Here is a 230686-nt window from a genome sequence, read left to right on the forward strand (position 1 = left end):
CGCAGTCAGCTTGTACCAAGGCCGAGTGCAGATACTGTTTTTATCGGTATCATCATTGAGAGACAAATAAACAGCTTTTAATACTTGCTTACATCAAAGCCGATAGATCCATCTTAGCAAGAAATAACTCCGACAGCGTCTTCTTGTCCCTTTTATCAATTTGTGGAATGACTCCAAGCACAGGAACCTTGCAGAATTGCTCGATCAATTCAGGATTGGTATGTTCCGCAACTCCGGCCTTCTCGGAGTTAAAGCCATTTATGACCACGCCCAATACATTTAATCCGCATCTGCGGGCATAATCCACCGTTAAGAAAGTGTGGTTGACTGTACCGAGATTCGGACGTGCTACTACAAGCACAGGGAGGTTGATTTCCTTCATGATATCACTTACGAGAAAATCCTTCCCGTAAGGCACTGTAATGCCGCCTGCCCCTTCTACAATATTAAAGGAATGGCGATGTTTTATATGATTCCAGCTATTGATCACATCCGTCTTGTTTACGAAAATCCCTTGTCTTTTGGCGGCTAGATAAGGTGCCAATGGCTCCTCAAACTGAAAGGGGGTTATGTCTGATGGGGGGGACTTATCGCCGGACATAGATTTTAAAATCATTGTGTCACTTTCTGGATCTTCTCGATTGTCACCACTTAACATTGGCTTGAAAACACCAACATCAACATTTTTTTGTGATAATGCGGCAGCAATTCCTGCTGCAACAAATGTTTTTCCGATGCCTGTGTCCGTTCCCGTAACAAAAATGCCTTCTCCCAATTAAATCACCTCGAGTTTTTTTCCGACATTATAAAAGGTCTTGCAGATTTGCTGAATATCCTGTTCTGTATGTGCTGCCATGATCGTCATACGAATCCGGCTTTCCCCATTTGGCACACTTGGAGGTCGAATGGCAGGAGCAAATATCCCTTCTTTTTCCAAAGCCTTTGAAAAATACATCGACTTTTCGGATTCTCCAATAATTACAGGTAAAATAGGCGTATGCTCTCCTCTTATGTCAAAACCATAGTCGAGTAGCTCAGTTCGAATGAGGTGGATTAAGTGCTGCAAATGACTCTGAAGTTCTGGCGTGCTTTCGATAATATCAATGGCCTTGATTGTAGCTGCCATGATGCCAGGCGGGAGTGCTGTTTGAAAAATGAATGATCTTGCCCGATTTCTTAAATAGTCAATCAGCGGTCTTGATCCTGCGACAAAACCTCCTTCGGTACCGATGGCTTTACTAAATGTTCCCACTGTAACATCCACTGGCACATCGAAGTGATCAGCAGTACCTCTGCCGTTTTTGCCGATAACCCCTGTAGCATGGGCATCGTCTACAATGATATAGGCGTCATATTTCTCTGCCAGAACTTTAATCTCGCGTAACGGAGCAATGTTTCCGTCCATACTGAAGACACCATCCGTAACGATAAATCTTCGTCTGAAGTGTTGGTTATGGATTAACTTTACCTCTAAATCTTCCATATCCGTATGACGATAAACACTGGTTTTCGCTTTGCTGAGTCTGCATCCATCAATTATACTCGCGTGGTTGAACTGGTCGCTTAAAATGATATCCTCTGATCCTGCCAGGCTGGAAATTACTCCAATATTAGCAAGATATCCACTTGAGAAGACCAATGCTGCTTCTTCGTTTTTGAATTCAGCTATACGTTGCTCCAACTTTTCATGCCAGATTGTATTACCGGTCGTCAGCCTTGATCCGGTGCTTCCAACACCATATTCTTTCATAATCGTTACAGCTTCATCGGTCAGTCTCTTATCTCCCGCTAAACCTAAGTAATTGTTCGAGGAGGCCATAATGTTTTCTTTTCCATCAATATAAGACTTTTTTGACCGGGAAGAGGGGGAGATGGTCCTAAGTTGTCTGTATAACCCCTGGTTCTTAATCGCGTCAACTTCCTGTTCGAGCCACTTATGTGTGAGTCGCAGCAATCTGATGCGCCTCCTCCAATGTAACGATCTCAATAGCCTTCTTCATAATCTCAACCATTGCTTTTAAATCTTTTTCTGTACTGGCAAGAGGGGGCATAAAGACGACGACATCTCCCGTAGGTCTTGTCAAAAGTCCCAATTCCCGCATCTTTAAGGAAGCTTTATAGGCTGCCCTGCTTTCGAAAGGAAAAGGCTCTTTCCTTTCTTTGTCGTAAACGAGCTCAATCCCGCACATGAAGCCAAGCTGACGGATGTCTCCGATATGGGGGAGTTCTATTATCTCTTCAAACAATTCATGTAAATATTCGGATTTTCTGGCCACCTGCACAGTGATATTTTCTTTCTTAAATAATTGCAAGTTGGCTAATGCTGCTGCACAGCCAAGTTGATTACCGGTATAGGAATGACCATGAAAAAAGGTTTTCAGATTCGTGAAATCATCATAAAATGCTTCATAAATTTTCTCCGTTGTATATGTAATGGCAACAGGCAGATAACCCCCGGTAATTCCTTTCCCTGCTGCCATCAGGTCCGGTTCAACATCTTCGTGTTCACAGGCAAACATCTTGCCAGTCCGTCCGAATCCTGTAGCCACTTCATCGATAATCATGAGTACATTGTATTTGGTGCACAGCTCCCGAACGCCGGATAAGTAACCTTCGGGCATAACGATCATGCCGCCAGCACCTTGGACCATCGATTCGATGGTTAACCCAGCGATTTCTTCATGATGCTCCTTTAGTAACAATTCAAGTGTTTCGAGTGCTTCGTCACGGCATTTAGCCGGAGCATCTGCAGGGTAGCGATAGACATTCGGAACGGATGTTTTAAACCCTTCAAACATTAAAGGGCCGTAGACCTTATGAAAAATGTCAATCGCACCAACACTAACTGCCCCTATTGTATCCCCGTGATAACCATTCTGTACCGAAATAAACTTCTGTTTGTTTGGTTCGCCGATATTTTGCCAATATTGATAAGCCATTTTCACGGCAATTTCCATGGCTTCTGCACCGCTGTCAGAGTAAAAGACTCTGCTTAAGGAATCAGGAGCAATCTTAACTAATTCTTCCGCCAGTTCGGTAGCGGGTATATTCGTCATCCCAAGCAGGGTGGAATGTGCAATCTTATTCAGTTGATCGCGAACAGCATCATCCAACTCTTTTTTTCGATGTCCATGCACATTTAGCCAGACAGAAGAAAAAGCATCGTAATACTCTTTTCCATTAATGTCTTTAAGTTTAATGCCTTTTCCACTCTCAATAATTAATGGGTTTTCATCGTAATCTTTCATTTGTGTAAACGGCAGCCATAAATACTTTTTGCTTTTCTCAATCAAATTCATAATATCTCCTCCATCCTAGTTTAATGTTAACCATACAATAAATAAGTTTACATTAGTTAATTGATTTTTCAAGGAGGTTGATTTTCTTTATGAATTAAAAATTGGGTGGTGCTTTGGTATAAAAGAACGTGAAAGGATAACTGGAGGGAGCGGGAGTACCTTTAATAGTTTGCATAAATTTTCTATTCATGATAAATGTATCCTATAGTAACAATTACATATCATTCACCAAACACTAGGGGGGCTTCCGGGCTGAGAGGGACAATTGTTCCCGACCCTAACTACCTGATCTAGGTAATGCTAGCGAAGGGAAGTGGCGGGAGATTTGTATGGATTAATAGCTGATTCACTGCATCGTCTATTTTTTCCGTGTATATACGATCCAAAAGGCTGACCACTTTCTTATGAGAGTGGTTTTTTTATTGAAGAAAGAGGGGGGGAGATAGAGTGGAACATGCAATAGAAAAGGTCGCGGCTTTGGTGGACGAAAGGAAGGATGAGTTAATTGAGCTGCTAAGCACTTTGATCCAATTTGAAACACCCAGTCCTCCGGCGCGTAACACAAAAGGCGCTCAATCGTTCATGGCTGATTTTTTAGAAGGTAAAGGATTCACCGTTGACCAGTGGGAGGTGTATCCAAACGATCCGAACGTTGTTGGTACGTTACGAGGTGCGGAGTCGGACTGCTATAACAGTCTTATCATTAACGGCCATATTGATGTGGCTGAAATTGATGAACATGAAAATTGGGAGGCAGGGCCTTTCGTTCCGATCGTTACTGAAGAACATATAATGGGACGTGGTGCCGCTGATATGAAAGGTGGACTAGCTGGCGCATTATTTGCAATTCAATTGTTACGTGAAAGCGGTATCGAACTTCCGGGGGATGTAATTTTTCAATCAGTCATTGGAGAAGAAGTGGGGGAGGCAGGAACGTGGGAATGTTGCAAAAGAGGGTACGATGCTGACTTTGCCGTTGTCGTGGATACAAGTGACTTACATATTCAGGCACAAGGCGGTGTAATTACCGGATGGGTTACAATCAAGAGTCCAACCACTCACCATGATGCAACAAGAAGAAACATGATTCATGCAGGGGGAGATATGCGAGGAGCAAGTGCAATTGAGAAAATGATGAAGCTGGTGGAAGGGTTGCAGGAACTGGAACGCCACTGGGCCGTTACGAAGAGCTATCCTGGTTTTCCGCCAGGAGCCAATACGATTAACCCTGCTGTTATTAAGGGAGGACGGCATCCAGCTTTTGTTGCTGATGAATGCCGGTTATGGGTGACTGTTCATTTCTATCCAGATGAAACGCATGATCAAGTGGCCAGGGAGGTAGAGGAGCATTTATTAGAAGTTGCTAAAGGAGATCTTTGGCTGAGGGATCACCCTCCTGTGTTTGAGTGGGGAGGCACATCGATGATTGAGGATCGCGGCGAGATCTTTCCTTCTTTAGAAGTGGATCCTAATCATCCAGGAGTTCAAACATTGTCTCAATGTCATCAATCTCATTTCAACCGACAAACAGTTATGGACGTGTCTCCAACCGTAACAGATGGAGGATGGCTCGGCACTGCTAACATTCCGACAGCTATATACGGCCCGGGAAATTTAACGAATGCCCATGCGGTTAATGAGAAGCTGCCAATATCCCAGTTGATTGATTTCACAAAGGTGATGATCCAATTCATATATCAATGGTCTCATTCGAAAAAAGAAAACAAGGAGGACTTCCAATGAGTTTTAGTGATCGTTTATACAAAAAGGTACAGCCGATTTGGGAAAAGAATCATCAGCATCCGTTTGTGCAAGGGATTGGACACGGTACTCTTGAAAAAAGTAAGTTTCGTTTTTTTATGATTCAAGATTATTTGTACCTCGTGGATTTTGCAAAATTATTTGCCTTAGGGGCAGTAAAATCACATGATGTAGAAACGATGGGCAAGTTTGCAGAGCTGCTAGACTCTACGTTAAATGAAGAGATGGCTTTGCATCGACAATATGCTGAACAGTTTGGTATTACTACGGAAGAGTTGGAGACGGCAAAACCATCACCTGTCACACTGGCGTATTCTCATTATATGTTGCATGTTTCTGAAAATGGGAGGTTAGCTGAGTTAATTTGTGCTCTTCTTCCGTGTATGTGGAGTTATGCGGAGATCGGCAAAGAACTGAGTAAGATTCCTGGTGCGACGGAGCATGAATTCTATGGAGAATGGGTGAAGATGTATAGTTCGGATGATTTTGCTGCACTTTCTGAATGGCTGATTGCTTTGCTTAATGAAATTACGGAAGAAAAAAGCGATGAAGAACGATCCCGCCTCGAGGAAATCTTTTTAAATACGAGCCGGTTTGAGTACATGTTCTGGGACATGGCCTATTACGAAGCAATGTGGCCGACTGATAGCTAACCTTGTTCCGGAAGTCTTGTCTATATCTGCCTTACACATAAAAAGTTCCGCTCATCAGGATGTAGTTGAGCGGAACTATGATTACTTTAGACTCTCCTTAGCCGTATAGTGGTCATCAATATCATCGATCCGCAGTAGCACCTGATCGCGTCCATGATAAATATGCTCATGCATCGCTGCACGCGCCCGCTCCGTATCCTGTTCCTCGATCGCTTTCAAAATAACTTTATGTACATCAAGCGAGTGTCTTAACTGATATTCGTCAAACCAGTAGAAGGAACGGAATATTAATGGAACCACGACTACCTTTGATATGTGGGAATGAATATGCTGGTTTTGCGAAGCTTTTATAACGGCGTCATGGAATCCGTGGTTAATCTCTAAGATGTATTCAATGGTTGCTTCACCTGAGTCGAGGTAGCTATTGATCGCCTGTTCGTACCTCTCATTGGCTGTTCTCATTTCCTCTATGCCGTGTTCGGTTCGATGGATGGCCGCTTGAGCTGCAGCATAACCTTCTAATAATGTTCGTAAATCGTAAATTTGCTGAATATCTTGTTTGGTAAAGTGACGGACACGGACGCCCCTTTTCATCGACACCGTAAGTCCTTCTGATTCCAGTTGTTTAAGGGCCTCACGGATCGGCGTCCGGCTGATTTGCAATTTTTTTGCTAAAAATTCTTCAGTGAGTCGCATTTTCGGCGGGAATTCTCCATGAAGGATCGCTTTTTTAATAAATTCATATGCATTCATTGTCATAACACCTCATTTTTATTGTATACAAATGGAAAGAATGGTTCAATGTGAATTGCCATATTGTATACAAACACCCTCCTTTTAATAGAAAAATGTGCTATTTTCTTGCTTTTTAAGAATGTGGGTTGATTTACTGTATACAGAGTGCTACTATTAACGAAAGATTCAGAAATTTATGCATGCATAAACAAAGTGCTAAGGTCAATTAAATGTCCGCATTAGCACAAGGTGAGAGTAGAGAGCTTTTTTGCGTAATACAAGAAAGCGCTATCAAGATGGATTGGATTCATCCCCCAGATAAAGAAAATCCAGAATGATGGAAAAGCATTGATCTGCTTAACAAACTAGCACAAGAGGTGAGGTCGTATGGGTCAAAGCTTAGAAGGAGTTAAAGTTTTAGAGTTAGGCAGCTTAATTGCTGGTCCGTTTGCGGGAAGACTGATGGCTGAATTCGGGGCGGATGTTATCAAAGTAGAGCCGCCGAAGAAAGGTGATCCGCTCCGTGACTGGCGTCATATTTATGAAGGAACGTCACTCTGGTGGCGGCTTCAGTCTCGAAACAAAAAGTCGATTACCGTTGATTTAAAAAGTGAGGAAGGTCAGGAGATTATTAAATCACTGGTTCAAGAATGTGATATTCTCATCGAAAACTTCCGGCCGGGAACTTTAGAGAAATGGAACCTTGGTTATGAGGAATTATCCTCGATTAATCCGGGGCTTGTCATGGTAAGGGTGTCTGGCTACGGGCAAACCGGCCCTTACCGCGATAAGGCTGGATTTGGCAGCATCGGAGAATCGATGGGCGGGCTTCGTCATATCACAGGGAATCCCGAGCTCCCGCCAACGAGGGTCGGTGTCAGCCTTGGCGATTCGCTTGCGGCGATGTATTCGGTGATCGGGGCCATGATGGCGATCTATCATCGTGATGTAAAAGGTACTGGAAAAGGACAGGTTATTGATGTTGCCCTTTATGAAGCTGTCTTTAGTTTAATGGAAGGATCGCTTCCTGAATTTGATAAGCTTGGTGCCGTGCGTGAGCGGACAGGTTCTGCTCTTCCGGGGATCGCTCCTTCTAATACGTATCAATGCCGTGATGGGAAATACGTAGTCATTGGCGGAAATGGCGATGCGATTTTTAAACGATTAATGAATGCGATTGGGCATCCAGATTTGGCAGAGGACGAACGGTTCCAGACGAATAGCGGTCGTGCTAATCATGCAGATTATCTAGATGAAACGATTGAGGCTTGGACGAAAACGGTGGATTTTGAAACGGCTTTACAAACGCTTGATGAAGCGCGCGTTCCTGCTGGTCCGATTTACAGTATTGAAGACATCGTTAAAGATCCGCATTACTTGAGCAGGGAAATGATCCAGAATTTCAAACTCAACGAAGAAGAATCACTTAAAATCCCGGGAGTAGTGCCGAAGATGAGTGAAACGCCAGGGGAGACGAAGTGGCTTGGACCAGAACTCGGACAGCATACTGATGAAGTGATGCGAAGCTGGTTGACGTATGATGACGAGAAGATTCAGCAGTTGAAAGAGAAAGGAATCATCTAGCCAAAGGCTTGAGGAGGGAATAGTTGTGCAGCGAATTTATATTCAAGAAGTGGCGACGAGAGACGGGTTTCAAATTGAAGAACAGTTCGTTCCGACAGAGCAAAAGATTGAGTTAATTAATCAGCTGGGTGCAGCCGGAGTCGATAAAATTGAAGTGACGTCATTTGTGTCGCCAAAGGCGGTGCCTAACTTAAGGGATGCCGAGGAAGTTATGAACGGCATTGACCGCAAGCCAGGTGTCACCTATACAACCTTAATCCCCAATGCAAAAGGAGCTGAACGTGCAGTAGTCTGTGAGGCAGACGAAGTCAATTTGGTCGCATCTGTCAGTGATACCCACAACTTGAAGAATGTTCGTCGGACGGTGGATCAATCGTTTGCTGATTTTGACAACATCGCAAACGTGCTATCAGGAACGGGTATTCAGATAAACGGAACGCTGGCGACTACGTTTGGCTGTCCCTTTGAAGGAAGTATCGATGAAAACCGGGTGATGACCTTGATTGAACACTATCTTGAACTTGGAGCGAATGGAATCACACTTGCTGATACGACTGGCATGGCCACGCCGAAACAAGTCTATCAATTGTGTAAGCAGGTACTTGCCCGGTGGCCGGACTTGCCAGTGACCTTACATTTTCATAACACAAGAGGTATGGGACTCGCTAATGTGATGGAGGGGATCCGTGCAGGGGTCACGCGCTATGATGCCTCTTTAGGTGGGCTTGGCGGTTGTCCTTTTGCGCCGGGAGCAACCGGGAATATTTGTACTGAGGATCTCGTTCACATGCTGAGCTTTATGGATTATAAGATGAACGCTGATCTCGATCAGATCATCGCAGCCTCCAGGAATCTTGAGACGATTTTACAACGAGAAGTGCCAGGGCAAATTATCAAAGCAGGCAAAATCACCGATCTGCATGCCGTATCTTCTTTATAGAAAACGATGTTTACCTGGAGAAGCAATCGTGCCAGTTTTTTTATCATCTTTTGTCTGAATATTGGGAATTAAGGGAGGTTGGAAGTATGAGTAAACCGAAGAAAGAACCGATCAAGAATGGTAAGCTTTGGATCATTTTTGGAATTCTGTTTGCATTAATTAATCCATGGTATTTTCCGGAGGGTTCCTATCAGCCGCTGTTCTGGGGAATTCCATACTGGGCGCTGATCATCATTGCTGCCTCGCTCTTATTGTCGGCGTTTATCTCCTACGTGATCAAATACCAATGGCAGCTGGAAGAAGAGGAAGAAAAGAAGGAGGCGAAGTAATCCATGGAATTAGCATTTGCTGGCTGGTCTGGAATCTTAATTTTATTAATGTATGGTGCCATTATGCTCGGAGTCGGGGTCGCCACCTATTGGAAGAACAGAAATGTCCACGAAAGCCTTGATGAGTATTATCTTGGCGGCCGCGGACTCGGGGTTATGGTACTGTTCTTTACGTTCTTCGCTACCCAATATAGTGGAAACACAGTCATCGGGTACCCTCCGACGGCTTACCGGATGGGTTATGAGTATCTCGTATCTGTTCCTTATTTCATTTTGATTATTATGGTGTATTTATTGTTCGCACCAAGGATGTATTTGATGGGGAAAAAGTACAAACTGCTTACACCTGTCGATTGGATTGAGAAGCGATTTAAGTCGAAACCGGTATCGATACTGGCTGCCATTCTTATGCTGTATGCGTTAGGCAATTATTTATTAGAGCAGTTTGTAGCGATTGGACAAGGTGTGGCTGGTTTAACCGGCGGTACGATTCCTTATCAAGTCGGGGTTGTATTCTTCATTGTCATCATGTTGATTTACGGCTGGCTTGGCGGGATGCGCTCCGTTGCCTACACGGATACTATGCAGGGAATCGCATTATTGTTTGGTGTGTTCATGCTTCTCATAGGGTCGATCATCTACTTTGGCGGATTGCCGAATGCCGCTGATTATATGCAAGCTTACTCTCCTGAGAAATTAGGCGTGCCGGACGGGCCTGGTGCCGTCAACTGGTTCAGTTTATTAGTCCTTGTCGGAATTGGCGCCGCTGTTTATCCGCATGCGATTCAGAGAATATTCTCAGCTAAAAGTGAAAAAACGTTAAAGAAGTCTTTTACACAGATGGCTTGGATGCCTTTCCTTACAGCAGGGGTTGTCTTTATCGTCGGAATTATCGGGATCGCCGCGTTTCCGGATTTATCAACAGCTGAATCTGAAAAATTGGTTGGGATGTTAGCAAGTGCTATTGCTAATCAACACGTCATTTTCTACTGGGCGATGGTTCTGTTGTTTGGCGGAGTAATCGCAGCGATTGTTTCAACAGCTGATTCTGTATTGCTGACGTTCTCATCGATTGTTTCTAATGATCTATATGGGCGATACATTAACCCGAAAGCTTCAGAGAATAAGAAGATTCTAGTCGGTAAACTTGTTGGGGTAGCGGCTGTGGTGCTGCTGGTGATTATTGCCTGGTTCCCTCCAGCAACGTTGTATCAAATTTTCGTACTGAAATTCGAACTGTTAATTCAAGTGGCTCCGGCCATCATTTTAGGATTATACTGGAACCGTCTCCATCCGAAAGCAGTGTTTACAGGGATGCTGGTCGGTACGGTACTTGCTTCATTTATGACTTTTGCCAACATTACACCATTAGGCATATTTAGCGGTTTATGGGGACTGCTTGTCAACCTCTTGATTTGTGTGATTGGCAGTCTGTTTATGAGTGTATCTGTTGCAGAAAAGGAAGAAGCTGATCAAGTTGTAGGAATGTAAGGCTCAAATGAATCCATAGTAACCAGTCAATCCGTGGATTGGCTGGTTTGTCTATGAGTTGTGGTAACATTATGAAGTGAATTAGATAGTTTAGAAGTTGCTAGGAGAAAATAAAAGCGGATTACTTTTGCGTTATAGAATACTAGTTTAGAAAAGAGATGTCATAATATGAGAACAGTTGCAGTAAGTCCTGCACCGGCAAATATGACAAGTCCGTGGAAAATGCTGCTATGGCTGCTGATGGCTCAAATTATGGTTGCCTTTATTGGGCGCAGTCTTGGACCGCTTGGCGTGTTAATTGAAGAAGACTTATCGTTGTCGAAGGCCCAAGTTGGCCTGTTGCCATCAGCGCTTTTTCTAGGACAGGCACTGGCCTCTATTCCGGCTGGATTCGTTACGGATCGAGTTGGCTCAAGGCCGTTGTTGCTCGTGTTATCCTTATGCCTTGGCACAAGCTTCCTTGTTATGACGCTTCAGTCTGCCTTTTGGCTTGTGCTTCTCTTAGTGATGATTGGCGGGCTGGGGTATGGCGGCATGCACCCTACCACAAATCGAGGAATTATCTATTGGTTTTCACAAAAGCAGCGAGGAACCGCGATGGGGATTAAGCAAATGGGGATTACTTTTGGCTCAGCTCTCTCAGCTATTTTATTGTTGCCGCTCGCTGCTTCCTATGGCTGGAGACCTGTTGTGTTCATCGCCTGTTTAGGTTTAGTTGTAATAGGCTTGATAGCATTTTTGCTTTATCGTGATCCCTCTCAGCAAGCCGTGAAAAAAGAAAAGCCGACGTTTCGATCGGTTTATTCATCCATTCTAAGTATGGTTAAAAATAAAGCTTTATTACTCGTCAGCTTTAGTGCCATGGGGGTCAATGGATCACAGATGTGTTTAAATACTTATCTGGTTCTGTTCGCCTATGAACAGTTGGGCTTTAGCATCGTATTAGCAGGAATGCTGCTCGTTGTGTCGGAAGTTGGCGGATCTCTAGGCAGAGTAGGGTGGGGAGTGATCAGCGATCGTCTATTTGATGGAAAACGATTGATCATTCTTGTTTTCATTGCTTGCATCACCCTGGTTGCAAGTGTCGTCGTAGCCTTTATCCCGGCTGGTACACCCTTTTGGCTGCTGGTTCCCATTTTTCTCGTGTTTGGCTTCTCAGTTTCCGGGTTTAATGGCATCTGGATGAATCTGGCCTCAGAACTCGTCCCTAAGGAGCAGGCAGGATTATCAAGTGGGTTCAGTATTACCCTCGGTTCAATCGGAGTGATTCTCATCCCGCCCCTGTTCGGTGTTTTAGTTGACCAACATCAAAGCTACACACTTGGATGGCTGCTGATTTCGGGAATTATGGTAGTCGTGCTATTGATTTTAGCAAGTCTGTATTTTGTGAAAAAAGAAAATGCAACTTCTCATTAATATTGATTCATTTTTGCAAAAAGGAGATAGAAGATATGAGGTTTGACCCTTCAGAACATGAGACGAAAAATATCTATAAACTGTTATCAGGATCTGTCGTCCCCCGGCCGATTGCCTGGGTTTCCACGATATCTGACAGCGGGGTTCGCAACTTGGCGCCATTTAGTTTCTTCACCGTTGCATCAAGACAGCCGCCGATGCTCTGCATCTCAATTGGACCAGGGGTCGGGGCTAGAAAAGGAACCGTGAAAGACACCCTTGAAAATATACGTACAGGGAAAGAGTTTGTGATAAATATCTCATCCACCCCGCTAGGCAATGAGATGCAAAAAACCTCCGAGAACCTGGCGAGCGAGGTAGATGAGTTTGAGGAAGCGGGGCTTACCCCGATTTCAAGTGAAAAGATCAAACCGATGAGAGTTAAGGAAGCTCCGATTCAGATGGAATGTAAGCTGCACAAGATCGTTGAGCTCGGCAGTGACCATTTAATTATCGGTGAAATGGTGCTCTATCATATTCAGGAAGAGTATTATATGGAAGAATATAAGGTGGATTTTGAAAAGCTGCGGCCGTTAGGAAGGCTGGCAGCAAGCTTTAGTGAAAGTCGAGACTTTTTCTCGTTACCGAAGGACTATCTTAAATAATCATTGTTAGCATCCGCGCTGAAAAGCTTGTGAAAAAGCTAAAGCGCGGGTGCTTTTTTATGCGACTGCTTTCTAATGTATGCTAATTATCATTTTTAAAAATTAATTGACAGTTAATAATCATAATGTTATATTTCATGAAAGCGCTTTTCCATTTAGCTATTTGGAGTATGAACAGTAAGGAGATTCGTTATGAGCATTTTGGAACAACTCAACAGAAGATTAATCGTTTCCTGTCAGGCTTTAGAAGATGAACCGCTCCATAGTTCCTATATTATGAGCAAGATGGCCCTGGCAGCGAAACAGGGTGGAGCGTCTGGGATCAGGGCCAATACGGTAGTTGATATTCAGGCGATTAAGAAAGAAGTCAATCTTCCGATTATCGGAATTATCAAGAAAGATTTCCCGAACAGTAAGGTGTACATCACACCAACGATTTCTGAGGTGGAGGCTCTTTATCAGGAGGGGGTGGACATCATTGCATTTGATGCCACCAATCAGCAGCGTCCTGATGGAAAGAGTTTTCCGGAATTCTTTGCAGAAGTGAAAGCAAACTATCCGGATCAGTTTTTTATGGCGGATGTTTCGACACTTGAAGAAGGGGTGGAAGCAGAAAGGGCCGGAGTCGATATCGTTGCTCCAACTCTGGCCGGTTACACATCTTATTCTCAAGGAGCCGTACCGCTGGAGTTAGTCAGGCAGCTGATAGCGGGGCTTTCCGTCCCTGTCATTGCTGAAGGTAATTTTGACACACCGGAAAAAGCGAAACAGGCACTCGAGTTAGGAGCACATGCAGTAGTCGTTGGCAGTGCGATTACCCGTCCGCAATTGATAACAGAAAAATTCGCCGAAGCGGTAAAAGAAAAAACTTTTAAATAGAAAGGTGATTGAGATGAAAGGATTATATTCAGCTCTTATGTGTTCGTTTGACGAACAGGGGCAAGTGAACGAACAAGGATTGAGGGAGATTATCAGGCATAATATTGACGTTTCCAAGGTTGATGGGCTCTATGTTAACGGCAGCACAGGCGAGAACTTCCTCATTTCTACAGATCAGAAGAAGCAGATTTTTAACATTGTAAAAGATGAGGCAGGACACGATGTGAAGCTGATTGCTCAGATCGGGGCGTTGAATATTGATGAAGCAGTGGAGCTGGGTCAATTCGCCACAGAACTTGGGTATGATGCGATATCTGCTGTGACGCCATTCTATTACAAGTTTGATTTTGAAGAAGTGAAGGATTATTATACAACGATTTTAGAACATGTGGATAATGACTTCATTATCTATTCCATTCCTGCTCTAACAGGAGTGAATATGAATTTAGAACAATTCGGCGAGCTGTTCAATCATGAAAAAGTTATCGGAGTAAAGTTCACAGCACCGGATTTCTTCCTGCTGGAGAGAATCAGACATGCTTATCCTGACAAACTGATTTATTCAGGTTTCGATGAGATGCTGCTTTCTGCGAGCGTGTTGAATGTTGATGGGGCGATTGGAAGTACATTCAATGTTAATGGCCAGCGTGCCAAGCAGATCTTTCAGTTAGCTCAAAGCGGACAGATTGATGAGGCGCGCGAGGTGCAAAAAGTGACCAATGACTTAATTGGAGAAATTCTCGACAATGGACTTTATCAAACCATTAAAGAAATCTTGAAACATAAAGGCGTAGATGCTGGAACTTGCAGGAAACCAATGAAATCGCTTACGGATGATGGCGTCTTAAGGGCTAAGCAGATGGCCGAGAAGTATCTGTAATTAATCAATAGGGGGATTGGTTGATATGACGGGAACTTTTGCAGTAATTGATTATATTATTTTATTCGCGTACCTATTATTCATCCTGTATGTTGGGATAGCTGTAGGAAAGAAAGGAATGAAAGGAAAGGAATTCTTTAAAGGAGATGGAACGATCCCTTGGTGGGTGACATCGGTTAGTTTATTTGCCACATTGCTTAGTCCGATTTCTTTCTTGTCTTTGGCTGGAAATTCATACGCTGATTCCTGGCAGCTATGGGTAGCTCAATTAGGTCTTTTTATTGCAGTGCCTGTTGCTATTTTTATCTTCCTGCCAGTTTATCGGAATTTAAATCTAGATACAGCCTATGAGTACCTTGAGAGGAGATTTGATAAAAATCTCCGGATGCTGGGAAGTGTGCTGTTTATTGTGTATCAAGTCGGCAGAATGTCGATCATCATGTACCTGCCGTCCATCGCTTTATCTGCTGTAACCGGAATCAATGCAGTGGCTATTATTATTTTTATGGGAGTTATTGCCACTATCTATTCCTCATTCGGTGGTATCAAATCAGTACTTTGGACAGATTTTATTCAAGGTGTTGTCTTAATTGGCGGCGGTGTGTTTGCTCTAATTATGCTAATTATCTCTATTGATGGAGGGGTAGGAGAAATCTTCCAAACCGGGATTGAGGATAATAAATTCTTCAGTAATGAAGTGATTTTTGACCCGAACATTCTTAACGACAGCTTATTCATTATTATTTTAGGTGCTGGGTTATCAACCGCCTTTTCTTATATTTCCAGTCAAGACATGGTTCAGCGCTATTTGACAACGAATGATTTGAAGCAAATGAACAAAATGACGATTGGAAATGGAGTGCTCTCCATTGGAACAGCTACTCTGTTCTTCTTTATCGGTACAGCCATGTATGTGTTTTATATGCAAAATTCTGGAGATAGTATTCCAAGCGGAAACTCGGATTTGATTTTTGCTAACTTTATTGTCAGCGAGCTGCCGGCAGGAATTTCCGGGTTGTTAATCGCTGGTTTATTTGCAGCGGGTCAATCTACGCTTTCTACGGGATTGAACAGTGTTGCGACAAGTTGGACATTGGATATCCAAAAAGTGTTGAAGCCAGGTATGAGTGATGAGAAAAGTACGCGGATCGCAAGAAATGTATCGACGTTCGTTGGTATTCTGTCGATTGCCTTTGCCATTGCTCTCGTTTATTCAGACATAAGTTCAGCCTATGAATGGTTCAATGGATTGATGGGATTAGTGCTGGGTATTATTGGAGGAACCTTTACACTTGGTATCCTAACGAAGAAGGCGAATGCAAAAGGTGCCATGATTGGTTTTATTGCTACTTCGGCGGTTGCCATCTATGTGTCCTACTTCACAGACACTACCTTATGGGCCTACTCTCTTATCAATCTAGTGTGTTCCCTCGTATTCGGTTATCTATTTAGCTTAATGTTCAACGGAAAAAGCAAGGCTGAAGATTCCGATTTGGAACTTACCGTATATGATCAGAAGAAAGATCTGAACAACAAAAAAATCGTGTAATTCAGGTGGGTTGTGAACGTGAACATCAATAGAAAAATCACAACAGACGTTTTGGTTGTCGGCAGCGGTTTGTCGGGGATTAAAGTCAGCCAGGAACTTGCCGCTGCCAGCCATGACGTGCTAATGGTTACGAAAACGAAATTGGCTTCGGGCTCAAGTTTTTATCCGTTGAAAGCTTCCCTTGGGACACAGGTGACGAAAGATGAGGATGATAAGGGAGATTTTCTTAAAGATATAGAAGACCTGAGCCGCGGCATGCATAGACAGGATCTGGCTGAAGTGTACGTGAATGATATTCCTGAGCGAGTAAAGGAATACGAGGGGATGGGTATTCATGCTAAGAAGCTGGAAGGTGAAAGAAAAGCTTGCTTTGCGAATCATTCCAGGGACATTTACTTGCTAAGTGATTGGGATCAAATTCGGGAAAATGTCCGGGAGATTTTTAACACGTATGACAATCTGCAGCTGATGCAGAAGACAGTTGTCGTATCTCTTATGAAAAAAGACAACCAGATTGTTGGCGCTCTGCTTCTAGATGAGGACAATGCATTTGTTTTTGTCGAATGCAAAGCGGTCGTGTTAGCTACAGGTGGTTTTGGAAGCATCTTTAAACACAATCTTAACCCGGCAGATGTTGACGGATCTGGACACGTTTTGGCGCTTGAATCGGGGGCCAGCCTGGTTAATATGGAGTTTATTCAATTTATTCCCGGGATTACAACTCCTCGTTATAAAACATTGTTTGGAGAGCACACATTGATGTATTGCCGGGATATTGTGGATGATAACGGCGACAGCTTGCTGGATGCTCATTTGCCCGACGGTGTGTCCAAGAAGGAATGTTTGGAAATTCGCAGTACACACGGACCGTTCACCCATTCACTTGGGTCAAAATCCTTCGATATCGCGATGATGAAGAACATCATTACTTCTAAAGATGAACGTGGCTTTACGTTGTTATACGATGATGAACTTTACGAAAATAAAGAGGAATTCTATACGGTCTATTTGGAGTGGCTGAAGGGAAAAAACGTTCACCTTACTCAAGATGAAGTGAAAATTGCTCCGTTTGCACATGCCAGCAATGGTGGGGTGTTCATAGACACCTATGGCCGAACTGGTGTTGACGGGTTATATGCAATTGGCGAACTCTCTTCTAATATCGAGGGAGCCAACAGACTCGGCGGCAATTCAACAGGAGCTTGTCTTGTGTTCGGTAAACGGGCGGCAGAGGACTGTAACAAGTATGTGAGCGGCCTGACTCCTTGTGAAATCAGTGATCAGGAGGCTGATCAGTTTTTGCAAACATTGTTGGCGGATGCAGGAGCTGGTGAGAAAAAGGATGCCAATCAGATGATCAATCAAATTAAGGAGATCATGTGGTATAGTGGAAATGTCGTTCGTTCTGAACAGCAGTTACTGGGTGCATTAAATGAAATAAAGGAAATGGAAGCAGCGTTTTCTTTTGCTGCATTAATACAACATCAACATTCTCGGAAGCTGGCTGTCAAAGCCAAAAATTTTATTAAACTATCACAAATTCTGCTGCAGGCTATGCTTGTGAGAAAAGAAAGCCGCGGGGCACATTATCGTGAAGATTATCCGGCTGAAAATCCGAACTACAACGATCGGTTATTTGTTTCACAACGTAACGATCAATCGATAATCTTTGAATTTTATAATATGTAGTGTTGAGAGAAAAACCTTGAAGAGGGGTTTTTCTCTTTTTTAAGAGAAAGGAGTAGACGATGATGCTGATTGGTGCGATCGATATTGGGGGAACGTCAATTAAGTATGGTGTAGTTAATGAAAAAGGTGAACTGTCATTTCACGATGCTGTTCCCACGGACGCTCATTTAGGTGGAATTGAAGTAATAAGGAAGGTCAATCAACTGTGTGATGAACTGATGAATGCTTATCAAATTGACGGAATTTCCATTAGTTCTGCTGGTCAAATTGACAGCGGGAATGGCAAAGTCGTGTTTGCCACCGATAACATTCCTGATTTTACGGGAGTACAGATTGAAGATATGGTAAGGAATCACACAGGTATACCTGTTAAGGTGGAAAATGACGTGAACTGTACCGCACTCGGCGAATACTGGCAAGGAGCGGCTGTCGATGTAGATAACTTTCTATGTGTTACGATTGGTACAGGTATTGGTGGTGCTTTGTTTTTACATGGTAAACTATATACAGGCGCACGTTTTTCGGCAGGAGAGCTCGGGCATATTCATCTTTATCCAGGTGGAAAGCCGTGTACGTGCGGCAATCATGGATGTTTTGAAAAATATGCCTCAAGTTCAGCTCTAGAGGAGATGGTTACATCAGTGCTTGGTCACGAAGTTAACGTGAAGTCATTCTTCTCATTAGTAAAACGGGGAGACGCGGCAGCCTTAAAGATATATGACCGTTGGATCAGCGACCTGACCATAGGGCTGCGCTCTCTTGTTCATATTTTTAACCCAGAGCTTATTGTGATAGGCGGCGGGATTACGGCCCAGGGGGAGTTTTTGCGGAGTGCAGTTGAAGAATCCCTTTTACCACAAATCATGCCGAACCATCGTCGCTCATTACAAGTGAAACTTGCTGAGCATCATAACCAAGCGAATTTATTGGGAGCTGCCAAGCATTTCTTAATGACTCGATAAGGAGAAAGGGGCAAGTAGCTAAGGTGGAGAATACACAACGGAATGGGATTAAACCATCGATTATTATGGAACAAAATAAACAGACTTTCACGAAGTCCGAACATAAAATCTATGACTATATTCAATCCAACAAACAGCAGGTCATCTACCATTCATTAACGGAATTATCAGAAGCCAGCGGGGTAGCTGAAGCCACAGTTCTGCGTTTCTTCCGGAAACTTGGCTTCAAGGGCTTCCAAGATTTCAAATTCCTGTTTGCCCAGGAAGTATCATTGGAATCTGGTCCTAATCATGATGAAACGTTTATTGAAAAGATTAGAAATAATATTGTCGGAGCCGTCGAAGACTCTTATGACATTGTAGACACGCAGGAATTGAATGCGGTTATTGATGCCATTGATGCAGCAGATGATGTTGTTGTATTCGGAATCGGCTCTTCAGGAATCGCCGGACTGGATATGCAAAATCGGCTGATGAGAATTGGCAAACAAGTCAGCGTTGTAACCGATCCACACTTTCAGGTTATGCGTGCTTCCTCTATGGATGAAAACACAGTTGTGATAGCCATCAGTTTAATGGGAAGCACCAAGGACATTATCGACACCGTAAAAATTGCCAGAGAGAAAAAAGCTACAGTTATAGCATTAAGTAATTATACTAAATCACCATTAACCAAGTTTGCTGATCATGTGCTGCTTTCATCAGCTAAGGAAAGTCCACTTGATAGTGGTTCGCTGGTGTCTAAAATTACCCAGTTGTTTTTAATCGATTTGATTTGTACAGGTCTGACGATGAAGGATTATGATGGGGCTGAAAAGGTTAAAATGGAGATAACTGAAAACATAGCCACTAAGTTATATTAAGAAATAGGATTCTTCCAATTATTGTTCAGGTATGGAAGAGTCCTTTTTTGTATAGGAACTATGATGGTATATCGTTGAATTCGGTCGAATTTATGATTAAAGTTAAGGTGGATAAGTAAACTTTATCTGGAAACATCTCCTTATAGTTATCCTGGTAAGGGAAGAATTTTGATATTTTTGTGGAGGGTTATATTCATTGACGATTGCCATAGGTACACTTGTTATATTGATTCTTTTAAACGGTTTTTTCGCTGCATCTGAAATTGCCTTGATCTCACTGAATGACAAGAAAGTGAAGCGCATGGCTGACAGTGGTGATAAAAAAGCGAAGAAATTGTACAATCTTATATCTGAACCAAGCCGTTTTTTATCAACCATTCAAATCGGCATTACACTTGCTGGGTTTCTAGCGAGTGCATTCGCCGCTGATTTTTTTGCCGGACCGTTAGCGGAAGCGTTATATAATGCAGGGGTTCCCTTGTCTCAGGCCTTGCTTGAAACGGTTTCAGTGGTCTTGATAACGATTGTGTTATCTTACTTCACCCTGGTGTTTGGAGAGCTAGTACCTAAGCAACTCGCATTGCAAAAGTACGAGTTGATCTCGAACATTGCCGTTACACCTCTTTCTTGGTTGTTTAAAATCTGTTTACCAATTGTGAAGCTGCTTACCTTTTCCACCGATAATACGGTCCGTTTATTTGGAGTGGATCCGAATGCTGAGAATCAAGAGGCCACAGAGGAAGATATTCGAATGATGGTCGATGAAGGGGAAGAAAAAGGTACGATTGAAAAAGCTGAACGATTTATGATCAATAATATCTTTGAATTTAATGATAAATCGGTTTCTGATATTATGACACACCGCACAGACATGTCCGTTCTAGATGTGGAAAGTGGGTTGCATGAAACGGTGCAGTTAGTGAATGAAGAAAAGTACACACGATTCCCTGTATATGAAGAGGGAATCGATAATATTAGTGGTGTGCTGCACACAAAAGATTTGATTCAATTTGTAGAGCGAAAGGATAATGACGGTTTTAATTTAAAAGACATGATTCGCAAACCATACTTTGTGTTGGAAACTCAGCGTGTGGATGTAGTATTTCGTGATATGCAAAAGAACAATATGCATATTGCCATCGTTCTTGATGAATTTGGAGGAACAGAGGGCATGATCACGATTGAGGATGTGATTGAAGAAATCGTGGGAGAGATTTTCAGTGAAAATATAGGGCCTGAAATTAATGATGAAGAAATCACTATGATTGAGCCTGGTAAGTATTTTGTAGCTGGGATTGCTCGGTTGTATAAGCTTCAGGATGTGCTAAGCGTTGACTTCCCTGAAGAAGAGTTTGATACGTTAAATGGTTTTCTAATTGATCAAATTGGTTACGTACCTTCTGTGGGCGAAAAGCCTGTGATTCGATTTAAGCAGATCCTCTTTGAAGTGACCGAAGTAACGGAATACCGAATCGAAAAAGTTATCGTAACGATTGATGTGGGGGAGGCAACAAGTGAACAACCATCGCAGGAAAATAGTTAATTCTGCTGGTATTTTTGCCACAGAAGAAGAGGTTAGGTATAATTGGACCAGCCCCAAAGAGAGCAGAACAACTCAGGGGTGAACAAGGAGGAGATATACGTGTCAGCAGAAAAAGACTATGATAAGAAATTAGAGAACTTTGACTCTTCAGAAGCCATTAAAGGGAAAGAAAAGCATTTCTCTGAAAATAAATACTTAGCAAAATTGCTTAAGTATGCTAAGAAAATGGGAGTGAAAATTTCCTATTACAGCCTGTTGTTATTCTATACGTTCAAAAGCCCGGAAACTCCTAAGTCCGTTAAAGTAACGATTGCCGGTGCCTTAGGATATTTGATTCTTCCGCTGGATATTGTGCCTGACTTTATCCCGGTGCTGGGATTTGCTGATGACTTGATGGTCGTCCTATATGCTCTGAATAAAGTTAAAGGGCATATTACGGATTCGATCAAGGAGCAGGCCCATGAACGTATGAAGCGCATTTTTGGTGTGAATTATGACGGCAAGAACGAAATAGATGCTAATCTAAAACCTCAGCAAGAAGACTAATGCTTGCCTGCGAAATAAAATGAAGCCTGATTTCCCTATGTATTCAGCGGAAATCAGGCTTTTTTCTGTAGGATTGGAGTTTATTTAAGAATCAGAGCTATTGAAAAAGAAACGTACTTAGAGACTGATTCGTATGATAGATAGACTTAATGATCGTCTATGGCTTAGTTATTGCTTTGTAACTCTTCTCTTGGAACTTCACGCCAGTCGTTATCTTTAAGCTTCTTTACATAGGTTCCTATTTTAATTTCCTCGATTTCTATTGCTAGGGGTGCAAGTGAAACCCAGCATTCATCAGAAGCATAATTGATTGTCACTTTTACCACTTCATATCCGTTGTGGAAACTTGGATGAAACCCTGGGTCATCTATTATATCTCCTTGGACAGGACGAAAAGTGGATTCAAATGTTTTGATCAACGCTGCATGTTCGTTTGGGTCATTTGTAGAAGATATAAACAGCAATAAATTTATTTTCATCGGACTCTCCTTTTTATATATGAGTATAGCTCATAGGGGGAAATTCAATCAATTCATTACAAGCCATAAAGGAGGGATTAAGAATGAGGATCCATGCAAAAGAGTTTCAAAAGAGTAATTTATCGTACATTGTTAGACCGGCCATAACAAAGGATGCGGAAAACCTGTCCCAAGTTAGAGTGGAGATAGACGGCGAGACAGAAAATCTTGATCGAGAGAAGGGCGAGGCTTACATAGATGAGTCAGGTTTTAGAAGTATGATTAAAGATGATACAGACGGTAATCATAACCTGTTTTTAGTTGCTGAAGTTAAAGGGGAAATTGTAGGTTTCTCAAGATGTGAGGGAAGCAATTTGAAAAGGCTTTCTCATAAAGTAGAGTTTGGAGTTTGTGTGTTAAAAGAATATTGGGGATATGGAATAGGAAAAAATCTTTTGCAGGAATCGGTTTGTTGGGCAGATTCAAATGCCATAAAGAAAATAGCTTTGACTGTACTTGAAACCAATGGTAAAGCTATAGACCTTTATAAAAAATTCGGTTTTGAAGTAGAAGGTGTTTTAAAAAAGGACAAATTCCTTTCAGATGGGAATTATTATAATACAGTCTTGATGGCGCGGTTAAACCATTAGCGCCCAATGAGGATGTACATATTATAGAAACATTAAAGGTTAATTCTATACACGTATAGAAGGATTAGTTAGACGATTACAATAACAAGGGGGGGAAAAGATGAGTATTGAAAATGAAGTAGCGTCTCGAGTGTATCGAATGCGAGAATTGCATGAGGATTTCTCAAAAGGCAGATACGATGAAATGAATGAATATTATTCTAAGGAATTTCAAGGATATCTCTATATGCCTGATCAGGATCAAGTAGAACTTTTCAACTTCGAACAAATTAAAGAGGGAAATGAAAGTGCAGCAGCACATTATAAAGGAAAAGATATTAGATTTATCTATTCTGGCTTAACCATTCTCCCTCAGTCTGATACCCAGGCCGCTGTTTCTTATGAGATTACCCACAAATATAAAGAGAAGATGGTTCAAGCTTTATCGCTTGAAGTATGGCGGAAAGAGTCCGATGGAAAATGGAGAATGCTCAGGTGGTACGAAGAAAAGGGCTCAGTATCTTGATTTTGTGTTGATGCCGTGTCTGGAGAATAGGAAGATTGGAGGGTGAACTATTGGTCAAAACAGTGCTTCTATTTTTACTGTCTTTCATAATGATAAGCGGTTTGCTTCTGTTGATAGGTTACATGTTTGATCTCAGATTATTGATGTTTCATTTTTACAAAGAGACGTCAAACGGATTTGAGGCAAGTAGTTCAGTAATCCCCTTTATACTTGGGATATTCTGTAGTTATATTATCGGGAAGTACTATTATCATAAGAGAATAGTTATAGAGTAAAAGAAACGTATTTTCATAAAACAGTGAGTATATGTAGAAGGAAGGGGGAGACGACTGGGTGGTGCAAATTAGATTGTTAGGCAACAATTCGCGGTGATTACAGTATAATATGAAACAAATGGAAGGTGTAAATCGTATAGGTACTAATTCATTTTGTAAAGGAGCGATTTATGTATGTCAGGTCTATTGACCCTTCTGGGAATCATCGTGCTGTTGGCATCCCCAAGTTTAGTGGGAATATTTCGCAAACGTTCCTCACGCTCTAAGTCTAAGTATAACAATGATTTTGGAGACAGGTTAAGGGATGCGAAAACAGGATCTCGCGCCCAATCAGAAGCTAGAATTAAAATTAGTGCGGAAGCAAATAGGAATTCTGGCGGCCCCGGCTTCTAGAAGAAAGAAGAATGAATGAAACTTTCAGTTAATGGAAAGAGACGTGCTGAATTCTAAAGAATTCAAACACGTCTCTGCAAAGTAGAGTCTACTGTATGCTGTTAAAACTAGTAGACTCTCTCTATCAATGGAAAGGGTTTGTAGTCTAGAACCAATCCCATCCACGACGTCGATGATGTTTACAACAACATCTATGATTACGATCTTCTGCACCGCCAACCCTATCGTCTCGTAGACATCGGTTTACGGCACGACAGAAATCTTCGCCGTCAATATAAGATCTTACTGGAACTTTGAAATCTTGAGCACCAGCTACGTTGTTACCACAGTGCCTTCTATTAGAAGCACCGCCTACATTATTATTACCACAGCATCCCATAGTAATTTCATCTCCTTTCCTACTAAATTGTCTTACAAGATATCTTATGTAAGTTGAAGGCAGTTGTTCAGACAACCCCCCACCTAGTCAGTAAAATGTGTTATAGCTTACTAGATACGTTCACTAGGATTATGGAGTAGGTTTAATTGTTATAGCGAATTTAATCGTAGATTGTAGGTTTTAGCGACGTCGCTTGAATAGTTTTTACAAAAGAGTAAAGAGGGGGAAATTGTGTGGTTGTCATAAGAAGAGCATCATCCGAGCATGTTGAGGGAATTTCAAGAGTTTGTTCAGAAGGGTGTCTGGATACTTACAAAAGATTTTCTTCCTATTGCTTGGTAGTTGAAGACTCTTATAATAGAAAAGAGGCTCAGTTTACGAATCTGAGCCTCTTTTTCGTAAGGGGGCAATGACTGTATTAATAACGTTGTCTAAAGATAAAAATGAGTACAGAATGAAGGATCATAATCCCCGTAATTAAATACCACATAGCTGTTCGCCAGGCATCTCCATCTAACGGCATAACGACATCTTCAATCACCCTGATGATCACCCAGCCAATAATAAACATTCAGCCAATCTTTACACCGATCTTAGTGACATTAAATCCGGGTGATATGAACGGAAATCCGCTGTCGCATAAAGGGGAGGAGTTCTTGTATGTTGTAGAAGGTGAATTAACAGTATGGATGGAAGAGGAAGAATATGTTCTTATGCCGAAAGATTGTATTCACTTTGACTCAACTGTGCAACATTATTGGTTTAATCGTACAGATTCTGTGGTGAAGTTTTTATGTATATCAACGAATCCGAAACTGAGTTCATAAGTCATGGAACTTTTCATTTGGAAAGTCAATGGAGGGAGGAAATGAGATGAGACATCAAATTGAAAAATTAACAGAATTCATCAAAGCGGTTCCCGAGGAGTTTAAACAGCTTTCTGAACAGGAGTATTACGAACGCCCTGCTCCAAACAAATGGTCCAAAAAAGAAATCTTAGGACACTTATGTGATTCTGCTGTTGTCAATCAGAGACGATTTATCGCGGCACAAATTGCCTCACAACCTGCTCCTATGGGGGATTATAATCAAGATGAATGGGTTCGTCTGCAAGGTTATCAAGACACCCCGGTCGATGATATTATCGAATACTGGGTTAGTTTAAATAAGACGATCATCCGGACTATTTCAAACATTCCAAGTCAACATTACGAAAACCTGCTTAAAACAGAAGGTGGCAGTACAGTTACCTTGCAGTTTGCAGTGAGGGATTATGTAGAACATATGGAACACCATTTGGAACAGATTTTTCCGAGTCAATTCTAATTCAGAATAGGCCAGCTGGTATGCCCGGCTGGCCTACTACTGTGAGTCTTGAATATTCTTCGTTAATCCCTTCCAAAAGAAATCAACGATCTGTTTGGCAGCTTCATGTGCTGAAGGGAAAATCGTTTGATGATCGGCATTCTTATAGTTACCTGTATTTAACAAAGAAATATATCCGTGCACAGCAAAGGTGGGGTTGATGGGGGAGATGAGACCTTCATCGATCGCTTCTCTAAAGGATTCCTCCATCGACGTATACATCTCTTCTTCTGCTTGTTGAATCGATATCAATTGCTCCTTCGAAAGCATGTTCTTGGCACCATGAATAAAACGCTCTGTATCTAAATCAACCGATACAGATAAATAGGCCTCCGCTACATTCAGCAGTCTTGTTCGAAAAGGCTTGTCTTCACTCAGGAGTTGAAGCGTAAGGTTTCGAATACGGTGCATCAGCCTAATCATCGTCTCTGTATAAAGCTCGGATTTGGTTTTGTAATAATAGTACACCGATGCTTTCGTCACATTACAAGCCTTCGCTACATCATCCATCGATACATCTTGATAGCTATTCTCGAGGAAAAGCTGTGATGCCTTGGTTAGAATGAGTTCATTTGTTGGCTGTTTGTCTTTATGGTGGGGAGGACGTCCTGGGGAACGATTCGTTTGTTTCTCCATCTTTAATCTCCTTATATGGAAGGTCATGTTTAGTATAACACACGAGGTTTGTTGAAAAGAACTAGCAAACTTTTGATAATTAACTGTCTAGTATATATAATTTAGGGTACACATATATAAGTTATAAAATACATGTGGATATGGTAAAAAGAGAGGGAGATTCTTTTGAAAAAATCACTTATTACTCAGTGGGGTCAAATCGTGGCTGGTTCGAAAACGCGTTGGCTGACGATTATGATTTGGCTGTTGCTGGTTGTAGTTTTATCGTTTATTTGGCCGCAAGTTAATCAGGAAGAAACCAATTCAAGCCAATTGCTGCCTGATGATGCCATGTCGGTTGTGGCTTCTGACATTTCATCTGAGCAGTTTTCTAATAATTCAGGAGTACCCCTGTTAATGGTTTGGTATCGAGATGGGGGGCTTGAGAAAAAAGATTATGAAACGATTCAGGACATTTATATGACTCTGGAGGAGGATCCGGTAAGCGAACAGAAGCTGATTCCACCGTTTGCGAAGGCCCCTCCGCAAGCACTGATGGGAGCAAGTTCTGAAGATGGGGCAGCGCTGACAACTCCGGTCTTTTTTGAAAAAGGGACGTCAACGGAATCCTTACAGCATGCTTTGGATCAATTACAGGAGAGAATTATCGATCAGACAGGGGAGGCGACTTTTCAAGAGGACCTCTCAGAAGATGGGCTCCACGTACGTTTTACAGGACCAGTGGGCATTCAGACTGATGCTACAGAGTTATTTAGTAATGCCGATGTGACATTGTTAATTGCAACGGTCGGAATAGTTTTAGGGCTGTTGATTATTTTATATCGCTCTCCGATCCTTGCACTGGTTCCGCTTGTTGCTGTAGGAGTAGCTTACGGCTTAATCAGTCCATTACTCGGATTTATGGCCGATCAGGGATGGATTGTGGTCGATTCCCAGGCCATTTCGATCATGACTGTCTTATTATTTGGGGCGGGGACAGACTACTGCTTGTTTCTGATCTCCCGTTATCGAGATGAATTACGTTTTGAAGCAGATAAGAAAATCGCCTTGCAAAAAGCGGTTAGCGGGTCAGGGGGCGCAATTATGGTCAGTGCCTTAACAACGCTCACTGGACTGTTAACATTAGGATTAGCTTACTATGCTTCTTATGACCGCTTTGCCGTGCCGTTTAGCTTATCGATCCTCGTGATTGGTATTGCAGCCTTAACGTTGCTGCCAGCAATTTTAGCAATTTTAGGCAGGGTGGCCTTCGTTCCATTTATCCCTCGTACGGAAGAAATGATACAGAAGCGGGAACGTAAGAAAGGGAAGTCCTTGCGCCGCCCGCAATCAACTGGTCCTATTAACCGAGCAATTGGGCGTTGGGCTACAGATAAACCTTGGGTCATTATCATTTCGTGTACGATTTTGTTAGGAGGTCTGGCACTGTTTGTACCGAAAATCGATTATTCGTATGGCTTGCTGGATGCCTTCCCGGAGGATATGCCTTCACGTGAAGGATTCTCCATCATTGCCGATCATTATTCACCTGGGGAGGTGGCCCCTGCCGAAGTGATTGTGGAGACAGAAGGGGAAGGGGCGAATGTGAAAGAGACATTGAGCTCGCTTTCTGTTGTGGATTCGGTTAGTGACCCCGTGAAAGGATCTGAAAATTCATCACTTCTGAAATATGAAGTTACCTTATCCACTGACCCCTACTCGGAAACAGCTATTGAGTCTATTCCGGATATGAAGAGCGAGGTAGCAGCTGCTCTTGAGGAAGCAGGAATAGAGAATGCCGCCAATAACGTGTGGATAGGAGGGGAAACCGCTGGACTTTATGACACGAAACAAATAACGAAACGAGACCAGTCCGTGATCATCCCGGCTGTGTTGATCATCATAGCATTACTGCTGGTTGTTTATCTGCGCTCGATTGTAGCCATGATCTATTTACTAGCAACCGTAGTGTTATCATATCTTGGTGCTTTAGGATTAGGATGGCTGATTATCGATTACGTTTACGGAGCAGATGGGATGTCAGGATTAATCCCGCTTTATGCATTCGTATTTCTAGTTGCCCTGGGCGAAGACTATAACATTTTTATGGTCTCAAGCATTTGGAAAAAGCGTCATCACATGCCGCTTAAACAGGCTATACGTGAAGGGGTAAGTGAGACGAGCGGCGTTATAGGTTCAGCAGGACTCATTTTGGCAGGCACATTTTCGGTGCTTGCTGTACTGCCGCTTCAGGTATTGGTTCAATTTGGGACAGTGACGGCTATCGGCGTTCTCCTTGATACGTTTATTGTCCGACCATTACTGGTTCCTTCTCTCACCGCCGTATTAGGAAGGTTCTCATTCTGGCCGGGTAAACTGTGGAAGTTGAAGGATCATAAAGAAAACCTGGTTCAAAAAGAAGAGCAGACTAGTGAGTAACATGGTTGTTTAGAGAATAAGACATCAAGAAAGAGCACGCCTTAGAAAAAGGTGTGCTCTATTATTTTGCAGCAGCTATAAATGTCAAAAGTTGTCGTACAAACACGATAGTATTCAGAATTTTCTGCATTAATTGTAGTTAATTATAAAAACTTGTGATAAAATGTAGGAAGAAAATATTGATTAGGAAATACTGAAAGGCAGTTAAGCGACTTTTCCGAACCTCCATTTTATGAAGATGACTCAGCTTTTCTTATTTCAATAAGGGAGGGAACTTACAATGAGTTTTAAGGTAATCGCATGGTATAATGAAAGAACAGAAATAACCTTTCTGCAAAACTCTGGTGAGTATAGGAATGAAGTACATTTTGAAACTAAGGAAGATGCTGAAGCATTCATCCAGCTCATAAAAAACAATGGGTTTTCCCGTGAAAACTTCCGCTTTAAGATCAAACCCTATGAGCAGAACTTTTTTATAAAAGAAAGCGGGAAGTATCGGGAAAAATATAAGCCATTGCTGTAAAGTCTCGTAAGAAGAAAAATCCCAAAAGTTCACGTATGCAGGAGAAAATAAGTATCTTCCATGCCTTTAAATGTGTAGACAAGCTTACGATGATTAGGATGGTAATACACAATCATATAATCTCCAGAAGGGTCTGCTATCTTTTTACCTTTAGGTAAATGTGACAGTTCAGTGATTGCTACCTCATGAACGTTAATGAAATCTTTGAGGGCATGAGACATTTGTTGTGTTAAGTTCAAGATTATCACCTTTACTAAGAAGTTAATTATTCATTATGTTCCCGGAGTGTCGTCTTTTGCGAGGTGTTCCATCTTCTCCAAGTCTGTCCTATTAATAGGTAATATTGATGACCTCCTCTTTGCTCCGTTTTAGACCGCGATTTCAGCAGTAATGTAACGACAGCATGTTAGCTAGTTACTGTTCTGCTTATCTATTCCCGTTCCATTTTGTTGTAAACCCATTACAGGAGAGAGGTCATTAACATCTCTTTAACTTTCTATAGAGGCCAACGAAGCCGCAGGTCAATAACCTTACGTAATGATCAGGGAGGTGATATGTTGACATTTCGATCCGAAATAGATTCGATGTTTGCAGCGATCACAACGGTAGTCCTTCTTATCATTGGAATTGTCTTTTTGGTTCCATATGTCTTCGATGAATCCACGCATACCTTTACTTTTACCTTAGTATGGTTATCATTATTTTTTCTTACCATGGCGTTTATTTTATGGGTCTCTTTTTCTATAAAATATATATTTCATGATGATTATTTGCATGTGAAAGGCGGACCATTCTTTAGCAAAATTCCGTATGACGAGATTACCAGAGCAGCCCCTACGAAAGATATATACACAGGGTATCGAATACTGTCTTCCAGCAATGGGCTTGAAGTCCATTATAAATCTGGAGTCCTCGGGAGTGTGAAGATTTCTCCGAGAGATAGACATAGGTTTCTTTCTGAGCTTAGGAAGCATTGTCCCGAGGCTGATATTTATGATTAAGAAAAACGGAGTTGCAGTCAATGAGACTAATCAATTGTATTGGATATCCACCTTTGCTAAAATAAATGAATTCGAATGGAAAAGGTATTCATTTAGATAAAAGATCGTTAGGAAAGGTGTTTGAGGATTCATGCTGCATAATCCAACAGGCAAAGAACGCATAGGGTTGGCCTTGCTTCTCGGTATGCTTGGGATATTAGGTCCCCTTAATATTGATATGTATTTACCAAGCTTTCCAGCGATTGCTGAAGACTTCGGGGCTAGCGCTTCACTTGTTCAGCTCAGTTTAACTGCCTGTTTAATCGGGCTTGCGGTTGGTCAATTGGTCGTCGGTCCTATTAGTGATGCACAAGGCAGAAGGAAACCCCTCATGATTTTCATTTTCTTATTCGCGTTAGCATCCCTTTTCTGTGCGTTGGCACCGAATATTATAACGTTAGTGGCAGCTCGTTTCCTGCAAGGGTTCACGGCTTCAGCTGGAGTGGTTCTTTCTCGCGCTGTCGTTCGCGACGTGTTTACTGGAAGAGAGCTTACGAAGTTCTTTGCACTGTTAATGGTGATCAATGCAACGGCTCCAATGATTGCCCCCATGACTGGTGGAGCTATTTTGCTTTTACCATTCGCTACATGGAATACGATTTTCTACTTTTTATGTATTCTCGGACTGATCATTGTTTCAGTCATTGCTTTAAAATTACCCGAAACCTTGCCATCTGAGAAGCGAATTCCAAGCTCGATTGGTCATTCTTTCCATACCATTGGCAGTTTACTAAAAGATCGTTCGTTTATCGGTTACGCCTTGACGATTGGCTTTATTCACGGCGGCAGCTTTGCTTATGTATCAGGAACGCCTTTTGTCTACCAGGGAATATATGACGTATCGCCCCAAGTATTTAGTATTCTATTTGGTATTAATGGTCTGGCGATCATTAGCGGGAGTTTTATCATCGGACGCCTGGGTGGAATCATTCATGAGCGAAGTTTGCTCAGGACAGCTGTCATTATAGCTGTGGGTGCTACCTTCTTCCTGCTTATTATGACGATCATTGAAGGACCGTTAGCCATGCTTGTGATTCCGATTTTCATTTACATGACATCTATGGGAATGGTTCTAACAAGTACCTTTACGCTTGCCATGGAAAAACAAGGGCACCGGGCAGGAAGTGCAAGTGCTGTTTTAGGGATGCTTCCGTTACTATTTGGGTCAATGGTTTCTCCACTTGTCGGTATCGATGAAACAACAGCTGTACCGATGGGGGCCGCTTTATTTATTACCGCTTCCATAGGTTCTGTAGCCTTTTTTACAATGACCACAAAGAGTCAACAGGCAGAAGCATAAAGGTTTTAAAAGAGAGGGAGATCTTCCTGCTGGATGGTCCAGTTCCTTTAACAGAAAAGAGTGAGAACAGAACCGGGGCGGTTCAAGTGTTCTCACTCCCTTCTCCCCCTGACAATCAAGTTAGACGGTTTGATAATGATTATCTAAAATAGCTACACCAAGAGCAAGGTTATCCCACAGTATTTTCTCGACCAGTTCAGTTTTTTCTTCATGGCAATGAACGATGAGAATGAGCTCAGACGTTTTTCCCCTTAATTTCCTTTGTTCTTTACGTTTCTTTGTGTTGAACCATAAACTAATTAAAACCCCTATAACGAATCCAATTATTGCTGCAATAATCCCCCAGACAATCGGTCCCCAAGCCAAACGAAATCCTATACTGGCTCCAATCACTGAAAGACCAGTCCCGAGAGCAGCCCCAAGATCAAATAAACTAACCCCATCAGAATGGTGAATGGTGTCAAGCAGCTTTCTATTTTCTGTCCTATTATTCAGAGGAATAGCCAGGATACTTTCCTTTGGAATCTTTTCCATCTCGAGTGCCGAAAGCGCTAATTCCAAATAAGTCGAATGCTCAAAGGTAGACATCACATACATTTAATCACCTGTCTCTTTTATTAAGGGTAAGGGGTAAGTCAAAATTGGGTTTCTGGTAACGATGCATCAAGAAGTTTCTCTGCTCATTATCAAACAGCTTGTTATTTTCAACAGTGTTGACGTAGGAATCATACATGGCAAAGAAATAAACCGAAGGAATAAACAGCAGCCACTCCATGTTAAGGACTTCCTTTGCTTCATTAAGGTTTCCTAATACCAGAAAATGAACTGACTCAAGAAAATGGGATAAATAAACGATGGTCACGACCCAGATCATGAGAAAAAAAGCTGTCACGATTCTATGAATATAAAGCTGTCCTGCACCCGGCATAAAAAACGACCACATTACAGCAATCCAAGGTTTCCTTTTATCAAGGTAGTTAATTTCCAAAGCCGTAATTTGGAAATTAATAAAACGGGCGTTTTCCCGATCAGCCAAGATATACACTTTATTCATATCAACTGAAGTTCTGTAGCTGTCCCATATGCCATAAATATAGACAGGTATATAAAGCAGTACCCACCTTGGTTCAAGGATCATTGTAGCCTTATCAAATTCTCTGTTAAAAGAGTAGATCATGGCCAGGTTGACGTTGGCATTGATGTTTATAATGATCTCCCATAGAACGAGTACATAACCGCGAAGGTATTTAGATAAGAGTAGGTGCCCAAACCCAGGGAAGGCTGCTGACCACCAGGCGATGATCATTGGGTTTCTCAAATGAATTTGAGTGGTACCGAGTGTGCTGACATATGCCTTGTATCGTCGTGCTCGATTAGTGTTTTGGTAAGTTTGCAAAAAAATCTTCCCCTCGTCACTTACAGTTATTCCCTATTTTGCTCAGTTAGCTTCGTATTATTCCTTTTTATAAATAGGCGGTCCAAAATCCCGGAAAAAAGGCAATTAGTGCCAAAATAGGACAACAGAACATCCGATGACGATCAGCCATATTAGGGCAGAAGGCAGGCCAATTTTAAGTAAATCGCGATCCGTAAAATATCCGTAGGAGTAGCTGATTAAGTGTACGGGTGATTGAGTGACTAAGAAAAATCCAGGAATTCCAGTTAAAAACACAGACATCGCTACAACGAGTGGTGAGAATCCTGCCACGTTTTCACCGATTTGAATGGAAAGCGGAATCATGATTGTCAGGAAACCAAGAATGTTTACAAAGATAATCCGAATCAGGGCTGTACATAGAACGAGGGCCAACACAACAAGCATTGCTGATTGTGAGGTCATGGACTCAATTAGGGAGTCAGCAATCCATTTAATTGTCCCGGTTTTCACGAGCATCCCTGAGACCATGAGAGTACTGGCGAAAAACAGCATCATATCCCAATTGACGGAAGTTTTGGCTTGCTCCCATTTCCATACCCCTATACCGGGCAGAATAGTTAAGACAGCTCCTAACAACCCTATTAGAGGGATAGAAAAACCGTGTAAACTTTGCGTTGCCCATAACAAGAGCGTTAAACCCATAATTGCTATTATTTTTTTCTCAGGGATACTTAAACTCCCTAACTCTGCTAGACGGTTGTTCAGCAACTGTAGCAAGTGTTGTTTCTCAATGTTTTCGGGTGGAAAGTAATATAAAAATAGGCACCATAATAAGACGACATATACGAGAATGGGTGGAGCAAAATACAAAATCCATGTTATGTAATTCAGATCAGTGGAAAGTTCTGAAAAAAGTCCGAACGTGTAGATGGTAGAACTTGCACCTGTGGCAACAAAAGCCCCGGAGATGGCAGCTAAGTAGCTGATGCCAATAAATAAAGCTGCCCCTAAATTTTTCACCTCACTGAATTCTTTTAAATTTTTTAACAGGCGATCAAGTACTGAAGTGACAAGATTGGCTTTACCTACGTTGGAAGGAATTAGGATCGACAGTACAAGCATTAGAATAAAGGAGATCAGAACCAGTGCACGTCCGGAGCCGCGAGAAATTTTCAGCAATTGAAGAGAGACGCGACTTGCCAGGCCTGTTTCAATAAAAGCATGTGAAATAATGAAGGTTGCAAACAGCAGCCATACGATCTCCGAACTAAAGTAGGCAAGGGTTTCTGAATAGGTGAAAAAGTGAAATGAAAGCAGCAGAATAAGTAGGAGCGAGCTAAACGCCAATGGAAACACTCGGCCTATCCAGAGGATTTGAATCATCACTAGGGCAGCTGCAGCCTGAAGTTTGATGTCCATGTGGAATAACGGCAGAAAAAATAGTAAGTATAGCAAGATAGAAAGCGTTACTAACCATGAATTTTTATACATAAGTGATGCTCCTATAGAAGTGAAAAACCACCATGAATCCGGTGGTTTTTCAGCTGCTTATGAAGTGGTGTTCGTTGCTTTATTTTGTACATAATTCGCTGCGGAAGTACCGGCTGTTTTGCCAAAAACAGCTCCTGACATTAATCCGGATCCCCCTGGATAGTTCCCGTAGAAAATCCCGCCTACCATTTCCCCAGCAGCAAAGAGGCCGGAGATTGGTTCATTCTCCTTATTCAAGACTTCACCTTCTGTATTTACGTGGATGCCTCCGAATGAGAAGGTGATCCCGCAGGTAACAGGGAAGGCGTAGAAAGGTCCTTGCTCGATCGGCAGCGCCCAATTGGTCTTAGCTGGAGTGATGCCGGTTGTAGCTTTGCCATCTTTAACGGTGGGATTGTAGTAGCCATCTTCTACAGCGTTATTATAATCAGCAATGGTGGTTAGAAACTGCTCTTGATTCACATCTAGTTGCCCGACTAATTCTTCTAGCGTGTCAGCTTGATAATAGGTGGCTTCTTCTAGATTGTATTCTTTACGAAGCATTGGCCGAACTTGCTGATCATAGATTTGGTAGGCGATGTGATCTGGCTGTTTTAGAATTTCTCGGCCGTATTTTGCGTACGTATAGTTTCTGAAATCTGCTCCTTCATCGACAAATCGTTCGCCTGTTTTATTCAGCATGATACTTAATGGATAGGAGTGTTTTTTGAAAATATCACCAGGTTTCGTAAAATCGCCTGTCTTTGGAGCATTGTAGTCGGTGCCGATGGAGTGACAGCCTGACCATTCGCCGTATTTCTGCGCGCCCATAGCAAGCGCCATCGTCAACCCGTCACCTGTATTGTACTCCGTACCGCGCACAATCGCTGCTTCCCATTCTTCGCCAATATGCTCAGAACGCATACGTTTATTAGCCTCAAAGCTTCCACAGGCTAATACAACGCCGGATGTTTCTACGTTCGTTTTGTCACTATGTTGTTGAACTATCACCGAAGAGATTTGGCCATTTGTTGTCCGCAATTCAACGGCTCGGGAGTCGTACCAAATATTGATCCCAAGCTCTACAGCTCGGGCAAATAACGTGCTCATCAGGCCCATCCCGATATTTTTCGTTTTCACAGGAAGGCCGCCCCAGAAATGGTATCGACCTTCTTTTTCAAAAGATTGATTGCTGTAATTGAGTTCGAATTCAACGCCTTGCTCTCTCATCCAGGAAATGGTTTGATAGGACTGGTTAACGAGATGGCCGGCTAATTCGGGTGTGCTTTTTTTACTTGTAACACGCATGATGTCACCGTAGTAATCTTGCGTGCTATATTCAGGCATTACAATCTTATCAGCTTCTTCGTCGGTCAGGTCGGGAATCAGTTTTCTAATGTCACTTAATTCGTTGTAGGCAAATCGAATCGCTCCGTCGGTAAAATACGAGTTGCCGCCACGCTTATGTTCGGGGCCCCGTTCCAGGACGAGAACCTTGGCTCCTGCTTCACGTGCTGAAATGGCTGCACATAAGGCAGCGTTTCCAGCTCCTACTACAACTAAATCGTAATGGGTATCGTTGGCCATCATAATTCCTCCTTAGGATGATTTATAGACCTCATCATCTTGGGTCTTGTTGTTGTTTTTGTTCTTAACTAGTTTGAGAATCAATGGATAAAACAGGGATAGAATGGTCAGGACAAGTAAGGCAATACTCACGCCGGATGAGAAGAAGATTCCAAGACTTCCGTTTGAAGACAGCACGGCCATGCGGAAATTCTGTTCCATATCTGCTCCGACAATTAAGGCAAGAACGAGTGGCGCAATTGGGAAATCCATCACTTTCATCATTAACCCAAACAGCCCAAATACAAGCAGTAAGAAAAAGTCGACCGTTGAATAGCTCAGCGTGTATGTACCGATAAAGGCTAACATGACGATGAGCGGGTAGAGCACTTTAGCGGGAGTATCAAGAATTTTGACAAGCAAACCGACAAGCAGAATATTGATGATAATTAAAGCAATATTTCCAATAAACATGCTGTTCACAAGCGCCCATACCGTATCGGGCTGCTGTTCGAATAAAAGCGGTCCTGGTCTTAGCCCAAGCATAATAAGGGCACCGAGCATGACAGCTGTTGTCCCGGATCCTGGTATTCCCATGGTCAGCAGCGGAATCATGGCTCCCACTGAGGCAGCGTTGTTGGCTGATTCCGGGGCGGCTAATCCTTCGACGGCACCTTTTCCAAATTCATCTGGGTTCTTAGAAGTTTGCTTCGCTGTCGTGTACCCAATCATCGAGGCAATCGTTCCACCTGCTCCAGGGAGAACTCCGACGATGAAGCCGATCGGACCGCTGCGTAAAATCGGCATTCTTGAGCGTTTCCATTGTTCCTTGGAAAACCACACTTTCCCGACTTTTTTCTTTTCTTTCTTTTGCTGGTCAATATTTAAAAAGTTATAAAGAACTTCACCAATGGCGTACACCCCAATAATCACGATCAGAAAGTCAATCCCATCACTAAAGTGGGGGATGCCCATTGTAAATCGATAGACACCAGTTTGTGTATCAATCCCTACTGTACTTAACGCAAGACCGATCATCATAGCTAGAAACCCTTTGACCATTTTCCCAATTGAGAGGGCTATGATGGCGGAAAGGGTGAGAAGCATGAGAAGGAAATATTCAGCTGGGCCAAACTTCAAAGCGAAATCTGCCAGCGGTACAGCAAGGAAAATGAATCCGACTACAGCAATGATCCCTCCAATGAAGGAAGCGACTGCAGAGATCGCTAATGCGGGACCTGCCTGGCCGTTCTTTGCCATCGGGTAACCGTCAAATGTAGCCGCAATGGCTGACCCATCACCAGGGGTATTGAGAAGGATCGAGCTTCTGGATCCACCATACATAGCTCCGTAATAAATAGAAGCCATTAAGATAATTGCACTGATCGGGTTCATACTAAATGTAATCGGGATTAACACAGCCACTGCTGTAGCAGGACCCAGACCAGGGAGCATACCGACAACCGTTCCTAAAAATCCGCCAATAATAATCCACATAATATTCATAGGTTCGAGAGCAATCGAAAGGCCCTCCATAAAGCTGCTTACATCCATGTTGAATCACCTCCTAAGGTAAGCTGACTCCTAGTAATTCGCTGAAGGCATACCAGGATATAAATGAGAAGCTAATCGTAACGATGATATTAACTAACCATTTTTTGTAACCGTTTAAGTAAAAGAGCAGGGCACCTAAATAAATGATGGTCGAAATTAGATAGCCCAGAGGGTTGAAGATAAACGCATAAATCAATCCAAATAATAATGTGAATCCGATTAATTTCGGTGTTCTTCCAGACAGGATCTGTTTGATTTCCTCATTTTCAACGTGAAGGTTTTTAACCTCTTGTATGAAATAAATAACACTAAAAATGAGCATGATGATACTTATTCCTACAGGAAAATACATGGGGGCATCCGGGTTTCCCAGGTTCGCCTTTGGTAAGTTGAGGGATGCGATTAAAAAGATAATACTAAACAAGGTAAAAAAAGCAGGCACGCTTATTTTTATTAGTTTCATATCGTTCTCACCTCTTTTGCTAGAATTAATGCCCGCTGCCATACCCTCTGACAACAGGCACTATAGTTGGTTAATTAACGAGTCCAGAGTCCTCAACGAGTTGTTTGTATAGATCATGCTGTTCTTGCAAGAAGGCTTTGGTTTCTTCACTATTTTTATAGAAACCTTCCCAGTCGTTATTTTCGAGAATTTTCTTCCATTCATCTGTTTTAACCATTTTGCTTAATTTTTCATCCCAATAAGCAATTTCTTCCTCTGTCATGTCTGGAGGCCCCATGATGCCTCTCCAGTGAGGGAAGACCATGTCAACTCCTGCTTCCTTCCATGTTGGAACATCTTCAATTCCTTTTACAGGCTTTTCAGAGGAGACAGCTAAAATTTTCAGTTTACCGGCAAGGTGCTGGTCTTTAACTTCTGAAAGGGAAGTGGTAACAGCATCGACGTGTCCGCCAAGCAAGGCCGTTACTACATCTCCACCGCCTTCATACACCAGAAAATTTAACTGCGAAGGATTTATGCCAAACTCACTGGCTGCCTGGACGAGTGAAAGGTGGTCATCATTTCCGAGTCCGGGCCCTACACCAATTTTTATTGAGGCAGGATCAGCCTTGGTCGCTTCTAAGAATTCGGACGCAGTACTGAATTCAGAGTCTGCTGGGACGGCAAGTGCCTGCCATTCAGTTGCTAGTGTAGCGATAGGCGTGAAGTCTTTGTATGTTAGATCACTTTGACCTAGTAGATTGTTTGTCAAAACGAGGCTTGAATTGACGGCCAGAGAATGAGAATCCTGGGATTTTAAGTATTTCCAGCCAACTTCACCACCGCCGCCTGGTTTATTAACGACGTTGATGTTCTGTTTGACCAGCTCTTGTCCTGATAATACTTTTTCAAGAGAACGAGCAGTTAAATCCCATCCGCCGCCTGGTGAAGCAGGGGCGACGATTTCAATGTTTTGAGTCGGGTAGTCTCCATTTCCTGAAGCACTGCCTGAACAGGCTGTCATGAAGAGGAGAAGTAAGAGAATGGGGATCATAGCTAACTTTCGCAATACAAACACTCCTTTAATAGTTTAGTCCCTGTGTACCTGTGCTGCAGCAGAAAGGTGGTGAGAAGGACTGATTAACATCATCGTACCGTTACCGTTGATCTAGTGTAAACGTTTCCAAAATAATGTTTTTTTAAAATTTAAAAAACATTTTGTGCGTTTTGTTCACAAAATGTTCATACAACTCTAGTATGTTAACCCCGCCAATAATAACGCCGTTCAGGGCGGCCAACGATGCCGTATACCTGTTCTACCGATGCTTCGTGAATTCCAACCAAATACTCCAGGTACCTTCTTGCAGTTGTACGGGAAGCTCCAATGCGTTCTCCGGCTTCTTCTGATGTAATGCCTTCACTCTCTTGCTGAAGGATCTGCTTTATTTTATCGAGTGTCCTATAATCAATGCCAGTGGGGAGAGAGGGGCCTTTCTGCCTTCTTGGTCCCGGGTTTGAACCAAATACCTCTTGCAACATGGCTTTATTTACTTCATTCGTTGACTGAAGGATTTCTTTCTTTTTCTGATAGCGCGCCAGTGAGTCTTGAAATTGTTCGATGGTAACGGGTTTGATTAAGTAGTCCTGCACCCCATAATTGATCGCTTTTTCTAAAAAAGCTTTATCTGTTGCAGCTGTGATCATAATGATATCTACGTGAGGATGTTGTCCTCTAATTTTGTGAAGAAGTTCTGTACCAAGCTCATCTGGCATATACACATCCAGCAGAAGCAGGTCTACCGTATGGTCATCCAACAATTGCAGTGTTTCCGCAGCATTGCCAGCTTTCCCTATCAACTGCATATTTTCTTTTTTCGCCAAAAACTCTTCGTGAATTTGTGCTACCCGAAAGTCATCCTCAGCTATCACTACGCGAAACATGAAACATCCTCTCCTTTTTAGGTGTTTTTCTTTATATGCTTAGGAAGTATAATGGTAAAAATGGTTCCTTCCTGTGCCCGACTGCTAATTTCGATGGAGCCTTCCAACATGTCTACTTCCTCTTTTACATTGGCAAGTCCATATCCACGATCGTTCCCTTTTAGAGAAAACCCTTTCTCAAATATGCGTTCTCCGACACCGTCTTCTAATCCCTGACCACCATCTGCTATCTCAAAGATAATGTCGTTCCCAAGGTCTGTAACAAAGAACGAGACATCTTTAGCCGGTTGTGCAGCAACCGCTTCAAATGCATTATTGATTAAGTTTCCTAAAACCACAATCAGAGGTGAAAGTTGAATATGCGAAGGTAAAGGGTCCAGCGAACTTCCTTCCTCAATGGTGAAATTGATTTTCTTCTCAGAGGCTTTGGCAAATTTCCCAAGCAGGATCGCCTGAACTTTCTCATCGCGAATTTCCCTGAAGAACATAGATGTAACCTGCTCCTGAGTATGAGCTTCATCCTGAATTAATTGAATCGCTTGTTCGTATTTTCCGAGTTGGATCATTCCTAAAATCACATAAAGTTTACTGGTGAACTCATGAGCCTGAGCTCTGAGATCTTCGGAATACTGTCTGACTTCAGAAATCGCATCAATCATTTTTCGAATTTCAGTTTTATCTCTAAAACTGACAACCGTTCCCGTTCTTTGATATCCGGAAAAAATAGGGCTGCTATTGACGATGACCGTCTTATCTTTATATTGAAGTTCTTTATTGACGATCCCTTTTTCAGAATGAACCAAATCAAGCAATTGAGGTGACCTGATCACATCATGGATGTTGTGGTCCTCAATATGGTCCGGAAGGTCAAGGATCTCCCGTGCAGACAGGTTAATCATGGTAATGGTCCCATTATGGTCAAAAGCGATCATTCCTTCTTTGACGGACTGTAATACAGCATTTCTCTCTCGATAGAGGGCAGATATTTCAAAGGGTTCAAGCCCGAGGGTGTCTTTGCGAATACTTCGGGCCAGGAAAATGCTGCCGGCAATTCCGATAAGAAAAACGGTACCTGAGGCCATGATGATTTTTTTAATATCAGCGGCAATCTCTTTATGTATCGATTGCATTTGAAATGCCACTGCTACTGCGCCTTCTACTTTTTTATAATCGCCATAATCGATGATGATAGGAGCAATCCCTTTGAGCAATTGATCGTCGCCATCCTTTGTCTTCAGGACATAATTGCTTCCGTAAACTAATGCCCGGTAGTGATCTTGAATAGGGACGGCTTCCGTTTTCTTCGGCCCGGCGTACCCGTAGATGTCACCATCGCGGTTCACAATATTAATAGCTGAAGCTTCTACTTCATCCCTTATTTGATCAGCTAGGTGATCTATTTCATCTGTTGGTCTGTCAGACAGGAAAGATTGCTGGATAACCGGCATATAAGAGAGCGTTATTGCGGTTTGAACGGCCAGGTTCTCTGCATTCTCGACATCCTCATTTGATTCCATATAAGCCACCATAAAGGTAACAAGGCTAAGAACTAACAGCAGCAGAAAAATAACTAACCCTAATATCTTAACTTGAAGCGACACTCTTAGAAGCTTTTCCATAAGGACCTCCGTTTTGTAAGTCTGAAGTTGAGCTTTTCTAGTATTCTAGCATATTCAATGATTGATAGTGAGCCCTGAGGAGCGATAAGAAGCAGCTAAGTTTGAGCAATTGTAATTGGATACAGTCCACTACACTCGGAAGTCATAATCCCGCAAAGTAGGAGAAGGTGAAAATGGATTCATAAGAAATCAGGAGTGTCATATAGTTTAGATAGAGTACAAATAATTTAGAACCTTCAGAAATCCATTGACACCCATTTTACATCATTGATAATATGTTTTTAAGCGAATCATTAACTGTCAAATCTAACAGACTCTATTTATGAAGTAGAGCAATCCTTAGATTAGAGCCAGTTATATAGACGGGGAGTTCTATGTGCATTTCTCTGTCCATATAGCTGGCTCTTTATTTTCTATCCATAAGTTTTTAAAGTATGGGTGTTTTATCAATGTTTGAAAGCGGTTTCTAGACTAATCTAAACGAGGGAGAGATGAAAATGAAAGATTTATTCGAGTTGGACAAAAAACATTTTATTCACCCGACATCATCTATTAAGCAGCAGCAAGAGAAAGGTGCCAAATCTATTATGAAACAAGGAGATGGTGTCTATTTAACAGATACAGAAGGGAAAACGTATATCGATGCCATGTCATCGTTATGGAATGTCAATATTGGGCATGGGAGAAAAGAACTGGCTGAGGCGGCCAAGCAGCAAATGGAATCGCTGGCCTTTAGTTCGGCGTTTTCCACTTTCAGTAATGAACCAGCTATTCTGCTGGCGGAAAGAATCGCCCAACTCGCACCAGAGGGTTTAAATGCGGTGTTTTTCACTTCTGGCGGTTCGGAGTCCAATGATTCAGCCTTCAAATTAATTCGTCACTACTGGAAGATAAAAGGTGAACCTGAGCGTGACAAAATTATTGCTCTTAAAAAAGGATATCACGGGGTAGCCACTGCTTCTACGAGTGCGACAGGTATCCCTCAGTTTTGGGAAATGGCCGGTCTTACGGTTCCCGGTTTTATCCATGCAGAATCTCCTTATGAACGAGGTACGAAACCGTCGATCGATTCCATCCGTGAAGCCATTGAACGAGAAGGGCGGGAAAATATTGCTGCCTTTATTGCGGAACCGATTCAAGGTGCCGGCGGTGTTTTAGTTCCTCCTGAAGATTATTTTCAAGAAATCCGCCAGTTGTGTGACGATTATGGCATTTTGTTTGTGGCTGATGAGGTGATTACAGGATTTGGCCGGACCGGAAAGATGTTTGGACTCGAACATTCTGGGGTCATTCCAGACATGATGACGTTTGCTAAAGGGGTAACGAGCGGCTATATTCCACTCGGCGGTGTTGTAGTATCGGATGCGATTCATAATGTATTAAAGGAAAAATCACCAGGTACGCTTTTTCACGGGTTTACATACAGCGGTCATCCAACAGCGGCGGCGGTGGCATTGAAAAACATTGACATCATTGAACGAGAAGGTCTTGTGACTAACTCAAAAGTGATGGGGAACGAATTGCTAAAAGGGTTCAGGAAAATTAAGAACGAGTTAAACATCGTGGGTGATGTACGTATGGTCGGTTTGCTTGGGGCGGTGGAACTCGTGGAGGACCCTGCGACGAACAAACGCTTTTCGCCTAATTTGCAAGTCGCGCCTAAAGTGATTGAAGCCCTGCATGAACGTGGGATCATTTGTCGGGCAGTTACTTATGACAGCACGGATATCATTTGTTTTGCGCCGCCATTAATTTTGAACAAAGAACAAGTTCAAACAATCGTGGCAAAATTACATGATGCGGTATTATCCGTACAGAAGCAGCTTGGTGATCGAGTGTCGTCATAAGTCATTGCTAACTGCAAATTCCAAACTGGGAGGTCATCATCGTGCATGATCAAAAACTAGTAAAGGTGCTTGGGAATAAAGATGTTCTCGCTCTTGCTTTTGGGGCAATGATTGGATGGGGCTGGGTCGTGACTGCGGGGCTGTGGATTACCGAGGCAGGTTCGCTTGGAGCGATCCTTGCTTTCGCTTTAGGAGGGCTTCTCGTTACCTTTGTTGGCCTGACGTACGCCGAGCTAGCTTCAGCTCTCCCTCTGACTGGAGGGGAGCATGTGTACAGTTTTAAGGCGATGGGCAGGATAGCTTCGTTTGTTACCACGTGGTCGATTATCCTCGGCTATGTATCCGTCGTTGCTTTTGAGGCAGTGGCCCTGCCAACGGTTTTTGAGTACTTAATTCCAGGTTACAGCCAGGGGCATCTTTACACCATTGCTGGCTGGGACGTGACAGCGACGTGGGCGGGAGTCGGTATTTTGGGGTCGATTTTAATTACATGGATTAATTATCGTGGCATAAAATTGACGACTTCGATCACGTTCATTTTAACACTGTTAATTATCATCGCCGGAATCTTATTAATCACCGGCGGTACAGCGGCAGGTAACGTACAAAATATGCAGCCGCTGTTTAATAAAGGGATGGCTGGATTATTGACCGTCATTATTATGACGCCATTTATGTTTGTAGGGTTCGATGTGATTCCGCAAGCTGCTGAGGAGATCAATCTTCCGCGCAAGAAAATTGGCCAGCTATTAATCTTCTCTGTTCTGCTCGCTGTTACCTGGTATATTCTCGTTATTTTTGGGGTATCTCGGATCATGTCTCCATCAGCTATTCAGGAATCAGCATTGGTGACAGCCGATGCGATGGCAGCAGCATTTGGAGGCAGTACGCTTATGGGAAACATCCTCGTACTCGGCGGAATCGGCGGGATTCTAACAAGCTGGATCGGTTTCTATGTTGGAGGCAGCCGTGCTATTTACGCACTTGCGAAGGCGGGAATGCTGCCTAAATCACTGGGGGAACTTCATCCAAAGTACAACACACCATATAAAGCGATTCTAGCAATCGGCATACTTTCCACGATCGCGCCATTGTTCGGCCGGCCCGCTCTCGTATGGTTAGTTGATGCGGGCGGGTTAGGACTAGTCGTGGCCTGGTTGATGGTAGCGGTCTCCTTTATCATCCTTCGGAAAAAGAGCCCTGACATGCATCGCCCATTCCGTTTGCGGGGAGGAACTACAATCGGCTGGATAGCTGTACTCATGTCGCTTGGCGTATGTGTGCTCTACATGCCAGGTATGCCTTCAGCCCTCATTTGGCCTTATGAATGGATTATCGTTCTCTCCTGGATGGTGCTCGGAGCGGTTCTCTATAACATTTCAATCGCGAGATATGGAACAGAGAACTCTGATCACCATATGAATCAGGAGATAGATCGGGTCCTGAATGAGGACGATCCACACTCTGACATCTCTCACACAAGTTAACAAAAAGTAGTCTTCAATCGTAATTTTGGCACCATAACATGATCAGTTTTTTATAAGAAAAAATATTGAGTGCAGTGAAAATTGCACCTTCACATAGGAGTGTCTCGTAATGAAGCAACCATTGGAAGGAATCAAAGTTCTCGATTTGTCACGTGTATTGGCCGGCCCACTGGGATCCATGCAGCTGGCTGATCTCGGCGCTGAAGTGATCCGTGTCGAAGCCCCTGGAGGCAAAGATGATATTCGCCATTGGTGGCCTTTTGTTGAAGAAGAAAGCACGTACTATCTATCAGCCAATCGTAATAAAAAATCGATGACCATTAATCTGAAGCAAGAAGAAGGAAAAGCCCTCTTTAAAAAAATGGCAGCCCAGGCTGATGTGGTAATTGAAAATTTTAAAACAGGAACGTTGGATCGGCTTGGGTTAGGATATGACACACTGAAACAGCAGAAGGAAGATGTCATCCTTTGTTCGGTGACCGGTTACGGACAGACTGGTCCTTATAAGCATCTTCCTGGCTATGATCCTGTTATTCAAGCAGTTGGAGGGTTGATGGATATTACCGGGGCCCCCGAGGGTGAAGCTACACGGGTGGGGACACCTGTCGTCGATATTATGACCTCCCACTATGTGGCCATCAGTGTGCTGGCGGCTTTAAGGAAACGTGATCTGACAGGGGAGGGAGAGCATATTGATTTGTCACTTCTTGATATTCAGGTCGCTTCCCTTGGCAACATATCCAGCAGTTACTTGTTAAAAGGTCATGTTTCTGAGCGAATGGGCAATGCCCATGGCAACATCACCCCATACGAGACATTTCATTGCGCCGACAAGCCGATTATGGTCGCTGCTGGAAATGACCGGATGTTTTATCAGCTGGCAGAGGTAATGGGACACCCCGAATGGAAAGGGGACGGAAGGTTTAAGACAAATGCCAATCGAATTGAAAATAGGCAGGAATTAAGAGATCTGTTGGAGAAGGAGTTTTTGAAAAGAGGTGCTGATGAATGGGAACAGCAGTTATCCTCTCGTAATATTCCGTGCGGACCTGTGAACAATGTGCAGCAAGTGTTTGACCATCCGCAAGTCAAAGCGAGAGATATGGTAGAAGTCAATGACCATCCTAAGCTCGGGAAGGTACGCACCGTACGTAATCCCATCAAATTTAAGCATACGAACATTGAAGCGAAGTCCCACCCTCCTATGTTAGGGGAGCATACGGCTGATTTATTGAAGGAATTTGGCTTATCAGAAAAGGAGGTTGCTGAACTTAAAAAAAAGGGGTCTATATAAATGTTTGTTCATGGTCTTTATTTCATCCGTTGAGGTGCCGAAATTCTGGCATTAAAGTGACGAAAATTGAGCGCATTTTTTAAGGGAACGGGGGTATGGTGATGGCGAATGCGAAAGAAATGCTCCAGGCGATCTTAAGTACCATTGATGAAGGTATTCATGCAGTAGATGCAAGTGGAGTGACGATCTTCTATAACCATATCGCTTCAAAGCTCGATGGTTTAGAGAGCAAGGAAGTGTTAGGAAAGCACTTATTAAGTAATTTTCCTTCCTTATCTACGGAAACAAGTACGTTAATGAAGGTCTGTCAGACAGGGGAGCCTATTTTCAACCAACATCAATCGTACCGTAACATTCGCGGCGTACTCGTGGATACCGTGAACACATCCTTGCCCATCAAGGTGAATGGTAAGCTAGTCGGGGCTGTGGAAATCGCCAAAGACTTAACGAGAATTAAGCAGTTATCGGAAAAACTGATCGATTTACAAGCGAGAATCGATACAACAAGCGGGCCGAAGAAGTCCGACAGCAGCAGTACGGGGGCCGTTTTTCACATGACTGATATTATTACGAAAGACCCCAGTTTTCTTAAATTGAAATCAAGGGCTGAAAAGGTTGCTTCCACTACGTCACCGGTCTTAATTTATGGCGAAACAGGGACAGGGAAAGAGCTGCTCGTGCAATCGATTCATAATGCCTCACCGCGCCATAATCAGCCATTTATTGCCCAAAACTGTGCCGCAATCCCTTCTTCGCTGCTGGAAAGTATTTTATTTGGTACCGCTAAAGGCAGCTACACAGGAGCCACAGACCGGCCAGGATTATTTGAACTGGCGGATGGAGGTACACTGTTTCTGGATGAACTGAGCAGCATGCCGCTCGATATTCAGGCTAAGCTGCTCAGAGTGTTGCAGAACGGTGTGATACGAAGAGTCGGCGGGACGAAAGAAAGGGCTTTGAACCTCCGAATTATCGCTGCATTGAATGAACCGCCTGAAGTCTGTGTCCGGGAGAAGAGGCTGCGATCTGATCTATATTTTCGACTTAACGTAGTGCCGCTCCACATTCCAAAGTTAAAAGACAGACGTTGTGATATTCCGCTGTTAGTAGATCACTTTGTGCAAAAGTACAATTTCCAATTTGGCAAGCTCGTAACAAAGGTGGATGAAAGTGTAAAGGAGATGTTTCACCATTATGAATGGCCGGGAAATGTTCGTGAGTTAGAACATGCGATTGAATCAGCTATGAACATGGTGGAAGGGGATCGGATCTTAACGGAGCACTTACCGCCGCATATTACTGAAAATTGTGCTGCGATGCCCCGTCCTCCCTTGCAGCCTCTTAGAAAAGTACTAATGGAAACGGAAGAACGACTGATCACCCAGGCGCTGCAGCAAACGAACGGCAACATTCAGCAAGCCGCTAAATTGCTGCAAATTCCCCGCCAAACCTTACAATATAAATCGAATAAATTGAAGCTGTCGTAAGCAACCGCCGGAAATTCGGCGGTTTTTTTATGTCTTCTAACAAAATCACCTCTTGAATGAAATGTGAATAGTTTACAGTAAGCTGATTTTTCTTGTGTTATCAAGGTTTTTAACTATAGATCTATGTTTTGGCACGTAACTTGCTTTAGTAAATATGTGAGACTCATAGTTCCATTTTTTCAATAGGCGCTTTTCGTAAGTTTCGTCGCTCTTTAACCCTGAGGCTGAGAAAGGTTGATTTTCACTTCGGGCAGGCGCTTTCCCGGGCAACACTACAGCTTCCTCGGAAGCAAAAAGTGCTTCCTGCGAGATCTTCAACTGTTGCTTTTCCCTCAGGAGTCGACTGCCCTACGCTTCAATCAACCGCCATACCAGCAAAGCAAATACTAAGACTCCTTTAGAAGAATGAGACCACACAGTGAGATAACTGCAAGTGAGGGAGCTTAGCGTTAGCCCAAGGAAAGCGCAGTGTATTTCCAAAACCGTCTAGTACGCCCCAGTTTATTGTTCTGCACCACCAATAATCTTTTTAGAAAACAGCCTTTCATATTAACAAGTGTGCCGGAACTTCGAAAGTGAAAGGAGAGGGTGAAATGGTGTTAAAAGCTTCAACAGATCATGAAGAATCACATTCATCAATGGATCATACAGCGGCTCCGCTTTATGAGGCGCTTTGCTCGTATGAAAAGAGTCAACGAACATCTTTACACGTTCCTGGACATAAGGATGGGCGTGTATTTGACGAAGAAGCTCTAGGTCGGTTTGCGAACATTTTAAAAATTGATGCGACCGAATCTGTAGGGATTGATGGGCTTCATCATCCCACTAATTTCATCGCAGATGCCCAAGCGCTAGCTGCCGATGCCTTTGGAGCTGATCACACATTTTTTCTGATTGGCGGGAGTACAGTTGGAAATATCGGGGCTGCCTTAACTTTATGCAGTCCAGGTGATCAAATTATTGTTCAGCGCAATATGCATAAATCTGTTTTTCACGGGCTGATGGTAGCTGGGGCTCATCCTATTTTTATTGCTCCTTCAATTGAACCAACTACTAAAGTAGCCAAGGTTTCTGATCTTTCGTATATCGAAAAAGCATTGAAAGAAAATCCTGATGCAAAGGGAGTATGGATTACCAACCCGAATTATTACGGCATGAGTCAAGACATTTCTTCATTAGCTAAAGCTTGCCATCAGGCAGGCGTTCCTCTTGTCGTAGATGAAGCCCACGGCCCCCACTTCGGTCAGGCGGAAGAGCTCCCGCCATCAGCGCTTTCACAAGGAGCCGATCTTGTTGTCCAGTCTACTCATAAAATGTTAACAGCGATGACAATGGCTTCCATGCTTCATGTAAAAGGGAACCTTGTGTCTCGTGAGCGGCTGGGACAGGTGCTCGGAATGATTCAATCGACAAGTCCCTCCTATCCGCTGTTAGCCTCCCTTGATTTAGCGAGACGGTTTTTAGTTATAAAAGGACGATCCCAAATTAAAAAAACAGTGGAGCGTCTGGAAAAAAGAAGACGGTCGCTTGATTTGGAATTGCAGGCGCTTTCAATATGGGGTGGGAGTCACGCGGTTCATCACAGGGATCCATTGAAATGGATTATATCAAGTAAGGATCAGACGATTTCCGGATTTCAATTGCTCGATGAATTTTATGATCTAGACTGTACGGCAGAGATTTGCGATCCCAGAAATGTCGGCTTTTTATTTTCTATCGACGAACGCGATGAAGATATCGAGGTCGTGGTCTCTAAGATTAAAGAGATGGATAAAAAGCTGCAAGCCAGGGATAATGGCAGCCCAGCTGATAAATCTGATATGGTTCTTTTTGAAAAAGAAGGGACCCTTCACAAGCCGGCTTTATCATTGCATGAGGCCTTTCACAAACCGCGTAAGCAAGCTGACTTACAAGAAGCCGTTGGATGTATATGCGGTGAAATGGTTCTTCCCTATCCACCAGGCATCCCCCTGTTGACGCCTGGGGAAAAGATTACCGCCGATCATGTCAGTACGATTCGTCGATTGAAGGATATGGGAGCTTATTTTCAAAGCCCCTCTGACGATAGTATGAGATCTTTATATGTACTCTGTTAGCTCAACAGGGTATGTTGCGGAGCTGGATTTTTTAGCAAAAACTATATAATCAGGAGGTTTTATCCATGACAGATCAATTATATCCTGCAAAACAGTCCGAGTTAGAAGAATTAGATAAACGACACTACCTGCATCCGACTACGATTCCTAAAGTTCATGCCGAGCAAGGTCCGAAACTCACTTTTTCAGAAGGCGAAGGCATATACGTACGGGATTTAAATGGTGAAACCTATATTGACGGGCTTTCCATGCTGTGGAATGTCAACTTGGGACACGGACAGCAAGAGCTTGCCGAAGTGGCGAAAGAGCAAATGACGAAACTGGCTTTCAGTTCGTCCTTTGCTGGTTATTCCAATGAACCTGCTGTCAGACTGGCTGAGAAATTAGCAGCGCTTGCACCGGGAGATCTAAATTCCGTTTTCTACACGTCGGGCGGTTCAGAATCGAATGATACAGCCTTTAAATTATCTCGTTTCTACTGGTCGATGAAAGGTAAGCCTGAGAAAAAGAAAATTATTAGTATTAAGAACGGTTATCATGGAGTCACGATTGCGGCGCAGACCGCGACGGCGATCCCGCTCTTCCATGATTTCGCAGGCTCAAACATTTCAGATGTATTCCACGCTAATCCGCATCTTGTCAATTGTGAACGAGGCGATAAAAATGATCCTCATTATGAAAGTTCTATTCGAGGTATTGTGGAAAAAGAGGGAGCTGATACAATCGCTGCCGTTATTCTAGAGCCTGTCCAGGGGTCTGGTGGGGTTCACGTTCCTCCAGAAGGATATTTGGAAGCGGTACGAGAATTATGTAATGAATACGGAATTTTAATGATAGCGGATGAAGTGATTTGTGGATTCGGACGAACGGGTAAAATGTTCGGCGTGCAGAACTGGGGTGTTATTCCTGATTTAATGAGCGTGGCCAAAGGGATTTCAAGCGGCTACTCCCAGCTGGGAGCTGTATTGATCAAAGAAAACATTCGGGATGTGCTCGTCCAGTATGATCAAGTGCTGGCTCATGGTTTTACCTACAGCGGCCATCCGACAGCGTGTGCAGTGGCTATGAAAAATATTGAAATTATCGAGCGAGACCAAATTGTAGCTAACACGAAGAACATGGAGTTTGAACTTCAGGCAGGATTTGACTTTTTGAAAGATAAACACCCTACCGTCACCAAAACAAGAGCAGTGGGGTTATTAGCAGGAATTGAACTGTACGCCGACCGCGACCGCGGCATACCATTCGATCCATCGGTTCTTCCATCAGCGGAAGTGGTAGAAGAATGCTTCACACGTAAACTAATCTTGAGAGCCCTTTCGTCAAATGTGGGAAGGAATATTGTCGCTATCGCACCACCGCTGATCATTAACAAACAACAAATCGAAGATATTATCACGATTTTAGACGATTCGATTTCCGTATTCGAAAAAAAGTTTTGTTAAAAAGGAATCACAGGAAAGGAGCCGGAATGGATCATGAAGAGGCTGGTACTCCAAGGCACTCCAAAAGAAATAGGCAGGCAGCATGGAAGTCAGGGAAAGGCGGAAGTGTTGAAAAGCTTGCAAACCTACGAAAAACTCTTTCACGGATATAAAGGCATCAGTTGGGAGGAGGCAAAGACACTTGCCCGTGAGCACTTGCCGGCAATTGAACGATATGACCGTGAGCTGATTGAAGAAATGGAAGGCGTCGCTGAAGGGGCGGGGGTAGAATTCGACGATATCCTCGCTCTGAACGCCCGTAGCGAAATCGCCTTAGCCAACTATAAAGGGGCCTCCTTCTCCGATGGCTGCACGGCCATTGCGGTCACGGCTCCGCTTATCACAGAGACGATTATTGGCCAAAATTGGGATTGGAAACCTGACCAAAAACAAAGTCTTCTGCTGCTCGAAATCCATAACCAGTCAAAACCTGTCATAACAATGGTAACGGAAGGTGGCATCATTGGGAAAATCGGCTTTAATTCTGCTGGGATCGGACTTTGCTTTAATGCCCTGCTGACAGATAAAAAGTCGAATGAAATCCCCATTCATCTCGGATTGCGGGGGGTGTTAAATTCAAGTTCTCTCCACGAAGCCATATCGAAAATTAAAGGCGGTCAAATCGCCGCCGCTGCCAGTTTTATAGTTGGGATTGATGAAGGAAATGGGAAAGGGATGGCATTGAATGTGGAAGTCTCTCCACTTGGCATTGATATGGTGGGAGGTGAGGGAGGGAAATTGGTGCACACCAACCACTTAATCTCCCCCATTCTGAAACAGAAGCTTACTGACACAAGTGAATTTGTCTTCGATGATTCGATGATCCGCAAGAAAAGGGCAGAACAGTTGATCAATACCAGAATTGCCAGACAGCAGCCTATCGACGAAGCAGTATTCAGGGAATGGTTCTCAGATTCCTTTAATGCGCCAAATTCTATCGACCATTTTGAAAATATCCGCGCCCCGGAACATCGTCGCATGGAAACTGTGTTCTCTATCATTATGAATCTATCACAGCGAAAGGTTTGGCTTTGCGAAGGACATCCTTCTAAGGAAAAGTTTGAAGAAATTCAGTAAGGAACAGCTATTGCCGTTTATCGGAGGGAGAACGAAAACAAGCTTTCTCCTCCTCTATTAAGAGACGTCTCCATCCATACTTGTCCAAACTCATTGTGAAAAAGGAGAGAAAATTATGGGCCATACTCATCAAAAGCATTCTGATAAACAGATTATTATCCGTAACACCGAACTTGCGGATCTGGATGATGTAGCAGCTTTATCTCAACAAAGCTTTGGTTCAGAGGTAGCCTTTACCCAGGAACACTTTGCTAGCCAAATTACGCTTTTTCCACAAGGACAAATACTGGCAGAAGTCGAGGGTCGAATCGTTGGAACGTCCTCATGCCTGATCGTTAATTTTGACGATTACAAAGGCAAGCACTCTTATGAGGAAATATCGGATCACGGCTATATCCGCAATCACAATCCAGAAGGGGTTAACCTTTGTGGGGTAGAAGTCTGTGTTCATCCCGAATACAGACAGCTAAAGCTTGGACGTCGCCTGTATGAAGCTAGAAAAAAGCTTTGTCAGGATTTAAATTTAAAAAGCATCGTGATCGGCGGCCGGATTCCTCATTACCACAAATACGCAGTTCAAATGTCTGTAGAGGAATACGCGAATCAGGTCATCCAGAGGAATATTTATGATCCTGTCATGACCTTTCAATTAAAAAACGGCTTTGTGCTCAATGAGATTATTCCCGGCTACTTACAAGGAGATGAAGAATCTCTGGAATATGCGACTTCGATGGAGTGGCATAACGAAGACTATAAGCCTCGGGGATAAGTGCTTATAGTCTGTAACGCTATTTTTACGTTAGGGAAGAATCTTTGTCGTTAAGGCAGAATTTATGATATGAAGGGGCGAATCGATGGCCACTAGGGCCGAATCTTCGAACCCCAAGGTCGAACCTTTGATGAAAAAAGGTAGAGTTACTTCAATTTAGGGTCGAACCATTAACGATAAGGGTAGAATTACTTCATTTCAGGGGAGAATCCTTCAAATTTCAAACAGAATACCGCACCGTCCTGGAGATAAAAAGCCCTGATCCTCCATAGATGATCAGGGCTTTCTCATGATTACTTAAAATTTTCACTAATATACTTGATGATCTTTCCAATTTCCTTCGGGTTTGGGCGGCCGAATGGGCTAGTCTGCCGCTGCTGGTAAAGAAGATTTCCTCTTTCATCTGTTAAGAAATATGCCGGTTCACCATGGGTGCCATGGTCTTCATATGGATCTTCCGTACCGTGATAGTAGACATCATATTGGGCTAATACTGTCAGGTCGCTATCCGATAATACGGGAAACGTAAACCCGTGCTTATCGACCATCTTTTTCAGACTCTCAAGATTATCTGTGGAGATAGTGGTTAACTTTACTTTTTTATCATCAAAATGGCTCTTGCTTTCTTCAAATCCTTTTAATTCTTCCATACAAGCCGGGCACCATGATCCTCTGAAGTAGATGAGTAAATGCCAGTATCCTTCATTGGCCTGTCGATAATCTTCAAAGGTATAATCTTCTCCTGAAACAGCCGGCAATGTAAAGTTAGGGATTTTTTCCCCTAATTTAAACACGCTCATAAGGAACCTCCTTCAGTTAATAGGATATATAACCCTATACCCGATTTCATAACATTTAAATATAGAGTATCTGGTATTTAGTCACCGTAAAATCTGATTGTATTTTGATAGAGCTGTTGATACACCTCATCCAATGCTACCCCTTTTAGTTTGCTTATGGTCATCATCGATTGATGAATCATTTTTGGGTGAGTAAGTTTATCTTTGAAAATTCCTTCAAATGGCCAGGGTCCATCAGTCTCGACCATCATCAATCTTAACGGATACTGTTCGATAAGCTGCTGAATTTCGGATTCATATAAACAGTCAGGGGTGACAGAAATAAAATACTGATTGTTCATCATCCGCTGAATCGTTGCAGGTGATCCTTTAAACCAGTGGAAGTGAGCTTTATGGAAATCATATTTTTCCAGTAGATCACAAGCGAGATCAGCATCTTCATAAATGGCATGGAGGATGATAGGTTTGTTAAGCTTAACGGCTATTTGGATGAAGTGTTCAAGCAGATCTACATAAGGCTGTAACTTTAGGGAAGGGGCGTCTTTTCGTAAATAGTAAGGGAGACCGACCTCTCCAATCGCTGTAATATCTTCTTTGTTTCGATCAATAAGTGAGAATAGCTGCTGTAATTCTTCTTCGTCAGGCAGCTTCTGCTCCGGGTGAAATCCGATAGCTGGTTTGACTCGCTGATTCTGGTGAGCTAACTGCAAATTCGTTCGTGCCGATGACACGTGGTTCGAAACTGAAATTAAATGATCGATATGAAATGTGTTCAGCTCTTTCAAAATTTGCTCTTGTGCTTTATCACTATACATATCGAGATGAACATGGGCATCAATAATACGCTGCGTCATGAGAATTCCCTCAATTCATTGTAGATTGTTTTTTTCCATTCTAAGAATTCTTGAGTGAGCATTAATGATTCTTCTCTTGGTCGTGTGAAAGGAATCGTAAACTCTCTTTGTACATGTGCAGGTTTATTTGATAACACGATAATTCGGTCTGATAGAAACAGAGCTTCCTCGATATTGTGGGTTACAAATAAAATCGAGCGTTTATAGTGTTCCCAAATTGACAGCAGCCATTTTTGCATTTCCAGTCTGGTAAATTCATCGAGAGCAGAAAAGGGTTCATCCAAACAAATGAGCGATTGTGGGCTGAGCAAACTTCTTATAAAAGAGGCGCGTTGTTTCATACCGCCTGACAGCTGGCTTGGATAGGCAGCTTCATATCCTCCTAATCCTGCTTTATTCAACATCCCCCTGGCTGTTTCCATGTCCCGCTTTCCTGCAATTTCAGCCCCTAGCAGCACATTATCAAGAATTGTACGCCAGGGCAGAAGGGAGGAGCTTTGCGGCATATAGCTGATGGCACCTCTTTTTCCGGTAATTCGTTGTTCATCAAGATAAATCTCACCTTTTTCAGGCGGATAAAGCCCTCCGATTAAATGAAAGAGCGTACTTTTGCCACTTCCTGAAGGTCCTAAAATAGAAACAAATTCAGCCTCATTCACGTGAAGGGAGAGGTTGTCAATAATGGATTCAGAACCAAATGATTTGGATAATCGCTCAATCGATAACTTAGTCATGCTGCTGGTCACCGCCTTTTGACTGCCATTTCGTAAGGGATTTCTCTGCCTGTGAAATGACTCCAAAGAATAACAAACTTAACATCATGATGAAGAAAATGGCTACAAATACACGGTCTGTTCGAAAGGAAGAAGAGGCCAATGTCATGTACACACCAATTCCTTCATTCGCTCCCAGCCACTCAGAAATAACAGCGCCCATCACACTATAGGTTGCTGAAATTTTTAATCCGGAGAACATGGAAGGGACAGCGTGAGGCCACTGTAATTTACGAAAAATCTGCCCGTTTGAGGCACCGGCCATTTTCATATAGTGGATGAGCTCTTGATTGGTTTGCTTTAAACCATCCATCGTGGCAACGGCAATCGGAAAAAAGCAGACGAGTACAATCACGATGACTTTTGGAAGCCAGCCAAAGCCAAACCAAATCACAAGAAGAGGAGCGAGCACGATGATTGGAATATTTTGTGACAGAATGATTAACGGATAAAAGGATTCCCGCAAACTCGGGACCATGTGCAGGATGATGGCTACAAACAGTCCAAAGCTTGTTCCAATGACAAATCCCAGCAATGACAATTGAATGGTCGAGAACAGGTGATGGGAGTACTGTGACCATCCATGGATGGCTTCCTGCCAAATCAGCGAAGGAGCGGGCAATAGCCAGTCGGGCACTTCAAAGACACGACTGCTCGCCTCCCATAAGGTTAGCAAAAGGATGAGGACCAACCCTGGTCTCCATCCTCTATGAATCAGCTTATTCATTAACGATATTTCTCCGTTAGAGCATCCATGGAAGCTCCGTCTGGCTGATAAAGCACTTTAATTTGAGAGATGACGTTACGGGCACCTTTATTAACCATGGCGTCATTTATCTTTTCAATCAAAGGTAGAATTTCTGATAGGTTGCCTTCAATCGTTGTTTCGAGGGGGTGAACCTCGTAATTCAATCCGGATGCATCGATGATCGAAATGGCGTGATCAACATAGGGGATGACGTCTTCTCCGTCTTTCGTTTTCGGTAAGATCTGAATGCTTACAAGTGAATTAGCCATATATGGGTCTCCTTTTAAATTTATTTATTTTCAGGTAAAAACTCGTTTGTGAAAGCTTCCTCAGCTTTTAGCTTCTTATCAAGTAAATTATGGTTGTACATCCATTCAGCATAGTTCTTCCAGACTTTTATATCCTGTTGCCCCCAACGTTCTGCATCAGCCTGGTATTTAGGAGATAACCATTCCTGGCTGGCACGAACGAGTTCCGGGTCGAGGTCAGGGACGGCTTCGATTAAGATGTCTGCTGCCTTGTCTGGTTTCTCGATCGCAAACTGATATCCCTTTGATACAGCAGCCATAAAGGCCTCAACAGTCTCAGGATTTTCTGCCATCATCTTTTCACTCGTCGTTAAGACAGGAGTATAGTAATCTAGTTTTTTAGAGTAATCGGTTAAGTACATCATGTTCAGTTTTTGACCACGAAGCTCTGCCTCAATACCTGTCCAGCCATAGTAAATCCACGCGAAGTCCACGTCTCGTTTAACAGCAGTGAAGAAATCAGTATTTCCCATATTAATAATGTTCACTTTTTCAACGTCGGCATTATCCTTTTCCATTAATGAAGAGAGTACGGCCTTTTCAACGGGCGCGCCCCAGCCGCCGTATGTTTTTCCTTCGAAGTCTTCAGGTGATTTGATGCCTTTCTTCTTAGGTGAAGCGAACCCTGAAGTGTTGTGCTGGATGATGGCTCCAATCGACACAACTGGAACGCCCTGAATCCGAGCTTCTGTTAGTGTTTCCTGTGCACTAATCCCGAAGTCTGCTTTCCCAGAGGCAACGAGCTGGTCTGCCCCGGCTTCTCCAGGCAGCATGATTTCAACATCTAAGCCCTGTTCTGCAAAATACCCCTCAGCCTGAGCTACGTACAATCCAGTATGATTCGTGTTGGGCGTCCAATCGAGGACGAGCTTCACTTCCTGCTTCTTATCTTTGCCGGATGCCGTCCCACTTTCTTCACCACTCGAACAGGCGGCTAATACAAGGAATGTGCTAAAAAGTAATAAAAGCTTTCTCATTCGGTTTCCTCCTCAAAAAAAATCGATATGTTAACGCGAATGTTATGAGAAGCAGGGGCTGTAGAACATTAAAAAGCACCCTGGTACCATACCTAGGGTGCATATCTTTATAAACGAAAATTCGTTTCATATGTTTCCTACGCTGGTTTAAACCAGATCAGGTTCCAAGGGTCAGTATCTATTACGGATACAATCTCAACCAGCTGCACTGGTCCCCCTACATTCAATCTATTCATTTTTGTTAACACGTTGTCTTTTAAACTGTGCCATAGATGGCGGCAATTATCAAGGAAATTGAGATACATAGAAAGCTTGTGTCATAAGAGTTCGTTTATCATCGCTGGCAGTAATAAGTTTATTGGATTCTAAAATCGTTTATATATAATTCAAGGAGGCGATAGAACATGAGTAAAGGAAAAGGATATTCAGATAAAGTTAAAGGAGCCGTCAGCAAGGCAAAAGGTGAAATAAAGGATCAAGTTGGAAATGCTGCAGATAACAAGAGAATGCAAAATGAGGGGAAGAAAGATAAGTTGAAAGGAACCGCTCAGAACGCTTCAGGTGATCATAAAAACAGAGAAAGATAGGGTAACCATCTTTTCAAGGAGGTTATTAGATTGACAACACCTAAATTTAAAGTATTTCACGACGATGATCAGTTGAGCGCATCCATTGATAAACTTAGAAATAATGGAATCAGAGATGAAGACATCTTTATTCTGGATCATGATAATGATCATGACAGGCGAAATAGAAAAGAAACAGATGCCAATAAGATGGGTGTGAAAGTTACGGGTGTTGGGACAGCCCTTAAAAACGTGTTCCGGGGTAAAGGTGATAAATTAAGATCTAAGATGAGAGAAATTGGATTTGATGCTTCCAAGGCTGAACAATTGGAAGAGGAATTAGATAAAGGCAAAACATTATTAGTTGTGACAAATCAGGATGAAGTTGAGTTTTAAAAAACACCCCACCTCTCAAAACCGCTCGAGTAATCGGGCGGTTTTTTTGTGGAAAAAGGTTTTCAGGAACAATTCGCAGCCAATCCGGCTGTCAAAGCAGTCAAATTATCAGAAATGTAACCCAATTGTTATGTTTGTATTATTACTAAATCCGAACCTTCAAATAAGCTGATTTTATAGCTTTTATTATATTACAACCATAAGGCTATACATAATAATTTGAGAAATACGTGGAAATATTTGTGATTTATGAAACGGTCAAGGTTTTAAGTGTAGAAAAAGGTGTTATTGTGCACCAAAGCAAACTAAAAAGACGTTTTGAGTGATTAACTTTTGAAGGGAGAATCACAAATGAGTATCCAAAAAAGTGCAGACAGTTCAAGTCTTGCGGAAGTCATTGACAGAATTCTCGACAAGGGAATTGTGATTGATGCCTATGCGAGAGTTTCCCTCGTAGGTATTGAAATTCTCACTGTTGAGGCAAGGGTCGTGATCGCGAGTGTAGATACATGGTTACGATATGCCAACGCTGTTGGCTTACTGCGAGATGAGGTGCAAGAGGAAGGCATGATAGAACGACAAGGTGAGCGTGAGGCTCAATTTAGTTTCTAAATATCTCATAATCAATGCTTGTCTGGAAAAAGTCGAAAGAAGGTGAAGCTATGGCAAATCAAGAAAAAAGCGAACAGTCATCTAGTCAACACGATGAAAAACAAACAGATCAAAATAAAAATACGCAAGATCATGAGCAGCAATCTGCTGAGTCTGCAAACTCTATGAATCTGGCGTTGATTGGCGGGGTTGTCGGCGCCAGCGTGGGACTATTGGCAAGTCCCGAAACAGGCAAAAAAGTAGCCGGTCGCATTGGGCAATCTGAGGTGCTCAAAGGTGCTGGCAGAGAACTTCGAAGAACCGCACAGGAAATCATAACCGAGCAGGCTATGATCACCTTAAGGCAGACAGCCGCAGGATACTGGGGTAAATATGAAGGGAAACTTCTCGGTCAAAGCCAGGAAAAAGAGGGAGCAGAAGAAGATAGAACGTCAGGCGAAGACACAAGTGAACAGGACTATTCAGAACAGTACAAGGAATTGAAAGAGGAAAATAAACATCTAAATGAAAATCTCGAACGGATTGAAGAGAAATTAAATGCATTGCTTGAAGCCAAGCAGTAATCATGACCCACTCTTGGAAGGGGGGATTTAATGAGTGCTAAACCTGTAAAGAAGGCCGTAGGGAAGGCGGCGAAGAAAGCTATCAATAAAGCGCCTTCCGAATGGAAGCAGAAAGCTAAAGATGAGCTTCAAAATAAAGCAACTGACAAAGTGGAAGAAAAGGTGCAATCAAAAGTAAATCAAGCTTCAGAGAAATTGGCTGAAGTAAAAGAGAACAATGCCCACAATGTTCACGGAAAAGCCGATGATGCGAAAGAAAAGGTTCAGGATGTTTTACTTTCTGTGCGAGACAAACTTGGAAACGTAAAAGAAGCAGGGGAAGAATTTCAAAAGAAAATTTCCTCAAGTAATAAGAGTGACAGAGTAAAAGGTGCTGAGAACCTTAAAAGCGTCTCGGATATAAAAAGTGCAACAAATATCAAAGGACCAGCCGAAGTAAAAAAATCAACGGATTTGAAATCTGTAAATGACATTAAAAAAATAGGCTGATTACTGAAAGGAGAATGTAAAGTGGCTGTACAAAAGACTGCTGATAGTTCAAGTTTAGCTGAGGTTATTGACCGTATTCTGGACAAAGGTATTGTAATCGATGCGTATGCAAGAGTCTCTGTAGTAGGAATTGAAATCTTGACGGTTGAAGCTAGAGTCGTAATTGCCAGTGTTGATACGTGGTTACGATATGCTGAAGCCGTTGGTCTGCTTCGAGACGATGTGGAGGAAGAAGGACTTCCTGCTCAGCCGAACGAAAGAAATGCACAGTTTAGTATTTAAGAAGAAAGTGTAAGAAGGAGCCCATAGTGACAGTGGGCCCCTTCACTTTTTACTATGAATCACGTGGAGGAAGAGTATGGAAATTAAAGAAATCATGCAGAATGTGAATGAATTTTTTGCTGAACATGTAGCCCCGCCCCATAAAATTACCTCCGTTGAGAAATCAGAGGAAGAGGGATGGAGGGTTACGGTAGAAGTAATTGAAGAAAAGGAATATATGAAGAAGTACGCAAAGGACGAAATGCTTGGAACATACGATGTCCTGATCAATCAAGATAAAGAGGTCACCTCCTTTAAGCGTGTTGATATCCGTTATCGGAGTAAGATTGAAAGTTGACAGAGGTGACTGGAGGGAAATCCTAAATGACTGTCCTAAAGGAAAACAAGAATCATGATTCAAAAGCGCTGATACAGGACGATAAGACGAAGGATCTGTTATCCCGCTCGTTAAAATATTTAAAAGCAGGTTATCCCATTCATTTCACTGGACCTGCTGGAGCCGGAAAAACTTCCCTGGCACTGGCACTCGCTAAGAAACGAAAACGTCCGGTCATGTTAATGCACGGAAACCATGAACTAAACAACAAGGATTTAATCGGTGACTTTACCGGTTATACGAGTCAAAAGGTTGTCGACCAATACGTACGCTCTGTTTATAAAAAGGATGAACAGGTGACGGAATCGTGGAGGGACGGCCGGCTGCTGGAGGCGGCTAAGAACGGTTATACCCTGGTGTATGACGAGTTTACTCGCTCCCGTCCAACGACAAATAATATCTTTCTTTCTATTTTAGAAGAAGGTGTGATTCCTTTATATGGATCGAAATTAACGGAGCCTTTCGTTCGAGTGCATCCGGATTTTTCGGTTATTTTCACAAGTAACCCGGCTGAATATGCTGGGGTTTATGAGACACAGGACGCCTTATTGGATCGCTTGATCACGATTTCGGTGAACGATCAGGATCCTGATCGGGAAGCAGATATTGTTTCTGGAAAAATAGGAATTGAGAAAAGGGAAGCAAAAGCGATTACGACGCTTGTATCGAGCTTACGTCAGCAGTGCACGAAAGCTGACAGTAATGGACCAAGTCTGAGATCTTCTCTCATGATTGCCAGGCTCGCTTCAAGAGAAGATATCCCGATAGATGGTGAGAACGAGGAGTTCCAGCAATTGTGTATTGATTTATTAAGTCATACAGTAAGCCGTTGTCTGGAAACGGACCGCCCGTTGGAAGAGGCTGAAAAATTGATTCTGGATCAGTGTAGTTCAGTATAAAGGTCGATGCCAGAAGGAGAGAGAACAATGGATGAACAAAATGAAACAGGAATTTATATTTTCTGTGGAATTCAAACCAATCATGACGAGAAGTTTGAAGCAATTGAACTAGAAGGAGAACAACGGGAAACCTTTACCATTCCTTATAAAGATGCCGCCATGGTTGCGGCTGAAGTCCCAATGAAAATTTACCATCCGAACCGTGAGAACTTGATGATGCATCAAAACGTGATCTCAAATGTGATGGCTCATAATGATACGGTCATCCCGATTAGCTTCGGCAACGTTTTTCAATCAAAAGAAGATGTCGCTGTGCTGCTCGAGAACTTGTATCCACAATTTGAAAAGCTGTTCCCCGAAATTAAAGGGAAAATTGAACTTGGCCTAAAAGTCATTGGGAAAAAAGAGTGGCTTGAATCCAGGGTGAATGATAATCCTGAGGTGGAGGAAATGGCCCAGACGGTTCGCGGCAAATCTGAAGCGGCTGGTTATTATGATCGCATTAAGCTCGGTGGTGCTGCCCAAAAAATATTTGCAAATATGCAGGATGAAGTGAAATCAAGCATTTATACACCACTAGAAGAAAAAGCTGAAGCAGCCAAGTCCAATGATCCAATCGGAGAAAAAATGCTTCTCAATGCGTCTTTTTTAGTAGACCGCGATAAAGAAGAAGCCTTTGACGAAAAGGTCAATGAAGCTCATGAAGAATGGAAGGACAAAGTTGAGTTCAACTACACAGGTCCATGGCCCGCTTACAATTTCATCGACATTCGTTTGACTGTTGAGGAAACGTGATGCTTCACAAATTGGTGACCGGGCCAATGAATGTAGTTAAGAAAGTCGGTGAAAAGGTAAAAGAAGAAGCTGACAAGGAACTCTATGACCTTCCAACCATTCAACAGAAGCTGGTTCAACTGCAAATGATGTATGAATTAGAGGAAATCCCCGAAGAAGCTTATAAAGAGAAAGAAGCGGAACTTCTACAAAGGTATGAGGTGGCGAAACGTAAAGAAATGGAACAATGGGAAGAGTTGACGAAGCAAAAGGAAGAGTGAATGTAAAATGGATAAGAAGATCTATTTATACGGTTTAATACCAGCAGCAGAAGCAGACCAACAACCGCTTCCATCGGTTGAAGGTTTTGACGGGGAAGGGAAACTATACACCTTTCCTATAGATGATATTACCGCGGTCGTTTGTGACCTTGATCCAAACGAATATGCCGAAGAATCAATTGAACAAAAGATCAATAATGATTTGGAATGGCTGCAGAAGAAAGCATTTCATCATCATGAAGCCTTAACATTACTTTATAACAACTATACCGTTATACCCTTGAAATTCTGTACGATTTACAACAGTGAAGAGAGCTTGCAGCAATCCATTAAGTCTAACGGGGATAAGGTTGAAAATTCATTTCAATTGCTCAAAGGCAACGAAGAATGGAATTTGAAAATTTACTGTGATGAAGATCAGTTAAAGCAGCAAGTAAGTCAGAACAATACTACTATTGAAGAAAAACGTAAAGAAATCAAAGAATTACCTCCAGGACGTCAATTTTTTGAGAGGAAGAAGATTGATCATCTCATTGAAAAAGAGCTCGATAAGGAAAAGGACCGGTTATGTGATCACATTCATGAACAGTTAAAAACCTATGCTGTGCAAGCAGATGTGAAAAAAAACTGGGGGAAGGACGTCACAGGTCTAAAGGAGAATATGAGCTGGAATAGTGTGTACCTGCTTCCTGTAGCAAAAGTAGAAGCCTTTCTAGCAAAGGTTGAATCCGAGGAGAAAGGATTAGATGGTTCGGGCTTGCGGCTAGAGGCTTCAGGACCATGGCCAGCTTACCATTTTTCCAGTTTTTCTTGAAATGAGGGGAATGGTTAGATGTCATCATTAAGAGAAACCGTCGAAAATAAAGAAGTAGGACTCATAGATATATTAGATGTCATTCTTGATAAAGGGGTAGCAATCAAAGGTGATCTGATTATTTCAATCGCCGGGGTTGACCTTGTGTATTTAGACTTACGTGTTTTAATTGCTTCAGTCGAAACGCTCGTTCAATCTTACGAAAATGATCAAAGTGGTGTAACATCAGACAACTTTGATGAGCAGAGGAGGGAATTAGTCGATGCAACCGGCCAGCCAAACAAATGGACGGATTAATCTTGATCCGGATCGTGCAGAAGATGGTCTTGCTCAGCTAGTCATGACGGTGATTGAGCTATTAAGGCAAATCGTTGAACGACACGCAATGAGACGTGTGGAAGGCGGAACGTTAACAGAAGAACAGGTAGAAGACCTCGGTGTCGCCTTAATGAATTTAGAGGAAAAAATGGAAGAGTTGAAAGAGGTATTTGGCCTTGAAGCTGAAGATTTAAATATAGATCTTGGTCCATTAGGAAACCTGCTGTAGCAAGACTTCGAAGAGGTATCAAAATAGGGAGGAGGCACTTAAGTTATGGCAGTTGAACAACCGATGCAATCCAGCACGATCGTCGATGTTTTGGAAAAAGTATTAGATAAAGGTGTCGTGATTGCAGGTGATATACGCGTTGGAATTGCAGATGTAGAGCTTTTGACAATTAAAATCCGCCTGATCGTTGCCTCGGTTGATAAGGCCAAGGAAATAGGCATGGATTGGTGGGAAACAGATCCTTACTTGAGCTCAAAGGCTACGGAAAATAACCAGGCACTAGAAGAGGAAAACAAAAAACTAAAAGAACGACTTGATGCTCTGGAAAGCCAAATGAGTAATAACCGCTGGAATACAGCTGATCAAGAATAATATAGGAGGGATCGATCATGGCTGAAAAAACAAAAGAAACCAATAATTCAAACAGCACAAATAAAGGCGGCCCAATTAGACGCGCCGCAACGGGTGGAATTGTCGGCGCAACTGTCGGATATTTATCAACACCTAAAAACAGAAGTAAACTCAAAGCTAAAGTTAGCAAAGAAGTCTTGAAGGGGCAGGGTTCGAAGCTTGGAAATATGGCCAAAGACACGTTTACGAGTGTGAAAGATTCAGGAATGGAAAAATCAACCCAAGCCTTTCAAAACATGAAATCCTCCACGTCGAACTTGCTGAAGAAAAACCGTGATCCTGAAGGTTCTGAGGATGAGGAAGAAGAGGAACTGGACACCATGGAAGATGAGGATACTGAACTTGAAATGAGTGAAACAGGGAAAGAAGATCATGAAGATGAAGGAGAAGAAGGGGATTATGAGCAGCTAAAAGAAGAAAATGAAATGCTTCAGGAACGGCTGCACAGTTTAGAAGAGAAAATGGACAAGTTCCTTGAAATGAGCAATACCGTTGCTGCTACCTCTGAGGAAGACGAGGAGAAGCAAGAAGAGGATTACGAGGATCAAAGTCAAAGTGAGGAGGAAGAAGACGAGGGAGCAGAAGAGCAGGAAGAAGAAGTCTCTGAACAAAAAAAGCGTTCATCAAGCAAAAGTAAGAAAAATGAAAAGGATAAGGAAATAGAAGAAGGAAAGGACTCCAAAGCTAAAAACAATAAGAAGAATAGTGCGAAAAAGTCCGGTGGTACTAAAAAAACAAAAGTAAAGCAAAAAAATAAAGATTCAGATGATGCAGTGGAAGAGACAGCATTAGCAAGTAATGATGACACTTCTGCATAGGCAATCAAGAAATAAAGGAGAGATGACAATGAGTGAAGATACGAAAGATAATATACTGGAATTCTTTGTAAAGGCTTCAAATAAGCATGGATTTGAACTGGATATTTCCTTACTTGTTAACGGTGCGATTGTTTCCGGGACGATGGTTTCTGCTAAAGAGTATTTCGAAAATTTAAGTGAATCATTCGAGGACGGCAGCGACCTTTCGCAGGAATTGAGTAATCAGCTTGCTCAAGCAGGTGAATCTGCCGAATCCAATAACGATGGAGAAGCTCATTTTATTCATTTGAAAAATACACGCGTTTACTGTGGGGACAGCAAACCGACACCTTCAAAAGGAAAAATTCTTTGGAGAGGGAAATTAAGTGAAGTAGACAGTTTCTTTCTAGGTAAAATCTCTGAACCTAAGAGTACTAACAAAAAATCATGACCTTTTTTGAAGCACGTAGTTTGTTTGACTCTCTATAAAAACGTACCGAATCCATTTTAGTGCGTTTCTTTGGATTATGTATTATTATAGGCGAATGTATTGGAAGCTTTGACCCTGGGGACACGAATTCGGCCTTAGCGTCCGGGAATTCGACCCCAGCGCCTAGAGGTTCGTCCCTAACGCTCAAGGATTCTACCTTAGCGCCAAAAACCCGAACAAGGAGAGGAGAATCTCCTGTTCGGGTTTAACGCTCACAACGTCAAACAGCGATTATTTTCCTTTAATAAATGAGTATTTATAAATATAACCAGATCCCATCGGGTTACGATAAGTCCCTTTAACGTAAGGCTTCTGCAGTTTAGCAGTACCTGTTTGATAGATTGGCGCGATCACGGCATCCTCTTTAATTAATAACTTTTCAGCTTTTAAGAAAGCTTCGAAACGTTCCACAGGCTTTTGAGCTAATTCATTATTGGCTCGTTCAATGAGCTGATCATATTCCTCACTTGCATAACCCGTTTTGTTATTGGCGCCATCCGTCACCCACAGGTTCATAAATGTATTGGCATCAAGGTAGTCAGGCAGCCATACGTAGTTTTGCAGTTCATATTCCATCTCCGAATTGCGTCGTAAGCGCTCTTTGAATGGAACAGTTTGAACATTAATGGTTAATCCCTCAAGCTGTTCAAGCTGATCTTTGAAATAGGCCGTCATTTTTTTGGCTACTCCCATATCATCGCCAAGAAGGTTTAATTCCACTTCCTCAACGCCCAGCTCTTCTTTTGCCTTTTGCCAAAATTCCTTAGCCTTTTCCGGATTATACGGCGCGAGGTTTCCATTAATCTCTCGGAAGTCTTTGCCGGACTCTGGGTGTGACACGAATTCCGCAGGCATAGTTCCGCCTATCGGTGTAGCCCCGTTATTTAAAATAACGTTGGCGACATTTTCTTTGTTAATGATACGCTGAATAGCTTTTCTGGCATTTTTGTTACTCAGTATTTCATTTTCCTGATTCATTTTGATGTATAACAGACTAGGCTTTCTGATCGTAGAAAATTCCGGGGATGTACTGTACTTATCTACAAATTCAGCTGTTAACCCAGTTCGGTCTAAAGCACCTGATTCATACAAGTTAACAGAAGTAGACACCTCTTTTACAACTTTTACATTGATTTTATCGAGCTTGACATTCTCTTTATCCCAGTAATCTTCATTCTTCTCAAGTACCCAGCCTTCGCCGGGGCTCCATTTAGTCATCTTAAATGGACCATTAGCGAGAAGGGCATCTGATGACAGAGCAAAATCCTCTCCGTGTTTCTCGACAAATTCTTGCTTCAATGGCAGAAAGGTTGTAAAAGTCGTCAGTTCTTTAAAGTAAGGAATAGGTTTCTCCAGTTGTACTTCTAAGGTTGTGTCATCTATGGCTTTTACCCCAAGTTTCTCAACTGGCATTTCTCCTGTAGAGACAGCTTCTGCATTTTTTACAACTCCGTTAAACATGTAAGGTCCGTACTCGGAACCGACTTCCGGGTCTACGGCACGACGCCAGGAATAAACAAAGTCATGAGCCGTCACAGGGTCACCATTCGTCCATTTAGCGTCTCGCAGTTTAAATGTCCATGTTTTTCCATCTTCACTTACCTTATGGCTTTTCGCAATCCCTGGTTCAATTTCAGCATTCTTACCAAATCGATATAAGCCATCCGTTGTTGCAGCAAGCCATTGGAAGGCAACAACATCAGTAGCCATGGATGGATCCATGGTAGGTATTTCACTTGATTCAGAGATGTTCAGAACCTGTTTATTATCGGACTGTTCACTTCCCTCGGGACTTGTTTCAGAGCTCGAAGACGATGATTCGCCTGAACAAGCTGCCAGAAATGTAATCAACATCAGCAGACTAAATAACAACAACCTAGACATTTTCACTTCTCAACCAACCCCCAATTTATGTAATTCATAAAGACAAGTTTTATGGTAGCAGATTTATCTGTAAATTCAAAATTCTAGGAATCTGCAGGGGATTAAAGCTTTAAAGTCTGTGTGAATTACAATAAGAGGTGCGTTAGGGCAGGTGCATCAAGCGTTTATTAGAGGCCGACAAGATACAAACAGGTGTGAAGTGGTAATAATTACAACAATAATTTAATAGGTCATTTGTACTCTTTTTGGGATGGTTAGGGAGTTAACCAATGTTGTATGCCTGTGAAAGAAAGGTGATGGGATATAAATACCTATAATCATTGCAAGGTATTTATATCCATTTTTATTGTGAGGGAATTTTATGACAAAAAAACTAACTACCGCCACTCTCTCGGGGTAGTTAGTTTTGAAAATTATCAGCTCAACTATATATTTTTCAGAAAAAGGGTGAGTAAGCAGCTTACATTATTAGTGGCGTTTGCTCAACCAAAGCACACCTGACTTTGCTAAACGAGGTAAACGACCTGTCACAGGCTGCTGCATCATATTTCCGAAGCCATCGGATTTTCCAAGCGATCCCAATGTACCTTTTAACTTAATCTCGGCTGGTTTCCTCGGTTCTTCTCCTTTGAGTACAGATCCGAGGACCTCAGCAATTTGCTCACCTTGCTGCCCTGCCAGTTGAGCACTTGGTGAATGATAAGATGAAGCACAGTCCCCAACAACATAAACTTGGGGATGTGTGGGAACTTGATAATAATCATTTAAGATAACTTTTTCTTGTTCATCTTTTTCAAAAGAAAGCTCCCGAACTAAGTAATTAGGACGAACCCCGGCTGTCCAAATGGTCACATCATTTAAGTAACAGACGCCGTTGTTACAAACACCATCTCGTTCTACGTATTCAACATTGGAATGGTGAATGACATCGACGTCATTTTTGGCAAACCATTCTTCCACATATTCCTGGATTTTAGAATCAAATGCTTTAAGGACCGATGCCCCGCGGTCGAGCAGTCTAATGTTAAGGTCTGGTCTGCTTTCTCTTACTTCTGAGGCGACCTCGATACCGCTTAATCCAGCACCGACGATCGTTACTTTCCCATAAGCTTGTAAATTACCGATTGCCAGTCCGGCACTTCTTGCTTTGCCGAATGTTTGCACACTTTCGGTGAATTCTTGCGCTCCTTCAACGCCATGGTAGTTATCCTCACATCCAAGACCAAGCACTAAATAATCATAGTCAATGGCATCACTCGACTCTTTCATCAAAATTTGCTGATTGTCGATATCAATTTTCTCAATTTCCCCATATTCATAATTTACCTGGGCATCCGTCGGGAATTCCATACGTACATCGCGATCAGCAATCGTGCCGGCAGCAATTGTGTAGAATTCCGTCTTTAAGGAGTGGTAGGGATTCCGATCGACAACCGTGATATGTACATCATCAGGAAGGTTATTAGAAATTAAGTTCATTAATATTTTCAGGCCGCCGTATCCACCGCCTAATATAACTAATCTTTTCATTGTAAACACCCACTTTTTTAATAATAGATCACATTTTTTCTGTCCATTCATCGTAACCGCTTTCGAATATTTCTATCTCAACATTACCAAAAATAATAGAAGAAAACTATAGCAAAAACAGTTACTTTGTTATAACGATCGCTTGGCTGCCTAACTGCTTCCAGCCTTTAATGAATTGTTCCTTGTTTACTTTTTGGTTCTTTAAACCGTATGGATTGTTAATATAGAAATTATTTTTATCATAGCCTGTTAGGACCACACTATGTAAGTCAAACGTAACTTCGATTTCTCCACTTGGGGTGTCCCATGTGCGAAAACTGTTGACTGGCCCAAACGTTGACGTCACAATCACCCATACTGGAAGTCCCTGATCCAGGTAATGGAACAACTTGTCGGGAGCGCTTCCTGTGAAATCAATTAGACGATCTCCGACATAACTTCTGGTCGCGTCAGCAAGCGGCCCATGGTAAATCGATAAACCTGGTCCATCTTCCATATCCCCTACAAATCCTTTATTAGGATTTCCTTTAAGTCCATTTGAATAGACCAGCGGCACGCGTTTCACTTTTTCAGCTAGTTCATTTTTCGTAACGGCGATATCGAAATAATTAAGAATCATGGCCATACTCGTTACTTCGCATCCATTGTATAGTCTTGGTGGGTCCATTTGATTGAGGAGTGGAACGTCAAGCGGAAAGTCAGGTATGGGTGTGACTTCATCCAGTGCTGTCGATTGATCGGATGTCATCTGTTCTGGCTTGGCAGTTTCTTTGTTATCAACGGCAGGAGCGGGTGCCTCGTCTTTCTTAGGTTCTGTTTCAGGCTTATTTTCAGGAGGAGCCGTGTTTGGTTTCTCCTCGGTGTATTCTTCCCATTGTGCAAAAACAACTCCGTAAATACTGAGCATACTAATGAGAAGCAGGACCATAATTGAATATTTTGCACGCACAATACCTTTCTCCTTCACTTATAACAGTATTTATTTACTCCAAATAACACATTATCAAATTTATTAGATAAACACTAGAAAAACTAATAAACACAAAGATAGTTTTCACAAAGTTCACTTCGAACATTCTTTTGTTTTAGAATTATTTAAAAGGGAATAGACATAGGAGAAATGACCTGTATTACTTAGAAGGAGGATTTTGTTTTGATGAGTGAGAAAATAAACGTAATCGAACAATCGTTAAAAGCGCTGCTGGAAGATAAGGACTTTCTTCCCGACTTGAAAGACAAAACGAGAGACCAAGCTTTTAAGTCTTTAGTATCGATCCTTTCGACACCAAACAAGATACATAAGTCGTTCCTAAGGATTGCCTTGGAAAATGGCACGATCGTACGCATCCCTTCTTTTCGTATTCAGCACAACAATACACTTGGTCCCTATAAAGGAGGGATTCGTTTCCACCCCTCTGTAAATGAAGAGGAAGTTTCCAACCTCGCCAAGCTGATGACACTGAAGAATGCGCTTCACGAGGTTCCTTTTGGAGGAGGAAAAGGCGGTGTCGTCATTAACCCGAAAGACTACACTCCAAAAGAATTGAATTTAATTTGTAAGAAATTTGTGCAATATAATAATGATATCCTCGGGCCTGATAAAGACATTCCGGCACCTGATGTGGGTACGGGTGACCGTGAGATGGATTGGATGATGGCAGAGTATAAGAATACTCACCCGGGCGAGCCTTATAGAGGGAGTTTTACCGGCAAGAGCATTATAAACGGAGGATCACTAGGACGCCGGGAAGCAACAGGAAAGGGTGTTTATTTTACCTTTCGTTACATGATGCACAATTTCCTACACGACAACAAGCAATGGCTTGAGAAAACAGACAATATTTTTGCCAAAACTGCTTTAGACCATGCAAATCGCAAACTGACTATGGCTGTTCAAGGCTTTGGAAATCTTGGCTCTGTAGGCGCTCTTGAGGCTTATCAGTGCAAATATTTACAAAATCAGATTGTTGCAGTCAGTGATCATAACGTTATGCTCTATAACTCAGACGGACTTGATATCCCTGCGTTAAACACTTATGCCAAAGAGCATGATGGGGAGCTGCCAACGACAGAGGAGGAGCTCGCTGCCAATGATATTAAAGCGACAGTCCAAAATCGGGATGATTTATTAGAACTTGATGTCGATGTTCTTATGCTTGCTGCCCTGGAAGATCAGATCCACGAACGCAATATGGATCAGATTAAGGCGCGAATGATTATCGAAGGCGCGAATGCCCCCATTACAGAAGAGGCAGATGAACACTTAAGCAGTAAGGGTGTATTAATCGTGCCGGATATTCTGGCGAATGCCGGCGGGGTTATTGTTTCTTATCTGGAATGGATTCAAGGTCGTGAGACGCAATTTTATAAGGAAGAAGAAATTTACGAGCTTCTTTTTGATAAGATGCAGCAAACGATGGACACCATTTTTCCCCAGTTCTTTGGCGACCCTTTTGCACTAAGACAGAACTGTTATATTCATTCTGTTATGAAGCTATCTACGGTGATGTATCGACAAGGCAAATTGTATTAAAATGATCACATACCTCTTGGATTCTGAATATAGAAATTCAAGAGGTTTATTATGATTAATCTTTTTTCAAAGTCTGATTATACTAAGGAGCGAGCTCTATTGTTGACGAAGCATGGTTCACCTTGTATGATCTTATAGGTAACTAATCCGACTTTAATAATAGGGATTGAATATAAATAGGAGGGAAATGGATGAAGAAATATGGCGCGTTACTAATTATGTCCTTATTTATACTTATTCTAGCTGCATGCGGATCAGGTGAGTCTGACAATAGTGGAGACGAAGCAGCAAGTGATCAATCTTTACTCGATCAAATTAAAGAAAAAGGTGTCCTTACGATAGGAACAGAAGGAACCTATGCTCCATATACATTTCATAATGATCAGGGAGAACTTACTGGCTACGATGTTGAGGTGGCCCGTGAAATTGCCAAACGGATGGGCGTTGAAGCTGAATTTAAAGAAACAAAGTGGGATGCGATGTTTGCTGGGTTAAACAGTGAACGATTTGATATGATCGCAAACCAGGTGGGGATTAAGCCCGACCGTAAAGAGAAATACAACTTTTCAATTCCTTATACGTACACATCCGCTGTACTTGTAACTAAAAAAAATAATGAAGAGATTAAAAGCTTTGAAGACCTCGAAGGTAAGACATCAGCACAGTCTTTAACAAGTAATTACTCAACGATTGCCGAAAATCATGGTGCTGAGATCGAAAGTGTAGAAGGGTTTAACCCAGCTATGCAGCTGCTTGCGAATGGGCGTGTAGATGCAACCGTAAATGATCGTCTGTCTGTGCTTGATTATTTGAATGAACAAGGGGAAAGCGCACCAGTTCAAATCGTCGATAAAAAGGAAGAGGCCTCTGAAACGGCGATGATGTTCCGTGAAAATAACCCTGAGCTCGTAGAAGCTGTAAACGAAGCATTGAAGGGTATGAAAGAAGACGGAACCTTAGCAGAAATCTCCCAAAAATGGTTTAACGAAGATGTTTCAGTTAAGTAGTACATTGCTGAGTCCGGAATCAATTGAAATCCTTAAGAACTCCTTTCTGCCCTTGTTGAAAGGAGTTCTTGCTTACACGATTCCGCTGTCCTTGCTCTCTTTTTTCATTGGACTGGTTTTAGCCGTGACTACTGCGATTTTTCGGATATCAGGAATAAAAGTGTTAAGCGGAATTGCACGAGTATATGTATCGATAATTCGTGGAACTCCGCTTCTTGTGCAATTATTTATAGTATTTTTCGGTCTGGGATCATTAGGTATCGAATTCTTGAAGTTCGATCCTTTTGTAGGTGCCTTAATCGCGTTTTCCTTAAACACGGGGGCGTATGCATCTGAGACGATTCGTGCTTCGATCCTATCGATTGATAAAGGCCAATGGGAGGCTTCTTCTTCGATTGGAATGTCCAATTTCCAGTCACTAAGACGCGTCATTCTGCCACAGGCTACCCGTGTTTCGATCCCGCCGTTGTCCAACTCGTTCATCGGCCTGGTGAAAGAGACATCACTTGCTTCGACGATTTTAGTAAGTGAGATGTTTAGAAAAGCGCAGGAAATTGTGGCCACCACTTATGAGCCATTGCTCGTTTATACGGAAGCAGCCGTGATTTACTGGGTGATTTGTTTCATTCTTTCACTTGTTCAAGATCAAATCGAAATACGATTAAATCGCTATGTGAAAACGTAAGGAGATTTATCTATGCTAACCATGGACCATATTTATAAACAGTTTGGTGACCTCGTTGTATTAAAGGACATCAGTCTCAATGTTGAACAGGGGAAGGTGGTTGTCATTATCGGACCCTCGGGCTCCGGAAAAACCACGCTGCTGCGGTGCTTAAACGTGTTGGAACAGCCTGAAAGCGGCTCTGTGACAATCGACCAGCAGACCCTGAACTTTACGAAGAAGCTTACGAAAAAACAAATCCGTGATTTTCGCAAGCAGTCAGGCATGGTTTTTCAAACGTACAATCTTTTTCCACACTTAAGTGTGATTCAGAACGTGATGGAAGGGCCTGTGACTGTGCAAAAAGTAGATAAAACGAAGGCTCGTGACAAGGCTGCAGAGTTGTTAACCAAAGTAGGCCTTCAGGAAAAAATGTATGAATACCCATACAAACTTTCAGGAGGACAGCAGCAGCGTGTTGGCATTGCACGGGCGATGGCGATCGATCCGAAGGTTATGCTGTTTGACGAACCAACTTCAGCCCTTGACCCTGAGCTCGTCGGTGAAGTATTGAGAGTTATGAAAGGACTTGCTAACGAAGGAAGAACAATGGTCGTTGTCACTCACGAAATGAAATTTGCGAGAGAAGTGGCCGATGAAGTGATCTTCATGGATGATGGGGTCATTGTCGAACGAGGGGCTCCTTCTGTGCTGTTTGAGCATCCAAAAGAACAGCGAACCCGGCAATTTCTCAATATCATCAATCAGTAGGGGCGGCTAATTTTGGCTGCCTCTTTTTTTAAGTTTTCTTCAGTGGATTCGATCATGAATTAGATAATAAGCTCATAAAAGGTGAAAATTCGCTCATGATTATAAATAAACGCTCAGGATTGTAAATCAAGCGCTCACTTTTGCGCCTAAACGCTCACACTAATTTTTTGGAGAGAGTTCGAATCGCTTTACCGCCTAAAGCCATTGACTTAAACTAATTGGAATAAGACATACAACAAAAGAGGGATTGTACATTGAAGCCTATACACAGCGATATTTTACAGTTTAGAGGGACACATTATGACTTTGGCTGCCTGCAAGGTAAGCAGTTGAAAGGTTCGTTGACGGTCAGAAACCGCGAGAAGCAATGGAGCGTAAGAAAGCCCAGGTTTATGGTGGAGGAAGCAGAAGTCAAAGAGGCGATCACGCGTTTTGCTCCCGGCCTCTGGGAAGAACTCATTGGTTTAAGCGATGCCCTAGAATGGCCGATGGAGCGTGTGATGATGGAATTCGGCGGCTACCGGGTCGATTACAAACGCTCGGGCTGCTCCATTATAACAGGGGACGGATATATGATTCGAAATTATGATTATATGCCAAAAACTTACGAAGGCCGCTACAGTTTCTTTCAGCCGACAGACACGGGTTATGCGATTGCCGGACCTACTCAGCGCATTACGGGTCGAATGGACGGAATGAATGAAAAGGGGCTGGCGCTTGGCTACAATTTCATGCATCGGAAAAAGCCCGGAGATGGATTTATCTGCTGTGCAATCGGCCGGCTCGTGCTAGAAACATGCGAGACGGTGGAGGAAGCGGTGGACATGCTGCAGGAGATTCCCCATCGCCATTCGTTCAGCTATACCGTTTTTGACAAGAGTGATCAAACCTTTGTTGTTGAGGCTTCTCCTCGAGGCGTTAAGGTCCGTCAGGCTAACGTCTGCACAAATCACTTTGAAATCATGACAAAAGAAAACCGCAATCATCTTGTCGATTCCATGAAAAGGATGGACGCGATGAACAGCCAGCGCGAACATCTTGCCGGGGCTTATGATGCCTTCCGGTTAATGAATGATACAGATAAAGGCGTTTTTTCAAAACAATACAGAAATTGGGCAGGAACCATTCATACATCAGGTTATCTTCCAAACGAAATGAAAACCTGGTTCGCGCTTGGTGGGGACGCGGAGCCGGTGGAATTTGATTTCGCCAAGTGGCTTGATGGGGAAGATCTTAAATTAGAACGGATTCATGGTGAAGTGGATACAGATATTCCGTTTGTTCATCTTGATGAAAGAGCGTACTGGACAGGAAGAAAATAACCGAGTCAATTTATAGTAAAGCAGGAGACACGTTCATGAGCTCATGAACGTGTCTCCTGCTTTGTGCTTATAACATTAGCGGAACCTGTTTTTGAATAATTTGAAGAAAGTAAACGAGCTGTTTCTTCAAGCGTTGTTCACAATCCACATCGATGATTGGATGGGAAGGGCTGGATTTATCAATCTGATCGTCCAGTAAATACACACCTTTTAGATTTTGTCCCTTCAATGTAGCCAGCAAAGGTTTAAGTGCATATTCTATGGCGAGTAAATGGGATTTGCTGCCGCCGCTCATAATGGGAAGAACGGGTGTATCCTTTAACACATCCTGCGGCAATAGATCGATGAGTGCTTTAAGAATGCCAGAGTAGGAGGCCTTATATACGGGTGAAGCAACGATGACGCCTTTTGCTTGCTGGATCGTTTCCGTAATTTTCTCAATCGCTTCACTGTCATAACGGGCATAAAATAAATCCTCAGGCGAAACATTGCGGACTGAAATTTTAGTCGTAGATAACCCTTCCTCAACGACCAATCTGTCTAGATAATCTAAAACTTTTTCTGATCTTGATTGTTCTGAAGGGCTTCCTGACAACAACACGATATCACTCATATAACAACTTCCTTTCCATTAATAATTTAAATGCGCTTCGTTAAAGTGTAAAAAATCTCGATCACACATATAAAAACCCTCTTTTCTTGTAATGAGAAAAGAGGGTTTAACGGTTCATTCCGCTCTTATCTCCCAAGATTTTAAATCTTGCTGGACGGAGCACCTTCCTGACTGCAGTCAGAGGTTGCTGAAGCTTCACAGGGCCAGATCCCTCAGCTTCTCTGGATAAGAATTTTAAATTTGAGTCTAATCGTAATATGAATCCACGGCTATTGTCAACAAATAATTAGAAAAGAAAATAAATTAGGAAATTGATATACCTTTTCAAGAACATGAAAAGGTTCTAAATAATCATTGAATTCTGAAAAATAACCCTGTAAACTAAACTGGACCATCCACTTAGTCTGTCCAATAATTTTTCGAAAGGGTCGAGAAGATGAAGGAGTCTCCTATCAGAAAAAAACGCGTCTATCATATGATCGTAGAACAAATTAAAGAGTGTATTAAAAGGGGGGAAGTTGTACCTGGGGGGAAATTGCCTTCAGAGAGGACGCTGGCTGCAAAGTTGTCTGTATCCAGAACATCTGTGAAAGAGGCATTTAGCGTGCTGGAGTCATCTGGCATCGTTGAAATCAAGCAGGGCAGTGGTGTTTATCTCTTAGAAAATACGATCGAAGATATTATGAATAAACTACGGGCTCTTATTCGTGGACAGTCGGCTAATATGGTTGAGCTTATGGAATTGCGACAGGCTGTAGAAGTGGATATTGCTTTTTACGCGGCACATAGAAGAAATCAGCAGGATATTGTAGGATTGGAACAATCCTATCTTCAGCTCGAACAGGCCGTGGTAGCTAATAGTTTGGCTGCCGAGGAGGATTTGGCTTTTCACATGTACATTGCCAGGATTGCAAGAAATCAATTACTGGCTCAAGTAATGACCATGGTATCTGATCAGGTGTTAATTGGGCTGGAGGACAGCCGGGCCCGATCGCTGGATATACCAGGGCAAAGCGAACAAATATTACAGGAACATAAGGCGATCTATCAGTCTATCCAAGAGGGTGAACCAAATTCTGCAAGTGCAGCGATGAGAGAACATCTTGAAAATGTAAAACAACGGTACTTATAATTTTTTGAAAACGATTACAATGGAGGGATGGTTGTGGGTTCTGAAGCACATTCTCATGAGCAAATGCATACAGAGGTCCCTAAAGCTCCGACGACGATCGGGGGAAAGTTAAAAACGGTAGGACCAGGGATTGTTACTGCTGCAACAGGGGTAGGCACTGGTGATCTGGTCGCAGCACTCGTAGCTGGAGTTTCTTTCGGGACAACTTTGATTTGGGCAATCATCATCGGAGCGATTCTCAAATTCTTTTTAACAGAAGGAATGGGGCGCTGGCAATTGGCAACAGGAAAGACCATTTTAGAAGGCTGGCGGTCGATGGGAAAATGGGCGACAGGATACTTTGGTGTTTATTCGATTCTCTGGGGTTTCAGTTATGGGGCGGCAGCCATGACGACGTCTGCCTTAATGATGGTCACTATGTTTCCAATCATGCCATTATGGGCATGGGCCATCATACATGGAATTGCCGGACTTTTAATTGTGTTGACAGGCCGGTATGACATATTTGAACGAGTGATGACGGTGTTGGTAGGAGTTATGTTCGTAACGGTAGTGGGGTCAGCGGTCATGATCGCGCCAGACCTTGGAAATATCTTAAGTGGAACAATTCCGCGTTTCGACAGTGGATCATTCTTGCTTGTACTGGGATTGCTTGGCGGTGTTGGCGGGACAATCACGATGGCAGCTTATGGCTATTGGATTCGTGAGAAAAACTGGCAAGGGAAATCATGGATTTCTATGATGAGGCTTGATACGTCAGTTGCTTATATTATTACAGCGATTTTTACCACATCACTGCTCGTAATCGGTGCGGAATTTTTATACGGAACAGGTGTTGAAATCAACGGAGAAGAAGGGCTTGTAACGTTAGGATCGATCTTTAGTTCTGAGTTCGGGAGTGTTGCCCGCTGGTTATTTTTAATCGGTGCATGGTCGGCTGCCTTTTCATCCTTATTGGGTGTATGGAATGGGGTTCCTTATTTATTCGCTGATTTTATGAGACTTGTCCGCAAACGGAATTTGGACACCCCGGTATCAGAAAAAGAACCGGCTTACCGCTTTTATTTACTATGGCTGACATTTCCTCCAATGCTGTTGCTCTTTTTTGATAAACCTGTTGGAATTGTCATTGCATACGGAGCGCTTGGGGCCTTGTTTATGCCATTTTTGGCCATTTCACTATTAACGTTGTTAAATTCTAAACGTGTAGACAAAGTCTATCAGAATGGCTGGATTACCAACGCTGTATTAGTTGGGAGCTTGTTGTTGTTTGGGTATCTTGGGGCAGTGGAACTTATCAATTTGTTTTAGTAGAGGAGAGGCAGATAGATGATGTATGACTATACGATAATCGGTGCTGGAATCGTCGGCTTGTCTGTAGGATTGGAGCTGACAAAACGCTATCCAAATGCTCGGATTTTAATTGTCGAAAAAGAAGCAGCCATTTCGGTTCATCAAACGGGAAGGAATAGCGGGGTGATTCACTCGGGAATTTACTACAAACCGGGTAGTCTGAAGGCAAGGATGGCCCGTACAGGCAACCGGCAGATGGTTAATTTTTGTAAACAACACGGCATAGAGCATGACATGTGCGGCAAATTGATTGTGGCTACGAATCAGGATGAGCTGGCGCTGCTTGAAAATCTTTATGCGCGCGGGTTGGAGAATCAGCTGGATGTAGAAAAAATATCAGCTGACGAACTTAAGGAAATAGAACCACATGTGAAGGGGATCGCAGCCATTCGAGTTCCAAGTACGGGAATCGTTAATTACCAGCGGGTTGCTCAAGTTTTTGCCGAACAAATTCAGCAAAATGGCGGGGAAATCATATTGAATACAGAGGTTCAAGATATGACGGATGATACAGATGGAGTTCAGCTTCATACAAACCGTGGAATCCATCAAACCAAGTTCCTCATTAACTGTGGTGGTTTATTCAGTGACAGAATCGCCCAAATGGCTGGAATTAAAACGGACATGAGAATTATCCCGTTTCGCGGAGAATATTTTGAGTTGAATCCTGAGAAGCGCCACCTTGTTCAAAACCTGGTGTATCCCGTTCCTAACCCAGACTTTCCTTTCCTTGGTGTTCATTTTACGAGAATGATGGATGGGCGGGTTCTGATCGGCCCTAATGCTGTTCTTAGTTTTAAACGAGAAGGGTACAGCAAAACGGATTTTGAAGTGAAAGATTTCATTGAATCGACTACTTACCCGGGATTGCTTAAGCTGGCCAGCAAAAATGCTGCCGAAGGGTTAAAAGAAATCTATCGCTCTTATAGTAAAAAAGCATTAGTTAAGGAGATTCAGCGGTTTATTCCTGAAATCGATGAAGAGGATATTGTCCCGGGGAAAGCTGGAGTTCGTGCACAGGCACTTGATTCTGACGGGCATTTGATTGATGATTTTATGATGATTCAGGGCCGGCGAATGGTCCATGTATGTAATGCACCTTCCCCGGCTGCCACGGCATCGCTCGAAATTGGGCGGGAGATTGTGTCTCGTGTGGAAAAGAAATATCAAGGGACGGCAAGTTACTAATGGAACGCTTTGAAAGGCTTTTAGGTAAAATTCTTATTGACGTTTTATCTTAGCTGTTGAAGTTTATCGAAAATTGACAAATCTGATAAACTGAATAGTAGACTGAGAAGTGAAAGGCCTTTCAAAGGAGAGAACATCTACATGAAGAACACACTACGAATCGCCGGCGCTTATGTCGGTATCATTATTGGAGCAGGATTTGCTTCAGGACAGGAAATTGTCCAATTTTTTACAAGTTTTGGATTGTGGGGGATCGTCGGGGCTGTTATAACGATTGCCTTGTTTGCGTTTATTGGAATGCAGCTCATACAGCTTGGATCGCATTTACAAGTCTCCTCCCATAAAAAAGTCATTCGACATATTTGCGGAAAATACTTAGGTCCAGTGGTCGATATTACGCTGACATTCTTTTTGTTTGGGGTGGCCACCATTATGGTCGCAGGAAGCGGTTCGATCTTCGAACAGCAATTTGGCATGTCCCCCTTAGTGGGTAATATCTTAATGGTTATTTTATCCACGCTGACCCTTTGTCTAAATACGGACAAGGTGATTTCAGTAATTAGTTTAATCAGCCCGTATATGTTAACTCTTATTATTATCATCACCATTTATTCATTCTTTACCAGTAACGCTGAACTATCAGAACTGGAAAGCATTGCGTTAGCCCAGCCATCAGCAGCCTCGCACTGGCTGCTTAGTGCCCTATTGTATGTCGCCTTTAATATTGCTGTAGGGTTTTCGATGATGACGCTGATTGGTTCTACTTCTAAAGATAGTAGAGTGGCTGGACGAGGGGCAGTACTAGGTGGAATTTGCCTTGGCGTTTTAGTTGTTTTGATCAATTTAGGAATCTATGCAAATATCAATCGGCTGCAAGGGGTTGATATGCCGACACTGGCATTAGCTTCTGATATATCACCTTTTGTTGGCATCCTGATGTCAATTGCACTGCTTTCTATGATCTTCAATACAGCTGTTGGCATGTTGTATTCATTTACCGCGCGATTTGTAGAAGCAGATACACCGAAATTCAGAGGTGCGGTAGTCGTCGTAGGGCTTCTTTCCTTTGCGGCAAGTTTAGTAGGATTTACTGACTTGGTCAGCACCGTATACCCATTGATGGGCTATTTAGGATTCGTCTTGATAGGAGGAGTGGCCATTACTTGGTTACGGTCTAAAAAGCAATCAGCTCCAGTAACTGCTGAAGAACAATAAGTTCTTGCACGTTGTCGCGAAAGAATTTTTTTGCGAGAGTATGATATGAAAATTCGAACATGCATTCAGGAGAGGAATGCTCGGTAAGCCGAAGTAATGGATCACCATTTCTTCGGTTTTCCTTTTATTTTTCTCCTTACAAAGGGGAAGTTGGATGGAACTATCAGAACAACTCGGAAAGGAAATTATTTCAATGCTTTCGGCCTATATTGATGTGCCTATTAACTTGATGGATCCCAGCGGCAAAATTGTCGCAAGTACAGATCAGGGGCGTGTATCACAGTTACATGGCGGGGCAAAAAAAGTCATTGAGACCAAGCAGGAACAGATTATACATGAAAGTGATGTAGAAGATCTCTCAAATGTAAAGCCAGGAGTGAATCTGCCCATTTTTCATCGTGACGAACTGGCGGGGGTAGTAGGGCTTACTGGGAGTCCGGAGGATGTTATGCAGGCAGCTGGTATGACTCGGGGGTCTGTCGAGATTGCTCTTGAACAAGTCTATCAACAGCGTCAGGTTTTTTATCAAGAAAGACAGTGGAATAACTGGGTTCAACAGCTGCTTCATCCTATCAAAATGGATGAGGAGTTTTTAATCCAAGAAGCTACTTATACATTGAATGTGGATGTGAAGCAGAATTGGCAGGTGCTCGTTCTTTGTCTATCAAACCATTTCGAGTGGTGTGAAAGGATTCGCCAACTTCTTACCTCACAAGGGCAGCACCCCTTATTTGTCGTCCCTCATCAAGAGAATGAGGTGATAGCCGCGTTACCTGATCAGAACGATTCTATTATTATAGAAGATATCTTGAAAGAATTACATACAATAGATGTTTCAGCAGGGATCGGTGGAGCCGAATATGGCATAGCCGGGCTGCGTCGTTCTTATTTTCAGGCTGTAGATGCCATCCATTTAACCGATAAGAAATATTCATATAGTAAAGATGTTCAAATGGAACGGTTGCTGTATCACATTGATCCTGAAATTTTAAACGAGGTAACGAAAGGCTATCAGAACCGTTTAAACCAACTTGAAAAAGTGTATAAGGAGACCCTGATCTGTTATTTCGCATCCAATTTAAGGGTGAATAGGACAGCCGCTGACATGCATATACATCGGAACACACTCGTTTACCGTTTAGAACAAATTCATAAAAAAACAGGCCTGAACCCTAAAGTGTTTAAAGAAGCGATCATCCTTCAAGCTTTGTTGCTTTAAATTTGTGCATTTGCATAAGAAAACGATTGCAATAATCAGTAAATTTAGTGGATACAGCTAATTGTTTTTCCGCTGTTTTTTCGGTTGAATAGAAGTAACTAAGAATGAAGGAGAGTTCTATGAAGATTGTACTTGCACCTGACTCATTTAAAGGAAGTATTACAGCTTCTCAGGCTGCTGAAGCTATGGCGAAAGCAATACATTCCCTTCCCTATAACGTAGAGACAATTCTGAAGCCGATGGCCGATGGGGGAGAGGGAACGCTTGATGCTTTGTTAAAAGCTACAAACGGTGAAAGAGTTACTTTTTTATGTCACGGCCCTTTAGGTGAACTTTTTGAGAGTCATTATGTAGAGGTAGGGGAAAAAACCGCCGTCATTGAATGTGCAGCTATTTCAGGACTGCCGATTGTTCCACGTGAAAAAAGAAACCCTGATCTTACAACGACCTATGGTTTAGGAGAAGCGATTCTTTATGCACTTGATCGAGGAGCTCAGGAATTAATCATCGGTCTTGGTGGAAGTTCGACGAATGATGGAGGCCTTGGAATGCTTCAGGCTTTAGGGATGGAAGCATCAAAGGTAAATGGTGAGCGAGCGGGAATCTTTGGCAAGGATTTGTTTGAGGTGGATTCTATTAACTTGTCCTCTCTCGATTCCAGATTGCAAGAAGTTTCGATCAAAGTTGCCTGTGACGTTGACAATCCTTTAACGGGAAAGCGAGGAGCCACCTATGTGTACGGTCCGCAAAAAGGTGCCAACCCTGAGCAAGTCGAAGCTTATGATCATGCGCTTGGAAAATGGGGACAGCTTATCGAACGAGGCCAGGGGCGATCTTTCGCGAATCAATCAGGGGCAGGAGCTGCCGGAGGTCTCGGATTTGCCTTGCTGGCTATAGGAGCCGAACTGCATTCAGGGGCAAAGCTTGTTTCAGAAGCCATTGGGTTAGAAAAATCCATTGCACAGTCAGGTCTGGTCATCACCGGAGAAGGACAAAGTGATGTGCAAACATTGTATGGGAAAGCGCCAGGATATGTAGGAAAGCTAGCTGACAAATATGGTAAACCCGCAATTCTCTTATCTGGAAGCCTTGACGGTGAATTGGACAAAATGAATGGAACTTTTGCCGGTTGTTTTTCGATTGTTCCTGGTCCGAGGTCGCTTGATGAGTGTATGGAAGAAGGAGAGACTTACCTGTATGAGGCTTGCAGACAATTGGTCTCTTTTTATACAAAATTAATGGAGGAGTGAGAACATGGAAGGATTCGGGCTTGTGCTGGTCATCGTCTTAGGCGTAGTGTTTGTTATCTTAGCGACTGCTAAATTTAATCTTCACCCGTTTTTATCTTTACTTTTTGGTGCGTTTTTTATCGGAATCCTGGCAGGAATGCCTCTGGCTGATGTCGTCGAAGCGATTAATGGCGGTTTCGGCGGACTTATGGGCGGCATCGGACTGGTCATTGTATTTGGAACAATTATTGGTGTTATTTTAGAAAAATCAGGAGCGGCTTTAAGAATGGCGGAAGTTGTGCTTCGGTTCGTGGGCGAAAAAAGACCGCAGCTGGCGATGAGCCTAATCGGCAGTATTGTCAGTGTCCCGGTATTTTGTGACTCTGGGTATGTTATTTTATCGTCACTAAAGAAAGCGCTTGCGAAAAAGACAGGTGTCACGGTTGCTTCCATGGCCATCGCTCTATCTACTGGCTTATTTGCGACACACACTCTCGTACCGCCCACCCCCGGTCCCATAGCAGCAGCGGGAAACATTGGGGCGGAAGATTATTTAGGGACCGTGATTTTGTTCGGCTTAATTGTGTCGATTCCAGCGATCATTACTGGTTATATTTGGGCCATGAAAGCCGGCACGAAAATTCAAATTGAAGACCATGAAGAAGACTATGATTACGATGAAATTATCAAAGGCTTCGGTGAAATGCCATCCACCTTTAAGTCATTTGCTCCAATTATTGTGCCGATTCTATTAATCGGTTTTAGTTCCGTTATTACTTTTGCCGGATGGTCAGGAAATCTGTTTGATTTCTTCCTGTTTCTCGGGTCTCCGGTCGTAGCGTTACTTGTCGGAGTGCTTTTTGCCTTTCTGCTGCTGCCAAAGTTTGACCAGGAAACACTGACGGACTGGGTAGGAGTAGGATTGAAAGATGCTGCACCGATTTTATTAATTACGGGAGCCGGTGGGGCGTTCGGTTCGGTAATCAGTTCAACTAGTATTGCTGATTTAATTAAAGGTCTAGCAGGAAGTGAACTATTTACAGGGGCTCTATTTATCTTCATCCCATTTATCATTGCCGCAGCGCTAAAGAGTGCTCAAGGTTCGTCGACGGCTGCTATTGTCATCACATCCACCTTGATCGCGCCGTTGCTGCCCCAGCTGGGAGTCGAAGGGGCTGTTCCGTTATCCCTCGTCGTTATGGCGATCGGGGCAGGGGCAATGTGTGTTTCCCATGTCAATGACAGTTACTTCTGGGTCGTGAAGGAGTTTAGCGGCATGTCGATTACACAGGCATATAGAGCACAGACTATGGGGACCCTTCTCCAAGGAATTGTTGCCATCGTGGTTACTTCGATCTTATGGTTTGTTTTTGTATAAAACGTATAGCTATACCTCCCTAACGTTTACTAATAGAGTATTAATCAAAGGCCAGAGAGAGGAATTTCACATCCTGTCTCTGGCCTTATTGCTTACAAAATGGATGTGTCAGCATCTTCTCCTCAAACAGATAAAGAGAATATCGTGCTTGGAAATGAATACAGTTTGTACAAGAGGGATTAAATTGAGGGGATTAAGATGACACAATATAAAACGGGATTTATTAAGGAGCTAATCGAACGTTCTATACACGATAAAGTGTTTGATATGGCTGCACAACTGGCCTATTATTTACTGCTTGCATTGCTTCCTTTCTTAATTTTAATGTTCAGTTTGCTAAGCTTTCTGCCTATTTCCGTTCAATCCGTTTTAAACTTGGTCAAGCCGTTTGCACCACAAGGTTCAATGCAGTTGATTGAGAATAACCTTTATCATGTGCTTGAAGTAACGAGGGGTGACTTATTATCACTGAGTATGGTGATGACAGTTTGGTTATCTGCTTTAGGAACCAACGCCCTGATCCGTACATTAAACAGTGCTTATCGGGTGGAAGAAAACAGGTCTGTTATCAAGTCATTACTAGTAGCCATTATGCTTACAGTCGGAATGATTGTCGGTGTTATCATTTCTTTATTGCTATCCGTGTTTGGGAGAGCGATCGGGTTATATATTTTTAACCACGCTGGGCTATCGACTATCTTTTTACCTGACTGGAATGTATTGCGGTGGACGCTAAGCTTTTTTATTTTAATCGTACTATTTGCCTGCTTATATTTTGTGGCTCCAAATGAGAAACTGCGGCTGAGAGATATTATTCCGGGGACGCTATTTGCCACGATTGGGTGGCAGCTGGCATCGCTTGGTTTTTCGTATTATGTAGGGGTCAGCAATTATTCACTCATCTATGGAAATCTTGGGACCATCGTTGTTCTGATGGTTTGGTTTTATTTATCTTCCTTGTTGATCCTTCTCGGCGGTGAAATCAATGCCATAGTCAAAAGTGGCAAGATAAGAACAATGTAACACGAGATTGCTGAGAGATTTCATGCAATTATAGTCAAAAAATATGCACTTCACCTTGCTCGAGACCATAAACTTGTAACCGAAACCTGATTAACAAATTTTTTGAGAAAGAAAGACCGTGCGAATGAAGCTGCACGGTCTTGTTTGATTAGGATATATTTTGTTTAACCTCTTTCATTTGATCCAGGTGACGCAGTTCGTGCCAGCCAATAAATTCTACCCATTGAACCAGGTTCATCTCGCCAAAGATAGGATGCGGGAAAGCACGGTTTTTCAAAATTTCTTCCTCTTTATTGTGGACCAAAAACATTGTGGCTTCCCTGCTTTTCTCCAATCCTTTCTTGGCATCCTCTAGGGTATTGAGCTCTCCTTTTGGCTGAACAGCTTCAGGTGCAGGGACCTTTTGGCTGCGATTCGTCGTTTGTTGGACAGGTTTCTCGCTAACTTGTTGTTCGTCGCCTTCTTTTAAAGACTTTCCGATCTGATAAACAACAAGCTGTTCCATTAAGTATAGATGCTCCAGTACTTCAAGAATCGACCAGGACTCTTCATTTGGTTTCCTGGATGCTTGCTCATTGGAAATGCTCTCTACGAATTCAAGGACTTCTTGTCTCTTTTCATCTAACCCGTACATTCCATACGTCCTTTCTAACATGAGGATGTATTCATTTTACCATATAAAGGGCAGTTGTTTCTCTAAATTAGCCACACTGCTAGATTTACATTTTGGAATATTTCGGTTCTTATTTTAAACTAGCAGAAGATGGAAAGCCGCCATTCTTATTGCTGAAAAGCGGAACGGTTTTATTATGAAGCAGAAGAAGTAGACTCCTCATCCTGACTGGGACCCTTTTCATGCTTTTCCTGTTGCTTTCGGAAAATCGTAGCAATGATAGGGCCGGAAATATTATGCCATACACTGAAGATCGCACTGGGAACTGCAGCTAACGGGCTAAAGTGGACAGAAGCAAGGGAAGCCCCAAGTCCGGAATTTTGCATCCCCACCTCGATGGAGACTGCGCGCTGTTTTGCAGCAGGCATTTTAAATAATTTACCCATGCCGTAGCCAAGAAGGTATCCGAGCACATTGTGGAGCACAACGATCGCGAATATGGTCACCCCTGTCTCAGCTAGTTGACTTTGGCTGTCACTGATCACCGCAGCTACAATCGCGACAATGGCTGTGACAGAGACGAGAGGTAAGGCTTTTACTCCAGTTTGTACTTTGTTCCCTAGAAGTGCTTTTACCCCAAGTCCAAGCAAAATTGGGACTAAAACAATTTTGACGATGGACATAAACAACGCCCCTGCTGAGACTGGAAGCCACTGACTGGCAAACAACAGTACGAGTACCGGAGTGAGAAGGGGGGCAAGCAAGGTGGAAACCGATGTGATGGATACAGACAAAGCTGTATCGCCTTTAGATAAATACGTCATCACGTTCGATGAGGTTCCCCCGGGACAGCACCCTACTAAAATAACCCCAACCGCTACTTCAGGAGATACAGGCAGGATCGTAACCAGTAAGAAAGCGAGCAAAGGCATGACCGTGAATTGGGCTGCTACGCCAATAGCTACATCCTTGGGCCGGCGAAATACTTCCTGAAAGTCCTGTTTGGATAATGTCAGCCCCATGCCGAACATAATAATTCCTAATAAGGGTACGATGTAGGGAACGATCCACGTAAAACCTGAAGGAAAAACGAAGGATAAGACTGCAAATAACAGTACCCAAATGGCAAATGTGCTCCCCACAAAGCTGCTGATTTTCTCTAATGTTTTCATACTGTTCCTCCTTTTCAAACGAATTATTTTCAGATTATACTATATCTTCAGTTATTTAACTTAGGAAAAATAAGAAAAAAATACAACTAGAAAATAATTGCTGGGTCACAAGGAGGGGAGTAAAGAAGAGCCACCAGCAATAAAGGACCCGGACTCTAACGGCTTTGTGAGACTAGGAATGATCGTGTTTTCGTTTAAGAAACGTAGAGAGGGCAGTTGCCCAGTTAAATTCGAGCTGATGGCGCATCGTGTATAACATGTCATGGAACACAGGCTGTAATCCATAAAATTCACGAACTCGTTTATATATGTGATCCTTGTTTTCATCTGTATCATAATGAGCAAGTATATCTTTAGTAAAACACCCTCCGTATGTCCAATAAAAGCCTCCAAAGTCAAATGCCGGATCGGCCCACATAGCGTCAGTGAAATCGATGACCCCAGTCATAATTTGTTTCTCTTGATCAATCAGCAGGTTAGAGGCTGTTAAATCCCCGTGTACGGTGGTTTTAGAATGCACAGAAGGTGACTGAATAAACTGGCTGAACGTATCGGTGATTTCTGCTCTATATAGATCACTAAAGTATGGAAAGAGCTTCTCTTCTATGGAGGAAAGAAGCTTGGCCCAGTGTGTTGTGGTCAGGGAGTCACTTAACCTTTTGACCAAACTGGGCTGATGTCGTGGGAGACGATGGAGTTTTGTTAAAAAGTCAGCAATCAGCTTTGCATTTGCTGATGTGCAAACATGCGAGGATTTTACACTTGCTAAAGGCTGGCCAGGAATTTTACGATAGGATACTCCTATTAATTCTTGATTTTCATTATACAATGAGGAATACTTTGGGATTTCCAACATAGGATTCGTGTTGTGGAGTGCATGCAGCAGCTCGGCCTCGAGAATTACCTTAGAAGCTACTTCAAGTGTTTTCGGGAAGCGAAATACCGTTTGTTCATTCACTATATATAGATCGTTATCCCATCCGTCAGTATTCTTTTGCAGACTGGTGATAGTTTGCCCGCTTAAATGAGACTGGATAAAGCGGCGTTGCTCTCTAGTGTCCATCGTTATTTTCCCCCTTTTAAAAAGAGCAGACCATTATGGTCTGCTCTGAAGATGTGTATATTTAGTTGCTTACGTGACTAATACCTGTTTCCACGGATTCTTCTGGAAGGCCGTGTTTCTTCTCTGTTTCCGCTACGACAACAGCACAAGCTGCATCACCTGTAATGTTGATAGCTGTACGAGTCATGTCGAGAAGTCGGTCGATACCGATAATCAGTGCAATACCTTCTACTGGAAGGCTTACCTGGTTAAGAACCATGGCCAGCATGATCAGTCCAACACCCGGAACTCCTGCTGTTCCGATACTAGCGAGCACGGCAGTGAGAACGACCATAACTAGTTGAGTAAATCCTAGGTCTGTTCCATAAACCTGTGCAATAAAGATCGTTGCTACCCCTTGCATGATAGCCGTACCATCCATGTTTATCGTTGCGCCTAATGGCTGCACAAAGCCGCTAATCGGTTTAGGGACACCTAAGTTTTCCTGAGCCGTTTTCATAGAAACCGGCAGTGTTGAACTACTGCTTGACGTACTAAATCCTACCGTTGCTGCAGGGAAGAAGCCTTTAAAGAAACGGATCGGATTCATTTTACCGAGTAAGGATACAGCACCACCATAGACAACAAATGCATGGATGAATAATGCGAGTATGACGACAAGCATATAGGCTGCCATCGCTTTGGCCCCATCAAGCCCCATTTCACCGATGGCAGAAGCTAGTAACCCGAAGGCACCATATGGAGCGAATCGCATAATTAAGTTAACAAGGAACATCATAATTTCATTACCTTGTTCAATGACTTTCGTTACACCTTCAACCTTTTTACCAAGCATTGTTAACGCAAATCCAATAAAAATGGAAAAGGCAATAATTTGCAGCATATTCCCTTCGGCCATCGCCTGAATAGGGTTAGTAGGGATTATCCCTGTGAATGTTTCGACAACGGATGGGGCCTGCTGACTTTCGTATTCGGCACCAGAAGTATCAATTCCTGAATTTCCAGGTTCAAACAGATAAGCCAGCCCAATAGCAATGGAAATGGCGATCGTTGTAGTGACAAGGAAAAAAGCAATTGTTTTCGTTCCAATTCGCCCTAGTTTCTTAGGGTCTCCTAATGAAGCCACTCCTAGAGTGATCGAGAAAAACACGATAGGCACGACTAACATCTTAATTAAGTTTAGAAAAATCGTTCCTAGTGGACTGAATATATAAGCATCTAACGTATCAAATAAATCCGGTGCTAAAAAGTGTAAAACTAGACCGACGACAGCACCTAGAGCAAGTCCGATTAAAATCTTTGCTGTTAATTTCATACATTTACCCCCTTAGGTATATTATTGAGAGCGTTTACTTAATCAATTATAGTGTCTCTCAGCTGGTGGTATGCGTCATGGAGTTAAGTTAATCTATTGTTTTAAAGAAGCTTATATGTCGGTGACACCTAACAGGAATAACCGTAAGCGTGTTTGCAAAGGCTTGGCAGCTTCTGCGGAGAGGAGAAGCTGCCAAGTTATTATAAGGATTTATCACGGCAGGAATATTGTATAGTTGGTGGTGATCATGCTTTGTGTAAATAATAATAAAACATCTTCAAATTAACTCACTCAGCCGCCCGGCGCAAGCTTCTAATAAAACAAGAAAACTCGCTCAAACGGCTCGACGACACTTTCCCTTAATTATAAACTATCACAATTATGTGTTCACATAAAGACAAAAAATTTTCCAAAATCACATAACTCCTATTAAATCAGCATTTTTCGATAGATTTCCCGAAAAAACGATAGAATTTGCCCCTTTAAATAGATAAAATTGGTTTTTTTCTGATTAATTATAGAATCGTTTGCTTGAAAGTGAGAAAATTACAGGATAGAACGGGAAGGAGATTTGGTACATATGAATAGCGACTGTCCATTTTGTCACATTGATCAAGACCCAGAGCAACAGGTTGTTTTTGAAAATGCCACCTGCTACTTTATTCAAAAGTCTTCTGAACAGGAAATTCTAGAGGGGAGCGGAGTGATTGTCCCTAAGACTCATACTCAGACCGTGTTCGATTTATCATCGGAACAGTGGAGGGATTCACAAGAATTGCTGAAAAAAACAAAGGATTATTTGGATCGCATCTATTCTCCAGATGGATACAGTGTCGGATGGAACACCGGGGAGGTCGGCGGTCAGTCGATTCCTCATGCTCATTTGCACGTGATTCCAAGGTATAAAGATGAACCATATGCGGGTAAAGGGATCCGGTACTGGATTAAACAACCCAGTAATTCACGCCAATACACAAAGCAGATGAGATCGTAATAAAATTTGAGCAGTCATGAAGAATGACCTTTTGAGAGAAGGACGAAAGCTTGGATGTAAAGGGGAGATTTCTACTTATACCTCTGTTTTTGTAAGGTAGTCAAATAGCCTCATGTTCCTCGATTTTATCTTCCAATTAAGGGAGAAAGTAGTGTCTTGTCGTCTAAAGCTGATAAAAAATCGGAAGATTATGAAATGGATTGCAAGATTCGCTTTTTTTCTACAAGTGATCTTTTGTAAAATGTAATAGTGATTTATAAAATTGGTTTTCTATATGAATGAATACTCACTCACAGGAAGGAATGAATAATATTCGATATTAAAACGATCTATAAATGAAGGTGGAATCAGAAAGGTTTATGTAAATTGAGGTGACAGGTTGAAATACAAGGTGAAGTTAGAAATGGAGCGAAACAGTAAGTTTCAGGAGTACCTTCATCATAAGATTATGGAGTACAACGAAGATTTTTCTTTGCATCATAGTCTTGCTAGACGCCGAAGCTCAGCCCAGCCAATCAATATGATCGTAACAAATATAGACAACAGATGGGTAGGAGGAATGTCTGCGGAACTATATTCAAGCTGGCTTGAAATCATAGATTTGTGGTTTAGCAGATCATTTCGAGGAATAGGTATTGGAACAGAGTTACTTCATAAGGCAGAGTCTATGGCTAGAAAAAGAGGAGCTGAATACTCTATGTTAACCACATTCGATTTTCAAGCGAAATCTTTTTATGAAGCAAAGGGGTACAAAGTTGTTGGTGAATTAAAAGATCATCCCCCGGGGTCAAGTTTTTATACGTTGACTAAAAGTCTATAAAGATGTATAAACACACCATATCTTTTTTAAACGTTGGGAGACTGGATTATGGGGTATGTGGAAGATCTAAGAAGAATTGTTGGGCACCGGCCGCTCATTTTGACAGGGGCTGTTGTGATCATCGTAAATCGAGAAGGCAAAATTCTCCTTCAACAGCGGCAATTTCCTAAAGATGTATGGGGGCTGCCCGGAGGCCTGATGGAGCTCGGGGAATCTACGGAGGAGGCAGCGAAAAGAGAAGTGTTTGAAGAAACTCGGCTTCAGGTGTGTGATTTAGAGTTAATGGATATCTATTCGGGGTCCGATTTTTTTGTTGTGGCCCAAAATGGTGATGAATATTATTCGGTAACTACGGTCTATACAACTTCTTCCTATACAGGCTGCTTAAGGGCCGATCCTGAAGAGTCGATACAGTGTGCTTTCGCAGATCCTGTGAATTTGCCGGAAAATATGGTTAGAAATCATCGATTCATGATTGAGGAATATGTAAAGAGGAAAACTTAATATGAAATCTGATTGGGTACAGCTAAAGAAAAGGACAAGAACTGAAAAAGTTCTTGTCCTTTTATAATTTTAAGCCGCTTCTGCTTTTAAATCGGCGCAGCAGTGTATGGCTTTCAACTCGCGTAATTCCTTCGAGAGCATAGAGCTCATTATTTATAAACGACTCCAGTTCTTTGAAGTCTTTGACCAGTACATGCATGTGAAGCGTGCTTGGCCCTGTCATTTGATAGCAGCTGGCTACATAAGGGTTGTTTGCTAAATTCTCAGCTACCTCCACAAGTGAACGCGGTTCACAATCCACTTCGAAAAATGCAGAAACTTTTTTTCCTACCTTTTCACTATTCACAACCGCTGTGAATCTTTCAATCACACCATGCTCAATCAGCTGATTTACCCTCGAACGGACGGCTACGCGTGAGAGCCCGAGAGTTTTTCCTATATCGGCATAAGACTGCCGGCCATCTTCTATTAACAGTTCAAGGATACGTTTGTCTGTGTCATCAATTTTTATTTTTAACTCATCTTCCATAGACACCCACCTAACAGGAGTAGTAAATCATTTTAACTAGATTGGTTGTATTTTTTTCCATTATGACAACTTCACGTAAAAATCGTAGCATGAAGCACCTTTTCTTTCAAACGATATTTGAAATATGGGAAAAAATAAAAAAATCTGAATTTTTAACGAAAAAGGGTTTTAAAATTTCAAAAATTCCCTTATAATCAACAACAACATAATACGATTGTTAATTATATTAACCTATTGATTAACGATTGTAAATTATAAGTAGGTGATTTTATTTGAAAGTAAAATAAACTTGTTGTAATCCTTTCGAGGTAACTTTACTTAAAAAGGAGGAGGGGGAAAATGGTTGGTTTAATAGTAAAACGCTTCTTACAGTTGTTACTTCTGCTCTTTGGCATTTCGTTTCTCGTTTTTATGAGCATGCACATCGCACCTGGTGATCCAGCAACGGTCATAGGCGGTCCAACGGCAACAGAATCAGATCTTGAAGCCATTCGAGAAGAATTAGGGTTGAACCGTCCGGTGCTCGTGCAATATGTCGATTACATAAGAGGTGTTGTACAAGGGGATCTGGGTTACTCATTCCAAAACAATCAATCTGTAACAGAAGCGATCATGACACGGTTCCCGCAAACGTTAAATTTGGCGGTGGCCAGTATGATTGTAGCTATATTAATTGGCGTGCCGGCAGGGATTATTTCAGCTATTAAACAGAATTCCTGGTTTGACTTTTCAAGTACTACCATAGCACTTGCTGGTATTTCCATTCCTAACTTCTGGCTAGGGGCCATGCTCATCCTGATTTTCTCTGTACAGCTGCAGTGGCTGCCTGTTGGAGGCTTGAGTGCACCTTTTTGGACAATAGAAGGGATCAAGCAGCTTATCCTTCCAGCGATAACATTGGGAACAGCCTCCGCGGCTATGATTGCAAGAATGAGTAGATCAGCCATGCTTGAAGTGATTCGTGCAGACTACATCCGAACAGCAAAAGCTAAAGGAGTGAAAGCCTGGAGTGTAATCTGGGTGCATGCCCTTAGAAATGCTATGATTCCTGTCATCACAGTGATCGGGTTGAATTTCGGATTTCTACTTGGCGGGACGATCATCACGGAACAAGTATTTGCTATTAATGGTGTAGGCAGGTTAATGATTGATGCAATCGCTGCTCGTGACTTTCCAGTTGTGCAAGGGACCGTGTTATTAGTGGCGACACTATTCGTGGTTGTCAATCTAATTGTAGATATTGTTTACGCCTTAATTGATCCTAGGATCAGCTACGATTAAACGGAAGGAGGTCATGTAATGGCAAGTTCAGAATTAATTGGCCGCAGAGAAGTGAAAACAGAGATTAAGAAACAAAAGAAAGAACGAATGTTAGTCAAGACGACTAAACGCTTGTTGAAAAACAAATTGGCTGTTTTTGGACTTATTATTATTGCTATCCAAGTAATTATGGCTATTTTTGCTCCTCTGTTCGCAGGATATGATCCGGTGGAACAAGATCTTCCGAACGCCCAGCTTGGCATCGGGGCTGAGGGACATTGGCTCGGTACGGATAATTATGGCAGAGATGTTTGGTCACGGCTCGTGTTCGGAGCACGAATCTCGCTTGTTGTCGGTGTGACGTCGGTATCACTCGGTTTAATCGGGGGCGTTATTCTAGGGCTGCTCTCAGGTTACTTTAAAAAACTCGACGGACCGATAATGCGTGTTGTCGATTTATTGTTTGCTTTCCCTGGTATCCTGCTCGCGATGCTCATTATTGCCATGTTAGGTACCAGCTTAGTAAACGTTGTTATTGCTATCAGTATTTGGTCAGTTCCAACGTGTGCCAGAATTGTTCGGGGCAGTGTGCTATCTGTTAAAAAACAGGAATATATCCTGGCAATGAGGTCGCTTGGGGCCAGTAATAAAAGAATATTATTTAAGCACATTCTCCCTAACTGTATGGCACCGATTATCGTATTCGCAACGATGCGAATGGCAACAGCAATATTGTCCACTGCAGCTTTGAGCTTCTTAGGTTTAGGTGCTCAGCCTCCTACACCTGAGTGGGGAGCCATGATTGCAACGGGACAGGATTTTATGTTCACGTCCCCTCATTTAACGATTATCCCGGGAATAGCAATTATGCTCGTTGTATTTGCGTTTAATGTGGTAGGGGATGGCTTGAGAGATGCGCTCGATCCTAATATGGAGCTTGATACTTAAAATGGGAGGTTTTTAATGTGAGGAAACAGAGTGTCCAATGGTTTGTCTTTATTTTGCTAGCGATTGTTACTTTAGCTGGGTGTAGCAGTGATGCTTCAGAGAGTGGAAGTGACAGTGGGTCAGGTGTAAGTCAGGAGCTTACTTATGCCACTACTTCAGATGTTGTAGGTCTATCACCTATTGATACAAATGATTCGGTATCTTCAGCCGTCATTGAACAAGTGTACGAAACCTTATTTGTTAGAGACCCAGAAACTATGGAAATCAAGCCGCGTCTGGCAGAATCCTATGAAACACCTGATGACACAACCTGGGTGATTAAATTAAAAGAAGGTATCAAGTTTCATGATGGAACACCATTTAACGCCGAGGCAGTAAAATACACATTTGATCAGTTTATGAGTGAAGAGAGAGCAGCACCAAGAGCTTCTTTGCTTGAACCTGTTGAATCAGTGGAGGTTCGGGATGAATATACGGTTGTGATTAAGACGAAAGAGCCTTATGGTCCATTACTGGCAGCCCTGTCCCATACGAATGCATCTATAGTAAGTCCAAAGGCAGATAAAGGCGGCGACTTGAACCAAAATCCAGTAGGAACCGGACCGTTCGTTTTTGAAGAGTGGGTGCAAGGCAGCCATGTGACACTTTCTAAAAATGAAGATTATTGGCAAGGGGCCCCTCAGCTTGAGAAGGTGACGATGAAGGTAGTTCCTGAGTACTCCACAGCAGTTTCGATGATGCAGACAGGAGAAGTTCAATTCATTGACGCGATTCCAACTGAACAACTCCCTCGTATCGAGTCACTTAAAGATGTCGAGGTACAAAAGAGAGAAGGAACACCCGTTTACTACTTAGGTTTTAATATGAATAAAGAGCCTTTTAATGACATTAATTTCAGAAAAGCTGTCTCCCACGCGATCAATCGTGAGGCTTATGTGAAACAATTAAACGGGTTGGGAACTAAGAATGAAAGTATTATTGGTCCAAAGGTGTTTGGTTATGATAAAGGTGCATCAGACGCCGGATACAGTTATGACCCTGAAAAGGCTAAACAAATAATTGAAGAAAATGGATTTGAAGGTCAGCAAATAACCTTGTTAGCTGCAAATCGTGAATCTTATATGAAGATGGCTGAAATCGTTCAGGCTCAGTTATCGGAAGTAGGATTAAACGTTGAAATTGAAACAATGGAATGGGGAACGTTCCTGGATACAACAGCAGAAGGAAACTTCCAAATGACTTTCCTTGGCTGGTCTAACAGCACCGCAGATGGAAGTGAACTTCTTTATCCAAACCTGCACTCGGATAACATTGGTTCCTCTAACCGTATGGGCTATAACAACAGTGAGTTTGATAAACTTGTAGATCAGTCACGAGTAACAGTAGACCAGGAAGTAAGAAAACAAAAGTTGATGGAGGCTAATTTAATGGCAATTAAGGATGCTGTCTGGATTCCTATGCATCATGGAGTTGTCACAGCAGCTTACAACAAATCCGTTAAAGGGTTACAGATTGATCCAACAGGACAGTGGTCCCTTTATAATGTCCACATAGAGTAGGGGTGAGACAATGGAACAATTATTAGAAGTAAAGAATTTAGTTACCTCCTTTCGAACAGCTGGGCAAAACGTCCCTGCTGTTCGAGGGGTCTCTTTTTCGGTTGATCGAGGAGAGACGTTGTGCATTGTCGGGGAATCCGGCTGTGGGAAAAGTATTACCACACTATCTGTTATGGGACTGCTCCCGAACAATGGGGAGATCTCGACAGGATCAGTTAAGTTTAATGGAGAAGAGTTGACTGTTAAAAAGAAAGAGGAAATGAGAAGGCTGCGCGGGAATGAGATTTCTATGATATTCCAGGAACCCATGACAGCTTTAAACCCAGTATTCACTGTAGGCTATCAGCTCATGGAACCGCTGAAAATACACACTAAGCTATCAAAGGCAGAGGTGAAGCATAAGGCCATTGACTTATTAAACCAGGTAGGGATTCCGCATCCTGAGAAAAAGTTAAAGCAATACTCTCATGAGCTAAGCGGGGGAATGCGACAGCGAGTCATGATCGCTATTGCCCTTGCCTGCAACCCTTCACTTTTGATTGCAGATGAACCTACAACCGCACTCGATGTAACGATTCAGGCGCAGATTCTGGATTTGATTGATGATCTTAAGGAAGATCTGGGCATGGGGGTTGTGATGGTTACCCATGATATGGGCGTTGTGGCTGAAGTTGCTGATCACGTAATGGTAATGTATGCAGGAAATGTTGTAGAAACGGGAAGCGTCGAAGAAATTTTTACAAATCCTAGTCATCCTTATACGAAAGGGTTGCTTGCGTCTGTGCCAAATGTTGACGATGCCAATCATTCATTAGAAGCGATCCCTGGTTCTTTACCTAACATCAATGAAAAGATTACTGGGTGCAGATTTCATCCCAGGTGTCCATTTGCTACAGACAAGTGCAAGGAAGAAGATCCTCCTCATTTCTCCTTATCAGCGAGTCATCAATCTAAGTGCTGGCTGCAAGAGGAGGTGACCCAGCATGAGTCTCGAAACAAAGCCTTTTCTTGAAGTGAATCAAGTGAAAAAATATTTTCCTATTAAAAGCAGCTTGCTTAAAAAAACAAAGGCCAACGTTCAGGCAGTCGAAAACGTATCCATCGATGTGTTCGAAGGGGAGACTCTCGGAATTGTAGGAGAGTCTGGCTGTGGTAAATCAACTTTAGGTCGTACCATACTTGGCCTGGAGGAACTTACCGGCGGATCGATAAAGCTTCGAGGAGAAGAAATTGGCGGTCTTTCGGAAAAGAAACTGAAGAAGTATAAAAAAGAAATGCAAATGATTTTCCAGGACCCGTATGCTTCTCTTAACCCCCGTCAGCGCATTGGGGATGCCCTTGAAGAAGCCTTTATTATCCACACGGAACTGGGGAAGAAGGACCGTGAACAGAGAGTTCGTGAGCTATTAGTTGAGGTTGGCCTTAAAGAAGAACACGCAGATCGCTATCCTCATGAATTCAGCGGGGGACAAAGGCAGAGAATTGGTATCGCACGAGCCATCTCCTTGAACCCTTCATTGATTGTATGTGATGAAGCGGTGTCTGCCCTTGACGTTTCCGTGCAAGCGCAAGTGATTCAACTGTTAAAAAAGCTGCAAGACAGCCACCAGCTAACTTATTTGTTTATTTCACATGATCTGGGTGTAGTCAGGCATATGTGTGATCGCGTTCTGGTGATGTATTTAGGAGCTACTGCAGAACTGGCATCAGCGGATGAACTTTATGCTAATCCGCTCCATCCCTATACAAAAGCTCTTCTTTCTGCGATTCCAAGGCCAATACCAGGGAAGAAAAAAGACAGGGTTCGTTTAGAAGGGGATCTTCCTAATCCTGCTAATTACCCGACGGGCTGCCCTTTTCATACGCGATGTCCGCTAGCTCATGACCGCTGTCGCGAGGAAAGACCAGAGTGGAGAGAGGTTGAACCAGATCATTTTGTTGCCTGCCACGAAGTGTAAGGCACCAGCATATAGAGCAATTACTGTATATGATATTTTGACAGGAACATAGAGAGGGGCGCGAGAATGGATCAAATGGATTATCTTTATCAACCTTATACAGCAAATCGAGTAGCGACTGTCGCAAGTAAAGGGATGGTCGCTACCTCCCAGCCTTTAGCATCCCAGGCCGGATTGGAAATGTTGAAACAAGGCGGAAATGCCATTGATGCAGCAATTGCTACGGCAGCCACACTAACGGTTGTTGAGCCTACATCGAATGGTATTGGAGGGGATGCTTTTGCACTCGTCTGGACAAAGAATAAATTGCACGGGTTAAATGGGAGTGGTCATGCCCCAGGCGCATTATCTATAGAGGAGCTTAAAAAACGAGGCTATAACGAAATCCCTAAGTTCGGATTTGTGCCTGTAACCGTACCAGGAGTGCCGGGAGCTTGGGCGGAGCTGTCCAAGCGATTCGGTAAGCTGCCTTTTAAAGACGTGCTAGCGCCCGCTATTCAATATGCAGAACAAGGATTTCCGATTTCACCTGTATTAGGGAAGTTTTGGAGAACAGCAGCAGAGAAGTTCAAGGAAACCCTTCAAGGAGAAGAGTTTCAACACTGGTTTGATACGTTTGCCCCTAACGGTCGAGCACCGGAAATTGGTGAGCAGTGGAGTTCCCAGGGGCATGCCAATACACTGAGGAAAATTGCTGAAACGAATGCGGAAGATTTTTACCATGGAGAGCTGGCGGCTAAAATTGACGAGTTTTCCAAAAAGCATGATGGATTCATACGCAAAGAAGACTTGCAAAACTATCAGCCGGAGTGGGTAGAGCCCGTCTCTGTGAATTATCGAGGATATGACGTTTGGGAGATTCCTCCTAATGGTCAGGGAATCGTAGCTTTGTCAGCACTCAATCTTCTGAAAGGCTTTAAAATGGAAGATAAAGAGACAGTCGATACGTATCATAAACAGATTGAAGCGATGAAATTAGCTTTTGCTGATGGGCAAAAGTTTGTAGCTGATCCGCGGCATATGGAATTGGATTATACCGATCTTCTGGATGAAGGGTATGCTAATGAACGCAGAAAGCTTATTACCGAGCAGGCTCTTACTCCTGAGCCGGGGCAGCCTCCAAAAGGCGGTACGGTGTACTTAGCAGCCGCAGATAATGAAGGCAACATGGTTTCTTTTATTCAAAGCAATTATATGGGCTTTGGTTCAGGATTGGTCGTGCCGGGAACTGGCGTTGCCCTGCAAAACCGGGGTCATAACTTTTCATTAGATGAAAATCATGCGAATGCATTAGCGGGAAACAAACGATCTTATCACACGATCATTCCTGGATTTATTACAAAAGGAAACAATCCTGTTGGACCTTTCGGAGTAATGGGAGGATTTATGCAGCCACAAGGCCATGTACAAGTGGCGATGAATACAATTGACTTTCACTTGAATCCGCAGGCTGCCTTGGATGCCCCCCGCTGGCAATGGATGAAAGATAAGACCGTATGGGTAGAGCCGAATTTTCCTGGACATATAGCTGAGGCCTTAGCGAGAAGAGGACATCATATTGAAGTGCAGCTTGAAAAAGGAGCTTTCGGGCGCGGTCAGATTATTTGGCGTGACCTGAAAAATGGTACGTTATTTGGAGGCACCGAATCACGAACAGATGGCACGATATCTGCTTATTAAGGCAATGAAAGGATAGGATATGGTGAGAGGGGATGAGAGTATTGAAACAGCATTGGAATCTCTTCCTTGCTTTTTTTCGAGTAGGTATGCTCGGATATGGCGGCGGTCCCTCCTCAATACCGCTTGTGCATAAAGAGGTTGTAGAAAAGTATAAATGGCTCTCTGATGATGATTTTGCTGACATTTTAGCACTGGCAAACTCACTTCCCGGACCGATTGCGACAAAAATGGCAGGCTATATAGGATTTCGGGTATCAGGTGTTTTAGGTATGTTAAACGCTGTCCTGGCTACGATTATACCGACGATTACCATCATGATCGTGCTGATTACTTCATTAAATAGTTTTAAAGATCAAGCCTGGGTTAGTGGGATGACCAAAGCCGTTGTCCCTGTGGTTGGGGTCATGCTTGCCAAGCTCACCTATGATTTCTTTAAAAAGGCAAAAGTAAATCTGGGGTGGTTGTACACCATTTTGTTAGCGACAGGTTCCCTCATTTTAATAGAGTGGGTTGGAATACATCCTGGAATTCTCATTTTAGTGCTTCTTATATCAGCCTTAGTGCGGCCGATGGGTAAGAATAAAACGCAAACTGCTTTACGTAAGGAGCAATCCTCATGATTTATTGGAAGATTTTTATAGCTTTTTTTATTCCAGGAGTTTTAGGATATGGAGGCGGTCCAGCTTCGATTCCTTTAGTAGAGAACGAGGTAGTGGAGCGCTTTAACTGGATGACCGTCAGCGATTTCAGTGAAATGCTGGCGATGGCGAATGCTTTACCTGGTCCGATTGCAACGAAGATGGCAGGGTTTATCGGCTATCAGCAAGCCGGAATGCTTGGCTCTTTCGTAGGGGTTTTTGCAACGGTGGCTCCTTCCTTAATCTTAATGATTGCGCTGCTGAGTCTCTTGTATAAGTTTAAAGACTCGCCCCGGGTGAAAACCATGACAGCCCTTATTCGGCCAACCATTGCCGTTTTGCTCGGAGTAATAGCGTTTCAGTTCTTCCGTGATTCCTATTTTTCGGCAGGGGCCGTGCAAACTGTTCTCCTGATTGTAGCCAGCTTTCTTTTATTGGAAAAAGTAAAAGTCCATCCCGCCTTTGTTATTTTAGGATCGTTAATTTATGGAGGCATTTTTCTAGGGTGATCCAGAAACATACCATACGATGAAAAAATGAATAGTATAAACGCTGATCATTAGCGTAGTCAAAATGCGTAGACTCCAGCGGGAACAGCACGAGCCAAAGATCCCACAGGAAAGCGCCCTTTGCTTTCCGAGGAAGCTGAGGCCGTGCCCGCGGAAAGCGAAGTGTTTTGACGGAGCGATGGTAGAATTCCTTTCTTGGCACACAAATAATCCGAACTGATTTGGTCGATTATTTTATACTTTATTCGGTTTTGTCCCAACCTCGGGTTTAAACTCAGCAATAGCTTCTTCTCCGAAAACTGAAACTTATCTGTTCTTGATTCGTACCTTAAACAGTACGAAAGAGGAGGACCTTGCATATGAGCAATTATTCACTACAGCAATTCGTTCAGCAAACGAAGCAGGATGAGACAGAGAATGATTATTTTGAGCTGGAAACCCCCCGGATCTTGGAAGTGAATCTAATGGATGAAGTATGGGCGAAGACAGGTTCTATGATTTCTTATAATGGAGCCATTAAATTTACTCGGGAAGGAATCCTTGAACATGGTGTCGGCAAAATGTTCAAGAAGGCCATTTCTGGTGAAGGAAGTTCACTCATGAAGGCGCAAGGGCAAGGACGTTTATATTTAGCTGACCAGGGGAAGAAGATAACGATTTTTGACCTTGCTAACGAGTCAATTACAGTGAATGGCAACGACCTGCTAGCATTCGAACCGAGTATTCAGTGGGATGTTAAATTAATGAAGAAAGTGGCAGGAATGATGTCAGGCGGGTTGTTTAATATTACGATGAAAGGAAGCGGAAGAGTGGCGGTAACTTCACACTACGAACCGCTTACGTTACTCGTCCGGCCTGGAGAATCTGTTATAACTGACCCTAATGCTACGGTAGCCTGGTCGGGACACCTGCAGCCAGAGTTCCGGACAGATATCAGTTTTAAAACATTTCTTGGGCGGGGCAGCGGCGAATCCATCCAGATGGAATTTAAAGGGGAAGGATTTGTCATCGTTCAGCCTTTCGAGGAAGTTTACACAACCGGAAGCAGCTGATGAAGGAATATTATTGATAAATGAATAGAGTTCGTCATGTTCAGCAAGTCTTACACATATATTAAAAAGTAGGAAAAAGTTAAGCCTTCACCCTTTACTTCATTGGTGAATCATTGTATGATGAATAATATCAAAAAAATAATAACGGAAACTTCTTATCCAGAGAGGCGGAGGGACTGGCCCTTTGATGCCCGGCAACCATCGAATCAATCCAATAAGGATTGACGAGAACGGTGCCAATTCCTGTAGGATGGTAACATTCTAAGAGATGAGAGGATCGTACGGAATATTACGACCCCTTTTCTTATACTGGATAAGAAAAGGGGTCTTTTGGTGTATAAACCGTCATACTCTCTTTATAAAGAAGTTCCGAATTAACAGAAAGGGAAGATGAGTTATGGCTACAGCTATTTTTGGTGCAGGATGCTTCTGGGGGGTAGAACCCTTCTTTGAACGATTTGACGGAGTTATCTCAACACGTGTGGGATATACGGGTGGGAATGTCGAGCACCCGACTTATGAGCAGGTAAAAACGGGCACAACAGGTCATGCCGAAGCTGTAAAGATAGAGTATGACCCGGGCGTCCTAACATATGAAGAGCTGGTCAATATCTTTTTTGAAGCTCATGACCCAACAACGGTTAATCAACAAGGGATTGATGTTGGGCATCAGTATCGCTCAGCTATTTTTTACAGCAGCGACCCTGAAAAGAAGATTGCCGATGAGAAAATTCAGCAATGGAATGGGAAGGGAATTTTCAAGCGGCCGATTGTAACAGAAGTTACCCAAGCGGCTGAATTTTATGAGGCTGAAGAGCATCATCAGAAATATTCACAAAAAAATGGATCAGCCGCCTGCAGTATTGGATAATATAGCAAGAGGGAGGGCCTTTCTTTTATAAGGAAGGTTCTTTTTTTTGGAGCATTAGAAGATACTTCCCGTTATCCGCAAAATATGAAAGAATGGAGTGGCGATAGAGGAAGATCATTTCATATCTCATTCAATTTTCTGAACGAAAAGGAGGAAGGATAGCCGTGTGGTTTAATGATGGGCTACTCCTGATCATGACCATCTTTATGGTGATTGGAGCATTAGATTGCTATATTTTACATAACCGCTGGGGTCTCGGACAAAGGTTCTATGAAGCTTTTATGATGATGGGACCACTGGCACTCGCGATGGTAGGGATCATTTCATTGGCGCCTGTCCTTTCAGCGTGGCTGGCTCCGATCATTACACCAGTATACCAATGGCTTGGGGTCGATCCTTCAATGTTTGCTTCAACTATTTTGGCAATTGATATGGGGGCTTATCAGCTTGCTGAATCGCTTGCGGAAAGTGAGGAAGCTGCTGTCTTTTCCTGGGCTTTCCTCGGGACGATGATGGGACCTACATTGGTTTTTACGATTCCGATTGCTTTAACGATGATCAGCAAGCAGGATTATCCTTATTTTGCAAAAGGAATTTTAATTGGCTTGATTACGATTCCTATCGGCTGTCTTGCTGGAGGAGCGGTAGCAGGCTATGACTTGTGGTGGATGGTACGAAACTTGATCCCTACAGTCGTCCTGGCAGTTTGTATTGGATTTGGATTGTGGAAGTTTACACGTGTAACAATTCGATTGTTTGCTAAATTCGGCAGAGCAGTCGAGCTGCTGATTATTAGTGGGCTAGTGCTGATCATTATAGAGACGTTAACAGGCATTTCCATTGTGTCAGGTATGGCACCAATAGAGGAAGGGATAGGGATTGTAGGCCGAATTACAATCATGCTGGCAGGTGCGTATCCGATGGTAACGTTTATTAATCAGCGTGGACAGCGATTGTGGAGAAAATTTAGCCAAAAGCTTGGGATTAATTCTTTGGCTATGACGGGGTTTATTGCATCCCTTGCTCATCATATTCCGATGCTTGCGACGATGAAGGAAATGGACACGCGGGGAAAAGTGATGAACGCAGCGTTTGCAGTCAGCGGGGCGTTTGTGCTTGGCGGCCATATAGGGTTTGTCGCCAGTGTTAATAAAGAGATGATTTTATCTGTGGTTATTGGAAAATTAGTGGCAGGTGTGCTGGCGGGCTGGATTGCCTGGCTGGCAACCAGCCCTGCCGAAGAGATAGAGGATACCTTTTTAAAAAATGAAGATGGCCATAAGGATGATAGCAATCAAAAAAGTTATCCCGTAAATAATAGTTAGAAGGCGGAAGCTCGTGCTTTTTCCATGAGACTGGAGGCTCGCAGCTTCTTCCGCTGAAGAATACCCTTCCGACTCGTACTTGGCAATTGTCTGGTTGACGTTCCTTCCCACGTACAGCGTCCCTACGAGTGCTATGATACTCACTAAAATGATGACAGCCATTAAGATCGAGAACATGATGACCACCACTCCTTTGTTTATTATACTTCTATTATACCTTATCTTCGGGATTTGTAATCCAGTCATATATTTAAGTTTAGTGAACTTTTGTTGAGCAATTTATTTTAAAGAGTGAGGGGGCAGAGTTATAATTTAGGAGCTTTAAATTTTGTACGGTGAGCACCTTTTTCATAGTCGTGAAAGGGGCGTAATTTTTTTCTGCTGAGAGGGGTGTGGGAAGTTGAAATTATATAGTGCTTTAATTGGACTCAGTTTAATATGGGGTATGTCCTTTGTTTTTATAAAATGGCTGCTTGAACCTGCAGGACCATGGGGAACTGTGTTTCTGAGATGTTCTGCAGCTGTGGTCATCTTGTTTCCCTTTCTTTGGATGAAAAGAAAGAAAATAGTAAAACCAATACCATGGAAGCCGATGCTTGTTGTCGGTGTCTTTAATGCAGGCCTTCCTTGGGGACTGATTGCTTTAAGTGAAACACAGATTAATAGCAGTACAGCAGCTGTATTAAATGCCTTAACGCCAATTTTCACCGGACTAGTTGGGTTTCTTTTTTTCTCGATTGTGTTAAAAAAGCGCCAATGGCTGGGAATTGGATTAGGGTTTGCGGGTATTCTTGTACTAATGGAGTTTAATGTCGGACAGTTGTTTCATGAGAGTTTCGTGGGGATAGGAACTATGGTATTGACCACTATTTCTTATGGGTTTGCCACACAATACACAAAAAAACACTTGCAAGCCACTAGTGTTTTGCTGTTAACCACATGTTCACTAGCTGCTGGCGCTCTCGTAGGCCTCATCGGCACGATATTTACTGGCACTACAGCTAATTTAAAGCCGGCCATATTAGCAGATCCTCTTATTTTGTTCGCCATTATTGGTCTGGGGTGCTTCGGATCCGGGATTGCCCATCTTATCTTTTACTACATTGTTAAAAACAGCAGTGCGGAATTCGCAGCATCGGTCACTTACCTTGTACCTATTACTGCCATGATCTGGGGATACGTGCTGCTTGATGAACCGATTACGAAGAATTTAGCAATCGGACTGCTGATTATTTTCGCCGGAGTTTATTTGGCTACTCGAAAGCCGAAAAAGAAACACGAGACTAGTAATCAGCAAATGGCAGAGGAAGCATGAGGCACACTTTGCTTAAATAGGTCATTGAATCCCCTGCTTGTCTAAAGTCCTTTTATTGTAATCACAAATCTTGTAGGATGGTAACTCTTCTGTTGGTATCATGCTGTTCTAAATCGGACCTTCAATGATTACTTAGTAAATTTGTTTGCATAGCTGCTGGCTACCATGGAGTCCGGTTTTATTTTTGGTTCGAGTCCTAAAGATTGGATCCGTGCCATCATCTCATTGACATATACACGGGTTTTATTTCGCTCCCCGGCACCGATGTCAATATGGCCTTCTACCATAAAACTTGCTCCTTTATAAATGTGTGGGAGCACGATCTGAATAAGGGCATCAATGTACTCTTTCGTAAAGAGGGAGGCAACTTCTTCCGTTAAAGTTGTTTCATAGGAAATTCGTTCGTGCAGTACAGTCATACACCTGGGGACAGTTACTTTGCGAAAGCATGCCCAGGCCCCTTTGCCAATTCGTTGAATGACAATTCCCGTAATAAATAACGTGTGACTCTCATGAATTTGAGAATCTGTTCCGAGCATAAGTTTGTAATTCCCTCTAGGATCGTGCTTCATAAACGAATAAATATGGGAAAACACTTCACTGTACGGCATCTGACTTTCTACAGAATTCTGAAACAGTATGGTTTTCAACCTAACCAGCTCTTTCTATGTGGATTATGAATCACAGGCGTAGAATATCCATTTCTTATAGTCTATTCATTTCCTTTTTCTACATGTAAAAAAAGACAAACTCCTGAGAAGTGAGTTTCTCAGCTTGTAGATAAAAACCAGGTTTTCTACAAGTTTTATTATCTTCCCATCGGCTGAGAATATATCACTCGCTTTCCGCAGGAGTCTCGCGATATTTACTTCTACGGTATTCCGTATAATCGAAAAAGATTCTCCTCCACCTAGTTAAACCTTGCTAGTGTGGAGGAGAATCTTTTTTATGTATCATTATCATTTCTATTTCATCTTGCGGTTCCTTTCTAGATTGAAACTAGATAAATGTGGTGTAGTAGAGTGAAAAAAAGGTGGCTGGCGATAGTTTCCCGCCAGCCAGAAAAACTCCCTAGTATAGAGTTTGTTTTTGTTAAAAATCAATCTTTGCAACCTAGCCAGACATAACCTATGAAAGGATTAAGTTTGCTGATGGGCCACATCGTCTGGCTTCGCCCGTTTAACAAAAAGAGTAAGGATAAACCCGGCTAAAGCCAGCGCAAACGCAATTGAGTATACAAGCTCAACCCCCGCTACCATCGATTGGGACTGTGCAGCCGGGGAATCAGGTGAAACTGCATTTGCTAAAAAGCCTTCACGTCTTGCTGTCATGATACTGATAAAGACAGAAACACCAATTGCTCCGGAGACGGGCTGCAGCGTATTCATAATGGCTGTACCGTGCGGGTAAAGTTGTTTCGGCAGCTGATTCAAACCGTTTGTTTGGGCTGGCATCATCATTGCTGAAACTGACAGCATCAACAGCATGTAGCTGATAATGATCACGTAAATCGGTGTGCTGGTTCCAACCTGGCTGAGCGAGAACATGGTGGCGGTCAAGATTGCTGCAGCCGGAATCATTAATTTTCTAGGTCCGTATTTATCAAAAAGTTTCCCCATCACAGGCGACATCAGTCCGTTCAACAAGCTGCCTGGCAAGAGTACGAGTCCTGCAGCCGCTGCCGTTAACGCAAGCGGGCCTTGCATAAACATCGGCAGGATAATTTCAGATGAGAACATCGCCATGATGATGATGATAAACAAAAGAACAGCTTGCGTGAACATCGGATATTTAAAGACTCGAACATCGAGAAGAGGTTCTTCTATCTTTAATTGCCTGATTGTGAACAGGATTAAAGCTGCCACCGCAACAATAATAAGGGTAAGGACCACGGGATCTAAAAAACCGGCTCCATCTTCTCCGGCAAGACTAAACCCGAGGACAATTCCGCCAAACCCGAGAGTCGAAAGCAGAATGGATAGAATATCAACTTTAGGTTTCGTGACTTCACCGACATTTTTCAAAAACTTATAGGCAAAGGCCATGGAGAAAAGCGCAAATGGTATAACCGTTATAAAGAGAAATCTCCAGCCCAAATGTTCCACAATAATTCCTGAGAGGGTCGGACCGATCGCGGGCGCAAACATAATGACAAGGCCGACCATTCCCATCACACCTCCGCGTCGTTCGGGTGGGAAGATTAACAAGAATGTGTTAAAAATAATCGGAATTAATAACCCTGTACCAACGGCCTGTATGAGGCGGCCCGCTAATAATACAGGGAATGTTGGTGCTAAAGCACAAATGACAGTTCCGATCGTGAAGACGGTCATAGTACCCATAAACATTTGCCTCGTCGTGAACGATTGCAGCATCAATGCAGAAATAGGGATTAGAATTCCCATCACAAGCATGAATCCTGTTACCATCCATTGGACAGTTGTTGCAGAGAGGCCAAATTCAGCCATCAGCGTTGTTAAGGCAATATTAAGCAGTGTCTCATTTAAAATGGCAAAAAACGCACCAATAATAAGCGAGATCATGACAGGTTTTACACTGAAATTTGGATCATCAGCGAGAAATTCGTAATTTGTTTTGTTCGTTCCTTCCATAAATATGCTCCTTTACTTAGCTTCCTAACAAACTACTATTATACGTAAAGTTACGAACGAAAGATATCATTTTGTTTCAATTTTTTTCTGTTCAGCCAACGTGCTTTTCCCAGTGCCTCCGCAGCCGTCAATTCCAATTAATAAAAGCTTCTTATGATTATTTTTTAACCAGTCCATTTTCCACACTCCTGCTACATTTTTTTCGGTGCCTGAATGCCAAGCAGACACAGTCCCTCCTTTAAAACAACCGAAAAGCTGTGAACAAGGGTCAGACGTGCATGCAGCTGTTCTTTCTGCAAAATTTTAGTCCCCGCATAATACTTATTAAACGCTTTAGCTAAATCAAGTAAATAGCGAGCAATCTTGGAAGGATCGTATTCTGAATAAGCTCGTTTAACTAGCTCAGGGAAAAGACGTAATTGCTTCACAACTGTCCATGCTTTCGGGTCATCAAGAGAAACCTCTGCATCTTCCAGTACAAATTCACCTTTTTCAAGAATCGACTGGGCGCGTACGTAAGCATATTGCAAATAGGGAGCCGTATCGCCTTCAAATGTCAACATATCTTGAAGCGAAAACTCCACATCATTACGACGATCATGCTTCAAATCGTGAAAAATCACCGCACCAACTCCAACCTGTTTCGCTACTTCATTCTTATGAGCCAGGCTTGGATTTTTCACCTCAATATTTGCTTTCGCCTGGTCAATTGCCTCTCCCAGGACTTCTGCCAGTAAAATCGTTTTGCCCTTTCTTGTCGACATTTTGGAACCATTCTGAAGCATCATCCCAAACGGAATATGTTTGACATCCTGAGCCCAGGGCAGGTTCAACTTCGTAAGCACATGTTTGATTTGTTGAAAATGCAGCGTTTGCTCATGACCGACTACATAGAGAGCTTCGTTAAATCGATAGCTGTTGTAGCGGTCCATGGCTGCTGTCAAGTCGCGTGTCGCATAAATGGTTGTGCCATTGCTTTTCTTAATCAAACAGGGAGGAAGACCTTCATCATCCAAGCGCACGACTTTTGCTCCGTCGGAATCTGTTAATAAGCCCTTTTCTTTCAATAGTTGCACCGTACTGTCCATTTTGTCATTGTAGTAGGCCTCTCCACGTGTAAGATCAAAGGTTACACCAAGCAAGTCATAAATTTTATTAAACTCTTCAAGGGAAGCCTCTTTAAACCATTTCCAGAGTTTTACGGCTTCAGCATCGTTTTGCTCAAGTTTCTTAAACCAATGACGTCCTTCTTCAACAAGGGAAGGGTCATGCGCTGACTCCTCATGAAATTTCACATATATTTTCGTAAGTTCAGGGATCGGATTAGTGCGGATTTGCTCCTCATCTCCCCAATGCTGATAAGCCGCAAGCAGTTTGCCAAACTGTGTACCATAGTCGCCAATATAATTAATCTTTATCGTGTCATACCCGCATTTTTCTGCGAGATTCGCTAATGCATTGCCAATAACGGTCGAACGAAGGTGACCCATGGAAAAGGGTTTGGCAATATTCGGCGCAGACATATCCAGTACAACATTCTGATTTGCTCCAACCTGATGGGAGCCATAGTCCGTGCTTTCAGTGAGAATTTGCTTTAGTGTCTGTTCAGTAAGGACACGCTGGTTTAAAAAGATGTTGATATATCCGCCATTTGGTTGAACGCTCACAAATAGGTCATGCTGCAATCGCGGCGCAAGTTGGGCAGCTATTTTTGCTGGCGATTGACGAAATGATTGGGCGAGTTGAAAACATGGGAAGGCTATGTCACCGAGTTTTTCCTGCTTAGGGATTTCAATCAGCGAGTAGACCCAATCACGGCTGAATTCTTCTCCGAGCAGATGGGATAATTGCAGGGCAAGGGTGTGTTTTTCCATTATAAATTCCTCCTTAATATAAAAAAAACCTCGTCTCCCTGAAGAGACGAGGTTGGCTCGCGGTACCACTCTTATAGCTGAAAACAGCCACTTGAAATTGATAACGGGGGTTATCCCCGACAGCTCCTACTTGAGTTCAAAGCAGCTTCTTAAAAGTCCGGTTCACTCGTTGGCAGTCCGTCAAGCTTACACCATCCCTGACTCGCTTAAATGACGACACAAGAGTTACTCTCTTTATCCTGGAATTTGAGATATTGAGAAGATTATAACGGAGTCTAAATGGGATTGCAATGCCTTTTTCGAGAATAGTTCATGTTTAATAAGGGACAATAACAGGACGAGGAGGGTGAATATGGAGTGGGATTGGATATGGAAAGCAATACTTATTATAGTAGTAGGAACGTTAATTCTACGAGTAGCCGGGAGAAAGTCAATTTCACAAATGACACTGGCTCAAACGGTTATTATGATTGGGATCGGTTCCTTATTAATTCAACCTGTTGCTGGTAAAAATATTTGGGTAACGTTCGGCGTTGGAGCCGTGCTCGTGTTAACACTTATTGTAATCGAATATAGTGAAGTGAAGATGAACTGGTTTGAAAAGTTTATCACCGGTCAATCTGTATCTATTATTAGTAATGGTCAGCTTCAGGAGAAAAATTTAAAGAAGCTTCGATTTACGGTTGATCAGCTTGAGATGAAGCTTCGACAGCAGAATGTGTCATCCATAACCGATTTGAAATCGGCAACACTTGAACCGAATGGCCAAGTCGGATATGAACTGAAGGATGATAAAAAACCTGCCACGAAACAGGATATTGATGATTTGAAAAAAGAGCTCCTTACTCTGAAAGAATCATTAGGTTCAAATGCAGGACTGCAGGCGTCCTCTTCTGCGAGTGGAAACGATATTTTTAAAGAGGTTGAAGATAAAGGGCGCGGTCAGAATCCTCCACAACAACTGCAGTGACTAATTTATAGACTTTCTATTTATATAAGAATACTTGCCTCATAATTGCCGAACAGTCCGATATTTCATTATAATTGCCGTAACATTATAGTAAATGAGGTGATTGTTCTGAAGCGAGTCTATTCTAGAAAAGAGATAGAAACCGTGATAGAGCAAGAACAGCTTTCTTTGATTTATGTTTCACATCAAGGATGCTCTGTCTGTCATAGCTTGCTACCTCAAATTGAAAGAGTCCTGGAAGACTACCCGCTTATCACATCTATACATGTGGATTCGGATGAAGTAAAAGAGGTAGCAGGGTTACTTACAGTATTTACGGTGCCGGCAGTCCTGGTTTTTTCAAAAGGGAGGGAGCTTTTTCGGAAAGCTCATTTTGTACCGATTGAAGAACTTCGCCAACAATTAGCTAAATATAGTCAGGCCTTGAATTAATCAATACCCTACTCTTAAAGCAGTGGGGTATTTTTTCGGGTAAGATTAATTGTTAGAATATTATGCGAATTACTGCCACTGAGGGATTATCCTTTTTTTGTAAAAAACTAAATCTCCATATATTCGCTTGTAACTCCATTAATTGCGATGAGAAAGGATGAATCGCAAATATCTCTCCATGAAACCGCTTACGCTCACTAATTGGAGTTTATAGGCATGACTTGTTTTATAACCCTTGATATACATTTCCCAAGTGTTATGATGAAAAACGTCATATTAAAGAGCGAACAAAAAATGCGAACGGGAGAGATTAACTCATATGATCAAACAAAAGATTGCTTTTCTAGGTGCAGGATCAATGGCAGAAGCTATGATTTCTGGAATGGTTGAATCCGGGAATATTCCTGCTGAACAAATTATTGTTACGAATAGAAGTAATCGAGATCGTCTAAATGAGATTGAAGATAAATACGGTGTACGGACAGTTTTAAAAGATGAATTAAATTTTTCAGAAGTAGATCAATTTATTTTAGCTATGAAGCCAAAAGATATTGATGCTGTTCTTGAAGATTTAAGACATAAGATCACACCAAATCAAGTGTTGGTATCTGTACTTGCAGGTATTTCCACTTCTTATATGGAAGAACGCCTGAATGAAGAACAGCAAGTGATTCGTGTGATGCCGAACACATCAAGCATGCTCAGAGAGTCAGCGACTGCTGTGTGTCCGGGGAATTTCGCTGGAATGGATAATGTGCTGGTAGCGAAAGAATTACTGCAGTCTATCGGAGAAGTGTTTGTCATAGAAGAAGATAAAATGGATGTATTTACAGGGATTGCAGGAAGCGGACCTGCTTACTTCTACTATTTGATGGAACACATTGAAGAAACAGGAAGTGCTGAAGGCTTAGATCGGGAAACGTTAAGAGAGATTGGGGCTCAGACTTTGCTTGGAGCAGCGAAAATGATGCTTGAGCAGGATATTACGCCATCCGAACTGCGAGAAAATGTTACGTCACCAAACGGAACAACTGCAGCAGGACTTGATGCATTAAACCGAGCAGGCGGAGGAAACGCAATTTCCGCAGCGATAAAAGGTGCAGCAAGCCGTTCGAAGGAAATGAGTAAAGAATTAGAAGGCATGCTTGTCGGGCAAAAATAACTGAAATCCTGAACGATTTTGATATAGATGAACCACAACGTAGAAATAGGAGTGATAAGTTGGTTAACGATGCAAATAAGAAACGTGTAGTAATTAAAATTGGAAGCAGTTCATTAACGAGTCTTCACGGGGAGATCAGCCGCCGCAAACTCGAAAAACTTGTCGATGAAGTTGTACAGCTTAAAGACGATGGGCATGAAGTACTTCTAGTATCGTCAGGAGCAGTGGCAGCGGGGTACCGTAAGCTTGGCTGCTTATCACGTCCTAGTTCATTGCCTGAAAAGCAGGCTGCCGCTTCTATTGGTCAAGGACTGTTGATGGAATCCTATTCTGACCTATTTTTATCACATGGATATATGGGTTCTCAAATTCTGATTACTCGCAGCGACTTCTCAGATGAGAACCGTTATAATAACGCGCGCAATACGATTAATGTGTTGTTGGAACGGGGAATTATTCCGATTGTAAACGAAAATGACACCATTACGATTGACCGCTTGAAATTCGGTGACAACGATACACTTTCTGCTAAAGTAGCGGGTCTTGTGGATGCAGATGACCTGATCATCTTATCCGATATTGATGGGCTTTACGACGCAGATCCTAGAAAAGATGCGAATGCCAAATTGCTTGATCGCGTGTACGAAATCACACCAGAAATCGAAGAAGCAGCCGGCGATCCTGGCAGCGACGTGGGTACTGGTGGCATGAAATCTAAAATTGATGCCTTTAAAATTGCGATGGCTTCAGGTATCTCCTCCTATTTAGGAAAAGCCAGTACGAATAACATCGTATATGATGCTGTTTATCGAAACGCAGTCGGAACTTATTTTGAGCCAACTCCAGATCAGGAAAATTTAAATCAGAAGAAACAATGGATTGCGTTTAACTCTGGTCCTGAAGGGGAAGTAACGATCGATCATCGTGCGAGAGAAACGATTGTAGATATGAAGAAAAGCTTACTGCCAATGAATGTTCATCATGTGAATGGCCGCTTCAAAAAAGGAGCTGTTGTCCGTATTCATGACCTAGAAGGTGAAGAAATAGGTCTTGGCGTCGTGAACTATTCTTCAGAACAATTAGAGGAAATGATCGGATTAACAGATCCAGAACTTGAATCTTATGAGCTGGCAGCCATTGAAAGTAAAGATTTAGTTTGCCACTTGGAAGTTTCATTACCGGTAGGTGTATAAGAAAGACTGATCATGCTCGTTGAACCATTCACTAGCACCATTTCCCTGCTTTGAACAGGGAACAATAACTCAAGGAGGTCTTGGATGACACTAATAAAAAGTAATGTGAACGTTGAGGAACAAGCAATGGAGGCCAAAAAAGCTTCTAAAAAGTTATTGGTACTTTCCGCGGAAGAGAAAAATGCAGCACTCCTCCACCTGGCAAATGTTTTGGAAAGAGAATACGAAACGATCTTGACTGCCAATGAAAAGGATCTTGCGAACGGCCGTGAGAAAGGATTTTCAGATGCTTTTATGGATCGTCTGTCTTTATCACAAGAACGGGTCAAGGATTTTGCTGAAGGATTGCGTGAAGTAGCTAAGCTTGATGATCCAACGGGTAACATTCTTTTGGATTGGAAACTCGAAAATGGTCTCCAAGTTGAAAAAGTGACGGTACCTCTTGGTGTTATCGGCATGATCTATGAAGCACGCCCAAATGTAACGGTTGATGCAACTGGTCTTGCACTTAAGTCCGGCAATGCTATTATTCTTAAAGGCGGATCTTCGGCCATCAATTCTAACCAGGCGATTGTAGATGTTATTCATAAGGGACTTTCTGAGACGAAGATTCCTAAAGAAGCTGTGCAATTTATTGCCAGTACAGACCGTGCCGCAACTAATCAGCTCTTTACGATGAAGGAACACGTCGATGTATTAATCCCACGTGGCGGTGGTAAACTGATTCAAGCCGTTGTTGAGAATGCCACTGTGCCAGTTCTTGAAACCGGAGTCGGCAATTGCCATATTTATATCGATAAGGAAGCTAATGTTGAAAAAGCGATCAACATTTTAGTGAATGCCAAAACGGATCGCCCTGCAGTATGTAATGCAGCCGAAACGGTTATCGTTCATAAAGACTGGCTTGCACAAAATAGCGAAGCTCTTGTGGATGCCTTCCAACAGAACGGTATCTCCGTTCATGGGGATGAGCACGTGATGAGCGTTATTCCAGGAGCTGTACTTGCAGGAGAAGAAGATTGGGCTAACGAATATCTCAGTACAGATATTGCTGTGAAATCAGTTAATGATCTTACTGAGGCAATCGCCCATATCGAGACATATGGCACGAAGCATTCAGAGGCAATTGTAACCGAAGATAGCAAAGCTGCTCAAACCTTTTTAAGCCTTGTTGATGCCGCAGCCTTATACCACAATGCATCAACGCGTTTCACTGATGGCGGTGCTTTGGGCTTTGGAGCAGAAATCGGTATTTCAACTCAAAAATTGCATGCTCGTGGTCCAATGGGATTACCGGCACTAACAACCGTTAAATTCCTAATGAAGGGCGACGGCCAAATTCGATAAATGATTTTAATGGAGGGGAAACGAATGTTTCCCTTCCTTTTTTATGTTTTTTCGAGGAGTGAGGAGTGATTGTCCTCTAACGATGTAGGATTGTTCTCTAGCTGGAGCTATTGTCCTCTAACGATGTAGGATTGTTCTCTAGCTGGAGCTATTGTCCTCTAACGATGTAGGATTGTTCTCTAGCTGGAGTGATTGTCTTCTAACACTGCAGGATTGTTCCCGTTCTCAGCAAGATTGTTTCCTAAAGAAAATCGAGCATATATTTTCGATCTTTTGTTTGGCCAGAATGTTGGAGACAGACTTCTGATAGCAATTTCCAGGCAACTTTCCTCGAGTTCATCCCCGTAAATTTCCGAAATTCGTGATTAGAAATCTCATTACTGATTAGAAGCTGATAATCTCTAAGCGCTGCCAGATGAGCATCTCCAGATTTAAAGCCACATCTCAAGCAACTCCAGTGATCACGTTTCCGGACCATTGGATATTGAAGACATTTCGCGCATTGTACACCCATGACCAGGTCATCGACAGAAAGATCAAATCTTTCTAAAATGGCTCTGCCTCGATAGGGTGTATTTCCTTTTTGCAGGCAATTTCTCAGATCCTTAACTTGTTCCATTTTCAAAATGCTCTTCTCAAAATTAGCGTGGAGCTTATTTACTGAATATCGGCAGAACGCCCCTTATTTCAATGAGGGGATGAATGCCGAGGGTCTGTCTTTTAAAAAATAGAAAATTAAGTCTACTTATTCGAACGTATGTTTGGTATGATGGGTGTGGGGAGGTGAAAACATGGCCACGAAAACGATTCTCGTAAAGCTAAAGCATGTAACGAAGAAAAAACATAAACAGTTCATGGATGAACAGGCTGTCTATGCCTCATGCGTGAATCATTGTGTGGAACGCCTCCTAAACGGCGAAAAGCTTTCGTCTGAAAATATATCCTTTCCCTTAAAATCAGCCATTAGGAACGAAGGCATCCGTCGAGCGAGGAAAGCTGTTTCCGATTTTAAGAAAGGCTTAGCGAAAACAATTCCTGTATTCCGAAATTCCCTTACCATCAAGATTAATAACCAAAATTGGAACACTGTCGATCAAAACGGAAGGTGGTATATCGCCTTCACAAGCAACCAAGGTAAAAAAGCCCTTCCTGTGGTTGAAACAAAAGATGTCCAAAGCTATTTTCCATTCTTAACAACCAAAACCAGAGAGTTCCGAGGAACAATAGAATTACTTCGTAAAGGAAGACGATGGTATGTCGCCATTCCCATCCAAGTAAGTTCTGACTTGGACCTAGAAAACAGCCATCCATCCGTTACGAAGCCATTAATGGATTACACATCTATTGGTGTTGATCTAGGGTTGAGACACCTTGTGGTTCTGTCTGAACCGACAAGTGGCAAACGCCAATTCTTTTCGGGAAAAGAAGTCGGCTATAAACGACGTCACTTTCGTTCCCTACGTCGTTCGTTAGGAAAGAAAAAGGCACAGCGTGCTATGGAACGCGTAGGTCAAAAAGAAAGCCGTTGGATGAAAGACTATAACCGAAAACTAGCCAAGGATATTGTGACGTTTGCGCAGCAATTCGAGAAACCCATGATTAAACTCGAACAACTGGACAATATCCGAAAAACTTGTCGCAGCATGAATCGGGCAGATAAAACGATTCATTCATGGGCGTTTTATCAGTTGAAGCAATGCATCAAAGAACGAGCTGCTACGTTCAACATTCCTGTGGTGGATATCGATCCGCATCAAACAAGCCAAACCTGCTTCGCATGTAAGCATGCGGAGCGATCCAATCGAAAGCGTGATTTTTTCACATGTAAGAAATGCGGTCATAAAGCTCATGCCGATCTCAATGCCAGTCGAAACATCGCAACAAGCACGAACTTGGCGGCGTCCTAAAGAATAGTCGAGAGATGGGTCTTTAGGGTAGTCCAAGTGCCCACTAGGTATAATCCTAGTTCCAACATGCAAGCCTGTTTTTCTTCGCATGGGGAGTCCCGAGTGGCACGGGATATAGCGGTCATGTTGGAAGGCGGTTCAGAAATGGAACAACATGGAGGCTGTCGCGAGATTCCCTCCCCGCCTTAGTGAGCCGTTACCGCCTCTCTAAGAGAGGTCTTCACAGGAAGCTCGGTCCTTCAGGGACGAGAGGATGTCACTGAATGGTAAATATTCTTGGCGCGAACGATTCTATTGTTAAATTGTTGGCGGTCACGACCGTGAGTTTTGATAACAGTATTCGGACTTGCCACCACAATGAAAGAACAAATAGGAATTTCAGGGAAGTTAAACTGAGCCAGCCAGCGCTGAAGCTGAATCGCCTGATGTTCGACTTGTAAAAAAGGATCAGGGAAGGTATCTTTTTGGTCGTTATACTTGCGAAAAAGCTGCTGGTGTTCGAGGTCAAAAATAAGCTTTCCTTTGTAGTTTTTCACTTCCAGAATCAAGATGAATTCCGGGCAAAGGACCATTGCGTCGATTTGGAAAAAGTGGATCCCATCGAAGAGTCGGAGGTCTTGAATGGTGAGATAATGTTTTTGAGGCAAATATTGAAGGTAATGGTCGGCGATGGACTCTCCATAGTGGCCGGCCTTCTGTCTGACATACTGTTCTTGGACATGGCTTCGTTTAGAATGATCTAGGTGCAGGCGGTTGAGTAAGGTTTCCAATTGAGTGTGACTCATCGTTTTGGTTCGATTTTTCAAAAGTATATCACTCCTTGATAGATTGTAAGAAAAATCCTTTAGTGGTACGATAATGTAATCTGAATTTTTAAAAGGGGGTTATCTAATGAGACAAGATGAAGCGGTTAAGCTCGTGACAAAGAGTTTAGAGAAGGATGAACGAGTCAGAGCAGTTTTCTTAAAAGGATCGATGGGGCGGGGGGAGAGTGATGAGCATTCTGATGTAGATTTGTATTGTTTGGTAGATGAACGAGATGAGGAAGCATTTTTGCAGGACAGAGTGCAGCACTTAGAGAAGTACCGGGAAATTCTCATTCACGATGATATCTTCATTATAGCTCCGCAAATCATTGCCGTATATGATAACCTGCTGCATATGGATTTATTTACGGTGACAGAGAAAACACTTTCACATAAAGATTATTTCAAAGTGTTGTATGATCCAGAAGGAGTGATGGAGAAATTCCGTCCAACTCAGCACTTGCGTTTATCGGAAGGGGAATTTGTAGATGCGGTGGATGATGCTGCGTTTTTCCTGCTTCAATATAAAAAATCAGCTGACCGGGGAAACGATCTGTGGTGTGTGAAGGTGCTCAATGATGTCATGGTTAATGCAGCGAGGATTCTGCTTCATCATTACTGTCCTGATCGTGCTCAACTCGGTTTGAAAACGATTGAACGTTCACTATCAGAAGAATGGGTAACGAAGCTTCAGGATGTGTACCAGCATATTACGGTAAGCGGTCATATCTCGGCTGCCACTCAGGCTGCCAAGATACTGGCTCATGAGTTTAAGTGGATATCTGATGAGTTGGCAGCAACTAAAAATAAAGATGTTATCGCTTTTTTGGAACGAATGATAGAAAAGACCCTTAGCTCTGATAGAACCTGACTGAATTCTGCAATTTTTTTATAAATTTTTAGATAATAATCATTAAAAACAAGTTTGTACCTTTTATCTCAAGGGTAGATAGGTAGAGTGAAGGCGAGGAAGTGAGAACTTTCTTGAGTTCACACCACTACTTATTTGGAAAGAGAGGGTATTATGTCTGACAAAAATGATCGTAAACGCATGACGACGAATCAAGGTGTACCGATTTCTGACAACCAAAATTCCAAAACAGCAGGTAGAAATGGTCCTATATTAATGGAAGATTATCAAATGATCGAGAAGATCGCTCATTTTGATCGTGAGCGTATTCCTGAACGGGTCGTGCATGCTCGAGGTGCAGGCGCGCACGGTGTTTTTACTACTAAGAACAGCATGAAAAAATATACAACAGCCGATTTCTTGCAGGAAGAAGGGAAAGAAACACCTGTGTTCACTCGTTTTTCAACTGTTATACACGGAAAACATTCTCCAGAAACAGCACGAGATCCCCGCGGTTTCTCGGTTAAATTTTATACAGATGAAGGGAATTATGACTTTGTAGGCAACACATTGCCAATCTTTTTCATTCGTGATGCTATAAAGTTCCCTGATGTCATTCATTCCCTAAAACCGAATCCTGTGACAAATGTTCAAGATCCGGCTCGTTACTGGGACTTCATGTCTCTGTCCCCGGAATCAACGAACATGATGATTCACTTGTTTACAGATGAAGGAATTCCGGCAACCTATCGCAATATGCGTGGTTCCAGTGTCCACTCGTTTAAATGGTACAATGAACACGGTGAAACATTCTATATTAAACTTCGCTGGGTTACAAAGCAGGGTATTAAAAACTTAACTCCCGATGCGGCTCAGGAAGTTCAAGGGAAAGACTTCAACCATGCAACTGTAGACTTATATAATGCAATTGAGTCTGGGGATTATCCTGAGTGGGATCTGTATGTGCAAGTGCTACGTCCTGATGAATTGGATGACTTCGACTTTAATCCTTTAGATGCTACAAAAGATTGGTTAGAAGAGGACGTGCCGTGGGAGTTTGTCGGGACGATGACATTAAACAAAAATGTAGATAACTTCTTTGAAGAAACGGAACAAGTTGGCTTTAATCCAGGCGTGTTGGTACCCGGAATGATGCCATCTGAGGATCAATTGCTCCAGGGGCGTTTATTCTCATATTCAGATACACAGCGCCATCGTGTCGGGCCAAATTATTTACAGCTGCCTATCAATCGACCGAAAAAGGGTGTAAGTAACAATCAGCAAGAAGGGTTCATGGCTCAAAACACCGGTATTAGCCATACCAATTATGAACCGAACAGCCGGGAAGGTGAGCCGCAACCAGTTGACGGTTATGAAGAACCTGCTCAGCCGTTAAGTGGAGAAATTGAACGTTCCATCATTGATAAACCAAATTATTATGGTCAAGCTGGTCGAATTTATCGAAGTTATGATCAGGATAAGAAAGATGCATTAATCCGGAACTTACTTGGTGACTTTGACCAAATTAAAGATCGTAATATTGTTGGGCGGGCGATTGCTAACTTTTACCATGCTGACGAGTCCCTTGGCAAAACTTTAGCAGAAAAATCTAAGATCGATCTAGATGAGTATGTAGGTCGTACCGTTTAGAATAAAGTATGCGCCGCTTCTCTATAAAGGGGAGGCGGTTTTTTAATGGACATCTAGATTAATTAAGAATACGGTGGTACTCTTTGGAGAAGTACTGCATAATGGACAAGCGGCATCAGTATGAAACTGATGTCGCCTGTTCTGAAAATTAACGTTCAAATAGTTAAGAGGTTGGCTTAAATGTTTTACAATCTGTTTCTTCACTATGATGAGCATGTTTACCTTTGTGACTGACTACATAAATAGAATCTGCGTTACACTTGTTACCTGAAGCCCAATATTTACAGTTATTCACTTCACAAAGAACATCCTGTGCCATGTATCACACCTCCTTGTTTTGTATGATGAGCAAAACGGGAGGTATTGATACAGCTGATAGGGATATGGTGTATTTAACCATATCCCTGTGTTACCAGGCTTATTATTTTATTTTAAGCTTCAAGTTCTTCGAGCTCCCAATCGTAATCAATTTGGACACTGCCCTTTAATGTTTGCGCCACTGGACAGTTGCGTTCAAACACATTTAGGGCGCGTTCGGCTTCAGTCCGTTTGCCTGTTGGGATCTCTACGTAAAAATGAATTTGAATGTGTGTAATTTTCATGACACCTTCAGGAGCCTCAATGGTGCCTTCAGCATCTGCTTTCAGTTTATCAGGATACGTTGGTATGCTGCGCGCCTCCAGCGCGCCAGAAAGTGTCCCGATCATTCAGCCAGCAGCCGCTGCAACAATATGGTCAAGAGTTGATGGATGTTCAGTTTCTGGTTCCTTTTTGTAAAAATCCTTCACTCCACCATGAATTCCATAATGAAAAGGTTCTTCAAAGTTGCCGATATAAGCACGGCGATTCGGCGGTTGATCTTGATAAATCCGAATTTTTGAAATCTCAATGGGTCTGTCATTTTTTGATCTCCTCTCTTCCTTTTCTCACCTCGTTCCCTTCTTATATACTTGCGAAACTTTGATATCATTATCTTGTTTGTCCTAATATAAATGATCGTGATTGCGATTACTTCGTGAAAAACTTTTGGAAAGTGAGGTAGTTTACATGTTAAAAAGTGAACGACTGATCTTCAGACCCTATACGATGGAAGACCTTGACTTCTACGCTTCTTTATGGGGTGACCCTAAGGTAGTCCACTATATCGGAAGGGGTAAAACAAAAACCTATCAGGAAGCCAAAAGCAGTATGGAAAATTGGCTTTTCCCACAGTACAAGGAGGGAACAGGATTGTACGCAATGGCTCTTAAGTCTAACCATCAATTAATCGGCCATGCAGGTTTAGTAAATCAAGAGATAGACGGGAAAAATCAATTGGAAATCGGCTATTGGCTGCACCCAAGCTATTGGGGCAATGGCTTTGCTAAGGAGGCTTCGATCTTGTTTAAAAACTATGGATTGTACGAGCTTCACTCTGACAAGTTAATTTCTTTGATTAATCCCGATCACCCCGCATCCATTTTTGTTGCACGTAAAACAGGTCTTTCTTATGAAAGAACTGTTAATTTTAATGAGAAAGACACATTGGTGTACTCCATTGTACAACGTCAGGGTTAAATATCGCTCTTAGGACATATTTTTGAATGCTGGATATGGATCTAGTTTATCTTGTTCTAGATGATGAAGGGAGCGAGGGGAAAATCTTCTGCCATGGGTAGCGGTTTTTATCTGAATAAGCGCTAAAGAAAGCTGTTTTATTGTAGCGAGAAAGCGCGGTCTAACTAGTAAGCAATAAAGCAGCGTGAGATCAATTGAGCATTCCCCAGTGATTTTCTATTACATTTAGCACTTTTTTGCTGCTTTTTTTTGAGTCTTTTTAAGTTATTCTACTTTTATCACAGGATTCGTGAATAATGGTGTTTATCAATTTTTAGAGTGGGTATGAATCCCGTACGTGGGAAAGTTCCTTGAGGGGAAGTCAGTAATAGCAGCAACTAGGAACACGGCTTCGAAGAATAAATTTTTTTGATAAGGAAGTGTTTTTTGATGAAAGATTTATACCCTTCTAGACAAAATCATAAGCCGGAGATTTTTAAGCGGAAAGACCCTGTGATTTATACGGATCGATCAAAAGACGGTCAGGCACCTATTACCAGAGAACAACTTAATTTCTATGAGGAAAATGGTTTTTTACAGATCGAAAATTTCTTCACTGAGCAAGAGGTTTCTCAAATGCAAAAGGGCATTTTTGAACTGCAGGATTCCAGTAAAGACGTTACTTCCAACAAGGTAGTTCGGGAGCCGCAAAGTGACGAAATCAGGTCGATCTTCCATGTGCATCAGGATGACGACTATTTTAAAAAAGTGGCCAATGATCAGCGTTTACTTGATATCGTCAACCATCTCCTTGGAAGTGATGTCTATATCCATCAGTCCCGTATTAATTACAAACCTGGTTTTACCGGAAAAGAATTTGACTGGCATTCTGATTTTGAAACATGGCATGTGGAAGATGGTATGCCGAGGATGAGAGCGGTTAGTTTGTCTATCGCCTTATCTGATAATTACACGTTTAACGGGCCATTGATGCTTATACCAGGGTCCCATAACTACTATGTCAGCTGTGTAGGGGAAACGCCTGATGATAACTATAAAGAGTCACTGCAGAAGCAGAAGCTTGGAGTCCCGGATCATGAGAATTTAAGCTGGTTAGCTGATCATGGCGGCGGCATTTCCGTGCCGACCGGAAAAGCTGGTTCAATTACTTTATTCGAAAGCAATACCATGCATGGGTCAAACGGTAATATTACACCGTACAGCCGTAATAATCTGTTCATGGTTTTTAATAGTGTGGAAAATCAGCTAGTGGAGCCTTATTCAGGAGGAAAAAAACGTCCTGAATTTATCGCTGTACGAGAGGGTGCTCCAACATTAACGGAGAGTAAGTAATTTACTAGAGAGGAACTTTCCCAAAAAGAGTTACTGGCTATATAACAAGCTGTTTCAAATTGGGGCTATGCTCCATTTGAAACAGCCTTTTTTATGTATGATCAAGAATGAGTTATAATATACGACAAGGTTTCAGTTCCTGGTTTACATTCCACCAGGGTGAGATTTTTATCTGAAAAATAAACTCCTGTCTCTTAAATTCAGGGAGTTATTTTTTTATGTTTTTACATCGAGGCGATAGGAAGTGATTCATATGGGCCAAACGGAAGATATGACAGGCCAATCAGGATATACATCAAAAGACAAACCTTTTTGGATGGCCATCGTGGCGTTGACAGTCGCCTCGTTTATGACCTTTTCAAATATTTATATGGTGCAGCCGATTTTGCCACAATTTGCTCGTGAGTTCGGAGTAACCCCGACGGTATCTAGTTTAATGCTGTCCTTAACGATTTTCTCCCTTATTTTAGGTTTGTTATTTTTCGGATTGATGTCGGATAGATGGGGAAGAGTCGCCTTAATGAAAGGAACAATTCTGCTCTCTATCATTCCATTATTGATTATTCCTTTTCTAGAGTCCTTTACGAATATATTGGTTTTAAGGTTTATTCAGGGCTTTTTCGCAGCCGGACTGCCTGCTGCAGCCATTGCTTATATTGGAGAGGAATTTGAACAGCGTAGTGTACGGATTGGCATCTCTTTTTACATCGCCAGTAATGCTGTTGGTGGTATGTTTGGCAGAGTATTCGTTGGTTACCTGACTGAGCAAATGTCCTGGCAGAGCGCCATCTGGTTGTTATTTGGGATCGAAACGGTTTTTTTCCTATTATTTGTTTTCTTACTTCCTAAATCTCAAAACTTTGTGGCAAGTAGCCTTCCAGTGAAAAAAGACTTGGCTATGATGTTTGTCCATTTGAAAAATAAAAATCTCATTCCAGCTTTTTATATGGGGATTGTGATTCAACTGGCATTTACAGGGGTTTGGACTTATTTGCCCTTCTATTTAATGGAGGCCCCTTATTATTTATCGATTGGAACGATTACGTTAGCTTATTTTGCCTATGGCATGGGGTTGGTCGGTTCACCACTTGCCAGTAAGTTGTCGCTTACCTTTGATTTAAGCAAAATTATCATAATAAGTGCAACAGTTATGCTGACTGGGATTGCTGTCACGACATTACCAATGGCATCGCTTGTGTACACAGGTCTGATTCTTATGTGTTTAGGATTCTTTGTCATCCATTCGATGATGGCGTGGCTGGTCAATCAACAAGCCACCCATCACAAAGGAGGGGCTTCAAGTCTCTACCTTGTTAGTTATTATGTGGGCGTATCAGGCGGCGGTACGATCACAGGTTTCTTATGGAGCAGGTGGGGCTGGGTAGGCGTTATTTCGCTTGCTGTTCTTGTCATTCCTGGTGTTTTGTGGGGCAAAAGAACCTACTTGCGTCCCTCGTCGACATAACATGTTTAAGTCTGCTGATGATGGCAGACTTTTTTTTTTATTTTATTTTGAATGAATTGAATTTAAATGAATGAATATTCATTATCTGACTTGAATTTTCAGAATAGTCGATATAAAATGGGTTTACATACCAACTGGTAAGTATGTTAGGTGAAAAGCTGTGATGAATGTCTTATTTTACAAAATCTATAAGCAATAGGGGAGGAGCCGTATGACGATTGAACAGGTAGCAGTAATTGGAGCGGGTTCAATGGGTCACCAAATTGCAATGCTCAGTGCACTCGCAGGCTTGCAAACGAATGTACAAGATGTAAATCTGGATTCACTTGACGAAGCAAAGACGAAATTAACGAAGATTATGGACAAATGGGTGCGCAAACAGAAGATTACCGCAGAAGCGCGTGACGATGCTTTTGGGCGTCTTATGTTTACTACGGACTTACGAGAAGCAGCGAGCGATGCAGACTTTATTATTGAGGCTGTTGTAGAGAAACTTGAAGTAAAGCGTAAAGTCCTTACTGAGTTGGATGAAGTTGCTCCAAAGCATGCGGTGTTTGCGACCAATTCATCTACGATCGTAAGCTCATTGATTGCTGATGCGACATCGAGGCCGGAGAAAGTGTGCAATATGCATTTCTTTTTTCCGCCACTCGTGATGGATTGCGTAGAAGTTGTCAAGGGTGACCATACTTCAGACGAAACGACCCAACTTGCAATGAATGTCTGTGACCAGATGAATCGTACAGCCGTCCTTTTGCAAAAAGAGATATCTGGGTTTGTTGCGAATCGGATTCTGTTTGCGATCCAGAAGGAAGCAATGGCCTTGTACGAAGAAGGATATGCTGACTTCAAGGATATAGACAAAATTACTCGTAAAGCGTTAGGTCATCCTGTCGGACCGTTTGAACTGATGGATCTCTCAGGAATCGATGTTGGATATTACGTTATGCAGCAGCGGTATGCAGAATCCGGTGATCCAAATGATCAACCATCAAGGACTCTTATTGAAAAAGTAGAATCCGGTGAATTTGGCCGGAAAACGGGTAAAGGTTTCTATACTTATAGTCATAAAGTGAACAACTAGAGGAGGAAAATGATTCATGCATGAGGTAGAAGTAGGGGTACGGTTTTGCGAAACAGATCTACTGGGACACGTAAATAATAATAACTTTTTTGTTTATTTAGAGGATGCCAGAATACGTTTTTTTGAAGATGTAGAGGTAGTAAAAGAAGATTGGAATTTCATTCTTGCTTCTATTAAATGCGACTTTTTAAAGCAGGTTTATTTTAAACAAAAGCTGGTCATTAAAAGTGGCGTAGCTAAAATTGGTCATTCAAGTTTTCATTTGGACCAGGAAATATATGAGAAAGAATCAGGAGAAATTGTAGCGAAGGGATCAAGTGTAATTGTGCAGTTCGATTTCGATTCGCAGCAAAGTGATCCGTTATCAGAAGACATGAAGAAACAGTTGGCAGCTTATCAAATGGCAGCAAACTAGGAGGGACGTGTATTGGCCTATACAGTTGATACCCAGAAGGTTCGTAAAGGCGAAGAAATTGATGAGCAGGGGATAGAGACCTTTTTGCGCGAAAAGCTTCGTGGCCTTCCAGATGAAAAATTAGAAGTGCGGCAATTTGGGGCAGGACATTCGAATTTAACGTATGAACTTACAATAGGTGATTGGGAGGCCGTGTTACGCAGACCGCCTATGGGGCCAGTTGCTCCTAAAGCCCATGATATGGAACGTGAGTACCGTGTGTTACAAGCTATTCATCCGGTTTTTCCTCTGGCACCAAAACCGCTTGCTTTTGAATCGGGTGAACTCTTAGGCCGGCCCTTTTTTGTGATGGAGCGTCGTCATGGACTCGTTTTTGACACGGAATTTCCCAAAGGGATGCCCCCCACTCCCGAGTTCGGCCGTAAACTCTCTGAAACTATGGTGGATCGATTAGCAGAACTTCATTCAATTGATTACAAAGCTACTAAACTTAGGGATATGGTGAAACCTGATGGATTTATGGAACGCCAGATCCACGGTTGGATTAAGCGATATGAGAAGGCGAGAACGGATGATGTTGTGTCAGGCGAGCGATTAAAAAATTGGCTCGTGGAACATATTCCAGATTCAGACGAGGCCTCCATTATTCATTATGATTACAAATTAAACAATGCACTGTTTGATGAGGAAGCGAATATGGTAGGGTTATTCGATTGGGAAATGACCACGGTTGGCGACCCGCTTGCGGATCTTGGGGCAGCGATGAGTTATTGGATCGAAGCGGAGGACCCAGAGCTTTTAAAAACGGGTCTAGGCAAGTCGCCGCTTACAGTAAACGAAGGCTTTTACACCCGCGATGAATTTATTGCTAGATATGCAGAAAAGAGTGGCCGTAACTTAAGTAATATAAACGTATATGTTACATTTGCCTACTTTAAACTGGCTGGAATCATTCAACAAATTTATTATCGCTATAAGAAAGGTCAAACCGATGATCCAAGGTTTTCCCGTATGAACGTATTTGTAAATAACTTAATTAAACACGCAGAAGAAACGGCCGGGTTGTGAAATGAGTGACATTCAAGTCATTTTTAAAAAAGAAGATATTCAGCCCGACTTGATGAAAGATAAAGTTGCAGTTGTATTTGATGTATTATTTGCCACATCAACCATCATAGCTGCACTTGCTGACGGAGCGTCTTCGGTTATTGCCGTATACGACCAGGCACAAGCCCGGGAAAAAGCAAAATCAATCCACGAACCTTATGTGTTAGCAGGGGAAGACAAAGGAAGGACAATTAAAGGCTTTGAGCCCCCATTACGAAGCCACTTGCAGCCACTCGTAACCGGAAAGCATGTAGTGTTGTCGACAACGAATGGGACCGTAGCACTAAACCGCTCCAGCCAAGCTGATGCTTTATATGCTTCATCCCTATTAAATAACCCAGCTATGGCGCATCACTTAGCTGACAAGCATCCGAACGATACGATCGTTCTCGTCTGTTCAGGGACGAGCGGCCATTATACAATGGAGGATTTTTATGGCGCAGGCAGTTTAGTATCTTTCCTAATGAAAGAAGGAGATTTTAATCTTTCTGATGCCGCACGGACTGCTCTACACTTTTATCAAGGAAGCGGTCACAGTGCCTTTAAGTTACTACGCACTTCTAGAATTGGCAAATTACTTGTGGGAATGGGCATGGACGAAGAAGAAATTGAATTTGCAGCACAGGAAGGACTGTTTGAAACGATCGCTAAATATGAACCGGAGAGCGGACAAATAAAAAAGTATTCGAATAATCTAGATCACTGACATGGCTCGACAATAATTTCCCGGGAAATATAGCTCATAAGTGATCGGGTTGTTTTGAACGAGAAACAAGAGATCATCTAACTTTTAATAGGGAGCTGGTAGTTATGATAAATCTTAGTAATGAACATTTGAGTGTGTCATTGAATGGACCTGTGCTTTCCTGTGTATTAAACAGACCCGATAGTTTGAATGCCTTTTCGGATCAAATGGTTGCGGGATTACAAGACGCGTTGCATGAAGCGGAACGTAATGAGGACATCAAAGTAATCGTCCTGTCTGGGGCTGGAAGGTCCTTTTCAGCTGGTGGCGATGTGAAAAATATGGGGAAGGCGACAGCTAAAGAAATGTACGAGCATTTAGGAGCTTTAAACAAGTTAATTCTGATGATTAAAGACCTTGCAAAACCAGTAGTAGCTGTCGTTCACGGCTACGCTGCAGGAGCCGGGTTCAATTTAGCTCTTGCCTGTGATCAAATCATCGCAGCAGAAGAAAGTAAGTTCGTGTTAAGCTTTGCACAGGTTGGCCTTGTGTCTGATGGGGGCGGCCATTATTTCTTAGCGAAGATTCTAGGTCCATATCGAGCGAAGGAGCTTTTATTTAAAGCAGAACCAGTGCCGGCTGAAACGGCATTGAAGTGGGGACTGGTTAATCGTGTATTTCCGCTTTCAGATCTGGAGGAAGGGGCTATGGATTATGCCCTTAGCCTGGCGAAGGGACCTGTTCAGGCTCTCGGAATGATGAAAAAGCTTGTCGATCAGTCAGACCAATCTGATTTAGCCACTATCCTTGAACAAGAGCGGTTAGTACAAACAATGATGGCACAAACAAATGATCATAAAGAGGGAATCCAAGCCTTTAAAGATAAACGTAAGCCTGTTTTTGCAGGAAAGTGAGGAGATGTACACGTGAAGGTTATTCAGTTTGAAGAATATGGAGGACCAGAAGCTTTACGCCCTGCAGAGAGAGAGAAGCCGAAACCAGAGGCAGGTGAAGTACTGATTGCAGTAACAGCGATCGGTGTGAACTATGCAGATATCGCAAGGAGGGAAGGGGCATACGTTGTCCCTACACCACTCCCCTTTATACCGGGCGCAGAAGTTGCGGGAATTATTGAAGAGATTGGGCAAGGTGTTGATGGCTATAAGGTCGGTGATCGGATTGTCACACTCATCGGGTCAGGTGGCTATTCAGAATATGTAGTAACGAAAGCAGCTGCGTTAATTCCTATACCTGAGGACTTAACTGATGAAATTGCCGTCTCCCTACCGCTTCAAGGACTAACCGCTTATCATCTGTTAACCACCATGGGGCGTATAGAAAAAGGTGAAACAGTGCTCGTTCATGCGGGAGCTGGGGGAGTTGGATCATTAGCCATTCAGCTTTCCAAGCACTTTGGTGCCGGAAAAATTATTGCGACAGCTAGTACAGAAGAAAAACGAACTGCAGCCCGTGATCTAGGGGCCGATCACACAGTGGATTACACTAAGGATGATTGGCGAGAAGAAGTTATGAGAGTAACAGAAGGAGAAGGGGTTGATATCGCCCTTGAAATGGTTGGAGGAGACATATTCCATGAAACCATCCGGTGTATGCGGTCATTTGGGCGAATTGTCGTGTATGGGGCTGCCAGTGGTCGACCAGCTGAGATGTATCCTTCAGGACTGATGAATCGTAATTTATCCATTATCGGTTTCTTTTTGCCTGAAATTATGAAGAAGCCGATTTTATTTGAGCAAAGTCTGCAGGAGCTGTTGAAGTTGGTCCAAAGTGGTAAGCTGAAATTGACAATTGGAGGAGTCTATCAGTTAAAAGATGCGGCACAAGTACATGAATCAATGCAAACTAGAAAGACGAAAGGAAAACTGATTTTGAAGCCATAGTTCCTCTATTGAATTTAAAACACCACCAATTTAAGTATATTTATGAACAAGGTTTCTTCGTTCAAAGCTTTATAACGTAACTAAACTTCTTAAAAATGAAAAGACGAACTATTTAAAGTTGAACAGTATAAACGCAGATCATAAGCGTAGTCAAAATACGCAGACTCCCTGTGAGAACAGCGCGAGTCGAAGATCCCGGAGGAAAAGCGTTCTTTGCTTGCCCACGGAAAGCGAAGTGTTTTGCCGAAGCTATGGGAGAAATCCTTTCTTGACACACAAATAATCCGAACTAAATGTTCGGATTATTTGTGCTTAATTCAGTCTTGTGCCAGCCTAAGACTGTGCTATAAATTATTTATTCATGTAATGATCAATTTCCCACTGACTGACTTGCAGAGAGTACGTGTTCCACTCTTGCTCCTTCTCTTCAAGGTAGATTTTTGAGGTATGGTCTCCTAACGCATCCATCAAGACTTCATCATTCCTCAATGCTTTCAGAGCTTCTTTTAAATTCGTTGGTAAAGTTGGAACACTATTGTCAGTGACTTCATAAAGATTACGGGTTTCAGCTTCCCCCGCATCCAGTTCGTTGCGAATACCTTCAAGCCCTGCTTTGATTAGTACGGCTAGAGTGAGATAGGGGTTCGCTGTCGGGTCAGGGTTACGAACCTCAAATCTCGTGCCTTTACCACGGGTCATAGGAACACGGATCATGCAGCTGCGGTTAGAGTGGGACCATGCCACACTAACTGGTGCTTCGTAACCAGGAACGAGACGTTTATAAGAATTTACATTCGGATTGGTAATTGCAGCGATCCCATTAGCGTGGTGTAAGATTCCAGCCATAAAATGTTTCATTGTAGCCGAAAGTTCATCATCAGAATACTGATCATAAAAGGCACTATCGCCCTTAGTAAATAATGAAAGATGGCAGTGCATACCGGATCCGTTTTCTTTGGTAATCGGTTTAGGCATAAAAGTCGCATGATACTCATGGTTAGAGGCGATGTCCTTTACTACGTTTTTAAAGGTTTGAATGTTATCAGCCGTTGTTAGCATATTGTCGAAACGGAAGTTAATTTCATGCTGACCCTGTGCAACTTCGTGGTGAGAGGCTTCCATCTCAAACCCGAAGTTCTTTAATGTACGGGCAATATCGCGGCGCACTTTGTCTCCTTTATCTTTAGGCGAGGCATCAAAGTATCCTGCCCGATCATTCATTTTTCGAATCGGATACCCTTCTTCATTTAACTTAAACAGAAAGAACTCTGGTTCAGGTCCTACATTTACTGTATAACCCAAATCCTTAGCTTCTTTCATGGCTCTCTTTAAAATATATCTTGGATCACCTTCGAATGGGTTGCCATCAGGTGTATAAATGTCACAAATAAAACGAGCAATACAATCTTCATCTACATTTTCAGGTAATACCTTAAATGTATCTAAATCTGGTACAAGATACATATCACTTTCTTGAATTTCAGAAAAACCTGAAATAGAAGAGCTGTCAAACATAGCTTCATCATTTAATACGGCATCAATTTCTTCGACTGGCAGCTCCACATTCTTCGTTTCTCCTAACATATCGGTGAACTCCAGGCGAAGAAATTCTACTTTTTCATCTTTTACGATCTGTTTAATACTATCTTTCGAATAATTCATGCATTTCCCCTCATCTTCAAAAATGTTTACGTCGTACCTAGGAAGATTCCCATGAATACTTACTATTAAACCTTGGAATATTATGGTGGAGTGAAGTTACTGAAGAGAGAAAATAGCATTACAAGGTTTAACCTTCAAATATATGCGGTAATGAACAAATAAATCTAATCAAAAGGGGTGGGGCTATGCCTTGGGATACAAAAGATTATCCAAGTTCATTTAAAAGTTTAGATACTGTGGTAAGAAAAAAAGCGATTGATATCGCAAATGCCATGATTGATGAAGGATATGATGAAGGGCGAGCCATTCCAATTGCGACAGAACAAGCCAAAGAATGGCATGAGAACGCTTCACAAGATGAGAAGCAACAGATGCGCAATAAAAGCGACAAAGAGTTGCGAAACCGGGAAAAAGATGATCAATCCTCCAGTCGCCCTGAGTTATTAGATAAAGGCGAGCATGTTGTGTCGCATGAGGATGGCTGGGCTGTTCAGGCCGAAGATGCTAAACAGCCTTCTGATGTATTTGAAAATAAGCAGGATGCTGTGGAGCGAGCGAAGGAAGTAGCAAAAAATAAAGGAACCAGTGTGATCATTCATAAGCAGGATGGCAGTATCCAGGACCAGACCTCCTACAGCAATTAAACAACCATTCAAGACCAGGAAATCTCGCAGCTTTGTTCTGTAACGTATAGAAAACATGGTATGATAAAGGAAAGAAATAGCATGGAGGTTAAGAGATGAATGGTCAACAACGCAAAGATATTAAACCTGGCTTAGAAGTCGATATTGTCTTAAAAAAAGACCAGCGTACTGGAAATTTAACACGAGGGATAGTCAAAGATTTACTGACTAAATCACACAGTCATCCTCATGGTATAAAAGTTCGTTTGGAAGATGGTCAAGTAGGAAGAGTAAAGCAAATACACGGGTAATTTTATAAGCCCCGTACTCTGTCAATAAGCGTCAGAGTATGGGGCTTATTTTAAATTGTTTACTGCTTAAATTTTATAAAATCAGGATATGGAACCTCCACAGTAAAAAAATCGCCATCTTCATCTTCGGTAGCAGCTATTATGGTATAGTTCTCACCGAAAATTCTTTCCATGGCATAATCTCCGCTCTCAAATGGTTGACCGAGGCTGAAGCCAGTATTTAAGATCGTATGACGTTTTTCCTCCGTAAGGTTAGCCATCTCTTTCATTATGACCATTGGCCGGAAGGTGGTGATATTATGTTTGTCATTAATTTTATCCCAATCAATTTCAACAGTAACGAATTCAGAAGCTTTTCCTAACATTTCTTGAACTAACTCTTTAAGTTCGCGTAGATCTAATAAATATACCACGTCTTCAGGTGTGAGTTGATTTAGATAATGAGTAGGCATTTTCTTCTCTCCTTTGCTTACTGATAAAGTTATAGTACCACATAGTCCATAAAAATAAGCTTATACATTGGAAAAAGCGGTCCAGACTGAAGTCTGAACCGCTTTATAAGTGAAAGAAAGCAACATGTTCAGCTTTCTCTCTTTGTATACATCGGACTAATGAATTTTAATTGTTCGTTGATCATCTTGCGTTTCCATTGCAAGTGGTTATGAACCTATATTGCCGCGGTTCTTCTACAAGGTAGTTTTTATCAACTTAAACGACGCAATCCCTACCTCTATTGCATCCTTACAGCTCCGAAGCTGATCCAGTGTGATTAAGTCGTGATAAAACATAGCAGAATGCCAGTCTCATACACATCACTCTTTCATTGTTCCGAGTTACCTTTAGCGAAGGCACTAATATAATAGTATAGTTTGGTTTGTGTGATTTGTCAATATCGGCATTTAGAACAGCGGTTTTGATGATGCTATCCTAGTTTCACAATTGTGCGACCGCGTGTCTTCCCCTCTAGAATCTTTGTTAAAGTTTCAGGAACTTGTTCCAAAGAAATTACTTCTTTTATTCTATCGAATGAATCACTTATTTTCAGATCACCTGCCAGCCGGTTCCATACTTCTTTTCTCGTTTCCATCGGGCAGTAAACTGAATCCACTCCAAGAAGATTAATTCCTCTTAATATAAAAGGATAAACCTGTGTCGGAACATCTGTCCCAGCTGTAAGTCCACTTACAGCTGCTGCTCCGTTATAGTGAAGCTGAGAGAGAAGGGAGGCGAGCGGTTCACCGCCCACAGGGTCAACGGCTGCGACCCAGCGTTGTTTGCTCAGTGCTCTTAACTTCCCGTCATATACCTCTTCTCGTGAAACGACAGTGGCCGCTCCAAGCTCAAACAGGTAATCTTTATGTTCTATACTGCCAGTGCTTGCCTCTACCTTATAGCCTCGTTTAGCGAGCATAGCTACAGCCATACTGCCTACGCCTCCAGTAGCCCCTGTAACGAGAACGGGTTCCTCGCCTGGAGCGAGGCCGTTTTTCTCTAATTTATGGATAGACAATGCAGCAGTAAAACCCGCAGTTCCATAAATCATTGCTTCTTCGAGGGTTAATTCATCTGGAAGTGGAATAACCCATTCCCCGGGGATAGAGGCGTATTCACTGTATCCGCCGTGGTGGGAAACGCCGATCTCATAACTTGTAGCTATGACAGCGTCTCCTTCGTTGAAACGGTCATCTTTTGAGTGAACAACAATTCCGGCTAAATCAATACCGGGAATAATAGGGTACTCTTTTACCATCGGGTTTCCTGGTGATGAGACCATTCCATCTTTGTAATTTACACTTGAATAATGAACTTTAATCAAAACCTCACTTGAGGGTAGAGTGTCAATAGAAATCGTCTTTATGCCTGCATTCGTCTTTCCATCTGACTGGTCAATATAAAAGGCTTTAAAATCAGTCATACGGGTCACTCCCTTGAATTACCAATATCGTTTATAAATCTTCATTATATCTTTCCTCAGAGGAAGAATTATTTTTGGAATGATCGCCGTGTTTTTCATCACGTTCATTCTGTTTGACTTCTTCTTCAGGAATGTCATCATCTATTAACTTATCTTTCTTACGTTTCTCCTTAAAATCTTCTTTATCATAAGCTTTTTTATTATGTGCAGGCATTTGCTACACCTCCATGTCAACTATGTACCCTAATATTGCTTATGATTAAACCACATATTATAAAAAAAGATCGGCTGCTCTTGATCCCGAACAGTCGATCTGTTTATGACCCTTTCCTTAATTCTTCTGGGTCTTTTTTGTTGCTGAAACGATTTTTATATTTTTTTACAAAAGGGAGGCGTATTACGTAGTCAACAGCTGTACTAAGGATTAGTCCATGAATAATGACACCGACTATTGTAACAATGACGATAATGACATGTCCCATTATCGTCTCTGGCTCAAACCCAGCTTTGCCGAAAAAGATAAGCGCGGTAAGAGTGCTTATGAATGCATCGGTATAGCTGGTCAGTTTATCCTCCATGATAGTCAATGGAATAATGAGAAATAAAATAAAGAGGGACGTGATGATTGCCACGGAAAAAAAACGCTGATTCTTTAGAAATCGTATAAATGGCTTTGTATAGTATTTTGTGATCGATTTAAGCCTGAATAAATGGAGGATTCGAGCTACCCTGGCAAATTGAAAAACTGCATCTAAAGGGATGGCAGCTATCACAATAAATGGATTCTTTTTAATGAATGACCATTTATGATCACTGGTAAAGAGCCTGTAGAGAAAATCGACGAAGAATATACTCCACGTCACCCATACGATTAAACTGTCGTAAGGCGTTTGCTGCCAAATGGTTGAGACAGACAGTGTAGCAAGTAGTACCATGATAAGTTCATAAACGGTCTTGGTAAAATTATGTTTAGAATGCTTCACTGCTATGAATCTCCTTCCTATTAAGCATTATATCATGTTGAGTTTGTCACCACATCGTTTTAAATCTCATGGCCATCTCCATTAATCGTGCATCCCTTCCTATTCTTCCGGGGTGATGCATCCATGGTCTGAGCCGCTCTAAAAACATTTTATCGCACATTCTTTTTGAACCGAATTTTCGGTAGCAAGCGTCATGTTCCATACATAAAGCATCTAACTGATTTACAGGAGCCCCTGGGCCGCTGCACCATGGACCGCAATATCGATAACCAGGGAAACAAGGCATTCTCCCCTCATCCTTTCATTATGTGATCTATTATTATATGTGGTGCAGCGGTGGATTGGTTAGTGGAGATGTCTAGTGGTTTGTTAAATAAATTACATGAATGTGTCACTCAGAGCAGTTATTAAATAGTGTTGAATGCCAAAGTGAAATGTTTTCTATAGTAATTGCCGTTATGGTATGATCATAGTAATCAGGAATCATGTCGAATAAAGGAGTCGTTTATGTGTGAGGGGGCTATTTAATCGTGTCGTTTGGACCTTATTCTTTGGCGGAGTCACAGTTTCCCTTATATTTACGTTGATTGAATTTCAAGAACGAAATTCACATATATATCAAGTGAAAGATAAGAAAACACCTTCAGATTTACATCCAGCTGTAGAAGAAGGTAAACAGCACTTAGTCAATCAGGCAGCTGAACAAGGAATTGATGTTGTTATTACGGACGGACTGAGGACGAAACAGGAGCAAGAAGCTTTATATGCTCAAGGTCGTTCGAAGGAAGGAAGAATAGTAACGTATGCTTCGGGGGGCGAATCCTACCATAACTATGGTTTGGCTATTGATTTTGCGCTGCGTTCGGATAACGGAAATGTTATTTGGGATCGAAGCTATGACGGGAATGATGATGGCCAGGCCGATTGGATGGAAGTAGTAGAGATCGCTAAAGGATTAGGATTCGAATGGGGTGGAGACTGGAAGTCATTTAAGGACTATCCCCACCTGCAAATGGATTTTGGCCTTAGTATTCGTGAATTGCAAAGAGGTCTGCGCCCAAAACCTAAAGCATTGGCAGAAGAGTAATAAAACACCCCTCTAGTGAATATTCACTAGAGGGGTACTTTATTCTTAAGTATCCTAATGTTGGTATGCTTCGAAAGGTTTGATCATTGCTCGGATCGTTTCAATATAGGGCATGTGAACGTTGTGCTCTTTACCTAGCCGTAAAGCGCCTCCGTGGAGATGCTCAGCCTCAAGTGGCAACCCTTTCCTGCGATCCTGGTGCATAGAGGAAGTGGCTTCATGCTCAAGATTTTGTAATTGTTTAAAGGCTTTTTCAACATGCTCATCCGTTAAGTGAACCTGATGAGCCGCAGCCAGCTCTTTCATTTCTTCGAGCATTCGTTTGGCAATCAGAAAGGTTTGCGGGTAGGTACGCACTTCTCCAATAGGCAGATTGGTTGCTGAAGTAATTCCTGAGAAGGCTGTAATAAACATATATTTTTTCCAAATGTCTTCTAAGATATTTGGACTTAATCTCCCATTAAAGTTAGCCTGATTACAAGCTAATGATAATTCTTCACAAATTTGCTGTTGGGAAGGGTGTAACGGTCCAAATACAAGGTCGTGAAACGAACTTGTATGCACAACATGCCCTTTGTCATCAAGAGTAGCCATAATGTAAGAAAGCCCTCCGAGTACGGCTTCTTCTCCCAGTTCCTTTTGTAAAATGGGGATGTGCTCTACTCCGTTCAAGACAGGATAAACCTTTGCACCTTTTTGGACAAGCTGCTTTAACCAGTGCAGTGTTCCTTCGAGGTGATAGCCTTTTACAGCTAGAAAAACAAGGTCAGGATCTTCAATTTCTTCCGGACTCTCAGCAATGATCACGTCTTCAGCGGTATAATCTCCCTGTTCGCTATGTAAAATCAATCCGTTTTCCTTTAACTGTTCTGCCCGTCCAGACCGCACAAGGTTGACGACTTCATGACCAGCTTCTTGCCAGCGTGTTCCGAAATACGCCCCTAGTGCTCCTGCGCCTAAAATAACGATTTTCATAAAAACACCTCTTTTTAGTTATTGGTCTTTCGCTTTGCTTTTCCTGTTTCCTGCCCAGCATCAATCAAGAGTACGAGAGCTGCAGCCGTGTGAAGCATCCAGCCAAGGATGGGGATCGCTCCAAGAAAACTGGCTACCATTCCGACGATGCTGCCTGAACTGAACTTTGAATCTTTAATGGAAATAATCAAAGTTATAGCATGGAGGATAAACATGACTAATAGTGCCATCCAGCCGGTACTGATTACAAAGGCGCCTCCGGCGATCGGAATAGCCAGAAGGCCTTCGGCAACCCCGGTCACCCATTTCATTAATGTCGTACGCTGCATAACGATTCTCCTTTAGCTTATTTGTAACGATGGTTTATTCTATTATCTCATTCGCTTCATGATTTATAAAAAAATACGCCTCTGCTTCTGACCATTCCCTTTTCTAACATAAATCATTCACCATTTTTTTGTGGATATCCTTTATTTTTTATAAAAAAAGCTGACCTAATGAGGGCAGCTTTTCGGTGACATATAAAGGATTCATGAATTCTAGAAACTAAGGAATGGTATTGTCTTACTTCGTTGCTTTCTGAAGCTTTTGAATCATTTTCAGGGAACGGCCTGTGCCAATGGCTACTGATTCTAATGGCGATGGAGCCATATGGACAGGGACAACGATGACATCTGACAGCCATTCCTGCATGCCTTTTAGTAAAGAGCCGCCTCCTGTTAAAATAACCCCATGATCAACGATATCTCCGCTTAATTCTGGAGGGCATTCCTCTAAGGTAGCACGAATCGTTTCAAGGATTTGTTCCAGCGTTTCTTTTAAGGCACCTTGAATTTCGGTAGAGGAAAGTTCAATGGTTTTAGGTAAACCAGTTACCATATCGCGTCCTCGCACATCCATTTTTTCCTCGGGATGGTCGATAAGCGCATAACCGACTTCCATTTTAATTTGTTCTGCTGTTCGCTCACCAATCAAAATGTTGTAAGCTTTACGAACGTATTGAATGATTTCCTCGTCCATAACATCGCCGCCTGTTCGAATGGAGCGGGATGAAACGACTCCACCGAAAGAAATAATGGCCACCTCAGTAGTTCCCCCGCCAATATCAACGATCACATTTGCAATCGGTTCATCGACAGGCAGGTCAGCCCCAATCGCTGCAGCAATCGGTTCTTCAATAAGGTGTACGGTTTTCGCACCATAGCTTTTTACAGCATTATGAATGGCTCTTCGTTCTACAGAAGTAGAACCGGACGGGGTACAAATGACAACGGTTGGCTTGCGCATTGAAATACCTGATTTCTTGCTTACTTTCTTTAATAATTCTTTCAGCATTTGAGCTGTCATATCGTAATCAGCAATGACACCATCCCTTAAGGGGCGGACTGGGATGATATTTTTCGGTGTCTTCCCGACCATTTCTTTCGCTTCTTTCCCAACGGCCACGACATTTTTGGTTTCCGTATCATAGGCGACGACGGAAGGTTCATTTAGCAGAATTCCCTTGGATTTTGAATAGATTAATATATTGGCTGTTCCTAAATCGATTCCGATTTCAGCATTTGATAACATGTAGACGTACCTCCATAAGATGACAGATTCTCTTATAATTCTTCTTTTATTTTAAAAGGTTTATGGGGGTCATACAACAGGAATTTAATGGGGGACAGCAGGTAGTCGACAGGCGTCTAGGACGTGTATAATAACAGTAACGTTAGATGAAGGAGTTTTTTCCTAATGGAAAGGTATTTAAAACATCATGAAATTATAAATAAAACAAAACAAATAAGTGACTCGTACGTGCTTGATCAAGGGGTTTTCGATGAGGTTATCGACCAGCTTCTAAATAGTGAACTAGATTCAGAGGATGTGATTTTAGAAGGATTTCAACGGCTGCTTCAAGAAGTAGATTATGAAATAGGGCGGATGGAGCATTTTGCGAACTTAACAGCAAGTTGTTTTAAAGGCTGTGCCTTCTGCTGCTATTTTCCTATTGTTTTAAGTAAAATGGAAGCCAAAATAATGTTTCGTTCGATTGAAAATTTTTCAGAAGATCGCAAGAAGGCTATCTATGATCATTGGGACCTTTATTATGAAAAATATGCAAAAACTCTGAAGGAAGCGGCAGGAATGGATCATAATGCAGATGAGACGAAGTTGGCCTATAAAAAATTGAATCTCCCTTGTCCGCTGCTTGATCCTGAAACACAAACGTGTATGGCTTATGAGGTGAGACCCATCCCTTGTCGTACTTATTTAAATTATGCTGATCCGAAGGTATGTGCAGAACAACATCTGCCTCAAGAACCATCCAGTTATGAGTTTTTATACAATCATTATTTTGAAGCTATTAACGAGCTGGTCCAAGTGCTCTATGAAAATGGAGAGAATGTATTAGTCGATTATCCTGGTGACGTATGGAGTTATGACTACCTGCCTGTTTGGATTGAAAAATGGAGAGAGGGGACATGGCATGAGCTTTAAAGTGCTTTCGTTAAACGTGGGAAGGCCTGAAAATTACTCGACAGATAAAGGAGAACTAAGAAGTGCCTACCGAAAACAACCAGTAACTGAACCGGTGTATTTAAGCTCTTTAAATTTTTCTGGAGATGAACAGGCGGATAAAAAACATCATGGCGGAGTGGACCAGGCCGTCTGTCTATATCCTGCTAACCATTACCGACACTTTGAAAAGGAATATGGCATGACATTTCCTTATCCATCCTTTGGGGAAAATATTACGGTTGAAGGCATTCATGAGTGTGACACGCATATTGGGGATGTTTTTACGTTGGGGGAAGCTGAAGTGCAAGTAACGAAACCTCGGAAACCTTGTTATATCATAGCTCGTACCCACGGCATAGATGATTTACCGGCACGTTTAACTAAAACCGGCTTCACGGGATTTTATTTGCGGGTACTGAAAGAGGGAAATGTATCTCAAGGTGATGTGATGCGTTTAAAGCATGCTGACCCGGCAGGCGTAACGGTGGCAAATGTGAACGATGTGAAGTTTAATGATCGGAATAATAAAGAAAAAATCAACCAAATTATTCGTGTAGAGGCTCTAGCAGACGACTTGCGCCAATCTTTATCAAGACGTCTATAACTCGGAAAGGGGTAGCTGCGATGGATTTTGGCCATATTATTGAAGAGAAAATTAAGCAGTCCATTGAGTCCGGAGATTTCGATCACCTGCCTGGAAAAGGAAAGCCATTACCTAAAGATGAGCTTGCCTACGTTCCTGATGATCTGCGGAATAGCTATCGTGTTTTAAAAAATGCGAATATACTTCCAGAAGAAATGCAGATCAAGAAAGACATCGTGCAGTTGGAGGAATTGTTGGCGGATTGCCATGATCCCGAGCGGCAATCTCATTTTCAGCATCAGCTCTCTGAAAAAAGAATTCGATTTAATTTGTTGATGGAAAAGCGAAAAATGCAGCAAACGGGTGCTTTTCGCCAATACGAAGGAAGAATCAATCGCAGGTTTGGCTTTTGACGTTGTTTATTTGTGAATAATTGATAGCTAATCTATTTTGCATGGGGGGGCTTCTACATGTGTGGACGATTTACCCTGGCAGTCAACGAGCCAGACATATTAAAGGAGTTTGAGCTGTCAAAACCGATCGAGCATTATGAGCCAAGATATAACATTGCCCCAGGACAAAAGGTTCTGGCCATAATCCATGATGGAACAAGGAAGCGGGCTGGCTACATGAAGTGGGGGCTTGTTCCATCATGGGCGAAGGACCCGAAAATAGGCTACAAGATGATTAATGCAAGAAGTGAGACGGTGCATCAAAAGCCTAGTTTTTCCTCACTTTTAAAAAGGAAACGCTGCTTAATCCTGGCAGATAGTTTTTTTGAGTGGAAAGTGTCGGATGGAAAAAAGCAGCCAATGAGGATCAAACCTAGTACGCGAAAAGTATTCGCTTTTGCAGGTCTGTGGGATAAATGGACCGACAATGGGGAAGAGCTTTTTACCTGTACGATCCTGACTCAGGCAGCCAATGAGTTTATGGAAAACATTCATCACCGTATGCCGGTGATTCTGGGGTCTGAATTCCAGGAACAATGGATCGCTCCGAATTCCTGGGAGTCTGCATATGCTCATCAGTTACTTCAGCAGATGACAATGGAGGGACTGGAGGCCCACAAAGTGAGTACGTATGTGAATTCTGCTAAAAATGAAGGGGCAGAATGTATCGCTCCACTAACCTGAAATCAGCTTCGCTGCTGCTTTCAGGTTTTTTATATGGGATGAGAAGATCATTCACGAGTCTCATTCCTTTTTTACTAGACATTCTCGTGATGGCCGGCTTTTTAGCCATTGTAGTATAATGTAAAAGGAGCAAGTAGAAAAGTAACGGAGGCTAAGTTCATGCAAGATTCCAATTCTATTCATACCTATAAGCGAGCAATAAAGCATATTAAGGAACTTAAAAGCCAGCCATTAGATCCTCACACGCGCCGTGCTGTGGACGAAATCAGTTCTACTCTAAATGCATATGAACAAGGGAGCCATAACTTATTTAAAATGGCCAATTCTTTTGCTAGTACGCTTCTTGTTGATGACGAAGGGATGATTCAAGAAGCGAATGATTCATTCTGTCAAATGCTTCAGATGGATAGATCTGATCTAGCAGGGGCCTCTTTGCTGTCTTTATTAACAAAAGATAGTCGTCTAGATTGGATAGAATACTCCGCTTCTAAGGGTGGGGGATTGTGGATAAAAGAACTGGCTTTTAAGGATGCATTGGGAGAAACGCGCTGGCTGTCTGTTTCCTGTGTACCTTTATCTTATATTAGCAAGGGCGCAGTGTTCATACTGGGGAAGAAGTCGTCCTCTGTTGAGGAGTCCGGGCCCATAACGGCTGTCCAGGATGACTATAAAAGACTTGTCAATGCGTTATCCAATTTAGTGTTCAAGGTGAGGTATGATTCGAAGACAAAAGACTACCGTTATGTGATGTTCGAAGGTAAGCTCGCTCATGAAATAAAATTGACAACAGATTTTGTTTATGGAAAGAGCCTTAACGACTTATTTGGTTCCCATCAGGCTGCTTTTTACCGAAACCAGTACAGACAGGCATTTCAGCGAAAATCAATTTCTTACAAACACTACTATAAAGACAGGATTTTTCTTACCACCTTATCTCCAGTAGAAGTTGAGGGGGAAGTGGTTGAAGTTATAGGGAGTGCGGTCGAAGTCACCATGTATGAACATGCCGAATCACGCATTCGCCATATGGCTTATCATGATCCATTAACAGATCTCCCTAATCGGAGAAAATTGCAGCTGGACCTTGAGCAGTATATTGATTTGTCAGAACATATGTCACCTATGACGATCATGTTTTGTGATTTGGATCGATTTAAGTATGTGAATGATGCTATGGGCCATGCAGCAGGGGATCAAGTCATTAAAATGATGGTAAAGAGAATTACTGCCTGTTTAGGTGAAGAGGCTGCCCTGTATCGGCTCGGTGGTGATGAATTTGTGATATGTTTACAAGGTAACTCGCCATCGGAGCGCACAAGTCAGATCGGTAAGAAAATATTAGAGCAAGTCAGTCGTCCAATTAAATTAATGGGGAAAGAAGTATTTATAACGATGAGCATAGGGGTTTCTACATTTCCTGAGGATGGCAGCACTTCACAGAAATTGATCGGCAAAGCGGATATAGCCATGCATTATTGTAAAATAAGAGGAAGAGATAATCTTCTTTTTTATACAAAGGGAATGGATCGATCTTACAATCAACTTATTTCACTCGAAGGAGATTTACGTGAAGCAATTAGTAAAGAACAGCTGAGTTTACATTATCAGCCTAAAGTTGATGTGGAGACTGGATACATAAACGGAATGGAAGCATTAGTCAGGTGGAATCACCCTACGAAAGGATTTATTTCACCGAGTGAATTTATCCCTTTAGCAGAAGAAACGGGATTAATTACTCAGATCGATGAATGGGTACTCTACGAAGCATGCCGACAAAATCAACATTGGATTGAAGCAGGCTATGCACCTGAGCGTGTAGCCGTAAACGTATCAGCTAACGAGATTCAGAAAGACGATTTCGCGTTAAAGGTTCAGAGAATTCTGGAGAGAACGGGATTGAATCCACGTTATTTAGAAATAGAAGTTACTGAAAGTAGTGTCATGCAGCATACAGCGGAATGTATTCGCACTATGCAATGTTTGAAGGGGATGGGTGTCTCCCTTGCAATAGATGACTTTGGAACTGGTTATTCATCATTGAGTTATTTGAGGCAATTTCCTATCCACCAGTTGAAAATAGACCAGACCTTCACGAAAGACGTCCTTACAGATCCGAGTGATGCTGAGATTGTAAAAGCAATGATTCAGCTTGCCGATGCATTTAAGTTAGGTGTAGTAGCTGAAGGGGTTGAAAGTGAAGAGGTTCTTGATTTCTTAAGGGAAAACCAATGTGAATCCTATCAAGGATATCATTTTAGTAAACCGCTGTCGCCAGAAGGAATGGTTCAGCTGCTGACAAAAAGAACGACTTATACATCAAAAGACTCCCAGCGTTCCCGCTGAAAAGAGCCGCTCTCCGAAGCGGCTCTTTTGTCTCAAATTATGAAGCTGAATTGCGTGCTCGTTTTTCTTCGGCTTTTTCTTGTTTGGCCACTTTCAAGAACTTATTTGTTTCAGCTGCAACAACTCCTGACAGGAGCAAGAGGCCGATTAAGTTCGGGAAGGCCATTAAGCCGTTCATAACGTCTGCGAATTTCCAAACTGTATCAAGCTGTGCGACTGATCCCACAAGTACAAACAGGACAAAGACAGCTTTATAGGCATTGATGCCGCGGCCGCCAGTTAAATATCCGAAACATTTCTCGCCATAATAGGACCAGCCAACGATTGTAGAGAAGGCAAAGAATATTAAACCAAGTGTAACGACGTAGGCACCTATATCTCCAAGGAAGACTTCAAAGGATTCCGAAGTTAAATCAGCACCTTCTAATCCTCCGCCATATTCCCCAGCCATTACAATGGTTAAACCCGTTATACTGCAAACAATAATTGTGTCGATGAATACCTGAGTCATCGATACTAAAGCTTGTCGGCCAGGGTAATCCGTTTTTGCGGCAGCAGCTGCAATAGGAGCAGATCCTAAACCTGCTTCGTTGGAGAACACACCTCGAGCTACACCATAACGAATTACAGTACCAAGAATCCCTCCCCCGACAGCATTGGCTGAGAATGCATCAGAGAAAATTGTTCCAAGCGCTTGTGGAACTAAATCAAAGTTTAAGACAATTATGATCAATCCGCCGATAATATAAAAGACAGCCATGATCGGGACGAAAAACGCGGTAACTTTTCCGATACTTTTGATACCACCTAAAAGGACGAGACCAGCAAAGAAAGTAAGAATAATTCCAGTCACCCAAGTTGGGACATTGAAGGTGGTTTCCATAACATCAGAGACAGAGTTTGATTGAACCATGTTCCCGATACCGAAGGCTGCCACAGCACCAAATATGGCAAAACAAACACCCAGCCATTTGGCCTTTAGTCCACGTTCGAGATAGTACATAGGGCCGCCGGACATTTTTCCATCTTTACCCGTAACCCGATATTTAACCGCAAGGATAGCTTCGGCATATTTTGTCGCCATACCGAATAAGGCTGATATCCACATCCAAAAAACGGCCCCGGGTCCACCGAGAACAACGGCTGTCGCCACACCGGCAATGTTCCCGGTACCAATTGTAGCGGCTAAAGCTGTTGTTAAGGCTTGATAATGTGAGATGTCACCTTTTTCACCTTTTTGAGGCTTGCTTGGTTTAAACGCAAGTTTCAACGCATACGGAAGGGTCCTGAATTGCAGGAAACCCAGACGCAACGTTAAGTATATTCCTGTTCCTACTAGAAGAACCAATAGGACAGGACCCCAAACAATCCCGCTTGCCCAACTTAAAAATTCATAAATGACTCCTTGATCTTCCATGTGACTCCCCCTAACTTTTTTGAAAAACTTGTATTTACCTTGTCTTTATATTAAATATTCCGAAAATTACTCCAAATTGTCAAGTCCATATCTTTAAAACCATAAGGTATTTGGTTTTATTTTGAAGCACGGAGGGGAAATAACCAACATAATGATGAATGATTTAATTTTTTTCGATATAATCTGTAATAGATGAAATAATAAAGATGGGGGACAATGAAAATGATTCACGTATTATTTGTTTGCCTGGGGAACATTTGTCGTTCTCCGATGGCAGAGGCGATATTGCGAGATCTGATTAACAAAGAAGGATTAAGCGATCATATTACAGTTGATTCAGCTGGGATTGGCCACTGGCATGTGGGGGCTTCCCCGCATGAAGGAACCCGAGATATATTAGATCAAAATCGTATTTCCTATGAAGGGCTTGCAGCAAGGCAAGTAGACCCTTCAGACTGGGACAGGTTTGATTATATTATTGCTATGGATCAAAAGAACATGAGGGACTTACAAGGGATCCGGGAGAAGAATGGAGTAGTTGTAAAAATGTTTATGGATTACGTTTCAACTCATGATAAAAAGGATGTACCCGATCCCTACTTCACAGGAAACTTTGATGAAGTGTACGAATTAATAAGCCAAGGCTGTGTGGGACTTCTGGAAGAAATTAAACAAAATGACAGAAATAAGGAGGAATTATCATGACAAAGCATAAGCTATGTAAAGGTATGGTATTAGGTGCCCTAGTTGGCGGTTCTGTAATGCTATTTGATAAAGGGACACGCCGTTATGTAACAGGTAAGACTCGAAGTGCAGGGACGTCATGTAAAAAATTTGTCGCTCACCCATCTGCAGCGGTGCATTCAGTACGAATGAATTATGAATCATTTGCGCAATGTATAAACAAAGGTATTGACGATGTATTAACAATATTAAATAAAGCTGAGGAAGCTCTCAACAAGCTAAGTGAGATCGAAAAAGATGTAAGTCAGAAGCTAGAAGCAGTAGATGATTCGAAGGAGGCTTCCTAAGCGGTCCAAAAGGGGAGAGTGCGTTTTGAGTAAGGTAATGCGTTTTGGCAAGGAGCTGTTTACCCGGTTTGGGGAAGATGAAATCCCTGGTATGGCAGCTCAGCTTGCCTACTTTTTTTTACTTTCCTTGTTTCCGTTTATCATTTTTCTAATCACATTATTAAGCTACATGAATATTCAAGAGGATCGAGTATTGAACTTCATAAGTACATACGCTCCTCCCGAAACGTATGAGTTGATTTCTGAAAACATTACTGAATTGCTCAACGATCAAAACGGTGGGTTATTGTCTTTAGGGATTATTGGTACTTTATGGGCGGCTTCAAATGGAGTTAATGCTCTCATGCGTGCTTTCAATAGGGCTCATAATGTTGATGAAAACCGATCGTTTATCGTAGGAAGATTCACGGCAATTGTACTGACGATTGCCATGGTCTTTGTGATCGGGATTGCTTTTCTTCTCCCCGTCTTAGGAAATTCCATCAGTACGTTTGTTTTTACTTTTTTAGGTGTATCGGGTGATTTTATTTTCTTTTGGGATGCCTTAAGATGGGTAGTTTCATCTGTCATTTTCTTTATCGTTCTTTCTTTTCTCTACTTAATGGCCCCCAATAAATCTTTGAAGATCCGTGAAATAACGATTGGGGCTATTTTTGCAACAATAGGCTGGCAGTTGGTGTCTCTTTTATTTTCCTACTATGTAAGCAGTATGGGAAATTATTCAGCCACGTACGGCAGCTTAGGCGGAGTTATCGTTTTAATGATATGGTTTTATATATCGGGGGTTGTAATTATTTTGGGTGGTGAAATAAATGCCGTGATTTTAAAGTTTCGGCAGTCAAATAACTAGAAAAACCAGGGAGGACTTCCCTCAGGCTGTCGAGAAGAAGTTTTTAAGCCTTTTGTATGAATCAAGGAGAGAACAACAAAAGAACTAATAAAGTTAAGAGCTCGGGACAAAAGTTTTTTAGTGAAAATCTGAATTAATTAAACTATAATTGGTGCATAAACCCCGCTACGAAAATACACCTCACTTTCCGCGGCCCCACACGACGTGGGGTCGTTCGGTGTTGGCACAGGACGTGCCGGTTTTAACCGAACTTCCTTGTTGTTGAGCCTCCTTGTGCTGGCGCACTGCGGTGTCTCACCTAGGCCTTTCCTCCCGCAGGAGTCTCCGCATATTTTCTCCGCTAAAACAGCACATCGTCCGTTTTTTCACTTAAGAGCTTTAGATATGTCCCAGCCTCTATTCATACCCTTTTAGCAGACGCAGTCCATTAAGAATGACTAATATCGTACTTCCTTCGTGCCCGATGACCCCAAGAGGAAGGTCCAATATTTGAAAGAAATTCGATATAATCAGCAGCATAATAACCGATACCGAAAAAATAATATTCTGCTTAACAACCTGGTTCATCCTTTGTGAAAGTTTCAGGGCCTTTGCAATTCTGGGGAGGTCATTTTTCATGAGTACCACGTCTGCCGTTTCCAGCGCCGCGTCAGAACCTTCACCCATAGCGATTCCTATGTTAGCTGTTGCCAAGGCTGGTGCATCATTGATGCCATCTCCCACCATTGCAATTTGATTAAATTTCTTTTTAAGCCTTTTGAGTTCGCCTACTTTTGTATCTGGCATACATTCAGCAACAAAGTGGTCAATCCCTGACTCTTCTGCAATAGCCTTGGCTGTTTTTAAATTGTCACCTGTTAACATTATCGTGTAGACACCATGATCTTTAAGCACTTTAATCGCTTGTTTGGTTTCCTTTCGAACAGTATCTTTTAAGGCAATTGCCGCAACAATGCCTTCCTCATTCGCCGCAAAAACGACTGTCTTCCCTTCTGATGCAAGCCGCACAGCTGCCCCTTCTTGAAACATTTCTGCCGCCTTTTTCCCAATAAAAGCTGGATTGCCAATCTTCCACGTTTGATCACCTACCACGGATGTGACTCCTTGCCCGTTGGAATTCTTCATGTTACCTATAGGCGGGAAAGTGATGTTAGACTGCTTAGCATAGCGAACAATCGCTCTGGCCAGTGGATGGTTTGATTCTTGTTCAATCGAGGCGATGGCTGCCAGCGCATCCTCCTTATTGTAAAGCGGATCAATATAAATGTCAGTTACTTCAGGAGAACCATATGTCAGAGTCCCTGTTTTATCAAAAGCGATGGCTTTAATGTGAGACAAACTCTCAAGATGATTCCCGCCTTTAAATAGAACTCCGTTCCGGGCACTGCTTGAAATGGCTGATAGTGTTGCAGGCATAATGGAAGCAACTAAAGCGCAAGGGGAAGCGACAACAAGTAAAATCATCGCTCGATATATCGTATCCATCCACGTCCAGCCAAACAGGAAGTGGGGGAGAAAGAGCATCAAGGCAACAACGATCAGAATCACTTTTACATAAGTCCCTTCAAAACGCTCAATGAATAATTGGGAAGGAGACTTTTCACTTTGGGCTGATCGTACAAGCTCCATAACTTGCTGGAAAACGGTGTCCTTCTGTGTTTTCGTAATTTCCACAGTAATACTGCCATCCATCGTTACTGTGCCAGCAAAAACTTCTTTTCTGTGGTCTTTCATTACCGGTATGGATTCTCCGGTGATGGCACTTTCGTCTATAAAAGTTGTTCCTTTTACAATTTTCCCATCCGAAGGTATGCGTTCCCCTGCCTTAATTAATATGTTATCCCCTATTATTAGTGAATCTGTAGCGACTTCTATATATCCATCCTTAGTGACCTTCCATGCTCGGTTAGGTTGAAGGTCCATAAGAGAGGAGATTTCTTTCTGGCTTTTATTCATGGTATATGTTTCGAGAGCCCCGCTTAAAGCAAAGATGAAAATTAAAACCGCACCTTCCGTCCAGTACCCGATCGAGGCACTTCCGATGGCAGCGAGTATCATTAGCATTTCAACATTTAGTTCTTTGTCACGAATGGTCGCCTCTATTCCCTCTTTGGCTTTGGCGTATCCTCCTGTGACGAAGGCAATGATATGCAATGTAATATAGGCACTTTGGGGGAGATGTTCGATGTTCAGCCAAGTAAGAAACAGGATCAGGCCGCTAAAAAGAGCAGCAATTAATTCCACATGCTCTTTACTATTTTCAACGAGTGAAAAAGAAGAAAATGGACGTACACGAATGGAACGAACTTCTGCAGGCATGGCATTCTCATCTCCTTTTTTTATAATTGATAATAATTATCTTCTATGTTGTTAGAAACCAATCCATAAGGTGTATGAGGAGGGGGTGCTATTTATAATTATTATAAATTTATATATGTTATTATATTATCATTATTTCAATATAAGTCAATGGAATAAGTGTCGAAAAGGAACTATAAATTCAGAAAATTTTTACATAGGTGCAGGGGGAAAATATCCGAGCTCGAAGGTTGATATTACATGTGTCAAGTTGCTATATTGAATAAGTGTTAAATTAACGTAGAGAGGTGGACATATTCCATGCGAAAGGGTCTTTTACTTATATTTATTCTCATGTTTTCTGTTGTTCTCGATGCATGCGGAGCAGATAAGGGTGAAGAGGGTTCAACTGAAAACAGTAAGTCAGCAGAGCAGACGTCGGACTCAAAATGGAGTGAAATCCAAGAGGCAGGTGAGATTGTAGTTGGCACGTCAGGAACACTTTATCCAGCTTCCTTCTATCCTGAGAATTCTGACAAGCTTACAGGGTATGACGTGGAAATTATGCGTGAAGTGGCTAAACGATTAGGTTTAGAGGTTTCTTTTGAAGAATACGGTGTAGATGGATTGTTATCTGCTATTAAAAGTGGTCGTATAGACGTGGTTATTAATGATATGGAAGTTACTGAAAATAGGAAGAAAGAATTTGCATTTAGTGATCCATATAAGTATTCGTATTCAACGATGATTGTGCGTGAATCAGACCTTTCAGGTATTGAAACTTTAGAGGATCTTGAAGGCAAGAAACATGGTGGAGGCGCAACCACAGTGTTTTCGAAAATTGCTGCGCACTTTGGAGCTGAAACGAAGACATACGGAAATGTAGCCAATGATGTGTACCTTCGTGATGTAGCTAATGGACGTACGGATTTTATAATCAATGACTACTACTTGCAGACGTTAGCGTTAAAAGCATTACCAGAGATACCGGTGAAGCTTCATCCAGATCTCAAATTTCATCCAACAGAGTCGGCTATCGTGATGCCAAAAGATGCTTCAACTCTTAAAAAGAAAATTGATGAAACTTTAAATGAGATGAGGAAAGATGGAACACTGACAAAAATCTCTAAAGAGTTCTTTGGTGGAAAAGATGCTTCTAAGAAACCCGAAGCCGATGTAAAAGAAATTGAAGGTTTAGACCTGTAGGGGTCTCGTTATGTTTGGTATTCAAATCAATGACATCAATTTAGAGAAGCTGTTTGTGCCAGAACGTGCTTGGGACAATTTACCGTTTGTATTAGAAGGGGTACCGTACACGTTACTAGTAGCTGTTCTAGGTATGGTGCTCGGTCTGATTTTGGGCTTTTTCTTAGCTTTGGCAAGAGGATCAGACAATTTTCTACTAAGGTGGCCTGCTCGTATTTATATCACCTTAATGCGGGGGACACCGATTCTTGTTTATTTATTCGTGCTCTACTTTGGTCTTCCCGTAGTCGGAATTACACTGACAGCACCGGTAGCCGCTATTATCGGTTTCGGGACGAATAGTGCAGCGTACATCGCAGAGATCAATCGATCGTCACTGAATAGTGTCGATCATGGCCAATGGGAATCATCGCGGGCTCTTGGATTATCTTATTGGAAAACCATGCGAAGGATTATTGTGCCACAAGCGACGAGAATTGCGATCCCGCCGTTAGCGAACGTTTTTCTTGATATATTAAAAGCTACCTCTTTAGCTGCAATGATTTCGGTTCCGGAGATATTGAACAAGGCTCAAATTGTTGCAGGACGCACAACAGATTCATTAACGATGTATATTCTGGCTGCGATGATTTATCTAGTATTAACCTTGTTTTTCTCGGTTCTTCAAGATTATTTAGAGCGTCGCTACAATAAATATTTATAAACATCAATCGTCGGTCCTGGTGACCGGCGATTTTAGTTTACGTTAGCCTTCAATAAATGAAAGCATGTTCTTTTCCAATTTAGGAAAAGAGGTGTAACTTGCATTACGGCTTCATTCCTACTATGATATTAATGGCATTTTTAAATCGTAATCATTTTGAATTACTCGTTTACAACTGAATCGAGAACCGTTATAATTAAATCGTAATCATTCTTATTTGTGAAAGGGAACCTGTGTATGGGCAATGATAAAATTATAGAAATAGACCATGTTTCTTTTAAATATGATGCAGAGTGGATTGTGCAGGACGTGGATCTATCTATTGAAAAAGGACAATTCTTAGGTCTTGTCGGCCCAAACGGCTCTGGGAAGTCTACGCTAATTAAATTAATGCTTGGACTGGTCAAACCAGATCAGGGGAATATTCGCCTCTTTGGCCAGGAACTTCGACATTTTAATCAATGGCAGGAAGTCGGGTTTGTTTCGCAAAAAGCAAACAGTTTTAATTCAGGGTTTCCGGCAACTGTACTTGAGGTTGTGAAAACTGGGCTCGTGTCTCGTATAGGAGCCTTTCGTTTTTTTAATCGGAAACATAAAGAGAAAGCAATGAAAGCTCTAGAAATCGTTGAGATGGAAGACTACGCTGAGAGCAGTATTGGCGAATTATCAGGTGGGCAGCAGCAGCGTGTATTTATTGCCCGGGCACTTGTCAGTGATCCTTCTTTACTGATCCTGGACGAGCCCACAGTTGGTGTGGATGCCAAGCATGTAGCCAATTTCTACGACTTACTAGCTAAGCTTAATCGAGAGCAGGACATATCCTTGTTAATGGTGACACACGATATTGGAACAATAACAGAGCATGCAACACATGTTGCGTGCATGAATAAATCTCTGCACTTTCATGGAATCTCTGAAGAATATAAAGGTTTTGAAGAGGGGAACTTGAATCAATTATATGGTCATTCTGTTCAGCCGCTTACTCATAACCATCATCATGAGGTGAAACACTCATGATCGAAAGTTTTTTTCAGTATCAGTTTTTACAAAATGCAGCCATAACAGGAATGCTAATCGGGATAGTGGCACCGTTATTAGGTGTTTTTATCGTGGTTCGACGACTCTCTTTAATTGCCGACGCCCTATCTCACATAACACTGACAGGTATTGCAGCAAGTCTTCTTCTGGAAAAGAAAGTCTCAGCTGTTCAAGATCTCAACCCTGTTTATATGGGGATGGTGTTTTCGGTAGGCGGAGCTATTTTAATTGAGAAACTGCGGAAAGTCTATAAACATTATGAGGAACTGGCGATTCCTATTATATTATCTGGCGGGATCGGGTTAGGTGTGCTGCTAATCTCATTAGCAGACGGTTTCAATACAGATTTATTCAGTTACTTATTTGGCAGTGTCACGGCCGTCACTCGTTCTAATATGTGGACAGTTTTAATCATTACTATCGTTGTTATTACGATTGTTATCCTTTTTTATAAGGAATTGTTTGTGCTCTCATTTGATGAAGAACATGCTTCCATTTCCGGAGTGAATGGCAAATGGATCCATCTTTTGTTTATTGTCATGGTGGCTTTAGTGATTGCATCAGCAATGCAAGTAGTCGGAATATTGCTGGTGTCAGCTCTGATGACTCTGCCAGTTGCAGCAGCCTTACGAATTGCTGCCAGTTTCAAACAAACGATTGGGTTATCGATTGCGTTTGGTGAACTTTCCGTTATTCTTGGGTTGTATACCTCCTATCATTTAAGCGTCCCTCCTGGGGGAACCATTGTGCTGACGGCAATTATTATCTTGATGATGTCAATGCTTTATAAAAAGGTGAGAAATCAACTCTATATAAAGGGTGAAACAATATGAATGTGGAAACAGCCTTGCAACGACTTAAAGATAAAGGATACAAACGGACAAGACAAAGAGAGCGTATTGTTGAGATCTTCGTCAATCAAGACCAATACATTGCTGCAAAAGCTATTCTTAAACAAATTCAAGAAGACTTTCCAAGTGTGAGTTACGATACAGTGTATCGCAACCTTTACTTGTTAACGGAAGAAGAAATTCTTGAAGCTACGGAACTTAGCGGGGAGAAGCATTTTCGTTTAGGTTGTGAAACCCATGGTCATCATCACCATTTTATATGTACGGATTGTGGGAAAACGAAATCCATTGAGTTTTGCCCTATGGAAAGTATTAACGAACACCTGAGCGGTTATGATATTGAAAATCATAAATTTGAGATTTACGGAAAGTGTCCCCGGTGCAGTTAATAAAAGTCTGCGACACAAGTCGTGGACTTTTATTTTGTGCTGATACAAAAAGTAATGATTACAATTTAGAGGTCAGTACTATTCATGAAATGATATTCAAGAGAAGGAGGAGTAACAATGGGGAAATACGCTAGTCTTATTTTGATACTTACTTTACTTTTGTCTGCATGTGGAAATGAAACATCCCCAGAAGATTCATCAGACAAACAGTTAAAAATTCATACGACTGTATATCCGTTAAAGTATTTTACGCAGCAAATTGCTGGTGATTTAGCAGAGGTATCGAGCATCCTGCCGCCAGGAACAGACCCTCATACTTATGAGCCCACCACAAAAGAGATGATAAAAATAGCCGAAGCGGATGCTTTTATTTATAATGGAGCGGGCCTGGAGTCCTATGCGAAAACGATCGCGGATACTGTGAAGCCTGAAGGAGTGCAGATTCTAGAAGCGTCGAAAGGAATCAAACTCGAAGAACATGTTCACAACCATGGGGAGAATACCGATTCTAATGAAAAAGATACACATGGTGATGAAGAGCATTCTCATGAAGAAGAAAAGGAACGTTCACATGCAGGTGAGGGGCACGAGGGGCATACACACGGGAATCAAGACCCTCATATTTGGCTTGACCCCATTCGTTCGATTCAATTAGCTGAGAATATTAAACAAATGCTCATTTCTATACAACCAGAATCTGAGGAGCAATTTACCGAGAATTTCAATCAACTGAAAAATAAACTAGTTGATCTGGATCAGCAATTCCATAATCAGTTAGAAAGTAAGCCTAAGGATAAAATTATTGTTTCCCACGCTGCTTATGGGTACTGGGAGCATGCGTACGGAATTGAACAAGTGGCTGTCTCAGGTTTAACCCCAACTAGTGAGCCTTCGCAAAAGGAACTAGAAGATATTATTGAAACAGCACAGGAATTTCAGTTGGACTATGTATTATTTGAACAAAACGTTACACCTAAAGTAGCCAAAGTTGTTCAAAATGAAATCGGTGCAGAACCATTGCGTATTCATAACCTCTCGGTGTTAACAGAAGAAGATATTCAAGCGAATGAAGATTACTTTAGTCTAATGAAACAGAATCTAGAAGTGTTGTCTAAAGCCTTGTCAAAATAATAAAAAGCTGCACACCCATAATGGTGCGCAGCTTTTTTTACGGTGGAGAACTACTAAGGTGCTGAACATGTGGGCTCCGTTTTGAAACAGTTGATATAAATACGAGCATGAGTAATACGACAATAATATAAAAGAATGATAATCCAGGAAAAAGATCGATAACAATCCCTGACAGAAAAGGTCCTGCAATACTTCCAAGGCTAAAGGCCATGCCGCACATAATATTGCCTGCGGGAAGTAATTCCTTTGGAAGCAAGTCAGTCATATAGGATATTCCCAGTGAGAATAAAGAGCCTACAAAGAGTCCGCCTAAAGCAAAGGTTACAAATAACCACAGGGTAGAATGTTCAAAGAAGGCGGCGAGTAGGAAGGCCACGATTCCTCCCGCTACTACTGAAAGAATGACTTTTTTTCTGCCGATTTTATCACTTAAAGTTCCGAGTGGTATTTGTGATAATAAACTCGCTGCGGCAAATGATGGAATAATCAAGGATAAAGTGTTAACATCATGACCAATTCGCATTCCATAGACAGGGAAAATACCATGGAGAGTAGCTTCAAGAAATCCATACGTAAGAGGAGGGAGGAAAGCTACCCACCCAAGCTTAAGTGCCCGGCCGAACCGTCTAATTGAACTTGTACTGTAAACAGTTGTTTCGTTATGATCAGGCATCTCATTTCGTACAAACCACATGGTACTCCAAACGATCAAACTTAAAAGAGCCGATACTAGAAACGGTATGTAAAGGCTGATCGACAGTAAGTTGGTCATTAAGGGCCCGAGAGTAAACCCTACGCTGAAAAACAAACCGTAGTAGGCAATACTTCTGCCGCGGGATTCATTAGCAGCTGAGGCGGTAATCCATGTTTGGGTACCAAAATGCAGGACTTGGTCGCCAATACCAACAAGCATACGCAGAGCAAACCAAAACCATAAAGCCTGCCAAAATGGAAACAAGGCAAGCGAAATAAAGACGAGGGCTCCCCCTATCATAATGACGGGTTTGTACCCTAGTTTCTGAAGGGGTTTCTCCATAAATGGGGAAGAGATTAAAATTCCAATATATAATCCGGTAGCGTGAAGTCCGTTAATCGACGAAGAGACACCGTTTTGCTCTAAAATTACCGCTAATAACGGTAACAGCATTCCTTGAGAAAAACCGGAAATTGTCACAAGTCCAATGAGAATCCAAAATCTTGATCGTACTGAAACCATAACACCCTCCCCCTCTATATTAGCTCATCCATATTATCGTAAACGAAATGAACTTCAGTCGGCAAGGATATTGTATAGAAGAGGTTATTTACTTGCCTAAAACGGTTATTATATATATAAAGAGAAAGAAACTTTGCAGAAAGGGGAAGAGTACAATGGAATTTTATATTAAAGATGAGGGTGTTCGAACATCTTTTGATTACGGTGAACTGGACATCTCCAGCGATGAAATGAGTGGTTTCCGTCCGTTTCAGTTGATGGTTGCCTCGATTGCTGGATGCAGTTTGAGTGTGTACCGTAAAATTTTGGACAAGCAAAGAATTAATTATGAAGACATTACGGTTCAGGCAAAAGTTGAACGGAATACGGAAGCAGCCAACCGGATAGAGAAAGTCAGCCTGCGTTTTGTTGTTAAAGGGTATCATTTAAATCAAGATAAACTGCTAAAGAATTTAGAAGTTTCCCGTAATAATTGTTCCATGGTTCAATCTGTAAAGGATAGTATCGAAATAGAGGAATCTCTTGAGTGTATTCAGCTTAGCAGGTAAAATAAAGGAGCCTATCCTGAGATAAGCAGGATGAGCTTCTTTTTTTTGTATTACGAACCTGATCGGCTTACTCGAAAAGGTTCTGCATATAGGGGTGAAAGGATGAAGGCTTTTCTAGTAAAAACACTTTTTTATATATTGGGTTTAATTATTATTTCACTCGGTATTACCTTAACCATTAAAGCAGACCTTGGAGCAGGTGCATGGGATGCGATGAATGTCGGTCTCACTGAAATAATTGGCTTGACTGTGGGAAATTGGGTCATCATTATCGGCTCCATTTTGATTGGTACTAATGCTCTAATTGCAAAGGAACGTCCCGATATATTGGCGGTGATTACTATTTTAGTTATCGGGAAGATGATTGATTTCTGGCTAATCACAGGCTTGGCACATGTCTCCATTACCGGGTTTTTGACTCAGTTTGCTTTCTTGATATTAGGGATAGTTATACTTGCGATCGGCGTTTCGCTGTATTTACAGCCAAACTATTCACTCAATCCAATTGATGGTTTTATGGTGGCCTTACAGAAGAGGTTTGGTCTATCACTTACAGTAGCAAAAACTTTAACAGAAGGTTTTGCGCTTATCCTTGCCTTGTTATTTGGCGGACCAATCGGTCTTGGGACTGTAATCATCCTCGTATTAATTGGACCGACTATCCAGTTCTTTGATCCAAAAGCAGAACGTGTAATGAACAAATTGATTGCTTAAATGAGAATAGTTCAGGACCATTTTTCACAAGCTATAGAAAAATGAAAGGTGGTCAGAAACAGGATGAGATTCAAGTGGCTAGGACTTATTGTTCTTATTGGCTTCATCTCTTTAGTTTCATCACAGGGTACACTTGCCAAGGAAAAAGGACAGGACAAAAATTCAACCATCCCTAATCACGTCTTAAATATTTCAAAGGATAACACCTATCCTAACTCAACAGAAGATCAGGAAATATTAGAAGCTGAAGAATTAACAGATGAACTGATGGAAGAGTCAGATGTTCGTATTACGAACCCGCAGTTGATCGAAATGCTAAATGAAACAACCCTTCAACCTTCCCCGTTTGCCTTAGGTTACCGAGCGGAGATTTTTTTAGGACGATGGCCATTAGCTTATAAATCAACAGAATCTAATATTAATTGGGAGTATCAGCAGATTAATGTTAATGAACTTGATAATCATGGAGGCAGTCAACCAGCCAAAATGAGCTACGAGCAGAAGGAAGAAAAGCATGTAAAAGGCGGACTAACATCCAAGATCAGCCATAGTGATCAAATTATGAAGTTGATTTTATTAGAGGCACAAAAGAATTCGAAACTCCCCCTTTCATTCCATACAGTATTTGGTGCGGGAACGAAGCAGAAAAACACTTACGCTGTGCCCGTGAATAAAACAGGTGTTCTTCAAGCGTATGCCCCTGCTATCAATGAAAAAGGGGAAGTCACGTTTGGTGATGTTTACATCAAGTTAAAAGGCTCGAAAGCAACCTTGGAAATTAAAAATGTTACCAGACAAGGGATAGGAGCCTGGATTCCGATTCAGGATCATGTCAGTTTCTCTTTTGAATTAAAATAAAGCCTTACTCCTCTTTAGAGGAATAAGACTGAACTTGAACGCGCTGCTCCGCCATGGCAATGTTATGATCAAACATTGTCTCGGCAATGATACGGCGCGTTTCTTTTGATGCGGTCCAATAGACCAGGTCTTCCACAACACCTGTTATCGTATATTGATAACCATGGTATTGGTCGTTGAGTGAATACATCCCATATACTTTATAAGGTTCTATAGGCTTTTTCGCTAAATCTTTTTTCAGATACATGCCTGCTTCGTCATTCAAACGTACACATGCTGCTTCTAAAGCCGTAAACACTTTTCTTGGGTCCTCAAGAAAGTTCGTGGTTACATGTTCAATGACACGCATGTAATCTATATTATAATTCTCAATCGTATCAATTTGACCGTTGCTGACCGTCAAAAGCTTACCGCTCCATTGTCTGATTTTTAAGAAGCGAAGCCCGACATCTTCAACAATGCCGTGGTGTGTATTGTTCAGTGTAATATAATCCCCTTTATGCAGTTGTTTCTCATACAAAAGAAATATTCCTGCAAAAAAGTCTTTGATCAGACTCTGCGCGCCAAGGCCGATAATAATCCCTATGATTCCGGCACCGGCTAGAATTTTTCCGATATCAACCCATGTAGATAACACGATAATGATAAAGGCGATGAGGGCTCCGTAACTGACGATCGAGTTGATCATGGCTTCAAGTGTCTTTTCTTTTCTTTCTTCTATAAATGAAGTTCTCTTAAAAAATGATCTGATTACTTTACGAATAATCAAGACAGCAACAAATAAAATGATCGCACTGACGAGAATTTGAACGGTATTATTATATTCAAACAAGTCTATGATGAATTTTCCGAATTGTTCCACGTGAAATGCCTCCCGATTAAGCTTATGCAGGGAGCGTTTAGTTGTATAGCTCCACGACCCAAGAGACCGACAAAGTCGTCAAGGGTTTATGTGAGTTATTATACCATGCTTAATCGTGTTGTATCTTATGGACACACTTCCTGCTTTGTACTATGATAGGCAAGGTGGCTAAAAAACAAACGTTGAAAGGGTATGAGAGAATGTCTCAGCAAGAAAAACTTTCCGACCTTAAAGCGCGGTTATCTGCGTTTATGAATCGTGTTGATCAAATGGATCCTAATGATACTTCCGTTGAAGATATTGATGAACTAATAAAAATGCTTGAGGATCTTGAAAGAAAAATGTAAATAATCGATCTGACTCTCACACAATTGTGGGGGTTGATTTTTTGGTCATAATACTTTATCATGATAAATCGCTAATGTAAGAAAGCATAAAGAGAGAATACATCTGAGAGGAGCGACCATGATGGCGTCAGCTGTTATTGTATCCGTACTCGTGCTGACTATTTTAAGTTTAGCTCGAGTGAATGTTATTATAGCGATTCTTGCAGCGAGTCTTACAGCAGGAATCATGAATGGAGAAACGTTAGTAAGTTCTTTAGAACTGTTAGTTAGTGGAATGGGGGATCAGGCGAGGGTAGCATTAAGTTACATCCTGCTTGGTGCTTTTGCCGTAGCCATCAGCCATTCAGGAATTACCAGTATGTTTGTTGGCTATTTGCTAAAAGTATTAAAAGACAAGCGAACCATAACTGTTCTAATTATCGCGGGGGTAGCAAGTTTATCACAAAATGTGGTGCCTGTTCATATTGCTTTTATACCTATTCTAATTCCTCCGTTGCTTCACATGTTCGATCGCATGCAAATAGACAGGCGGGCAGTAGCTTCTGCGTTGACCTTTGGACTCAAAGCGCCTTATATAATGATTCCGATCGGCTTTGGTTATATATTTCATGAAACGATTCAGCAAGCTATGGCATCAAATGGTGTTTCCATTACAATAAATACGATTGCCAAGTCACTGTTTGTACCAGGTCTCGGGATGATTGCAGGGTTACTGTTTGCGGTGTTTGTTACGTACCGGCAGAGGAAAGAGCCTCCCCAAGCGGAGAATTTTGATGAGGAACCGAGCTCACTCCTGCGAAATTTCACACCAGAGCGTTTCAACAAAAAGCACGGGTTTACGATCATTGCGATCCTCGTAACTTTGGTAATACAAGCCTATTGGAAAGACCTTATTTTGGCTGCACTAGCCGGATTGACCCTCATGTTTATCTTTAAGGTTGTACCATTTAAAAAAGGTGATCGAATTGTTAATGATGGAATTGCGATGATGGGGACGATCGCTTTCGTCATGTTAGTAGCGGCAGGCTATGCCAATGTTCTGACAAAAACTAAATCGGTTTCTGCATTGGTTGAAGCAAGCTCCGGGTATTTAGGCGACAGCAAGGCATTGATTGCATTTGTGTTATTGCTTGTAGGATTAGTAGTGACAATTGGAATAGGATCTTCCTTTGCAACGGTTCCTATCCTGGCTGCATTGTTTGTTCCTATTTGTGTGAGTGCAGGATTCTCAGCTATGGCTATTGCTGCGTTGATTGGCACAGCAGGAGCCCTTGGAGATGCGGGGTCACCAGCTTCAGACAGTACGCTTGGTCCGACCTCAGGATTAAATGCTGATGGGAAACATAATCACATATGGGACACATGTGTGCCGACTTTCCTTCACTATAACATTCCGTTATTTATTTTCGGATTGGCGGCTTCATTGATACTTTAGAAGAAATAAATGGATAATCCTTTAAAATTTTCTTATATAATTTTCCCTATCCTATCACATACTAAGTAAAAAGTGAGTGGTAGTTATGTGGCGACAATTGTTTGCGTTATGTATTGCTTTTACTTTACTTATTCTCCCAATAACAGCGTTCGCAGAGGGATGGGGTTATAAGAAAAGCAGTGAGGGGAAAGAACCCGAAGTGGGGAAATACGGCCCTTTGGTGGAGAAATACGATGGGTTTTATGTAGATCATTCTGGTGAAAAAGTGGTTTATTTAACCTTTGATAATGGTTATGAACAGGGATATACAGGAAAAGTACTTGATATTTTGAAAAAACAACAAGTTCCTGCTGCTTTTTTTGTGACAGGTCATTATATTAAGAGTGCTCCCAAGCTCGTTAAAAGAATGGAAGAAGAAGGACATATTATCGGTAACCATTCATGGAGCCACCCTGACTTCACTAAGTTATCAAAGCAGGAAATGAAAAAAGAACTTGGAAAAGTAGAAAAATCCGTGCGAGATCTGACAGACCAAGAATCCATGACATATGTACGTCCTCCACAAGGAAAGTTTAATGAACAAACCTTAAAATGGGCCAGGGAGCTAGGCTACGTTCACGCTTTTTGGTCGCTTGCTTTTGTTGATTGGCAGACGGACCATCAGAAGGGATGGGAATATGCCTATCAGAGTGTCATTAAGCAAATTCACCCGGGTGCTGTTATATTGTTGCATACCGTGTCAAAAGATAATGCAGATGCTTTGAATGAATTGATTATCCAGCTAAGAAAAAGAGGATATCATTTTGGAAGCTTAAATGAATTAATGATGAAAAAGCTTCTCCCTTTTCCAATAGTTCATTTATAGGATGTGAAAAGACCTGGCTGTAATACTAGCCAGGTCTTTTTTTATACGTTGGATTGGTGTAAACTTACAAAAAAAAGGATAATACATAATGAAAGTCGAATGCAATAAAGAGGAACAGGTTAGGTCCTCTTTTTTGGTTTATGTAGAGGAGGGCTTAGAATGTGGGAAGTAGAGATGGAAGCTGCAGGTATATATGATTTTGATTATGCCTTGCAAAGATGGGCTATGGACCCGCTAACGCATTTAAATGAAAGGGAAAAATGGGTCGATATTCCTGTCCGTATGAAGGATGATTCCTGTGTTGTTCGAGTAACAAGCCTGGGAACAACTGAACGCCCCTTGTTTAAGATTCAAGGAGATAGTGAAAAGAATAAGGAGAGTCTTCTTGCTCATGTAGTTCATCTCTTTCAATGGAAGCGTAGTTTGGAAGAGGTTCAGGAGCACTTTGCTCATACGAATTTAGGTGACTTATTTGCGCGTTACCCCGGCACCCCGATTGTTAAGGATTTTAATTTATATGATTGTTTAATGAAAGTGATTATACACCAGCAGTTGAATATGAAATTTGCTTATACACTAAGTACAAGGTTTGTCGAACAATACGGGTATAAGAAGGATGACGTGTGGTTTTATCCTGATCCAGAAGTTGTGGCCTGTTTGGACTACGGGCAGCTTAGAGAACTGCAGTTTAGTCAGAGAAAAGCGGAATATATCATAGATACATCACGTTTAATTATGGAAGGCCGTTTAAGTTTAGACGAACTTGCTGAGAAAACGAACGAGGAGGTTATGGCTGAACTTGTAAAGATAAGGGGAGTTGGGCCGTGGACGGCAGAAAATTGGCTGATGTTTGGAGTTGGCAGAAATAATTTGTTTCCCAAAGCTGACATCGGCATCCAAAAAGCTATACAGCGTTATTTTAAGTTAGATAAACGCCCAGACTTTGAACAAATGAATGGACTAAGTGCTGACTGGGAACCCTTTAAAAGTTACGCTTCCCTGACGCTTTGGAGAAGTATAGAAGGTTGAATAAGCATTTTTTAAGTCATATTTTATCAGTTCGGCTCGTATGATGGTAAAAAGCTACTCGTCCTTATTTTTTCCAAACGAAATGCTGGGATGATATTCAAAATTTAATATCAATGCGTTATAATAAAACCCATGTTGGAAAATATGGATGGTAAAGGAAAGAGGTCTTAATATTGGTGACTAGAGAGAGGTATTCTGACCATGTTCATAGCGGAGAAGTGTTGGACATTCTAGAAGCTAGCGGTACTCCGGCATGTCTCATCAATGTCCATTACCAGTCTGTTACATTCAATGATGAAATGCGTAAAATGCTGCAGCTTGATCAAGTTTATCTATCTTTTTGTGAATGGTTGTCTTTGATCCGCACTTCAAATCGTCCGGAAATCCATCAATTAATTCATCAGACTCCTAAAGAGAAGGAGCAGAGTCTTTCAATTCATCTTAAGATTGCAAACGACTATCATATGTTTATGTGCAAGATGGTCAATTTGAAAAATGATCAAAAAGTACTTATTTTTTCAAATGCACAATCAACTGTAAACGGCTCATTACCTTATAAAAGGGATGAAGACACGTTACCCTCTAATTATTCATATTTACACTCAAATACTTCTACGAACCAATCAAAACCGGCTATTCATAACTTAGATTTGATTACGGATTCATTTACCGATCATAAAACATCATCCAAAGAAGAATTGTTTACACAAGTGGCCGACCACTTCCCACATGGGTTAGCCATGATCAATAACTATTGGGAAGTCATTTATGCAAATGATAAAATGGAGCAGTTAACAGGTCTTTCTTACCATGAGAATTCCCAGAAGAAACTTTGGGATGTGATCTCTGTAGAGGAGTATGCCAGCTTCTTTCAGCGTTGCCTGAGGGCGATGGATACTCAGGAGATGATAGAACTCGAAGGGGATATGCGCGACCAGACGGTAAAAATGACGATTTTACCTACAGCTCAAGGTTTAACATTAATTGGACAAGATATTACTTTAAATAAACAGCAGCTTCAAGCGTTACAAGCGTCTGAGAAAAGGTTTTCGATTTTAGCCAATAATATTAATGACGTTTTTTGGATCTGTGATTTTGATTTTCAAAAGGTTCATTATATCAGCCCTGCTTTTAATGAGATGTTTGGTATGAAAAGAAGAGAACTATTATCAGGCTGGTCTTCCCTGAAGAATTTGATCCATATGAATGATTACAATAAAGTGTCCAGTGCTTTCTCTATAATGAAGCAGCAAAAACATCATGTGGAGTATCGAATAACGACTAGAAGCGGGGAAGAAAAGTGGATTCGAACACAAGGGTTTCCTGTGATCAATGAAGGCGCAGAATATGTCATTGGCACACATCAGGATATTACGAAATTCAAGGAAATGGCCCAGCTTAAAGAGAAATCACAGCAATTATCAACGATTACTCAAATGGCCGCTGGTGTGGCACATGAAATAAAGAATCCCTTGACGGCCATAAAAGGTTTTCTCCAAATTGGTGCAGCTAATCCGGATTTACGGGACAATTATTATGAAATTATCCTGGATGAAGTGAACCGTATTGAATCGATTGTCCAGGATTTTATGATGCTGTCTAAACCGAAGTCTTCCATTCAATTAGAAGAAATTGATATTGAAGATGTTGTCTCCTATGTTCTGCGATTATTAGATCCTGAAGCAACCAGTAAAAATATTAACTTAACTTTTACTTGTAATATTGTAGAGAATTCTTTTCAATCAGAACCTAAAAGACTGAAGCAAATACTGCTGAACATCATTAGTAATGCCATTGATGCGACTGCCAAAGATGGTAATGTCGAAGTCTCTGCTTATACAAGAGAAGACGATTTGATCTTGTCTATTATTGACGACGGACAGGGGTTAAGTGATCAAGATCTGGCCAAACTTGGAGAACCTTTCTTTACTACGAAAGAAAAAGGAACGGGCCTTGGCGTCATGGTAACCAAAAAGATGGTTAATGATTTAAATGGTATGATTGCTTATAAAAGCGAACTGGATCAAGGGACTTCTGTCACCATCAGTTTGCCATATGATCTTTAAATTTAAAGAATCCGCTGCGGTTTTCGGCAGCGGGTTTTTTTTGATGCAGTAACTTATAGTTAGATAGTAAATTCAGAAAACATATATTCTTTTGAGGAGATATATCTTCTAACGTAAGCCTTAAGAACTATAATATCAATTGTAATGTTAAGAAAAATTACGCAATAAACGCTTACATTAAAAAACTTTATTTTTTTAAAGCAAAGCTGTTTACAAACTCTTAAAAGCCTTCTATAATCCCGATTGTACTAAAAAATAATCGACTGAATTAGATGTTATTGTGTAAGGGAGGGCTTTTGAATGATGAAAAAATTACTTTCCTTCTTACTCATAAATATTGGGTCTTTGGGAGTAGCTGTAAATGTTCATTTCTTTCTTTCGCCAAACGATTTAGCCACTGGAGGAGTAAGTGGATTATCTATTGTTATAAGCAATGTATTTCCTGATCTATCCTTGGGATTGATTATGCTTATGCTGAACGTGGTTTTATTTATTATTGGTTTTATATTTCTAGGATTTCAGTTCGGGGCTAAAACTATCTATGCAAGCTTTGCTCTATCCTTTATGGTATGGGGACTTGAAGCGTTATTTCCTATGAACCAGCCGTTGAGTGATGATTTGCTAATCCAGCTGATTATAGGACAAATCATTGCTGCTTCAGGGATGGCCATTGTATTTCATCAAGGGGCTTCCACAGGCGGAACCGATATCTTTGCTATGATCTTAAATAAATATTTCTCAATCGAGGTTGGAAAAGGAGTACTCTTTTCTGATCTTGCCATTGCTGTGTCTTCTATCTTTGTATTTGGGCCAGCGGTTGGCATGTACGCCTTCTTCGGAGTGATCCTTAATGGATTAGTAATTGATTACGCGCTGCAGCAGTTTAATCACAATAAAGAAATTGTCATCATCAGCCGGGAGAGTGAACAAGTTCGTCATTTTATTGTGCATAATCTGGGGCGTGGAGCGACAATCCATTATGCCAGAGGCGCATTCAATCAGGAAGATAAAGAAGTTATCACTACCATCATGAACAGAAAAGACTATACACGACTTAAAAAGTATATGACGGCTATCGATAACAAAGCTTTTATTACCGTCCATTCTATGAATGAAATTATGGGACAAAACTTTAAACGCTTAGCTTGAACCAGCAAATGGCAGGCCACTGGAAAAGATTGATTTTCTGGTGGCTTTTTTTATAGGAGATTATCTCATTTTAAAATTTTGAAAATTTTGATATACTTAAGTAGATCAAAATGAATAGGTACTCATAATCAAAGGAGGAGTCATAGTGGACCAAGCTCAGCTGATTGCACCAGAACAATATAACATCGTAATGGAAATGGAAAAGTATGCTAAAGATTATGATCGAAAAGCTTTATTATGGCTGAATGAAACAGGCGACCGTGAAGAAATTACATATGACGGGTTAATAAAAAATGCGAACAAAATTGGAAACGCTTTCCTCGAAGCTGGTTTAAAAAAGGGAGATAAAGTGCTAGTCATGATCCCAAGGCTGATCTCTGCATATCAAGTATATGTTGCCGCCTTAAAAGTGGGCATCGTTGTCATTCCCAGCTCTGAAATGCTCCGTGCTAAGGATCTGACTTACCGAATCTCTCACGGAGAAGTCACAGCAGTTGTTAGTCACCATGCTTTTACTGATCAGTTTAATGAAGTGAAGGAAATGGGGCATGTGAAGGCATTTACTAGTGGTGGATCTAAAGAAGGCTGGTTAAGTCTTGATGACTTAATGGAGGAGCAATCTGATTCATTGGAAATGGCTGATACCCATAGAGATGACATGGCGTTCCTTTCATATACTTCTGGAACCACAGGAAATCCAAAAGGAGTCGTACATACCCACGGATGGGGATTCGCCCATTTAAAGACGGCCGCCTATAAATGGTTGGCGATCGAGGATGGAGATACAGTATGGGCAACAGCAGGACCAGGCTGGCAAAAGTGGATCTGGAGTCCTTTTCTTTCCGTCTTAGGAACAGGGGCAAAGGGGCTTATTTATCAAGGTAAATTCGACCCGAAGACATATTTGGGTTTACTTGATCAACATCAAGTCAATGTCTTGTGCTGTACACCAACTGAATATCGATTAATGGCCAAAGTTGATAATTTACAGGAATACAGCCTCAAGCACTTACATAGTGCCGTTTCAGCCGGGGAACCGCTAAATCGAGAAGTAATCGATACATTTAATCGTCACTTTGATGTAACGGTTCGTGATGGCTATGGCCAGACTGAAAATACATTACTTGTTGGGATTATGAAGGATATGGAAGTTCGGCCTGGTTCCATGGGACGTCCTACACCTGGAAATCATGTGGATATCATCGATGAGGAAGGCGATCCGGTTGAGGCAGGTGAAGTTGGGGATATTGCTGTCCATTTAGATACTCCTGCTTTATTTAAGGAGTATTATAAGGACAATGAACGCACTAAGCTAGCGCAAAGGGGCAATTATTATGTAACCGGTGACCAAGCTAAAAAGGATGAAAAAGGATACTTTTGGTTTGAAGGAAGAAGCGATGATATTATTATCAGTTCCGGTTATACGATAGGACCATTTGAAGTAGAAGATGCGCTAGTCAAACATGCCGCCGTTCAGGAATGTGCCGTGGTTTCCAGTCCGGATGAAGTTCGTGGAAATGTGGTAAAAGCTTTTATAGTTCTGCAAGATGGATATGAAGGAACAGAATCGTTGATTAAAGAACTTCAGAATCACGTGAAAGAATTAACGGCTCCTTATAAGTATCCTAGAAAAATTGAGTTCATTACTGAGCTGCCAAAGACAACATCAGGTAAAATCAGACGAATTGAATTAAGAAAACAAGAGCAGCCCAATTGATTCGGGAAGGTTTAATAAAAGTACGGTAAAGGAGTAAAGACCTGAGATACATTTCTCAGGTCTTTACTCTTTTTAGGGTGATTCGGATAGTGTCTTTATGAAAAAATGAAACGAAAGACACGGGTTATTCGTATACCATACATGGTTAACAGTAATAGAAATGTAATGCACTTTTTGCTAATTCAATTACCTATTAGTTGAATGAGTGCGTAAAGACAGGGGTGTAAGGATGCGAAAGAAAATAAATTATTCTATAATCGTGATAATTTTAGTCATAATTACTGTTATTTATGTAAATCATACATATTTTTTTAACCCACTGGTCTTTAATCAAGATAAAATTACGCCGCATGCGTGGAGCGACTATCAACGTCCTTTGATTCTTAAATTATATCGGTTTGATGAAAAGAGAGAAATTTTCACCATCAAAAAAGAGGAAAAAATCCGGGAATATTTAAAGGCCTTAAAGAAAAGTGCTGAAATGGATCAGAAAGTAAGCGGCAGCGGAACACCAATTGGAGGGCTTACACTATCAACAGGAGATACTAAACTTCTTGATATTTTGTTTTATAATGATTATTGGGTGATACTGAAGCAGGACAGGTCCGCTTTTGAGATGACAAATTCATTGAAACAGCTCTTTCAGAGTTACTAGGCAGGCGCTAAATATCAATGCGCCTGCCTGATTAATGTACATGTTTTCAGGGAATCTGCTATACTTGTCGTTGTTAGAATTAGGTGTTTTGTGAGGTGAAATAAGGTGAGTAAGACGTTTACGCATATTTTTAATTCTATACTAGGTGCCCTCATCCTTATTGAGGGCGGCGTCTATATTTTTCTAAATACTAAAGATGGAAGCCTTCATTTACAAAGTATTGTCGTAACGGTGCTGTTATTATTGGCCTGGGCATTATCTTACCGGAAACAATTAACAAGTGAGGATTACAACAAGTGGCTTATTGTCACCATCATCATTATGATCCCGATAATTTTTCCTTGGCTATTCTTTATTTAAAAAACTTAAACCAGCCAATAGCAAAGACCTGCTATTGAAATCAAGAGGCTTGAACTTAAGTATAAATAACCGAACAGACGATGTTTCTTTTCATCGCTATTTGTTTCGACTGTCCCAGCGAAAATGAGGAATAGGGTAATTAAGATGAGCAGAACAATTTCGACATTCTCCCATTCAGTTGGTTTGAACAACAGCCAACAAGCGGCAGGCCATGCTGTGTATGAGGGGATATACAAAGGTGAGAAGAACCTGTCCCAATTTTGGAATAAACTCATCGCATCCAGCCTCCTTTCTTATGGTTTAGGCAGCGAATAAAAAATGGCTGTCGTGATAAACTAAGCGAGCAAAAAACGTAATCCTTGATGGGTTACGTTTTTTATTATTTGTTGTGACCCGTGTTTAAATAAAGAATATCAACGATGTGAGAATCTTGTCGATTATTGTGTTAATCTTTTGGGGAAGAGGGTATAACTATACCATACTGCTTCTAAAGTCATAGTCTTTATTCCTTTTATTACTGGTTGTGCTCCCATCCTCTTGACACATTTTCTTCAAAGTTTTTCCTCTCTACAATATCACTATGGTGAAACGCAATGGTTTTACCGGGAAGGAAGATGCATTGTGAATATGAAATTGATTGATTGGCCTACGTTTATTGGTGCCCTTGTCTTACTCTTAGCAGTAACGGTACCACTTGTATTATTTCCAGAGGCCGGAAAGGAAATTGTTAATCAAGCCAACTCGTTTATGACAGGTACATTTGGAGTTCTGTATATTATTATGGGACTAGTCGTTTTTGCTTTCTTAATTTTTGTAGCTTTTAGTAAAAATGGACTCATTAAATTAGGCGATGAAGGTGAAAAACCTGAATTCGGCACGTTCTCATGGGCAGCTATGCTGTTTGCTGCTGGTATTGGTTCAAGTATATTGTATTGGGGTGTCATCGAATGGGCTTATTATTATCAGGGCCCGCCATACGGTCTTGCACCTGAATCAATGGAGGCTATCCGGTGGTCCACAGCTTACGGCATATTCCACTGGGGACCTATCGCCTGGGCGATCTATACATTACCTGCTTTGCCGATTGCTTACTTCTATTATGTTAGAAAGAAACCTGTATTGAAAGTAAGTGAATCGGTCCGTCCGGTTTTAGGAAAATCAGTTGACGGACCATTGGGCAATCTTATTGATGTATTGTTTATGTTTGGTTTATTAGGCGGGGCAGGGACAACATTAGCACTAGGTGCCCCGATGATCGCTGAGGGCATCAGTGAATTAACTGGATTAGAAGTCACACTGGGTCTTCAAGCAGGGATCATGCTCATATGCACAGTGATTTTTGCCATTAGTTCTTATTCGGGTCTAAAACGAGGAATTAAGGTATTAAGTGATATCAATATTTGGCTCGCATTGTTCTTGCTTGCTTTTATTTTCATTTTTGGACCTACTCGATTTTTATCAGAAACAACCGTTAACTCAGTAGGGGTTATCTTGGATAATTTCTTCAGAATGGCAACCTGGATGGAGCCTTTTGGAAATCTAGACCAATTTGAAGAGACACGTTTCCCAGAATCATGGACAATTTTCTACTGGGCCTGGTGGCTTGTGTATGCACCGTTTGTCGGTTTATTTGTAGCTAGGATTTCAAGAGGCCGAACGATAAGGCAAATGATTCTAGGGACTATGATTTATGGAACCATCGGGTGTATTTTATTCTTCGGGATTATGGGGAATTTCGGTTTGTATCTGCAGCTGACAGGTCAGTTCGATGTCGTCGGTTTTATGGATGCAAATGGTGCTCCGGCAACGATTATTGAGGTCATTAATCAGCTTCCCTTAGCGAAGTTTATGGTATTGGTCTTTACAGTTCTTGCGATTATCTTCTTAGCAACAACCTTTGATTCCTCTTCCTATATTTTGGCTTCTGTTGTACAAAAAGAAGTTGAGGGAGAGCCGCTTCGCTGGAATCGACTATTTTGGGCTTTCGCGTTAAGTATTATGCCGTTAGTGCTGATGTTTTTAGGAGGACTAGATACTTTGCAGACGGCTAGTATTGTCGGAGGGTTCCCATTGATTTTTATCATGTTTCTGTTAGCTTGGTCATTTCTCAAAGCTTCGAATACAGATATTCGGGCCTCTGATGATTACGAACCTCCTACCATTCATATCAAGAGGTGGAAAAAACGCAACAAGAAGAAAAGACGTTCAGCTCTTGAAGTATTTGAAGAGAAAAATCGTGAAGATAATGAATAACGCTGCGCAGACCTGTTTTTAAACGAGCAGGTCTGTTTGTTGTTTCAGAAAGAGTTTAGAGGGAAAATGAAAAAAATAAAGGGGGCGATTATTTGCTGCTAAACAGTATAGGCCTTTTGATCGTAGGGGTTGCTGTGTTTATTTTGATCATAATCGTAGCTTTGAAAATATTTATAAAAAAGAAACCGGTAGATAGTTCCTATACCCCTTTCGATTATATAACAGGCCAAACCGACAAAGAATTTCATGAGAATGAGGAAATCACCGTTGAAGAAAATGAGGATAACGATAGAAAAGAAAAAGATATCCTAAAGTAAGAAGCCGCTGAGGCGATCCAGCAGCTTCTTACTTCATTTTTGAGGCACGTATAGTACTCATCTAATTATACAATATAGATAAGGATATAAAGAATACTTGCTAAAATTGCGGAACCACTAATACCATAGATGAAATCTGTAGAATTATATTCGGCTTGCTTTCTCATAATAGGAGCCCCTTTCTATAAATACAAAATCTTGTCTGCCTTGCTGTTACTTCATAAATCTACTGAATAATTGCTGTACGAAAAGCATCGGCTTCAACTTCTTATACTTATTAGACGGATATAAATGGCAAAAGGTTTCATTTTTATGACAAAATATTTCATTTGTGTTACAAGACGCAATAATAACATGGAGTATATTTGTTTACTTGAAACCTCATTTAAAAAATGGCAACATTCCTTCTGCCAAACATGCATTTAGATTATATTGATAAGGTTGCTGTAATCGCTTTAGTATTAAAGTATAGGAAACGAAGCAAAAGAGGGAGGAAACATACAATGTCTGAACAAAATAAACAGTCAGGGATAAGGGCGTTAGTGCAAAAGTTTGGCAGCTTCCTTAGCGGAATGATCATGCCAAATATTGCTGCCTTTATCGCCTGGGGGATTATTACAGCATTATTTATAGAGACTGGCTGGGCGCCAAATGAGGATCTGGCCGCACTAGTTGACCCGATGATTAAATATTTATTGCCATTATTAATTGCTTTTACCGGCGGACGTATTATTCACGGTTTACGCGGCGGCGTTGTTGGTGCCACTGCAGCTATGGGGGTCATTGTAGGAGCAGAGATTCCTATGTTTATGGGCGCCATGCTGATGGGACCAGTAGGTGGATATGCAATTAAATGGATTGACAAGCTTTTTGAAGGAAAAGTTAAGTCAGGTTTCGAAATGCTCGTTAACAACTTTAGTGCCGGGATTGCCGGAGCAATCTTAGCCATTATCGGCTTACAAATCATTGGACCGATTGTTACTGGAATTACCTTAGCTTTAGGTGCAGGTGTCGAAGTCATGATCAATGCGGGACTTTTACCATTAGTCAATATATTTATTGAACCTGCAAAAGTTCTGTTTTTAAATAACGCTATTAATCATGGGATTTTGAGCCCGATTGCCGTAACGCAAACAGAAGAATTAGGAAAGTCCATCTTATTCTTGTTGGAAACAAACCCTGGACCGGGACTTGGTGTTTTACTGGCTTTTTCCATATTCGGAAAAGGAATTTCCAAACAGTCCGCCCCAGGGGCAGCTATTATCCACTTCTTCGGGGGAATTCATGAAATTTATTTCCCTTATATTCTGTCCAAGCCGTCCTTAATTCTTGCGCTTATTGCAGGTGGTGTATCAGGGACAGCTACATTTGCTGCATTCGGAGTCGGACTTACTTCTACGGCATCGCCTGGCAGTATCATTGCCGTGCTGGCTCTAACTGCTAGAGGGGACTATATAGGAGTGATTGCTGGTGTACTTGTGGCCGCGGCTGTTACTTTTGTAGTCGCTGCCGTTATTCTGAAGTCTGGAAAAGAAGAACAGGACATTACAGCAGCTACCTCCAAAATGGAAGAAATGAAAGGTAAGAAAAGCAGTGTGGCTGATCAATTGACGGCAAATGAGCCGCAGGAAACGCCAAATGACGAGACTCAAGAGGTTCCTCAGATCAACCAGGGAGCTATTGATAAAGTCATATTCGCCTGTGATGCCGGTATGGGATCAAGTGCCATGGGTGCTTCGTTATTAAAAAATAAATTTAAAAAAGCTTCGATTGATATAAATGTAACGAATATGGCAATCAACGATCTTCCTTCAGATGTGGATATTGTCATTACCCATAAAGATTTAACAGAAAGAGCCAAACAGAAAGTTCCGAATGCACATCATATTTCTGTTGAAAACTTCTTAAATAGTCCGAAGTATGATGAATTGGTTGGTGAATTACAGGAAAGTGAATAAATGAATGTGGTTGGGACAAAGATATTTTCTCCGCTAAAACAGCACATCATCGTCTTTTGACTTAGGAGATTTAGTTATGTCCCAACCTCTTTCTACTTTCTAAGGAAAGGGGGGGATAATTGATGTTTATATCTGCAAGGGAAAGAAAAATGCTTCAGCTTCTGGTTGATGCAAAGGAAACGGTACCTATAAAAGAATTAGCTGAATACCTTGATGTAAGTGCACGAACCATTCACAGGGATTTGCAGGGAATTGAGAAGGTTCTTCGGGAATATGGATTGCTTTTACAAAGACAAGCAGGCAAAGGACTGGCGATAGAAGGGGATCAATCGAGCAGGGAAAAGTTAAAAGAAGCGATCGTTTCACACGAGGCTATAGATTATACGCCTGAGGAGCGCCAGGTACTTATCTTGTCTAAACTGCTTGAGGCTAGGGAACCGGTCAAACTTTTCTCCTTGGCTGCAGAATTAGGTGTGACAGTAGCGACGATTAGTCATGACCTGGATAAGATGGAAGAGAGAGTCAATGATTTTCAGCTTGAACTGATTCGTAAAAGAGGATATGGAGTTGAGGTTAAAGGAAGTGAGTCTCATATTCGCGAAGCGATCAGCTTATTAATTATGAAGCATATGAACGAATTAGACTTTATAACGCTGCTTCGCGAGAACGTGAATGATGCTTCGCTCGATCAAGTTTCAGAACAATTACTGGGTCTGGTAAGCAGGGAAAATATCTCTCTTATCGAAACAACTGTCGAATCCATTCGACCTTCTTTACACTATGACTTAACAGACCATGCCTATATCGGTTTAGTCATCCATATCGCTTTAGCTATTGAACGTTTACAACAAGGTGAAGTTATCGTTATGGATGCGGAATACTTGCGTTCTTTAAAGGATTCTAAGGAATTTGAATTGGCTGCAGCGCTGATTGAGAAACTTGAGAGTACTTTTGAGATCGATATACCAGAAGATGAAACAGGCTATATTACGATGCATCTTATGGGGGCGAAGATCCGCTATGATACAGATGCCATAATTGAAGACAGCAGTCTAAGTATTGCTTTTAAAGCCAAACAGCTCATTGAATTTGTCTCAAAGGCTACACGGCAGGAACTTCATCATTCTACACAGCTGCTTAATGATTTGGTTGTCCATCTGAAGCCGAGTGTATATCGAATTCAGCAGCAAATGGATATTCAAAATCCGTTGACCGAGCAGATTGAACAGGATTATCCTGACTTGTTCAAGACTGTACAGAGTGCAGTTATACAAGTCTTTCCCGGTCTTGTTTTTCCTAAAGAGGAAACGGCCTATATCGTGATGCATTTTGCCTCAGCGCTGCTAAATATGGAGGAAACGCGTGGACTTCGAGTATTGGTTGTTTGTTCAAGCGGAATGGGAACGGCCAAAATACTCGCTGCCAAACTTCAACAGCAGTTTTATCAGATTGAAGAGGTAGATCATCGTTCCCTGTTTGATTTGGAAAAATCGGATCATCAACAGTATGATCTCGTGATATCTACGGTTCCTATGAGAGATTACACAGATTATGTGTTAGTTAATCCAATGCTTCCTACTAAGGACATTCAAAAACTGCAGCACGTTATTCGCAAGGTAAGAATGGATGAGCGATTGAAGCAAGCCAGACCTGTTTCCAGGCTTCCCTTTAAACATGAATCGAAGGAAGATATTCAATATTCAATAGAGGCCATTCAGGCTTATGCGGAAACCGTTACGGAAGTTTTAAACCATCTATCCATCATACGTACAACTGAAGCAGATAAGGAGAAGGTGTTGCTTGAAGCTTGCCAGTATTTAAAAGAGGCTGACGTTGTACATGATGTCCCTAAGGTTGCAAAGGCCTTACTGAAACGAGAGGAAGCTGGCGGTTTGGGTATTCCCGATACCAAACTTGCGATTTATCATACAAAATTAAAGGAAATAGCAAAACCATGTTTCACCCTCGTTCATCTCGAGGAGGCAATCGAGGTGCAAGGAATGGATGGAGAGAACATGAATAGTGATTCCTTTATTGTAATGCTCGCTCCAGCTGATTTGTCTATTCGCGGGAATGAAGTGTTAAGTTATTTAAGTTCCTTAATTGTAGAGGATGAGGAAAGTACGCATGTACTGCAATCCCATGATGAGGAACGTATGAACATTTATTTTTCTAACAAACTATATCAATTTTTACAAGAAAAACTTTCAAATTAAAAGGAGAATGAACATGTCTGAAACTATTTTAACTGCGAACAATATTGTCTTAAACGAAAAGTTTGATGGTAAGGAGGAAGCGGTTCGATTTGTAGGAAATCTGCTTCATAAGCAAGGGTATGTCGAGGAAGAATACATTGGCCAAATGCTTGAACGAGAAGAAGTTACTTCTACTTATATGGGGAATTATGTAGCCATTCCTCACGGGACAGAAGATGGAAAAAAAGCTGTGAAAGAGACAGGGATTACGATTGTAACGGTTCCAGAGGGAGTAGACTTTGGTGAAGGAAATATCGTGAAATTACTGATTGGTATTGCGGGTAAAGGAGACGAACACTTAGAGGTATTGTCTCAAATTGCTCTTGTATGCTCTGAAGAAGAGAACATTGATAAAATACTGCAGGCTGATTCCAAGGAAGCCATTCTTGCCATTTTTGAAGAGGTGAATTAAATGCTGGCGGTTCATTTTGGTGCAGGTAATATCGGCAGAGGATTCATCGGTGCTTTATTATATAAGGCAGGTTACGAAATCGTATTTGTTGATGTGAACGGTGAGCTAATCGATCAAATAAATAATAAAAAAAGATATACGGTTGAACTGGCCGGATCGGATGATGTATTAGAAGTGACAAACATATCAGGCGTCAATAGTTTGACGCACCCAGAAGAGGTCATAGAACAGATCAAACAAGCAGACCTCATTACAACAGCCGTAGGTCCTTCTATTCTACCCAAAGTGGCCCCTTTGATGGCTGAAGGATTAAAGAATAGAACAACTGCTGTTAATGTGATTGCATGTGAAAATATGATCGGGGGCAGTGATTTGCTTAAGAAACACGTGCTTTCATACTTAACCCAAGAAGAAGCATCACGTGTCGAAGAAAGAACAGGTTTTCCTAATGCCGCAGTCGATCGAATCGTTCCGGGTCAAGTTCACGACGAAATATTGAAAGTGACTGTCGAGCCATATTTTGAATGGGTAGCGGATTCATCTTCGCTTAAAGGAGAGACTCCAGAGATCGACGGGCTCAAACTTGTGGAAGACCTGACTCCTTATATAGAAAGAAAGTTATTTACAGTGAATACAGGACATGCTGTAGCTGCCTATTTAGGAAGTTATTATGGACTGCAAACGATCAATCAGGCCTTACATGACGATCGAATTCTTCCTAAAATAAAAGGGGCCTTAGATGAGTCAGGCGATGTCCTCATTAAAAAATATGGATTTACAAAAGGTGAGCATGAACAGTATATAGAAACGATATTATCAAGGTTTGCGAACCCGGAATTATCAGACGAAGTATCTCGAGTAGGCCGTGCTCCGAAGCGTAAGCTGGGAGCAAATGACCGCCTAATTCGTCCGGCTGTCGAATATGTCGAATGGAATAAGGAAACACCGGCTTATTTAGTTGAAGTCATTGCAGCGGCCTTACTCTACAAACAGGATCAAGATCAGGAAGCAGTAGAGCTTCAATCTCTGATAGAAGAAAAAGGAGTTAAAGCTGCCCTGATGGAAGTATCTGAACTCAGAGAAGGGCATCCTTTACTTCAAGCTGTAGAAAAACAATTTCAATCTATGCAATGACCATTAAAAAATCCTCTCTAGGAGTACCCTAGAGAGGATTTTGCTGCTTCTGATATTCTTTAAGAACTTTTATTATTTCATCATGGTGATCGTCGAGGAAACGAAGTCCATAATGATAAGTCGTACCAACTTGTTTACTCCAGACAATTTCTGAAATAAAGTGCAACGTATGGTGAAGAATCGTCGTTTCAAGGAAAAGCTGGATTTTTCGCTTAGCTGGAAGTTTAAAACTGGTAGCAAGAAGCAGACCGCCGGCGCTTATATTAACAATCTGTCCGGTGCCTTGTGAAGGGTAAGACGATTCATCAGCGTGATTGATCACTTTGAAGTGTGCTGAAACCATTTCTTTAAAGTCATACCTCAGAATCTCTTGCCGTTTATAGCGCATAGGATCATCCTTTCCCTGTAAGTCTTATGCCTGAGAGTAATTTCATGATGGGCCTTTTCAAAAATAAAGGCTGATAGATCTCCTTCTATTGTCGTTGCTCCGCAATCGCTCCGTTTGTTGGACCGAGCAAGGTTCCGTAATTTTAATAGGAGAATGGGGTGCGAAATCACTCGCTTTCCACGGGGTTGGAACAAAAGTATTTTATCAAATGAAAATCCGAACTTAGTAAAAACTATAATTGGTGCATATAAACCGCTACGAAAATATACTTCGCTTTCGCGCGTAGTGGGGCCACGGAAAGCGAGTTATTTCCTCGACCATCTTCTCCTCATCCAAATTTATAGGAAAATTATAACATGATCAAGGAAACCTATAACTTATAACTGTCTATAATCTTTGAAAATTTCTGATACAATAGAAGTGATTTATAGAGCCGAAAAATACGATTGAAAAAGGATGGTCGGGATGACAGTTTATAAACCAACTTGGGATCTAGATACTATTTTCAAAGGGGGAAGCCACTCAGAGGAATTGAAAGGGTACATAGATGAGACTGAAACTCTTTTAAGCGAACTAGAAACGCTTGTTTATCAATTTTTGCCACCGAAAAACCCTGAGCAGACAGACCAGCTGACTTCAATTATTGATAAACGCCAAGAAACATCAAAGCATTTGGGGGAGTTTGGCGCATTTGTAAGCTGTTTGACAGCTCAAAATGTCAATGATACAGCGGCTGGATCCTTAGTCACGAAACGAAGCGAACTCGGTGCCAGGTTCGGGAATATAATGACTGAATTTGACCAGAAATTAGTTCAAATCGATTCGCATGTTTGGGGGACTATGCTAAAAACACCTTCACTTGCCGACTTATCATTCGTGCTGGAAGAACGGAGACGAAAGGTGAAGGATAAGCTAGATGCTGCTCAAGAGTCATTAATGAATGACTTATCAGTAGATGGCTATCACGCCTGGGGTCAAATGTATGATACGATCGTTGGGAAAATGACGATAGAATTAGATGGGGAGACGTTATCGGTTGGGCAAGCTGCTAACAAGTTGAACACTTCTGATCGAGATCAGCGAAAGAAAGTATTTGATAAGCTTCAAAGTGCCTGGAGCAGTCAATCGGATTTGTTCACAGAAACACTGAATCATCTCTCGGGGTTCAGGCTGCAAACTTATAAGCACCGGGGATGGGACGACGTCTTAAAAGAGCCGCTTGAATATAATCGAATGAGTGAAAAGACATTAACCACTATGTGGGAAACAATCTCTAAGTTTAAAGATCGTTATAAAGAATTTTTACAGAGAAAAGCGCAATTACTCGGCCAAGAGAAACTGAGCATGTATGATGTGGGAGCACCCCTCGGGGATAGTAATCAGAACATGAATTATAATGAAGGGGCACAGTTCATCATTGAACAATTTGAGAAATTCAGTCCCAAGCTTGCGGAATTCACTTCAATGGCTTTTGACAAGCAGTGGATTGAAGCGGAAGATCGGCCTGGGAAACGTCCAGGAGGATTTTGTACGAGTTTTCCGGATAGCGAGCAAACCAGGATATTTATGACCTACTCAGGATCGTTGTCGAATGTGGCTACACTGGCTCATGAACTTGGACATGCTTACCATCAACATGTCATGAATGAGCTGCCGATCATGAATCAAGGATATGCGATGAATGTAGCGGAAACAGCCTCTACGTTTGCTGAAATGATTGTGGCAGATGCCGCAGTGAAAAATGCAGCCAATGAGGGTGAAAAAATAGCGTTACTTGAAGATAAAATACAACGCAGTGTCGCATTTTTCATGAACATTCATTCTCGCTTTCTTTTTGAAACAAGATTTTACGAGGAACGGAAACAGGGAACAGTTTCTACTGAACGGTTAAACGAATTAATGGTGCAGGCACAGAGAGAGGCCTATGCAGACAGCTTAGATGAATATGACCCAACATTCTGGGCCTCAAAACTTCATTTCCACATTACAGATGTTCCTTTTTATAACTTTCCTTATACATTTGGTTATTTATTCAGCCTCGGTGTGTATGCGAAAGCAATTGAGGGAGGTCACGATTTTGAGGATCAATATATTGCTCTTCTGCAAGATACAGGGCGCATGACGGTGGAAGAGCTGGCTCAAAAGCATTTGGATGTTAATCTTGAAAAGCCAGATTTCTGGGAACATGCGCTTGACCTTTGCCGGGCAGATGTAGAAGAGTTTCTAGAGCTCACATCATAATCGACTATGTATATAAACGAATCGAGGAGGATAAATTCATGGAAAAAAGGATACCTGACGATGAGAAGCAAGAAAGAGTGGATGGGTTAGAGGGTTGGAAGCTGGATGGCAAGTTTATTGTCAAACGTTATCGGTTTGGGGATTTTCTAACAGGAATTCAGTTTGTGAATAATGTTGCTGAGTACGCCGAAGATATCCAGCACCATCCGTTTATCAGCATTGACTATAAAATGGTTACAGTTAAATTAACATCTTGGCAGGCGAAAGGATTGACTGAGCTTGATCTCGAATGTGCAGACAAATATGACAACCTTTATAAACAGATAACAGAATAGGAGATCAGTTATGCGTGTATTCTTAATCACTTGGTCAGTTGCCCTTGCAACAGGTGCACTGACCTTTTTCTATCAAACGAAAATTCTTATCAGCCCGCCTGTGTCATCGGGGGAGGCCATGATTTTCTGTGCAGGAACTCTGGTGTCAGCTGTATTTTTTATTTGGGCGATGAAGGAATCACCCAAGAAGTACACCAGCGTTATTTCCTGGGCAGCGATCGTCTTTTTCATGTGTGCACTGCTGCTGGCGATTTTAAATCAGGTTGTGATGAGAAATAATGAAGGGGCGCTTTTCATTATGGACGCAGCCTCTGTGGTCGCTTCCGGAGCAGTTGCGGTTTACGGTGGAAATTGTATTATGCACAAGCGAAAAGAAAGAAGTCGTTCATCTGAGGGATGAGCGACTTCTTTTGCTTCGAAATCACGTTAGGTTAGAATCTTTTTGCGCTAAGGGTAGAATCCTTCTTAGTTTGGATCCCATAAAGTTTGGGCAGAATCTGTTAACTTTCCGGTCGAATCATTGATCGATCGGGCAGAATCAAAATTCATTCAGAGTCTAGTAATGCCTGCACATGGTCAGAGGTAAATAAGCTCAGCGTTTGTTCAGGTGGCGCCAAACATTCAATAAACTCCTCAGTGAACGGATGAGTAAAGCTGAGTTTCGCGGCATGAAGAGCTTGTTTGCCAGGAGAATGTGCTTCCCCGCCATAAAGTTCATCGCCAAGCAAAGGATGACCTGCATAACTTAAGTGGACGCGGATTTGATGAGTGCGTCCTGTGCCGAGTCTCAACTTAACGAGAGAAGCTCTCCGATCATCACTATATTGAATCCGTTCGTAAAACGTTTCAGCATGCTGTCCGCCAGCAGACACTCTTCTTCGTGCGGGGTGATGACGATCTTTACCAATTGGCTGTACAATTGTACCTTGAGCCGGTTTGATTTTACCGTGCACCCACGCCAGATACGTTCTGCTAATCTCTCTTCTCTTCAACAAATTGCCCAGCAATGCAATCGCAAGTTCATGTTTTGCAAATAAAATGGCTCCAGAAGTATCACGGTCTAAACGATGCACGTACTTTGGAGTGGATTCAATTCCATTCGCCTGAAAATAAAAGGCCACTGCATTAACGAGCGTATTCGTCTGCTCAGGTCTGTTTGGATGAGTATCCACTCCTGCTGGTTTATTAACGACAAGTAAGTGGTCATCTTCATATACAACGGTAATGTCAGCATAAGTCGGGGTCACTTCAAGCGGACGAGGTTCAAACAGTTTGATACGGAGAGAGTCCCCTTCGCTCACATGCGTTTGTTTCCAATGCCTCGATTCATTGTTCAACGTTACACTCCGTTCCGTCCGGTGTTTATGAAGGAGTTTTCTAGGGACTTTCCATTCACTCTTTAGGATCCGTTCAATTGTATAGGAATCCCATTTTTTGGGGATCGTAATTTCAAACCATTCACCTTGGCGTCTCGTTTTCATTGATTTCACCTTTTTCTCTTAAAGCTGTTTCCTATTGTACTGTGAATAGACAGGATTAGAAAGGGTTTGGGAAATAAACCTTCTGTCTCGATGTGTACACGATTCGAATTAAGTGCATAATAGGTATCGACAAATCTCGTTATGTGTTATACTAGACAGGTTGAATAATTTGCGATTTGAAAGAGGTGTGTGCTTCATGCAACACAGAAATGATATTCGTAACATTGCGATCATCGCACACGTTGACCACGGAAAAACAACGCTTGTGGATCAGATGCTTCGCTATTCTGGTACATTCCGTGAGAACGAACACGTGGATGACCGTGCTATGGACTCTAATGATTTGGAAAAAGAACGCGGCATTACAATCTTAGCGAAAAATACCGCGATTAATTATAATGATGCACGAATTAACATTCTCGATACACCAGGTCACGCAGACTTTGGTGGAGAAGTAGAACGTATTCTAAAAATGGTAGACGGTGTGTTATTAGTTGTTGACGCTTATGAAGGTTGTATGCCACAGACTCGTTTTGTTCTGAAAAAAGCGCTGGAACAAAAGTTAACACCAGTTGTTGTTTTGAACAAAATCGACCGTCCTAATGCTCGTCCTAATGAAGTAGTTGATGAAGTACTTGATTTATTTATCGAGCTCGGTGCAGACGATGAACAGCTTGAGTTCCCTGTTGTTTATGCTTCCGCATTGAATGGTACATCCGGTGATGAGCCTGAAGATCAGAACGAAACAATGGATCCGATCTTTAAGCTGATTATGAATAATATTCCGGCTCCTGTTGATACACAGGATGATCCGCTGCAATTCCAGGTTACCCTCCTTGATTATAACGATTACCTTGGGCGTATCGGAGTTGGACGTGTATTCCGCGGAAGTATTAAAGTAGGACAGCAAGTGTCACTTATGAAGAAAGACGGTTCTGTGAAAAACTTCCGGGTGTCTAAACTGTTTGGTTTCATCGGTCTGAAACGTATCGAGATTGAAGAAGCTAAAGCCGGTGACATTATTGCTCTAGCTGGTATGGAAGACATTAACGTTGGGGAAACGGTTTGTCCGACAACTCACCAGGAAGCAATGGAAATTCCTCGTATCGATGAGCCGACTCTTCAAATGACGTTCCTAGTGAACAACAGCCCATTTGCAGGCCGCGAAGGGAAGTATGTAACATCCCGTCAAATCGAAGAACGTTTATTGACACAATTAGAAACAGATGTAAGTTTGCGTGTTGAACCTACAGATTCTCCTGATGCCTTTACCGTATCAGGACGTGGAGAGTTACACTTGTCTATTCTTGTGGAAAATATGCGTCGTGAAGGCTTTGAACTTCAGCTTTCCAAGCCGAAAGTTATTTTGAAAGAAGTCGATGGAGTAACGTGTGAGCCGATGGAACGTGTTCAAATCGATACACCTGAAGAATATCAAGGCGCTGTTATGGAGTCGATTGGAATTCGTAAAGGTGAAATGCAGGACATGGTTAACGACGGAAACGGTCAAGTTCGTCTTGAATTCCTCGTACCATCTCGTGGCTTAATCGGGTATTCTACTGAATTTATGACACAAACGCGCGGGTATGGAATTTTAAATCACACGTTCGATGGCTATGCTCCTCTGACTAAAGGGCAAGTAGGCGGACGTCGCCAAGGTGTGCTTGTTTCTCTTGATAAAGGGAAGTCTTCTACCTATGGTATTATGAACCTTGAGGATCGCGGCACAATTTTCGTAGAGCCTGGTACAGAGGTTTATGAAGGAATGATTGTAGGAGAACACAGTCGCGAGAATGACTTAACCGTTAATATTACAAAAGAGAAGCACTTGACTAACGTGCGTTCAGCAACGAAAGATACGACGAGCACCATTAAAAAGACTCGTCAGCTAACGCTTGAAGAAGCGATTGAGTACTTGGATGATGATGAGTATTGCGAGGTTACACCTGAAGCAGTACGACTTCGTAAGAAATATTTGAATAAGAACGAACGTGAGAAAATGGCTAAGAAGAAAAAACTTCAGAACGCAGAGTTGTAATTCATAAAAACGTCTGATCCAAAACGGATCAGACGTTTTTTACGTTATTTTGTTACTTGAACGGTTTCTTCCTGATGACCATGAATCTCTTGGTCAGGTTTTTCGTAATGAATGGTTACTGTGTACTCTCCCTCAGAAGGGAATGTATAGGCAGCAGTGTACTCACCTGGATTCTTTTCTTCAGCAGGAACGTATTTATGCTTGTCCAGCTGATCTGAGCTGATTTCAAATTTTACCATAGCGTTTTCAAATGGTTCCTCTTTGTGATTGATGTGAGTAGTCAGCGTAGATTCCTCAGCAGTTTTAAATTCATGATCATTCATAAAATGAACCATGAATGCACTGTTTCCATGGCTGTGACCTTGAGCTGATTCACCCTCTCCACCGTGACCATGGCTGTCTTCTTTCTTGTCAGCTTCCTTCCCTGCTACTTCGACTTCAACTTGAGGCATAACATGCATAGTGCTTGTCTGAGTATGAGCAATCACTACATAGGTGCCTGGTTTTTCAAAAGTATAGCCAGCTTCATAGACCCCGCCGCTCGTATGCTCAGCTTTCACCATATGAGATTGCTCCTGTCCTGCTTCAGAATGCCAGATTTCGAATTCAACGGACTCAGCATCTGTCACCTTTTCTTCACCCTTGGTAACAACGGCTTGAATGACTGTTTCCTCTTTCAAAGGAAGAGGCTCTTCCTGGAATTGTACCTCAACTTCCGGCATTACGGGTTCTTTACTGCTATTTGTACTGGAGTCTTCACTTGCCTCGTTTTCGGTAGAGGATCCACAAGCCGTAAGTATGAGAATTAATCCAAAAAAGACGATTATGTTTGCTAATTTTTTCATGTCAGAATCTCCTCTATTTTAAGTTAGTCAAATAGTCACACTTATCATAACATGTAGAATTCTAGGATGACATGACATTAAGGAGTTTGTTGTGGCAATGGTGTGACACTGTTTTTGATACTAAGTAATCGCTTCTATTTGGATCCCAAATGTCCCACAGGAAAGCGCCCTTTGCTTTCCGAGGAATCTGAGGATGTTTCTACTATAAACGAGACAGAAGAAGTTCGATTAAGTTCGGCACGTCCTGTGGAGCGATGGTAGATGGCACACAAGTAATCTGAACTGATTTCAATAATGGTTCGGATTACCTAACGCTTCATTCAGTTTCTCTCAGTCTTTTTTTAGTCATCCCATTTATAGTTGTAAAAGGCTTCTCTAGTTACCCATTTTAATGCTTCTGGATCGTTGGCTCGAATTCCTTCATCAAGGGTTTCGAGCATTCTGGCTGTCTGTGAAATGTGTGCACGCATAGCGTTCAGCTTTTGTTCCTGAACGTTTGTTATATCATGGACGACATCTGGTTCACCAAGTTCTTCTTCAGTATTATTGGCAAAAGCAACGGCATGAAGTTTCGGACGTTTAGCTGGTTCGATTTGTGTTAAAGCACGGACAACAGCTCTTGCTGTCGCTTCATGGTCAGGGTGAACGGCATACCCGGGATAAAAGCTGATTATTAAAGAGGGCTGCAGTTCATCGATTAACTCGCTGACAAGCTGAGTCATTTTGTGATCGTCTTCAAATTCCAATGTCTTATCCCGAAGTCCAAGCATACGTAAGTCTTCAATTCCCATCGCTTTCGCAGCTTTTTGCAGTTCTGTACGGCGGATATCCGGCAGCGTTTCTCGTGTAGCAAAAGCGGGCATGCCAAGATTTCGTCCCATCTCACCAAGTGTTAAACAAGCGTAAGTAAGCGGTGTGCCTTGATTAATATAAGAGGCAATCGTCCCTGAAACACCGAATGCCTCATCGTCGGGATGCGGAAAAATGACGAGGACATGATTTTCTTTTTCGATCATATGAATCGCTCCTTAAGTGGTTATCTAATTCTACATTATTGCGCAGTTGAGCTCGTTTTTAAAGCTATTTGTTTACATCTGAAACAGGTTTAGCGGACGTCGGGAGAAGGAATGAGACAGGCAAGAGGAGACAGAGAGGAGTTCTTTCTTTTATGGAACAAAGAATCAATTATCTTGTTTATTGGCTGCAAACGAAGGTAAAGGAAGCAGGGGCAAAGGGAGCATTGGTCGGTGTCAGCGGCGGCATCGATTCAGCTGTAGTGGCTTATCTGATTAAACGAGCTTTCCCTGATCAGTCGCTTGGAGTAATTCTTCCGATCAATCAACGGGTTGTAGACCAGACGGATGCCGTTGCAGTGGTGGAGGAAGCCAATCTCAATTGTGTTGGAATAGAATTGACAGAGGCTTATAATGAGACCTATTTATCTATTCAGCAAAAACTGGTGGAAAAGGGAGACTGGAATGAGGAAACATCTCAGCTGGGCGGCGCAAATTTTCAAGCCCGATTGCGGATGAGCACCCTGTACGCAGTGGCCAGTAATTATGGTTATTTAGTGGTTGGTACAGATAATGCGGCTGAGGATTATACCGGTTATTTTACAAAATACGGAGACGGTGGCGTGGACTTAGTTCCGTTGATCCATATGAGAAAGGAAGAGGTACGGGAAATGGCCGAGTACTTACATATCCCTGAATCAGTGATCAAGAAGAAGCCAAGTGCTGAACTGTGGGAAGGTCAGTCTGACGAAGAGGAAATGGGGATATCCTATAACTCGATAGATGCCTACTTGCGCGGAGAAAACATTGACCCTGAGGATGAGCAACGACTTCAAGCGCTTCATGCACGAACAGAGCATAAAAGACAAGTTCCCGCCGGCCCTCCTAAATATGAGGGCGAGTAAGGATGTCCCAAAAAACAGCTTTACTCATTATCGATATGATTAACAAAATGGATTTTGACGGCGGTGAGGCTCTGCTGGAAAACACGAGATCCATAATGGATAGCTTAAATCGCTTGAAAGCAGGGGTCAAGCAACGAGAAATACCTGTAATCTATGTAAATGATAATTTTGGGCTATGGCAGGATAATAAAACCGACCTTATTGAGGAGTGCAGAAAGGGAATCGGCCGCCCCATTATTAACGGAATTCTCCCGGAAGATGATGACTATTTTATTATTAAACCTAAACACTCCGGTTTTTACGGAACTCAATTGAATATTCTGTTGGGGCAGCTGGGCATTTCCAACTTGATCTTAACCGGAGTCGCGGGGGATATTTGCGTTTTATTTACAGCCAATGACGCTTATATGCGTGAATTTAATCTATGGATTCCACGAGATGGTATAGCCTCAGAGAAAGAAGAAGATAACGAAAATGCGATTAAAATTATCGAAAGGTCATTATTTGCGAATACAGCCAAAATCTCTGAAACCGATATCGATAAGGTTTTTGATTATTGACATTACTGAGGGAACTGTATATTCTAAGGATAGAGAACGGTATGTTCCGCCATTTAAATCCATTCTTTAAAGGAGAATGTTTGTATGAGTGTTGTTCTTAACTAAATCCGTTAATTGGATACTGTTCTGAAATATTGAGAAAGACATGCAATATGCAGGTCATATTTGTGTTTTCTAAATTTTTCAGAACTTAGTTAAGAGCGAGCATTCTCATAGCAGAAGCATTTGATATACAAAGCTATGGCTTACTTAGTCATAGCTTTTTTTATATCATTTAAATGGCGGAGTACCAGACGGGCACAGCAATGTGTCTTTAGTTCTCCATAAATAACCATTTCAGCTGCGATGAGCCTTTAAGCTTATGGCGGCTTTTTTATGGTTTAAAATAGGAGGTAATCGAAGTTGAACAAGGTAACCTTTCAAACGTTAGAATTTCATGAGATTTTACTTGAAGTGAGCGGCTATGCATTAACCGATAAAGGAAAAGAAACGATATTAGCAAGCAAACCATCATATGATAAACGGCTGATTACCCATTGGCATAAGGAAGTTGATGAAGCAAAAGCGATCCTATCGAGCTCCGGTAATGTGCCTATTCATACCTTGAATAATGTCACTCAAATGCTGGAACAAGCCAAAAAAGGCATGTTAATTCGGGCTGATCAATTTTCACGTCTGGCTTCATTTCTAGATCATTGCACAAAATTAAAACGGTTCATGAGAGGGAAGGAAATCATGGCTCCGACGATTAGTCTGTATGCGTGGTCAATAGTGGATTTAACTATACTGGAAGAAGAATTGCATCGGGTGATTCGGCATGGTCAAGTAGATGACCATGCCTCTAAAACGTTAGCGAAAATCCGCAAACAAATAGCAGCTAAAAGCATGAAGATTAAAGAGAAAATCGATCACATGTCAAAGTCTGCTAAGCTTAAACCGTATATGCAGGATAAACTGGTGGTCGAAAAGAACGGAAGATATACTCTTCCGATTAAGAAAGAAAATCGAAATAAAGTAAAGGGATCCGTTGTGGGTCAGTCTTCTTCAGGAGCTACTTTATTTATTGAACCAGAGGAGATTACAGTTCATCAAGAAGAGTTGCATATTCTTAAAATTAGTGAGGAGCAAGAGGTAGAGCAAATCCTCTACACTTTGACGAATACGTTTACATCCTACGAACAAGAACTGTCTATTGCCATGGAAACGATGCATAAGTATGATGTTATTTTTGCAAAAGCAAAGTACAGTCACCACATCAATGGAAAGTCAGTAACTTTAAATGAGGAGGATGTCATCAACTTACATGAAGCCAGACATCCACTGCTTAAGGAGCAAGCTGTGCCCTTGACGATTACGATGGACTCGGAGGATCAAAGCTTAGTGATTACAGGACCGAATACAGGTGGGAAAACAGTTACCCTTAAGACAGTTGGACTTCTGGTAATAATGGCGCAAGCAGGCCTTCACATACCCGTTGGAAAAGAAAGCACCCTGCCTCTATACCAACATGTACTTGTCGATATAGGGGACGGACAAAATATCAAGGAAAATTTGAGTACGTTCAGCTCAAGACTTGTGAATATCATTGAAGTGATGAGGCAAGCCAATGAGTACAGTCTTGTGCTGCTTGATGAATTAGGTTCTGGAACGGATCCGGGAGAGGGAATGGGGCTGGCTACAGCAATTTTAGATCAATTAGCTGATAAAGGGGCTAGAATCTTAGCTACTACCCATTACAGTGAAATGAAGGACTACGCAGCGGGTAAACAAGGGTTTATGAATGCCGCCATGGAGTTTGATGTTGACACACTGCAGCCAACGTACAAACTTATCCTGGGTGCAACAGGGAAAAGTCAGGCATTTGATATCGCCTTAAAGCTTGGTTTACATCCGAAGATTCTTGAAAATGCCTACGCGATTACGTATAAACAGGAAAAAACTTTTCATGTCGATGATACATGTTTAAGAAAACTGGATTATAGCCAACAAGTTGCCGTTAACCGTTATGGAAAGGTGTCTCGTTCGGGAGGGAAAACGGACCAGAAACCAGTCGAATTCCAGATGGGAGACAATGTTACCGTTCAAGCGACGGGGGAAACGGCAATTGTTTATAAAGGGCCAGACCAACGGGGGAATTATATTGTGCAAATTAAAGGAGAAAAACAGACCATTAATCACAAGCGGTTAAAGCTTCATATCCCTGCAGAGGAACTTTATCCTGAAGACTACGACTTTGATATTATTTTCAAATCAAAAGAGTACCGAAAAATTAAACATCAAATGGGAAAGAAGCATGTGGAAGGGCTGTATCTTGAGGAGGAAGAATAAACAATTTCTTCGGTTATTCATATAAACTCGTGTTGACATGCTCTAAGTAATCATAAGGGAGATATTTAGAAAAGACATGGGGAGAGGACCGCGGGTTGAACTTGCCGAAAAAGAAATAAATACCTAAAAACCCGCTGGCCTTAGGCAGCGGGTTTAGTATATCAATACTGTTCTGTTTGTTTTGGTGCCATTTCCGTAGGTTTGGATTCAAGGTCTGTGTAACCTACAAAACCGAATGAAATGACAATGAGTAACAAAATTGCGAATAATACTTTTCTCACTAAAATACCTCCAGGGAGTAATGTGTACATTGTGTTTAGACGAATGTTAATTTAGAGATCCCTTGAAGTTATGATGAAAGAATTACAATGGTCTAAAATGGTCTCATTTCAAACTTTATATGAAGGGATCGAAGAAGTATCTATCAAATAGTTTGAGTTTCACTAGAATTTCCTTTTTTATTTTACTTGTTGCCTAGGACAATTGCAACATATTTTGTCGAATCTGCAAGAAAATTTCAATGTTAAGAAACTAGTTTTAAACCTACGACTCCAATCACAATACAACTAATGAAAAATAGTCGTTTCACACTAGCTTTTTCTTTAAACAATAGGATACCGAGCAGTACGGTTCCAACAGAGCCTATTCCTGTCCAGATCCCATATGCGGTACCGATGGGCAGGTCTTTAAGCGACAGGGAGAGAAAGTATAGGCTTAATCCCCCTGAAACAATGGCTAACAGGGTAGGAATTTTTCTGCGGAATCCTTCTGATAGTTTGAGGAACAGCATCCCTGACATTTCTCCAATACCAGCAAAAAGTAAAAAGATCCATGACATTATAACCCCTCCTCAGTAATAACTTCCACCTTTGATGACTCTGACATTTTTAAGCCAATGATGCCAAAAATTAAAACGGCAATAAAAAAGACCTTTCCGGCGCTTGCGATATCGCCAAGAAATGCCATTCCGATTACGGCTGTACCAGCTGCGCCTATTCCTGTGAAAATGGCGTATCCAGTGCCGATGTCGATCATTTTTATTGCTTTTGTAAATAAGAAAAAGCTAATGAAAATGGATATCAAAGTAAAAACGGTAATGAAGGGTTTTGTAAACCCTTCAGACATTTTAAGACCCACGGCCCAGCCAATTTCAAACAGAGCACCTATAAATAAATAGATCCAGGCCATATTTAATCCTCCTTGCTTGACTTTTGTACACCAAGCCAGAATATTTTAAAACTTGCTTGCTCTCGTTGAGCCAGCGTATCTTTATCGTAGAAATTTTCTTCAAGAAACAGACCATCAATTAACGTATAGAAGGCTGAGAGTACATCCTTAATAGGAAGCTGTCGTAAACTGCCTTCTTTCATTCCTTTTTCAATAATGGGCCGGATAATATCATTTGTCTGTTCCTCCACTTGCAGAAACACTTGCTTAATTTCTTCCGAGAAGTCTTCCGGCGGAAAAAAGGTAAACCGTTTAAAGAACGTACCTTCAGTTGAATTAGCCATGTGATCAACATAGAATTGATACACTCTTTCCAGACGTTGTTTAACGGGTTGATCGTAGGTTTTTTCCGTGAACGCTTGGAAATGTTCCGTCTCCTTCATAGCTACTTCTTTTAATACCTCCAGGAAAATTGCTTCCTTACTTCCAAAGTGATTATAAAGCGAAGGCTTTTTAATCCCTACTTTAGAGGCAATATCAGTAAGACTTGTATTTTCATAGCCGTTATGAGCAAAACGCTCCAGGCTGACATCAATGATTTTCTGTTTTGACATGTCCATCCCTCACTAACTAACGGTCGGTAGTTTAATTGTATCACCGAATAATTTGTTTGTCTAGCCTTTTTAAATGTTGAAGAGTGATCAGATGGTTTACTGAAAACGGGATAGGGTATAGAGGAATAGGTCGAATTTTTTAGAAATTTCAGCTATTTTGTCTGGAGGGAACATGTTTTGAATAAATATAAGTTAGATCGTTATGAAGGTTCATATGCGATATTGATTCAGGAAGATACTAATAAAAGTGAACTATTAGTCTTGAAAGAACGACTCATTGCATTCGCTGAAGCGGGAGATCTTCTGTCTATTGACTTTGATGCAATGGGGAATTTAAAGGAAGTTCAGGTCGTGGAGGGTGGAAATGACAGAGGTGACATTAGACCGTCTTGTCTATAAAATAACTGATTAAGACTAATAAAATATCAATTAAAACTCCGCAAATGATGAGGGATGCGGAGTCTTAATTGAGGGTTTTTATTCTATAATTTCTTTTTCTAATTCATGTTCCTTTATATTGGCTTTTGGAAGCATAATGGAATCAAAGTCGAAAGGTTTAATTTCCTTATTATATAGGACTCGGTGAGGAAGATCCGGATTTTGTAGTGCGCTGGTCGCTAAACTGACTAAGTCCGCTTTTTCTTCCTTTATTAGTGAACTGGCCGTTTCAGGGTCCTGGAGCTGGCCGTTAGCGATTGTAGGCAGGCCACTATAATGTTTGGCTGCTTCAGCAATAGATTTGCTTCCTTCTCCAAAGCTTGGTTGTGTTCCGGAAGCATCTGTAACGTGAATAAAATCCAGAGAAGTATCCCCAAGTTCCGTGAAAATTGTTTCAGCATCATTTTCTCCCAAAGCCCAACGATGATCGGCATCGGTGACTTTTCCTTGAGATATCCTAATACCGACCATGAACTCTTTTCCGACAGCTTTTCTAACATGAAGGATGACTTCTGTAAGAAAGAGAACACGGTTTTTGGTTGCGCCGCCATATTGATCTTCTCTAAGGTTCATATAGTCTGTTAGAAATTCATCAAGTAAATAACCATTGGCGCCGTGGATTTCAATACCATCGAAGCCAGCTTCTTTAGCATGTTTGGCAGCCTGTCCAAAGCCATGTTTTACTTGTTTCATATTTTCGTGGCTCATCCCGGCGGGAACTGGGTATGGGCCTTCGCCTCCGTAAAGAGGAACCATATCTTTCTTTGGCTTCACAGCAGAAGGAGCGATCGAGTGATCGGCATGGGGATTTCCCTGTGATTGTGAACCTGCATGCATGAGCTGAGCAATAATTAGAGAACCGTTAGCATGAACGCTTTCTACAATAGGTTTCCACGATTTCATCTGTTCTTCATTTGCAAGGCCCGGCTGGTGATAGTACCCTTGCGAAAATTCTTCGTCAGGATAAACCCCTTCTGTAATGATAGTTCCAAATCCGCCTTTCGCATAGCGGTTATAATATTGCTCCATTGTTTTATTTGCCAGACCGTTATTCTCAGCACTAATTCGGGTCATCGGAGCCACTACATATCGGTTAGGAAGCTCTTTATTATTGATTTTCAACTTTTCAAATAAAGAATGATAAGTGTCATTCATTGTTTCCATCTCCTTTTTTTGTACATTAATTATTTGATTATCCTTAAATCAAGAAAGTTAAACTCTCAGGGTAATATAAATCATAAAAAAACCGTCACTAATTAAGTGACGGTTTAAGTTCACGATATAGAGTTGGTGATTTCCATGGCTTCCTTGAGACGTTTCTCTTTGTTCGTACTTGTATATTCTAGCTGGTAAATGACATCATAATCTCCGTTATACCACTCGACAAAAACGTGATCGTCTCGTTTTTGAATTCCTGCAACGCCTCCTGCATCGAGAGGAATCTGTAATTCGGATTCTTCTAAATCATTGCCCGGATCGAAAATAGTGCGAACTAGAGCTTGTACAGACGAATCGGATTGGTAAATAACTTCCGTTTCATTGCCGTTCACGTTAGCTTTCAATGATTTCAATTCAAATGGAAGCTCTTCAGGAAGCCCGAGCTTGTCTTGCTGTTCCTGAGATAAAGATTCGATTGGGGTGGCGAAAGTTTCCGGATAAAGTTCTTTTAAGTGACTTAGTGAGAGGTCTGGACCGGATGAGCAGCCAGCTAATAGAACAAAGAAGATGACAAGAGATAATCTATGGATGGATTTCATACGTACACTCCCTATGTTAACTAACATCCTTAATATATACAGAACATATTTTAGCACAAATGGCTAGACATTAGAAAAGCTTCTACAGTTTGTTTAAATCAGGTCAAAATAATTTGAAACCAGAACAGAGGATCTTTCGTTATATAAGTAAGTTAATAGAAAGTCCTTAGTCTGATTATTTTATGGGAAGTTTCAGAAACAGAGAAGCTAGATTAACAAATCTATTAAAAGGGGAGTCTCCAATGAGTAACTTTGCCATTCGTACTTTTCAGGAAAATGATTTCGATATGATTCAGTCGCTGCTGCAACAAGAACAATGGAGCAATCTTGTAGAGAATAGGGAAGAGACGATGCAGGCATTGCTGAATTCTGATCTTACTTTAGTAGTGGTAGATGGGCATGAAGTAGTGGGATACTTAAGAGGGCTGACAGACGGAGCAGTTACATTGTATATTTGTGAAATCCTTATTAAAAAAGATTATCGTAAAAAAGGGATCGCCCAACAGCTAATGAAGGAAGCGCATGGTTGTTATCCTAGTACTAGAATTGAAATGCTGGCTACCAATTCTTCGAAGGAATACTATACGGACCGAGGCTATCGTCCTTTTTATGGATTTAGAAAATCTGCCGAAGAATTGCAAAAGAATTAACAAAATGCAAGAATAGCAATATATTCAAAAAAATACCACCTCAGGTCATCCAATATTTGGATGACCTGAGGTGGTGAAATATGGGTTTGTTCAGGCGAGTTCTTTATGTTTTAGGATGTAGCTTGCTGAAATCAGCAGGCCGGCAATAAGCAAGGTAGTTACGAATGCTGTTCCCCATAGATCAGTAGGGATTGAACCGGTTTGTAGTATGTCTCCCACGTACGATGTAAGAAGTGAAGGATTCCATTCGATAATATGGGCAAATATCGTACTGAGAATAAACAAGGCGATCAGTGAAATGATTGTTAAGAACGCTACTAATCCAGGCGTTTTTACCAGAGTATTCATGAAGATGGTCACGCTAATTACGAATATTATCCAAAGTCCGTAAAAGCCAGCAGCAGCCCCAATTAGTTCAAAGCTTAAACTACCGAATAAGAGGTTGACATAGTACCAGCTGCCAAGAATTCCAGCACACAAACTGAGTAAGCTCAGGGCGACGATACTTGCCCACTTGGCTGTAACATATGTACCATAGCTTACCGGCTTTACGAGAATCAATTCTGCAATGCCGCTTCTACGTTCGGTGGCAATCGTACCCATCGACATAAGGAGCAATCGTACCCATCGACATAAGGATGAGAACGGCGACGCCAATCATATTAAATTGGCTGATGCTCATCATAAATACATCCGCAGGGGGAGGGGTAGGGATATTAATCGTTGCTCCCTCAGGTAAACCACCTACTGATTCGAGAATTTGCGGTAAGTAATAAGTGGTCAGTGGATCCATAATCCCGAGTAGTATAAAAACGAGTGGGACCCATATCCATTTATAATTGCGCCACGCTCCGATCGATTCTGTCTTAAAGACGGTCATCCACTGCATGCTCATTCACCACCTTCATAAATAAGTCCTCGAGCGTAATCCGCCCTACTTCGAATTGCTCTAACTGCCATCCTTCTTCTAACGATCGTTTCAAGATTTGATCGCGTGCAGATTTTATGTCGGTTACATATAAATCGAGGCGCTGCTTATCTTTGACTACACGATTTACAAACTGCAGTTGAGCTAGTTTATGTTGCAAATCCTCATGATTCAGCGATGCTTTGATAGAAATTTTGTCCACATGATGCCTTTCTCTTAGCTGATCTAACGTACCCGATTCGATAATCGATCCTTTATGCATTAATAAAATCTCATCACTTGCCTCTTCCGCGTCACTGAGAATATGCGTAGAGAAAAGCAGTGTTGTTTCCTGCTTTAACTCCTCCATTAAATTGAGTACATCTCGTCTGCCAATCGGGTCAAGGGCAGAAACTGGTTCATCCAGCATAAGGAGTTTTGGCCGGTGGATCATTGCCTGAGCGATCCCGAGGCGCTGTTTCATTCCGCCGGAGTAGGCTGCGATCTTACGTTTGGCAGCATCTTTTAACCCTACCCTTTCCATTAAAAGTTCTGCCTCTTTCTTAGCTTCTTTTTTACTTAAATAAGCAAGCTGCCCTACATAAATGAGGAACTCCATTCCGGTCATCCAAAGATAAAATTGAGGATGCTGGGGGAGATAACCGATTTCTCTCCTATTATCTTTAGTGATGGAAGGGCCAAGGCTGATGGTGCCGCTTGTCGGGCGGATTAATCCGGCCATCATTCTTAATGTGGTTGTTTTGCCAGCACCGTTAGGACCTAATAAAGCAATACAGTTTCCGGCAGGAAGTTGAAAACTAACCTCTCTCACAGCATAGTTTTGGCCATACATTTTCGTAAGCTGGTCAACTTTAATCATCATTAATAATCTCGCTTTCCAAAAATAAAATAAATAATAGGACCGATAATATTAATAAAGATAATGATGAGTGCCCACAGCCATTTTGGCCCATTTGCAGCTTCAGTTTTTGCTAAACTAATAAGTGCAGTGATCATAAGTATGAGCTGAATGATAAATAGGGGAGCCAAGATTGCAAAGTTTTCCTGGATTATTCGGGTGGCATCCTGCATGAGTAAAATCAAATGTTATACCTCCTTTTTGCTCTGTTGTTTTTGTACGTTTAACCTATCATGTAGGTTCCCTTTTTTAAACGAAAAATTTGACTTTATTATCAGAATTTTATACACTGTTACGAAAGTATTTAGAGTTGAGAATGAGATTAGATGAGTTGAGGAAATAGGTTGAGTTGAGCTGAGAGAGCTAGGGATCCTTGGACCTTTGGAGCCGTTTGGATTGCCTGTGCCAATATTTTTTCACCCCCTATTTATACCCCTCAACGTCTCATTTTCCATAAAATTTTTATGGAGAGGTGAGTCCGCATATGAGTAATACCACTCTGGAATCGTTCCTTGCAAGCGTCAAGGAATATAAAACGATTCCCATCGCTAAAACGTTTTACACCGATACGTTAACACCTATTCACATGTTTCATGCATTAAAAGAGGAAGCCGTATATATGCTTGAAAGTCAGGACCCGGAATCTCCTTGGTCTAATTTCTCATTCATTGGTTTAGATCCAATGATTGAAATTAAACAGAACGAGGGTTCCTTTGTTATCCGTGACATTCTTACCGGCCGAGAGACGAAAAAGTCTTCTCTAAAAGAGGCATATGAAAGTACTGTTGATCAACTTGAAGTGGAGTCAGCAGATGTTTCGTTACCCTTTAAAGGCGGGGCAGTCGGCTATGTGGCATACGATGGTATTTCTGATTATGAACCTGTGCCGCAAGCTATCGAAGACGATATAAACTTATCCAATTACCATTTGTTATTCTGCCAGACGCTTATTGCCTACCATCACCGAACAAAGGAAGCGACGATCCTGACCTATGCCAGGATTGATGAGAATACGGATGTTGAGCAAACATTTTATTCGGCAAAAGAAAGATTACAAACGGTAGAGGGAGCCCTAAAAGGTCAGAACTTCTTGCCTGACTTAATGCTGGCTGATGAAAATGAAGATCTTACACCGTCTATAAATTTCTCCAGTAATTATCAAAAACCTGTGTTTAAGCAGGATGTGGAGATAATCAAAGAATACATTCGAGCAGGAGATATCTTTCAAGCGGTTTTGTCACAGCGTTTTGAGGCAATAACCAAGAGAAACGGATTTGAGCTTTATCGGGTCTTAAGAAAAGTAAACCCTTCACCTTATATGTTTTATTTACATTTTGATGATGTAGAAGTAATCGGCAGCTCACCGGAGCGGCTGTTGCAAGTACAGGAGCAGCGGCTTGAAATTCATCCGATTGCCGGCACAAGGAAACGAGGAGCTACTCAAGAGGAAGATGACGCCTTGGCTGATGAATTGCTGGCCGATGAGAAGGAGCAGGCTGAACACCGGATGCTAGTCGATTTAGCACGTAATGATATTGGAAGAGTTTCTGAATACGGAACAGTGAACGTTCATGATTATATGACGATTGGACGTTTTTCAAAAGTTATGCACATCATTAGTAAAGTAACAGGGCAATTGAAAAAGGATATTTCTCCAATTGATGCCCTCATTTCAGCCTTCCCTGCCGGCACGTTATCTGGAGCGCCGAAGGTCCGGGCAATGCAGATTTTAAGGGAGCTTGAGCCAACTCCAAGACATCTTTATGGAGGAGGCATCGTGTATTTAGGATTTGATGGGAACATTGACTCTTGTATTACGATCCGGACAATGACTAAGGTGAATGAAAAAGTGTATGTACAGGCAGGAGCTGGAATCGTGGCAGATTCTGACCCTGATGCAGAGTATCAAGAAACATTAAATAAGGCGAGTGCTCTAAAAAGGACGATTGAATTAGCTGAGAAGTTATTTGAGCAGAGTAGAGAAGGAGCTGAGGCAAAATGAAACAACAATTAAGCAGCTTAGTGGAAGGCAATGTATTGACAGAGGAAGAAGCTTATCAGATCATGACTCAGATCATGGACGGCGAGGTGTCTACAGGGCAGCTTATGAGCATGCTTTCCATTATGCGTCACAGAGGCGAGGCTGTGGAAGAAATGACTGGTTTTGTTCGGGCAATGCGCGCTAAGATGACAAAGCTCGATATGGCTCCGGACGATCTCGTTGACACGTGCGGTACAGGTGGCGACAGCAGTTCCACGTTTAATATTTCTACAGCTGTTTCCATTATATTGGCAGCCCTTGATGTGAAAGTCGCCAAACATGGCAACCGTAAAGTATCTTCCAAAAGTGGGAGTGCTGATGTTTTAGAAACATTGAGGGTTCCGATCGATTCAACACCAGAACAAGGTGTTAAGGCGATTATGGATAAAGGGATGACCTTTTTATTTGCCCCAAATTATCATCAGGCGATGAAACATGCGGTGCCAGCTCGTCAAGAATTAGGGTTTCGAACCATTTTCAATCTACTTGGACCAATGGCTAACCCAGCTAATGCCAAGCGCCAGCTGATCGGAATTTATGATACGTCTTATGCTGAAAAAATGGCAGAAACCCTGAGACAGCTAGGGTCAAAACATGTATTATTAGTTACCGGCCGGGACGGATTGGACGAAATTACGATGACGGGGGTAACCGATGTTGTAGAGTTGAAAGACGGTGACATTCATAGATTTACCCTTACCCCTGAAGACCTCGGACTCTCAAGAGGCAAACTTGCCGATATTCAAATTACGAATAGTCAGCAGAGTGCAGATTTGATTCAACAGGTCCTTTCAGGAGAAGCCAATGAGAGTGCCATGACGATCGTGACCATGAATGCAGCAGCAGGACTTTACGTGGCAGGAAAAGCCGTCAGCTTAACAGATGGTGTAAAACAAGTCCAGGACGCGATCAGCAGTGGAAAAGTACTAACCTATTTCACATCGATCCAGGAAGAAAAGGAGAATCGTCAGTATGCTTGAAACTATTTTAGCCGTAAAAAAACAAGAGATTGAACGAATGTATTTGCCAGAGGAGGCAGATGTATCGAAATATTCTTTCTATCAATCTTTGAAACAATCACCTTATACGGCTGGTTTAATTGCTGAGGTGAAGAAGGCATCCCCGTCAAAAGGAATTATTCGGGAGGATTTTAATCACGTGATGGTAGGAAAACAGTACTCTGATGCTGGAGTGCAGGCGATTTCAGTGCTGACAGATCAACACTTTTTCCAGGGGCATCGTGATTTCTTAACAGATATTAAGAAGTTTGTGGATGTGCCGGTCATGAGGAAGGATTTCATTATCGATCCCGTGCAGGTGGCAGAAAGTCAGCTGATTGGTGCGGATGCGATTTTGCTAATTGGAGAAGCCCTCGAAGCGGGCAAACTGCATGAGCTGTATTTACAGGCCTATGAAGCGGGACTTGAAGTGCTCGTTGAGGTACACAGTGAGGAGACGCTTGAAGGGGTGTTAAAGGAATTCACCCCGGAGATTATTGGGATTAATAACCGTAATCTGCATACGTTTGAGACGACGCTTGAGCAGACAAAACAAATAGCAAAGTTGGTTCCGAATGATTGTTTACTCGTTTCGGAGAGTGGAATCTTTACTTATGATGATATTGAGCAGGTTGCAGGATACGGCGCAGAAGCTGTGCTAGTAGGAGAATCGTTAATGCGTCAGGCCAATATTAAACAGGCAGTTAGCCAATTAATGAAAGGGGTGAATGTGTGATGCTTGAACCGTTAGTGAAATTGTGCGGCAATCGATCCTTAAGTGATGTGCAGAAGACGGCTTCTTCATCAGCGACTCACCTCGGATTTATATTTGTAAATAGTACGAAGCGCTATGTGCGTCCTGAGCAGGTAGGCAAGTGGATTAGAAAAGTTCGCCCTCAGCAAAAACTTGTCGGTGTTTTTGTAGAGCCTTCCATGGAACAGTTGGATGAAGTGTTAGCTTTTGCCCCATTGGATGTAATTCAACTTCATGGTAATGAAACGGTATCCGATATTTTGAAAATTAAAGAATCGTTCGACCTGCCTGTATGGAAGGTTATCCACCATCAGGAAAACGCCTTAGAGCAAATGGAGCTCTTTAAAGGTGTAGTGGATGGATACGTGATCGATTCGAAGGTGGCTGGAGCCTATGGAGGCACGGGGATTCGTTTTGACTGGGAGGCCGTTGAAAGCTATCTTGAGGCTGCAAATGCCCAAAACGTATCCTGTCTTATAGCAGGCGGGATTAATCCAGATAATATTGAACAGTTAATGGAGAAACAACTAGATGGAATCGATGTATCAAGTGGAATTGAAACAGATGAACAGAAGGATATTAATAAAATTCAAGCCGTGATGAAAGAGGTGGAACGTCATGTTGCAAGTGTTTCCGGACGTTAAAGGTCGATTTGGAGATTTTGGAGGGAAATATGTTCCTGAAACGTTAATGGGACCGCTGCAGGAACTGGAGGAAGAATTAAATAAAGCGATGGATGATCCAGCTTTTTTGCAGGAGTATCATGATGTGTTGAAGGAATACGCCGGTCGGCCGACCTCATTAAGTTTTGCTGATCAAATGACGGAACATTTAGGCGGAGCGAAAATTTATCTAAAAAGAGAGGATTTGAACCATACCGGGGCCCATAAAATGAATAATGCAATTGGCCAGGCATTGCTTGCTAAACGGATGGGGAAAAAGAGAATCCTTGCTGAAACGGGAGCTGGTCAGCATGGTGTAGCAGCTGCGACCGTTGCAGCTAAGTTCGGCCTTGAATGCCAGGTTTTTATGGGGGAAGAAGATATTCGCCGTCAGGAGTTAAATGTGTTCCGCATGAAATTACTCGGTGCGAAGGTCACTCCGGTTTCCAGCGGAAATGGTACGTTGAAGGATGCAACTAACGAAGCGATCCGGTACTGGGTGGCGAACTGTGAAGACCATTTCTATCTGATTGGATCTGTGGTGGGACCACACCCTTATCCGAAAATGGTCAGAGATTTTCAGCGTGTAATTGGTGATGAATCAAAACTGCAATTTCTAGAAGTTGAACCGGAGCTTCCTGACCGGATTTATGCGTGTGTCGGAGGAGGAAGTAATGCGATGGGCATGTTTTATCCATTTCTAGAGGATGCTTCTGAACTGATCGGGGTGGAAGCAGCCGGTAAGGGAGTCGATACTCGTGAACACGCTGCAACGTTGACGAAAGGTAATCCAGGTGTCATACACGGTTCACTAACGTATTTAATGCAAGATGCAAATGGGCAAATCACTGAACCTTATTCGATCTCTGCAGGGCTAGATTATCCAGGCATTGGCCCAGAACACGCTCACCTCTTCCAAACAAAGCGTGTCAGATATGAGTCGATTACTGATCAAGAGGCACTCCATGCGTTGAAGCTTTTGACAGAACAAGAAGGGATTATTCCAGCGATTGAAAGCGCCCATGCGCTGGCCCAGGCTTTTAAAGAAGCAGGAAATATGAGCTCCGATCAAACGATCCTGATCAATCTATCAGGACGTGGAGATAAAGATATGGCCACATTAATGCAGCATTTTCAGGAGGAGGAGTAACATGCTCACGAAAACATCTTTCCAGGGAAAACTAACGAAAACCGAAGATTTGTTTATTCCTTTTATTGTAGCGGGCGATCCAACACCAGAACTTACGATTGAATTTGCGCTGCGATTACAAGAAGCGGGGGCAGATGTTCTTGAGCTTGGCATTCCTTATTCAGATCCACTGGCAGATGGACCGACGATCCAGCGTGCTGCCCAACGTGCCTTGAAAAATGAGATGTCGTTGACGAAAGCCATTGAACTTGTACCTGAAATGCGCCGGGCTGGCTTGCAAATACCCGTCGTTATTTTCACCTATTATAACCCCGTGATGCAGCTGGGCTACGACCGATTCTTTGAACTGCTTGATGCAAACGGGGCCGAAGGGGTGCTGATCCCTGATTTACCATTTGAAGAAAGTGAAGGCATTCGTAAGCTGGCTTCTGACCGAAATGTTGAATTTATCTCACTCGTCGCCCCAAATTCAGACAAACGAATCAAACAAATTGCCGAACACGCGAATGGGTTTCTCTATTGTGTCTCCACACTTGGTGTGACAGGGGAACGCAACGAAATGTCTCCAGACGTCATCACTTTTATTAAAAAAGTAAAAGAACACAGTTCTGTACCTGTTGCGGTAGGATTCGGGATTTCGACAAATGATCACGTCAACTTGGTACGCGAACACGCAGACGGTGTTATTATCGGGAGTAAAATTATTCGCTTGATTGAAGAAGAACTCGAAGCATTTAAGAGTGGAAATGAGGCAGATGCTCTTGAACGCTTCTACAAGAGTGTCCATGAGCTTATAAAATAGGATTAGAAGCTGAGCATAGAGGAGTTGAGCAGAGTGATATATATGATCGATCACTATGATTCCTTTACCTACAACATTGTTCAGTATTTAGGCGAACTAGGTGAAGAGATCATTGTCCGGCGTAATGATCAGGTGAGTATAACGGAAATAGAGCAATTACAGCCAGACTTGTTATTGTTGTCACCAGGTCCATGTTCCCCTGATGAGACAGGGCTCACGATGGAAATCATTGAGCATTTTAAAGAAGAGGTACCGATCTTTGGAGTATGTCTTGGTCATCAAGCGATTGCTCAAAGTTTTGGCGGAAATGTGGTTCGAGCTGATCAACTTATGCACGGAAAGTCTTCACAAATCCATCATGATGCCCAAGGTATTTTTGAAGGACTGAGTAATCCAATGGAAGCCATGCGTTACCATTCTTTAATCGTGGATCTCGATGGGTTACCAGAGTGCTTTGAAGTGACAGCTGCAACAGTCGAAGGAGAAATCATGGGGCTCCGGCATGTAAGTCTGCCGATAGAAGGGGTGCAATTTCACCCGGAATCAATTGGAACTGGGGATGGAAAGCAATTGCTGAAAAATTTATTAAAACAACGAATAAAAGCTTTTATTTCTTGAAAAATAAAGCCTGCTGATAAACAAATGTCAGCAGGCTTTTGTAGGTATTTAGGCTCATTTTACAAGGTTGTATTTAGCTGTCCGATGACCATTTGTTTAAAGTTTCGCAATAATAATGCAATTCTCCTAAGCTATGTCATAGAGGTAATAAGTAAGTTTGTGAAAAAGTTACATACTTGATAATCGCGACAAATAAGCAGTCTTTTATAAAAATATTGCTATTTTCACAATGTGTAAGATTGTGTTAGGTTAGATAACGTTGTGTCAACGAGCTCGTATAACACATTGAAATTGGGAAAAAATAGTCTAGACGTATTTGAAGTGAATTTATTTCTTATTCTTAGGAGTTGAGTATGTAGTATGGAATTGCAAAATGATCCGACTTTACTTTGGTTTATCGGACTTTATGCCGTCGTTATGGTCGGTATTGGAATATTTACATCCAAAAAGGTGTCAGGAAGTGAAGACTTCGTTCTGGCCGGAAAGAGTTTAGGACCTTTCGTACTAATGGGGACATTGCTAGCTACATGGACAGGCAGCGGTAGTATTTCCGGCGGGGAGACCTCAATGGCCTTCAGTTACGGAATTTGGCCTGCATTAATGCTGATGCTTCCTACGTTATTAGGTATTATTGTCCTCTATGTCATTGCACCAAAAATCCGCGAATTCGGTAAATTTACAGTATCAGGCATTCTGCAGGCGAAATATGGCCGTAAGTCCCGGAATATAGCAAGTGTCATTATTATCCTTGCCTATGTGGGAATTGTGTCTTATCAGATGAAAGGGTTTGGCTTTATATTGAATCTGACCACAGGCATGTCTGTTGGATTAGGGACACTGCTTGGCGGGATCATGATTATCTTTTTAGCCATGATCGGCGGTTTACGTTCTGTATCTCAAACTGATGCGATTAGCGGCTTTTTAATGGTCGGCGGACTCATCATTACGGTACCAACGATTATTGCAGTCGCAGGCGGTTGGGGAGACATCGTTGCCAACGTCCCAGAGTCCCATATGACAGCGACTGGTGGTTTAACAACCATCCAGCTTATGGGGTACCTGCTTCCATCACTTTTCCTACTATTAGGTGACCAAAATATGTATCAGCGTCTTGCCTCATCAAAAGGCGACAGCTCGGCTAAAAAGGGCCAAATCGGCTGGCTGATTGCTATGATTGTCATTTCACCATCGATTTCTATTATCGCCTTTGCTTCTCGCTCAATCTTTCCAGATATTGATCCTGGAATGGCCTTAATGGCAACAACGCTTGCTATGCCGACAGTGCTTGGCGGGATCTTACTTGCTTCAGCAGCATCCTTTATCATTACGACAGGTAACTCATACCTGCTATCTGCAGCGACCAACTTGACGTATGATATTTATGGGAATTATGTCGATAAGGAAGCCTCAGACAAAAAGTTATTAGGGATGACACGTCTATTCATCGTTATCCTGGGTGTACTTTCTTATCTGCTGATCAGCTATTTCCCAACTGTACTCAGCGTACAAATGTATGCATATACCGTTTATGGGGCCGGTTTAACACCAGCATTGCTCGCTGTCTTCTTCTGGAAACGCGTGAATGCCGCCGGCGGTATCTCTTCCATGCTTTCAGGTGTTGTGGCCACACTAGTATGGGAACTGATTTTACAAAAACCTTTCGACATCAATAGTGTTGTGATCGCTGTTCCGATTGCTGTTATTGTCTTGATCGTTGTCACACTGATGACGACAAATGGCAATGGACAGAGTCGTGAACCAGCGAATGCTTAATAAGGAATGTATAAGCCTCTCTATAGTCGTAGGGAGGCTTATATTTTTATGAAATATGCAATTATGGTTTGACTTCGTGCAATTAAGTTGAGATTTGTGCAATTATTTTTTTGAGGAAAAGTATTGATTACATAAAGTGAAAACGATATAATGATTATTGTCGATTCAGACGGGGCATTAGCTCAGCTGGGAGAGCGCTACACTGGCAGTGTAGAGGTCAGCGGTTCGAGCCCGCTATGCTCCATTACTTAAACCCTTGCTATAGCAAGGGTCAGGCTGTCGAGAAAGTCTCGACAGCCTGATTTTTTCTGATTTCTTTTATTTTTCACCGCTCTCATTTGTTATCCTATTGATAAGAATCTATTTAGGCGGTGATCTTTTGTTTCAGTCAAGAAAAGAACGACAAAATGAAATGGAAATCGTAACGATTGAAGAGCTTGTCCCGGAAAATCACTTACTCCGTAAGATTGACCAATACATAGATTTCTCCTTTATCCCCGAAAAAGTACGTCCCTTCTATTCTGAAGATAATGGTCGTCCATCTCTGGATCCCCTTGTATTATTCAAAATGATGTTCATCGGTTATTTTTATGGCATACGTTCCGAACGTGAGTTAGAACGACAAATTCAGACCAATGTGGCTTACCGATGGTTCTTGGGGTTGAACCTAACGGACGCTGTCCCTCATCATTCGACGATCAGCTGGAATCGCAGAACACGTTTTAAAGAGACCGATATCTTTCAAGAGGTCTTTGATGAAATCGTGCTTCAGGCCATGAACCACCGCATGGTGGCAGGGCGTGTGCTTTTCACAGATTCGACTCATTTGAAAGCGAACGCCAATAAGAAAAAGTTCTCCAAACAAGAAGTTCACGTAGAAACAGCTGACTATATCGAAGAGTTGAATGAAGCTGTCCTTGAGGATCGGGTGGATCACGGAAAAAAGCCCCTCAAAGAAAAAGAGGAGGTGAAGAAAACCAAAGAAGTTAAAATCAGTGATACCGATCCGGAAAGTGGATATTTGTATCGGGAAAATAAGCCGGAAGGGTTCTTTTATCTCGATCATCGTACGACGGACCTGAAGTACAACATCATCACGGATGTCCATGTCACACCAGGCAACATTCATGATTCCAAGCCTTATTTACAACGTTTAGACCGTCAAATCGAACGATTCGGATTTGATGTTGAAGCTGTTGGTTTAGATGCCGGATACTTGACCAATCCCATTTGTCACGGCCTCGCTCAAAGAGATGTATTTGGAGTTATTGCCCACCGTCGATTTCAAAAGAGGAAAGGATTTCTAGCTAAATGGAAATACAAATATGATGAAGATCGTGATATGTATGTTTGCCCACAAGGTGAAGAACTGATGTATGCTACCACAGATCGTGATGGATATCGCCATTACAAATCTGATCCTGCCCGGTGTAAGGAATGTCCTCTTCTCGCTCAGTGCACCCAAAATCAAAAGCATCAGAAAACGATCACACGCCATGTGTGGGAAGACGACAAAGAGCAGGTTCGGTTGAACCGCCTTTCCAATGAAGGAAAGTGGATCTACCGTATGAGAAAAGAGAAAGTCGAGCGTAGCTTCGCAGATTCAAAAGAACTGCATGGGCTGCGTTATTGCCGCTTGCGTGGAAAAGAGAAAGTGAAGGAACAGGCGCTGATGACGGCTGCCTGTCAGAACATGAAAAAGATTGTCCTCCATCTAGCCAGGGTGAGCTAGGCGAAGGAGAGTCTTTTTCTATCTTAAAGAAATTCCAAGGAGCGAGTCCCCTTCCACTCCTGCGGAAGAACGAGTGAGCCGAGATCGCCGAGCGTGGGTTTCGCGAGGAAGCTCGGGCGCTCGTCCGCGGAAAGGGAAGGGGCTTTCGCTCCTGGCGGCAAGAAAAAAAGCTTGTAGAAAAACACGGGGTTTCTCTACAAGCTGACCCTTGCTATAGCAAGGGTTTTTCTTATGTCGCTGGGATAGGTATTATGCTGGGTATTAACGTTGTAACCCGCTGAATTGCACGTACACTATTCTGCTGGGCAGAGAAGAAAGCCTTCATCAAGTCATTTATTTGATGAAGGCTTTTTCTAATGAATTAGAGATTCTATTTTAACTCATTTGCTAAATGAACTGCTTTAGCCATATTAATCAAATTAAAGTTCAAGCGTTAAGAAATGGTTTATTCTCTTTCTGGTGGATCTTTCATTTCTGGATCAAGTTATTCAACGTGGTAGAGTCATTCGTACTATTTAACAGGACAATTATAAACAAGGACACAAGCAAAATGAATCAACCTTAATATAAATATACTAAAAGTAAAAATAGGAGGTTAGTTTTTTGTCATATAACAAAAGAACAAACCACTGCTGTCCCCGTTGTAGTAGGAATCCTTGCTGTTGTTCTGTCCAAGGTCCAAGAGGGCCAAGAGGATTTCCTGGACCACAGGGGGACCCTGGGGCACCGGGACCCGCAGGACCACAGGGGAACCCAGGTGCATCGGGGCCTGCAGGGGCACAAGGAGAGCCTGGCCCCCCAGGACCTCAAGGGCCTCCGGGGCCGGGGGTAACACCAGTTTATGGTTCACTATCTACTGAGCCTGGGACCGGAAGTCCTGCTATAAGTGACACAAATGTTGACTTTGCAATAGTTGGTCCCTTTAGTGGAACAACACCAAATACTGCAGATGACTCTATTACTGTGAATAGCCAGGGAGTATATACGGTTTCGTTTTCAACTGTAGTAAATGCGATAGGCCCAGAAGGATCATTTGCTAATGTTACTTTTAATCTCTCTATAAACGGGACTCCTGATTTTTCAAAACAACTTGATTTTCAAACCCTTATTGCTACTAATGTTAATGAAGTCGATACATTATCAAGAACAGACCAATTAATGTTAACTCAAGGTGATGTTATACGAGTTTTAATAAGATCTGCAAATGGTGATATTTTTTATGCAGATGGTGCATTGGTCGTAACAAAGGTTGCATAGTTAAGTTTCTCACAAAAGAACGGTGTACTGCTTGTTGAAAAGGAAGGTTCTCGGAATCTGTTTTAGGCATGATGGATGAATCCTGAAATATATATAGCAGAAAGGGGGGGCTCTTATTACGAAAAAAATTCTTTTATTTTGTGACCCTGGAATTGATGATTCCTTGGCAATTATGTACACCATGCTAGACCCAGAACTCGATCTGGTCGGAATTGTCACCAGTTATGGGAATGTTACACAAGACCAGGCAACAGCCAATGCTGCTTATTTGGTGCAATTAGCGGGTAGAAACGATATTCCCATTATTCCTGGTGCTTCCAATCCAGTACAGGAGGATGAAGTGACGTTTTACCCGGGAATTCACGGTGAGGAAGGAATTGGTCCGATTCAGCCTCCTAGTAATATGCAATATCAGATTTATCCTTTTGACACCATTCGTCTCATTATAGAAAGATATAGAAATGAGATTATCATTGTAGATACAGGACGTTCGACTACTCTGGCAACTGCATTTATTCTATTTCCGGACCAAATAAAAATGGTGCATTCCTTCTATGTAATGGGCGGGGCATTCTTTGTCCCAGGGAACGTAACACCATTGGCGGAAGCTAACTTCTTTGGAGATCCTACATCTTCTAATTATGTTGTTAAAAATGCCCATAACCTGACGGTAACTCCATTAAATGTAACTCAATTTGCCATTATCACTCCAGATATCGTTGAAGATATTTCTCAAAACAAGAAAAACGTCTATGCCTCTATCATGGCGCCTGTCTTTGAATTTTACTACGATTTTTATAAAGAAACCGTACCAGGTATTTTAGGTGCGCCCATTCACGATCTTCTTACTATTATTCTTATTAAAAATCCTGCTATTGTTGATTACATATACTATAATGCAAATGTGGTTGAAGGCATAGAAGCAAGAGGCATGTCCTATATTGACCTTCGTCCGACTAGTAAGACTGGGGAAACGAGCATTGCTATCCATCTTCATTACGAAGCTTTTATAGAAGAATTTAGTAAGGTGATGCTGCCAGAATAATTGAGAACTTAATGAGTGATCTCAACTTTACGTAACAAACCCCTCCGCCATCGAGATAAATTCCCGGACACTGTATGGCAAGTACTTGTTTTTTTTCCACACCATTCCTAACTCAAGGTTGATATTAGAATTTGTTAAGGTGATCGCCTTAATTTCGGGATTATTAATTTTTTCGCAAATTTTACTGGGCAATAAGGCAATCCCGAGCTTAGCTTCAACCATTTCGATCATAAAATCTTTTTGCGAACTATGGCAGACAACTTTTGGTTCAAACCCGTTCAAAGCACATTCTTCCATAATTCGGTCATGAAGGGTAAAGTCTTCACGATACAAAATAAAGGGTTGATTTTGCAATGCTGACAGATCGATGGATTGATACTCAGCTAATGGGTGAGAGCTATGTACGATCAGCATTAACGGGTCCTTGATCACTCTGACGATTTCAAAGTTTTCCTTTTTAATAGGGGTGTTGCAGATTAAGCCAATATCGAGTGATCCCTCATCAACTCCACGCTTAATTTCCTTCGATCCTACTTCTGTTAAACTAATTTCGATTAAAGGATAGATTTCTTTATAATGAGTGATTAGTTTTGAGAAAAAAGCTGCTCCAATAATGGGAGGAATGCCGATTCGTATTTCTCCTTTTTTTAATTCCATAATATCTGTCAGTTCTGATGTTAAGTTTGAGAAGGCCTCCAGAACATCCTTAGCATTCGATAATACAGCTTTGCCGGCATCCGTTAATTCGAGGTTCTTGGATCGATAGAATAAGGGGACCTCTAATTCGTCTTCCAAATTTTTTACGACTTTACTGATGGAAGGTTGAGAGACATGCAACGAAGCGGCGGCTTTTGTAAAACTTAAATGCTTGGCAACTTCTGAGAAATATTCCAAATGTCGAATATCCATTGAATTCCTCCGTTTTTCAAGAAAAATCTATTATAACAAAAGTGAATACATCACATTCTATATAAGTATTTCTTATGTCTGAATATTTATTATATTATAAAAGATGAGGCACGGGAAGGTGTAGATGAATGGAAAGCCGAATATAGTGGAAAGGCTTTCCGAGAAACATTTGTGTAAAACCCATCGAGAATGCATTCCGCCAGTCAATCTATTCATTTTAAGGAGGAAATGATTTATGAAAGAATACGTGCAGATCGATAATCTTCAAGTATCTCCTGTTTTATATGAATTTATTAATTCAGAGGCCATCCCTGGAAGCGGACTGACAGGGGAGGAGTTTTGGCATGGTCTAGCTTCTATCATCCATGACCTATCTCCCAAGAATAAGCGCTTATTAGCTAAAAGGGATGATTTGCAACAACAAATAAATGAGTGGCATAAACAACATAAGCACGATTTTGATAAAGAGAGTTACAAATCGTTTTTGAAAGAAATTCAATATCTGGAACCTTCAGTGGAGGATGTACAGATCACTACCGAAAATGTTGACGAGGAAATTGCTCATCAGGCAGGCCCTCAGCTTGTCGTACCTGTGAATAATGCTCGTTATGCGATCAATGCAGTAAATGCGCGATGGGGAAGCTTGTATGATGCTCTTTACGGAACTGATGTCATTAGTGAAGAGGATGGGGCGGAAATCGGCAGATCATACAACCCGCTCCGCGGTGAGAAGGTCATTGCCTATGCTAAAGAGTTTTTAGATCGAGTTGTACCTTTAGAGCAAGCGTCCCATAAAGATGTAGAAGTTTACTTCGTCAATAATGGCGTATTGGCTGCTACATTAAGCAGTGGTAAAACAGTTGGTTTAAAAGTGCACGATCAGTTGACAGGGTATACGGGGCAGCCGCAGGAGCCTGATGCACTTTTAATTAAAAACAATGGCATTCATTTTGAAATTCAAATTGACCGAGACGATTCAATTGGAAAAACGGATCAGGCTGGTGTAAAAGATGTACTTGTAGAATCTGCCTTAACAAGCATTATCGACTGTGAAGATTCGGTAGCTGCTGTAGATGCTGAGGATAAGGTGCTCGTATATAGCAATTTATTAGGTTTATACAAAGGGGACTTATCGGCAACGTTTACGAAAGGAGACCGAACCATTACGAGAACCTTGAACCCTGACCGTACGTATTCTTCACCAGAAGGGAAGGAATTCTCGTTACCGGGACGGTCGCTCATGTTTGTGCGTAATGTTGGCCACTTAATGTCAAGCGATGCTGTACTTGATCAGGATGGTAACGAAGTGCCTGAGGGGATATTGGACACCGTGATCACGGGTCTGTTAGGTAAACATGATGTGTTGAGAAATGGAAGATATCAAAACTCTACTCAAGGTTCCATTTATATTGTGAAGCCAAAAATGCATGGTTCTGAAGAAGTAGCATTTTCGAATGAACTGTTTGATCGTACGGAAGACTTGGTTGGATTAGACAGAAATACGTTAAAAATCGGCGTAATGGATGAGGAGCGTCGTACTACGTTAAACTTAAAAGCAGCTATCCGTGAAGTAAAAGAGCGAATCGTATTCATTAATACAGGGTTCCTCGATCGAACAGGTGATGAGATTCATACTTCCATGGAAGCGCATGGTCCGATGATCCGTAAGAATGACATGAAATCTTCGAAATGGCTTCAAGGCTATGAGAAATCGAATGTTAAAGCAGGACTGGAAACTGGATTACAGGGCAGGGCGCAAATCGGTAAAGGGATGTGGGCCATGCCAAATATGATGAAAGCCATGATGGAACAAAAAGGCGGGCATCTTGAGGCTGGGGCTAATACGGCGTGGGTGCCATCGCCAACCGCGGCTACTTTGCACGCCTTGCATTATCATCAGGTAGATGTACGCGACGTACAAAATAATTTATCACAATCGCTTACGGACCAACAGGATGATATTTTAGAAATTCCACTTACGGCAGATCAGCAGTGGACACAAGAGGAAGTGCAAGAGGAACTGGATAATAATGCTCAAGGGATATTGGGCTACGTTGTGCGCTGGGTGGAGCAGGGAGTCGGCTGCTCAACGGTCCCTGATATTAATAATGTTGGGTTGATGGAAGACCGAGCGACTTTAAGGATCTCCAGTCAGCATATTGCAAATTGGCTTCACCATGGAGTGTGTACGGAGGAACAGGTTTTGGAAACATTAAAACGAATGGCTAAAGTAGTGGATCAGCAAAATGCTTCTGATTCAGCGTATCGAAATATGGCTCCGAACTACGACGATTCTGTAGCTTTTCAAGCTGCTTGCGACTTAGTATTTAAAGGTTTGGAGCAACCTAGCGGGTATACCGAGCCGATTCTTCACCGTCGTCGGATTGAAGCGAAAAGTCGGGTTCACGCTAAATAATGTGAGGAAGGACCATTGAACTCGTGTATGGGTTTATGGTCCTCTTACCTCCATCATAAAAAAACCTTACATATATTTTTTTAACTATACTTTTCTGAATATTTAAATAAATAGTCGAAATATGTAGGGGATGTCATCACTCATCAAGCTCTCACAGGAGGCGGATGGTATGGAACTAAAAGAGTTAATGAATGAAATAAGGGTTCCGAATAAAGCGTTTGGTCATAACGGAGTGACTGTGCTCACCCCAACATCTGAAAGTGAACTATCAATGGTACTTAGGTCTGCTCAAGAAGAAGGGAAGAAGATATCCGTTATGGGCAGGGGAACGAAACAAGGTTATGGAGGAGGAATGGAGGAGTACGATTATTTGTTATCTTTAGCTAAGTATAAAGGGATTGTCGAACATACGGTCGGAGATATGACGGTGACCTTAAAACCTGGTACGACGATAGCTGAATTGCAGAATTATTTAAAGGAGCATAACCAGATGGCGGCCATAGATCCAGCTTGGCCAGATGATTCGACAATCGGCGGTGTTATTGCAGCAAACGAAAGTGGACCTAAACGTTTAATGTATGGATCGGCACGCGATCTTGTGATTGGGTTACGAGTTGTATATCCAGACGGAAGTGTGATTCGTACAGGAGGTAAAGTTGTAAAAAATGTCGCCGGTTATGACATGAACAAGTTGTTTATAGGTTCGATGGGCACACTTGGCGTGATTTCTGAAATCACATTAAAATTGCGCCCTGTCCCTAAATACGAGAGCTTAATAATCCTCTCCGCGACTGAGGACCTACTTGGGAAATTGCGGGCATTTGCGGTTCAGCTGCAGGACTCGATGCTGGAGCCGGCTTCATTGGAATTACTGAATCCAACTCTATCCTATAAACTCCTTAATAAACATGCTTATAGCTTATTAATCTCGTTTGAAGATGTCGAGAATTCGGTTCAATATCAGGAAAACTGGGTGGAGGAACACAAACCTGACAGTACTGAAATAACGCAATTATCCTTACAGGAAGCCAAAGGTTTTTGGGCTCAATTTGCTGCGAATGCTCCGAACAGCTTACAGGAAATGTGTGACGACGCTGAGATAGAAGGTGTTTTGAAACTAGGAAGTAAAAACTTGGATGTTTTTGAGCTCATTGAAGAAAGTCGACGTATCCAGGAGAAATATGATATGAAGGTGGAAGCCCACGGTGGAGCAGGACATGGGGTAAGTCATATCATTTTGAAGGGATCAGAAACTAGCATGAAGCAGGCAATTCCTCATATCAGAAATTTTGCGGAACAGAAAAGCGGCCACGCAGCTATTAAACATTTGCCATTTAACCTCCGTTCAGAAGTAAACGTCTGGGGAGAACCTCCTTCCTACTTTTTCTTATTTAAAGGCATTAAGGCAAAAGTAGACCCCCATAACACGTTAAATTATAAGAGGTTCATAGGAGGGATATAGGATGCTGGTAGAGAAGGTGAAAAATAATAAACCGGTTTGTTCGACTGCTAGCTTAAGCAATTATTTCCCAGAGGATCATCCTGATGAGAACAAATGGGCTGACTGTGTTCATTGCGGCATGTGTTTGGAGTCGTGTCCAACGTATTTAGAAACCGGACAGGAACAGCATTCGCCAAGAGGCCGGGTTCACTTAATAAAATCGGTGGCGGAAGGCAAGATCGAATTAAACGAAGAGTTTATGGACCCAGTATTTCAATGCCTTGATTGTCGTGCATGTACGACAGCCTGTCCGGCAGATGTCGATGTTGGCGGACTTATTGAAGAAGCAAGGGGCCAAGTTCGTCAGGCGATGCCGTTGACAGGCGTAAAGGGTGCAGTGAGCAAGTTCTTCCTGCAAGGGTTATTTCCTCATAAGAACCGTTTAAATACCGTGAGTGGTCTTTTGAAATTTTATCAAAAGAGCGGGCTTCAAAAAGCTGTCCGTAAAACTGGAGCCACTCGTGTCATGCCTAGTCATCTTGCTGAGATGGAGTCGATCATGCCAATGGTCAAAACCTCCGTCCAACGTAAATTTAAAGATGTAGATGTGATTCCGGCAAAAGGAGAAGTAAAAGCACGGGTAGCGATCCTTACGGGATGTATTATGGATGTTATGTTCAGTGATATTAACCAATCAACGATCAATGTGTTAACCCACAATGGAAATGAAGTGGCACTTCCTAAGAACCAGACTTGTTGTGGAGCTCTTCATGTACATGCTGGTGATCGAGACACAGGAAAGAAACTGGCTAAGCAAAATATCAAGGCTTTTGAAGACACAAACAAAGTCGTAGTCAATGCAGCGGGATGTGGGTGCGCACTAAAAGAATATCCTGAATTATTTAAAGATGATCCAGGCTGGAGGGAAAGAGCAGAGTCCTTTTCAGCAAAGGTAGAGGACATTTCTAAATACTTATATGACAGCGGTTACGAGAAGCCGAAAAGTGAGCTGAATAAAAAAATTACGTATCATGATGCATGCCATTTAGCTCATGGGCAAGGAGTTCGTCACGAGCCTAGACAGCTAATCAATGACATACCTGGAGTGGAGTATATTGAACAGTCAAATGCTGATACGTGCTGTGGAAGTGCAGGCATTTATAATATTACCAATCCGAAAATGGCCGGCTCTGTGCTGGAAAGAAAGATGGAACATGTTCCACATGATGTTGAGATGATCTCAATGGGAAACCCAGGATGTATGCTTCAGATGGCTCTAGGTGTTCAAAAGTATGGAAGAAAGGCAGAGATTGTTCATACGGTGCAGCTGCTGGATTGGGCTTATCAAAAAGATCAGGATCATGGGAATCTAGGAAAAGAAAAAATAGTATCTGCTGGAGAGAGGTGAACCTGTTGTTCTCATTAAATAAAAAGAAAAAGTTAAGCGGTGACAGGTACATTGATCAATTGGCGAACATTGTTGGAACGGACGACATTCTTTTTAAGAAGGCAGACCTTTTATCTTATGATTGTGATGGGTTTGCTATTGAGAAGGCTCTTCCAAAGGCAGTCGTTTTTCCGAAAAATACCGAAGAGGTTGCGGCTTTGGTGAAATACTGTTCTGAGCATCAGATCCCTTTTCTAGCTAGAGGGGCCGGAACGGGACTAAGTGGAGGCGCCATCCCCCTGAATGAAGAAGTGATCATCAGTTTGGTGAAGATGAAGAAGCTACTTAGTGTTGATTATGAAAACAGGCAGGCTGTGGTACAGCCGGGGTTTGTTAATTTGAAATTAACGAACTCAATTTCTGACAAAGGATATTACTATGCACCGGATCCCTCAAGTCAATATGTGTGTACGATCGGAGGGAATGTCGCGGAAAACGCCGGAGGAGCACATTGCTTAAAGTATGGAGTCACAACCAATCATATATTGGGACTCGAAGTTGTGCTTCCTAATGGGGAAGTTATTGAGATCAGCGAAAATGGAATACCTGATACACCCGGTTATGACTTATTAGGCTTATTGACAGGTTCAGAGGGAACACTTGGGATTGTTACGAAGATCACCGTTCGCATTTTAAAAAATCCACAAGGGAAACAAACGGTACTTGCCTATTTTGATGATGTAGAAGATGGAAGCCATGCCGTATCTGATATTGTCTCAGCGGGTATTGTTCCTGCTGCACTAGAAATGATGGATAAAATTGCGATTGAAGGTGTAGAAGCAGGTGCTTTTCCGGTAGGTCATCCTAAAGATATCGAAGCATTACTGCTGATAGAAGTTGATGGCATTACGGCAGGTATTGAGGAGCAGATTGAAGAGATTTTACAAGTTTGTCATGTAAGAAATGTAAGAGAAGTAAAAGTGGCCCAAAGTGAGGAGGAAAGAGGAGCCTGGTGGGCCAACAGAAAAACTGGCTTTGGAGCAATGGGAGCGATATCACCAGACTACCTTGTGCAGGATGGGGTCATCCCGAGAAGTACGCTGCCTGGGGTATTGAGCAATATAGCAAAGATCAGCAAAGAATATGGTTTGAGAATTGCGAATATTTTTCATGCGGGTGATGGGAATCTCCATCCATTAATTTTATTTGATTCCAGGGTCCCGGGTGAAACCGAGAAGGCTTTGAAAGCAGGATCAGCCTGTTTGAAAGCTTGCGCGGACGTTGGCGGTTCGATAACAGGAGAACATGGTGTTGGAATTGAGAAAAAAGAAGAGATGCGATTTATTTTTTCAGATGAAGAACTGGAAGCACAGACGAGAATTCGTGAAGTGTTTAACCCGGAGAATTTACTAAATCAAGGGAAATTGTTCCCGACACCCAGTCGTTGTATGGATGTAAAAAAGATCGTAAAAGACACGGTAGCTCATTAACCGATTGAGAGGAGTGGAAAGATGAAGTTTGCTAGATTTCGTTACAATCATTCAGAACAATATGGGGTGTTGACTGAGAAAGGAATTAAGGCCGTGAAAGGGGATATTTTTGATGAGTGGGAATTCACTGAAGAAATCTATTCAGCTGAAGATGTGGAATGGTTAGCGCCTGTGTCCCCAGGCAAAGTGATTGGGATAGGTGCGAATTATGTGGCCAGTAAGGAAGAATTGCCTGATACAATTCCTGAACTTCCCGTATTCTTTTATAAACCCGCTTCCTCTATCGCAGGGCCAGAGCAGGATGTTGTCATTCCAAACGCTATCGAGGAAATAAAGTTTGAATCAGAATTAGCTGTGGTCATCGGCAAGGAGGCAAAGAACCTCTCGAAAGATCAAGTGCTGGAATATGTATTTGGCTATACGATAGGGAATGATGTGACCGCGCCGCAATTTTTCCATGAAGATGGTCATTGGACAGTAGGAAAATCTTTTGACACCTTTACACCGCTTGGTCCGGTAGTTGAAACAGAGCTGGATCCGTTAAAGGTGAGGGTGAAGGCTGAAGTTAATGGGGTAGAAAAGCAGAACAGCCCTACGGAACACATGATTGTACCTTTGAAAGAGATGGTTGCCTATTTGTCTACAGTCATGACCTTGCATCCAGGTGACGTCATTCTTACAGGAAGTCCGCTAGGGGCACATTTCGTCAAAGAAGGGGATGTGATCGAATGTAAGGTAGATGAAATCGGAACATTAAGAAACAAGACAATCAATTCACAAACATTAGTAAGTTCCTAGACTCTGACGATCGAAGTCACGAGTAGATTCTAAACCATCAGGAACCCGCCATAAATAAATACCGTCATTTAAAAAGAGGTTGGGCCAAAAGTATTTTTATCAATTGAAAATCCGAACTTAGGTAAAACTGTAATTGGTGGATTTAACCGCTACGAAAATATACTTCGCTTAAACAGCACTTTGTTCGTCTTTTACTTTAGATATTTACTTATGTTCCAGCCTCTCTTGCATTACGCTGCTGCCCATATCCCACATCGCCAATCATACATGCTGCTTTAAAAGAGTCAGGCTAGTGTAATGACATAAAAATAATGTTGGAGGGAAAATAATGAACACAGGTGTCTTAGCATTATTATCGATCTTGCCGATAGTAGCTGTAGCGGTCTTTCTCGTGGGTCTTAAGTGGCCAGCCAGTAAGGCCATGCCGATTTCTTATCTTGTGGCTGTGGTTTTAGCACTGTTTGTTTGGCAGGTTCCTGGTGCTGTCGTAGCGGCAGCTTCCATTAATGGTTTAGTCGTTGCAGCAACACTCCTTTATATTATCTTTGGTGCTATTTTATTATTAAATACTTTACAGGAGAGCGGCGGGATTAAGACCATTCGTCAAGGGTTTATCGGTATATCTCCTGACCGGAGAATTCAGGTGATCATCATAGCTTGGTTATTCGGATCATTCATCGAAGGATCAGCAGGTTTTGGTACACCGGCAGCGGTGGCTGTTCCTTTGCTCGTTGGCCTCGGTTTTCCGGCAATGGCAGCTGTTGTGGCAGGAATGGTGATCCAAAGCACACCTGTCTCCTTTGGTGCCGTGGGGACACCGATTCTAGTTGGTGTACAGTCCGGCCTGGCAGCAGACCCTGGGATTACGAGTAACTTTTTAGCGCTTGTTACGATGATTGGCGGCAGAGTAGCTATCGTTCATGCAATCGTCGGAACATTAATCCCGTTATTTGTAGTTGCACTCATGACAAGGTTCTTTGGGAAAAATAAATCGTTTAGTGAGGGTCTGAGAGTATGGAAATTTGCTTTATTTGCAGCTTTTTCTATGACGATTCCATACGTTATCGTGGCCAACCTTCTAGGACCTGAATTCCCATCCATGATTGGCGGGTTAGTTGGATTAGTTATCGTTGTTTCAGCTGCTAAAAAGGGATTCCTGATGCCTTCTAAAGAGGAGCAATGGGATTTTGAAGAGAAATCTCAGTGGGACCCTGAATGGACGGGAAGTATTGAAATCAAGGATATCTCTCATAAAAGTGGAAAAATGTCGATGGCTCGAGCTTGGACTCCTTATGTTTTAATTGGATTGTTTTTAGTCATTACTAGATTGGAAGCGCTGCCATTTCTTGAATTAGTCAAAGCCTGGACCATTTCAGTGCCTAATATTTTTGGCTCTGATATTACAGCAAGCTTCCAGCCCCTATACTCACCAGGGTCGGTATTTGTTCTCGTTTCTCTGATTACATTTTTCATCCATCAAATGAATAGATCCAGTTATAAACGTGCATGGTCGCATTCTGCTAAAACCATGATTGCGGCATCGACAGCGTTGGTTTTTACTGTGCCCATGGTGCAGGTTTTCCTAAATTCGGGTGGAGGCACTGCCGGGTATGAAGGCATGCCTATTGAGCTCGCTAATGGAATTGCAGCTTTAGCTGGTGACTTTTGGCCATTGTTCGCCCCGCTCATCGGAGGAGTTGGAGCATTTATTGCGGGAAGTAATACCGTGAGTAACATGATGTTCTCACTATTTCAATACGATGTGGGCGCACAAATTGGTGTAGATGCTTCTTGGATTGTCGCTCTTCAAGCGGTCGGTGGAGCGGCAGGGAATATGATTTGTGTCCATAATGTTGTAGCAGCTTCCGCTGTTGTTGGTTTAGTAGGAAAAGAGGGAGAGGTAATCAGGAAAACCATTATCCCATTTACTTATTATGTGACGATGACGGGAGCGCTCGGATATGCGATTGTGTGGACAGCAGAAAAAGGCTGGTTTAATTTAGGGACTGTGATTGTTTCAATAATTGGAATTCTGGCTATCTATATTATCGCCACCAATCGGAAACGGAGCGATTTACTTCTTATGGAAAAACCTTTTAAGTCGGTGAAATAATAAAAGACCCGATTCAACATAAGTGTGTTGAATCGGGTCTTTTGTGCTGTTTAATAATAAGGAGAAATCATTAAATAGACAATAACACCGGTTAAGCTTACATATAACCACAGCGGCATCGTCCAGCGTGCAATTTTTCTATGGCGTTCATCCTGACGGTTGAGACCGCGGAATAATGTAATCAGAGCCAAAGGAACAATCACGATGGAAAGTAAAATATGTGAAATTAAGATAAAGTAGTACACGTACATAATCAAACCTTCTGCTCCAAAATGCGTTGACTCAGCAAGCGCATGGTAGGTGACGTACGAAAGCAAAAAGAAGAAAGTTGTCGTAAAGGCAGCCAGCACGAATCGTTTATGTGCTTTAATGTTTCGCTGTTTAATCATAAAGAGCGCTGCTAACAGAAAGATGAATGTAAAGCTATTTAACACGGCATTTAACAAGGGCAGAAACGTAACATCCAGGTGGCTGAATTGCTCAAGCTTTGGCATAAAGAAAAGCAATGCGATTAAACCATTAATGACCAGGGTAAGAGTGACGACAATTCCTGTATAATTTTTCTGATTAGTTGTGGGTTTCATTTGTATCTCCTTCGAATGTATTCGCTATTTGTGCGTAGGATAGGTTTGTTTTAAATGTAACTAATTCAATTTTAACAGAAATGTTCTCTTTACCCATTTAAATACTGATATAGTCAAAAAGATGTCGAAATCTATGTGGGCATGAGGAAATCATTATTGGAGGTTCGACTAAGATTATTTTATGCTTAATTCAGTTTTGTCCCGGCTCACATGCAAATTTCCAATTACCTAGCGTTCGAGCCAGGACTAAGCATATTTCTCTTCAGCGTCCTGTGAGTAAGGACTGTAATGTGAGCTGTCATTCCACATTGAGTCAAACTTGTCGTTCCATTCCTCGCCGATCTTTTTACCTCTAATGACGACAAGTACTTCATCATTTTTATTCTCAGCTGAGTAAGTGAAATTATAGGATCCGGTTGTGACAAGGCTTTGATCTGAGATCATGACTTTTAAATGCATATTTCCATCATAAGTATTGACCTTAACAGGTACACCAGCCTCGATTAGCTTCTGAATATTTGCGGTCTGTTTGGATTGATCACTCGCTTGGGTTCTATCAGTAATCACTCGAACGTTTACCCCTCTTTTGGTCGCCTTGGTGATGTGTGTAACAAAATCAGTTTCTGTTAATAAAAACATGGCAACATCTAATGTTTTTTTTGTGTGATCAATGACTTCTTTTACTTTTTGTTTAGGTGATTTATTTGATTTCGTGAACACATACTCCACAGGTGTTAGGGTTATGTGTTCTGTATGTTCTTTTTGTGAAAACTTATAGACCCCATAAGAAATTGAACCGATGAGTAACGTTGTTCCCGCAGTAATGACGAGGTCCATCGATATCCCTTCTTTCTTGTAGATAACTAACTATATGCTTGTTACTTTTTGTCCTATTCACTCAGTGAGTCATAAGAAGAACAAGATGATCGATTCATCTTGTTCAGAATCAATGAATTCTATTGTACACCTGGGTTTACCTTTAGTGATTTTGTAGAGCTTGAAAGTGCAGCCTGACTACCCAGGGGGACGGCGAAATGCGGAAGACAATGGCCAATTTTAAATCCGGATACGACCGGTTTCATAAGTGAAGAAAAATAGTAGTTGAAAACTTGTTCGAGTGTTAAGGAATCTTCCGGATGCTTCGGTGTGGCTTTACTAAAATCTCCGACAATAATTCCTGCTGACTGATCTAACTTCCCGGCAAGCTTCAGCTGGCTTAAGAAGGAGTCGATGCGGTAAGGTTCCTCGCCAACATCTTCAATGAGCAATAATTTATTTATTGTATCAACTTCATACGCTGACCCGATTGAATTAACAAGTAAGGATAAGTTTCCACCAACGATTTCACCGCAAGCTTCTCCATGGCTGATAATTTGAAGAGGAGATACAGCATCAGAATAGATTAATCTTGTTGGTTCAAAAAGCTGTTGAAACATTGCTTTAGATAAGGGATCAAAGTTTTCTTTGCCTACATCTGAGCAAAGCATGGGACCATGAAAGGTGACAAGCCCTGTCTGTTGGCGAATGGAAGTATGTAAAAAGGTAATATCACTGTAGCCCCAAAAGACTTTTGGGTTTCGGTTAATGAGTTTGTAATCAATAAATGGTGCTATTCGACTCGTGCCATATCCACCTCCGGCACAAATGATGCCGTTGATGGAAGGATCGGCAAACATGGTGTGAAGGTCCTCGAGTCTTTGTGAGTCGGTGCCAGCCAAATAGCCATATTCACTTCTCACATGCGGGGCGACTTTAACATGCAAACCGAGTTGGTTGAGAAAATGGATGGAACGTTGTAAATTCGACAAGTTTGGCGGACTAGCTGGGGCGATCACACCAATTGTGTCACCAGGTTTCAGTTTTTTAGGAAGTAACAATTAAATTTCTCCTTCCCTCCATGTGTTTTTGGCACTTATCGCTCAGAAGTCCATGTCTAAAGCTCATGATTACATAAAAACGCTCGCTTAGAATACAATTTCGCTCTTAAATGTGGACAATCGCTCATTTTAAGCCTGATTGCGATCACCACACGCATGCGTTCATTCATTTTACTGGAGTTTAAACTTCTCCACTATTATATGCGAAGAGCTCCTCAGTAAAGCACTATTTGATTAAGAGAATGTGGCCCGATCAGCAAGTTCTGTCATCACTAACATAGCTTGATAAGCTTCACGGATATCTTTTGCTTTATAGGAAACAATCGTAGTCCCCGGCTCAAGTTCCGTGCGTGGCATAAGATTCGCCCATTCGGCTTGGCCGTAATTGGTAAACTCAATCCGAAGTGTAGGATGGGATGGCGGTACAAGCGGTTGAATCTTACTACGGCTTTGAATAGCTTCAGCTGTTTTACGCTGCAGCAATTCTCCGGCTCTTTTTGGAGATAATGTTTTAACAGCGGAACGTGAAATGGTTTCTTTTACGGGAGCGGTAATCACGTGTGGAATAAGTTTTTCTGCTTCCTGGGCAGCCATGTTGTCTCCTGAAACCATAAGCACAGGAACACCATAATATCCCGCATAATAAGCGTTTAGCCCCAGTTCGCCGACAGCAACATCATCAATAAAGAAGTTGCGAACACGGTTCGTCATCGAGTGTGACATCACACCTCTGTTTCCCGCCCGTGCATGATATCCTAGGAAAATAGCTCCCTCATACGTGTGGTCCAGCCCCTGAACCATTGAATAAGGTTTAACGTCCCCAGTAATCAGTTGTACATCAGGATGTAGTTGTTCGACTAACAGATTATTCATCTTAGAATGGCTGTCATTTACAACTATTTCTGAATTTTCGTGGTCAAAAGCCGCTCTAGCGACATAATTCGTCTCCTCTGTCATGATGATTCGTCCTCTTTCATAATTATGACGATTTGAGTCAACGAAAGTGGAATCCGGTAAACCTGTGATTCCTTCCATATCAACAGACATATAGAGTTTCATACGAATCTTCCCTTTCGTAATTTCAATAATTTTCAAACAATCGTATCAGTATTTTTGCAATATGACAAACTATATGGAAGGATTATGAGCAGAGCTGTGACTTCGTTTCATTTGGTCGGGATAAGGGAATACTATCGATTATGAAATTGTTTATAGGGTGGGAGGAATTAGATTTTGCTGTTTTCTGGTACTAAACTTTCCGATCTTTCAAGGATGTCGGTTTTATTAATTATTGCAGGGTTTGCTGCAGTCGCAAGTGCTGCTTTCCTATTTCTTGAGATAGCTGAGGATGTTATCGAAAAAGAGAAGTTTGCCATTGACCAGGCGGCTACAAACTTTGTAAACACAATTAGTTCTGAACAGCTTTCCGTGATAGTAGGCTGGATTACTGATATAGGGTCTGTTCCGTTGATTACTATTTTTTCGATCATGTTGGCAGTTTACCTACTGTTTTTCTCATCATTTAGTGCGTGGGTAACGGTTTACTTTGGTGTGAATATGATTGGGATTAGTTTATTGACCAAAGGTTTGAAGCTGTTGTTTGAAAGGCAGCGTCCCGATATTCTCGCTCAATATGATGGGACAGGTTTTAGCTTCCCAAGCGGACATACAACGGGAGCCGTAACCTTTTACGGGTTTGTCATCTACCTTGTGGTGATCAGTTCATTAGATAAAAAGTGGAAATGGCCGATTAACATGGCGTTGATGATTGTTATTTTGCTGGTTGCTCTCAGCCGTGTGTACTTAGGGGTGCACTTTTTAACAGATATTATTGCGGGTCTCTTGCTGGGACTTTCATGGTTAGCCATTTGTATTGGCGCATTGGAGCTGACGATTTGGAGACAGAGAAGGCGGCAAAGGAAATCGGTAAGTTAAACAGAGCTGTTAATCGGGTATCAAAGTAAGAAGAAGGAGTGATCAGAAGCATGTTATATATTTTCGCAATTTTACTGCCGCCTGTAGCGGTATTATTTACGGGAAAACCGTTAAAAGCGTTATTAAACTTACTCTTAACGATGATCTTTTATGTGCCAGGTGCTGTACACGCAGCTGTGGTCGTTAAAGGACATTACGATAGTAAAAAGTGATACACAAATGGAGCTCACATCATCAGGTGTGAGCTCCATTTGTTATACACCGCGTTTGTTACCCCAAAGCAAGGCGTGGACTTGCGGCAGCACACGCACATGGTTTAGAGTCGTTGAGGCGACGACTTGATCGATCAGCCATTCATATTTTGTTAAAAGATCCGTGGCCAAACGAGCAGGTTCAGATTCCTGTAAATCATCATTCCCGACTTGAAGGAAGAAGGGAATAGCAGGATATCGTTGATGGACTTGCTCGGCATATTTAAGATCTTCCTCGTTAAAAATAACCACTTTAAGACTTGTGTACGCCAGACGATCGTTTGACTCCAACCGCTCAATAATTTCATCTAACACATTCCAGTTCGTTTCCATGTGCGAGCTTGGCGGTTTGGGCGAAATCGTCAAATCATCAATGGTAAGAAACCAATCCTGCCAGCGACTGCCCTGAGTTTCCAGGGCAACTTCTATATTCATCTCATGAAGCGGTTCAATCAATTCATGGAGATTTTTTAGGAGAGCAGGGTTCCCACCGGAGATCGTTACATGGTCAAAATAGCCGCCGCCTGTTTCTTTGAGCTGCTGTACAATCTCTTCAGCAGTAAGCCGTTGTACTTCTTCTTTCGCACTGCCATCCCATGTGAATGCTGAGTCACACCAGGAACAGCTATAGTCACACCCTGCTGTTCGCACAAACATCGTTTTTCTTCCGACTACCATACCTTCTCCCTGGATAGTAGGTCCGAAAATTTCTAAGACGGGAAATTTATTCATGATTCATCCACTCCCGTCTCACTTCGGCATAGCTTGTTGGCGTTTCATAAAGCTGCACAGATTCCACGCGCAGGTCATTCCGTTCATCTTGCAAGGCGCGGTCCATTTTCTCATAGATCCAGACGACCATATTTTCTGCAGTAGTATTCATCTGCGGCAGTGTGTCATTCAAGTAACGGTGGTCGAGATGAACTTCAATTTGCTCTTTCCAGATGGTTTTAATGTCCCCAAAGTCCAAGACAATCCCAATCTCATCCACATATCCACTTATGCCAAAAATAACTTTATACGTATGACCGTGAAGGTTTTTACACTTACCTTCGTAACAGTGCAAATGGTGCGCAGCATCGAAGGTAAACTCCTTACTGACGAGAACACGCTTAGTATGGTATTTCAACTCATGCCGCTTAATATCTTCATCAATTTTCTGCAAGTTTTCCACGATGGTAAACCCGTACTGCTGCATCACTTATTCACCTCGTCTCGTTGCTTAAGGTAGGTGTCGAGTCCGTTTTGTCTAAGTTTACATGCCGGGCATTCTCCGCAGCCGTCTCCGCGAACCCCGTTATAACAAGTTAACGTTTTTTCTCTTACATAAGAGAAAGCTCCAAGTTGATCGGCGAGCTCCCACGTCTGTGCTTTATCAAGCCACATTAACGGTGTATGAACGACGAACTGATCATCCATAGATAAATTCAAGGTGACGTTTAGTGATTTGATAAAAACATCCCGGCAATCGGGATAGCCGCTAAAGTCAGTTTCGCACACCCCGGTAATGACATGCTTTGCTCCAACTTGTTTTGCCAAAATAGCTGCAAACGATAAGAACAATAAGTTACGTCCTGGCACGAAAGTCGATGGTAATTCGCCGTCTTCACCATCTTTTACTTCGATATCATCTCTTGTTAAAGCGTTAGGTGCCAACTGACTTAACAAGGACATATCGAGCACATGATGCTTCACTTTCAAATCAGTGGCGATTTCCTTAGCTACTTCAATTTCCTGGTTATGACGCTGGTTATAATCAAATGTCACCACTTCAACTTCATCATATTTTTCAAGAGCCCAGAATAAACACGTTGTACTGTCCTGACCTCCGCTAAACACAACAACAGCTTTATTTTTATCCATAAAAAAATCCCCTTTCAATTGAAAAGAGAATTCTACTAAACCTCAAAAAACGTAAAAAAACCGCACCTAAGGGGGTACAGTTCCATCCTTAGTTTTTTATAGAGGGTGTAGCTAGAACCTCTCCTGTATCTGTAACAGATTTGTTATAAAAATTTTGACAGATGCCATTATACCACAAACATGCATTCAAACATAGCCCTAGCTAATTGTGTGAAGAATGATGCAGGACATGATCTGTCAGTCTATCACATACCGTAATGTAGCTAGATTTTAAGAAAAAAAGGGGAGTAAACCTATGAAGAAGTTGTTGATGCTGCTTGTGGTATTCTTAGCCGCATGTTCCTATGACGTTAGTTTAGCAGAGTTGAAAAAACAGTATCCGAAAGCAGTCAAGGAAAAAATAGCGGAGCTGCCCACAACAATTCAGAGGCAATTAACAATTCCTAAACAGCTTCCGTTTCAACCGACCTATGTAAACTTCGGCTATGAAACAGTATCGTCTCAATCAGACGAGATAACGAGAACAGAATTCTTGATTTCAAACCAGGAAGTAAACTTGCATGTTGTTCATTGGTATACGGAACTAAAGGATCATGACGATCAAAAGCTTGGAAAGGTGAATTTGAATGGAACGAAGGCAGTTGTACTGAGTGACAAGGAAAACGTAAAACAACTTGAGTGGGAAAAAAGTGATGGGTCGACGATGACCCTGAGCCTTATTATCTCAGAAGATTCAGAAGGGAAGTACACACTGAGGGACCTTGTTGATGCAGCGCAATCCATGGATGAAGGATAAAACACTTTTTTCCATTCGGGCTGTACTTTCCCTTTTTCCCTTTAGTCAGGCTGTTCTGCGTTTTTAAGTACTTTATGTTTGGACTTGACTAGTTGATAAAATAGGACGGTCATGGTTTGGGTGATCAAAAACACTGGGAAAGAGTAGAGCAGTTGATAGCCATTCTTAGGATTCACAATATCAATTAGTATGAATATCCAATGTAGTCCTAACCCGACTAATGCCCACACCGTCACGTACCAAATGAACGTTCCCCGATTGATGTTAAATACCTCATAGAAGTGAACAAAGAAATAGCCGAACGGAGCAAAAGCCAGATAATAACATATATCGTTCAGTCCGTATTTATTGGAATCATTTAGTAAGTAAAAGTCAATTAAACCTCCGCCAATGGTAAAATCAAAGAAGATCCCAATGGTAAAGCCCCACACTAAAAATAAGAGGACAATATCGCGAGTAAATTTCTTAGGAAGCAAAAACAATACACCGTAAGCTATGATGTTCAAAATTAATATAAATATCTCATTCTTATCGAAAGCTTCCCATAGAATCATGAGTAGTTCACCCCTCGGTATGAAACTTTTCTAAATAGCCAGAGAAGGTAATAGGCAATGGCATGAAGTCCAGCAAAATACAGGAAATCGTAGAAGATGTGCCAATTTTTATAAGTTGTAATATTAAGATAAAACGAAAGTCCATCTAGTAAAAGTAATGTCGCAACAGAAAGGGATGTAATCAAAGCGGCACTTCCAAATGTTTTGGATTGATGAACTAAATTCAGCTGTAACACCAGAAGCATTGGAATAATAACACTTCTAAAAAACAAAAATGCCGTATAATTCATTGGTTCTTTGGTGATCTTAATAAACTTGAATCCTTCGTAAATAATCCAGGACCAATTGATGCTGATCACAAGAATGAGCATAAAGATAAATGTGTTCTCAATAAGTGATAATTTTTTCTGAATCGCAAAAAATATCGCTGTAATCAGCCATGCTATAAAGAAAAATACTGCAAAACCCATAAAAGCCCCTCCGTTTCTGTTCTCCTATTCTTTGTTCGTGAGAGGAAAATATACAAAAAGTCAAGGTATAATGTCCTGTCTATTTTACAAATCTAAGAACTAAAGTGGTATAGACAAATATACATATAGTTGTTAATATAATTGAAAGCGATTTCACAACTAAGAATCGGCATCTTTTTAAATTTTAAAAAGGTGGGTGGTAGGTTTGTTAGCGACCAGGCAGCGTTTGTTTTTCGGTATGTTCGTTCTGTTCATCGCATCATTGATGATGGTCGGCTATGTACATGCGGAAGAAAACGAAGAGGATAGTAAGTTAGGTATAAACCCCAAACCTCAGGAAGTGAAAAAGCTGGGTGAAGGTTTCCCTCTGACCCCTGTTGTAGGTTTGGTTGTCGGGGAGAATACAGATGAAGCAGCTGTACGCGAAGTGAAACAAGCCTTAAAAGAAGCCGAGGTTAAACGAATTGTTCGAAAGACAGCTGGAGAGTCAGCACCAAATACTCCTATTACGATATGGATCGGGGGACCTTCCGAAAACTCGGCGACAGTGGAAGTGCTGAAGAATTCGGAAGTGGAGGGACCTGAAGAGCTGCAAGAAGAAGGCTATGTATTCGTTTCACAGAATAAAACTAAGAAGCAAATTGTTCTTGCTGGGAAGGACAAGGCTGGAACGTTTTACGCGGCTCAGACGTTTGAGCAAATCATTAAAGAGAGAAAAGGTCGGGATTGGATTCCAGCTGTAGAAATTCGTGATTGGCCTGACATGGATATCCGTGGTTCAATTGAAGGGTTTTACGGTCCTCCGTGGTCACACGAAGATCGGTTAAGCCAGCTGGAGTTTTACAGTGAGAATAAGATGAATGCCTATATATACGCACCAAAAGATGATCCTTACCATAGAGAAAAATGGCGTGAACCTTATCCTGCCGAAGAGTTAAGTGATCTGCAGGAGCTAGTGGATAAAGCCAATGACAATCACATTGAATTTACATTTTCCCTTTCACCAGGAAATACAGTTTGTTATTCAGGGGATCAGGATTTTGAATTATTAATGGATAAAATGGAAGCGGTATGGGACCTCGGAGTCCGTTCGTATGCGATTTTTCTAGATGATATCAGCTACGACCTTCACTGCGAGCAGGACAAGGAGAAATTCGGAGATGAAGCTGATCCGACGGCTGCCGCTCAAGCTTATCTTTTAAATCGATTTAATCAGGAGTTTATTCAAACCCATGAAGGTGCCGAGCGGTTAATTACAGTTCCGACAGATTACGCCGGGAATCATACAAACACGTATCGTAAACAATTTGCTGAATTAGTGCATGATGAGATTGTAGTCATGTGGACAGGTCCTGCTGTCGTTCCTGAGGAAATAACCTCTGAGGGAGCAGCAAAGGTATCGGAGATCTTTCAGCATGATCTATTAATTTGGGACAATTACCCTGTCAATGACTTTGAGAGAAACCGGTTATTCTTGGGTCCTTTAGTTAAAAGGGATGCTGACTTAACAGAAAACGGAGTCATCGGCTTGACCGCAAATCCTATGAATGAGGCAGAAGCTTCGAAAATTCCACTGTACACCATTGCTGATTATACGTGGAACTCCTATGCTTACGATCCAAAGGAGTCATGGGAACGCAGTATTCAGTCATTTGGCGGTGATGCGGCCAATGCACTGAGAACTTTTGCAGAAAACTCTTATTCCTCACGTATTACGGATAAAGAATCGTTAACGCTAAGCCCGTTAATTGAAGAATTTTGGGCGGCTTACGAATCAGCAGACGCAGAGCAAGCGGCAGAAAACTTAATTGCTGAATTTGAAAATATACAAACCGTACCGGAAAGATTACGGGAGAATATGGATAATAAAAGGTTCCTTGAAGAGGTAGATCCATATTTAGAGAAACTGAAATTATCCGGGGAAGCTGGTGTCATCGCTGTTCAACTGTTAATGGCAGAGAAAGCCGGAGATTCAGGTGAGGCTGAACAATATAGAGAGAAGCTTATGGCTAAAGTCAATGAACTTGAAGAAATACCGCAGCAGGTTGGTAAGTTTGTGGTTAAACCATTCCTGTTTCAGGCGATCTATGGAGAATATGTACTGTCCAGACCCCTTGATGGTGTCAACAAATTTCGGGGGGCAGGGGAGCTCATCCAGTACACCCCTGAGCATGGAGACACGACAGGCACGAACATATACGGGTATGAGGTGACTGTAGTAGAAGGCAAGGTTGTTAAAAGAGGCGGCAACAATTCACCTATTCCAGACAATGGGTATGTGCTTAGTATTCATGGCAGTGACTGGCTAATGGAAAATGCTTTAATGGGGGCAGAGGTCGACATTAAAGACGGCCGTGTACTCATTACTATCCCTAAATGATTATAAACAAAACCCCTCATGGCCCTAACGGTCATGAGGGGTTTTTATGTGTGATCAAATGGGTTGTTTTATTTGTTAAGGTCCTTTTTGCAGAAGTACCAATCTACACAATCATATTCTGGATCATCCATCCGCTTATCGGCATCTTCTTGTGTTTTAGGAGGTGGTGCGATAACTTGTTCACCCTTCTGCCAATCAGCCGGTGTCGAGACACCATGTTCTTCCGTCGTCTTCAGTGCTTCCACTAGACGAACAATTTCAGCCATGTTTCGGCCGGTAGTCAACGGATAGTATATAATGGAGCGTATC

236 protein-coding genes, 1 tRNA gene, 5 riboswitches and 1 other annotated feature (1 of these 243 cut by a window edge) are annotated in these 230686 nt (G+C 42.0%); of the genes, 160 read left to right on the forward strand and 77 right to left on the reverse strand.

What is annotated here, in order from left to right; all coding sequences use genetic code 11:
- Positions 1 to 88: 88 nt before the first annotated feature.
- From bioD to bioA, 3 genes are read right to left on the reverse strand one after another with little or no spacing between them, the layout of a single operon-like run.
- Positions 89 to 775, reverse strand: coding sequence for a dethiobiotin synthase (gene bioD / locus B5354_RS04260; protein WP_079526218.1), 687 nt, complete (start codon positions 773 to 775; stop codon positions 89 to 91).
- Entirely contained in the window at positions 776 to 1954 is a 1179-nt protein-coding gene (bioF, locus tag B5354_RS04265; RefSeq protein WP_245804701.1) for an 8-amino-7-oxononanoate synthase, read from the reverse strand.
- A complete protein-coding gene (gene bioA, locus B5354_RS04270; protein WP_079526220.1) occupies positions 1935 to 3299 on the reverse strand; it encodes an adenosylmethionine--8-amino-7-oxononanoate transaminase in 1365 nt (454 codons plus the stop codon). Before bioA ends, bioF begins: the two co-directional genes overlap by 20 nt.
- Positions 3300 to 3526: 227 nt before the next feature.
- Positions 3527 to 3628, forward strand: a riboswitch (TPP riboswitch).
- 118 nt (positions 3629 to 3746) lie between these two features.
- Between bioA and B5354_RS04275 the strand changes: the two genes are divergently transcribed.
- Together B5354_RS04275 and tenA are read left to right on the forward strand one after the other, a co-directional pair.
- Positions 3747 to 5042: an acetylornithine deacetylase gene (locus B5354_RS04275; RefSeq protein WP_079526221.1), complete on the forward strand. Its 1296-nt coding sequence runs from the start codon at positions 3747 to 3749 to the stop codon at positions 5040 to 5042.
- A complete protein-coding gene (tenA, locus tag B5354_RS04280) occupies positions 5039 to 5713 on the forward strand; it encodes a thiaminase II (RefSeq protein ID WP_079526223.1) in 675 nt (224 codons plus the stop codon). The genes B5354_RS04275 and tenA overlap by 4 nt, the downstream gene beginning before the upstream one ends.
- Positions 5714 to 5794: 81 nt before the next feature.
- On the opposite strand, the gene B5354_RS04285 is transcribed toward tenA, so the two are convergent.
- Positions 5795 to 6466 (reverse strand): GntR family transcriptional regulator, encoded by a 672-nt coding sequence (locus tag B5354_RS04285; protein WP_079526225.1) that lies wholly within the window; start codon positions 6464 to 6466, stop codon positions 5795 to 5797.
- 369 nt (positions 6467 to 6835) lie between these two features.
- Here B5354_RS04285 and B5354_RS04290 point away from each other — a divergent pair, with 369 nt between their 5' ends.
- The 14 genes from B5354_RS04290 (at position 6836) to B5354_RS04355 (ending at position 21763) form a co-directional block, all read left to right on the forward strand.
- Positions 6836 to 8032, forward strand: coding sequence for a CaiB/BaiF CoA transferase family protein (locus B5354_RS04290; protein ID WP_079526227.1), 1197 nt, complete (start codon positions 6836 to 6838; stop codon positions 8030 to 8032).
- Positions 8033 to 8057: 25 nt separating this feature from the next.
- The gene (locus B5354_RS04295; protein ID WP_217700246.1) at positions 8058 to 8972 is read left to right on the forward strand and encodes a hydroxymethylglutaryl-CoA lyase; all 915 of its coding nucleotides are present in this window, start codon (positions 8058 to 8060) and stop codon (positions 8970 to 8972) included.
- An 86-nt stretch (positions 8973 to 9058) separates the two neighbouring features.
- Positions 9059 to 9301 (forward strand): hypothetical protein, encoded by a 243-nt coding sequence (locus B5354_RS04300; protein WP_079526231.1) that lies wholly within the window; start codon positions 9059 to 9061, stop codon positions 9299 to 9301.
- Between the two features lie 3 nt (positions 9302 to 9304).
- A complete protein-coding gene (locus B5354_RS04305; RefSeq protein WP_079526233.1) occupies positions 9305 to 10792 on the forward strand; it encodes a sodium:solute symporter family protein in 1488 nt (495 codons plus the stop codon).
- Between the two features lie 168 nt (positions 10793 to 10960).
- Entirely contained in the window at positions 10961 to 12208 is a 1248-nt protein-coding gene (locus B5354_RS04310) for an MFS transporter (RefSeq protein ID WP_079526234.1), read from the forward strand.
- A 35-nt stretch (positions 12209 to 12243) separates the two neighbouring features.
- Positions 12244 to 12852, forward strand: a complete 609-nt coding sequence (locus B5354_RS04315; RefSeq protein WP_079526236.1) for a flavin reductase family protein — start codon at positions 12244 to 12246, stop codon at positions 12850 to 12852.
- A gap of 192 nt (positions 12853 to 13044) precedes the next feature.
- On the forward strand, positions 13045 to 13731 hold the full coding sequence (locus tag B5354_RS04320) for an N-acetylmannosamine-6-phosphate 2-epimerase (RefSeq protein ID WP_079526238.1): 687 nt from the start codon (positions 13045 to 13047) through the stop codon (positions 13729 to 13731).
- 13 nt (positions 13732 to 13744) lie between these two features.
- The gene (locus tag B5354_RS04325; RefSeq protein WP_079526240.1) at positions 13745 to 14611 is read left to right on the forward strand and encodes an N-acetylneuraminate lyase; all 867 of its coding nucleotides are present in this window, start codon (positions 13745 to 13747) and stop codon (positions 14609 to 14611) included.
- 25 nt (positions 14612 to 14636) lie between these two features.
- The gene (locus B5354_RS04330) at positions 14637 to 16160 is read left to right on the forward strand and encodes a sodium:solute symporter family protein (RefSeq protein WP_079526242.1); all 1524 of its coding nucleotides are present in this window, start codon (positions 14637 to 14639) and stop codon (positions 16158 to 16160) included.
- 18 nt (positions 16161 to 16178) lie between these two features.
- Positions 16179 to 17849 (forward strand): FAD-binding protein, encoded by a 1671-nt coding sequence (locus B5354_RS04335; protein WP_079526244.1) that lies wholly within the window; start codon positions 16179 to 16181, stop codon positions 17847 to 17849.
- Positions 17850 to 17908: 59 nt separating this feature from the next.
- Positions 17909 to 18811, forward strand: a complete 903-nt coding sequence (locus tag B5354_RS04340; RefSeq protein WP_245804702.1) for an ROK family protein — start codon at positions 17909 to 17911, stop codon at positions 18809 to 18811.
- A 23-nt stretch (positions 18812 to 18834) separates the two neighbouring features.
- Positions 18835 to 19674, forward strand: coding sequence for a MurR/RpiR family transcriptional regulator (locus B5354_RS04345; RefSeq protein WP_342742963.1), 840 nt, complete (start codon positions 18835 to 18837; stop codon positions 19672 to 19674).
- A gap of 196 nt (positions 19675 to 19870) precedes the next feature.
- Positions 19871 to 21217: a hemolysin family protein gene (locus tag B5354_RS04350; RefSeq protein WP_079526248.1), complete on the forward strand. Its 1347-nt coding sequence runs from the start codon at positions 19871 to 19873 to the stop codon at positions 21215 to 21217.
- 99 nt (positions 21218 to 21316) lie between these two features.
- Positions 21317 to 21763, forward strand: a complete 447-nt coding sequence (locus B5354_RS04355; protein WP_139377056.1) for a YkvA family protein — start codon at positions 21317 to 21319, stop codon at positions 21761 to 21763.
- A 164-nt stretch (positions 21764 to 21927) separates the two neighbouring features.
- Here B5354_RS04355 and B5354_RS04360 read toward each other — a convergent pair whose 3' ends face one another.
- The gene (locus tag B5354_RS04360; RefSeq protein ID WP_079526249.1) at positions 21928 to 22242 is read right to left on the reverse strand and encodes a hypothetical protein; all 315 of its coding nucleotides are present in this window, start codon (positions 22240 to 22242) and stop codon (positions 21928 to 21930) included.
- An 83-nt stretch (positions 22243 to 22325) separates the two neighbouring features.
- On the opposite strand from B5354_RS04360, the gene B5354_RS04365 reads away from it, so the two are divergent.
- From B5354_RS04365 to B5354_RS04380, 3 genes are all read left to right on the forward strand, one after another.
- Positions 22326 to 22871, forward strand: coding sequence for a GNAT family N-acetyltransferase (locus B5354_RS04365; RefSeq protein WP_079526251.1), 546 nt, complete (start codon positions 22326 to 22328; stop codon positions 22869 to 22871).
- 100 nt (positions 22872 to 22971) lie between these two features.
- A complete protein-coding gene (locus B5354_RS04370; RefSeq protein ID WP_079526253.1) occupies positions 22972 to 23376 on the forward strand; it encodes a DUF4440 domain-containing protein in 405 nt (134 codons plus the stop codon).
- A gap of 449 nt (positions 23377 to 23825) precedes the next feature.
- Positions 23826 to 24044 carry a hypothetical protein gene (locus B5354_RS04380; RefSeq protein WP_079526257.1) on the forward strand — a complete coding sequence of 73 codons (219 nt, stop codon included), beginning with the start codon at positions 23826 to 23828 and terminating at the stop codon, positions 24042 to 24044.
- Between the two features lie 797 nt (positions 24045 to 24841).
- On the opposite strand, the gene B5354_RS20425 is transcribed toward B5354_RS04380, so the two are convergent.
- Entirely contained in the window at positions 24842 to 24994 is a 153-nt protein-coding gene (locus tag B5354_RS20425) for a hypothetical protein (RefSeq protein ID WP_176142402.1), read from the reverse strand.
- Between B5354_RS20425 and B5354_RS04390 the strand changes: the two genes are divergently transcribed.
- Together B5354_RS04390 and B5354_RS04395 are read left to right on the forward strand one after the other, a co-directional pair.
- Positions 24969 to 25250 carry a cupin domain-containing protein gene (locus B5354_RS04390; protein ID WP_079526261.1) on the forward strand — a complete coding sequence of 94 codons (282 nt, stop codon included), beginning with the start codon at positions 24969 to 24971 and terminating at the stop codon, positions 25248 to 25250. The two genes, B5354_RS20425 and B5354_RS04390, sit on opposite strands and share 26 nt — an antisense overlap.
- Positions 25251 to 25296: 46 nt before the next feature.
- Positions 25297 to 25749, forward strand: a complete 453-nt coding sequence (locus tag B5354_RS04395) for a DinB family protein (protein WP_176142404.1) — start codon at positions 25297 to 25299, stop codon at positions 25747 to 25749.
- A gap of 36 nt (positions 25750 to 25785) precedes the next feature.
- Here the strand turns inward: B5354_RS04395 and B5354_RS04400 are convergent, their stop codons facing one another.
- Positions 25786 to 26424 (reverse strand): TetR/AcrR family transcriptional regulator, encoded by a 639-nt coding sequence (locus tag B5354_RS04400; protein WP_176142405.1) that lies wholly within the window; start codon positions 26422 to 26424, stop codon positions 25786 to 25788.
- A 165-nt stretch (positions 26425 to 26589) separates the two neighbouring features.
- Between B5354_RS04400 and B5354_RS04405 the strand changes: the two genes are divergently transcribed.
- Together B5354_RS04405 and B5354_RS04410 are read left to right on the forward strand one after the other, a co-directional pair.
- The gene (locus B5354_RS04405) at positions 26590 to 28842 is read left to right on the forward strand and encodes an MMPL family transporter (RefSeq protein WP_079526267.1); all 2253 of its coding nucleotides are present in this window, start codon (positions 26590 to 26592) and stop codon (positions 28840 to 28842) included.
- Between the two features lie 280 nt (positions 28843 to 29122).
- On the forward strand, positions 29123 to 29365 hold the full coding sequence (locus B5354_RS04410; RefSeq protein ID WP_079526268.1) for a hypothetical protein: 243 nt from the start codon (positions 29123 to 29125) through the stop codon (positions 29363 to 29365).
- A 29-nt stretch (positions 29366 to 29394) separates the two neighbouring features.
- On the opposite strand, the gene B5354_RS04415 is transcribed toward B5354_RS04410, so the two are convergent.
- Complete coding sequence (locus B5354_RS04415) at positions 29395 to 29604, reverse strand: hypothetical protein (RefSeq protein WP_079526270.1); 210 nt, start codon at positions 29602 to 29604, stop codon at positions 29395 to 29397.
- A gap of 318 nt (positions 29605 to 29922) precedes the next feature.
- On the opposite strand from B5354_RS04415, the gene B5354_RS04420 reads away from it, so the two are divergent.
- Together B5354_RS04420 and B5354_RS04425 are read left to right on the forward strand one after the other, a co-directional pair.
- Entirely contained in the window at positions 29923 to 30366 is a 444-nt protein-coding gene (locus B5354_RS04420) for a PH domain-containing protein (protein WP_079526272.1), read from the forward strand.
- 130 nt (positions 30367 to 30496) lie between these two features.
- Positions 30497 to 31705, forward strand: coding sequence for a Bcr/CflA family efflux MFS transporter (locus B5354_RS04425; RefSeq protein WP_079526274.1), 1209 nt, complete (start codon positions 30497 to 30499; stop codon positions 31703 to 31705).
- 120 nt (positions 31706 to 31825) lie between these two features.
- On the opposite strand, the gene B5354_RS04430 is transcribed toward B5354_RS04425, so the two are convergent.
- The 9 genes from B5354_RS04430 to B5354_RS04470 form a co-directional block, all read right to left on the reverse strand.
- Positions 31826 to 32293 carry a LapA family protein gene (locus tag B5354_RS04430; RefSeq protein WP_342742973.1) on the reverse strand — a complete coding sequence of 156 codons (468 nt, stop codon included), beginning with the start codon at positions 32291 to 32293 and terminating at the stop codon, positions 31826 to 31828.
- 13 nt (positions 32294 to 32306) lie between these two features.
- Positions 32307 to 33101, reverse strand: coding sequence for a hypothetical protein (locus tag B5354_RS04435; RefSeq protein ID WP_079526278.1), 795 nt, complete (start codon positions 33099 to 33101; stop codon positions 32307 to 32309).
- 105 nt (positions 33102 to 33206) lie between these two features.
- Positions 33207 to 34574, reverse strand: a complete 1368-nt coding sequence (locus B5354_RS04440) for an SLC13 family permease (protein WP_079526279.1) — start codon at positions 34572 to 34574, stop codon at positions 33207 to 33209.
- Positions 34575 to 34631: 57 nt separating this feature from the next.
- On the reverse strand, positions 34632 to 36140 hold the full coding sequence (gene tcuA / locus B5354_RS04445) for an FAD-dependent tricarballylate dehydrogenase TcuA (RefSeq protein ID WP_079526281.1): 1509 nt from the start codon (positions 36138 to 36140) through the stop codon (positions 34632 to 34634).
- 12 nt (positions 36141 to 36152) lie between these two features.
- Positions 36153 to 37673 (reverse strand): tripartite tricarboxylate transporter permease, encoded by a 1521-nt coding sequence (locus B5354_RS04450; RefSeq protein WP_079526283.1) that lies wholly within the window; start codon positions 37671 to 37673, stop codon positions 36153 to 36155.
- Positions 37674 to 37686: 13 nt separating this feature from the next.
- Positions 37687 to 38136: a tripartite tricarboxylate transporter TctB family protein gene (locus B5354_RS04455; RefSeq protein ID WP_079526285.1), complete on the reverse strand. Its 450-nt coding sequence runs from the start codon at positions 38134 to 38136 to the stop codon at positions 37687 to 37689.
- 70 nt (positions 38137 to 38206) lie between these two features.
- The gene (locus B5354_RS04460) at positions 38207 to 39184 is read right to left on the reverse strand and encodes a tripartite tricarboxylate transporter substrate binding protein (RefSeq protein WP_079526287.1); all 978 of its coding nucleotides are present in this window, start codon (positions 39182 to 39184) and stop codon (positions 38207 to 38209) included.
- A 191-nt stretch (positions 39185 to 39375) separates the two neighbouring features.
- Positions 39376 to 40056: a response regulator gene (locus tag B5354_RS04465; protein WP_079526289.1), complete on the reverse strand. Its 681-nt coding sequence runs from the start codon at positions 40054 to 40056 to the stop codon at positions 39376 to 39378.
- 17 nt (positions 40057 to 40073) lie between these two features.
- A complete protein-coding gene (locus B5354_RS04470) occupies positions 40074 to 41675 on the reverse strand; it encodes an ATP-binding protein (RefSeq protein ID WP_079526291.1) in 1602 nt (533 codons plus the stop codon).
- 497 nt (positions 41676 to 42172) lie between these two features.
- Between B5354_RS04470 and B5354_RS04475 the strand changes: the two genes are divergently transcribed.
- From B5354_RS04475 to B5354_RS04515, 8 genes are all read left to right on the forward strand, one after another.
- On the forward strand, positions 42173 to 43522 hold the full coding sequence (locus tag B5354_RS04475; protein WP_079526293.1) for an aminotransferase family protein: 1350 nt from the start codon (positions 42173 to 42175) through the stop codon (positions 43520 to 43522).
- A gap of 41 nt (positions 43523 to 43563) precedes the next feature.
- Positions 43564 to 45009, forward strand: coding sequence for an APC family permease (locus B5354_RS04480; protein WP_079526294.1), 1446 nt, complete (start codon positions 43564 to 43566; stop codon positions 45007 to 45009).
- Positions 45010 to 45118: 109 nt separating this feature from the next.
- The gene (locus B5354_RS04485) at positions 45119 to 46303 is read left to right on the forward strand and encodes a CaiB/BaiF CoA transferase family protein (protein ID WP_079526296.1); all 1185 of its coding nucleotides are present in this window, start codon (positions 45119 to 45121) and stop codon (positions 46301 to 46303) included.
- Between the two features lie 95 nt (positions 46304 to 46398).
- Positions 46399 to 47790, forward strand: coding sequence for a sigma-54 interaction domain-containing protein (locus B5354_RS04490; protein ID WP_079526297.1), 1392 nt, complete (start codon positions 46399 to 46401; stop codon positions 47788 to 47790).
- A gap of 593 nt (positions 47791 to 48383) precedes the next feature.
- Positions 48384 to 49886 (forward strand): aminotransferase class I/II-fold pyridoxal phosphate-dependent enzyme, encoded by a 1503-nt coding sequence (locus tag B5354_RS04500; RefSeq protein WP_079526301.1) that lies wholly within the window; start codon positions 48384 to 48386, stop codon positions 49884 to 49886.
- Between the two features lie 65 nt (positions 49887 to 49951).
- Complete coding sequence (locus B5354_RS04505) at positions 49952 to 51331, forward strand: aminotransferase family protein (RefSeq protein ID WP_079526302.1); 1380 nt, start codon at positions 49952 to 49954, stop codon at positions 51329 to 51331.
- Positions 51332 to 51364: 33 nt separating this feature from the next.
- On the forward strand, positions 51365 to 52447 hold the full coding sequence (locus B5354_RS04510; protein WP_245804703.1) for a C45 family autoproteolytic acyltransferase/hydrolase: 1083 nt from the start codon (positions 51365 to 51367) through the stop codon (positions 52445 to 52447).
- A gap of 115 nt (positions 52448 to 52562) precedes the next feature.
- A complete protein-coding gene (locus B5354_RS04515) occupies positions 52563 to 53216 on the forward strand; it encodes a GNAT family N-acetyltransferase (protein ID WP_079526306.1) in 654 nt (217 codons plus the stop codon).
- A gap of 293 nt (positions 53217 to 53509) precedes the next feature.
- On the opposite strand, the gene B5354_RS04520 is transcribed toward B5354_RS04515, so the two are convergent.
- The 6 genes from B5354_RS04520 to B5354_RS04545 all read right to left on the reverse strand — a co-directional run bounded on the left by B5354_RS04520 (position 53510) and on the right by B5354_RS04545 (position 57676).
- On the reverse strand, positions 53510 to 54016 hold the full coding sequence (locus B5354_RS04520) for a peroxiredoxin family protein (RefSeq protein ID WP_079526308.1): 507 nt from the start codon (positions 54014 to 54016) through the stop codon (positions 53510 to 53512).
- A 77-nt stretch (positions 54017 to 54093) separates the two neighbouring features.
- Positions 54094 to 54870, reverse strand: coding sequence for a TatD family hydrolase (locus B5354_RS04525; protein WP_079526310.1), 777 nt, complete (start codon positions 54868 to 54870; stop codon positions 54094 to 54096).
- Positions 54867 to 55604 (reverse strand): ABC transporter ATP-binding protein, encoded by a 738-nt coding sequence (locus tag B5354_RS04530; RefSeq protein ID WP_079526311.1) that lies wholly within the window; start codon positions 55602 to 55604, stop codon positions 54867 to 54869. Before B5354_RS04530 ends, B5354_RS04525 begins: the two co-directional genes overlap by 4 nt.
- Positions 55597 to 56370 carry an ABC transporter permease gene (locus B5354_RS04535; protein WP_079526313.1) on the reverse strand — a complete coding sequence of 258 codons (774 nt, stop codon included), beginning with the start codon at positions 56368 to 56370 and terminating at the stop codon, positions 55597 to 55599. Before B5354_RS04535 ends, B5354_RS04530 begins: the two co-directional genes overlap by 8 nt.
- Positions 56370 to 56660, reverse strand: a complete 291-nt coding sequence (locus B5354_RS04540) for a thiamine-binding protein (RefSeq protein ID WP_079526315.1) — start codon at positions 56658 to 56660, stop codon at positions 56370 to 56372. Before B5354_RS04540 ends, B5354_RS04535 begins: the two co-directional genes overlap by 1 nt.
- Before the next feature lie 20 nt (positions 56661 to 56680).
- Positions 56681 to 57676, reverse strand: coding sequence for an ABC transporter substrate-binding protein (locus tag B5354_RS04545; RefSeq protein ID WP_079526317.1), 996 nt, complete (start codon positions 57674 to 57676; stop codon positions 56681 to 56683).
- 117 nt (positions 57677 to 57793) lie between these two features.
- A riboswitch (TPP riboswitch) is annotated at positions 57794 to 57905 on the reverse strand.
- Between the two features lie 175 nt (positions 57906 to 58080).
- Here B5354_RS04545 and B5354_RS04550 point away from each other — a divergent pair.
- The 16 genes from B5354_RS04550 to gvpU all read left to right on the forward strand — a co-directional run bounded on the left by B5354_RS04550 (position 58081) and on the right by gvpU (position 65934).
- Positions 58081 to 58263 carry a CsbD family protein gene (locus tag B5354_RS04550; RefSeq protein ID WP_079526319.1) on the forward strand — a complete coding sequence of 61 codons (183 nt, stop codon included), beginning with the start codon at positions 58081 to 58083 and terminating at the stop codon, positions 58261 to 58263.
- Between the two features lie 30 nt (positions 58264 to 58293).
- Complete coding sequence (locus B5354_RS04555; RefSeq protein ID WP_176142406.1) at positions 58294 to 58638, forward strand: YflT domain-containing protein; 345 nt, start codon at positions 58294 to 58296, stop codon at positions 58636 to 58638.
- A 351-nt stretch (positions 58639 to 58989) separates the two neighbouring features.
- Positions 58990 to 59250, forward strand: coding sequence for a gas vesicle structural protein GvpA (gene gvpA / locus B5354_RS04560; RefSeq protein WP_079526323.1), 261 nt, complete (start codon positions 58990 to 58992; stop codon positions 59248 to 59250).
- A gap of 50 nt (positions 59251 to 59300) precedes the next feature.
- Positions 59301 to 59813, forward strand: coding sequence for a YtxH domain-containing protein (gene gvpT, locus B5354_RS04565; protein ID WP_079526782.1), 513 nt, complete (start codon positions 59301 to 59303; stop codon positions 59811 to 59813).
- Between the two features lie 30 nt (positions 59814 to 59843).
- The gene (gvpQ, locus tag B5354_RS04570; RefSeq protein ID WP_079526325.1) at positions 59844 to 60302 is read left to right on the forward strand and encodes a gas vesicle protein GvpQ; all 459 of its coding nucleotides are present in this window, start codon (positions 59844 to 59846) and stop codon (positions 60300 to 60302) included.
- Between the two features lie 21 nt (positions 60303 to 60323).
- A complete protein-coding gene (gene gvpJ, locus B5354_RS04575) occupies positions 60324 to 60584 on the forward strand; it encodes a gas vesicle protein GvpJ (RefSeq protein WP_079526327.1) in 261 nt (86 codons plus the stop codon).
- Between the two features lie 76 nt (positions 60585 to 60660).
- Positions 60661 to 60921 (forward strand): gas vesicle protein GvpO, encoded by a 261-nt coding sequence (gene gvpO / locus B5354_RS04580; RefSeq protein WP_079526329.1) that lies wholly within the window; start codon positions 60661 to 60663, stop codon positions 60919 to 60921.
- Between the two features lie 26 nt (positions 60922 to 60947).
- Positions 60948 to 61859 (forward strand): gas vesicle protein GvpN, encoded by a 912-nt coding sequence (gene gvpN / locus B5354_RS04585; RefSeq protein WP_079526331.1) that lies wholly within the window; start codon positions 60948 to 60950, stop codon positions 61857 to 61859.
- Positions 61860 to 61886: 27 nt separating this feature from the next.
- Complete coding sequence (locus tag B5354_RS04590) at positions 61887 to 62654, forward strand: GvpL/GvpF family gas vesicle protein (protein ID WP_079526332.1); 768 nt, start codon at positions 61887 to 61889, stop codon at positions 62652 to 62654.
- A complete protein-coding gene (locus B5354_RS04595) occupies positions 62654 to 62914 on the forward strand; it encodes a gas vesicle protein GvpG (RefSeq protein ID WP_079526334.1) in 261 nt (86 codons plus the stop codon). Before B5354_RS04590 ends, B5354_RS04595 begins: the two co-directional genes overlap by 1 nt.
- Positions 62915 to 62921: 7 nt before the next feature.
- Positions 62922 to 63728: a GvpL/GvpF family gas vesicle protein gene (locus B5354_RS04600; protein WP_079526336.1), complete on the forward strand. Its 807-nt coding sequence runs from the start codon at positions 62922 to 62924 to the stop codon at positions 63726 to 63728.
- 18 nt (positions 63729 to 63746) lie between these two features.
- Positions 63747 to 64025: a gas vesicle protein gene (locus B5354_RS04605; RefSeq protein ID WP_079526338.1), complete on the forward strand. Its 279-nt coding sequence runs from the start codon at positions 63747 to 63749 to the stop codon at positions 64023 to 64025.
- Positions 63991 to 64275 (forward strand): gas vesicle protein K, encoded by a 285-nt coding sequence (locus B5354_RS04610; RefSeq protein ID WP_079526340.1) that lies wholly within the window; start codon positions 63991 to 63993, stop codon positions 64273 to 64275. Before B5354_RS04605 ends, B5354_RS04610 begins: the two co-directional genes overlap by 35 nt.
- A gap of 45 nt (positions 64276 to 64320) precedes the next feature.
- A complete protein-coding gene (locus B5354_RS04615) occupies positions 64321 to 64647 on the forward strand; it encodes a gas vesicle protein (RefSeq protein WP_079526342.1) in 327 nt (108 codons plus the stop codon).
- Between the two features lie 17 nt (positions 64648 to 64664).
- Positions 64665 to 65504 carry a YtxH domain-containing protein gene (gene gvpT / locus B5354_RS04620; protein ID WP_079526344.1) on the forward strand — a complete coding sequence of 280 codons (840 nt, stop codon included), beginning with the start codon at positions 64665 to 64667 and terminating at the stop codon, positions 65502 to 65504.
- Between the two features lie 28 nt (positions 65505 to 65532).
- A complete protein-coding gene (gene gvpU / locus B5354_RS04625) occupies positions 65533 to 65934 on the forward strand; it encodes a gas vesicle accessory protein GvpU (protein ID WP_139377058.1) in 402 nt (133 codons plus the stop codon).
- Positions 65935 to 66204: 270 nt separating this feature from the next.
- Here the strand turns inward: gvpU and B5354_RS04630 are convergent, their stop codons facing one another.
- The 3 genes from B5354_RS04630 to B5354_RS04640 all read right to left on the reverse strand — a co-directional run bounded on the left by B5354_RS04630 (position 66205) and on the right by B5354_RS04640 (position 70336).
- The gene (locus B5354_RS04630; RefSeq protein ID WP_079526784.1) at positions 66205 to 67857 is read right to left on the reverse strand and encodes a peptide ABC transporter substrate-binding protein; all 1653 of its coding nucleotides are present in this window, start codon (positions 67855 to 67857) and stop codon (positions 66205 to 66207) included.
- 468 nt (positions 67858 to 68325) lie between these two features.
- Positions 68326 to 69387, reverse strand: coding sequence for an NAD(P)/FAD-dependent oxidoreductase (locus B5354_RS04635; RefSeq protein WP_079526348.1), 1062 nt, complete (start codon positions 69385 to 69387; stop codon positions 68326 to 68328).
- Between the two features lie 121 nt (positions 69388 to 69508).
- Positions 69509 to 70336, reverse strand: a complete 828-nt coding sequence (locus B5354_RS04640; protein ID WP_245804704.1) for a C39 family peptidase — start codon at positions 70334 to 70336, stop codon at positions 69509 to 69511.
- 207 nt (positions 70337 to 70543) lie between these two features.
- Here B5354_RS04640 and B5354_RS04645 point away from each other — a divergent pair, with 207 nt between their 5' ends.
- From B5354_RS04645 to B5354_RS04665, 5 genes are all read left to right on the forward strand, one after another.
- The gene (locus tag B5354_RS04645; RefSeq protein WP_079526350.1) at positions 70544 to 71920 is read left to right on the forward strand and encodes a Glu/Leu/Phe/Val family dehydrogenase; all 1377 of its coding nucleotides are present in this window, start codon (positions 70544 to 70546) and stop codon (positions 71918 to 71920) included.
- Between the two features lie 191 nt (positions 71921 to 72111).
- The gene (locus B5354_RS04650; protein ID WP_079526352.1) at positions 72112 to 72927 is read left to right on the forward strand and encodes an amino acid ABC transporter substrate-binding protein; all 816 of its coding nucleotides are present in this window, start codon (positions 72112 to 72114) and stop codon (positions 72925 to 72927) included.
- Positions 72911 to 73612: an amino acid ABC transporter permease gene (locus B5354_RS04655; RefSeq protein ID WP_079526354.1), complete on the forward strand. Its 702-nt coding sequence runs from the start codon at positions 72911 to 72913 to the stop codon at positions 73610 to 73612. The genes B5354_RS04650 and B5354_RS04655 overlap by 17 nt, the downstream gene beginning before the upstream one ends.
- 12 nt (positions 73613 to 73624) lie before the next feature.
- Positions 73625 to 74362: an amino acid ABC transporter ATP-binding protein gene (locus B5354_RS04660; protein ID WP_079526356.1), complete on the forward strand. Its 738-nt coding sequence runs from the start codon at positions 73625 to 73627 to the stop codon at positions 74360 to 74362.
- A gap of 254 nt (positions 74363 to 74616) precedes the next feature.
- Positions 74617 to 75684, forward strand: coding sequence for a C45 family autoproteolytic acyltransferase/hydrolase (locus B5354_RS04665; protein ID WP_079526358.1), 1068 nt, complete (start codon positions 74617 to 74619; stop codon positions 75682 to 75684).
- A gap of 67 nt (positions 75685 to 75751) precedes the next feature.
- On the opposite strand, the gene ssuE is transcribed toward B5354_RS04665, so the two are convergent.
- Positions 75752 to 76297: an NADPH-dependent FMN reductase gene (gene ssuE / locus B5354_RS04670; RefSeq protein WP_079526360.1), complete on the reverse strand. Its 546-nt coding sequence runs from the start codon at positions 76295 to 76297 to the stop codon at positions 75752 to 75754.
- Between the two features lie 122 nt (positions 76298 to 76419).
- A riboswitch (SAM riboswitch) is annotated at positions 76420 to 76529 on the reverse strand.
- Between the two features lie 204 nt (positions 76530 to 76733).
- Between ssuE and B5354_RS04675 the strand changes: the two genes are divergently transcribed.
- From B5354_RS04675 to B5354_RS04710, 8 genes are all read left to right on the forward strand, one after another.
- Positions 76734 to 77429 (forward strand): FadR/GntR family transcriptional regulator, encoded by a 696-nt coding sequence (locus B5354_RS04675; RefSeq protein ID WP_079526361.1) that lies wholly within the window; start codon positions 76734 to 76736, stop codon positions 77427 to 77429.
- 33 nt (positions 77430 to 77462) lie between these two features.
- Positions 77463 to 78740 (forward strand): Nramp family divalent metal transporter, encoded by a 1278-nt coding sequence (locus B5354_RS04680; protein ID WP_342742964.1) that lies wholly within the window; start codon positions 77463 to 77465, stop codon positions 78738 to 78740.
- A 21-nt stretch (positions 78741 to 78761) separates the two neighbouring features.
- On the forward strand, positions 78762 to 79970 hold the full coding sequence (gene lhgO, locus B5354_RS04685; RefSeq protein WP_079526790.1) for an L-2-hydroxyglutarate oxidase: 1209 nt from the start codon (positions 78762 to 78764) through the stop codon (positions 79968 to 79970).
- A 141-nt stretch (positions 79971 to 80111) separates the two neighbouring features.
- Positions 80112 to 81185: a YkvI family membrane protein gene (locus tag B5354_RS04690; RefSeq protein WP_079526363.1), complete on the forward strand. Its 1074-nt coding sequence runs from the start codon at positions 80112 to 80114 to the stop codon at positions 81183 to 81185.
- Between the two features lie 154 nt (positions 81186 to 81339).
- Complete coding sequence (locus B5354_RS04695) at positions 81340 to 82404, forward strand: CdaR family transcriptional regulator (RefSeq protein WP_079526365.1); 1065 nt, start codon at positions 81340 to 81342, stop codon at positions 82402 to 82404.
- A 119-nt stretch (positions 82405 to 82523) separates the two neighbouring features.
- Positions 82524 to 83654: a glycerate kinase gene (locus B5354_RS04700; protein ID WP_079526367.1), complete on the forward strand. Its 1131-nt coding sequence runs from the start codon at positions 82524 to 82526 to the stop codon at positions 83652 to 83654.
- Positions 83655 to 83658: 4 nt separating this feature from the next.
- Positions 83659 to 85011 (forward strand): GntP family permease, encoded by a 1353-nt coding sequence (locus tag B5354_RS04705; protein WP_079526369.1) that lies wholly within the window; start codon positions 83659 to 83661, stop codon positions 85009 to 85011.
- 198 nt (positions 85012 to 85209) lie between these two features.
- A complete protein-coding gene (locus B5354_RS04710) occupies positions 85210 to 86034 on the forward strand; it encodes a YihY/virulence factor BrkB family protein (RefSeq protein WP_079526371.1) in 825 nt (274 codons plus the stop codon).
- A gap of 148 nt (positions 86035 to 86182) precedes the next feature.
- Here B5354_RS04710 and B5354_RS04715 read toward each other — a convergent pair whose 3' ends face one another.
- The 4 genes from B5354_RS04715 to B5354_RS04730 form a co-directional block, all read right to left on the reverse strand.
- Entirely contained in the window at positions 86183 to 86668 is a 486-nt protein-coding gene (locus tag B5354_RS04715) for a DinB family protein (RefSeq protein WP_079526373.1), read from the reverse strand.
- 173 nt (positions 86669 to 86841) lie between these two features.
- The gene (locus B5354_RS04720) at positions 86842 to 87819 is read right to left on the reverse strand and encodes a bile acid:sodium symporter family protein (RefSeq protein ID WP_079526374.1); all 978 of its coding nucleotides are present in this window, start codon (positions 87817 to 87819) and stop codon (positions 86842 to 86844) included.
- Positions 87820 to 87991: 172 nt separating this feature from the next.
- Positions 87992 to 88882, reverse strand: coding sequence for a phosphotransferase family protein (locus B5354_RS04725; protein ID WP_079526376.1), 891 nt, complete (start codon positions 88880 to 88882; stop codon positions 87992 to 87994).
- 61 nt (positions 88883 to 88943) lie between these two features.
- Entirely contained in the window at positions 88944 to 90197 is a 1254-nt protein-coding gene (locus tag B5354_RS04730) for a dicarboxylate/amino acid:cation symporter (protein ID WP_079526378.1), read from the reverse strand.
- Positions 90198 to 90777: 580 nt separating this feature from the next.
- Between B5354_RS04730 and B5354_RS04735 the strand changes: the two genes are divergently transcribed.
- The 3 genes from B5354_RS04735 (at position 90778) to B5354_RS04745 (ending at position 92515) form a co-directional block, all read left to right on the forward strand.
- Entirely contained in the window at positions 90778 to 91191 is a 414-nt protein-coding gene (locus B5354_RS04735; protein ID WP_079526380.1) for an HIT family protein, read from the forward strand.
- A gap of 391 nt (positions 91192 to 91582) precedes the next feature.
- A complete protein-coding gene (locus B5354_RS04740) occupies positions 91583 to 92011 on the forward strand; it encodes a GNAT family N-acetyltransferase (RefSeq protein ID WP_245804705.1) in 429 nt (142 codons plus the stop codon).
- 48 nt (positions 92012 to 92059) lie between these two features.
- Positions 92060 to 92515, forward strand: a complete 456-nt coding sequence (locus tag B5354_RS04745; RefSeq protein WP_079526382.1) for an NUDIX hydrolase — start codon at positions 92060 to 92062, stop codon at positions 92513 to 92515.
- Positions 92516 to 92576: 61 nt separating this feature from the next.
- Here B5354_RS04745 and B5354_RS04750 read toward each other — a convergent pair whose 3' ends face one another.
- Entirely contained in the window at positions 92577 to 93026 is a 450-nt protein-coding gene (locus B5354_RS04750) for an Lrp/AsnC family transcriptional regulator (protein ID WP_079526793.1), read from the reverse strand.
- Positions 93027 to 93383: 357 nt separating this feature from the next.
- Between B5354_RS04750 and nikB the strand changes: the two genes are divergently transcribed.
- The 12 genes from nikB to B5354_RS04810 all read left to right on the forward strand — a co-directional run bounded on the left by nikB (position 93384) and on the right by B5354_RS04810 (position 106159).
- Positions 93384 to 94325, forward strand: coding sequence for a nickel ABC transporter permease (gene nikB, locus B5354_RS04755; RefSeq protein ID WP_079526383.1), 942 nt, complete (start codon positions 93384 to 93386; stop codon positions 94323 to 94325).
- 18 nt (positions 94326 to 94343) lie between these two features.
- The gene (locus B5354_RS04760; protein WP_079526385.1) at positions 94344 to 95252 is read left to right on the forward strand and encodes an ABC transporter permease; all 909 of its coding nucleotides are present in this window, start codon (positions 94344 to 94346) and stop codon (positions 95250 to 95252) included.
- Positions 95253 to 95269: 17 nt separating this feature from the next.
- Complete coding sequence (locus B5354_RS04765) at positions 95270 to 96811, forward strand: glutathione ABC transporter substrate-binding protein (RefSeq protein WP_079526387.1); 1542 nt, start codon at positions 95270 to 95272, stop codon at positions 96809 to 96811.
- A 10-nt stretch (positions 96812 to 96821) separates the two neighbouring features.
- Complete coding sequence (locus tag B5354_RS04770) at positions 96822 to 97823, forward strand: ABC transporter ATP-binding protein (protein WP_079526389.1); 1002 nt, start codon at positions 96822 to 96824, stop codon at positions 97821 to 97823.
- A complete protein-coding gene (locus B5354_RS04775; protein ID WP_079526390.1) occupies positions 97795 to 98769 on the forward strand; it encodes an ABC transporter ATP-binding protein in 975 nt (324 codons plus the stop codon). Before B5354_RS04770 ends, B5354_RS04775 begins: the two co-directional genes overlap by 29 nt.
- Before the next feature lie 75 nt (positions 98770 to 98844).
- Positions 98845 to 100449 (forward strand): gamma-glutamyltransferase family protein, encoded by a 1605-nt coding sequence (locus tag B5354_RS04780; protein ID WP_079526795.1) that lies wholly within the window; start codon positions 98845 to 98847, stop codon positions 100447 to 100449.
- Between the two features lie 32 nt (positions 100450 to 100481).
- Positions 100482 to 101069, forward strand: coding sequence for a chromate transporter (locus tag B5354_RS04785; RefSeq protein WP_079526392.1), 588 nt, complete (start codon positions 100482 to 100484; stop codon positions 101067 to 101069).
- The gene (locus B5354_RS04790; protein ID WP_079526394.1) at positions 101066 to 101596 is read left to right on the forward strand and encodes a chromate transporter; all 531 of its coding nucleotides are present in this window, start codon (positions 101066 to 101068) and stop codon (positions 101594 to 101596) included. Before B5354_RS04785 ends, B5354_RS04790 begins: the two co-directional genes overlap by 4 nt.
- A 359-nt stretch (positions 101597 to 101955) precedes the next feature.
- Entirely contained in the window at positions 101956 to 102648 is a 693-nt protein-coding gene (locus B5354_RS04795) for an AIM24 family protein (RefSeq protein WP_079526396.1), read from the forward strand.
- A 152-nt stretch (positions 102649 to 102800) separates the two neighbouring features.
- Positions 102801 to 102923, forward strand: a riboswitch (SAM riboswitch).
- A gap of 122 nt (positions 102924 to 103045) precedes the next feature.
- A complete protein-coding gene (msrA, locus tag B5354_RS04800; RefSeq protein WP_079526398.1) occupies positions 103046 to 103519 on the forward strand; it encodes a peptide-methionine (S)-S-oxide reductase MsrA in 474 nt (157 codons plus the stop codon).
- 164 nt (positions 103520 to 103683) lie between these two features.
- The gene (eutH, locus tag B5354_RS04805; RefSeq protein ID WP_079526399.1) at positions 103684 to 104844 is read left to right on the forward strand and encodes an ethanolamine utilization protein EutH; all 1161 of its coding nucleotides are present in this window, start codon (positions 103684 to 103686) and stop codon (positions 104842 to 104844) included.
- Positions 104845 to 105244: 400 nt separating this feature from the next.
- Positions 105245 to 106159 carry a DMT family transporter gene (locus B5354_RS04810; protein ID WP_079526401.1) on the forward strand — a complete coding sequence of 305 codons (915 nt, stop codon included), beginning with the start codon at positions 105245 to 105247 and terminating at the stop codon, positions 106157 to 106159.
- Positions 106160 to 106287: 128 nt separating this feature from the next.
- Here the strand turns inward: B5354_RS04810 and B5354_RS04815 are convergent, their stop codons facing one another.
- The 3 genes from B5354_RS04815 to argS form a co-directional block, all read right to left on the reverse strand.
- The gene (locus B5354_RS04815; RefSeq protein WP_079526797.1) at positions 106288 to 106770 is read right to left on the reverse strand and encodes a ribonuclease H-like YkuK family protein; all 483 of its coding nucleotides are present in this window, start codon (positions 106768 to 106770) and stop codon (positions 106288 to 106290) included.
- Positions 106771 to 107298: 528 nt separating this feature from the next.
- On the reverse strand, positions 107299 to 108777 hold the full coding sequence (locus B5354_RS04820; RefSeq protein WP_425432092.1) for a DHA2 family efflux MFS transporter permease subunit: 1479 nt from the start codon (positions 108775 to 108777) through the stop codon (positions 107299 to 107301).
- 185 nt (positions 108778 to 108962) lie between these two features.
- On the reverse strand, positions 108963 to 110645 hold the full coding sequence (gene argS / locus B5354_RS04825) for an arginine--tRNA ligase (RefSeq protein WP_079526405.1): 1683 nt from the start codon (positions 110643 to 110645) through the stop codon (positions 108963 to 108965).
- Positions 110646 to 110684: 39 nt separating this feature from the next.
- Positions 110685 to 110895 (reverse strand) — a binding site (T-box leader).
- A gap of 102 nt (positions 110896 to 110997) precedes the next feature.
- On the opposite strand from argS, the gene B5354_RS04830 reads away from it, so the two are divergent.
- The 5 genes from B5354_RS04830 to B5354_RS04850 all read left to right on the forward strand — a co-directional run bounded on the left by B5354_RS04830 (position 110998) and on the right by B5354_RS04850 (position 115749).
- On the forward strand, positions 110998 to 111615 hold the full coding sequence (locus B5354_RS04830; RefSeq protein ID WP_079526407.1) for a DUF421 domain-containing protein: 618 nt from the start codon (positions 110998 to 111000) through the stop codon (positions 111613 to 111615).
- 99 nt (positions 111616 to 111714) lie between these two features.
- A complete protein-coding gene (locus B5354_RS04835; protein ID WP_483866673.1) occupies positions 111715 to 112047 on the forward strand; it encodes a thioredoxin family protein in 333 nt (110 codons plus the stop codon).
- Between the two features lie 319 nt (positions 112048 to 112366).
- Positions 112367 to 113209, forward strand: coding sequence for a pyrroline-5-carboxylate reductase (gene proC, locus B5354_RS04840; protein WP_079526409.1), 843 nt, complete (start codon positions 112367 to 112369; stop codon positions 113207 to 113209).
- 59 nt (positions 113210 to 113268) lie between these two features.
- Positions 113269 to 114402: a glutamate 5-kinase gene (proB, locus tag B5354_RS04845; RefSeq protein ID WP_079526411.1), complete on the forward strand. Its 1134-nt coding sequence runs from the start codon at positions 113269 to 113271 to the stop codon at positions 114400 to 114402.
- Positions 114403 to 114486: 84 nt separating this feature from the next.
- On the forward strand, positions 114487 to 115749 hold the full coding sequence (locus B5354_RS04850; RefSeq protein WP_079526412.1) for a glutamate-5-semialdehyde dehydrogenase: 1263 nt from the start codon (positions 114487 to 114489) through the stop codon (positions 115747 to 115749).
- Between the two features lie 241 nt (positions 115750 to 115990).
- Here the strand turns inward: B5354_RS04850 and B5354_RS04855 are convergent, their stop codons facing one another.
- Entirely contained in the window at positions 115991 to 116368 is a 378-nt protein-coding gene (locus tag B5354_RS04855; protein ID WP_079526414.1) for a hypothetical protein, read from the reverse strand.
- A gap of 172 nt (positions 116369 to 116540) precedes the next feature.
- Here B5354_RS04855 and B5354_RS04860 point away from each other — a divergent pair, with 172 nt between their 5' ends.
- Positions 116541 to 117656, forward strand: a complete 1116-nt coding sequence (locus B5354_RS04860) for an RNA-guided endonuclease TnpB family protein (protein WP_079526416.1) — start codon at positions 116541 to 116543, stop codon at positions 117654 to 117656.
- A 239-nt stretch (positions 117657 to 117895) separates the two neighbouring features.
- Here B5354_RS04860 and B5354_RS04865 read toward each other — a convergent pair whose 3' ends face one another.
- Complete coding sequence (locus B5354_RS04865; RefSeq protein WP_079526418.1) at positions 117896 to 118462, reverse strand: nuclease-related domain-containing protein; 567 nt, start codon at positions 118460 to 118462, stop codon at positions 117896 to 117898.
- Positions 118463 to 118547: 85 nt separating this feature from the next.
- Here B5354_RS04865 and B5354_RS04870 point away from each other — a divergent pair, with 85 nt between their 5' ends.
- Both B5354_RS04870 and B5354_RS04875 read left to right on the forward strand, forming a co-directional pair.
- Positions 118548 to 119333: a nucleotidyltransferase domain-containing protein gene (locus B5354_RS04870; protein ID WP_079526420.1), complete on the forward strand. Its 786-nt coding sequence runs from the start codon at positions 118548 to 118550 to the stop codon at positions 119331 to 119333.
- Between the two features lie 153 nt (positions 119334 to 119486).
- A complete protein-coding gene (locus B5354_RS04875) occupies positions 119487 to 120962 on the forward strand; it encodes a catalase (protein WP_079526422.1) in 1476 nt (491 codons plus the stop codon).
- Positions 120963 to 121125: 163 nt separating this feature from the next.
- Here the strand turns inward: B5354_RS04875 and B5354_RS04880 are convergent, their stop codons facing one another.
- Both B5354_RS04880 and B5354_RS04885 read right to left on the reverse strand, forming a co-directional pair.
- Positions 121126 to 121281: a DUF1540 domain-containing protein gene (locus B5354_RS04880; RefSeq protein ID WP_079526424.1), complete on the reverse strand. Its 156-nt coding sequence runs from the start codon at positions 121279 to 121281 to the stop codon at positions 121126 to 121128.
- A 112-nt stretch (positions 121282 to 121393) separates the two neighbouring features.
- Entirely contained in the window at positions 121394 to 121669 is a 276-nt protein-coding gene (locus B5354_RS04885; protein ID WP_079526426.1) for an OsmC family protein, read from the reverse strand.
- A 340-nt stretch (positions 121670 to 122009) separates the two neighbouring features.
- Here B5354_RS04885 and B5354_RS04895 point away from each other — a divergent pair, with 340 nt between their 5' ends.
- The 9 genes from B5354_RS04895 to B5354_RS04935 all read left to right on the forward strand — a co-directional run bounded on the left by B5354_RS04895 (position 122010) and on the right by B5354_RS04935 (position 130508).
- The gene (locus B5354_RS04895) at positions 122010 to 122519 is read left to right on the forward strand and encodes a GNAT family N-acetyltransferase (protein ID WP_079526430.1); all 510 of its coding nucleotides are present in this window, start codon (positions 122010 to 122012) and stop codon (positions 122517 to 122519) included.
- 429 nt (positions 122520 to 122948) lie between these two features.
- A complete protein-coding gene (gene thpD, locus B5354_RS04900) occupies positions 122949 to 123851 on the forward strand; it encodes an ectoine hydroxylase (protein ID WP_079526432.1) in 903 nt (300 codons plus the stop codon).
- Positions 123852 to 124104: 253 nt separating this feature from the next.
- Positions 124105 to 125316 (forward strand): MFS transporter, encoded by a 1212-nt coding sequence (locus B5354_RS04905; RefSeq protein ID WP_079526434.1) that lies wholly within the window; start codon positions 124105 to 124107, stop codon positions 125314 to 125316.
- Between the two features lie 211 nt (positions 125317 to 125527).
- Positions 125528 to 126400 carry a 3-hydroxyacyl-CoA dehydrogenase family protein gene (locus B5354_RS04910; RefSeq protein WP_079526436.1) on the forward strand — a complete coding sequence of 291 codons (873 nt, stop codon included), beginning with the start codon at positions 125528 to 125530 and terminating at the stop codon, positions 126398 to 126400.
- Positions 126401 to 126416: 16 nt separating this feature from the next.
- Positions 126417 to 126815: an acyl-CoA thioesterase gene (locus B5354_RS04915; RefSeq protein WP_079526438.1), complete on the forward strand. Its 399-nt coding sequence runs from the start codon at positions 126417 to 126419 to the stop codon at positions 126813 to 126815.
- A 12-nt stretch (positions 126816 to 126827) separates the two neighbouring features.
- On the forward strand, positions 126828 to 127883 hold the full coding sequence (locus tag B5354_RS04920) for a phosphotransferase family protein (protein WP_079526440.1): 1056 nt from the start codon (positions 126828 to 126830) through the stop codon (positions 127881 to 127883).
- Between the two features lies 1 nt (position 127884).
- On the forward strand, positions 127885 to 128628 hold the full coding sequence (locus tag B5354_RS04925; protein ID WP_079526442.1) for a 2-phosphosulfolactate phosphatase: 744 nt from the start codon (positions 127885 to 127887) through the stop codon (positions 128626 to 128628).
- Between the two features lie 104 nt (positions 128629 to 128732).
- On the forward strand, positions 128733 to 129521 hold the full coding sequence (locus tag B5354_RS04930) for an enoyl-CoA hydratase/isomerase family protein (RefSeq protein WP_079526445.1): 789 nt from the start codon (positions 128733 to 128735) through the stop codon (positions 129519 to 129521).
- A gap of 12 nt (positions 129522 to 129533) precedes the next feature.
- Entirely contained in the window at positions 129534 to 130508 is a 975-nt protein-coding gene (locus B5354_RS04935; RefSeq protein WP_079526447.1) for a quinone oxidoreductase family protein, read from the forward strand.
- Between the two features lie 351 nt (positions 130509 to 130859).
- Here the strand turns inward: B5354_RS04935 and glnA are convergent, their stop codons facing one another.
- A complete protein-coding gene (gene glnA, locus B5354_RS04940; protein ID WP_079526449.1) occupies positions 130860 to 132170 on the reverse strand; it encodes a type I glutamate--ammonia ligase in 1311 nt (436 codons plus the stop codon).
- Positions 132171 to 132355: 185 nt separating this feature from the next.
- On the opposite strand from glnA, the gene B5354_RS04945 reads away from it, so the two are divergent.
- Complete coding sequence (locus B5354_RS04945; RefSeq protein WP_079526451.1) at positions 132356 to 132814, forward strand: DUF2188 domain-containing protein; 459 nt, start codon at positions 132356 to 132358, stop codon at positions 132812 to 132814.
- 95 nt (positions 132815 to 132909) lie between these two features.
- Complete coding sequence (locus tag B5354_RS04950) at positions 132910 to 133104, forward strand: YwbE family protein (protein WP_079526453.1); 195 nt, start codon at positions 132910 to 132912, stop codon at positions 133102 to 133104.
- 59 nt (positions 133105 to 133163) lie between these two features.
- Here B5354_RS04950 and B5354_RS04955 read toward each other — a convergent pair whose 3' ends face one another.
- The 5 genes from B5354_RS04955 to B5354_RS20660 all read right to left on the reverse strand — a co-directional run bounded on the left by B5354_RS04955 (position 133164) and on the right by B5354_RS20660 (position 136288).
- Positions 133164 to 133556: a hypothetical protein gene (locus B5354_RS04955; protein WP_079526455.1), complete on the reverse strand. Its 393-nt coding sequence runs from the start codon at positions 133554 to 133556 to the stop codon at positions 133164 to 133166.
- Positions 133557 to 134026: 470 nt separating this feature from the next.
- Complete coding sequence (locus B5354_RS04960) at positions 134027 to 135019, reverse strand: acrylyl-CoA reductase family protein (RefSeq protein WP_079526457.1); 993 nt, start codon at positions 135017 to 135019, stop codon at positions 134027 to 134029.
- A 31-nt stretch (positions 135020 to 135050) separates the two neighbouring features.
- Entirely contained in the window at positions 135051 to 135233 is a 183-nt protein-coding gene (locus B5354_RS04965; protein ID WP_079526459.1) for a hypothetical protein, read from the reverse strand.
- Positions 135234 to 135336: 103 nt separating this feature from the next.
- Positions 135337 to 136002, reverse strand: a complete 666-nt coding sequence (locus tag B5354_RS04970; protein ID WP_245804707.1) for a hypothetical protein — start codon at positions 136000 to 136002, stop codon at positions 135337 to 135339.
- 46 nt (positions 136003 to 136048) lie between these two features.
- The gene (locus B5354_RS20660; protein ID WP_079526461.1) at positions 136049 to 136288 is read right to left on the reverse strand and encodes a Parvovirus coat protein VP1-like protein; all 240 of its coding nucleotides are present in this window, start codon (positions 136286 to 136288) and stop codon (positions 136049 to 136051) included.
- Between the two features lie 225 nt (positions 136289 to 136513).
- Between B5354_RS20660 and B5354_RS04980 the strand changes: the two genes are divergently transcribed.
- Complete coding sequence (locus B5354_RS04980) at positions 136514 to 137089, forward strand: M15 family metallopeptidase (RefSeq protein ID WP_079526463.1); 576 nt, start codon at positions 136514 to 136516, stop codon at positions 137087 to 137089.
- Positions 137090 to 137143: 54 nt separating this feature from the next.
- Here B5354_RS04980 and B5354_RS04985 read toward each other — a convergent pair whose 3' ends face one another.
- The 3 genes from B5354_RS04985 to mreBH form a co-directional block, all read right to left on the reverse strand.
- Entirely contained in the window at positions 137144 to 138064 is a 921-nt protein-coding gene (locus B5354_RS04985) for a ketopantoate reductase family protein (protein WP_079526465.1), read from the reverse strand.
- A 14-nt stretch (positions 138065 to 138078) separates the two neighbouring features.
- Positions 138079 to 138393, reverse strand: coding sequence for a hypothetical protein (locus B5354_RS04990; RefSeq protein ID WP_079526467.1), 315 nt, complete (start codon positions 138391 to 138393; stop codon positions 138079 to 138081).
- 235 nt (positions 138394 to 138628) lie between these two features.
- Positions 138629 to 139636 carry a rod-share determining protein MreBH gene (mreBH, locus tag B5354_RS04995; protein WP_079526468.1) on the reverse strand — a complete coding sequence of 336 codons (1008 nt, stop codon included), beginning with the start codon at positions 139634 to 139636 and terminating at the stop codon, positions 138629 to 138631.
- A gap of 165 nt (positions 139637 to 139801) precedes the next feature.
- Here mreBH and B5354_RS05000 point away from each other — a divergent pair, with 165 nt between their 5' ends.
- The 5 genes from B5354_RS05000 to B5354_RS05020 all read left to right on the forward strand — a co-directional run bounded on the left by B5354_RS05000 (position 139802) and on the right by B5354_RS05020 (position 144631).
- Positions 139802 to 140548 carry a YkgJ family cysteine cluster protein gene (locus B5354_RS05000; RefSeq protein WP_079526470.1) on the forward strand — a complete coding sequence of 249 codons (747 nt, stop codon included), beginning with the start codon at positions 139802 to 139804 and terminating at the stop codon, positions 140546 to 140548.
- Positions 140538 to 141173: an MOSC domain-containing protein gene (locus B5354_RS05005; protein ID WP_079526472.1), complete on the forward strand. Its 636-nt coding sequence runs from the start codon at positions 140538 to 140540 to the stop codon at positions 141171 to 141173. Before B5354_RS05000 ends, B5354_RS05005 begins: the two co-directional genes overlap by 11 nt.
- A 20-nt stretch (positions 141174 to 141193) precedes the next feature.
- Positions 141194 to 141565 (forward strand): DnaJ family domain-containing protein, encoded by a 372-nt coding sequence (locus B5354_RS05010; protein ID WP_079526474.1) that lies wholly within the window; start codon positions 141194 to 141196, stop codon positions 141563 to 141565.
- Between the two features lie 57 nt (positions 141566 to 141622).
- A complete protein-coding gene (locus tag B5354_RS05015) occupies positions 141623 to 142288 on the forward strand; it encodes an SOS response-associated peptidase (RefSeq protein ID WP_079526476.1) in 666 nt (221 codons plus the stop codon).
- A 159-nt stretch (positions 142289 to 142447) separates the two neighbouring features.
- Positions 142448 to 144631 (forward strand): sensor domain-containing protein, encoded by a 2184-nt coding sequence (locus B5354_RS05020; RefSeq protein WP_079526478.1) that lies wholly within the window; start codon positions 142448 to 142450, stop codon positions 144629 to 144631.
- A gap of 37 nt (positions 144632 to 144668) precedes the next feature.
- Here the strand turns inward: B5354_RS05020 and B5354_RS05025 are convergent, their stop codons facing one another.
- Positions 144669 to 146048, reverse strand: coding sequence for an alanine/glycine:cation symporter family protein (locus B5354_RS05025; protein ID WP_079526480.1), 1380 nt, complete (start codon positions 146046 to 146048; stop codon positions 144669 to 144671).
- A 222-nt stretch (positions 146049 to 146270) separates the two neighbouring features.
- On the opposite strand from B5354_RS05025, the gene B5354_RS05030 reads away from it, so the two are divergent.
- Genes B5354_RS05030 through B5354_RS05040 form a run of 3 tightly spaced genes read left to right on the forward strand, consistent with a single transcriptional unit; the run spans position 146271 to position 147929 of the window.
- Positions 146271 to 146753, forward strand: a complete 483-nt coding sequence (locus tag B5354_RS05030) for a low molecular weight protein-tyrosine-phosphatase (protein ID WP_079526482.1) — start codon at positions 146271 to 146273, stop codon at positions 146751 to 146753.
- Entirely contained in the window at positions 146750 to 147079 is a 330-nt protein-coding gene (locus tag B5354_RS05035; RefSeq protein ID WP_079526484.1) for a hypothetical protein, read from the forward strand. Before B5354_RS05030 ends, B5354_RS05035 begins: the two co-directional genes overlap by 4 nt.
- A 25-nt stretch (positions 147080 to 147104) precedes the next feature.
- Positions 147105 to 147929, forward strand: a complete 825-nt coding sequence (locus B5354_RS05040) for a YihY/virulence factor BrkB family protein (RefSeq protein WP_139377059.1) — start codon at positions 147105 to 147107, stop codon at positions 147927 to 147929.
- A 396-nt stretch (positions 147930 to 148325) separates the two neighbouring features.
- Here B5354_RS05040 and B5354_RS05045 read toward each other — a convergent pair whose 3' ends face one another.
- Complete coding sequence (locus B5354_RS05045) at positions 148326 to 150248, reverse strand: heavy metal translocating P-type ATPase (RefSeq protein ID WP_079526488.1); 1923 nt, start codon at positions 150246 to 150248, stop codon at positions 148326 to 148328.
- A 300-nt stretch (positions 150249 to 150548) separates the two neighbouring features.
- Here B5354_RS05045 and B5354_RS05050 point away from each other — a divergent pair, with 300 nt between their 5' ends.
- From B5354_RS05050 to B5354_RS05075, 6 genes are all read left to right on the forward strand, one after another.
- Positions 150549 to 151433 carry a transporter substrate-binding domain-containing protein gene (locus tag B5354_RS05050; protein ID WP_079526490.1) on the forward strand — a complete coding sequence of 295 codons (885 nt, stop codon included), beginning with the start codon at positions 150549 to 150551 and terminating at the stop codon, positions 151431 to 151433.
- 10 nt (positions 151434 to 151443) lie between these two features.
- A complete protein-coding gene (locus B5354_RS05055; RefSeq protein ID WP_079526492.1) occupies positions 151444 to 152136 on the forward strand; it encodes an amino acid ABC transporter permease in 693 nt (230 codons plus the stop codon).
- A 237-nt stretch (positions 152137 to 152373) separates the two neighbouring features.
- Positions 152374 to 153153, forward strand: a complete 780-nt coding sequence (locus tag B5354_RS05060; protein WP_079526494.1) for a metal ABC transporter ATP-binding protein — start codon at positions 152374 to 152376, stop codon at positions 153151 to 153153.
- Positions 153150 to 154007 (forward strand): metal ABC transporter permease, encoded by an 858-nt coding sequence (locus B5354_RS05065; protein ID WP_079526496.1) that lies wholly within the window; start codon positions 153150 to 153152, stop codon positions 154005 to 154007. Before B5354_RS05060 ends, B5354_RS05065 begins: the two co-directional genes overlap by 4 nt.
- Positions 154004 to 154414, forward strand: coding sequence for a Fur family transcriptional regulator (locus B5354_RS05070; RefSeq protein WP_079526498.1), 411 nt, complete (start codon positions 154004 to 154006; stop codon positions 154412 to 154414). The genes B5354_RS05065 and B5354_RS05070 overlap by 4 nt, the downstream gene beginning before the upstream one ends.
- A gap of 117 nt (positions 154415 to 154531) precedes the next feature.
- The gene (locus B5354_RS05075) at positions 154532 to 155545 is read left to right on the forward strand and encodes a metal ABC transporter solute-binding protein, Zn/Mn family (protein ID WP_079526500.1); all 1014 of its coding nucleotides are present in this window, start codon (positions 154532 to 154534) and stop codon (positions 155543 to 155545) included.
- Between the two features lie 37 nt (positions 155546 to 155582).
- Here the strand turns inward: B5354_RS05075 and B5354_RS05080 are convergent, their stop codons facing one another.
- Complete coding sequence (locus tag B5354_RS05080; RefSeq protein ID WP_079526501.1) at positions 155583 to 156761, reverse strand: MFS transporter; 1179 nt, start codon at positions 156759 to 156761, stop codon at positions 155583 to 155585.
- A gap of 155 nt (positions 156762 to 156916) precedes the next feature.
- On the opposite strand from B5354_RS05080, the gene B5354_RS05085 reads away from it, so the two are divergent.
- The 3 genes from B5354_RS05085 (at position 156917) to B5354_RS05095 (ending at position 158881) form a co-directional block, all read left to right on the forward strand.
- Positions 156917 to 157309: an OsmC family protein gene (locus tag B5354_RS05085; RefSeq protein WP_079526503.1), complete on the forward strand. Its 393-nt coding sequence runs from the start codon at positions 156917 to 156919 to the stop codon at positions 157307 to 157309.
- A 102-nt stretch (positions 157310 to 157411) separates the two neighbouring features.
- A complete protein-coding gene (locus B5354_RS05090; RefSeq protein ID WP_079526505.1) occupies positions 157412 to 158023 on the forward strand; it encodes a YczE/YyaS/YitT family protein in 612 nt (203 codons plus the stop codon).
- Between the two features lie 63 nt (positions 158024 to 158086).
- Positions 158087 to 158881, forward strand: a complete 795-nt coding sequence (locus B5354_RS05095; RefSeq protein ID WP_079526507.1) for a YfkD famly protein — start codon at positions 158087 to 158089, stop codon at positions 158879 to 158881.
- Between the two features lie 4 nt (positions 158882 to 158885).
- Here the strand turns inward: B5354_RS05095 and B5354_RS05100 are convergent, their stop codons facing one another.
- On the reverse strand, positions 158886 to 159743 hold the full coding sequence (locus B5354_RS05100) for a mechanosensitive ion channel family protein (protein WP_079526509.1): 858 nt from the start codon (positions 159741 to 159743) through the stop codon (positions 158886 to 158888).
- 200 nt (positions 159744 to 159943) lie between these two features.
- On the opposite strand from B5354_RS05100, the gene B5354_RS20430 reads away from it, so the two are divergent.
- The 9 genes from B5354_RS20430 to B5354_RS05140 all read left to right on the forward strand — a co-directional run bounded on the left by B5354_RS20430 (position 159944) and on the right by B5354_RS05140 (position 169366).
- Positions 159944 to 160090, forward strand: a complete 147-nt coding sequence (locus B5354_RS20430; protein WP_176142408.1) for an SE1561 family protein — start codon at positions 159944 to 159946, stop codon at positions 160088 to 160090.
- Positions 160091 to 160211: 121 nt separating this feature from the next.
- Positions 160212 to 161525, forward strand: a complete 1314-nt coding sequence (locus B5354_RS05105; RefSeq protein WP_079526511.1) for a Na+/H+ antiporter family protein — start codon at positions 160212 to 160214, stop codon at positions 161523 to 161525.
- Positions 161526 to 161610: 85 nt separating this feature from the next.
- Complete coding sequence (gene pdaA / locus B5354_RS05110; RefSeq protein ID WP_079526513.1) at positions 161611 to 162390, forward strand: delta-lactam-biosynthetic de-N-acetylase; 780 nt, start codon at positions 161611 to 161613, stop codon at positions 162388 to 162390.
- A 159-nt stretch (positions 162391 to 162549) separates the two neighbouring features.
- Positions 162550 to 163419: a DNA-3-methyladenine glycosylase family protein gene (locus tag B5354_RS05115; RefSeq protein ID WP_079526515.1), complete on the forward strand. Its 870-nt coding sequence runs from the start codon at positions 162550 to 162552 to the stop codon at positions 163417 to 163419.
- 176 nt (positions 163420 to 163595) lie between these two features.
- On the forward strand, positions 163596 to 165485 hold the full coding sequence (locus B5354_RS05120; protein WP_079526802.1) for an ATP-binding protein: 1890 nt from the start codon (positions 163596 to 163598) through the stop codon (positions 165483 to 165485).
- A gap of 300 nt (positions 165486 to 165785) precedes the next feature.
- The gene (locus B5354_RS05125; protein WP_079526516.1) at positions 165786 to 166634 is read left to right on the forward strand and encodes a YitT family protein; all 849 of its coding nucleotides are present in this window, start codon (positions 165786 to 165788) and stop codon (positions 166632 to 166634) included.
- A 145-nt stretch (positions 166635 to 166779) separates the two neighbouring features.
- Complete coding sequence (gene mbcS, locus B5354_RS05130; RefSeq protein ID WP_079526518.1) at positions 166780 to 168351, forward strand: acyl-CoA synthetase MbcS; 1572 nt, start codon at positions 166780 to 166782, stop codon at positions 168349 to 168351.
- A gap of 229 nt (positions 168352 to 168580) precedes the next feature.
- On the forward strand, positions 168581 to 169006 hold the full coding sequence (locus B5354_RS05135) for a hypothetical protein (RefSeq protein WP_079526520.1): 426 nt from the start codon (positions 168581 to 168583) through the stop codon (positions 169004 to 169006).
- A gap of 105 nt (positions 169007 to 169111) precedes the next feature.
- Entirely contained in the window at positions 169112 to 169366 is a 255-nt protein-coding gene (locus tag B5354_RS05140; protein ID WP_079526522.1) for a hypothetical protein, read from the forward strand.
- Between the two features lie 5 nt (positions 169367 to 169371).
- On the opposite strand, the gene B5354_RS05145 is transcribed toward B5354_RS05140, so the two are convergent.
- A complete protein-coding gene (locus B5354_RS05145; protein WP_079526524.1) occupies positions 169372 to 169641 on the reverse strand; it encodes a hypothetical protein in 270 nt (89 codons plus the stop codon).
- 346 nt (positions 169642 to 169987) lie between these two features.
- Between B5354_RS05145 and B5354_RS05150 the strand changes: the two genes are divergently transcribed.
- From B5354_RS05150 to B5354_RS05175, 6 genes are all read left to right on the forward strand, one after another.
- The gene (locus B5354_RS05150) at positions 169988 to 171619 is read left to right on the forward strand and encodes a BCCT family transporter (protein ID WP_139377060.1); all 1632 of its coding nucleotides are present in this window, start codon (positions 169988 to 169990) and stop codon (positions 171617 to 171619) included.
- A gap of 92 nt (positions 171620 to 171711) precedes the next feature.
- Entirely contained in the window at positions 171712 to 171936 is a 225-nt protein-coding gene (locus B5354_RS05155; RefSeq protein ID WP_079526526.1) for a DUF3951 domain-containing protein, read from the forward strand.
- A 503-nt stretch (positions 171937 to 172439) separates the two neighbouring features.
- On the forward strand, positions 172440 to 173894 hold the full coding sequence (locus B5354_RS05160; protein WP_079526528.1) for a PTS mannitol transporter subunit IIBC: 1455 nt from the start codon (positions 172440 to 172442) through the stop codon (positions 173892 to 173894).
- 122 nt (positions 173895 to 174016) lie between these two features.
- Positions 174017 to 176110 carry a BglG family transcription antiterminator gene (locus B5354_RS05165; protein WP_079526529.1) on the forward strand — a complete coding sequence of 698 codons (2094 nt, stop codon included), beginning with the start codon at positions 174017 to 174019 and terminating at the stop codon, positions 176108 to 176110.
- Positions 176111 to 176123: 13 nt separating this feature from the next.
- On the forward strand, positions 176124 to 176561 hold the full coding sequence (locus tag B5354_RS05170) for a PTS mannitol transporter subunit IIA (RefSeq protein WP_079526531.1): 438 nt from the start codon (positions 176124 to 176126) through the stop codon (positions 176559 to 176561).
- The gene (locus B5354_RS05175) at positions 176562 to 177695 is read left to right on the forward strand and encodes a mannitol-1-phosphate 5-dehydrogenase (protein WP_079526533.1); all 1134 of its coding nucleotides are present in this window, start codon (positions 176562 to 176564) and stop codon (positions 177693 to 177695) included.
- Positions 177696 to 177723: 28 nt separating this feature from the next.
- Here the strand turns inward: B5354_RS05175 and B5354_RS05180 are convergent, their stop codons facing one another.
- A complete protein-coding gene (locus B5354_RS05180) occupies positions 177724 to 178083 on the reverse strand; it encodes a PilZ domain-containing protein (protein WP_079526535.1) in 360 nt (119 codons plus the stop codon).
- 465 nt (positions 178084 to 178548) lie between these two features.
- Between B5354_RS05180 and B5354_RS05185 the strand changes: the two genes are divergently transcribed.
- From B5354_RS05185 to B5354_RS05195, 3 genes are read left to right on the forward strand one after another with little or no spacing between them, the layout of a single operon-like run.
- The gene (locus tag B5354_RS05185) at positions 178549 to 180324 is read left to right on the forward strand and encodes a M3 family oligoendopeptidase (protein WP_079526537.1); all 1776 of its coding nucleotides are present in this window, start codon (positions 178549 to 178551) and stop codon (positions 180322 to 180324) included.
- Positions 180325 to 180362: 38 nt separating this feature from the next.
- Positions 180363 to 180659, forward strand: coding sequence for a 4a-hydroxytetrahydrobiopterin dehydratase (locus B5354_RS05190; RefSeq protein WP_079526538.1), 297 nt, complete (start codon positions 180363 to 180365; stop codon positions 180657 to 180659).
- A 10-nt stretch (positions 180660 to 180669) separates the two neighbouring features.
- Complete coding sequence (locus B5354_RS05195; RefSeq protein WP_079526540.1) at positions 180670 to 181059, forward strand: hypothetical protein; 390 nt, start codon at positions 180670 to 180672, stop codon at positions 181057 to 181059.
- Between the two features lie 145 nt (positions 181060 to 181204).
- Here the strand turns inward: B5354_RS05195 and B5354_RS05200 are convergent, their stop codons facing one another.
- Entirely contained in the window at positions 181205 to 182140 is a 936-nt protein-coding gene (locus B5354_RS05200) for an RluA family pseudouridine synthase (protein ID WP_079526542.1), read from the reverse strand.
- Positions 182141 to 182336: 196 nt separating this feature from the next.
- Between B5354_RS05200 and typA the strand changes: the two genes are divergently transcribed.
- Positions 182337 to 184178: a translational GTPase TypA gene (gene typA / locus B5354_RS05205; protein WP_079526544.1), complete on the forward strand. Its 1842-nt coding sequence runs from the start codon at positions 182337 to 182339 to the stop codon at positions 184176 to 184178.
- A gap of 44 nt (positions 184179 to 184222) precedes the next feature.
- On the opposite strand, the gene B5354_RS05210 is transcribed toward typA, so the two are convergent.
- Positions 184223 to 185023 (reverse strand): FixH family protein, encoded by an 801-nt coding sequence (locus B5354_RS05210; protein WP_079526546.1) that lies wholly within the window; start codon positions 185021 to 185023, stop codon positions 184223 to 184225.
- Between the two features lie 341 nt (positions 185024 to 185364).
- Positions 185365 to 186039, reverse strand: coding sequence for a bacillithiol biosynthesis deacetylase BshB2 (gene bshB2 / locus B5354_RS05215; protein WP_079526548.1), 675 nt, complete (start codon positions 186037 to 186039; stop codon positions 185365 to 185367).
- Positions 186040 to 186191: 152 nt separating this feature from the next.
- On the opposite strand from bshB2, the gene nadE reads away from it, so the two are divergent.
- The 3 genes from nadE (at position 186192) to B5354_RS05230 (ending at position 189829) form a co-directional block, all read left to right on the forward strand.
- Complete coding sequence (gene nadE / locus B5354_RS05220; protein WP_079526550.1) at positions 186192 to 186941, forward strand: NAD(+) synthase; 750 nt, start codon at positions 186192 to 186194, stop codon at positions 186939 to 186941.
- A 2-nt stretch (positions 186942 to 186943) separates the two neighbouring features.
- Positions 186944 to 187501 (forward strand): cysteine hydrolase family protein, encoded by a 558-nt coding sequence (locus B5354_RS05225; RefSeq protein WP_079526552.1) that lies wholly within the window; start codon positions 186944 to 186946, stop codon positions 187499 to 187501.
- A gap of 402 nt (positions 187502 to 187903) precedes the next feature.
- Positions 187904 to 189829: an endonuclease MutS2 gene (locus B5354_RS05230; RefSeq protein WP_079526553.1), complete on the forward strand. Its 1926-nt coding sequence runs from the start codon at positions 187904 to 187906 to the stop codon at positions 189827 to 189829.
- 523 nt (positions 189830 to 190352) lie between these two features.
- Here B5354_RS05230 and B5354_RS05235 read toward each other — a convergent pair.
- The 3 genes from B5354_RS05235 to B5354_RS05245 are packed head-to-tail and all read right to left on the reverse strand — an operon-like array spanning position 190353 to position 191610.
- Positions 190353 to 190667 carry a DMT family transporter gene (locus B5354_RS05235; RefSeq protein ID WP_079526555.1) on the reverse strand — a complete coding sequence of 105 codons (315 nt, stop codon included), beginning with the start codon at positions 190665 to 190667 and terminating at the stop codon, positions 190353 to 190355.
- Entirely contained in the window at positions 190667 to 191017 is a 351-nt protein-coding gene (locus B5354_RS05240) for a DMT family transporter (RefSeq protein WP_079526557.1), read from the reverse strand. Before B5354_RS05240 ends, B5354_RS05235 begins: the two co-directional genes overlap by 1 nt.
- A 2-nt stretch (positions 191018 to 191019) precedes the next feature.
- Complete coding sequence (locus B5354_RS05245) at positions 191020 to 191610, reverse strand: TetR/AcrR family transcriptional regulator (protein WP_163529234.1); 591 nt, start codon at positions 191608 to 191610, stop codon at positions 191020 to 191022.
- A gap of 177 nt (positions 191611 to 191787) precedes the next feature.
- Here B5354_RS05245 and B5354_RS05250 point away from each other — a divergent pair, with 177 nt between their 5' ends.
- On the forward strand, positions 191788 to 192009 hold the full coding sequence (locus B5354_RS05250) for a hypothetical protein (RefSeq protein ID WP_079526560.1): 222 nt from the start codon (positions 191788 to 191790) through the stop codon (positions 192007 to 192009).
- Positions 192010 to 192087: 78 nt separating this feature from the next.
- Here the strand turns inward: B5354_RS05250 and B5354_RS05255 are convergent, their stop codons facing one another.
- Both B5354_RS05255 and B5354_RS05260 read right to left on the reverse strand, forming a co-directional pair.
- The gene (locus B5354_RS05255) at positions 192088 to 193203 is read right to left on the reverse strand and encodes an oxidoreductase (protein WP_217700247.1); all 1116 of its coding nucleotides are present in this window, start codon (positions 193201 to 193203) and stop codon (positions 192088 to 192090) included.
- Positions 193204 to 193322: 119 nt separating this feature from the next.
- Entirely contained in the window at positions 193323 to 193805 is a 483-nt protein-coding gene (locus B5354_RS05260; RefSeq protein ID WP_079526565.1) for a hypothetical protein, read from the reverse strand.
- A 242-nt stretch (positions 193806 to 194047) separates the two neighbouring features.
- On the opposite strand from B5354_RS05260, the gene B5354_RS05265 reads away from it, so the two are divergent.
- Positions 194048 to 194455 carry a GNAT family N-acetyltransferase gene (locus B5354_RS05265; RefSeq protein ID WP_079526567.1) on the forward strand — a complete coding sequence of 136 codons (408 nt, stop codon included), beginning with the start codon at positions 194048 to 194050 and terminating at the stop codon, positions 194453 to 194455.
- Positions 194456 to 194545: 90 nt separating this feature from the next.
- On the opposite strand, the gene B5354_RS20665 is transcribed toward B5354_RS05265, so the two are convergent.
- From B5354_RS20665 to B5354_RS05280, 4 genes are read right to left on the reverse strand one after another with little or no spacing between them, the layout of a single operon-like run.
- Complete coding sequence (locus tag B5354_RS20665; RefSeq protein WP_245804708.1) at positions 194546 to 195064, reverse strand: hypothetical protein; 519 nt, start codon at positions 195062 to 195064, stop codon at positions 194546 to 194548.
- Complete coding sequence (locus B5354_RS20670) at positions 195033 to 195344, reverse strand: hypothetical protein (protein WP_245804709.1); 312 nt, start codon at positions 195342 to 195344, stop codon at positions 195033 to 195035. Before B5354_RS20670 ends, B5354_RS20665 begins: the two co-directional genes overlap by 32 nt.
- Complete coding sequence (locus B5354_RS05275; protein WP_176142410.1) at positions 195322 to 196245, reverse strand: ABC transporter ATP-binding protein; 924 nt, start codon at positions 196243 to 196245, stop codon at positions 195322 to 195324. Before B5354_RS05275 ends, B5354_RS20670 begins: the two co-directional genes overlap by 23 nt.
- Positions 196245 to 196454 carry a PLDc N-terminal domain-containing protein gene (locus B5354_RS05280; RefSeq protein ID WP_079526808.1) on the reverse strand — a complete coding sequence of 70 codons (210 nt, stop codon included), beginning with the start codon at positions 196452 to 196454 and terminating at the stop codon, positions 196245 to 196247. Before B5354_RS05280 ends, B5354_RS05275 begins: the two co-directional genes overlap by 1 nt.
- A 311-nt stretch (positions 196455 to 196765) precedes the next feature.
- Between B5354_RS05280 and trpE the strand changes: the two genes are divergently transcribed.
- The 12 genes from trpE to B5354_RS05340 all read left to right on the forward strand — a co-directional run bounded on the left by trpE (position 196766) and on the right by B5354_RS05340 (position 209113).
- Entirely contained in the window at positions 196766 to 198283 is a 1518-nt protein-coding gene (gene trpE, locus B5354_RS05285) for an anthranilate synthase component I (RefSeq protein ID WP_079526569.1), read from the forward strand.
- Complete coding sequence (trpD, locus tag B5354_RS05290) at positions 198280 to 199302, forward strand: anthranilate phosphoribosyltransferase (protein ID WP_079526571.1); 1023 nt, start codon at positions 198280 to 198282, stop codon at positions 199300 to 199302. Before trpE ends, trpD begins: the two co-directional genes overlap by 4 nt.
- Complete coding sequence (trpC, locus tag B5354_RS05295; RefSeq protein ID WP_079526573.1) at positions 199295 to 200056, forward strand: indole-3-glycerol phosphate synthase TrpC; 762 nt, start codon at positions 199295 to 199297, stop codon at positions 200054 to 200056. Before trpD ends, trpC begins: the two co-directional genes overlap by 8 nt.
- Positions 200056 to 200718 (forward strand): phosphoribosylanthranilate isomerase, encoded by a 663-nt coding sequence (locus tag B5354_RS05300; protein ID WP_079526575.1) that lies wholly within the window; start codon positions 200056 to 200058, stop codon positions 200716 to 200718. Before trpC ends, B5354_RS05300 begins: the two co-directional genes overlap by 1 nt.
- Positions 200693 to 201886: a tryptophan synthase subunit beta gene (gene trpB, locus B5354_RS05305; RefSeq protein ID WP_079526577.1), complete on the forward strand. Its 1194-nt coding sequence runs from the start codon at positions 200693 to 200695 to the stop codon at positions 201884 to 201886. Before B5354_RS05300 ends, trpB begins: the two co-directional genes overlap by 26 nt.
- A gap of 1 nt (position 201887) precedes the next feature.
- Positions 201888 to 202688 (forward strand): tryptophan synthase subunit alpha, encoded by an 801-nt coding sequence (gene trpA / locus B5354_RS05310; protein WP_079526579.1) that lies wholly within the window; start codon positions 201888 to 201890, stop codon positions 202686 to 202688.
- Positions 202689 to 202721: 33 nt separating this feature from the next.
- Entirely contained in the window at positions 202722 to 203306 is a 585-nt protein-coding gene (locus tag B5354_RS05315) for an anthranilate synthase component II (protein WP_079526581.1), read from the forward strand.
- Positions 203307 to 203666: 360 nt separating this feature from the next.
- Positions 203667 to 205079, forward strand: coding sequence for a sodium:solute symporter family protein (locus B5354_RS05320; RefSeq protein ID WP_079526583.1), 1413 nt, complete (start codon positions 203667 to 203669; stop codon positions 205077 to 205079).
- Between the two features lie 171 nt (positions 205080 to 205250).
- A tRNA-Ala gene (locus B5354_RS05325) sits at positions 205251 to 205323 on the forward strand.
- A 135-nt stretch (positions 205324 to 205458) separates the two neighbouring features.
- Complete coding sequence (locus tag B5354_RS05330) at positions 205459 to 206811, forward strand: IS1182 family transposase (protein ID WP_139377061.1); 1353 nt, start codon at positions 205459 to 205461, stop codon at positions 206809 to 206811.
- A gap of 603 nt (positions 206812 to 207414) precedes the next feature.
- Positions 207415 to 208068, forward strand: a complete 654-nt coding sequence (locus tag B5354_RS20855; RefSeq protein WP_079526585.1) for a collagen-like triple helix repeat-containing protein — start codon at positions 207415 to 207417, stop codon at positions 208066 to 208068.
- 115 nt (positions 208069 to 208183) lie between these two features.
- On the forward strand, positions 208184 to 209113 hold the full coding sequence (locus B5354_RS05340; protein ID WP_079526586.1) for a nucleoside hydrolase: 930 nt from the start codon (positions 208184 to 208186) through the stop codon (positions 209111 to 209113).
- Positions 209114 to 209140: 27 nt separating this feature from the next.
- Here the strand turns inward: B5354_RS05340 and B5354_RS05345 are convergent, their stop codons facing one another.
- Positions 209141 to 210022, reverse strand: a complete 882-nt coding sequence (locus B5354_RS05345; protein WP_079526588.1) for a LysR family transcriptional regulator — start codon at positions 210020 to 210022, stop codon at positions 209141 to 209143.
- Between the two features lie 235 nt (positions 210023 to 210257).
- Here B5354_RS05345 and B5354_RS05350 point away from each other — a divergent pair, with 235 nt between their 5' ends.
- The 6 genes from B5354_RS05350 to B5354_RS05375 all read left to right on the forward strand — a co-directional run bounded on the left by B5354_RS05350 (position 210258) and on the right by B5354_RS05375 (position 219667).
- Positions 210258 to 212438, forward strand: a complete 2181-nt coding sequence (locus B5354_RS05350) for a malate synthase G (RefSeq protein WP_079526590.1) — start codon at positions 210258 to 210260, stop codon at positions 212436 to 212438.
- A gap of 169 nt (positions 212439 to 212607) precedes the next feature.
- Entirely contained in the window at positions 212608 to 213900 is a 1293-nt protein-coding gene (locus B5354_RS05355; RefSeq protein ID WP_079526592.1) for an FAD-binding oxidoreductase, read from the forward strand.
- Position 213901: 1 nt separating this feature from the next.
- Positions 213902 to 215287: a (Fe-S)-binding protein gene (locus tag B5354_RS05360; protein WP_079526594.1), complete on the forward strand. Its 1386-nt coding sequence runs from the start codon at positions 213902 to 213904 to the stop codon at positions 215285 to 215287.
- Positions 215288 to 215337: 50 nt separating this feature from the next.
- Positions 215338 to 216756 (forward strand): FAD-linked oxidase C-terminal domain-containing protein, encoded by a 1419-nt coding sequence (locus tag B5354_RS05365; RefSeq protein ID WP_425432093.1) that lies wholly within the window; start codon positions 215338 to 215340, stop codon positions 216754 to 216756.
- A 21-nt stretch (positions 216757 to 216777) separates the two neighbouring features.
- The gene (locus B5354_RS05370; RefSeq protein ID WP_079526598.1) at positions 216778 to 217554 is read left to right on the forward strand and encodes a fumarylacetoacetate hydrolase family protein; all 777 of its coding nucleotides are present in this window, start codon (positions 216778 to 216780) and stop codon (positions 217552 to 217554) included.
- A gap of 328 nt (positions 217555 to 217882) precedes the next feature.
- Positions 217883 to 219667 carry an L-lactate permease gene (locus B5354_RS05375; RefSeq protein WP_079526600.1) on the forward strand — a complete coding sequence of 595 codons (1785 nt, stop codon included), beginning with the start codon at positions 217883 to 217885 and terminating at the stop codon, positions 219665 to 219667.
- 50 nt (positions 219668 to 219717) lie between these two features.
- Here the strand turns inward: B5354_RS05375 and B5354_RS05380 are convergent, their stop codons facing one another.
- The 4 genes from B5354_RS05380 to B5354_RS05395 all read right to left on the reverse strand — a co-directional run bounded on the left by B5354_RS05380 (position 219718) and on the right by B5354_RS05395 (position 223187).
- Positions 219718 to 220251 (reverse strand): DUF420 domain-containing protein, encoded by a 534-nt coding sequence (locus B5354_RS05380; RefSeq protein ID WP_079526602.1) that lies wholly within the window; start codon positions 220249 to 220251, stop codon positions 219718 to 219720.
- A 246-nt stretch (positions 220252 to 220497) separates the two neighbouring features.
- On the reverse strand, positions 220498 to 221088 hold the full coding sequence (locus tag B5354_RS05385; RefSeq protein ID WP_079526604.1) for a phospholipase D-like domain-containing protein: 591 nt from the start codon (positions 221086 to 221088) through the stop codon (positions 220498 to 220500).
- Between the two features lie 119 nt (positions 221089 to 221207).
- Entirely contained in the window at positions 221208 to 222128 is a 921-nt protein-coding gene (locus B5354_RS05390; RefSeq protein ID WP_079526606.1) for a S66 peptidase family protein, read from the reverse strand.
- A gap of 234 nt (positions 222129 to 222362) precedes the next feature.
- Positions 222363 to 223187, reverse strand: a complete 825-nt coding sequence (locus B5354_RS05395; protein WP_079526608.1) for a M55 family metallopeptidase — start codon at positions 223185 to 223187, stop codon at positions 222363 to 222365.
- A gap of 174 nt (positions 223188 to 223361) precedes the next feature.
- Between B5354_RS05395 and B5354_RS05400 the strand changes: the two genes are divergently transcribed.
- Positions 223362 to 224063 (forward strand): phosphatase PAP2 family protein, encoded by a 702-nt coding sequence (locus B5354_RS05400; RefSeq protein WP_079526610.1) that lies wholly within the window; start codon positions 223362 to 223364, stop codon positions 224061 to 224063.
- 50 nt (positions 224064 to 224113) lie between these two features.
- Positions 224114 to 224275, forward strand: coding sequence for a YqaE/Pmp3 family membrane protein (locus B5354_RS05405; RefSeq protein WP_079526612.1), 162 nt, complete (start codon positions 224114 to 224116; stop codon positions 224273 to 224275).
- A gap of 42 nt (positions 224276 to 224317) precedes the next feature.
- Here B5354_RS05405 and queE read toward each other — a convergent pair whose 3' ends face one another.
- The 3 genes from queE to queC are packed head-to-tail and all read right to left on the reverse strand — an operon-like array spanning position 224318 to position 226177.
- A complete protein-coding gene (queE, locus tag B5354_RS05410; RefSeq protein WP_176142411.1) occupies positions 224318 to 225046 on the reverse strand; it encodes a 7-carboxy-7-deazaguanine synthase QueE in 729 nt (242 codons plus the stop codon).
- Positions 225039 to 225512, reverse strand: coding sequence for a 6-carboxytetrahydropterin synthase QueD (gene queD, locus B5354_RS05415; protein WP_079526616.1), 474 nt, complete (start codon positions 225510 to 225512; stop codon positions 225039 to 225041). Before queD ends, queE begins: the two co-directional genes overlap by 8 nt.
- On the reverse strand, positions 225512 to 226177 hold the full coding sequence (gene queC, locus B5354_RS05420) for a 7-cyano-7-deazaguanine synthase QueC (protein ID WP_079526618.1): 666 nt from the start codon (positions 226175 to 226177) through the stop codon (positions 225512 to 225514). The genes queD and queC overlap by 1 nt, the downstream gene beginning before the upstream one ends.
- Before the next feature lie 82 nt (positions 226178 to 226259).
- Positions 226260 to 226304: riboswitch (PreQ1 riboswitch) on the reverse strand.
- Between the two features lie 168 nt (positions 226305 to 226472).
- Between queC and B5354_RS05425 the strand changes: the two genes are divergently transcribed.
- Positions 226473 to 226973, forward strand: coding sequence for a hypothetical protein (locus B5354_RS05425; RefSeq protein ID WP_079526620.1), 501 nt, complete (start codon positions 226473 to 226475; stop codon positions 226971 to 226973).
- A gap of 41 nt (positions 226974 to 227014) precedes the next feature.
- Here the strand turns inward: B5354_RS05425 and B5354_RS05430 are convergent, their stop codons facing one another.
- Together B5354_RS05430 and B5354_RS05435 are read right to left on the reverse strand one after the other, a co-directional pair.
- Positions 227015 to 227527, reverse strand: a complete 513-nt coding sequence (locus B5354_RS05430; RefSeq protein ID WP_079526621.1) for a hypothetical protein — start codon at positions 227525 to 227527, stop codon at positions 227015 to 227017.
- Positions 227524 to 227997 (reverse strand): hypothetical protein, encoded by a 474-nt coding sequence (locus B5354_RS05435; RefSeq protein WP_079526623.1) that lies wholly within the window; start codon positions 227995 to 227997, stop codon positions 227524 to 227526. Before B5354_RS05435 ends, B5354_RS05430 begins: the two co-directional genes overlap by 4 nt.
- 205 nt (positions 227998 to 228202) lie before the next feature.
- Between B5354_RS05435 and B5354_RS05440 the strand changes: the two genes are divergently transcribed.
- Positions 228203 to 230377, forward strand: a complete 2175-nt coding sequence (locus B5354_RS05440) for a glycoside hydrolase family 84 protein (protein ID WP_245804710.1) — start codon at positions 228203 to 228205, stop codon at positions 230375 to 230377.
- Positions 230378 to 230445: 68 nt separating this feature from the next.
- Here B5354_RS05440 and B5354_RS05445 read toward each other — a convergent pair whose 3' ends face one another.
- Positions 230446 to 230686, reverse strand: the 3' end of a protein-coding gene (locus tag B5354_RS05445; RefSeq protein ID WP_079526625.1) for a peroxiredoxin. It continues 425 nt past the right edge of the window; the window shows 241 of its 666 coding nt (coding positions 426–666); its start codon lies beyond the right edge, outside the window — the gene reads right to left on this strand; it ends in the stop codon at positions 230446 to 230448.

This window comes from Halobacillus hunanensis, assembly GCF_900166655.1.
Lineage (GTDB): Bacteria > Bacillota > Bacilli > Bacillales > Halobacillaceae > Halobacillus_A > Halobacillus_A hunanensis.

What these genes read in the sequence shown, in the direction of transcription:
- trpC (WP_079526573.1), top strand. Translation starts at nt 199,295, where the DNA reads ATGCTTGAAACTATTTTAGCCGTAAAAAAACAAGAGATTGAACGAATG.
- B5354_RS05375 (WP_079526600.1), top strand. Translation starts at nt 217,883, where the DNA reads ATGAACACAGGTGTCTTAGCATTATTATCGATCTTGCCGATAGTAGCT.
- B5354_RS05135 (WP_079526520.1), top strand. Translation starts at nt 168,581, where the DNA reads ATGCGAAAGAAAATAAATTATTCTATAATCGTGATAATTTTAGTCATA.
- B5354_RS05035 (WP_079526484.1), top strand. Translation starts at nt 146,750, where the DNA reads ATGACAAAGCATAAGCTATGTAAAGGTATGGTATTAGGTGCCCTAGTT.
- gvpQ (WP_079526325.1), top strand. Translation starts at nt 59,844, where the DNA reads ATGAGTGCTAAACCTGTAAAGAAGGCCGTAGGGAAGGCGGCGAAGAAA.
- B5354_RS05355 (WP_079526592.1), top strand. Translation starts at nt 212,608, where the DNA reads ATGGAACTAAAAGAGTTAATGAATGAAATAAGGGTTCCGAATAAAGCG.
- B5354_RS05060 (WP_079526494.1), top strand. Translation starts at nt 152,374, where the DNA reads ATGGGCAATGATAAAATTATAGAAATAGACCATGTTTCTTTTAAATAT.
- B5354_RS04430 (WP_342742973.1), bottom strand. Translation starts at nt 32,293, where the DNA reads ATGTCTACCTTTGAGCATTCGACTTATTTGGAATTAGCGCTTTCGGCA.
- B5354_RS04965 (WP_079526459.1), bottom strand. Translation starts at nt 135,233, where the DNA reads ATGCCTGCACATAATAAAAAAGCTTATGATAAAGAAGATTTTAAGGAG.
- B5354_RS04600 (WP_079526336.1), top strand. Translation starts at nt 62,922, where the DNA reads ATGGATAAGAAGATCTATTTATACGGTTTAATACCAGCAGCAGAAGCA.
- B5354_RS04780 (WP_079526795.1), top strand. Translation starts at nt 98,845, where the DNA reads ATGGATTATCTTTATCAACCTTATACAGCAAATCGAGTAGCGACTGTC.
- B5354_RS05050 (WP_079526490.1), top strand. Translation starts at nt 150,549, where the DNA reads ATGCGAAAGGGTCTTTTACTTATATTTATTCTCATGTTTTCTGTTGTT.
- trpD (WP_079526571.1), top strand. Translation starts at nt 198,280, where the DNA reads ATGAAACAACAATTAAGCAGCTTAGTGGAAGGCAATGTATTGACAGAG.
- B5354_RS05160 (WP_079526528.1), top strand. Translation starts at nt 172,440, where the DNA reads ATGTCTGAACAAAATAAACAGTCAGGGATAAGGGCGTTAGTGCAAAAG.
- B5354_RS04710 (WP_079526371.1), top strand. Translation starts at nt 85,210, where the DNA reads ATGACACAATATAAAACGGGATTTATTAAGGAGCTAATCGAACGTTCT.
- B5354_RS04285 (WP_079526225.1), bottom strand. Translation starts at nt 6,466, where the DNA reads ATGAATGCATATGAATTTATTAAAAAAGCGATCCTTCATGGAGAATTC.
- B5354_RS05385 (WP_079526604.1), bottom strand. Translation starts at nt 221,088, where the DNA reads ATGGACCTCGTCATTACTGCGGGAACAACGTTACTCATCGGTTCAATT.
- B5354_RS04870 (WP_079526420.1), top strand. Translation starts at nt 118,548, where the DNA reads ATGAGACAAGATGAAGCGGTTAAGCTCGTGACAAAGAGTTTAGAGAAG.
- B5354_RS05380 (WP_079526602.1), bottom strand. Translation starts at nt 220,251, where the DNA reads ATGAAACCCACAACTAATCAGAAAAATTATACAGGAATTGTCGTCACT.
- B5354_RS04365 (WP_079526251.1), top strand. Translation starts at nt 22,326, where the DNA reads ATGAGGATCCATGCAAAAGAGTTTCAAAAGAGTAATTTATCGTACATT.
- B5354_RS04650 (WP_079526352.1), top strand. Translation starts at nt 72,112, where the DNA reads ATGAAGAAATATGGCGCGTTACTAATTATGTCCTTATTTATACTTATT.
- B5354_RS04760 (WP_079526385.1), top strand. Translation starts at nt 94,344, where the DNA reads ATGGCAAGTTCAGAATTAATTGGCCGCAGAGAAGTGAAAACAGAGATT.
- bioA (WP_079526220.1), bottom strand. Translation starts at nt 3,299, where the DNA reads ATGAATTTGATTGAGAAAAGCAAAAAGTATTTATGGCTGCCGTTTACA.
- B5354_RS04330 (WP_079526242.1), top strand. Translation starts at nt 14,637, where the DNA reads ATGACGGGAACTTTTGCAGTAATTGATTATATTATTTTATTCGCGTAC.
- B5354_RS05425 (WP_079526620.1), top strand. Translation starts at nt 226,473, where the DNA reads ATGAAGAAGTTGTTGATGCTGCTTGTGGTATTCTTAGCCGCATGTTCC.
- B5354_RS05055 (WP_079526492.1), top strand. Translation starts at nt 151,444, where the DNA reads ATGTTTGGTATTCAAATCAATGACATCAATTTAGAGAAGCTGTTTGTG.
- B5354_RS04510 (WP_245804703.1), top strand. Translation starts at nt 51,365, where the DNA reads ATGAAGAGGCTGGTACTCCAAGGCACTCCAAAAGAAATAGGCAGGCAG.
- B5354_RS04910 (WP_079526436.1), top strand. Translation starts at nt 125,528, where the DNA reads ATGACGATTGAACAGGTAGCAGTAATTGGAGCGGGTTCAATGGGTCAC.
- B5354_RS04745 (WP_079526382.1), top strand. Translation starts at nt 92,060, where the DNA reads ATGGGGTATGTGGAAGATCTAAGAAGAATTGTTGGGCACCGGCCGCTC.
- B5354_RS04715 (WP_079526373.1), bottom strand. Translation starts at nt 86,668, where the DNA reads ATGTACGGGTTAGATGAAAAGAGACAAGAAGTCCTTGAATTCGTAGAG.
- B5354_RS05430 (WP_079526621.1), bottom strand. Translation starts at nt 227,527, where the DNA reads ATGATTCTATGGGAAGCTTTCGATAAGAATGAGATATTTATATTAATT.
- mreBH (WP_079526468.1), bottom strand. Translation starts at nt 139,636, where the DNA reads ATGTTATCAAATGCTGAAATCGGAATCGATTTAGGAACAGCCAATATA.
- B5354_RS05000 (WP_079526470.1), top strand. Translation starts at nt 139,802, where the DNA reads ATGGAAAGGTATTTAAAACATCATGAAATTATAAATAAAACAAAACAA.
- B5354_RS05175 (WP_079526533.1), top strand. Translation starts at nt 176,562, where the DNA reads ATGCTGGCGGTTCATTTTGGTGCAGGTAATATCGGCAGAGGATTCATC.
- queD (WP_079526616.1), bottom strand. Translation starts at nt 225,512, where the DNA reads ATGCAGCAGTACGGGTTTACCATCGTGGAAAACTTGCAGAAAATTGAT.
- B5354_RS04505 (WP_079526302.1), top strand. Translation starts at nt 49,952, where the DNA reads ATGACAGATCAATTATATCCTGCAAAACAGTCCGAGTTAGAAGAATTA.
- gvpN (WP_079526331.1), top strand. Translation starts at nt 60,948, where the DNA reads ATGACTGTCCTAAAGGAAAACAAGAATCATGATTCAAAAGCGCTGATA.
- B5354_RS05085 (WP_079526503.1), top strand. Translation starts at nt 156,917, where the DNA reads ATGGAATTTTATATTAAAGATGAGGGTGTTCGAACATCTTTTGATTAC.
- B5354_RS05005 (WP_079526472.1), top strand. Translation starts at nt 140,538, where the DNA reads ATGAGCTTTAAAGTGCTTTCGTTAAACGTGGGAAGGCCTGAAAATTAC.
- B5354_RS04320 (WP_079526238.1), top strand. Translation starts at nt 13,045, where the DNA reads ATGAGCATTTTGGAACAACTCAACAGAAGATTAATCGTTTCCTGTCAG.
- nikB (WP_079526383.1), top strand. Translation starts at nt 93,384, where the DNA reads ATGGTTGGTTTAATAGTAAAACGCTTCTTACAGTTGTTACTTCTGCTC.
- B5354_RS04610 (WP_079526340.1), top strand. Translation starts at nt 63,991, where the DNA reads ATGCAACCGGCCAGCCAAACAAATGGACGGATTAATCTTGATCCGGAT.
- B5354_RS05015 (WP_079526476.1), top strand. Translation starts at nt 141,623, where the DNA reads ATGTGTGGACGATTTACCCTGGCAGTCAACGAGCCAGACATATTAAAG.
- B5354_RS05030 (WP_079526482.1), top strand. Translation starts at nt 146,271, where the DNA reads ATGATTCACGTATTATTTGTTTGCCTGGGGAACATTTGTCGTTCTCCG.
- gvpU (WP_139377058.1), top strand. Translation starts at nt 65,533, where the DNA reads ATGAGTGAAGATACGAAAGATAATATACTGGAATTCTTTGTAAAGGCT.
- B5354_RS04490 (WP_079526297.1), top strand. Translation starts at nt 46,399, where the DNA reads ATGGTGATGGCGAATGCGAAAGAAATGCTCCAGGCGATCTTAAGTACC.
- B5354_RS05275 (WP_176142410.1), bottom strand. Translation starts at nt 196,245, where the DNA reads ATGATGATTAAAGTTGACCAGCTTACGAAAATGTATGGCCAAAACTAT.
- B5354_RS04695 (WP_079526365.1), top strand. Translation starts at nt 81,340, where the DNA reads ATGGAACTATCAGAACAACTCGGAAAGGAAATTATTTCAATGCTTTCG.
- B5354_RS20665 (WP_245804708.1), bottom strand. Translation starts at nt 195,064, where the DNA reads ATGTCGATGGGTACGATTGCCACCGAACGTAGAAGCGGCATTGCAGAA.
- B5354_RS04655 (WP_079526354.1), top strand. Translation starts at nt 72,911, where the DNA reads ATGTTTCAGTTAAGTAGTACATTGCTGAGTCCGGAATCAATTGAAATC.
- B5354_RS04605 (WP_079526338.1), top strand. Translation starts at nt 63,747, where the DNA reads ATGTCATCATTAAGAGAAACCGTCGAAAATAAAGAAGTAGGACTCATA.
- B5354_RS05240 (WP_079526557.1), bottom strand. Translation starts at nt 191,017, where the DNA reads ATGGCCTGGATCTATTTATTTATAGGTGCTCTGTTTGAAATTGGCTGG.
- proC (WP_079526409.1), top strand. Translation starts at nt 112,367, where the DNA reads ATGATCAAACAAAAGATTGCTTTTCTAGGTGCAGGATCAATGGCAGAA.
- B5354_RS04850 (WP_079526412.1), top strand. Translation starts at nt 114,487, where the DNA reads ATGACACTAATAAAAAGTAATGTGAACGTTGAGGAACAAGCAATGGAG.
- B5354_RS05360 (WP_079526594.1), top strand. Translation starts at nt 213,902, where the DNA reads ATGCTGGTAGAGAAGGTGAAAAATAATAAACCGGTTTGTTCGACTGCT.
- B5354_RS04990 (WP_079526467.1), bottom strand. Translation starts at nt 138,393, where the DNA reads ATGCAGCGTACGACATTAATGAAATGGGTGACCGGGGTTGCCGAAGGC.
- trpB (WP_079526577.1), top strand. Translation starts at nt 200,693, where the DNA reads ATGTTGCAAGTGTTTCCGGACGTTAAAGGTCGATTTGGAGATTTTGGA.
- B5354_RS05020 (WP_079526478.1), top strand. Translation starts at nt 142,448, where the DNA reads ATGCAAGATTCCAATTCTATTCATACCTATAAGCGAGCAATAAAGCAT.
- msrA (WP_079526398.1), top strand. Translation starts at nt 103,046, where the DNA reads ATGGCTACAGCTATTTTTGGTGCAGGATGCTTCTGGGGGGTAGAACCC.
- B5354_RS05300 (WP_079526575.1), top strand. Translation starts at nt 200,056, where the DNA reads ATGCTTGAACCGTTAGTGAAATTGTGCGGCAATCGATCCTTAAGTGAT.
- B5354_RS05245 (WP_163529234.1), bottom strand. Translation starts at nt 191,610, where the DNA reads ATGTCAAAACAGAAAATCATTGATGTCAGCCTGGAGCGTTTTGCTCAT.
- B5354_RS04485 (WP_079526296.1), top strand. Translation starts at nt 45,119, where the DNA reads ATGAAGCAACCATTGGAAGGAATCAAAGTTCTCGATTTGTCACGTGTA.
- B5354_RS04930 (WP_079526445.1), top strand. Translation starts at nt 128,733, where the DNA reads ATGATAAATCTTAGTAATGAACATTTGAGTGTGTCATTGAATGGACCT.
- B5354_RS05105 (WP_079526511.1), top strand. Translation starts at nt 160,212, where the DNA reads ATGGCGTCAGCTGTTATTGTATCCGTACTCGTGCTGACTATTTTAAGT.
- B5354_RS04885 (WP_079526426.1), bottom strand. Translation starts at nt 121,669, where the DNA reads ATGATCGGGACACTTTCTGGCGCGCTGGAGGCGCGCAGCATACCAACG.
- B5354_RS05165 (WP_079526529.1), top strand. Translation starts at nt 174,017, where the DNA reads ATGTTTATATCTGCAAGGGAAAGAAAAATGCTTCAGCTTCTGGTTGAT.
- tenA (WP_079526223.1), top strand. Translation starts at nt 5,039, where the DNA reads ATGAGTTTTAGTGATCGTTTATACAAAAAGGTACAGCCGATTTGGGAA.
- B5354_RS20670 (WP_245804709.1), bottom strand. Translation starts at nt 195,344, where the DNA reads ATGCAGTGGATGACCGTCTTTAAGACAGAATCGATCGGAGCGTGGCGC.
- B5354_RS04915 (WP_079526438.1), top strand. Translation starts at nt 126,417, where the DNA reads ATGCATGAGGTAGAAGTAGGGGTACGGTTTTGCGAAACAGATCTACTG.
- B5354_RS05080 (WP_079526501.1), bottom strand. Translation starts at nt 156,761, where the DNA reads ATGGTTTCAGTACGATCAAGATTTTGGATTCTCATTGGACTTGTGACA.
- B5354_RS05145 (WP_079526524.1), bottom strand. Translation starts at nt 169,641, where the DNA reads ATGAGTTTATTCCAAAATTGGGACAGGTTCTTCTCACCTTTGTATATC.
- B5354_RS04410 (WP_079526268.1), top strand. Translation starts at nt 29,123, where the DNA reads ATGAGTTTTAAGGTAATCGCATGGTATAATGAAAGAACAGAAATAACC.
- B5354_RS04895 (WP_079526430.1), top strand. Translation starts at nt 122,010, where the DNA reads ATGTTAAAAAGTGAACGACTGATCTTCAGACCCTATACGATGGAAGAC.
- B5354_RS04735 (WP_079526380.1), top strand. Translation starts at nt 90,778, where the DNA reads ATGAATAGCGACTGTCCATTTTGTCACATTGATCAAGACCCAGAGCAA.
- B5354_RS04875 (WP_079526422.1), top strand. Translation starts at nt 119,487, where the DNA reads ATGTCTGACAAAAATGATCGTAAACGCATGACGACGAATCAAGGTGTA.
- lhgO (WP_079526790.1), top strand. Translation starts at nt 78,762, where the DNA reads ATGTATGACTATACGATAATCGGTGCTGGAATCGTCGGCTTGTCTGTA.
- queC (WP_079526618.1), bottom strand. Translation starts at nt 226,177, where the DNA reads ATGGATAAAAATAAAGCTGTTGTTGTGTTTAGCGGAGGTCAGGACAGT.
- B5354_RS04525 (WP_079526310.1), bottom strand. Translation starts at nt 54,870, where the DNA reads ATGACGCAGCGTATTATTGATGCCCATGTTCATCTCGATATGTATAGT.
- B5354_RS04945 (WP_079526451.1), top strand. Translation starts at nt 132,356, where the DNA reads ATGCCTTGGGATACAAAAGATTATCCAAGTTCATTTAAAAGTTTAGAT.
- gvpT (WP_079526782.1), top strand. Translation starts at nt 59,301, where the DNA reads ATGGCAAATCAAGAAAAAAGCGAACAGTCATCTAGTCAACACGATGAA.
- B5354_RS04775 (WP_079526390.1), top strand. Translation starts at nt 97,795, where the DNA reads ATGAGTCTCGAAACAAAGCCTTTTCTTGAAGTGAATCAAGTGAAAAAA.
- queE (WP_176142411.1), bottom strand. Translation starts at nt 225,046, where the DNA reads ATGAATAAATTTCCCGTCTTAGAAATTTTCGGACCTACTATCCAGGGA.
- B5354_RS04950 (WP_079526453.1), top strand. Translation starts at nt 132,910, where the DNA reads ATGAATGGTCAACAACGCAAAGATATTAAACCTGGCTTAGAAGTCGAT.
- B5354_RS05225 (WP_079526552.1), top strand. Translation starts at nt 186,944, where the DNA reads ATGTCCCAAAAAACAGCTTTACTCATTATCGATATGATTAACAAAATG.
- B5354_RS04880 (WP_079526424.1), bottom strand. Translation starts at nt 121,281, where the DNA reads ATGGCACAGGATGTTCTTTGTGAAGTGAATAACTGTAAATATTGGGCT.
- B5354_RS04770 (WP_079526389.1), top strand. Translation starts at nt 96,822, where the DNA reads ATGGAACAATTATTAGAAGTAAAGAATTTAGTTACCTCCTTTCGAACA.
- B5354_RS05350 (WP_079526590.1), top strand. Translation starts at nt 210,258, where the DNA reads ATGAAAGAATACGTGCAGATCGATAATCTTCAAGTATCTCCTGTTTTA.
- B5354_RS04830 (WP_079526407.1), top strand. Translation starts at nt 110,998, where the DNA reads ATGGAGTGGGATTGGATATGGAAAGCAATACTTATTATAGTAGTAGGA.
- argS (WP_079526405.1), bottom strand. Translation starts at nt 110,645, where the DNA reads ATGGAAAAACACACCCTTGCCCTGCAATTATCCCATCTGCTCGGAGAA.
- B5354_RS04905 (WP_079526434.1), top strand. Translation starts at nt 124,105, where the DNA reads ATGGGCCAAACGGAAGATATGACAGGCCAATCAGGATATACATCAAAA.
- B5354_RS05070 (WP_079526498.1), top strand. Translation starts at nt 154,004, where the DNA reads ATGAATGTGGAAACAGCCTTGCAACGACTTAAAGATAAAGGATACAAA.
- B5354_RS04550 (WP_079526319.1), top strand. Translation starts at nt 58,081, where the DNA reads ATGAGTAAAGGAAAAGGATATTCAGATAAAGTTAAAGGAGCCGTCAGC.
- B5354_RS20425 (WP_176142402.1), bottom strand. Translation starts at nt 24,994, where the DNA reads ATGTTTATTATTGGCTGGGTGATCATCAGGGTGATTGAAGATGTCGTT.
- B5354_RS05185 (WP_079526537.1), top strand. Translation starts at nt 178,549, where the DNA reads ATGACAGTTTATAAACCAACTTGGGATCTAGATACTATTTTCAAAGGG.
- B5354_RS04380 (WP_079526257.1), top strand. Translation starts at nt 23,826, where the DNA reads ATGTCAGGTCTATTGACCCTTCTGGGAATCATCGTGCTGTTGGCATCC.
- B5354_RS05180 (WP_079526535.1), bottom strand. Translation starts at nt 178,083, where the DNA reads ATGCGCTATAAACGGCAAGAGATTCTGAGGTATGACTTTAAAGAAATG.
- B5354_RS04730 (WP_079526378.1), bottom strand. Translation starts at nt 90,197, where the DNA reads ATGAAATTAACAGCAAAGATTTTAATCGGACTTGCTCTAGGTGCTGTC.
- trpE (WP_079526569.1), top strand. Translation starts at nt 196,766, where the DNA reads ATGAGTAATACCACTCTGGAATCGTTCCTTGCAAGCGTCAAGGAATAT.
- B5354_RS05065 (WP_079526496.1), top strand. Translation starts at nt 153,150, where the DNA reads ATGATCGAAAGTTTTTTTCAGTATCAGTTTTTACAAAATGCAGCCATA.
- B5354_RS04340 (WP_245804702.1), top strand. Translation starts at nt 17,909, where the DNA reads ATGATGCTGATTGGTGCGATCGATATTGGGGGAACGTCAATTAAGTAT.
- B5354_RS05235 (WP_079526555.1), bottom strand. Translation starts at nt 190,667, where the DNA reads ATGTCATGGATCTTTTTACTTTTTGCTGGTATTGGAGAAATGTCAGGG.
- B5354_RS04955 (WP_079526455.1), bottom strand. Translation starts at nt 133,556, where the DNA reads ATGCCTACTCATTATCTAAATCAACTCACACCTGAAGACGTGGTATAT.
- B5354_RS04720 (WP_079526374.1), bottom strand. Translation starts at nt 87,819, where the DNA reads ATGAAAACATTAGAGAAAATCAGCAGCTTTGTGGGGAGCACATTTGCC.
- B5354_RS04305 (WP_079526233.1), top strand. Translation starts at nt 9,305, where the DNA reads ATGGAATTAGCATTTGCTGGCTGGTCTGGAATCTTAATTTTATTAATG.
- B5354_RS04440 (WP_079526279.1), bottom strand. Translation starts at nt 34,574, where the DNA reads ATGTATAAAAATTCATGGTTAGTAACGCTTTCTATCTTGCTATACTTA.
- pdaA (WP_079526513.1), top strand. Translation starts at nt 161,611, where the DNA reads ATGTGGCGACAATTGTTTGCGTTATGTATTGCTTTTACTTTACTTATT.
- B5354_RS05345 (WP_079526588.1), bottom strand. Translation starts at nt 210,022, where the DNA reads ATGGATATTCGACATTTGGAATATTTCTCAGAAGTTGCCAAGCATTTA.
- B5354_RS04700 (WP_079526367.1), top strand. Translation starts at nt 82,524, where the DNA reads ATGAAGATTGTACTTGCACCTGACTCATTTAAAGGAAGTATTACAGCT.
- B5354_RS04530 (WP_079526311.1), bottom strand. Translation starts at nt 55,604, where the DNA reads ATGACTAAGTTATCGATTGAGCGATTATCCAAATCATTTGGTTCTGAA.
- B5354_RS04630 (WP_079526784.1), bottom strand. Translation starts at nt 67,857, where the DNA reads ATGTCTAGGTTGTTGTTATTTAGTCTGCTGATGTTGATTACATTTCTG.
- B5354_RS04790 (WP_079526394.1), top strand. Translation starts at nt 101,066, where the DNA reads ATGATTTATTGGAAGATTTTTATAGCTTTTTTTATTCCAGGAGTTTTA.
- B5354_RS04425 (WP_079526274.1), top strand. Translation starts at nt 30,497, where the DNA reads ATGCTGCATAATCCAACAGGCAAAGAACGCATAGGGTTGGCCTTGCTT.
- B5354_RS04315 (WP_079526236.1), top strand. Translation starts at nt 12,244, where the DNA reads ATGAGGTTTGACCCTTCAGAACATGAGACGAAAAATATCTATAAACTG.
- B5354_RS05320 (WP_079526583.1), top strand. Translation starts at nt 203,667, where the DNA reads ATGGAATTGCAAAATGATCCGACTTTACTTTGGTTTATCGGACTTTAT.
- B5354_RS04985 (WP_079526465.1), bottom strand. Translation starts at nt 138,064, where the DNA reads ATGAAAATCGTTATTTTAGGCGCAGGAGCACTAGGGGCGTATTTCGGA.
- B5354_RS05370 (WP_079526598.1), top strand. Translation starts at nt 216,778, where the DNA reads ATGAAGTTTGCTAGATTTCGTTACAATCATTCAGAACAATATGGGGTG.
- B5354_RS05280 (WP_079526808.1), bottom strand. Translation starts at nt 196,454, where the DNA reads ATGCAGGATGCCACCCGAATAATCCAGGAAAACTTTGCAATCTTGGCT.
- B5354_RS05265 (WP_079526567.1), top strand. Translation starts at nt 194,048, where the DNA reads ATGAGTAACTTTGCCATTCGTACTTTTCAGGAAAATGATTTCGATATG.
- B5354_RS04660 (WP_079526356.1), top strand. Translation starts at nt 73,625, where the DNA reads ATGCTAACCATGGACCATATTTATAAACAGTTTGGTGACCTCGTTGTA.
- glnA (WP_079526449.1), bottom strand. Translation starts at nt 132,170, where the DNA reads ATGAATTATTCGAAAGATAGTATTAAACAGATCGTAAAAGATGAAAAA.
- B5354_RS05025 (WP_079526480.1), bottom strand. Translation starts at nt 146,048, where the DNA reads ATGGAAGATCAAGGAGTCATTTATGAATTTTTAAGTTGGGCAAGCGGG.
- tcuA (WP_079526281.1), bottom strand. Translation starts at nt 36,140, where the DNA reads ATGGCCAACGATACCCATTACGATTTAGTTGTAGTAGGAGCTGGAAAC.
- B5354_RS04310 (WP_079526234.1), top strand. Translation starts at nt 10,961, where the DNA reads ATGAGAACAGTTGCAGTAAGTCCTGCACCGGCAAATATGACAAGTCCG.
- B5354_RS05090 (WP_079526505.1), top strand. Translation starts at nt 157,412, where the DNA reads ATGAAGGCTTTTCTAGTAAAAACACTTTTTTATATATTGGGTTTAATT.
- B5354_RS05170 (WP_079526531.1), top strand. Translation starts at nt 176,124, where the DNA reads ATGTCTGAAACTATTTTAACTGCGAACAATATTGTCTTAAACGAAAAG.
- thpD (WP_079526432.1), top strand. Translation starts at nt 122,949, where the DNA reads ATGAAAGATTTATACCCTTCTAGACAAAATCATAAGCCGGAGATTTTT.
- B5354_RS05045 (WP_079526488.1), bottom strand. Translation starts at nt 150,248, where the DNA reads ATGCCTGCAGAAGTTCGTTCCATTCGTGTACGTCCATTTTCTTCTTTT.
- B5354_RS04785 (WP_079526392.1), top strand. Translation starts at nt 100,482, where the DNA reads ATGAGAGTATTGAAACAGCATTGGAATCTCTTCCTTGCTTTTTTTCGA.
- B5354_RS05200 (WP_079526542.1), bottom strand. Translation starts at nt 182,140, where the DNA reads ATGAAAACGAGACGCCAAGGTGAATGGTTTGAAATTACGATCCCCAAA.
- B5354_RS04860 (WP_079526416.1), top strand. Translation starts at nt 116,541, where the DNA reads ATGGCCACGAAAACGATTCTCGTAAAGCTAAAGCATGTAACGAAGAAA.
- B5354_RS04705 (WP_079526369.1), top strand. Translation starts at nt 83,659, where the DNA reads ATGGAAGGATTCGGGCTTGTGCTGGTCATCGTCTTAGGCGTAGTGTTT.
- B5354_RS05405 (WP_079526612.1), top strand. Translation starts at nt 224,114, where the DNA reads ATGTTATATATTTTCGCAATTTTACTGCCGCCTGTAGCGGTATTATTT.
- B5354_RS05190 (WP_079526538.1), top strand. Translation starts at nt 180,363, where the DNA reads ATGGAAAAAAGGATACCTGACGATGAGAAGCAAGAAAGAGTGGATGGG.
- B5354_RS04475 (WP_079526293.1), top strand. Translation starts at nt 42,173, where the DNA reads ATGAAAGATTTATTCGAGTTGGACAAAAAACATTTTATTCACCCGACA.
- nadE (WP_079526550.1), top strand. Translation starts at nt 186,192, where the DNA reads ATGGAACAAAGAATCAATTATCTTGTTTATTGGCTGCAAACGAAGGTA.
- B5354_RS04400 (WP_176142405.1), bottom strand. Translation starts at nt 26,424, where the DNA reads ATGGAGAAACAAACGAATCGTTCCCCAGGACGTCCTCCCCACCATAAA.
- B5354_RS05210 (WP_079526546.1), bottom strand. Translation starts at nt 185,023, where the DNA reads ATGAAAAAATTAGCAAACATAATCGTCTTTTTTGGATTAATTCTCATA.
- B5354_RS04925 (WP_079526442.1), top strand. Translation starts at nt 127,885, where the DNA reads ATGAGTGACATTCAAGTCATTTTTAAAAAAGAAGATATTCAGCCCGAC.
- B5354_RS04690 (WP_079526363.1), top strand. Translation starts at nt 80,112, where the DNA reads ATGAAGAACACACTACGAATCGCCGGCGCTTATGTCGGTATCATTATT.
- B5354_RS04290 (WP_079526227.1), top strand. Translation starts at nt 6,836, where the DNA reads ATGGGTCAAAGCTTAGAAGGAGTTAAAGTTTTAGAGTTAGGCAGCTTA.
- B5354_RS04545 (WP_079526317.1), bottom strand. Translation starts at nt 57,676, where the DNA reads ATGAGAAAGCTTTTATTACTTTTTAGCACATTCCTTGTATTAGCCGCC.
- B5354_RS05195 (WP_079526540.1), top strand. Translation starts at nt 180,670, where the DNA reads ATGCGTGTATTCTTAATCACTTGGTCAGTTGCCCTTGCAACAGGTGCA.
- B5354_RS05395 (WP_079526608.1), bottom strand. Translation starts at nt 223,187, where the DNA reads ATGAAACTCTATATGTCTGTTGATATGGAAGGAATCACAGGTTTACCG.
- B5354_RS04360 (WP_079526249.1), bottom strand. Translation starts at nt 22,242, where the DNA reads ATGAAAATAAATTTATTGCTGTTTATATCTTCTACAAATGACCCAAAC.
- B5354_RS04540 (WP_079526315.1), bottom strand. Translation starts at nt 56,660, where the DNA reads ATGGCTAATTCACTTGTAAGCATTCAGATCTTACCGAAAACGAAAGAC.
- B5354_RS04520 (WP_079526308.1), bottom strand. Translation starts at nt 54,016, where the DNA reads ATGAGCGTGTTTAAATTAGGGGAAAAAATCCCTAACTTTACATTGCCG.
- ssuE (WP_079526360.1), bottom strand. Translation starts at nt 76,297, where the DNA reads ATGAGTGATATCGTGTTGTTGTCAGGAAGCCCTTCAGAACAATCAAGA.
- B5354_RS04795 (WP_079526396.1), top strand. Translation starts at nt 101,956, where the DNA reads ATGAGCAATTATTCACTACAGCAATTCGTTCAGCAAACGAAGCAGGAT.
- B5354_RS04615 (WP_079526342.1), top strand. Translation starts at nt 64,321, where the DNA reads ATGGCAGTTGAACAACCGATGCAATCCAGCACGATCGTCGATGTTTTG.
- B5354_RS05125 (WP_079526516.1), top strand. Translation starts at nt 165,786, where the DNA reads ATGATGAAAAAATTACTTTCCTTCTTACTCATAAATATTGGGTCTTTG.
- B5354_RS04595 (WP_079526334.1), top strand. Translation starts at nt 62,654, where the DNA reads ATGCTTCACAAATTGGTGACCGGGCCAATGAATGTAGTTAAGAAAGTC.
- B5354_RS04815 (WP_079526797.1), bottom strand. Translation starts at nt 106,770, where the DNA reads ATGCCGTACAGTGAAGTGTTTTCCCATATTTATTCGTTTATGAAGCAC.
- B5354_RS04535 (WP_079526313.1), bottom strand. Translation starts at nt 56,370, where the DNA reads ATGAATAAGCTGATTCATAGAGGATGGAGACCAGGGTTGGTCCTCATC.
- B5354_RS04960 (WP_079526457.1), bottom strand. Translation starts at nt 135,019, where the DNA reads ATGACTGATTTTAAAGCCTTTTATATTGACCAGTCAGATGGAAAGACG.
- B5354_RS05255 (WP_217700247.1), bottom strand. Translation starts at nt 193,203, where the DNA reads ATGAATGACACTTATCATTCTTTATTTGAAAAGTTGAAAATCAATAAT.
- B5354_RS04370 (WP_079526253.1), top strand. Translation starts at nt 22,972, where the DNA reads ATGAGTATTGAAAATGAAGTAGCGTCTCGAGTGTATCGAATGCGAGAA.
- B5354_RS04675 (WP_079526361.1), top strand. Translation starts at nt 76,734, where the DNA reads ATGAAGGAGTCTCCTATCAGAAAAAAACGCGTCTATCATATGATCGTA.
- B5354_RS05010 (WP_079526474.1), top strand. Translation starts at nt 141,194, where the DNA reads ATGGATTTTGGCCATATTATTGAAGAGAAAATTAAGCAGTCCATTGAG.
- gvpT (WP_079526344.1), top strand. Translation starts at nt 64,665, where the DNA reads ATGGCTGAAAAAACAAAAGAAACCAATAATTCAAACAGCACAAATAAA.
- B5354_RS04390 (WP_079526261.1), top strand. Translation starts at nt 24,969, where the DNA reads ATGATCACCCAGCCAATAATAAACATTCAGCCAATCTTTACACCGATC.
- B5354_RS04450 (WP_079526283.1), bottom strand. Translation starts at nt 37,673, where the DNA reads ATGGATGTAAGCAGCTTTATGGAGGGCCTTTCGATTGCTCTCGAACCT.
- B5354_RS04590 (WP_079526332.1), top strand. Translation starts at nt 61,887, where the DNA reads ATGGATGAACAAAATGAAACAGGAATTTATATTTTCTGTGGAATTCAA.
- B5354_RS05260 (WP_079526565.1), bottom strand. Translation starts at nt 193,805, where the DNA reads ATGAAATCCATCCATAGATTATCTCTTGTCATCTTCTTTGTTCTATTA.
- B5354_RS05095 (WP_079526507.1), top strand. Translation starts at nt 158,087, where the DNA reads ATGAGATTCAAGTGGCTAGGACTTATTGTTCTTATTGGCTTCATCTCT.
- gvpO (WP_079526329.1), top strand. Translation starts at nt 60,661, where the DNA reads ATGGAAATTAAAGAAATCATGCAGAATGTGAATGAATTTTTTGCTGAA.
- trpA (WP_079526579.1), top strand. Translation starts at nt 201,888, where the DNA reads ATGCTCACGAAAACATCTTTCCAGGGAAAACTAACGAAAACCGAAGAT.
- B5354_RS04325 (WP_079526240.1), top strand. Translation starts at nt 13,745, where the DNA reads ATGAAAGGATTATATTCAGCTCTTATGTGTTCGTTTGACGAACAGGGG.
- B5354_RS04500 (WP_079526301.1), top strand. Translation starts at nt 48,384, where the DNA reads ATGGTGTTAAAAGCTTCAACAGATCATGAAGAATCACATTCATCAATG.
- B5354_RS04635 (WP_079526348.1), bottom strand. Translation starts at nt 69,387, where the DNA reads ATGAAAAGATTAGTTATATTAGGCGGTGGATACGGCGGCCTGAAAATA.
- B5354_RS04465 (WP_079526289.1), bottom strand. Translation starts at nt 40,056, where the DNA reads ATGTTTCGCGTAGTGATAGCTGAGGATGACTTTCGGGTAGCACAAATT.
- B5354_RS04515 (WP_079526306.1), top strand. Translation starts at nt 52,563, where the DNA reads ATGGGCCATACTCATCAAAAGCATTCTGATAAACAGATTATTATCCGT.
- B5354_RS05115 (WP_079526515.1), top strand. Translation starts at nt 162,550, where the DNA reads ATGTGGGAAGTAGAGATGGAAGCTGCAGGTATATATGATTTTGATTAT.
- B5354_RS04645 (WP_079526350.1), top strand. Translation starts at nt 70,544, where the DNA reads ATGAGTGAGAAAATAAACGTAATCGAACAATCGTTAAAAGCGCTGCTG.
- bshB2 (WP_079526548.1), bottom strand. Translation starts at nt 186,039, where the DNA reads ATGATCGAAAAAGAAAATCATGTCCTCGTCATTTTTCCGCATCCCGAC.
- B5354_RS05075 (WP_079526500.1), top strand. Translation starts at nt 154,532, where the DNA reads ATGGGGAAATACGCTAGTCTTATTTTGATACTTACTTTACTTTTGTCT.
- B5354_RS20430 (WP_176142408.1), top strand. Translation starts at nt 159,944, where the DNA reads ATGTCTCAGCAAGAAAAACTTTCCGACCTTAAAGCGCGGTTATCTGCG.
- B5354_RS04855 (WP_079526414.1), bottom strand. Translation starts at nt 116,368, where the DNA reads ATGGAACAAGTTAAGGATCTGAGAAATTGCCTGCAAAAAGGAAATACA.
- B5354_RS04470 (WP_079526291.1), bottom strand. Translation starts at nt 41,675, where the DNA reads ATGGAAAAGCTTCTAAGAGTGTCGCTTCAAGTTAAGATATTAGGGTTA.
- typA (WP_079526544.1), top strand. Translation starts at nt 182,337, where the DNA reads ATGCAACACAGAAATGATATTCGTAACATTGCGATCATCGCACACGTT.
- B5354_RS04300 (WP_079526231.1), top strand. Translation starts at nt 9,059, where the DNA reads ATGAGTAAACCGAAGAAAGAACCGATCAAGAATGGTAAGCTTTGGATC.
- B5354_RS04455 (WP_079526285.1), bottom strand. Translation starts at nt 38,136, where the DNA reads ATGAAACTAATAAAAATAAGCGTGCCTGCTTTTTTTACCTTGTTTAGT.
- gvpA (WP_079526323.1), top strand. Translation starts at nt 58,990, where the DNA reads ATGAGTATCCAAAAAAGTGCAGACAGTTCAAGTCTTGCGGAAGTCATT.
- B5354_RS20660 (WP_079526461.1), bottom strand. Translation starts at nt 136,288, where the DNA reads ATGCCTTGTTTCCCTGGTTATCGATATTGCGGTCCATGGTGCAGCGGC.
- B5354_RS05435 (WP_079526623.1), bottom strand. Translation starts at nt 227,997, where the DNA reads ATGGGTTTTGCAGTATTTTTCTTTATAGCATGGCTGATTACAGCGATA.
- B5354_RS04725 (WP_079526376.1), bottom strand. Translation starts at nt 88,882, where the DNA reads ATGGACACTAGAGAGCAACGCCGCTTTATCCAGTCTCATTTAAGCGGG.
- B5354_RS04395 (WP_176142404.1), top strand. Translation starts at nt 25,297, where the DNA reads ATGAGACATCAAATTGAAAAATTAACAGAATTCATCAAAGCGGTTCCC.